Raw genomic sequence first — 230,686 nt, 5'->3', positions numbered from 1 at the left:
CCTAAGAGTGAGATAGCGTGCAATAACCCTACAGCCTTCAAACTATAGAACAGAGCACCTGCTAGAGCAAAAGCAAATAAGATATATAAGGCGTCCTTTGCGTATACTAACGTGATTCTTTCAACGTGGTAGCTCTGTATATTTCTTTCTCATTAGATGACCCTCTCCCCTATTCAATTACTGAAGGAAACGTAACTCAGCTCGCTCCTCTGTGGATACTGCATCGTACTCGAGTTGAGTATGCATTTCATTAGTCATCTTCCTCTCTCATTTAATTTAAGTAGACGTTTTCTCTGTAGACTTTCTCAGCGGTCTTCTCTAGCTTTACACTAATAAGGGTACTAAACCTTCCTGAGAGCTTTCTTATAGGTTCCTTCAATCTGCCTCGTGAGTGCATCTTAGGATTACCTCCAGAGTATATGTACTTAGTACACTCATAGGTTTCCCCTCAGATTTATACTTTATGGTTACAATGAAATAGCTCACCTTATTTAACCCCTCTCCGATTATACTTCTTCATATTTAAATCTCTCTTACCTTCCCTGCTTAGGGCGTGTCTCTTATATTCGAACTCACTAATCTCATAGGATGTAACCTCACCTAGTTCGCCATCAACCTCAACCAAAGTTTCTCTGTAGGTTTTCTCACTTACTTCTCTATACAGCTTCATTACTAACTGGATATCATCCTCAGTTTTAAAGTAGTGGTTAACCTCGAATTGTTCTTCATTATGCTTGTAAGCTACCGCTACTGTGAAATACTTTACCATCGTCCGTCTCTCCCCTTCGTTTATTCCACTAGGCAACCTAGAGGTAGAACGAGCTACCTCATTAGTTATCCTGTAGGGTGTACCTTAAAACTTTCTGATTGACTGCTGAAGGCCTCCATAGTCGAATCTTGATCCAGTCTGTGCAGTATCAGCTACCTCACGAGATACTTGGTTGATACTAGCTTTCAAGTCCTCTCCATTGATATCTACCTCGCCTTTGTGGATATGCACTACTACTATTTTGCTACGTCCTCCAGTGAACGCCTCTAAACCTGTACCCGCTAAGGCAACATCAGCTTGATTAGCAACTCCTCCGAAGGCTCTACCCATAGATCTCTCCATAGCACCTACCTGAGTTAGTGCTGCGTTGTACCAAGTAGGAAAGAATGCTTCACCTGACTTGTCTAAGTCTGATAGAGGACCTTTCTTCGCAGGAGAAAACGGTAAGTAAGCTCGGATGTTAGACATACCTCTAGAGACCGCTGATACAGCGTCTCCGAAGCCTGATGTGATACCACTTACGAATGAACCAAGCAGACCTTTACCTGAGTTGTAGAAAGTTCTAAAGAACCCAGTGAACTGGCTCACCATACTTTGGATTCCGCTGCTAACTTTGTACACCGCATCGTTAAACCCGTTAGCTATTCCTTCTTTGAATCCATTCATCATATTGACAGCGGCTCTTCCCATCGAGCTAACTTTATCCTCCGCAACTCTAACCATATCGTTAAACTTCTGTTTAGTGTCATTTACCATCTGGTTAAGCTTGTTAACTGCATCCGTTTTCATCTGCTCGTATTTCTGGATAGCTTTATTTTTCATTTCTTCAGCCTTGTTGGAAGCATCCGTCTTCATTTGCTCCCACTTCTGAGCTGCGTCAATTACTAAACTTACAATTTTCTGTACAGCTTCCCTCTTAAGTTCCTCGTATTTTTGAGTTACTTTGTCTTTCATCTCCTGAGCTTTAGCTTTGGCGTCCTCAACTGTTTGGTTCCAACTCTGCTTAGTTTCAGCCCACCATTTTTTAGCCCCGTCAACCATCTCGCCGTAGGCTTTGATGATCTTAGCTTTTCCGTCGTCCCACTGTTTTTTCATCACATCCCACATCTGCTTGCAGAACTTAACAACCTCATCCCAGTTTTTATAGAGCAGGACACCTGCAGCGATTAACCCTACAATGAGAGCAACTATCCAAGTTATTGGGTTAGCCCACAGAGCAGCGTTGAATAGTAACATTGCGGTTCTACATAAAGTTAAAACTGCTTGAGAGTTCTTAAGGAACGTAATTAAGTTTTTCAGTGAACCTACTACACTACTGATTATCCCTACGAGAGCGGAAACCCCCATGAACGCTTTAAAACCTACCCACGCTGCTGCTATTATAGGTATTAACCAATTAGCGTTATCTGCTACGAGCTTGATAGCTGCCGATACAAGACCTAAGACGGTATCTAAAGCACCCGACTCTCTCGCCCACTGTAAGAAGTCTGCTGTTAATTGTAAGACTTGCAACGATACAGGATATAACGCTTGGACAATATCCCACAGAGTTAACACTAATTGTCCGATTAGATTCATAATGACAGGTGTACTTTCTTGTACTTGCTTAACGAAGTTCTGAAAAGCTGGATTACTCTGTAGACCAGCAGCCCACTTGGCGAACTTATCAGTCAAACTAACCATTCCATCCCCTAGCTGCATCCCTAGTGGAGTGAAGGCTATCATGATATCCCCTAATCCTTTAAGGATGTTACCTGCTGATATCATTACCTTTTCAAACATAGGTACTGCAAATGTGTTCATATGCTCGAAGAACTTATCAGCTTTACCTTGAGTAATTCCTTCATTCATTTTGCCAATCATATTAGAGAAGGACTGTCCGACTCCTTGGAAGGCAGGGAACAATTTAGTCATAGTCAAACGGAGGAAATCTGTGGAGTTAGCCACGAGGCTTAACGTAGTAGGAGCCATCTTGTTTTCCATATCTCGCCAAGCATCACTAAGTTGGTTCATAGCTACTACAGCTTTCTTTTCCTCCTCAGTTAGGTCTTCCATGATAGCCTGCACGAGGGCCATCTGCTTAGCGTATCCTTTAGTGTCCCCAGCGATCAAAGCTGCATTAGCCTTGAGCTGGGCTTCTTCCAGTTGTTTGGCGGTCTCCACAGTCTTTCCTATCGTGGTATATGCCAGTGCTCCGAACCCTGCGGCAGCTACCCCAGCAGTACCGAACAGGGAAGCGACTGCGCCGAGTCCGCCTAACAGAGCTGGAGTCATTGCAGAAGCGCCTATCGTGATACCCCCTATGATAGCTTGCATCTTTCTAGCCTCTGTTGAGGTGTTCCTGAAAGTATTACTAGCTCTGTCTTGAGCTTGTATCATAATATCTATAACTGAAGCCATTTAGTTTCACATCCTTTCAGTTATGAGAACGCACCAAATAGCCTACCTGCAAAGTAGGCTAGAGAGTTGTCGTCCTCACTAGTTATTAATTATCAAACAACTGATTGTAGATATTTACGTTAGATGGATTACCAGCATTCTCCTTAGACTTACGGAACTTACGAGATAACCCTAAATCGTCTAACAGTTTGACAGCCCTATTCTCAAAGTCAACCATACTAACTTTCTCGTTAACCGCATACTTCATAGATGTACCATTCTTTCTCCAGCTCTTAATGAAGTTAATGAGAGCTAGGTCTAACTTGGTAATGTCTAGTGGGTCTAAGTCGTAATTCTCCTTGTACCACTCTAAGTTGTCGCTATACCAGTTCTTTTCGTCCTCGGTTAAGTTGGCTAGGAAATCCTTTTGGTACAATCCATGAATAGGTGCTCGTCCTTTAGCTAAGTTTTCTTTCATCTTCTTCTTTCCCTCCTCAGTTTTAGCTCCCGTAGATTTCCCTCCATGCCAGTTACAACGGAGATTAATCTCATTAGATGGCTTAGTAGTACATACCTTGTTCTTCATGATTGCTCCACAGATACTCACTTCCTTCCGTAACTTCTCCTTGATAGCTGCCATCTCCTCAGATTCTCTGTTGAGGTCACCACTCATGAGCCTGTCTCTTATCTCATTGGTATACTCCCTCAGTCCTTCTGGAAGAGGTTTAAGTTGCGAAGGCAATCTACCCATATTACAACCTCCTGTGTCCTAAGCCTAAGCTAGACATGTACTCTTTGTAGTACTTGTCGTCTTCTGTAGTCATCTTGATAGCTGGTTGCTTACCATTGATTGACTCCATGTAGGACTGATAGTACTCTTCATCTTGTCTAGCCTGCTCTAGTTTGATCTTATTCTTTTCCACTTGAACTAGCATTGTAGCTCGTTGTTGCATCTTACGTTGAAACTCGATAGCCTTCTTGTAGAGTTCTTGCTTACGTGGGGATAATGTTGCCTGCTCGTTGAACATCAGAGCGCCTTTCAATTGGGGGAATGCTACAATCGATACCTCTCGTAGTCTTGTAGGGTTACCTATGGAGTCGGTGTAAAAGGAGATTGAAACCTTTTTAGCTAGCTTGTTAGCTACTCTCTTCTTGATGTCTTCCTCTACGATTCTTAGTTTTCCCATTAGCTTGTTGCCTTTGACAGTTACACTCTCCAGGAAACCCACGGTGTCCCTGACAGAGGTTGAATGGTCTAGTTGGACTGGTACGATCTCCTCGTGGTTAAATGATTCAGCAAGCGCCCGTAAGTCTGACTCTGTGTAGTTCCTACCTCTGTGTGTACCTGTGGAGAATAACTCTGCGTCTTTGATTAGGTCGCCCTGTGAGTCCGCCGAAAAGGACTCTACTAGTTGGCCACTCTCTTTAAACTGTTGTATCTTCATGTGTACCTCCTTCGATTCAGTTGTTATAGTAAAAGCCACCCTCTGAGCGGTGACTGTCTAGCCTTCATATAGATGTCTGGTGGAGTCAATCTACTGGGTTACCGCTCTCCACCTCTATGAGCTTCAGCAAGCAAGTAACCCAAGTATTCAACTCTATTTGGTTATCCTTCTTGATTAGATACGAGATAGGTTGTTTAATGTTTGTGCTTGGAGCTTAATGTCATGCTTATCAAATACTCCCTTGATAGCTTCCTGTATTTCTTTACGGATTGCCATCGCTTGAGCTTCCCCCTCAGCAAGATCCTCTTGCCCTAACTTAGCAAGGAAATTCCAATCTTCAGTATGAGGAGCAATCCAGTTAGGGCTTTGTGGGTCTCTCTCTTCGAGTGAACCTAGTCCGTATTCCATACCTAAATCCATATGTCGTTCATTCTCTACAGCTAACTGGAATGTGTAATCCTCAATATTAAACGCTCTGTTGAATCCCCAAGCAACATATCTGTCTCGTTCGATTTTAATGTTACGCTTACGAGCTACTTCACCACAAGAGCGATACATTTCTTGCACTGCTGCTTGCTTCTTAGAACTAACCTCTGATAGCTTCCCTTGTGTAGACTCGATCTGTTTAGCAAGTGTTTCTAACTTAGCTTGTGCCTTCTTTTGAGAAGCTAAGGCAGTCTTATCTGTCTCGTCAATAATCAAGCTAGCTTCCACGATTAGTAACGCTTGTCCTACTTTAGCGTGTCCTGCTTGTGCCTCTGATAGTTGACCTTGTAGTTCCTTCTCTTGAACTTGTAACTTATCGATTTCCTTCTGTGCTGCCTCGATAGTTTTTACCTTTGTGTTACCTGCGAATAAGTTTCTTAATGAGTTCATCATAATAATCTCTCCTTTGGGTTATGGTTTAGTTTGGGAATTATATAAAGTCGGCTCGGGGTGGGTGAGCCTAGCGAAGCAATTGGGTAGGGGTTACTGCTCGATGATACCTAGTAGTTTAGCTATCTCTTTCTTTCCTGTCTCGCTGATAAGCAATTGTAGTCGTTTCTTTTCGAGTGCCTTGTAGTTAATCATTCCTTGTTCCCTCATGTAGTTGTACTTGGCAGTGTGCAAGTAGTCACCTTTCTTACTCATGAAGACTATCTTCTTCTGTAGCAACATCTTGTTGAGCATCTGAGCGGATCTGATACCGAGTGCCTTCGCTGTATCTGTCACTGTAGCGTAGCCCTCAATAGACAACACTTTGTCGTGGTACTCGATAGCAGGAGCCTGTTCGATTAGTTGTCGCTCTACTTGCTTCAACTTCTCAGTCTTCCTCTGTAGTGTCTTCTGAGCTAAGATAAGCGCTCTAGCCATTAGATCCTCCTCTGACTCTTCCTCGTGTGTAACCATGTAGCCACCGTCTCTACGGATACTCGGTAGTACCTCTGATGTAATCCACTTTTTGAAGGCTTTCGCTTGAGGTTTACGGCTAGCTAAGATTAAGCTATAGAGTCCGCTCTCGTTGATTACATTAGCGTTACCTTGACGACCTAGATTGAAACTAGCCCGTTCGTCCTCATCTAGTCTTTTTAGTGCATCTGATGTGTTTTGGATTTCTAATACGTCACATACATCCTTAGCTACGAACCACACTTGGTTATCCTTCTCGGTAACTCTTAGTTCACCTAATCCATTGTCGAATACCTGTAAGTTATTTGTCATTCTCTCCATCTCTCCCTTTTAGTTGTTTACTAGCTCACCTTTTTCACATCATTACCATGTTGATAAAGACAGCCTACCTCTCTCATAAACTGAGAAGTTCTCTCCAGCATCTCCTCAATGTTATACACTGTTACGTGGATTTCACCAATACCATCCTTGATAGTAACCCCTTTAGTAACGTCCTCAATCCCGTTAGCATACTCGAACGTCTCTACGAAACGGACATTTTTCTTAGGCTTGTTGGTCGCTCTCATATCATTGCCAATGTAGTACGAGTTAACATGTGCCCCTCGTTTGATATGGAGGTAACCCTTCGAGACCAACTCTTCTACGTGGCGTTTTACCGTTCTCAAGTTGTATCCCGTTAGATTTGCCATGTCAGTGTAAGTGATCTCTCCACCTACTGTAGCGATCATCTTAATAGCATCAAACGTTACTTGTACGTTCTCCTTGACAGTTACGTCCTCAAACAGTTCCTCAAGTCCCTTAACTTCGATTCTAGATAGCTTCTCATTCTCTGCGGACTCTCCTACCTCAGTTAAGAACTCATTGTATTGCTCCTCTGTAGAAAGTCCCATGTAACCTCTCTGAGTACGCCAGTCTAGGTAGTCACTCCATTGCTTATCCATTAGATCACCTCCATATATTTTTGTCTTAACAGTGTATATTCTCCCTCGCTTACTTCTGTACAGTCGATACTAATTAGGTAAGTAATACCTGAGTCATATACTTGTCTGTAAGTATCCTTTATGAGTCGGATATGCTCATCTTGTTTACCTTCTCCACAGGATGATGTAGTTTAGGTATCGCTTCATCGTGCCACCTCCCTAGTCTTCATTACTTGTAAGTGTTGCTCCACTTTCATATCCCTTAGTTTCGACTCGTAGTCCAACTTCATCAGCTCTAGCTTGTTATCAAGCTCTCTCTTTAGCATTCTCACTGTGTATTCCTTTCTCATTATCATCCTCTCCCTGTTTATCTTATTTGTACTGGCTCCTTTGTTACTCTTGAGTCTTTACTATCTCGTTTAGATCCTCAATGTTTAACGCCTTAGCAATTCTCATGATGCTACCTAGACTAGCTTTCCTTCTCCGTTTAATCCGAGATAGGTTAGGCTGTCTAATCCCTGATAGTTCTGCTAACTCAGTAAGCGAAATATCGTGGCGTCTTGTTAGGCTTTCTAAGTCAACTTGATACATTGTAGTTCCTCCTCTTCGTGTTATCTGTATAGGGTAACTCTTTAGTTGTTATATCGGTATTGATATAACCATAGTAAAAAAGGAGCCAGCCAAGATAAACTCAGCTGGAATATTAATCACCTGGAGAGATGATAATGAACTTGCCACTATGGTTTGGAGAACTTGTATAGGAGGTACAAATGTTACTCCTTCTAGCTCACTCAAGGGGGAGAATGAACTAAAAGCAACAACCCTCATTAATTGCTTCATATATAAAGTAGTACTACTATGGGGTAGTCCCCTCATTAATTGCTTCATATATATAGTAGTACTAGCCAGACAATATCTCATCTCAAAAGGTTAACTCCTCCTATTGAATTACGTTTCAAAATAAGACACAAGATATACCTCTTGAGAACGAACAAAAGAGCTACCCTCCTCAGGTAACAACAATGAACGATTAACTCTCCCTAGCACTCCCACTCGTCCAATTAAACTATCACGCTTGTCCTTCTGGTAGATCACCTCGATAGTTACTATCTTTATATAGCAATTCATTCCCTGCACCCTCCTCAGAAACCCCTCCTAAAGTTGTGCCTTTTCTGTCACTCCGGTGCTATTTTCGCTACCTATAAACAGCTACAACCATTGGTACCACTAGGTTTACCTAGAAGTCGGACTAGTTCATCTAGCTCTATGCAAATATACTCTAAAGGCTAACCTATAGAGAAGAACCTAGAGAGGCAAAGATATACAGAGAAAACTAATTAGAATACCTGTTAGTAAAGATTTAAATATTTAAAAGGACTACTAGAGGTAGATACTCTAGGGGTAATACTATAAAGGCTTGTCTATCTCTGTACAGAGAAGGTAAATCTTTATAGACCTTACTCTAGAGAATAACTAATTAGTTCCCAGCTCCTATAGTTCTTGTTTTAAGTTCTTAAATAATTAAAGGACTACAGAGAAGGATCTAATTAGAAATACTCTAAGGTATTACTAACTAGGCTATCTCATATAGTCCTTTGTTTTTAAATATTTAAATATTTAAATACCTAAAACCTAGAGAAGGATAACTAATTAGAATAACTAAAGAGTTATAACTACTGGTTTACCAGTTAGTACTTCTCTTTAGGCCTCCTCAGTAGCCCTTTATTTTTTTCTTACTGAGCTATGACTATAGGTTATTCTAATTAGTTAATCTATAGATTGATCTCTAGAGTTCTTTTTTCTTTCTCCAGGAGTTATTCTGATTGGTTAACTATCAGATCTAAACTCATTAGTTTAATAGCAATAGTGCTCTAATGAGATGGAAAACTAATAGAGAACGCTGTATAAATAATCTGTTGGAATTATTTTAAAGGGAGATCGTTGATCTTCACTGTTAAAGCTGGTCTTGTAAAGAACTTATAGAGTACGTCCAATAAGTGATATTGATAGGACAACTATGAGAACGAATAGAATAAACCCAGGGGGATTTTATATGGTTAAACACTTTGGATTAGGAGCCTTATTTATAAGTATCGGCTTATTAACTGCCTGCTCACAGGAAGAAGAAATTACTACGAAGGCACCATTTGAGGACTACAAGCCATCTCAGGGGTACATAAATGAGGGAGAGTTTGAAGCCCTTGAAGATGATATGACTCGTGAGGAGGTAGCTCAGTTGATTGGCGGTGTAGGTGAACTCTACAAAAAGGAGGGCTATATAGAAACCATAATCTACAAAGGTGAAGGCAATATAGATTTTGCTATGCTGAGATTCGAAGATGGCAAGTTGGACATGTGGAACAAACACGATAAAGAATAATTACTTTATAGATAGTTAGATATAAGGAGTTAGACTGAAGAGGTCTACTCCTTTATTACACGTTCTTACAGGGAACGCTCTTAAAACTACCCTTGAGATACGCTATACAAGTGTAACCTTAAGTGCAATAACTATACCCCTTGTCTGACCTGTTCTTGATTAGTAAATGGCTTCATTAGTAGGCAACTCCACGATAATCCACACAGTACTAATCCATTTACATATAATTGTGCTGCGCTCTCTTCAGTATTCAATAGCCGAGCACGAACCTTTTTGGCAACTTCAGAGTCACGTAATAGCATTCCTACTCTGAGGATAGCTCTCTTAGGAAATAATCTGCTCTCGTTGTTAGAGTATGTATACTTCTCTCCATTTCTCGATGTTACCGTATATGATCCTCTTCTTTTACTTTCTGGAAAGAAGGAGCTTATCTTGTTTCCCTTCATGAGCATGCACCCATCTGAAACAATTTCATCCTTGTGAGATTCAAGTAGATTAATTATCTCTTTATTTGATACATCGTAAAAATCTGCAACCTGTTGAAGAGTAGCCATTTCCAACTCGGGTGGTAACAATAATTCTTTTACTTTGCTAAGTACCTCCACCTTGTCAACTAAACTATCACGCTTATCTTTCAGACTGATTACCTCATTAGTTATTTTTACGTTACTCATGAATATTCCCCCTTCGTTTATTTTAATTATATGTCACCCCTACCTAAAATACAATAATATCCATTAATACTAAAAAAAGTAATACCTAAGTAATACTCAGAATATATGTCCTTGTAGATAGTGCGCTAGTGAGAAGGCTCGATGTCGGGAGAAAACTTTTTAGAAAACCTGAGGAGGTGGTGGAAACTGATTGGTACATAATGTACTAGGGAAAACCCTAGGGCGGCTGGCTCACTGGCAACTAACTGGGAGCTGATTTTCTGTATGTATATTTTCTCTGGATGGCTACATGCGTACGTGCGTACCTACCCCTATGGTTATAAAAGTAAGGTACCCCTACCGAGGTAAGTACCTAAGGAGTCTAAATACTGCTTGGCTATACCCGAGGAGGCACAGCTACTCAGGGAAACAATACACCCCTCTCATAGCACACACTATGTAGTATACTAACGAGTAATACACATGGCATACACTAATACAGCCATCACTAAGGCATACACAGTGAGAACGGATACTATATGCCCTGCTCGATAGGAACAGCACAGTAGTTACTAACCGACGTAGTGGTATACATATAGAGATAATAGCACTAGCCATATAGCTCCCTACTCATACAGGACAATATAGAGCCTACGAGAGGCTGTCTATATAGAAGCTATCTCTGCGAGTACAGTATCGTAAGCAAGAATAAACAAAGGACTTACGGGGTAAGACTAGCCCAGTATCACCTCTCTATGTGTAGCTCAGAGGATGGTTTAAGAGTTCAGTTCTATAGTTGCTGCCTCATAGATGTAACCTAAACGATTACTTCCTATAGCATTAATTATGTAAACTAATTGATAGTAAGTAGAGGGTATCTAATGAGCTGGGATACATTGGTATAACTACGTAGTCTATCTCACAAGTAGCTGCTGCATAAAATACCGTATAGGTATTACTGTATAAGTTAGCGTATAAAGGTGAATTTTCGAACAGCTAATATACAGTTTGTAACCTTGCAAGTGTTTCTACTAAGCTATTTCTATCCAGCAATACTTATGCAATCACTGTTAGCTATAGGTTTGACGAGGTAACACAATTGGAGCAGTACCTAGCAGGGTATAATCTAAGGAAAGTTTGCATTCTCAGGTACAACTGAATAGTTATGTTTTTATAACTTTAAAGTTCCTATGTTGATGTACTGAAAAGTGACCCCCTCGAGGTGGGGGTTTTACCTCTCAAGGTAATTACGTAGACAATCTAAGCATCCTCCCCTCTCAGTATTTGCCTCGTAATTACCTACTGTGGAGCAATACTATAGAGTATCAACCTATATAGCAGTCTAATTTGCTAATTCAATGGTTAATAGGTTTCTACTAAGGTAAAACAATGTAACTGTTCTTTATGAGCAAGCTATTTTCTTATTCAAATTATCCTCAATTATTATAAATATTCGTTTTATACATTTAAGTAAACCTTGCGCAATTTCTAGTAACCTTTTAGATGGCGTATATTTAGTTACCATTGATTCAGTTCCATTTGAGTGTTTTACTTTTTGATTCCACTTCTCATACGGTGGTTGATTATGTACTATATCATTCCTCACTTTCGAGGCTTCTCGGAATTCTCTCGCTCCTCTAATTCCCTCTAACTTATTATATAATTCTCTATCTATAAACTTAATCTGAGACATTGCATTGTGAAAGCTTTTATTAATTCTTATAAGCTTTCTCTCCTTTTCCCTCTCAGTTTTCAATCCAAAGCATGCAAATAACAAATGAGCTAACAAATCTAAAGCAGTGAAAGCTTTTTGAAATACGCTATCAATATTCTGATCAAAGTGTATCTTATTTGTCCAATCTTCATCCGTAAGGTTATTTAGGAATAGATATTCTCCATCTGAAATACCTCGATTCGAATAATATAAAAGATATGCATAACCCAAGTTTAACTGAAAGATTCTTTTGTTTAACGAGCTAGCAAGCTCAATTGTAAAAATCTGATGGTCTAATTTATCAAACCAAAAAAGTTCTTTGTTAGTCCAATTAAATGAATCACTCTGGATTTTATAATTGTAAAGTGGGCTTTCTTGTAGTAGTGGTAGCATCTCTTCTTTAGTCGGAAATTCAAACAGATCAATTTCAATAGCCATGTTTCTCCTCCTTACTTATTACTAGTTTATACCAATATTCCAGGTATGTTAATGAAATTTCATGAAAACCCCCTCTAAGCTTCTCCCTCATAATTACTTATAATCAAATTATTGCGTTAACAATATAGCTTAAGAGCCTTACCTCCCCAGCTTATCAACAGAGTATCAACTACTTACTAAGGCACTAACTCCATAGAAAAAACACTGCTTAGATTCAAACAGTGTTTAGCTAATACCTATTTATTTTCTTCCCCCTGAGCCGGAGCCTTTGGAGAAATACCATTAATCTTCAAAGCCAGATCAACAAGTGCGTCTTCTCTCTTATCCTCATTCTGAATCTTAGATAGTAAGAAGTTACTAAAGTAGAAATGATGAGTGTTTACAAATCGATTATGAAACTCCGTTAAGGCTTTTACTGCCTCGGAATGCATTTTTAAGTAAATTACAGCAATAAAGTTAGATAGTATTGCTCCTACAGCTCCTACTGAAGCTACAATTATTTTATTTTCTAGCTCATTAGAGAGATTAGCAATTAAGAAGTACAAAGTTATCCCAATTATTGCAAATCCAATAACTATACATGCTATACCAACTAAAAATATCCATGAACTTTGCTTAAGATTCTCATCATAATATCTTTTTAATTCAAGATGATGATGTTTAAAGAGTTTTTCGGATCTTTCCTCTAATGAAGAATCAGAGATAGCTAATAAATCTAATTCATTTTCTAACTCTAGTAATTCAGTCATGTAATCAGTTGATGGTCTTAGAATAGGAAATGCTAAAAATACCATTCCATAAATAACACTAATAAAAGAATATAATGGGATAAAAGAACGGGACCCATATGGAAAAATATTTTCTGGGAACATATATAAAGCTACCGGAATAACTACAATACAAACAAAAGCAACGAACATAGCCAATCTACCCGTTCGCTTTCTTTTGTTCATTTGCCACTTTAACCTATCCTTTTTTTCTTGAATAATTGATTTGCGATCCATTTCATATATCACTGTCATGGTTACACCCCCTTAAATCAATAAATCTACCTATAACACTATAACATAAACAACCTCAATAAACTATATTTTCCATACCTTCATGATTTGCAAAAAAAAACTCCCCGAACCTACCTAGATCACTGATTAGCATTAAATTCGAGAACCCTAACTCAAGGGCTTTATTGTTGGTTATTCACAAACGAGCTAGGTAAATCTATTAGTCTAACTTTCTGGACTACCTCACAAGTTCAAACTGAATAGTTATTGACTCACAAGTCTGTAACCTCTATAATTTTCCTAAACGAATAACCAAAAGAGTGGTCACTCATAGATAAAACCTCATCAGGCTTCGCATCCGCCTCAACTTCCGCTGAAAATTCATTATCTGCCATGGTTGTTGGCGTATGTACGCATCCGAACTACCGCGGAAATGGATATGCTTCGCTTATATTGCAAAAAATGATTCAAGACTTTACGAAAGAAGGCCGAACACTTTGTTTGTTTTATAACAATCCAGCAGCTGGACGTATTTATAAACGACTAGGGTTTAAAGATATTGGAATGTGGACGATGTACCGATAATAAGAGCTACTCTATATACGGAAATAGTTGTCACTTAGCAATAAAAGCAAATTATACAAAAATTTCATACCGTTATGAAGAAGATGGAGAAACTACTTGTGAAGCGATGACTCTAACTAAAATATGTTAATGTATTCAAGCTAAATTTAGACAGATTAATGGCCCCAATTGTTACATATAGTCTAGCAATTGGGGCTGCATTTTTATGCTCTAATTCTCTCCAATACAACTAGAAATAATTATTAAACATTCACCACACTAATCTCTATAAATATTCCATCATGATACAATTAGAAGTAATTGCATCACCTAAAACCTCCTCAACTTTCGGTCTTTCATTCACTTACTTAATCATTTATTATTTTCATATTTCTTTTTACAATTTACATACTCTTTCGTAGCTTCTTGATTATTATCTTTTTCACTACTAAAATACACATATATTTGCTGACTATGTGTTAACATTTTACCTTCATCATTTTTCTTCTCATATTCAATTGAAATTGTTAATTCTGTTATTTGCATTGGGTGTTTTTCATTGTCTATTGAATCGTTAAAGTTAAGTACAATTGATGCATTTTCAAATTTATTATATTGCAATTTTAATTTATCATTAATTATTTCTTGAAATTGTGCTTCTGTTAAAGTAAATCCAACTGAATTTGGTTCATTAAATTTTTTTCTATTACCATCTGCTTTCAGTTTTAAATTCCCTACACCTTGTAATCTATTAAATATCAATTTCACAGGAGAAATATCTAAATTTGAATCCGAACCTTGAACTTTTCCGTTTTTATACATAAAGTTGGTATTATATTTTTCTTCTTCTTTATAATTAATATCCTTATGCCTATCCTTTATATCTTTTGTTTTACTTGTTATTTTTTGAGACGTTATTCCATATAACAATTTTTCTTTCAAATTATATATACCTTCAGTTGTTTGATATAGCGTATTATAATGGTTTTCATCACCATTTGTTTCTATAGTAAAATCAACAATCCGCTCTTTCACATAAGCATATCCATCATCACTCGCAGACATAGCCTTTCTCATATCCCCTTCATCCAAAGCTTTGACAAACGGCTCATAATCTATCTTTTTTTCACCAAAACTACACGCACCTAATAGAATCATTACTACCATCATAATAATTATTTTATTAATTAATCTTTTGGTCACATTAATCACCTACATAATTAAAATGTCTTTGATAGTTCAAATAGTCTTCTTTTATTTTATTATTACTTTTTTTATCATTAAAGCTTACAAATATTTGCTGTTGTTTTAAAACATTTTCTTTCTTTACACTTACAGCTATTCTTATTTCTAATAGTCCCATAGATCCTTTCTTTGAATCTTTTATAGCATTAAAGTGCAATCCAATTGAGCTACCAATAAATTCATCATATTCTAACTTTAATTTATCGTTTAGTACTTGTTGAAACTGAGATTCTGTTAGACTATAACTAACAATATTCGGTTCATCGAATCCTTTTGTATCTTCTGACGGTTTTAAATCTTTTATTCCCTGTAAGCGATCCATAATTAATTTAACAGCGGACACATCAAATGCTGTTTTTACCGTCTTCACTTCCCCACCTTCATACATAATATTAGTATGATAAATTTCTTCTTCTTTGTAATTACTAATATCCGCCTTTTCTTTTTCATTTTTAATATTTGTAGCTATTTCCTCCGTTGTTTCTCCAAATAATTTTTTCTCAATCGTATTATAAATCCCCTCTGTTGTTTGATAGATTGTTTTACTATGAGTACCGTCTTCTTTTTCCTCAAAAATCCCATATATGCTTCTCTCTTTCACATAAGCATACCCATCATCACTCGCAGACATAACCGTCTTCATATCACCTTCATCCAATGCCTTTACTAATCTCTCATACTCTATCTTCGTCTCCCCAAAACCACATCCACTTAATAAACTTGATACTATTGACAGAACTATCATCATCTTAGCTTTCTTCTTGAACTTCATACTGACACCCTTATTCAATCAAAATAAGCTTTCCTCTTTCCATTTTGGAAGAGGAAAGCTTATTTCCTTTTAAATTTATTTTTTCCCCTTTATTTCTAACTCTTGTGCTTGTTGTTGCTTTTTATTTTTTTCAATTACTTTTTCAACAAACTCATTCCGCCACATTTTAAACTTAGCTGCGAATTGACCTTCAATTTTATTTCGATACCCTTCAAATTTAACCTCTGCAATATCCGCGTGGTTAAATAATTTATACGTCTTTTCGGTTAAACCCACTGGATGCAACACTCCGCCATAATCATAGAATGTGTTTTCATCAAGTAATAAACCTCTCGTAGTGATTACATACTCCACATCTTCCTCTTCTTTAAGACCCAATCTCACAACACTTCCTAAAGGTAATACTTTATCCATATAGTCTTTCATATTAATTCACTGTCCCTTTTAGTACGCTAATTTTCTCTTCTATTTTTTGTCTTTTTTTCTCTAATTGACGAATACGATCAATAAATGCCTCACGTGTTTTTCCTTGTAATGTACTATCAATACTACTCTCTAACCTTCTAATATCCCCTGTTAAAGATGCAGCTGCTTTTTCCAATTGCACTACAACGTTTATAATTTGTTCTCGTCCACCACTAGCTGGAAATGTACTATGAACTCTTGACATTATTGTATGTAAATCCACCTTCATTCCCCTCTCTTTTAAATTTATAAACTTGGAGTTTTAATAATATGAAACTGCCCCTAATTCTTCATCTTTTGCAAACATAGAAAATACCGCTTCTGAAACATCGTCGTTTAATTGCTTTAAATCTTTCGATAACTCCTTCACATCTCTAGCAATTTCACCTAATAAAGAACGGTTTATCCCCCTACTGTTATCATTCATAAAGAGATTTAACAATGAGTGACGATGACTTAATATATGTTCAGATACAATTGCAGCTACATTTGTATCAACTACAAAATCTCCTTTAAACAAATCTAGTAAATCTTGCACGTAAGAAGCTGCAACTTCTTTTGCAATTTCTAAAATTTCACTTGTAGCTAAATATACTACAACACTTCCAGCTAAAAAATTTATAGCAGTATTAAATACAGACTCTAATACTTCTAAAACTTTTTCCTTACATTTCGCTAAAGTTGTTTCAATCCATTCTACAGCGATATCTACCGCTCCTTTTATTTCAACTGTAACCATTATACTAAATTGGATTGCTTCTGCTGTAATTTGAGATTTTAGTCTTTCATACTTTGTATTTAATCTTGAAAAACCTTCTTGAACTTTTTCTCTTAGCTTTTCAAGCTCCTTGCTGCCTTGTACAATGTCCGAGCAACCTAATATTCCACCTATAATACTAGAAATTGGCGTTGCATTTAGTATCAAATTAATTGCAGTTCCAGCTACCTTTTCTTCTTCTATAGAAACTTTTCTATGAAATACATCATGTATAGTTCCTGTGTATATAGCCCCAGCAGATTGAGAAAACTCCATAAACCCTGGGATAATATCCCACCCCGTATCGTTATCACTTGCTAGTTTATCAATCCATATTAGATGTCCATTCTCATCATAATCCTTTACTGTAAAAGCATATGAGTGTCCTGCTTGATTCGGAATTTTATACATTCTTCCCGGAAGTGTGAAGTCTGCTGCCTTTATCCCAATATGTAGTGGATCATTCTGATTAATGATATTCCGAACATTTTTCATATCAAACCCATTACCAAATTTATCAACATCTCGGTTTAATACAGGCGCTGGATTTAATGTTAATGTTTCAATATTATCTTCTTGGTGTCTTAACGATACAGTATTAGCTATACCACCACCTAATGAATGCCCTGTTACACTAATTTTGGCAGAAGGGTTATCATGTTTAACCTTCAAATAAAATTCTTCTCCTTGATCATACTGTCTAACTGTAAAATCGTGTTCCAAATTACCTAACATTATTTTATTTGCACCTGTTATATTATGTCCCCCAATTTCACCATCTGTTATTGCATCCGTTGCATCTTCCGTTCCTACATATGTTATTACAATTTCTCCTGTAGACCTATCTTTAAAAGCGTATGCAGCAAATCCTGTATTTTCATCAACTTTATCATCTATAAAATCTGCGTTAAATTTATCCTGTAATGTCTTTTTATTTTTTTGACTTAGTTGGTTATACGGTTCTTTACCAGCTTTAAAGTCATAAATATCCTTTCCAGCTAGCTCCAATTTCCCCCAATCAGAATTTATCTCTCTTACCTCTATATCCTCTATTATTTCTTTATCTTGCTTCACATCCTTACTCATATTACTCACTCCTAATTACTTATTATTTTTATCCTGTGCTCTGTAATCTATATATTTTTTTTTTGCATCTTGATTATTACCTTTTTGACTATCAAAATATGTGTGTATTTGTGATATATATTCTACTAACTTACCTTCATCATTTCGCTTCTTATAATTTATTACAATACTTACCTCCAATATCTGCTCTGAACCATCTTTAGAATCTATATGCAGTACAATCGATCCACCATCATATTCATCATATTGTATTTTCAACTTATCATTAACAATACTCTGAAACTCTGATTCATTTAGTTTATATCCAACTGTACTAGGTTGATCAAACTTTTTTATATCATCTCCGGGCTTCATCTTTAGTTTCCCTATTCCTTTTAAACGATCAACAATTAAGTTTACGTATGAAACATCCAGATTTGAATCCGGACTTTTCACCTGTCCATTTTTATACATAATATTGGTACGATAAACACCTTCTTTTTTATTATCTTTGCTGTCTACTGCTGAAGTAACCGCTTGTGTTGTACTTCCATATAAACTTTTATCTTTCGTATTATATATCCCTTCCGAAGTTTGATAGATTGTTTTTCTATGCTCTCCATCTTCCTTTTGTTCATATGTACTATATATACCTCTTTGTTTCACATACGCATACCCATCATTACTCGCAGACATAACAGTCTTCATGTCCCCTTCATCCAACGCCTTTACTAATCTCTCATACTCTATCTTTGTCTCTCCAAAACCACATCCACTTAATAAACTTGCCACTATTGACACGACTATCATCACCTTAGCTTTCTTCTTTAATTTCATACTGTCACCTCGTTAGTTACTCTAGGCATTTTTAGTTTCATTATGTTCCCTTTTTGGTAGTAATACACTTCATCTTTACCTAATGGCGCTTCGTTGCTTATATATTTTATGTTGAAGATACTTTGATCATTTAATGGCATTGCGATAATTGCTGCTGTTAGTTTACTTCTCATTTTCATAGGTAGAGATTCACGATTTCGGTCCATGTAGTCGTGGTGACCTGCTAATACAAAGTAAATACCTACTGTACGAGATAGATCAATTAAAGTTGCTGCATCCTCCATTTCTAAATAAACAAATTTGCTAAACTCTTCAACATTTGTCATGATAATGAGTTGTTTTGTGAATGCAGGAATTTCTTTACCTTCTTGTCTTGCTTGCGCTAATTCAAGAGCTCGTTCTCGAATTACTTCCATCCAATACTTCGCATGCATATTGATTTCATTTTCGTCTACAATGTAATGCGTCACATTATCTTTATATTGAACGAAACTATACTCTGCTGTATCCACTAACGTCACACCTTCAAAATAATCTTTATTCAATTGAGATAGGATGCTAGATACAATTTGTTTTCTCATACTATCATCTACACTATAAATCATTAAATGATCATTCACCGCAATATCATGAGCTACAACTTCTACATTTGCAAAATCAAGCCCCATTGGAATTCTTCCTGCTTGTAGAGCTTTTGTAACGTCTTTATTTTTACGATACGTAGCAATATCAATCACTTCTGGCATCATTGGAATTGCCTTCGGACGTTCTCCATCCCATTCTCGATCCATATCATTTGCTTCTTGTTGTAATAATTGAATTTGTTGTAGTTCATCTTCTGCTTTCGTAGGTAATGCAGCCTGGAATAATGTAGGAGATTCTAATTTTATTAACGCTCTTCCTGCTGTTTCTTCCACTTTTATATCAGATCTCCCTACAATACTAGCTACTTCACTCTGATCAATCATATATAGACAAGTTTGGATTTTAATATTATTGTACAATTGAATTCTAAGTGCGTTTTGTCGTCCTGCACTTATTAAAGTATGAATTCCTAAACTAGCACCATCTCGGACAATTTGCATAATTAGCATTTCAAAGCTCTCATAGAATTTTGCTTCTTTTACTGCATCATAATTATCGATTGCAATAATAATATGTGGTATTTCTTTCCCACTTGCCTTTTCATACATTTCAATACTCGCAACGTCATATTCACTTAATAGTCGTTTACGATTTTTCATTTCTTGAGTTAATCTTTCAACAAACTTTAAACATTTTTCTGATTCGTCAATTGTAATCGTATCCGCTACATGAGGTAATCCTTTTAAAGGTAGAAGACCATTTGTTCCAAGGTCCACTAAATACACATGCAAATGCTCCGGACTATGCTGACGAGCTACATCCATAATGACTGATTGTAAGAATGTTGATTTTCCGTAACCTGGGCTTGAGAAGACTGCTACGTGTCCGTCTTTACTAATATCTAATGTTAATGATGTTTGTGATTGTAATTCAGGCTGATCTAGTAGACCAACTGTTGCTTTTAATGGTTTCTTTTCTTTCGTCCATGCTTCTTTGAACTGAATAGCGTGTAAGTCTTGTAAATATACGCTTTCTGGAAGTGGTGGTAACCACGGTCTAGCTAACGCTTCAATTTCATTTACTTCTGCGTAATCATGAATGTAGTCAATAACAGCATCCAGTTCAGATGGTACGCTTATTACTTCTTTACTACTACCAAGTCCACTTAAATCTTCACTTAATATTTCATATTGTCCTAGATCATTTATTGCATAGATTGTTGCGTCTAAATGTTCTTTATCCTCTTTGTTTTCTACATAGTCTGCTCCGCTCCAAGCCGATTGGAATAGTTCATAAATTTCATTATTCCCAACTTGTAAGTAAGCACGTCCAGGTAATGTAATTTCAGCAGCATCTGGTGTTTTTAAAATTTCATTACTATCCGACGTATTTTGAACTTTTAGTGCTAGTTTGAATTTCGAGTTACTCCAAATTTGATCATCTACAACACCACTCGGTTTTTGAGTAGCTAAAATTAAATGAATTCCGAGCGAACGACCGATACGAGCTGTTGAAACTAACTCTTTCATAAATTCTGGTTGTTCTGACTTCAATTCCGCGAATTCATCACTAATTAAAAATAGATGTGGCATTGGTTCACTTACTAAGCCTTCTTTATACAGTTTTTGATACTGATTAATATGGTTGACATCATTTTCTCCAAATAATCGTTGTCTTTTTTGTAATTCGGCTTTAATTGATGCGAGCGCTCTCATACTTTGTGCTCCATCTAAGTTTGTAATTGTTCCTAATAAATGCGGTAAGTTTTTAAATAAATTCGCCATACCGCCACCTTTATAGTCAATTAGTAAAAAGGCAACTTCGTAAGGATGGAAATTGACTGCTAGAGATAAAATATACGATTGTATAATTTCCGACTTACCTGAACCGGTTGTACCTGCTATTAAGCCGTGTGGCCCGTGAGCTTTTTCATGTAAGTTTAAGTTTACGATATCTTCTTTACCACGTAATCCAAGTGGCACAGCTAAAGATTTATGTGCTGCATTTTTCTCCCAGCGCTTTGTGATATTCAGTTCTTTTATTTTTTCAACACCGTACATTTCTAAAAATGTTACGCTTTCTGGAATACTATTTTTTAAGTTTTGCAAATGATTTAACGGTGCTAGCGCTCGTGAAACATCTTCTAAATTGAAACCTTTCGGTACGTGATTTAGTTTAAATTGACGGTTAACAAGCTCTCCTTGTTCTAATATGATGTTTCCTTGCTTTGCATCTCTTATATCTATTACCGTTTTCACGTGTTCCGGTAAACTTTGCATAACATCTTGTACGAAAACAAGTGATACACCTAATTGACTCGGATCATCATTAAAGAATTCCATAACAACATGGTCTAGTATTAGTTTTTCATCTGTAATGAGAACGACATAGTGCGGTGCAAAATACATTTTTTCATTAGTTGAACTCTTTTCGTCTAGTTTTAATTTTCGTTCTTTCAATATTTGATATAAACTATTTAACACTTGATCACGACTACGATCATGATATACAAATCCACGTACATTTATATCGCGAACACTTCCATGAGGTAACCAGCGCATCCAATCCCATTTTTCTTTTTCTTCTTCAGGAAAAATAGTAATAAACTGCAAGTCATAATAACTATGGAATAGCGCCGTTTGTGCAACTAATAATTGTAATTGCTCTAACACTAAAGAGCGTTGCCCAATATAACCCACTGGTCCATTCATTAAATCTGTTACAACTGGTACATCTTCCAATGAAAGATAACGTTGTCTTAGTTCACGTGCTATATCAATTAATTCATCTTTCGTTTGACTAAATTCTTCTTCATTAAACTGAATTTCAAAACTCGTATTAGCTTGCCCTGTACCAACGCTAAATGTTAAGAAATCATGATGTTGCATTGTTTTTTCATAAATACGTGGATTTACTTGAACAGCCATATTACGTATAACCTCAACATTTGGATTATGATAATGTAATGCATGACGCTGTTTTTCACTTTCTGCATGTAAATCTTTCGTTTTTTGTTTTATATACTCTCTATAGCTTTTATCACGTTCAACGATGTCGATTTTATATTGCTTTAAATTTTTTATATAAGATGTGACAGAAACAATGATCGTTACTAATGTCATTGCAATGGATGCGATAATAAACATTCCATATTTCATAAAGATAGCAAGTAATACTGTTACGACAATCATGACAAGGGCAGGTGCAATAATTCTCGCCAAATGCTCAGTCGGTTTTGACGGCATGCTTGAAGGTTTTGCAATTGTCATTTTCTCTTCTGGTTCACGGTAAATAATACGTGGTGAACGATGATAGTCTGGATAACCACTTTGATAATTCGTTTCTGATTCTACTAAAATAGGTAACGTAGATTTCACTTTATCTTCTGAAGACAATACTTGAATATCTTCACTGCCTATCTCCACTAAAACGCCATCAAAATATAATTGGTCTCCTGCTTCTAACATAGCGCTATCTTTTAGCCTTGTATAATTATGAAATACTTCCCCGTCGTATACGTTCACTTTAAATGAATCGTGCAGCGTTTCACGAGATAGCATTATATCTACACTACTACCGGTAATAGAAATATCATCATAACTGTTTTGACTGAATGTAAGAGAATGCTTTGTTCCGATATCAAACACTTTAGTTGTGCCAACAATAGATATAAAGATTTTCAAGCTCACATCTTTCGTTTTTCCAATCTCAAATTCCTTATTGAATTCTATTAATTGATTTTGTATCATCCAAGCGTTTACTTCATTATTCCACTTTAACTCTACTTCTTGTTCTAAACTTGGATTCGTAATATCATTTGTCCACTCTTTTCCAATCGACACTATTGATTGCTCAGTTGGATGTAATGTGCACTTATATATTTTGTCTCCATAAGTCAATACTAATAGTTGCTCCATGCGTGTTCACTGCTCCTTTTCAACTGTCTCATCAAGTGCTTTCTTACTCTTTTTTCTCTGTGTCCGACAAATTTTTATCGCTGGATGTATTGCCATATTTCTTTTCATATTCATCTAATTGTTGTTCATATGTTTTTTTCTTTTGATCACGCTCTTCTCCTGACAAGTCCGGATTATTTTTCAACGCATCCATTTGTTGAAGAAGGCCGTACATAATAAGCTGCGGATCATCAAGGGTTTTAGCTAAATCTAATGATTTATCAAAATCACCTTTTCCGTTATACATCCAATAAAGTAAATACTTTTCATCACTTTTCAAACTAATGTTTTTCATAACCGCCTTCTTTTGATTTTCAGGCATTTTTTCAGCTGTAATGTATGCAAATGCTAACTCATATTTAGATGCAATTGGTAATGATTCAAATTCTTCTTCATTTAATTGCGTAATTACTTTGTCATAATCAGTTGCTATAAAATTCGCATTTGCTTCTAATAATTTATTTTGATAAGGAATTTTTATAAAAGTGAAATATATTAAAGGAGCAGCTAAAACAACTGTCGCCGCTATGAAGGAAAAAGCTAAATATTTAAATGATTTGTAGCTCTTTTTATGTACTAACTGCATATTTTTTTCTGTTTTTGTTTGTTCCTTCTCAAAGCTGTCATCAAGAAATTGCAGTAATGCATCTATACTTTCCATTTGAGAAACTGTCTGTTCAAATGTTGTTTCTTTTGCATCTTTTAGTAACCCAGCATACAAATCATCAAAATTGTGCTTTTGGGAGAATAAAGCGATAATTAGACACTTATATTGTGTTAAAAATTGCTCTTCTAACAACGGGGTTGGTGGAACAATATCTCGAATTCCTCTATGTATAATACTTGGCATTAAATTAGCATTAAAAACTATATTGTCTGGATGTAAAAAGAACGTGATTCTTTTATTTAAATATTTACGAAACTGCGCAACATTTCGAAGTAGTCTTAATTTCTCATTTCTTCCAAAACGGCTAAGATTGTCCCACTTATATAATTTTTTATCTAATTGATATAGAAACGTAAACATATCATCCGTTTCTTCTATTGTTAATGGTACAAATTCAGATGATACGCCCGTAATTATATCGAATTGACGGAAGTCTTTTATACGTGTTTGAGATTTGGTCATCTCCAATTTCCAATTTTCTTTTTCTATTTGAAATTGATAGTTCATTGCATCAATTTGAATTATTTTTTCCGTCATGTTTATCCTCTTCTCCTTTTCTTTATAACCCGTAATAACTTATTTTCAAATAAATATAAGTAAAAAAATTTTTTTATAAAACTTGTAAAATATCTCCATTTGTTATTTGGTGATCGATTAAACGATCATTATCTGTTAAAACAATTGACTTATTCTTTACTTTAATTACAAAATGTGAACCTTCATGATTATCCACATTTAGCGTATCTAATAAATTTTTCAATAAATATTTAATAGATTGATGATTCGGAATACGTAAATCATATGTATTTCCATTCCATTTACTAAAATCTACCGTTACATTAATATGCGTTTGTATCGCCATTACTTTACCTCCAACTTTTGCGAAGAACCGTATAAATACCGATGCAAATAAGTACAATGCCACCACCAAATAATAATATGATTGTTGTACCAATTGGCTTTTCGTTCATTGTTTCATTACTCGCTACTTCATCTGCACTTTTTCTCACAACGTATTCACTGCTAAACAAACTATTTTTCATATCTTTCACACTATTATTTTCTTTTTGTTTTATAAAAAGAGAATCTCGTAAAGCTTCCATATCTTTTTGTTCTTTCTTTTTCTTTTTCTGAATTTCTTCTTCTATGTCTTTGCTAAATAACTCAATTGATGCTTTATCTAATTCTGTTTCCTTATGTTCTTCTTTATTTTTTTCTTGGTCGCTTTCTTCAATTCGATCTACTTTAAACTTAATCTTCCCATCATCACCAAGATAACTGTCCGCCGCGCTCCTTATCGGTAGCGCGACAAACAGTAAAAGGATAGAGAGAAATGATAACTTAGCCACTATGCTCCATTGTTTGATCATTTACTTCTTTTTCCTCCCATTTCTTATGCCATACAAATAGATTACTAACTAACCCTATAATGGCAATTACAAACAATACGATAAAAATAACTTTCCCCGTATCTTTACCGCTAATAAAATCATTTAGAAAACTTTCTATATACTGAAGTGGTGAAAATTGACGTACCTTTCCAACTGATGACATTTGATCTACTTTACTTCCAACTGCTTCAGTTAAAAATAGGTACATACTTAAAAATACTAATAGGATAAACATCCCTACCATTTTTATTTGTCGCAATAAATATGTTGAAACCAATACAAACGCCATCATAATGATTGTGATAAACGCAATCCATAGTAAACTTTGATCCTGACCAAACTGTAAAAGACGTCCAGAAATGATACCTATACTAATTCCTTCCACAATTGATATACCGAATGCTACTACTGTAGTTGGTACATTCATATCAATTAATGAGAATTTCTCTTCAAAATGATCTAATTGCGTTCGTTTCTTTTCTTGATTCGCAATTGCGTATGCTGTAAATAGCGCAACAATAAAACAAGTTAATACGATTAAATATGGTGTAAAAGCATTACCAGCTACAATGACTCCATCATTTTGTTTCTGAACTGGACTAGATAAAAATTGATATAACATTTCATTTTGGCGATCACCAATTCGGCTATTAGCCAAAATTTTAGTAAAGTTTTTGGAGAATGTTTTATCATCGTCCATTTTCTTCGTAAAGTCATTTAATAATGAATCAGCTTTTGAAACAATTGTCGTTCCGCTGTCTTGAATTTCTTTTGCTTGTCCATTAATTTGATCAAATGTTTTATAAACATCGTCTGAAGTTGCTAAACTATGCTTCGAACTCTCGACCAATGATTGACTTTGTGACATTAATGATTTAATACCAGAATCTAACGATAAAACAGCTGTTTGCTCACCAGTATTATTTGTTGTTAGCACTTGCTGTTCTTCAACTAGCTTTAAGCTACTCTCACGCCATTTCGCTAAACCTTTTAAATATTCCCCTAAATTTTCATTCATACTAGTTGCTTGTTGCGTCGTTACATTTAATTTCTCTGCTAGTAACATTGAATTTTGATCCGCACTCGTAATGAATTGTTGATAAGAGTCTATTTTTTGCTTTAAACCTGTCATATCTTGCTTAACTTCTGCCGTAATACCTGATGAAACTAGGTTTGAAATTAAATCAATTAAGCTTTGTTTATTTAATACGTAGTACAAAGATTGTTCAGTTGCAATTGCATCTAAACTTCCCTCTTCTAGTTTAGGACCTACATCTTGCGTTCTTAAATCAATCCCATAATACATTTCGTATAAACTAATTAAACTTTGATAACTTTCAACTGTATCTACTGCTTCTTTAATTAATACATTAGATGTATTATCTGTTAATTTTTCTGTTTTTTGATGTACAACTTGATTTGTCGTACTTTCAATAACTTTTGAATTGCTACCGTTATCTGTCCCAGTGTCTGGCTTCTCTCCCGTGTCAGGTTTTCCTCCCGTGTCTGGATTTCCTCCTGTATCAGGTTTTCCTCCTGTGTCTGGATTTCCTCCTGTGTTTGGATTCCCTCCTGTATCAGGTTTTCCTCCTGTATCAGGTTTTCCTCCTGTATCAGGTTTTCCTCCTGTGTCTGGATTTCCTCCTGCATCAGGTTTTCCTCCTGCATCAGGTTTTCCTCCTGTGTCTGGATTTCCTCCTGCATCAGGTTTTCCTCCTGTATCAGGCTTTCCTCCTGCATCAGGTTTTCCTCCTGCATCAGGTTTTCCTCCTGCATCAGGCTTTACACTGTCACCATTATTACTCTGTTCTGTTTTTTGAATAATAGGCGTTTGAGCATTGTGTACTAACGGCATTATGCCATACTGTGATTTATGAACCACATTTTCCACCTTGCTATTTTCCGTTTGTGTTCCTTTATCTTCTTTGTTAGGTTTTTCTTTTTCAGGACTAGTTTCTTTTTTATGAGTCCCACTCAATTCCCACTGCCACATTACAGGAGAGAAAACATCTATATTGATGTTTGGATCTTTTAACTTCACATGCAAGCTAATCTTTATATCCCCTTCATTACGAGGAGCTATTGTAATTTCTCCTGCTTCGCTTTGAAGAAAATCACTTGTACGATCCTCACCATCAATATGTAAGAATCCTGTACTTCCATCTAGTTCAAATTCTTCTGGAATCTTTATCTTCAAAATTTGCGGAGATTCCATTTTAATTACTTTAGCAGTATCACTAAATGTAGTTCCATCCTTATAAAGACTATCCTTCACTTCTTTAATGGCGTTTCCTAAAGATATTTTATTTACAGAATCATAATAAAAATTATTTTCTTTATTATATTTTTTTGTAAATTGAATTACATTTTGCATTTGTAATTTCGTTGTATCTGGCAAATCACTTTGAACGATTTCTTCCATGTTTAAACTAGGTAATTTTACAATTAAATTTTCGATTTGTTTCTTTATTCGAGCGTCTGGTTGTTTCATTAATGTATTTATAAAGATCTCTTGCTTTCCATCGTTCGACATAGATTGCTTTAATTTTTTAATTACCGTCTCTTGAATATCGCTCTCTAACTTCCCTGCCAGTTCTGTATCATATTCTGACACTTGTTTTTTTACATCTGTTAAATGTTTTTGAATTGCTGAAGCATCAGCTAAAATATTTGGTTCTTTCTCTGAAAGCGTAAATTGATTTGTAATCACTTTATTAGCAGATTCTAATGCACCTAACTGCTTTAAAACATCGCCTGTATTCATTTCACTCATGTATTGATTAAATTGACTCGTAAAATTATTCGCTAACAGATTATTATCAGATTGCATTTTTTGGAAGTTATTAAACCCTTCTAAGTAAGTATTGTTAGATTTATTCCCTTCATCTAACACTTGACCGAAACCTTTTAATACATCCTGAAATCCTTTAAAACTATTAACAGAAACCCCAGTATAATCTTGCACTGTTTTAAATTGATTTGTGTAATTTGCTAAAGGACTATGTACATCTTTTTTGTACATAGTTGTTTGAACGTTTCCTTTTTCAATTATTTTCCCTATATTATCTTGTGCACCTTGCAACTTACCGATAATACTTGCAAAATAAACGTCGATGATTTGCTTATTGAAATCTTCTAAAATTGTAGACGCCGTATTCTCAGCCTCAGCTTTCAAATCGTTATTCCCAGTTGCATTTACTTTGTAGTTTAACGTTAATTTCTCTGGTAGTTCTGAATCAATCGCAACTGCTTTCCTAGAAAAATCGTTTGGTATAACAATCATCATGTTGTAATTATTATTTTTCAAACCATTTTCTGCTACTCCGCGACTAACTACGTACCATTCTTGTTTCGTATTTTTATTTACATTTTTAACAAATTGATCTCCAAACGCTATTTTATTGCCCTCAAATACAGTGCCCTGATCTTCATTTACCAACGCAACTGTCATTTTTGGTGTAGTATTCTCATTAGCTTTCTTAACATTTTGATTTAATGCTAAATAGGAGACCCCTGTTGATAGTACAAGAGCTAAAATAATAAACAACAAGATGCTCCATCTGAACTTTTTCACTACTTATCACTCCTGCGACCGCAAGTCTATTAATTGAAAGACTTCGTATCTTACTCTAGTTTTAAAGTAATTTAGCCATACAACGTATGGTTGCATGGCTAAATTATATATTTCTTTTTATCTGTCTTATTGTAGACCGAAATTACGAGAAAGATCTTCGTCATGTCTAGCAACAGCCTCTGCAGTTTTATTAAGCTGCATATTAATTTCTTGTAATAGCTGTGCGAAGTTTTGTACTTTTGGTTTTAATTGATTGAACTGTTGGTCAAAACCTTCAAAAGCACGACCTTCCCATTCTCCTCTTAATTCATTTTGTAAGTTTTGTAGCTGACGTAAAATGTCCTCAATTTGATTTGCACCTTGTCCATATCGAGTCGCTTTTGATTTAAGCTCCTCTGGTGACATACGAATTTGCCCTGCCATTATTAAATCCCCCTTAAAATTTAAAAATAGTAAAATTAACCAATAATCAATTCTACAAATTGATTATATCAATAATTTAAAAATTTCTAAACAAAAAAATGATATTTTTCCAAAATTTATCTTTTACTATAATAACGATATATTGTATAATATAAATTTCGTTATTTTTTAAGAAACTACTATTACTTTAAAATAGAAATCAATTAAACAAATTCTACAAATGTTATTCTTAACAATAGAAAAACAGATTTCCTAAAATGAATGCGTAAATTTTCCATTAAAAAGTTTGATTAAAACTCTATTGGAATTCTTTAATTAAAAGAAATACAGCCTCGCAATTTTTCTCACTTCAAAGTCATAATTACCTGTCTTTCAACAAACCCAAGTTCTTCGTACATCTCTTTCGCAAAATTCCCAGCAAATACATTTAATCGAATTTCTGAATATTTCTCCTTCAATTCCTTAATACCGGCCTCCATCAGTTCTCGTGATATTCCTCTCCCTCGATACTCTGGAAAAACGTATAGCTCATATATAAATCCAATTTTTTCACGAGAAAAATAGTCGGTATTTTCCCCTATTAATATCCACCCTAATATTTTATTTTCTTCTTTAATGACTAAATAACATGCCCCCTTTTCTACTATTGGTTTTGTAATTTCAATCGCTTCCTCTGTACTTAATTGGCAATTCCCTCTCGTCCCTTCAAAAAGCGATTGGGCTGCATATTTTAATATTTTACTTGTATCTTCTTGATTCGCCTTTATTATCATTTTTCACAACCCCCATCCTTAATAGGCATTACTATCGATTGTTCAAGATTCTCCGCTTCCATAATAATTGCCAGTAATCCATGTTCTGTACTCGTCTCATGAAACTCTCCTTTCTCCCAAAACACAGCTTGTCCAGCTCTTATCTTTACTTTTTCTTTATCTGCCCCACACACATATCCTTCTCCGTCCATAATAAGAAGCAGTTGTGATACAACTGCTTCATGATATCCAATTATTCCATTCTCTTGTAAATGCATAGCACCGATATGTACATTCCCTTGGTGGTTTACTATTTTCGACATTATGAAATTAGATTGAAATACTGATATGCGCTTTCCCGCTTTTTCACTAAAATCAAAAATCTTCACTTCTAGTCCTCCTTATATGTATAAAACCATCCTTACTGTCTGCATCAAATGTCCTTCAAAGTCTTCTTCAAATTGCTCTAATTCAGCAAAACCTTTCGCTTCATAAAAACGTTTACCTTTTTCATTTGCTGCTTCTACATGTATGTACAGTTTCCGGATCCCTTTTAACGCCTTAATCCCTCTTTGTAATAAAGCACTTCCTATTCCTTTCCCTTGCTGATCTGGTAACAAATAAATCGCACCTAATTCTGCTTCGTTTTGCAATCTAACTGGTGAAAAATTAGCAAATCCTATTACTTCTCCCTCTTCCTCCGCAACGAATAAATGTGTATTTTTAAGACGATATTTCATTTTTTCATCAGAATATGCCTCGTCTAAAAAACTGTCTTGAATCTTTCTCGGAATAATGCCTTCATATGTATCATGCCAAGCTACTTTCGCTACTGTTTGTACAGCATGAATATCTTCTTGCTTCATCTCTCTAATTACATATGTCATCTCGATGTCTCCATTCTCTTTAAATTATATTCTGCTACTATACTAGAAGAAACGGCAGAACCATTTTCATAATTTACCTTAATTAATTTTAACTTTTCAATCGAAGCTGTTTTAACATCAAAATTCCCATATATATACTCCATTACGCTTAAAAACTGAGTCGAGTTCAAATGATTTGCTATCGTACAATGCGGAATCCATTTGCCCGGTACATAATATGAATTTGGATTATTATGAAAAGCTTGGAAATGATCATGATAAGAATGATGAAGTGTTAACAATTCATCGGTAAGAGTCGGCGCTAGAAAAATCGTTCCGTTTGTAGGAAAAGTTCCAACAGAAGAAAAATTCACTGCAGCCATTTTCTCTTGAATAGCTACAAACTCCTCTAATTTCTTAGTATATAAATTAACATCTAACTCCTTATAGTCCGCAAGTGTGATATGCGGTTCTACTCCAGCTAATTGATTTGACTCTATTATATTCGTTAGTTCATTTTGCAATTCTATAATCTTATTAGTAAACACACTATCAAATGTTGCAATAATAGCGTACATGCGTCCTCACCCCTTCGTTACATATATTGCTTCCCATTCTTCACGAATCATTCCCATTCGAATAGAATCATAGTATATTCCGTTATAATATCGGCATTTGCGCATTCTACCTTCTAAAGTCATTCCTATTTTCTCAGCTACTTTCATCATTCGTTCATTACCAGACCACGTCGTGAGCCCTACTCTACCAATCTCCATCTTTTCAAATAATAAATCTCGATATAATGTTAATGCTTCTGTACCGTAGCCACCATTCCAGTATGTTGGATCATAAATAACAATTCCCATCTCCAACCAACGCGTCGGTTTATGTTCCCAATAAAATCCGACTGTACCTATAATTTGACCGTTATTTTCTATAATTAAATTTGATAGAGGTTCTTCTTGTAAACGAATTAACATCTTTTCTTTATAAGGTGCGTATTCTTGCATTGAGAAAGGGAAATATGGCGCGTCCCACTTCTTCCATTCTGGATTTTCTTCTTTAAATACGAGGCTCCATAATGTTTTTATATCTGATTCTTCAATTGTACGAATTGTAACTTTGTTCCCCTTTTTTATAACGTTTTGCATAATTTCCTCCTACATTCCTCTTTATTTCATATATAATTATAATATTTTTTCAGAAAAATCAAAACAAAACTCTATAATATATTGTTTCATTTTGTTATTTGGCACTTAATATTTATGAAGAAAGTAGTCTTCTAACCTTTAATCTCACCATATTTCAGGAGGAATTTATTTTGGGAAAAGTTCAAGAGATATATCAACGATTCCAAGAAGATATGAAACGGAATCATACCGCTAAACGAAATGACTTTCAGCATTGTAAAGAATTCCTTCTGTTCACTCATATGTTATTAACTATGGAAGTATCCGAAATAAATGAAAAGTTTCGTACAAACATTTACAAAACGGAATGCCAGAAGATAAATCCTCCATAATAGCTAAAGATGATATATGTGACCGTAACGCAGTTAATAAAAAACAGGAGGTTACATCCCTCCTATTTCAGCTCAATATTTTACTTTCCTTCTTATTTATCTCAAGTAGAATCCCTTTCTCTATCCAGCCTTCTACTCCATTTTTTTTAATTAAATCATACCCTGCGCAGCTACCATCAATGAGAGAAACAATATCCCCTTTTCTAACACCTATTTGCGCACAAGAAATATCGGTTTTCACTGTGTATTCACCTGACTCACGTTGCCTAATATATTCATTTTTCACATTGAGTAATTTATTCGTTTCCTTTTGCTTGCATATTGTGTAATCTCGCCTCTTCTCCACCGGCTCTATGTAATAATACGGATATGTAACCCCTCCCTGCATTGTTGCATGAGCATTAAATTCTGCTGTTGCTTCATAAATTGGAAAATAGTCTACATATGTATAAGAAAACGTATCACCTGTTAGTTTCCTCTGAATGATAAATGCGTTTAATTGCCCTGCTTCTTTAATCGCATTCCCGCCGTCAATTGCAATAATTTTTTTCTCCTTATCAATAACTGGATTGTTAGACGGGGCTTCTTCAGAATAGTTCACAACAGGCCAATGCCCAACAACTACATACTTATTAGCTCTATGCGATTTATTAAAAAACTCTGGCATTGCTATCGCATTTTTGCGCGCTGTTTCTTTCCAATCTACTCTATCTTCCAGTCCAGCATGTACAAAAATATAATCTTCTGTTTCAATCGCTGTTGGCAGCTTATTTAGCCAATTTATTTCTTTTGAAAAGTGACTTAACAGTACTTCCTTCACTTCCTGAATTGAAGTATCTTCCTGAATAGAAAAATGTAATTGTTCTAACCATTCATTAAAAATCGAATGCTTTCTCGTACATAAATAATTAATGAGACCTGGATTTTCATTTAGAAGAGCATCAACTAAAACTTCACAATTCCCTTCAACAACGTGAACATTTAAATTACTCTCTACAAGATCCATTACATAGTCTACTACGCCGATGCTATCGCTTCCTTTCTCACAAAGGTCTCCATTAATAATTAAATAATCTTCATTCTTAAAGTTAACTTTATGTAGTAATTCTTTTAAAAGGTTCAATTCTCCATGAATATCAGATATTATGATAACTCTAGCATTATTAGGGATAGATAGTTTCTTTATTTTCTCCAAGTATAAACGCTCCAATCATTTTCTTTATTTATACAAAATAAATTATAAACCTTTCTAAATGAAATAGGTTCTATAATATGTCATATAGAACCTATCTTTCTTTATAATTTTTTATAAAAAGAATAACTTACCTTATCATACCCTTCCCTTTCATAAAAACGATGAGCATCAATTCTAGGAAACGCTGATGTTAAGTCGATAGACTCACATCCATTTTCCTTTCCCCAGTTCTCTATATAAGAAAGTAATACATTCCCATATCCTTTTGAACGATGTGCTTCTGCTGTTACAAGGTCATATACGAAAACGTGCTTCTTATTATAAAAGTTCGTACAAATTGCTACACCGGCAAGGCCAACAACTTCATCATCTTCATTACGTAACGAAAATAGTTTATAATTTTCTTCTTTCATTTTTCTAAATAAAAAGCCTGCTTCCTCTTCGGAAAGCTGTGTTCGTAATTGCTGTAAAACAGGTAATACTTCATGTAATTGTGCTTCTGTTACTACTTCTTTAACATTCATTTGAACTCTCCCCTAACAATTTGTATAATTTTCTAAATGTTATATCATTATTATAGGGAGTATCTGCCCTTCACTTAAGTGACAGTTTAATTATTTTTTATAAGGCCAGTTTTAAAGGAGAGTTCTTACTATGGATTTTACTATCCCATTGCAATTAGAAAGCAATACACCTATTTACTTACAAATTTACGAATTTATAAAATATGAAATTATACAGGGAACTATTTCTGTTGGTACACGTCTTCCCTCACATAGAATCTTAGCGTCACAACTTAATATTAGCCGCATTACTGTTGAATCAGCTTATCAACAATTATTAGCTGAAGGTTATGTAGAAAGTAAACCGAAGCGTGGTATTTTTGTTGCAAATGTCGATATTGACGTTATCCCGAATAAAAAATTAAATATGGCAAAGGAAAAGAGCAATTTAATAGAAGATCCGTTTGAATATGATTGTAGCCAAGGTCTTATTGATCAAACTGCTTTTCCGATTACAAACTGGAAAAGAGCGTTACAAGAAGCAATACTAAAGTACGAAAATGCGTTATTTGCTAAAGAAGACCCACAAGGTGAGTTCGTTCTTCGAGAACATATTTCAACATATTTATATCATGCGCGCGGTGTATATTCTTCACCTGATCAAATTGTGATTGGTGCCGGAACACAGCCACTTCTTTGGCTACTAATTCAACTGCTTGGTCCTACAAAAGAGTACGGCATTGAAAACCCTGGATTTCACCGTATACATGCAATTGTTAAAAGCTGCAATCAACAAATTCATCCCATTCCATTAGACGAAAAAGGGATTCATATTTCTAACTTATACAATACAAATTCCAATGTCGCATACGTTACGCCATCACATCAATTTCCGCTTGGAATGATTATGCCTTTATCTAGAAGATTGGAATTGTTAAAATGGGCCAATGATCGCGATGGATATATTATTGAAGATGACTATGATGGGGAGTTCCGTTACGCAGGTAAACCAATTCCGTCTTTACAAAGTCTTGACTCAAATGAACGTGTTATTTATATGGGGACTTTCTCAAAATCTTTTTTACCTTCTTTACGAATGGGATATGTTGTTTTACCACCGCATCTTTTAAAAACGTATGAAGCGTTGCAAGGTATTTTTAAACAAACAGTCTCTACTACACAACAACTTGCTTTCGCTAATTTTATACAAAGTGGAAATTGGGAACGTCATATTAACCGCAGTCGTACGTTGTATAAAAGAAAACATCATACATTAGTAAAATTCATTGTGAAAGAAATGGGTACTAATGTTCAAATTCTTGGTGAACAATCAGGTCTTCATATTGTTCTACGTACCCATAACAATATGAATGAACAAGAACTTATTGAATCAGCTAAGAAACAAAGTATTAAGTTATATCCACTTTCTCCCTATGATTTTGTAAATGATTTACGCAAAGAATCTTACGTATTACTCGGTTTCGGTAGTATTCCCGAAAATAAAATTGAAACGGTAGTAAACTTATTGAATGAAGCTTGGTTTCCTAGTTAAAAGAGAATTTGCTAACGCTGAGTTTAACTCGTAATACAATAAAAATTCAACAAAACAAAAAAGAAGATTGTCCAAAATAGCTTTTTGGACAATCTTCTTTTAGTTAATCACCTGATCGAGCGGTCCTTCCCGGACGCTTAACACCAGTTGTTTCTGTTGAATAAGAAGCTTCAATTATAGCAGTTGGATCTACAGAGAGAACGAGATCTTTCATTTTCGGATAAATGAAACGGTTTGTAATACAATAAATGATTCTCTTATGCTCTCCTAAAAAACCACCTTCTCCATGTAGATACGTAACGGATAATTGCAATTCTTTCATAAGTAGATCGCCTATTTCTTTATTCTTACCAGAAATAATCATGACGCTCTTTCCTTGATTAATGCCATCTAATATGAAATCAATCATCTTCGTAACAATATAGAAAATTGCTAATGAGAACATCGCTTGTTCGATTGAAAATAAAATGGCCACAAAAATGAAAATAACTGCATTTACAGCAAGTAAAAATGTGCTAATCGGTACCTTAAAGTGTTTGTTCATCCAAACTGCTAACATTTCTGAGCCATCTATTGCTCCGCCCATTTTCACTACAATCCCTACACCAATTCCAAACAGTACGCCACCATAAAGTACAATTAATAGTTCAGAAGTTGTAATCGCTGGAAATGGTTTTAAATAAATCAATCCGAGTGTTGTAACAACATTCGCATACGATGTACGTATAAAAAACTTCTTCCCCATTACTTTTGCAGTAAATAGTAAAATAGGAATATTAAGTCCTAAAAACACGCCATACAGCGGTAATCCTGCAACTTTATTTGCCATAATAGCAATAGCCGTTACCCCGCCATCTACTAGTCCATTAGGCGCTAAAATAAGCTCTAGTGAACCCGCTACAATAATGGAGCCAATTGTTAATAATACGTATTCAAATACTCTCTTCATTCATTACCCCCAAAACTTATATATTTTCTTAGTATTATTTTAACGTAATCTTACTACTAATACAAAGATATCAGTTTATATACACAGAAGTTTCACCTTTACAGTGATTTTTATGTAATTGATTTAAAGCCTAATAGAAGAAACACACTTACATATTACAATAAGTGTGTTTTAAGCGTTTATTCTGCTATTCGCGAGCAGTAGACTCCCGTTTCAAATTTCAAGCTGAAACAAAGAGTCGGCTACCCAAAAACGCCCGATTCGTGTGAGCTAACAATCAGTTGTAGATGAACAAAGTCCACACTGATTAAAGTTTCACTTTATTTAAGCTTTAAATATGAATTCATTTTCATTTTAAATATTTCATCAACTGCTCTCTCATACCCACCACTATTTCGAAGTGACTTTCCAACTTTACGACTATTTTCCTTAAACGTTACATCATCCATTACTTCCTTTACAGTCTCACGTAACAATTCAGAAGTTAATTCTTTACGATTAAGCCTTATTCCAGCCCCTACTTCAGTCACTCGTTTCGCAACTAAAGGCTGATCTCCTGTTACCGGAATTACAACTAACGGAACACCGTAATATAGCGCTTCACTCGAGCTGTTCATACCACCATGTGTCACGAATACATCAGCACACTGTAATACTTCTAATTGCGGCACATAATTATACAACTTAAAGTTATTCGGAATATTTTCAAATTGACTTATATTTATTTTCTTACCAACAACTAATATGACTTTCGCTTCTACATCTTTAAACGCTTCAAAACATTTTTCATACAGGGCAGGTTGTTCATTAAAAACTGTTCCCATAGAAATAAAAATCACTTTTTCATCTTTTAAATCTTTAATAGGAAAACTGTTCACTTCTTTTCGAGTAGCAATTGATGGACCGACAAATTTATACGATTCATCAAATACATCCGAATGTGGCTGATATTCTTTTGAAGTGTATACAATCGTAATATCGCCAGGATGATTCATAATATCATACAAACTTTTACATTTCATTCCATACTGCTCTTTCCATCTTTCCATTCCCACTACACAAGATTGGTATAATGGATTGGTCTCATCTATTGGGCTCGATTCTTGCTCATCATTAAAAGTAATGTACTGATTAAAAGCAAAGGTTGTACAAGAAGAAACGCTTCGCAACTGTAGAATATTCGCTATAATACGTCCAACCGGAAAATGATTATCGTATATTAAGTAATCGTACTTTTCTCCTTTTGTTTCTTCTACAATTTTAGTAACAATACGTTCTGATGCTTCAATCATATGGGACAGCATCGTCAAAGGACTACCACCCTCATTAACTCGTTCCATAATATTAATTTGCGAAAGAAAATTCTCAAATGATCGAAATTCAGCGCCTGTTGCTTCAACCTTGTTTTTGTAATCTTCAATACAATATGATACAACTGTTTCCCCACGTCGAATTAACTCATTAACAACTGCTATCGTCGGATTAATATGACCTTCTCCAGGGAAATTTATTACGAGTACGTTCGCCATACCATTCTCTCCTTTCGATTCAACACACATTAATTAATACTTAATCATGTTAATTAATTTAAATCTATTATATAGGAATCTATTCTCCTTCTTCCTATCTTTCTCTTCATTTTATTATTGAGAAATATTGTCTAAAGCCCGCACTATTACGAGTACAGAACCTTATAAATAGACACTTCATTCCCCTTTTACTTTTCATATCTCGTATCATACGAACTTTACATTCGAGCATTTTTCACGTTTATCATTCGAAAACATTATTTTGATAATTCATACAAAACTAGAAAAATATAATTTCCATGCTGATTTCTCACTATAAATTTATGGATGCTCTATATTGTCCCTATCATGATCCACGGGGTACATATTCTGTTATATAATAAATTTATAGAATTTACAGAAAAAAATGAGGGAATTTCATGTTACAACAACTATTCACTTCACCTATTCTATCCATCCGAGCTTTACATCCAGGCTATGAAGATCATGCAAGTGACGTTTTTCTCATTCAAACAGCAGATGCAGAAGTTATCGTTCGTTCTTCTAAAATGAATGAAGAGCCAAATAATGATTTTTGGTGGGGATGCAAAAATCTCTTTGGAATTGATCCAAGGAACGTACATCATTTAGAAACGGTACATGCATTGCTGCAAAAACATACAAATCTTCCTATCCCAAAAATTTTAGAAAAACATATTTTAGATGGCCGAGAATTCATTGTGGCTGAAAAATTAGTAGGTAATACAGTTCAATCTTTTATTGGGCAACCAGATTCTATTTTATTCAGCCTAGGAAAAGGACTAGCACAAATACATAAGTATACAGCCCATTTCGTAGGAAATCCGTCACGTACACTCCAAGTTCCACTAGCGGAATTCCAGCCACACATTTTAAAAGTGAGTAAAGAACTTGTGAATAGGTTTTATTTCGATAACGAGAGCATATATAACGCATTTCATACTTTTGAGTCACAACTTTCTACCTTACCAATCCCAAAGGAATCTACACTCGTCTTAATTGATATGGATCCTACTCAGTTTTTATCAGATGGTATAACTATTACTGGTTTAGTAGATACAGAAGCTTATGCAGTTGCCCCGCGAGAGTTTGATTTTATCGGATTAGAATATGTACTTTCAGAAAAAGAGGCTCATGCCTTTAAAAGTGGTTACGAAACAATTATGCCTATTCCTCATCTTGAGGAATGTAGACAGCCTTATCGTTATTTGTACCGACTGTTATCTGTTCAAGGTAGTGTGGAATTAAAGAAATGGTTAAGTTACCCATCCTATTTTTAAAAACGATTGCGAGGGATTATGAAATGAACATTGAAAAAAAGACATCTTTAACAGCAAACGAAATTCAGCAAATGAAAGATTTAGCTCATATTTGCGGACAATACGATCAAATTGATTACTCATCAGATTTACATGTTAACTTTTTAACTGCTCGTAATAAAAAAGAAATCAATGATTTTCTATTTTTTGATGATACCCAATTAATTGGTGCATTAAGTATGTACGACTTTGAAAGACCGACTAAACTGGAGTTAATAGGATTTGTGCACCCAAACTATAGAAAACAACATATAGGCACTGCCCTTTTACAAACTGCCATGAACGAAATACAAAAAAGAGACATAGACGAAGCTCTTCTCATCATTAATGGAGATTCCTCATCTGGGAAAGCATTTGCAAATCAAATGAAATTACCTTATCTATACAGCGAGTATAATATGACGTGTAAATCAAATAAAAAACGAGAAACAACGAAGAATACTATTAAACTTTCCATCGCATCTTCAGAATTACTTCCTGATCTCATAGAAATCTCTAGTAAAGCTTTCGGGGATTCTGTAGCAAATACATCCACATGGTTACAAAAAATGATGAAGTCACCTTCTCATCAAGTTTACGTTGCTCTTATGAATGAAAAATCAATTGGAACGATTACAGTTACTCACCAAGAGCGATCTACTACACTTTCAGGCTTCGCAGTCCATCCTTCTTATCAAGGTAAAGGATATGGTAAAGATATTCTAAGTTATATGGTACATACACTCATTACAGAAGGAGTTTCAACGATTGAATTAGACGTTGAAACGAAAAATAACAATGCTTTACAGTTATATACACATTGTGGATTTGAAATTATAATGAAGCATAATTATTATGACTTGTTCAAAAAACATCAATAGCCCAATTTTCATTTACGAAAAGTAAAGAAAAAACTGAATCATATCGATTCAGTTTTTTCTTAATATATTTACAACCGCAGTCGTTTCATTATTTTCTTTATAAACACGAGGAATTCTTCTGCCTAACATACATGTAACTTCATAATTAATTGTGCCTAACATATCCGCTACTTCTTCTACAGCAATTTCTTCTTCACCTTGTTTGCCGTAAAATACCACATCGTCCCCTACTTGTACTGGCATCGCTTTTGTAACGTCCAGCATAAGCTGATCCATACAAACACGACCAATAACCGGCACTCGAACTCCATTAATTAATGCATACCCTTTATTAGATAACTGGCGATTATAGCCATCAGCATAACCAATCGGCACAGTCGCAATCCATTCTTCACCCGTTGTTACATACGTATTTCCATAACTAACACCACGATTTTTCGTCGCATGTTTAACATGAGCTACTTTTGATTTTAATGACAATGCAGGCTGTAAGGAAACGACTGTATGATCCACTTCTTTCGAAGGATACATGCCGTAAACTCCAATACCAACGCGAACCATATTTTGAAATGTATTGCTTAGTTCCATTGACCCTGCACTATTTGAACTATGAATGTATGGTATTTGCATCCCTAATTCATTTGCTGTATTTACAGCTTTCTCAAATAAACTTGTTTGCATATTCGTATACGATTTATCAATTTCATCTGCCGTAGAGTAATGTGTAAACATCCCTACTACCTCTACATACTCCATACGGTTTAATTCTTCTAAAAATAGTTTAACTTCTTCTTCTTGCAAACCGATACGGCTCATTCCTGTATCGATTTTCACTTGAATACGTGCTTTATTTTGAAGACGTTGTGCAATTTCATTTATGCCTTGTAAATCTTCTATTCTATAGACTGTCATCATAACATCATATTGAATTGCGGATTCCGCAGCTGCAACTGATGTATAACCCAATATTAAGATTGGTACAGTGATTCCAGCTTCTCTTAATTCGATCGCTTCATCGACAAATGCAACTGCAAGCTGGTTCACCCCTGCTTCAATCGCAGCTTTCGCAACTTCAACTGCCCCATGGCCATACCCATTCGCTTTTACAGCAGCCATCATTGCAATATTTTCATCGTTTACATGTTTTTTAAATTCTTTTACATTATGTTTTACAGCATTTAAGTCAACTTCAACAATTGTATCTCTTCCATATTTCAAACTCATTGGTCTAACTCCTAACTCAATAATTGCATTCCATTCTATTTCACGTTTCATATGACCTTTTACAATATAATACGTTTCACTATGCTAGTCAAACTACTAGAATTTTCGGAATTTTAAGTATGATATAATACCCTTAAGAATTTATTATATATGGAGATGAGGAGAATTACAATGTTTGTACAATCTGCGTTGCATCAACTAAAAGTTGCTGTTGATACTTCTATCCAAATACTGAATCAATATAATGAAAGTGATTTGAAAATAACACCGATTGAATCAAAGCGGTCATTATTTGAAATGTGTACACATCTTTCCCTTATTTGCCATGCTGATTTACTCATCTTAAATGGTATTTCGGAAAAAGAGTTACATACCTTTTATATAGAACAAACACCCGAAACAATTGCTCAAATGCAACAAATGATGATACAAGGGTACGGTTTACTTTCTAAAACTTTTTTATCCTATTCCAATGAAGAATTAGCGGAAATTATGACTGCTTATTGGGATATTGCTTATTCTCGATTCGAATGGTTACTTGAAATCGTCGCTCACTTTTATCATCATCGCAGTCAAATTCACATTTTACTAGTTGAGCATGTTAAAGATCCTTGCATTCCTTTATTTGAATGAAAAGAGTGGAAACAAAGCCAATAAAGAGTATGACTCCTAATAAAATAAACGTCTGAGCATAGTTCCCTATTTTCATAAGATAAATAGAAATAATAGGTCCTATACTAGTTCCTAAAAATAAAACGAAAGTATAAATAGAAACCGCTATTCCCCTTGCTCTCCCTCCTAATTGGCCGACAAGAGAAACTAAAGATGGAACCGATATAGCAATACCTATTACGAAGCAGACGCTCATCATTACAAGTAACGGCAGTGTCGAAATAAATCCCATTGAACTTAGACTAAAAATAGCAACTAACAATCCTCCTTGAAGAACTTTCTTTACTTCGAACCTCTTTGTTAAACGACCTGCAAATGGTGATAGTAACATTCCAAATAACCCTGCTAGGCGAAAATATAGAATTTGTTCTGCTGTTAAATTGTAAGTAGAAGAGCTCAAATAATTCCCTAAAACAGTATACATATTAACAAAAGCCATTAATAAAACAAACGCAACCATATAGCTCCATACTAAGCTTTTATGTGTAAAAACTTTCCCCATCTGTTTCATTGGCCCCAAAATATCCGTATAAGCTTGAGACGTTTCCCCTTTCGGAAGAGAATAATGAACCCATACAGCAGTAATGATATAGACAAAGCTAAGAAGAAAGAACACCATATGCCATCCAAAATGCTGACTAACAGCAGTACTTATTACTTGCCCTACAATTCCAGCTACTAAAAAACCGGTACTAACAAACCCTATGGTTGTAACTTTTTTCTCTACTGGAAACATTTCTACAACGTAAGCTAACGCCACTGGAGAAAATGTAGCTGCTGCTATTCCCTGTAACCCTCGAAGAATAATAAGCCAAAATAAGCTATCCACAAACCCTAAGAAAAAAGAAACAATCGACAGTGCAAGCAATCCAATAAAAATCACTTTTTTTCGCCCATATTTATCAGAGATTGCCCCAAATAACAAACAACCTATAGCAAAACCTACCGAAAATATACTGCCTGTAGCCGCAGATTGCGCTAATGAAACCTTAAAAATATCTGAAAATAGAGCGATTAAAGGAATCGTCACATATAGGCTGGACATAACTACCATACCTGCCCAACATAACACCGCTGTCATTACTGTATAATTCCTCCCACTATTTACTTCTTTTGATATTTCCATCATAAAATCTCCCCCTTACATTGATTTTCCTCATCGATTGAAAACTTATAAAGTAAATGACTCAAAATAAAATCCCTTCAACACTCACTTAATTCGTTTCGTTAAAAAATACATTATCGCCCTTTTAAATTAGCTAAGCGTATAATAAGGTAAACTAATTATATGTTTAAATAAAAAAGTTGACTCTCACAATCAACTTATTTACCTACCTTCCCCTAATTTCATCTGCATAATTACTTGCATTTTATTTAATAGCTTCTCTAACACTTGACGCTCTTCTTGATTAAAGTCATTAACTAACGAAGCGCAAGATGACCAAAAAGTCGGTAAAGAATGTGTAACTAGTTCTTTTCCTTTCGGAGTAATTTTCACCTTTAATCTTCTTCGATCTTCAGAATGATGGAACCTTACGATTAACTCTCGTTTCTCCATCCAATCTAATAAGCCAGTGACAGAAGCACGTGTAATCCCTAATCGACTCGCTATATCCGACGGACTCATGTTCACTTCTTCTCCATTCGATTCCATTTCACGCAAAATAAATAACAATAAAAAATCTAATTTGCTTTCCGTTATACCAAGCGGGGCTAAATCTACGTCAACAGCATCAAGAACATTATCAGACGTCCATAACATTAACAAACCAAGTTTTGCTGCGATTGGATCTGTATCCGTTGATGCTGTCTTTTTTATTAACTCTGCATATGGATCAATCCCTAAAGGAAGATCACATTTTTTTGAATCCATTCATTTTCACTCTCCTTCCTCCCATTTAATTAGTTTACCTAACTACTTTTATATTATACTCATTTCTTTCCTTTTATTGCAAGAGTATTGTTAGCAAAAAATCCTATTATGAAAACAGGATTTTTTTCACTGACTAATTATTTTTTCAAATGATCCTAAACTCTTTTAAAGCAAACGAAATGCCACCTTCACTTGATTTCTTTGTAACGAAATCAGCTTTTGTTTTTAACTCTTCTCCACCATTTCCCATTGCAATTCCTAAACCTACATACTGTAACATTTCAATATCATTTCCACCATCTCCGAATGCCATTGCTTCTGACTTACAAATATTTAAATGTTCCAATACCTTTTGGATTGCAGTTAGCTTCGATACTTTATTATCTTCCAACACATTCATAACATAACCATGAAAACGTTCAAACGTAAGCATTGGATATCTTTCAAAAAATTTTTGAGCTTCCATTTCATCAGCATACAGACATATACAATACATCTCTTCTGATAAGTTTCTAACTTTATCAGGATACCGCTCTAAATTTAAAGTTTCGTTTAATGCTCGTATTACACGTTCATCTTTTGGGACTATACCATTCATAGAAAATTCTTCTGTAAAGTAAGAAACACTATGACCATGTAATTCAGCGAAATTTGAAATATCATGAACAATTTCACTTGAAAGTATCGATTTATGAATAACTTCTTCCTTACACTTTATATGTCCACCATTTGCAGAAATAAATGTGTCTATGCCTAGTTCTTTAAATTGTGAGCATAAACTATATGGTCTCCCTGTTGTAACAACTACGTGAATTCCTTTATCTATTAACCTTTGTATTGCTTCTTTTGTACTTTCGTGCATACTTCTATCAATTTCACTTAAAAGCGTACCGTCAACATCAAAAAATACGACTTTGTACATAAATTTTTACATCCCGTCCAAATGATTCGTATCATTAATGAAATGTATCGTTTTTTGTTCACCCTCAATTTCAATTAAACTTATTCCCGTATCTCCCATTTTAAAATAATAGTCCATTGAAATTGGCATTTTGAAAAACGCTCGTAACATACTATTTATTACACCGCCGTGTGCAACAATTGCAATTCGATCATATGTATTCTCTGTCACGATTTTAGAAAAGATTCCTTCTATTCTCATTCTAAATTCAATAAATGATTCTCCATTTTCAAAACGGTCATGAAGAAACTTTGGCTCAGGATATTTTTTCGCTTCTTCAAAAGATAAGCCGGCTTGCACCCCATTATTAAACTCCATTAATTCCTCTTCTAGTTGAATTGGACAACCAATTGCTTCCGCTAATGTTTCACCAGTTTCACGGGCACGTTTTAATGTACTTGCCCAAATGAAATCTGGTGGAAAATCAGCCTTCACTTTCTGTACAAGTTTTTGTACTTGCTGTCTTCCCTTTTCTGTTAATTCAAAATCAGCTCGGCCTTCATGTACATGTAATATGTCTGCTTCAGATTCTCCGTGGCGTACTAGTAGTATTTGCATATTTCCCCCGCTCCTTTATTCAACATTCACAAAATTTAATTATATCATATTTTAAGGTTTCCAAAATGAAAAAGGAACGGTCTCCCGTCCCTCATCCATTCACTTTCTCTGCATCATTCCAGTAATACTTACTAAATGCTTCCGTTAATACGTCAATTGTGTTATATAATTCATCTAACGTATTATCAACACCACCAACTTCAATTAACATCGCATTTTTAGATAAATCTTGGTTATAAACGCCATTTCCATCTTTTTTATACTTCGGAAAAATCCCTCTACTTAATCCGTAATAGTTTTCATCTAAATAACTATTGATTGCTCTTGCAATTTTTTCGTTTTCAGTACGTCCTTCATTTTCCATCCCAATTATAAAATATAATCTTGCATACGATTTCCCATTAATTACTTTTGTAGTTACTTTCTTGCGCTGATCATCACGGTGTATATCTATCGGAAACGCAATTTTATTATTTTGCGCTAATGCTTCTTTTACATATTCATGAGATGCTTTATACGATTGCGGCCATTTCCATTTTTTACTCGCTAATAAATCCCCCATATTCGTTTTATCATGAACAACTGGAATTCCTTGTCCTTCCAGTTGCTCCTTCATACGTTTTCCTAATAAGGACACATTTACATCTGGACTCGATGGATCGGTAGCTCCTGGTAATAAAGGAAAGAAGGATTCCCAACTATGTGTATGGTAAATGTATACTGCATTTTCACCTTTTTTCGTTCCGTTCTTTTTCTGCACCGGATTATTCTTTTCTGCTTCTGTAACTTTATCTTTTGCTACCTCTCGCTCTTTCGTTACTTCTTCAATCGGTACACTAGATTCATTCGGGATATTCGTAAAGTTTGTCCCTTCCCCAGCTACGATAATGTTAGAGTAATACTTTGACATACCAGGTACTTCTTTACCGACAAATGTTCTTAAATCTTTAATTTTCAAATCTGTCGCAATAGAGAACATTAAATTCCCAACAGACTCCCGTTTATTCTGCTTAAAATAATCAAATCCATAATAGTGATTCTCACTTTCTATCATTTGAACAAAACCTTGCATAGACACTTTTCCAAACCATTGATTCGCATAACTTGATTTCATTGTATGTAAAAGCGACGTCAAAATTGACGCGATAATTATTACTATTAGCGCATATAAAAAAAGTAACGAGATTAGTTTTTTCCCATGTATACGAGTTGCATACTTTTTCACTGTATCACCTTCTTTATACATGGATATGTACAAGCCTTTCGTAATATACGCACAAAAAAGAGAAATGGCATCCCATTCCTCTTCCTCACTCTTATTGTTCTTTACCTGTATCATTTGAAGGCAATTTCTTCGCTTGTTTTTCTTTAAAGATTTCTCCGATTGCCCCAAGAGTACCAAGTGTTTCAATTGCATTAGATGGAATAAAGACTTTATTTGCTGGTCCTTTTGCAACCTCAATCAATGATTCAAATGATTTATAAGCAAGTACGCGTTCATCTAAATCTGCTGCACGAAGTAATTCAATTCGGTTTTGTTCTGCTTTTGCGATTTCTTCAATTGCTCTTGCTTCCCCTTGCGCTTCTAATTCTTTCGCTTCTTTTAAACCTTCAGCTTCTCGAATACGTGCTTCTTTATCCCCTTCAGCCATCAAGATTTTACTTTGTTTTTCCCCTTCCGCACGAAGAACTTTATCTTGTTTTGCTGCTTCAGCTTCTAAAATAATCGCACGTTTATTACGTTCTGCTTTCATTTGTTTTTCCATAGATGCTTGCACATCTTTTGGCGGGTTAATGTCTACTACTTCAACACGCTCAATACGAACGCCCCATTTTTCTGTTGCTTCATCAAGCGCTAAGCGAATTTCTGTTGAAATTTTTTCACGACCAGATAACGTTTCATCAAGTTCCATTTTACCGATAATTTGACGCATCGTTGCAGAAGTAATGTTACGAACACCATATTCATAGTTTGAGATACCATATGTCGCAAGTTCAGGTTCGACAATTTGATAGAAAATAATTGTATCAATTTCTACTTGTACGTTATCTTTCGTAATTACCTTTTGTGGTGGTACATTCGTTTGTTGAATACGTAAGTCGTGATATACACGAACGCGATCTACAATTGGGATTAATATATTTAATCCTGGGTGCATAATACGCTGAAACTTACCAAATCTTTCAACAACCCCAACTTTTTGCTGAGGAATAATTTTAATTGTTAATGCGATAAATGTAACTACAATTAGCGCGAATATAATCGTTAACGTTAATGCTATCATATTTATTCACTCTCCTTTTTTACTTGTAATATAGTACTATGCCTCTTTATAACAACGACTTTTTCTCCAGTGTCAATCGGAACATCTGCAATAGCTGTCCAAGTATCTCCATCCACCTTCACAATACCGTTCGTTTCATTTGTAATCGCTTGCACAACAATCCCTTTTTTACCGACAAGCATATCTACTGTATCCGTAAAACCTTTTGCTTCTCGAAAGTTTTTTGAAATTCTTTTCGTAAAGAATGTCAATGTTAAACTTACAATCGCACCAACAGTAACTTGTAACAATAGTGCATCCGGAGCAAATAAAGCAATAAGACCTCCGACAACAGCTCCAATTCCGAGCCAAAGCATATAAAACGTTATCGACAACATTTCCGCGATAAATAAAATACCCGCTATAATAAACCAAATCACCCAACCAGCCATATGCAACCCTCACTTTCTTTCTCATTTTCTATATGTATATGAAGAAAAGAATGGTTTATCCGCCCTTTCTCATACTTGGGCGTTTACTGCAAGCTATCGTACATATTCGCTGTTACAATAAGTATTAATAAAATACTATATCAATATATTCTTCATTATACATGAAAATTCCTTTCAAAAAATGACAAAAAATTTAATTCTTTTAAAATTATTTTTTTCAGTTTATAATAATTCTAACTCGAATTTGTATTTTTTTGGAAGGTGATATCCTTAATGTGGAATCATTCAATATCATACTATTTAGGATCAAAAATCTGTATTACTCTTGCTGACATCGTTTACATAATGATTATTACAACTCATATCTATATATCAACTAAATCAGCTACTATTACTGCCCTTTTTCCATTATTACAAGTTATCACAAATTTGATCGCAAACATATCTGCACCACTTATAATGAATCGTTTTTCATCTTATTCAGTACTTTTTATATTACAATGGACAAAAACTGCCCTATTCATTTTATTAACGCTATTATTTCCGGTCCTTTCCACAAACATTGTAACTCTATTAACTTTCATTTTTTTCATTTCTTTATGTAGTGGGTGGAGTGCTCCATTACTGTACAGTATTGTTCCACGCCTAACACCAAAAGAAAGATTAGTAAAAGTAAATAGTATCTTTTCCTTTTCATCACAAATTGTACAAGCGGCAGCTTATTCATTTACAAGTATTATCGTTCTGCTCATTGGCGCTACTTCTACATTCATGATTAATATTATTTTAATGATTTTCGGATGTATTGCATTGCATATTTCATTACATTCCATCCATACCGAACGAGTAACAGAGCCTTCTTCTTCAAAAAACACAGCTTTATTTGAAGGCTGGAAACTATTATTTCATCATCCTTCTTTGCGCACAGTTACATTAATGGACTTAATTGAAACTTTCGCAGGGACGATATGGATTGGCGCTATTACGATGGCATATGTAACGACTGTTCTGCATAAAGGAGAAGAATGGTGGGGATATATTAACACAAGTTATTATGTGGGCACGTTAATTGGTGGTATATTAGCGTGGAAAATAAGTACATATATTCAAAAAAATTTAATACGCTCCATGGCGATAGGATCACTTATATTTAGTATTCTTACATTTTTATATGGTATAACAAGCAGTGGATTTATTGCGCTTTTCCTATGTGTTCTAATGGGACCATGTTATCAAATTAGAGATATTTCTCAAACGACGGTTTTACAATCTAGTGTCGCCCCTTCTCTATTATCGAAAATGTATACAGCACACGGCGCCCTTCTTTCAACAGCTTCTGGTCTTTCTATGCTTAGCGTTGGCATTATTACTGATATGTTCGGTGTTCGTACGATTTATATGATTGCTTCTTTTCTTATTTTATGTTCTGCCTGTTTATCTTTTAGCCTATTAAAATATCATAAGACAGAGCAGAAAGATATTTCACTTTAATCAATAAATCAAAAAGGACAGGAAATTCCTGTCCTTTTGTACATTCTATTCATGACAAGTTGGGAATTTCTCTATGCTTTGTCGCTTGTTCAAAAGCGTACGCTAGTTTAATTAATATTCCTTCACGAAAAGCAGTACTTGCAATCGTAATTCCAAAAGGTCTCCCGTTTTCCATATACCCTGCTGGTATTGCTATAGACGGATAACCTGCTTTCGCACATATAGTAGAGCCTATATAAGACGGAAATAGTATCGCATCAAGATTATATTTTTCCAATGCAAAATCAATACCTTGTTTTTGCGAAAAATATATATCTTCTAATCTTGCATGTAAATATTCTGGATTTCTTAACGTATTAGGATAATCTTTTCTTCCCTCCAACTTAGTTTGTCCATATTTTAAAGCTCTTTCTGCTATGTTTTTATTAAACGCCATTAATTCTGAAATAGAATGTACGGGAATAGTAGAAGGTAATTTTGAAAGATAGTTATCTAAACTATGCTTCAGCTCATAAAGCGGAACTCCCCAGCTCCATTCTCTATGAAAGGAAGGAATATCAATATTTTCTACTACTGTCGCTCCCTTACTACGTAATACTTGGATCGTGTCCTCAAACAAATTTTCATTATACTCACCATTTTCGTAATAATCTTTTGGAGCATTACTATAAACACCAATCTTCGCTCCCTTTAAACCATTAACATCAAGATAAGATGTATAATCTTCATATGCCATACCTTCACTTTTATGAGTAGCTACATCTTTCTCATCCACTCCAGTTAAACTCCCTAGTAAAATAGCGGCATCTGTTACTGTTCTAGCAATTGGTCCCGCTGTATCTTGTGAATAAGTGAACGGAATAATTCCTCTACGACTAATTAGACCGACAGTCGGTTTAATGCCTACTACAGAGCTTTGAACAGCTGGACTCAAAATAGAGGCATCCGTTTCTGTCCCAACAGATAATACTGTAAAATTAGCGGCAACTGCTATTGCGGCCCCTGTACTAGAGCCACCAACAAACATATCATCCGTGCCCGTTCCATATGGATTGATTGTTTGACCACCTCTCGCACTATATCCAGCCCACATTTCAAAAGACATTGCATTTGCTAACTCTGTCATATTCGTTTTACCTATTATCACCGCTCCTGCCTCTCGCAGTTTTGTAACGAGAAATGCATCTTCGCTACTTATATTTTGTTCTAGGGCAATCGTACCTGCACTTGTATGCATGGAATCATTCGTTTCAATATTGTCCTTTAGCAAAACAGGTATACCATGCAATGGTCCCCTTACACCTTTTATCTTCCTTTCATAATCTAACGCTTCTGCAATAAAAATAGCATCCGGGTTTATTTCTAAAATAGAATTAATTTTCGGTCCATCTTGATCATATTGTGCAATTCTATGAAGATAATACATAACTAATTCTTTGGAAGATAACGTCCCTTCTTCCATTGCGGTCTGTATATCATGAATTGTTAATTCTTTTTTTAATACTGGATTAAACTGAATTTCCATTTATATTCTCCTTTGTATCCCTTTTAGTTTTTACGAATACTTCTTACTTTTTCATTTTTTCACCTCATCCTATTCCAAATTAATATCCCTTTAAAAAGTTTCAACTTACTTTTTAATACACCTTTAATTTCCCGAAAAATAAAAAGAGTCTGAAACGAATCATCCTTCGCTTCAAACTCTTTTTATTACTGTGCATATACCTCATCTAACAAATGTAAAAACTCTCCCTGTTTTCCTGCTAATTCAGGGCATTTTGCAATATCAATCCATTCGTAGCAAAATACTAAACCTTCATCTTCCTCACCGGCACTTACTATATGTTCCCAAGTATCTTTTACATTCGTTAGTAACGTTACGTGGAAAAAGTGGCGTTTTTGATATTCCTGTTTTTCCTTCACGTGTATGATGTAATCTGCTAGGAAACGTTCTATACATAAAAGACGTAATCCAGATTCTTCTTGTACTTCACGTAAAACTGCTGCTTCTAACGTTTCTCCTTCATCAACTGTTCCCCCTGGCACTTGGATACCAGCTTCAGGTATATCACGATGTTTAAAAACAAGTAATTGCTTCATCCCTTCTTTTTCTCTTGTAATATATGCATGTACTTTTTTCTTATATAACATCGTCATTGTATTTCTCTCCCCTCAATTGTTCACTCTGTTACTTCTTCAAGCGTCAGTTGATTTTCATATAAATATGTAGCTTGTGGATTTCCCACATACCTTACGTGCCATGGTTCAAACCGATAGCCCGTAATTGATTCTTTTTCTTTTGTATATCGAATCACAAAACCAAATTTATGGGCATTTTCAGAAAGCCACTGCCCTTCTTTCGTCTCTCCAAAAACTGTCTCTAACTGAAATTTAGCAGATTGCGATGTAATATCCATAGCTAGTCCAGTTTGATGCTCACTCGTACCAGGAATCGCGCTAGACATCGCAGTTTTCGCTTCTCCATCTTGTTTTTTATACATCGTATTTAATGCCTTTTGTCGATCAAAAGATCTAAATCCAGAGACTGCAAAAAGGAAAATACGCTCTTTATCAGCTTGTTGAAACATGTCCTCAAGCGCACTAGCTGCCTCTTTCCTCATTTTTTTCTTTTCTTGATCCCCCTCACTAGAGTAACGTACTTTCGGAATAACTAAATCTGGCGGTCTATACCCATCTGGTAAACGCCTACTTTTATTCACAAGTACAAGCATCGAATTTGGATTACTAATTACCGCAATATCCCCATCCATATTCGCAATCGTTTCTTTCGCTTTCGGAAATATGTTATTTACATTCACTTCCTGTGCCTGCTTATCCTTATACATTTTATAATTGATTCCTGCTACTCCAACAATGAGTATCGCCGCTACGATACCAAGTAGTGTCCATCTTTTTTTCATATAACGACCTCTTATTTTAATAATTTGGCCATTTCATACTCATCAATGTTTTGTCCATCGATAATAAGAGCAGCTTTTTTGACACCCTCTTTCTCAAAGCCTACTTTTCTATATAGTGCCTGAGCTCTTGTATTGTGGGCCATTACCGTTAATTCTAAACGCCATACATCATGTAATCTTGCCCACTTCTCAACCTCTTTAAACAAGCTCGTTCCAATACCACGCCCACTACACTCTTGCAATATACCAATTACAGTGGCTGCAACATGTCTCTTTCTTTGTATGTTATTTCCATTCACTAAAATAAATCCTACTATTTTCTCTTCTTCAATCGCTACAAATATTGTTGCTTTTTCATTCTGTATAAATCGATGAATCATTTGCTCTTGTTGCTCAACTGTAGTTTTTCTTTCTCCTGGCTCGTATAACATAAATTTCGTTTCTTCATCTAATTGCTTACTTAATTGCAAAAATGAGGCTGCATCTTCTACTTTGATCTCCCTAATCACTTAAATCACCCTACCTATTTCATTGTGAAAAATTTTCCTTGTAAAAAGATTTTCTCCATTATTGCGAAAATCCCTTTCTAATTCCCCTATTATAAATAGACAAATTTCGATATTACTATAGCAATTATAAATTATGTCTATAATGTGACATCTTATCATCCTCGTTTCATGACAAACAAAAAACGTAAGCTTTACACTTACGTTTTCCCCTAATTGATGTAGGCTGATAACCATTGGCAATGCCTACCACTCATTCAAATTTCACTTTATCCATTCACTTTTTCCGCTTGCCAAAAATATTCACCAAATGCCTTAGCAAGTGCATCAATTGATCGATTTAGTTCTTCCTCTGTATTATCTACCCCGCCAACTTCAATTAATATCGCTTGTCCTGATAGGTCTTGATTGTAAACTCCATTCCCTGTTTGGAATCCTTTTTGAATTACACCACGGCTCATTCCCGGATATTTCTTACTAATCGTCTCGTGTAACGCAGTTGCTAATTGTAAGTTTTTTTCATAGTTTTTGTTACCTTTCCCAATTACAAAAGCAAGCTTAGCATACGATTTATCTCCAATTGTTTTTGTTGTTACATTTTTCCGTGCACTATCACGGTGTAAATCGAAGAAGTATTGTAATTCTTTATTACTAGCCATCGCTTCTTGTACAATTTCCCGTGACATTTTGTAAGAACTATTACTATTTAACCCTTTACTAATTAACCTTTGACCAACGTCAGTCTTATCGTTAGTAGATCCGATTCCTTCGCCTTCTAATTGTTCACGAAATCGGTCGCCGACTATGGAAATATTCGTTACAGAACTTGTCGCTTTATTCGGGTTTGGATCATTCGTTAAGTTCAGTAACGGCAAATAAGATTCCCAGCTATGCGAATGATATATAAATGCAACTTGTCTTTTTCCAGTTGTTTGAGCTGGTTGTTTTTTCTCTTTATTCGTATCAGGCTTTGGCGCTTGTCCACCTTCTCCAGTCCGTTCTTTCACTACTTCTTCAAGAGGAACACTCGACTCTATCGGTAAGTTAGAATAATTTGTTCCCTCACCTGCGATAACGATTTCTGTATCGTACTTACCAAAGCCAGGAAGTTCTTTTCCGACAAAACTACGTACATCGTTAAAACGAATATTCGTAGCCATAGAAAAGAGAAACGAAGAGATTGAAAAATCTTGATTCAAATTTCGATACTCTTGTGTAAAATAATGATTTTCTTTTCCAAGAACATACATGTAGCCATTCATCGATAACTCATTTAACCAATTATATAAATACGTTGACTTTGTCTCTTTCATAGAGGTTACCATCATACTAATAAGAAAAAAAGTCGCTAGTACCGTAGTAATAATAAATAAAACTAACTTACGTACACTTGTAAACTTCACATAAAAAAAGCCTCGATTCATACTATCACCCTCTCTATTTCAAGTTATGTACAAGCTCTAGAGAATAGACCGTTTAAATTCCGGCTATATTGTTAATGAGGTGAAATGAATTGAAGCTATTAATAGGAATATTACCAATCGCTCTATCATTCATTTTTTATTTGTCCGCTAAACATCCAAAAGTCTCTATTGTGTTACATATTTCTGCGTACTTAGCACTGTATGTACTCGGTACAATTATTTCCATTAATATATACGATGTTTTAATACAAGATTTAGTTTTCATGACGAGCATTCATGGAATTTTACTGAATCCATTTTTCCTTATTGCAGGAGCGTATATAGGAACATACACTTTGTACCTACTTTTGTCTCACATTATTATGAAAATAAAAAATGGAGCGTAACGAAATGCAGCCACCGTTCATTTGTCATACATGTAGAAAAAGAATTACACGAAAGAAAGACCTTATTACCACTACACGGTACTTCCATTTTTATTTATTTCACAACAGTTGTTTTAAGCAGCAACAACTTTTCATCCCACGTTTTATCCCTATGAATACACTTTTTTGTTGCTTTCTAATTATATACGGCCTTATTGTTGGTAGCATTCTTATGCTTACGGAGCCGTCTATCATTTGGCTTATTTTTTTGCTTCCTATTTTATATCGATTTCTTTCATATTATTATGTTGAACGTTTTTTCTCTACATAACGAGTGGACTGTCCTCTCGGAATACTTAAACATTCCCACTCATTTTCTTTTAACATTTTACCGATGTAAATAATCTGTCCAATATGCAAAGCATAATGAGAAATTTGCCTTTCAATTGCTTGCAGGACCGTATGTGCTTCACCACGAATGTATACCGTCTTCAATAGATCTTCCGGCATTATAGTATTCATCGTATTAAAAACGTATTCCCATCCTTCTTGCCACGCTGCAAGGGCTTCTTCCTTTGAAGAATAGCCTCCTTCAAATTCACCATCTCGGTCACGATCAACTTTTTCACCATCAGATGTTAAAAAATCCGTCCATCTGGAACGCATATTACCGTGCAAATGTTTCATTATAATCGCTATGCTATTTGTTTCTTCATGAGAAGACCATTGTATTTGTTCGTATGATAATTGAGAAAGTGCCCGTTCTCCTTGCTGCTTTGTTGTTTTGAAATTAGAAATGACACATTGTAAATATTCTCGTCCGATATCCATATTGTCCCCTACCTTCACACTAACTAATTTTCGTTCCATTTGGCAGTTCCATATTAGGCTGAAGCAACACAACATCACCAGCTTCAGGAACTCCCCCTAACACAAGCACTTCCGATTTAAATCCAGCTACACGCTTTGGCGGAAAATTTACAACAGCAACAATTTGCTGACCAATTAAGTCTTCTGGATTATATCTCTTCGTAATTTGAGCACTTGACTGCTTGACCCCAAGCTCCCCAAAATCAATTTCTAGTTTAATCGCTGGTACTCTCGCTTCTTTAAATTCCTCTGCCTGTGTTACTGTTCCAATTCTTACATCAAAAGTTAAAAAATCTTCAAAATTAGCCATTTTATCATTCCTCCCATTTATTACTTAGACAAAATACAAAAATCCCCTTTAAAAAAAGAAAGGCGCCTAAGCACCTTTCTTTTGTAATTCACTTGATTCATTTGATTTATAGAAGAAGAAACCAAGAATTCCGCCAATACATGATGGGATTAACCATCCTATTCCTTCTTTATATAATGGTAACATTTGAAGTACATTAGAAATCGCATCAATTTTAATATTCGCACTTTCTAAACCGTTAAAGAAACTAATTAACAACGCACCTAAAATCGCCCCAATGTAAATTGTATTACGCTTCCCTATCCATTTATGGAAATATGAAAGAACGATTAATACAATTGCAACTGGATAAATGATCATTAACACTGGTAATGTTACTGTGATTAATTGTGTTAACCCTAGGTTAGATACAATTAAACTAAATACACATACCATAGTTACAATCGTTTTATGCGAAAGTCTTGGGAATAAGTTTGTGAAGAAGCCAGCACACGCAGATGTTAATCCAACAGAAGTTGTTAAACAAGCGAGTATAATTACAAGTCCTAATAAAATTTTACCACTTGTTCCATATAACTCATTTACAACATTCGTCAAAATAAGACCACCGTTCTCCGACACACCAAGTGATGTACTTGTAGATCCGAGATATGCAAGTGATAAATATATTAACGTTAAGCCTAATACAGCAATAATCCCTGATACAACTGTTATTTTTGCGATTTGTCCGCTCTCTTTTATCCCTTTTGAGCGAATAACTTGTACTACAACAATCCCAAACACAAGTGCACTAATCGCATCCATCGTTAAATATCCTTGAATAAATCCACCAAAGAAAGCATTCTCTTTATAAGCAGCTAAAGGTGCAGCCGGTTCTCCAATTGGATCAATAATTGCTTTCCCGACAATAACAGCAACAATTAATACTAATAATGGTGTAAGAAATTTTCCAAACCAATCGACTAATTTAGATGGATTTAATGATAAATACCACGTTATTCCGAAGAAAAATATAGTGAAAAGAAATAGCATGTACCACTCTGAAACCATTGCATCTGATAAAAACGGCTTCATACCCATTTCAAACGAAACGGCTCCCGTACGCGGGATTGCGAAAAATGGTCCAATTGCTAAATAACTAACCAATGGGAAAATAAACGCAAATATAGGGTGAACTCTAGAAGATAGCGCTTTCAAGTCCCCCTCTACAAACGCGACAGCTGTTACAGCTAATAGGGGTAATCCGACTCCCGTTACAAGGAATCCTATCGTAGCGATCCAAACATTCTCTCCTGCTTGTTGACCTAAAACTGGCGGGAAAATTAAATTTCCTGCTCCTAAAAATAATGCAAATAGCATTAAACCAATTGCTATCGTATCACCTGGCCTCAATCGTCCCTTCATACTCTTCATTTGCATAGCACTTTTTCATTGTTTATCTTTATTTTCACAATATGCTATGCATCCTCCTCTCTGCTCAAGATGATAAAATATGCCCCTTACAAAGCAGTGTCTTTCTCCATAATTTCTCCATTCCCCTTATTATTACTCTAATTATTAATCTCGTCATTATTTTTCGTTTTTTGATTTTTGATTTTTTTGAATATTTAAATCATTAGAGTGTTATTACGTGGAGTATAGTTGTCAGACCTCTTTGTTTTTATCACACATATAGTAACATATTTAGTTGAAAAATAAAAACATATTTTCAAATTGATTTTTTTGAAAATCAAAATTATCTACATTTTATATTCTTTCACACAAATGTTATTCGAGCACTAGACTCATTCTATATTATTATCTTAAAATAATTTTAAAAGCCATCTAACATATGTTAGATGGCTTTTGCATATTACTCTATCGTTTCTACTTCACGTGGATTATTCATCTCTTCTACATACACAACTCTAAATCCATGATCTTCTAAATCTTTTTGAAGTGTTTCTAATTCACCATCTTCAAACTCTTCTCCTAATGTAAACATAATTCTACGAACTAATAGAGCATCATTATCAAAAGTCATTAAACTTTGAATACCAGTGTATTTCTTTAAAACTGTCGATAACTTTTGGATTGCTCCATTATAGTCTTGCGTTCCAATCATGACAGAATATTTACTAGAATGAACGCCCCATGCATCCTCTAATAACTCAAAAACTTTTTTATGCGTTAAAATTCCAAGGAAAATTCCTTTTTCGTCAACTACTGATAAATAAGGCAATTTTTTTATTGTAAAAAATACTTTAAAGAAAGATGAATCTTCTCTCACAAATCCTTCTTTATCGTTCAATAATTGTATTACACTCTCGTCAAGTGATCCTTTATATTCTAAAATATCTACTTTATATATATTTCCTAAAAATTTCTCTTTTTTTTCATCTAAAACTGGTACACAACGATACCCCGTTTTATTTAAATGCTCCAATGCTTCCCCTATCGTAATCGAACTTGAGCACAGTAAAACTTCCCTTTTCGGCACGTAATTCCCTTTAATCCTCATAAAAAGCCTCCTTATGTTAAAATACTTTCTGTGCCATAACTATATTATATTTTCAGAAAAAAATAAATAATTTATTTTATTTTTCTGAAAATTATTCATTTTCTTGTCATAATTTATTCATGAATCCTTCACTTGCACTTTCTTCAGCATCAAAAACCCTCACTCTGAATCACTTTACTGTATCATTGTACGGACCTAATTGTTTTTTAGAAAAGTAATGATTTGTCTCCTTACTTTTCATTAACATATTTCCTTTTATAATTAAAAAATAGGTAGCTATTAGAAAGTAGATCATCCCTAATAACCAATCCAAATTTGTAGCCAGATTGTGTAAAAGAATATATTTCATATATACATAACCAATCGGAGCATGTAGTAATACAACCGCACCTAATCCCGGATTGTATATTGTTTTTGCTTTTATATTCGCAAAAATACCATGCCAGATGAATTGAAAAAAACCCATTAAAATAGGTGCCATCCCAAGCCATATTATATTTTGAAAGAAAACCGGAAGTAAATAAAAAACATACGCAATCAAAATATTTATTACCATAGCAGATTGCGTATTTAATGGATAGCGATCTGGTATATCACTTTTAAATATAACTACATTAAACAGACCAGCAAAATAACCTGGCCAACGATACTCTTCAAATTGATGCACTAAAATGGCCACAAAACTTAACCCTAACAATACTTTTATTTCACTCATTTCTCCCAAATTCGTGACTAAACAAACAGCGACAACAATAGCGACAACTAACCCTATATCACACCAATGCTTTCTAAAGAAACTAATCATCTCTATCACTCACTATCTCAATTTTTATAAAAATAGCGTTCAAATAGGAAATCAATCTGTTTTTCTATAGGTAGTACTCTTATATCTGCCCCTGATTCGAGAATTGGCATCATTAATGCTGGAAGAAAAACAGATCCAAATATTTGCACTGTCATCATCATTAAAATTTCCTGATCCGTTTCATTTGTTATTTCGCTCAAAATATTCTTCACTTTACTAAAACCTAGCCTCTTCAAAAAATCCCCATATTCGTATTGAGATGTAAATACCGTAGTTCCCATTGCAATAATCTTCCTAACTAACTCAGGATATTGCCGAATTACTAGTACATAATCCAATAAAAATATTTTTAATCTTTCTTTTGCTGGCACTGTAATATTATCTAAAATAGAAAAAGTGCCTTGAAAGCTAATTAATAAAACTTTAATCGTCTCACTAATCAACTTTTCTTTTGAACCAAAATGGTAATTTACAAGCGCGATATTTACATCTGACAATGCTGCAATTTTTCTTATCGTTACCCTTTCAAAACCTTCTTTTTTAATTAATTCCAATGTTGTATTTAAAATTCTTGCTTTCGTGGATACGCTTTCATCCCCCCCAATTTATCTCCCCCTCTAAAATTTATCAGTTAAACAACGATTTAAACATTGTTTAATTTTATGGTATCACTTTCCAATTTCAAAAATCTATTTAATCCTTTCGACATTTCCCTACATTTCTCTTCATTCCATACAAAAAGCGTGAAAATGCTAAACTGTTCACGCCTTTTGTATTTGTACTGTTACATACCAATTTCTGCTTTATATTCCACACATAAAATAGATTTCTAAAAACAATTTAAAACTATCCATACGCCAATACGCAAAGAAAAATATATTGTAACTTGCTCCAAAAACGGCTAAAATAAGAATAAGAATTTTCTGAATATTCAAAGAGTAGGTGGTTATATGTCTTTGTTACGCTCGCATATATGCAAATTTATAATTGGTGTCATTGTTATTTTTGTCATAAGTCCTATCCCAGCTCTTTTTATTACACATAATTATTCTTATCAAAATGGCTTAATAAGTATTTTCCAAAACTTCGATCAACTTTCTTCTATATCAATTCCAAAAATTGATTGGATGCATGAATCTATTTTTTTCTCAGCAAATCAGATGATACATACTTCTACTCATTCAACACCACTATTCCCTTACATATGGGAAATATATTTTTTATCAATTGTTCGTTTCACTTTCACTCTTGCAATTGGCTTCTTTATAAGTTTAGGAATCGGTCATCTATTTTTAAAAGCACCAAATTCAATTAAAAAGATCACTACTTTCCTACACTGGATACCGTACTCTTTTTGCACTGTATTTTTACAATGTTCTATCTTACTACTTCTTCTCTATATTGCAAACTTTATAAAGTTTTCTTATTTCTCATCTTTGATCATCGTATGTAGTACCTCTATGATTATCGTTATGCAAGCAATAAAGAAATGGCTCCCTTTCCTCTATAACACAAGTGAATATGAAATGAAAAATTCTGCTTTCCTTGTTGATACATTATTTTTAGCACTTACTTCGAATCATAAATCTATTTTAAGTTCTATTATTTTTTCCTTTTTAATTATGGAATGTACTTTTCACGCGAGCGGATTATTACAATTTATCGTTCAATTTGGTGGTACTGCACCTGTAATTGTCACAATCGGTTTACTACTATTGTATATCCCATACAGCGTCTTATCTTTTCTCCAAGCACTTTGGACAACAAACTACTCTAAACAACAAACATACACTATAACACGAAGTATCCCAAAACCGTAAAGTTACATAGCCCTCTATATTCTGAAAGTAGAGGGTTATTCCTTTTGTATCGAGGACAAAATAACAACAAACTCTAAAACTACACTATAAACATGCCAATATTTACCCTTTTCCTTTGACTATTCTTTTCATTTGGATTTATTATAAAAGTATAACATAATTGCAGGAGGTGACATCTTTATTTCAAACTTTGGAATAGAGAACACACTTGGACATATTAAATATTTTTCTCATCTTTGTACTTATTCTTATTTCGGGCTTTTTCGTTGCATCAGAATTCGCTGTTGTAAAAGTACGAAAAAGCCGAATTGACCAACTTGCAAATGAAGGTAATAAACAAGCTTTAGCTGCAAGAAGTGTCCTATCTAATTTAGATGTTTATTTATCAGCTTGTCAGCTCGGGATTACGATTACTTCTTTAGGGCTTGGTTGGCTTGGTGAACCGACTGTGGAACATATACTACGACCGCTTTTTGAAAAAATCAACATGACTGGAACAATGGCTAACACGTTATCTTTTATTATTGCTTTTAGCGTTATTACATTTTTCCACGTTGTATTAGGTGAATTAGTTCCAAAGTCTTTCGCAATTCAAAAAGCAGAAGCAATCACACTCAAATTTGCCAAACCACTTATTTTATTTGATAAAATTATGTATCCGTTCATTTGGCTACTCAATAGTGCAGCTATATTTTTCACAAAACTACTCGGTTTAGAGCCAGCGAAAGAAAATGAACTTGCTCATTCAGAAGAGGAATTACGACTCATTTTAGGTGAGAGTTTTAAAAGCGGAGAAATAAACCAAACCGAATATAAATATGTAAATAATATTTTTGAATTTGATGACCGGGTTGCAAAAGAAATCATGGTCCCTCGTACTGAAATGGTTTGCTTATCTACCGAAAATACTTTAGAAGAAAATATGGATATCGTCGCAACTGAAAAATATACACGCTATCCTATAATTGAAAAAGATAAAGATGACATCATCGGGATGATAAATACGAAAGAAATATTTCATGATCAAACAAAAGGTATTTATAAACCACTTGAATCTTATATACATCCCGTACTAACTGTATTTGAAACTGTTCCAATCCGTAAAACATTAGTACATCTTCAAAAGAATCGCGTTCAGATGGCAATCATTATGGATGAATATGGTGGTACTGCTGGGCTTTTAACAATGGAAGATATTCTTGAAGAAATTATTGGAGAAATTCAAGATGAATTTGACGCGGATGAATCACCTATGATTGAAAAGCGTACCCCGAAGCTTACTGTTTTAGATGGAAAAGTACTCATTTCTGAAGTAAATGATATGTTTGGCCTACATATTGATGATAGCGATTTAGATACAATTGGAGGCTGGCTCCTCTCTCAAGCGGTTGACTTAAATATTGAAGCTGGTTATTCTATTGAATATGCTGGGTTTCAATTTAAAGCATTAGAACTTGATGGACATCAAATCAAAAAAATTGCTGTACATAAATTAGATATTAAAAAGGAGTTATAAAGTGACTGTTTTCTTAACAATCTGTATCATTGCCTGTTTCATCATTTCATTTCTCGCCTTTATTTACCCTATTATCCCAGGTATCTTAGCTGTATGGGCTGGATATTTGATTTACCATTTTGGTATAAATGGCGGGGAACTAACAATTACTTTTTGGGTCATTCAAGCCATTTTCACCCTATTCATTTTCGTCGCTGATTTTATTGCTAATGGATATTTCCTAAAAAAATATGGAAGTTCAAAATGGGGCGAACGTGTCGGTATGATTTCTATCATTGTTGGATCGTTCTTCTTCCCACCTTTTGGTTTAATAATTATACCGTTCTTATCGGTATTTTTCACAGAGCTCATGCATAAAAAGACGCCAAAAGACGCCTTTCTAGTAGGAGTTGCTACTGTAGTTGGTTTTTTAAGCAGTACTGTAGCGAAAGCTATTCTCCAAATCATTATGATTATCATTTTCGTATGTTATATCATCTTTTAACCATCCCGCTTTTGGGATGGTTTTTTAATATGAAATACCAACTCGACTATTTTCATATATATTTTCATTGCATAAATCCCATGTAAAATGTGCTGTATCACCAACTGTAATTTTCGCTCCATCTTCTGGCAATATATGTTGTTCAGTGCGATATACCCCCGTTATCTCACCGTCTATTAAATGCGTCGGACAAACAATGGTCCAACATAAATCACTATTATGAAGCGCCTTATATGCAGCTAAATGATCCTCTGCTGCTGCTGTCGTTTTCCTTTTTGATTCCGATGATTGGAAACGATATACATTTGGATTTGTTCTCGCTTGTAAAATACCAGCTGTTCCTATCGTAATAATTTTCTTAACGCCTTCTTTTTCCATATACTTTATAATATTTGGCATACTCTTTGCTAATGTCCCATTTCCATCCGTTCCAAGAGCGCTAATTACGATATCACATCCTTCTATCGCTTTCTTTATATCGTTTTCGTTTAATATATTTCCTTCTATAACATGTAACCTGTCATGTTCTATTTCCATTCTATTTAAATCACGAACGAATGCCGTCACTTCGGATGAATCCTTTAATGCTAATTTTATTATTTCCGAACCTACTCTACCTGTCGCTCCCAATACACATACTTTCATTTGTTTACTCCTCTCTCATTCTTTCTCTATTTTTTCAATACTCTCAATCAATATACAACAAAAAAGCTTCCTCATATATAAGAGGAAGCTTTATTATTACTTTATTTCTTTTCTTTAGAATCAGTAGACTTCTCTGTTCCACTTGTTTCTTTATCCTTTTTCTCATCCTGTTGTGTTGTTGTGTCTTCTTCTTTCTTCTTGTCCTCACCTTTACTACAACCTACCATTAATAAAGAACTTGCAAGTGCCATAGCAGTTAATGATTTAACCCATTTGTTCATTTGCGTTTCCTCCCTTTGATAGAATATGTACAATCCCATATTACTCTCTATTTTTAAAGGAAAGATTGAAAAATAGTAAATATACGGTAAATGTTTGTAAATTTTCTAATAATAATTACATTTAGCCCTTTTCTCTGCATGAAAGTAAAAAACTAGGGCGACAACTATTCCGCCTTAGTTTTTTATGCAAATTTCTCGTTTTCATATATATGTGTAATTTTATATTCCTTCTTCACAACATATTGCCACACACTATAAGCGTAACGATTCATTTTCAGGAAACAGTTTTCCAAAAACGAACGAAATTCTGGATTTGCAACTTCCACTGCAACTTGAGCAAACTTCAATGCTAATCGTTTCAAATGTGAAATATAACAGACTGCAATTTGGATATCTCCTATATATGTATTATCTATTTCCTTTTCCGTTTCCATTTCCATTTCAGACAAATGAAACGAAATTGGTTCACATGTTATATGCTGTACATTCTCTCCTTCTTGAAAATTCACTTGTTCATTATATGCTTGTAACATATACGGTAAATGGTGCTGTATTATATCCTTTAATTCTTCATCCCGGATTTTTTCAGTATACTCTCCTACTTTATAAATTAACATGTAACTATACTTCATTAATTCTTTCATACAGTCCATTAAAGTTTCTCCTTTCCTTTTGTCTATATGCTATAAATATGACGCTAAAACATTCGCTATTCTTGCTAAAAACCAATCCCATTTACTAATTTCCTCAAAATCCTGTTCAGAAAATCGTTTTGATTTACGAAAATCCTCCTTTAATCGACTCCATACGTCAGCAACAACTGTTTTGTCATATATGAGACAGTTAGATTCGCAATTTAAATAAAAACTTCTATTATCAAAGTTTGCTGTACCGATATCAACAATTTCTCCATCAATGATCGTTACTTTCCCATGAAAAAATCCATTGCGATATTGATAAATTTCCGCTCCAGCATGTAACATGTCTTTCAAATACGGATAAGCAGCTTGTTTTAACAATACGGCATCACTTTTAAATGGCACGAGAATTTTTACACTAACACCGCGATATAATGCATCTTTTAACTCTTTCATCATTTCTTTACTTGGTACAAAATAAGGTGTAGCAATTATTAAAGACTTTTTAGCCTGCTTTATAAGCACCCCATATTTCTGCCATAAACCTTTTCCATTTGAAAACAAATATTGATATTTTACATTTCCTTTTGCAGGTAAACTTTCATGTGCAGGCATTTTTTCCCCGGTATCTTCTTTCCAATCTTTAGCAAATTTTCTTTCCATATCAGTTGCACCATTCCCATTGATACGTACATGATAATCACGCCATGGACCAAATTTCGGATTTTGTCCAAGGTATTCCTTTCCGATATTAAAACCACCGACATATGATACCTTTCCATCTATCGTAACAATGCGTCTATGATTTCGTTGATGCAAAGAATAGAATATACTTTTCAGTTTAGGTTTTTTACTAAATGTAAACTGGACACCTTTTCTTTTTAATTGATTCAGTATCTTTTTCTTCAGCTTATATCCACCTATACGGTCGACTGACAACTTCACTTCTACCCCGCTAGATGCTTTTTTCTCTAATAACTGTAAAAACTCTCGGCTTATCTCATCTTTACCTACAATATAAAAATGAATATATATATACTTTTCCGCATTGTTTATATCCTCAAATAATCTCCTATATAACTCTTCTCCGTTCGTATATAGTTGAAATTCGCCTAATCGAACTTGCCCTAATTCATATTCACTAGCCATTTTTTTCCCCATTTCCACATCGATGTTCATCCATATGAATACACCTATAAAAAAAAGGATTAGAGCGAAAAAGTGCTTCATGGATAATTTCCTTTCTCCACTTACTGTTATTCCTATATCTTCCCTTTTTTTATACATAATCATTCAAGAAAAAATGTCCTTACATGATATATGTCCATATCAAACAACAGCTCATTTGCATATTGTATGTTGTATCTTAAAATAAAAGGAGGAAATAACAATGGGCTTCGCACATGGTAATGGATTTGCGCTTTTAGTCGTATTATTTATCCTCTTAATCATCGTCGGTGCTGCTTGCTTCTGCTAAGTAGTTATTGTCATATGATATGTGGATGAAAAAACTATAAAAGCGGACACCTATTTTTAGGTGTCCGCTTTTTATTTTAAAACCATTATCGTTTGTTATGGTAACCTTAACGGCTATATATTCAATTCAAAAAGTTAACAATGTGGCTACTTTCTTACTCTCTGCCTTACGAATATTACGTTGTTCCGCACGTAATACAGCAATACGATGTAATTCTTTCTCTTCTTCTGTTTCAGGAATAACTCGTGGTACAGGAACTGGATTATTTTCCTTACTAAGTGCAACAAATGTAACAAATGACGTTGCAGCTATACGCTTCTCACCTGAAATTAAGTCTTCAGCCACTACCTTCACAAAAACTTCCATTGAAGTTCTTCCCGTCCAAATTACAAAGGATTCATAACTAACGCAATCAGATGAACGAACAGGATGTAAGAAATCAACCCAATCCATAGACGCTGTGACACATTCTTTTCTTGCATGTCTCGTTGCTGAAATAGAAGCAACCATATCCATCTCCGCTAATATTTTCCCACCAAATAGTGTATTATGATCATTTAAATCCGTTGGAAATACTCGGCTCGTTTTAAACACTCTAGACTCATTAGCTGTTTTTCCCTTTACTTCAGTAATTGTTATCGCCCCCTTGATTAATTATCCTACTATTTGCGGGTAGTAAGACTCCCAGAAGAAATTAGGTGGAAGTCGGGCTGTCCGTATACTTTCAATGAGTTCAACTAATCATGTACTGTTCACTACACTAAATGAACTACACGTTTAATATTAACAACATTCAGAACTTTTAGTCCATAAAAAAGAACCGATGTTATCAATCGGCTCCTCTAAATACATATTGTTCTTTCGGCTGCTCAACTTTATTCCATTTCGTTACTTCTAAAACGGGAATATTGGCATGGAACGGCTGATAAAACTCCGTTGTTATTTCTCCTTCTACTTGGATCCAGTCATCATTATTCCACTCTACCCCTTCTGGTTTTTTCACTAACATACCATATACACCAGAATCCGCTACACAGTGTATAATACCGAAACGGAATAAGAAGTATTGTTCTTTTTTAGAAGAATCATCTCTGAACACAAACCCTTTAAAAGATAATTTTTTCCCAGTAAACTCGCCAGGATAGTTATAAATCGTCTCCATGCCCTTTAAGAAATCTTCATCTTTTAAAGTAATACTGTCTTTCGTAACAAACTCTTTCTTCCCTTTTTCCATTACACCACGGTATCCTTCTTTCCCGTAATAAATGCTCGTATCAGGTCTTAGAAATTGCCTTGTCATAAATGGATCTTTACTTTCTGCTTGCGCTACTGGAAAATGGAATCCCTTCGCCTTAACAATATCGGAATCTAATGTTGCAATTGGGAAAAACAATCCTGTAATGATTGGAAAACAGAATAATGTGTAAGAAAACACTTTTTTCCACCATGTATTCTCATCTTTCGAATGATCATGCCCGCAGTGACTATGATCGCAACCACAATTGTGCTGATCTTTTTCTTTTTGATGTTCTTTTTGGAAAACGATAATAATTTGAACAATCGTTAAAAACCCTAAAATAATGGCTGCTGTTGTTGATAAATAAGCATACTTCATATTGATATATTTCGTAATATTACCTGAAATATGAAGCTGTGCAATTAATATTGTGAAACCTAATAATATATATGCTCGAAACATAACCTACCACCCCATCGCATAAATGAGTAGTGAGCTTGCATAAACAACAAGAGTAACTGTAACTGTAACGACAATTACAAATTTTGTTTTAAATGTCGCAAGCATCATAAACATATTTTTAATATCCACCATCGGTCCATATACGAGAAACGCGACGAGTGATGCTGTTGAAAATGTACTTTGGAATGACGAAGCAATAAATGCATCTGCTTCTGAACAAAGTGATAATATAAAGGCAAGTCCCATCATTACAGCTGATGAAGAAAACGGCCCTTGTCCGATAGCAAGAAGTGTTGAAGTTTGTACAAACGTTTGAACCGCTGCTGCAATTAACGCACCTAGTACTAAGTATTTTCCCATTGAGAAGAATTCCTCAACAGCGTGCGTACATACTTCCCACATTTTTTTACGTAACGGACGCTTATGATTCACTTCTGGGAAGTGATCATCTCTTAATTGATGTTCTTTAAACATAAATGATAATATAATCCCAACGATAATTGCTACGATAATCGCTACAATAGAACGATACCATACCATGTGCATACTACTTCCAAAAGCGACATATGTAGCAAATAGTACAACCGGATTAATAATCGGTCCAGTTAACATAAATGCAATCCCTGCGTATGGCGGAACGCCTTTTCCGATTAATCGTCTTACAATCGGAACAATTCCACATTCACATCCTGGAAACATCATGCCTAAAAAAGTAGCTAATAAAACTGACAGAAATCGGTTCTTCGGCATCCATTTTGCCACCATATCTTCTGTCACAAACATTTGAATGAATCCTGAAATAAATACACCAATTAGCACAAACGGAAGTGCCTCGATTAATATTGAGATAAAAATTGTATTCATTTGCAGGAATGCTTTCGGTAATTGAAACAATTCCATGATGTATTTCCTCCAACTTTTCTTTAACAATATGTAATTTTAACCCCATTTTATTAATTGGACAAGGCTTATACGGAATTCATAACCTTCATACACATTACATTTCACATATTATATTCTATTCCAAAATTGAGATTTCATAGCAAAAAAGCTGCTCTAGCGTAGTTTTACAACTATGCTAGAGCAGCTTTTTTATTGTTAAAAGTAACGTTTCTTCCAAAAAACAAATGCCAATGTGAACGATAAAGTTACACATATAATGAGTACAATTACAAAACCATACGCTTCACCTTCAAATGGAACCTTTACGTTCATTCCAAAGAAACTAGAAACCATTGTTGGTAAAGATAAAATAATTGTAATAGACGTTAACAGTTTCATAACACTATTTAAATTATTTGATATAACGGAACTAAATGTATTCATCATTCCACTTAAAATGTGACTATATATTTCCGCCATTTCAATAGCCTGTTTATTTTCAATTAATACATCTTCTAATAGATCTTGATCGTCTTCATACATTTTTAAAAATGTACTGTTTCGCATTAATTTTTGAATTACAATTTTATTAGCCTTTAGTGATGTTGTAAAGTAAACTAAACTTTTTTCAAGGCCTAACAATGTAAAAATTTCTTTGTTTTTCATTGATTTATTTAATTGGTGCTCTAAATCGATTGTTTTTCGATTTATTTGCTTTAAGTATCTTAAATAATAAGTAGAAATCGTATATAAGAGCTGCAGTGCAAAGCGTGTCTTTTTAAACGTATAAAATTCTTTAATACGTTGATTAATAAAACGTTCAAAAATTGGATTCTCTTCTAAGCAAATTGTAACGAAACAATCTGGCATTACAATCATACCTATTGGAATCGTGTCATAAATCGAATTCCCCTCTTCATCATGCCTAACTGTCGGAATATCGACGATGATTAAGGTATTATTGTCTTCCTTTTCAATACGAGAGCGTTCTTCATCATCCAAAGGGTCTTTAATGAAATCTAAGTCTACATTTAAAGTTTGTACTAAATACTGAATTTCTTCTTCAGTTGGATGAAGTACATTAATCCAGCAACCCTTTTGCATTTCCTCAATCTCTTGTAGTTTTCCGTTTCGGTCTGTTAAATACATATTTAACATACTATCACCCCGATTCTTTTTACATGTAGGAATCTACCTCTCTTACATAACAGTTTTTGAACCGCCATTCTCAGCATATGAAACATACGTTTAAATTTCAATAGAAAAATTATTTTGAAAACGCTTTTACGTGAAAAATATTATAAACGTAGAAAAAGACAGAGGATTCTCTGCCTTAAAAAGCTTATGTTGCCTTTATAACATATTTAGAAAGCATCCACAAGTTAAAACCAACTGAAATCGTATAGCCAGCGTAAGTTGAAATGATAAAACTTACATAATCCAAATACGGAAGCAATACAATATTTAATATTATCTTTACAATAATTCCGATTACTAAACCTAATACTGTTTTCTGTTGTTGATTAATTCCTTGCAGCATGGCAGCCGTTACAGTAAAGAGTGAAAATAGTATACACGCAGGAGCATAATATTGTAGAATAACACTCCCTATCTCCGGATCATTCCCAGTACTAAACAAAAGCGTATATATTGGTTTTGCTAACACCATCATTCCAATCGCCGCTGGTACCGTAATCCCTACTACTAATAGATTCGTCTTTGTAAAATGTTTATATAGTAACTTCGTATTCCCTGCTGTATAAGCTTTCGTCATCTCTGGAACGAGAGACATACTAAAAGCAGTCGCAACTGAAACTGGGATAAGTACAACCATTTGAACAAGACCAATAATCGCATTGATTTTTTCCGCTTCTCCTTGCATATATCCAATTTGTATAAGTAGTTTATTAATTGTAAATGTATCTATAGTCTGATACAAAGGAATAGCTAAACCAACCACGACGAAAGGAATAGAATATGTAAAGAGCTCCTTATACAACGAGAAGAAAGATTTCGTCGTTTGCGGTATACTTGCCATCTCTTTTTTCTTTAAATGCCTTCTCCTTCTTACATAATACGCAGTTAAAACAGTTAATCCACCTATTGCTCCCATGAAAGCACCAAACGTTGAAATACCAACTGCTAGCGATACAGAAGCTTTTAAAACATATAATACGACAAAACTTCCTATCAATATAGTTAAGACCCGAAAGAATTGCTCTACAACTACACTTAATGCAGAAGGGCCCATCGACTGAAATCCTTGAAAGAAGCCTCTTAATAAACTCATTACTGGTACAAGTATTAACGCAAAACTTACAATTTGAATGTTAGTAGCGACAGCAGTTACACTATTCCCCGTTTGATCACTTCCATCAACTACAAGTTCAGCTAAATGCGGGGCTAATACATACAGTGTGACACATGATACAACTCCCATTATTAACATAAAAACGATACCACTCTTTAGTACTCTTTTAACTGTATGATAATCATTTAGTTGATCATATTTTGATACCATCTTTGAAACAGCGAGCGGTAACCCCATCGTCGCTATACTCAGCATAATCGTATAAGGACGATATGCATAAGTGTATAGAACGTACCCACTCGTACCAACCATTGCTGTAAATGGTATAATATATATAAACCCTAACATTTTAGATATCATCGTTGCCATCGTTAAAAATATCGTTCCACGTATAAACGGTGACCCTTTCATCACATTCCTCCGCTACGCTTTATTATTACACATTATGGACAACTCCTTTTGTTTAGAACCGAAACAAATAAAAAAGCCAATGAATCATCATTGACTTTAACGTGTTGTTTTTTTCTTTTTCAAATACTTTAAACCGAAGTATAGTGCAATAAAGAGCACAGCTCCTATAATTATGTAATGTGTATAATCAGATGCATACTCTTTAATATGACGCCAATTCCCACCAAGTTTTTCACCTAAGTATATAAATAGAATTGACCACGGAATAATCGCTACAACCGTATAAAGTGTAAATAGTTTTAATGGCATCTTAGCTAGTCCTGCTGGAATAGAGATCGCATGACGTACTACTGGAATAAAGCGTGCAGAAAATATTACGCCTGCTCCGTAACGTTTAAACCAACCTTCCGCTATGTCTAAATGGTGTTTATTAATAAGTAGATATTTCCCATATTTCTCTACAACCGGACGCCCTCCGTAGTATCCAAGCCAGTATAAAAAGATTTGCGCTAAAGTACCACCAATCGTTCCGGCGATAACTGCCCCCACAAAACTAATTTTACCATCCGCTACTAAAAAGCCAGCATACGAAAGTACAATTTCACTTGGGATTACTTCAATCATTAAAGCAAGAGCTACTCCAAAGTACCCTAAGCTTGCAAAAAATTGCAATAACTGATCTATTATATTTGCTAACATGTTCTTTTCTATCTCCTTTTTTCTTCACATACCATCCCATTATCACATAAAGATTGCAATCTGCCAATATCTTCATTTTAACAATATGTACAATTCAAGCAGCATTAATCTATTATTTTTTCTTTCTGTGGGTCTTTCATACAAGCAAACATTTCTTTAATTTGCTCTTCTGTATTTCTAGCAATTGATAAATCCGGCAATTCATCTTCACCAAAAAACTCTATTTCTTCTGTTTCAATACTAACCTTCTTTTCCCCACCAACAATATTACAACCAATAAAGATCTTATATACATGCGTTGCTGAAGGCGATGATTGATGCTTTTCTTTATCAAATATAGCTAGTAGCTTAAAACGATCTACTTCATATCCTGTCTCTTCGAAAACCTCTTTTGCTGCTACTTCTGTTGGCGTATAACCAACATCAGCCCATCCACCTGGCAATGCCCATTTCCCATCACTTTTTTCCTTCACAAATAATAGCTTTTCATTTTGACAAACAACTGCTCGTATATCAACTTTTGGTGTTTGATAGCCCGTCTCACTTGCAAATAGTTTCGCTACTACTTCCCAATCTGTTTTTGTGTAATGTGACATCATCGAAATCGAAATGTCTCGTAATTGTTGGAAACGTTCTATATCGTACACATCTTTAGAATACGTTAAACCCGCTTGGGCTATAGATTGTATTTGTTTTACCCAATCAATCCATTTAATCGTCATCTCTACACAACCCCATTCTCTATCAAATGCATATCATTTCACTTTTTTGGTACACCTTTATTATACAAAAAAAGAGATTGATAATGTTCCAATCTCTTTCAAAATTAATCCAATTCATGTAAGTGGTCTTGTATATACTTCCTTCTTTTATTTATATATTCATAAATCATATCAGCCTCTTGATCAAACGTTTCTAATTTTTCTTTCATATATGGATCTTGTAGTAAATATGGACGAATCAATTCACACAACGCTTCTACTTTCGGCCTCATAAACGAAACTGTAAATTGGTCTTCTAATATTTCTTCTAAAATACTTCGATACTGCTTTCTAAATACAGGTATGTCTAACAATCTTGCACTTAACGTGTTATACCCTTGAATGCGAATATATTCATGATTAAGCGGTCTCCCTTGTACATCTCGCCCCCAAGTTGCATCATAATCCCACGGTATAACTTCAAATAAATTTGTCTCATCGTTATGGTATAGTGCATAGTTATGAACGAAACCGTCAAAGTTTTGCGTGAAAATTACTCCAGCTAACCATCGTAAATATTTATCTACATGTAGAAACTTCCCAATTTCTTTTTCATAATCTTCCCTCGACAAAGTATTCGCTTGAAATACAAATTCACTTAGTTGTTCTTCACTATTTTTATTCGAATATTTAAATTCATAACCCGCAAAGAGCTCTGTCTTAACATCTTTATCTCGCTCACTCATTAATGAAAAATTCGCATCATCATCTATCGCATAATAAATAGAACCACTCGGTAATCCTCTATTTTTCAAAAAGTTTTCATCAACTGATTCTAACTGTAAATATACACCTTGAATTTGACCATTGATTTTTATAAATACATGTTGTGATTTTGGCGAAAGTACACCAATATCATGAAAAAAATCTAAAGATAATTTATTTCGTATGAGTGACGGATCCATAAACTCAGAATTCAAATGAAACTCTTTCGCGCCTTGAAATTTTTTCGGTTTATAAAATACAACATGATAAGACTTTTTCTCAAATTCGCGAATATGAGCACCCCGGTATACGATATCAATGTCATACTTCTTTTTTCCATAAGTTAATTTTGCTGGCACTGGACTATCTGACCAAATATCTTTTTTCAATTCCACTAAGTACATTGGATGAACAAAAAAATCATATGAAGGCAGCATGTTTTCTCATCCCTTCTCAGTTCTCTTCATTCAATGTATGCGCCTTGTCTTGTCCATACATCCGCTATCATCTATTTATATAAAATTACACTCTTGTCCTGTTCAGAACGTCGTCATATCTCATATCATGTTAAGGAAAAAGAATACCTTTTCACTTTAATACATGATAAGGAGGATTTCTATGAAACGTGATATTAGAAAAGCTGTTGAAGAAATCAAAAGTGCAGGGATGGAGGATTTCTTACACCAAGATCCAAGTACTTTTGAGTGCGATGATGATCATCATAAATGTACAACAGGGTGTAAATGTACAACAGGGCGTAGATGTACAACAGGGCGTAGATGTACAACAGGGAATAAATGTCCAAGAACAAGATGTACTCGCGTGAAACATTGTACTTTCGTTACAAAATGTACTCATGTAAAAAAATGGACTTTCGTTACAAAATGTACTCGTGTACGCGTTCAAAAATGGACTTTTGTTACAAAAGTTACTCGTAGAAAAGAATGCGTTATAGTTACAAAACGTACTCGCGTGAAAAAATGCACTTTCGTTACAAAATGCGTTCGTTTTGAAAAGAAATGTTTCTGGACAAAACGATGTTTCTGTAAAAAATGTGTATTTTTCCCTCATAGTCATCATGGTTCTTGTGATGATTCGTGGGATCATGGTAAGGACTGTCACGATGACGGACACAAATGGAATGATTGCAAAGATAGCAGACACAAGTCTTCTTCTTGCAAGAATAAAAAATTCGATCACTTCTGGTATAAAAAACGCAATTGCTAGTTTTTTATGTCCACCAAAAAGGCCGCGTTGCGGCCTTTTTTACGTTTACTGAAAATGACTTATATCTGCAAATTGTTTTACTTTACCAAGATCTTCATCAAATTCAATTACACTAAGACTCGCGCTATGCATAAATGGCTCTCCCCATACATGTTCAATTTCAAGACCTGCAAAATGTCCTACAAGTAATTTTGCCGCTGCCGCATGGGAAACAATTAATATATTTTCGCCTTTATGCTTTTCTAAAAGAAGCTGCATCCCCTCAATTACTCTTTTATGAACGGCCTCAAAATTTTCTCCTGATGTTGACTGAAAAAGATGTGGCTCATACCAAAACAATTGTATTTCTTCTGGGTATTGCCTTTCTATCTCATCGATTGTTTGTCCTTCCCATATACCCATGTTAATTTCGTAAAAATGCTCATCCGCTATTATCGGTATATCACGTTCGCCCTTTATTAACTTTGCAGTATGAAGTGTTCTTTCACTCGGACTACTATAGATCGCATGGATAGCTAAATCTTTCATTCGGTCACCTAATTGTTTCGCTTGTAACATACCATTTTCAGTTAAAGCTGAATTTTTCCGTCCTTGCATTCGCTTCGCTACATTCCATTCTGTTTCACCGTGCCTTGTTACATATACAGTTGTTTTCATTTCCCATTCCCCCTTATCAATTTGGTCGTAATTCCCATGGTTCTATTTGCCCCACAATCCATTCATTGCAATTACTTTCAATCCCATTAATTACTCCATCTGATATTTCTTGATGAGTAAGCCACCTTCCGAATGTATCTTCTAAAATAAAACCTAATATAATTCTATGATACAGGCAGAGCGTACCACCTATTTTCCCTGCATTCATACGCGATGCTTTACTGCCTAAAATATGAAATAAACTGTATGTCTCAGACGAAAATTCTATCTCCTTACAAATGAGTGATAACGCATACTTTGCACTTGAATGTATCCATGCCACAACTAATGTTATGGGACCATTTCTCTCAATTGTACCTTTAATAGCTATCTTTACTTCGTCATTATTATGATAATCGAACGGAAGGCATGTGATATTTTCTGGTGCAGAACTTGCTCGCTTCACATATTCTAATTTCACTTCATCTCGTCCAATAATAGAAACATGGAATCCTTGCTCACAAAGCCACATAGAAACTTTCTTTAACATCCCTGTTCCCCCGATTACAAGTGCATGCAAATGCTCTTCCTCCCTAGTAAAATGTCATATGTGGTTTTTCTTCCCTATAATAATTTAGACGGTCTTGCAGTGTCCCTGAATGAAACTCGAACTTGTGACCGTCAGGATCAACAAAATATATAGACTCACAATCTCTCACATTACGTTCTCTTCCTTGTAAAATATGAACATTATTTTCTTCTAACCGATGTAACAGGCGTTCAAAATCTTTTTGTTCAACAGAAAATGCGAGGTGCGTATAAGATTGATGAATCTCCTTTCTTGGAATATGTGCCTCTTCGTTCAGTGCTATCCATACTCCACATATATTGAAATATGCAAGTTTTCTCCCTTTAACTAATAGTTCTCCTTCTAGCACTCTTTCATAAAACAGAATAGAATTTTCTAAATTTGATACTGAAAAACAAAGATGATTGATTCCTTTCAACACTCCACGTTCCTCCTTAAACAAACAAAAGATGAGCGAAAATTCACTCATCTTTTATTATACTATTTCTTTGTAATATATGCCCATTTATAACTGAAGTCGCCACCGAACGTATGGTTAGCAATTCCATTTACATACGTCTTCTCTAAGTAAGCTGTACTTTGTTGGTACGTAGGAGAGATTGCAACATCTTGACCAATTAAGATTTTTTCAGCTTCTGCAAGTGCTTTCCAGCGTGCTGCGTCATCTTTTAGTAGTTCTCCTTTTGATTTCGCTACTAAATCATCATACTTCGGATTTGAATAATCCATTTCATTAAATGAACTTCCAGTAACGAACATATCAATATATGTCATTGGGTCTGGATAATCTGGACTCCATGCAGATAATGAGAATTCATATTGAAATTTCTTTTCTAAATCTAACTTCTGCTTATATGGTTGTTGCTTCAAATTCACTTTAATACCTGGTAAGTTTTTCTCTAATTCTTCTTTAATAAAGTCGCCCACTTTTTTACGACTACCGTTATCATCATTTAGTAATTCTACTGTAATTGTATCTTGACCAAGTTCTTTCTTCGCTTCTTCCCACAGTTTTTTTGCTTTCGCAGCATTATCTTTACTGTCACGGAAATTTTTATTTACAGTACGGAAGTCTTTTCCATCTGGTCCTGTCGTAAACTTTTCAGGTACTAAGAAATACGCTGGCAATGATCCATCATTCAAAATTACATCCGCAATTCCTTTTTTATCGTACGCTAAATCAATCGCCTCACGAACCTTTTGATTTTTAAACGTTGCATTTTTTTGATTAAAACGTAGGAAATACATACGTGGGTCTAGCTTCGTTTTAAATTCATCTGGTTTATTCTTTTTATATTTGTCCACAAACTCAGAACTTAAAATGACACGGTCTGCTTGATCACTATCATATAAATTTACCCCAGTACTTGTCTCTTTTACTATACCCACATTAATTTCTTGTAATTTTACAGCATCTTTATCCCAATAATTTGGGTTTTTCTTTAACTGGTAACTTTGTTCATGTTTCCATTCACTCATTGTAAATGGTCCATTGTACAATAATTTATCTGCTTCTAATCCGTATTTATCCCCTTGTTCTTTTACATACTTTTCATTTAATGGGAAGAATGTAGGGAACGAAGTAAGCTCAAGGAAATAAGGTGCTGGTTGCTCTAATTCTACTACCAACGTTTTATCATCCTTCGCTTTAACACCTAATTGATCCGACGGTACTTCTCCTTTATTTACTTTCTGTGCATTTTTCACATCAAATAAAATAAATGCATATTCTGCTGCTATTGCTTTATCTAATGTACGTTGCCATGCATATACAAAATCTTGTGCTCGAACTGGATCACCATTTGACCATTTTGCATCACGTAATTCAAATGTATATGTCTTTTTATCTTCACTAATCTTCACATCTTTGGCCATACCTGGAGTTGGTTTATTATCTTTATCTAGACGATATAATCCTTCCATTGCATTTACAAATACACGGAAAGATACAGAATCTGTTGATTTAGATGTATCCATTGAAGGAATTTCAGCTGTTTCTAGCAAATTTAAAACTTGTTTATCTGCCATTCCCTTACTTGATTCTTTCTTCGTTGTCGAAGCCTTCTCCCCATTCCCACATCCCGCAACCAGTACACTAGTCGATAACGCAAGTGCAGCAATTGTTGTTGTCTTTCTCTTCATTCTTCCTTCCCCCAATCTATATGTATAAGTTAAAACTTGTATAATATATTTTATTATACAAAAGATTCTGATTATTTTAAATATTTATTTTCATAAAAAGAAAAAAAGCGGTCAGAAATTGCTTTCCCTCCGCTTTGTTGAATAGCATTTACTTGTAAGCCATCCTCTATATCAAATGGATTTTGAACTTTAAATATTTCCTCCATTATTTTCAAAAACTCTTCTTCATTTTTAGATTCACCGTTAATCGTAAGTGAATATGGTTCCACTTCTCCCAATTTATAATCAACAATAAATTGAATTGTCACCTTTTTCCTTGGCATCTCAGGACTCTCCCCCTGAAATTCTACTAATTCTAATCCTTCCGTTCCACGATAGTATATCCATCCTGAATTTTGAAAATAATTTTCGAACGATTCACCAATTGAAAAGACTGGATATTCATAAAGCGAGCTTGTACGAACTTTTTGAATAATATCCTGATCAGTTGGGAAAAAGAAATGACTGAACAAAATACTAGCAACTGCTAACATTGTAACGATCGTTGCTCCCATTTTACTCGTTCCTCCACTATCACGAATGAGATAATTTTCAACCGATTCATCTTTAATTTCACGTGCCTTTATGCGGTATATACGTCTTTCTGCAAATTGATAATATAATCCATTCGCAAAAATCCCTAGCCCGAATAAGATAAAAACGAGTAATAAAAACGTGAGAGGCACCATATTAATGATTGGCAATGCTACGTTGAAGCCCATATAATATGAAAACGCATCACACACTACTAATAACAGTATAAATAGTGCAGCAGGTAAATAATACTTACGATAGCCAAGCCAACCTACATTAAAAATAGCAGCCCAACCATTCCAGCTCCATTTTGCAATTCGCTTATTTTCAAGCTCCCATTTTTTTTTGTAGTACGGATATTGTCTCCCTACATATTCTTCTAATTCTTTGTCTATTAGCGAGCTTCCTTCACCTTGTTTATTATGCAGTTTTTGCTGACAGTTTGCACAATTTAACTGTTCATTCGCACAAGGTTGCCCACAATTTATACATTCCAAAACAATCCCTCTTTCCATTCATACTTCATTTCAAAATACCTTCGTGTTTTAACAGCCACTCTTTCCTCCATAAACCACCCGCATACCCTACAAGCTTTCCACTCTTTCCTATTACACGGTGACACGGAACGATAATTGAAATGGGATTACGACTGTTTGCTCCTCCTATTGCTCGTACAGCTTTCGTATTACCAACCTTCTCCGCAATATCTAAATATGAAGCACTTACGCCATAAGGAATAGTGTAGAGCGCATCCCATACATTTTTTTGAAATGACGTTCCCTCTGCAGACAGTGGTACAGTAAACTCTTTTCTTGTTCCTTTAAAATATTCATCTAGCTCATTTATACATTGATCTATCATTTCATTTGTATTTTCTTCTTGTCGTTCATCAACAAATATAACAGACGTAATTCCTTCTTCGTTCGCTGTAATTTCTAGCAAACCTAATTCACTTTCATAATAAGCCTGGTACATATGTCATCCTCCAATTCAGTTCATATTAGTCATTGTAACACGAATAGACAAAATTTTTCGTATAAGCGTTTTATTAGAGAAACAAAAAAGAGAATGGTAAAATATAAGAAAATTCAATCAAGGAGGCTATTTGATGCATTCCAAACTTTTTTCACCCCACACAATTAAGGATGTTATACTAAAAAACCGTATCGTCATGTCGCCTATGTGTATGTATTCTTCGGAAAATGAGGATGGAAAAGTAACGAATTTCCACCTCGTTCATTATGGAACTAGGGCTGCCGGTCAAGTCGGTTTAGTTATGATTGAAGCAACAGCTGTGTTACCTGAAGGTCGCATTTCTAACAAAGATTTAGGTATTTGGGACGACAGTCTAATTGAAGGATTACATACAGCGACAACTTTTATACATGATAATGGTGCAAAAGCTGCCATTCAACTCGCTCACGCCGGAAGAAAAGCTGAGTTAGAAACAGATGCGTTAGCACCTTCAGCAATTCCATTTAATGAAACAATGAAAATACCACTGGAAATGAGTAAAGAGCAAATTAAAGACACCGCACTAGCTTTTCAAAAGGCTGCACTGCGTTCAAAACAAGCTGGATTTGACGTTATTGAAATACACGGCGCTCACGGTTATCTAATTAACGAATTTCTTTCTCCACTTTCCAATAAACGAACGGATGAATATGGCGGTTCATCTGAAAACCGCTATCGTTTCTTACGTGAAATCATCGAATCTATAAATGAAGTTTGGGACGGACCGTTATTTGTTCGTATTTCAGCAAATGATTATCATCCTGACGGGCTAACCGTTCAAGATTACGTTCAGTATTCAAAATGGATGAAAGAACAAGGAGTAGATTTAATCGATTGTAGTTCTGGTGCAGTTGTACCGACACATATTGATGTTTATCCTGGTTACCAAGTACAATATGCTAAACATATTAAAGAACATGCTAACATTGCAACTGGGGCAGTTGGATTGATTACGACTGGGGCACAGGCAGAGCAAATATTAAATAATAACGAAGCAGATTTAATTTTTATCGGACGTGAGTTACTTCGCAATCCGTACTTCCCAAGAATAGCCGCAAATGAACTTGGTTTTGAATTGCAAGAACCGTATCAATATAAGCGGGCTCCTGGGAAAATCAATATGAATAAATAAAACCGAGAAGCCATTCTTCTCGGTTTTATTTATTCTATCGTTGTAATTTCATTTGAATTATAAATGTGGAGACCAGATTCTTCTCGCAGCGCAGTTATATACATCCCTTTCGCCACATCTTTAGCTGAAATTGGTTTATACTTTTTGAAAGCCCCTTTAAATATAAAAGGAATAATTCGAGTTAACTTTTCAGCCATTCGTTCACCAAAACGAAACTCTTGTCGATTTCCAACTAATAAAGACGGCCTAAAAATATGAATACCACCAATCACTAACTTTTGCAATTCCTCTTCCATTTTCCCTTTTACTTGTGAATAAAAGAAAAATGATTTAGGATTTGCTCCCATCGAAGACACAACAAGGAAGTTTTGCACCCCTTGCTTTTCAGCTAAACAAGCAGCTCGTAACGTATATTCATAATCTACTTTTTTGAAATTCGCCTTTGTTTTTGCTTTTTTTATTGTTGTTCCTAGACAACTAAAAACATCATCTACTGCAAAAAATTCTTTATATTCTTCTAATGCCGAATAATCTACTTTCTTCTGCTGTAACTTCTCATGTTGCCATTGCATTGGTTCTCTTACAAAAATAGTAACCGAATCGTAGTAATCTGATTCAAGTAATAGACGCGTTATCTCTTGTCCAACTAAACCACTTGCACCAAGTACTAACGCTGTTCGCTTATTCATATATGCATATACCTCTTATTTTACTTTTCTCTCCTTCAGTGACATGCAACTTTTAGGAGTTTCCTTCTTTTTATTTTACCATAAGTAAAGCACTATGCGTATGCATAGTGCTTTACTTACTCTTTTTTCTTTTCTTTCTCTGGTAATTTCGTTATCGTTGATGCATTCCCTAAATTACTTATTAAGCGTCTTAAAAAGATTAAAACGAAAGATAATGGCAATACTACCGCTAATATCAATAAGATAGCTTCCATTAAATATCCCAAGCGCTCATCCCCCTCTTCATCTTCCTTTCAAATATATGAAAGCAGCGTTGTCACATATGCATGCATTCACAAAAATAATACATCTATATTTGACAACTTTATAACAAAATCAAATCGTAATGATTATTATTTATTGCAACTTTATGAAAGATGTATTATACTAAGTTCGCAAACTAAAACGTAATTATTCCGTTTTGTATTAAAATGATATTTTTCTTCTATAATTGAAGATATATCCGTAAAAAAAGAAAAGAGGAGAACTTCATGCCTAAAAGATTGACTATATTTTCATTCTTACTTATTTTCACTTTAATTTTTACTGGCTGCTCAAATAAAAAAGAAGGTACTGCCAAGAAAGATGGAAAGCTAACTGTTTATACAACTATCTTCCCTCTTGCAGATTTCGCAAAAAAAATTGGTGGCGACTATGTAACAGTAGAAGCAATTTACCCTCCTGGTGCCGATTCACATACATTTGAACCGAGTCAAAAACAAACAGTACAAGTTGCAAAAGCCGATTTATTCGTTTATAACGGTGCTGAATTAGAACCATTTGCTGAGAAGATGGAAAAAACATTACAAAAAGAAAATGTTAAAATTGTAAATGCATCAAAAGGAATTAAACTTCGTGCTTCTTCTGAAGAAGAACATCACGATCACGGAGATGGTCATAAAGAAGATGATCACCATCATGATAAAGACCCGCATGTTTGGATAGACCCTACTCTTGCGATGAAACAAGCTGAAAAAATCAAAAATGCTCTTGTGGAATTACAACCTGACCATAAACAAGAATTCGAGAAAAACTTTGCAGCACTTCAAACTAAATTTACCGATTTAGACGATCAATTTAAAGCTGCTGTAGCAAATGCGAAAACGAAAGAAATTTTAGTTTCTCATGCTGCTTATGGTTATTGGGAACAACGCTATGGTTTAAAACAGATTCCTATCGCCGGAATTTCAGCTTCTGATGAGCCATCTCAAAAAGAGCTTGCTGACATTACAAAAACAGTAAAAGAACACGGTCTAAAATATATTTTATTTGAAACTTTCTCTACGCCAAAAGTCGCATCAGTTATTCAAAAAGAAACTGGTACAACAGTTTTACGCTTAAATCACCTTGCTACTATTTCTGAAGATGATGCGAAAAACAATAAAGATTACTTTACTTTAATGGAAGAAAACGTAAACACATTGAAAGAAGCAACAAACTAATTTACTATATTTTCCAAGCAGCTGAATCTATTGTTCAGCTGCCTTTTTATGTATGTATCCTTGACTTGACCAAAATAACAAGTAAAATTATCCATATTAGCTTTAAGCTATACTCTTTTAGAAGGTGAGTTGGAATTATGAATCTTCACATTTGTGAAGTAACAGCAAAAAATTGGCGTTCAGTAGCTGCTTTAAACGTCGCAAAAAACCAGCAGCAATTTATTGAAAGTAATGCGTTTTCTTTAGCAGAATCATTATATGAAGGAAGCGGGACGTCAGTAGGTTTATATGATGGAGAAACACTTGTTGGATACGCAATGTACGGTTGGTATTCAAAAAAACACGAAAGCATCTGGTTAGATCGTTTTATGATTGACCAACAACATCAAGGAAAAGGATACGCAAAACGTTTCCTCCGCTTACTCATTCAATTTTTACAACAACAATTTACATGTAAAATAATTTACTTAAGTTTACATCCAGACAACAAACTTGCCATGGGCCTATATGAATCATTTGGTTTCCATTTAAACGGGGATATTGATGATGAGGGTCCAGTTGTAGGTGTTGTAATGGAGTTACTAATAAACGAAAACACAAGCCTGTGAAAACAGGCTTTTTATTATATATTTATCAATGTTATTTTCTATTTTCCGTTTCTTTCCCTTATGTGTTTCGTTATTGAAATCTAGTACAATCTCAATAGAATGCTCATAAAAAAATAAGCCTGCAGTTGACGCAGACTTATTTCACACACTCCCCAAAATGTTCTTGGAACCATTCTTTATTAATATCTTTACCGATAAATACGACTTCACTTACTCGCTTTTCACCCTCTTGCCACTCTCTATCATACGAAGCAGCAAATAATGTATGTACACCTTGGAACACGATACGTTTATCTACTCCATCGATAGATAAAATCCCTTTATAACGATATAAATACTCCCCTAGCTCTTGCACGACAGCTGACATCCACTCATTTAGTTTTTGTAAATCTAACGGACGCTCTTCACGTAGTACAAATGATTTTACACCTTCTAAATGATTATGCTCTTTATGAGGATAAATTTGTAACGTATCTTTCGTTTTAAACGTTTGAATTTGTAATAATGATGGTATATCTACCTCACAGTTAGTTGCCTCGATTAACTTTGCAGTGGGGTTAATACCTTGCAGTTCATGCAAAAGATTTTCCTTTTCACTTTCTTCAATTAAATCTAATTTATTCACCAACACTACATCAGCAAATGCAATTTGTTCCTTTGCTTCTAATCCCTTTTCAAAATGTTTATGTATATGGTAACTATCTACTACCGTTACAACGCCATTAATTTGGTATGCAGATTGAATAACAGGATCTAAAAAGAATGTTTGAATAATCGGGCCTGGATTTGCAAGACCTGTTGTTTCAATTACTAAGCCTTCAAAGTCCATTTTCCCTTCTGCTTTTACGTCCAGTAATTGTTTTAACGCAACGAGTAAATCTTCACGTACAGTACAGCATAAACAACCGTTAGTCATTTCCATAATTTCTTCTTCAACATTCATAATCAACTGATTATCGATACCAATTTGTCCTATTTCATTTACAATCACCGCTAATTTCTTACCGTGATTTTCTGATAAAATACGATTTAATAAAGTCGTTTTCCCTGATCCAAGAAAACCAGTTAATATTGTTACTGGAATCATCCCTTACATCTCCTTATAGCTATATGTGTCTACATTATAGCATATAGAGAAAATCGTTTTTGTAGCAAAACATATTTATTGTTTGTACGCTCCTCAAACTATATAATAATATGTAGTAAGAAAGCCTTTTCAAAATAATAATCATTCATCAAGGGGGTACTTATAATGGAACGAGTTCAAATGGCCGAAACACTAAAATTTTCTCGTATTATTCAAGGATTTTGGCGTTTAGCAGAATGGAATATGACGAAACAAGAGTTACTTTCTTTCATTGAAGAATGTATGGATATGGGGATTACTACTTTTGATCACGCTGATATTTATGGTGGATATACGTGTGAAGAGCTGTTTGGAGAAGCTTTACAACTAAAGCCTTCCTTACGAGAAAACATGCAAATTGTTACCAAGTGTGGAATCGCTCCCCCATCACCAAAATTTCCAGAGCGATATGTTGCTCACTACAATACGAATGCTGAACATATCATAAAGAGTGCGGAGGATTCATTACAAAACTTACATACAGATTATATTGATGTATTACTCATCCATCGTCCTGATCCATTTATGGATCCAAATGAAGTGGCAGAAGCGTTCTCACGCTTAAAGCAAGAAGGAAAGGTTCGTCACTTCGGTGTATCTAACTTTTTACCTTCACAGTTTCATATGTTAAGTTCATATTTAGATTTCCCGCTCATTACAAATCAAATCGAAGTATCTGCGCTGCAGCTTGAGCACTTTGAAAAAGGTACGATAAATTTATGCCAAGAAAAACGAATCAATCCAATGATTTGGTCACCTCTTGCTGGTGGCGAAATCTTTACCGGTCAAACTGAACGTGCTGTACGTGTACGTGAAACTGTACAAAAAGTTGCTAATGAGCTAGGTGTTACTAGCATCGATACGATTATGTATGCATGGCTACTTGCTCATCCAGCTAACATGATGCCAATCGTTGGCTCTGGGAAATTAGATCGTGTAAAAACGGCCGCTCTTGCTACAAAAGTTAACTTAGATCGTCAACAATGGTTTACAATTTTTGAAAGCTCTAACGGTCATCCTGTACCATAATATGAAAAAGAAGAGCTGTTTCTTTACAGCTCTTCTTTTTCATATGTATTTCTCGTCATTGCAAATACACACATATCCCTTAATCCATTTTCATCTACCGCAACACTAGCACTTTCTAAAATACCCTCTAATTTAAAACCTAATTTCTCAGGTATCGCTCTACTCTTTTTATTTAGAGCATCACAACGAATTTCTACGCGGTTTGCTTTCAGTTCAGAAAAAGCATAATCCGTTATACCTTTCGCAGCCTCTACCATATAGCCTTTTCCACTAAATCTCGAATCAATCCAATATCCGATTTCAAATTGAGGTATATCCCAATTAATACGATGTAATCCGGCAGATGCAATAAATTCACCTGTTTCTTTCGAAAATACTAGTAATCTTAAATCCTCACGTTGCAAAAATTGAATATGTGATTTTCTAATACTTTCTTCTACTTCTTGCTCTGTTTGCTCTTTTTGTGCAAACACCATCCAAGGTTTTAGTTCTTGTATTGAAGCTTGAATTGCATCGTATACAACTTTACCATCTCCTGGTTTCGGCATTCGAATAAAAAGCCTGTCAGTATAAAATTCAGAAGGAAAATCGAATAATAACGGATTCACTGTAAACACTCCCTATTTTTCTTTTATATATAATAATATCCATCTCAAGTTATATAGTAAAGAATTTTCTGAATTAAAAACTTTTTACTCATTCACTTCCACCGCTACACGAACTCCAGACTCAATCGCACCTTGAATCCATCCGTGATATAACGTTGTATGATCTCCAGCAAAGAATATTTTCCCCTCTGGCTTTGCAATCGCTGGTTGTAGCTCAGATTCTTGACCGGCTTGAAAAAGAGCAAATCCTCCAAGTGCATATGGATCCAATGTCCAACTTTTTGATATTCCAGACATGAATTCATCATATACTTGACCACCTAATATCGTTGCTAAGTTGTGTAATGTGTAATAGATACGATCACCCTTCGATAACCCATCCCATAGCAACGCATCATAAGACCATGTATAGCTTCCTAACATCATAGCTGGTCCTTTCTGTCCAATTCCATGGCTTGGATAATAGGCGTAACGAATTGGCAAATCTGTTATAATTCTGCCACCTAATTGCCCTTGTTCTTCCCAAAATCGACTTTTAAATTGAATGCCTATTTTCGTCGCAGGCATATAATGCAATTCACGAATTGCTTTCCACTTTTCATGAGATATAGAGTCAAATGGATCTACTTCCACAAAACGCATTGTCGAAAACGGAATTGTAACAATAACTAAATCCCCTGTAATACTACTATATTCAAAAGTTTCCTCGTTTCGATAGAAAGCCGTCACACCGTTATCGTGTTGATGTAGCTTCATTAATTTTTGATTATAAATAATATTTTCTTCTAATTGCGGTAAAAAAGATTTTGGTAATCTATCGTTTCCACCTATTATTTCACAAAATCCGCTCTCCTCTTGCATAATGTATAAAAAACGTAACGTCTCAACGAATGACCTTTCTAAAAAACCTTCTAAATCTAATAAAACACCAATCATCTCAATCGTTATTGGTGAAAAATACGTATTATATTGATAAGGATGGTACTTTAAAAATTGTCCTGTAGAGTATCTTCCAAAATCCTTTACTACAACATCCCAATTTTTCTCTGGGTTCTTTTTTATAAAATTTATAATGGGCTGTACCGCTAACAATAATAGTTCCTCAGACGTTTTCCCAACTTCATTCATTTCCACAGGATATCTTAAAATACTTGGATCTTTTTCATATTGTTTTAATGTCGTTTTCCGACCATTTACGTAGATGATATCTGTCTCATTCCTATTAATAAAAGGACTCACCTGTAACCCAAACTTTCTTATATATGCCATCGTTAACGTGTGCGAATATGGAATTCTCATCGCCCCAACATCTAAATATAATCCGGTATCTTCCATTCTAACTGTCTCTATGCGGCCGCCTACACGATTGTTTGCTTCAAAAATCTTCACTTCATGTCCTGAAGCCTTTAATAAAGATGCCGAAACTAATCCAGCCATGCCTGCCCCTACTACAATAATTTGTTTCGGACGTGTCGTCTTATTCAATCCCTTATTTATAACTTGTAACGTTTCATCCATCTCAGGGTTATACATTAAGTCTTTCTGCACAATTCCACCCCTTACTTCATAAAATGCGCATTAGTGGTTTAGTGCATTTTATTCATAAATCCCCATAAACATAACACCATTGCAATTTGAATATTCACTAAAAGTACATAAGAGACAGACCTCACATTTCTTTATGCTTCGTATAATATAGCAACTGCAACGAAGGAGTGGTTGAAAATGAAACAGATTTATGATTACGACGCTACAAAAAAACATCTAGAATTAAAGAAACAAAACTTATGTAAAAAACTTAGCAATAAGAGACTATCTGAAAAAGAACGTGAACAGCTAAAACATGAAATTGACAACTATGAATATATTTTAAACTTAGTCGAAATGAATCATTATGAACGGGGATTTTCTCGTTGAAAGCGGATATAATATTATCCGCTTTTCATTTTGAGCATTTCATTACGCATTTTTCGTAAGTAAATATATAATAGGATGTACATTAAGATTGAGAGGTATATTCTATGATCAAATTAAGTGTATTAGACCAATCACCTATTTCAGATGGCAGCACAGCAACCCAAGCTATTTCACATACAGTTACGCTTGCACAAGAAGTAGAAAAACTCGGATTCACACGTTTTTGGGTATCCGAGCATCATAATTCCGTAAGCTTAGCTGGTTCAAGTCCAGAAATACTTATTTCTCATATTGCAGCGAAAACGGGACATATTAGAGTTGGTTCGGGTGGTGTTATGTTACCGCATTATAGCCCATATAAAGTTGCCGAGAATTTCCGCGTTTTAGAAGCACTTTATCCAAACCGCATCGACCTTGGTGTTGGTAGAGCACCTGGTGGTATGCCAATAGCAACTCGTGCACTACAAGAAGGAAAAATGGTCTCACTTGATCAATACCCAGAACAAGTTGCAGATGTTGCAATGTATTTACATGATCAAGTACCAGAAAATCATCATTATGCAAATTTAAAGGCTACTCCAGTTATTCCAACATCACCTGAAATGTGGATGCTCGGTTCTAGCGGAGAGAGCGCTAAAATTGCGGCGCACAACGGAGCTTCTTTTGCATTTGCACAATTTATTAATGGCTTCGGAGGCCCAGAAGTTATGAGGGCTTACCAGGAACAATTTCAACCTTCCTATTTAGGAGATAAACCAAAATCAATTGTCGCGATTTTTGTTATTTGCGGAGAAACAAATGAAGAGGCAGAAAAAATTGCTTCTAGTTTAGATTTATCAATCTTATTACTAGAGCAAGGAAAACGAACAACTGGTACACCTTCTATCGAAACTGCTCAAAATAAATCATACAGTGCGTATGATTTATTCCGTATAAAAGAAAATCGTCAACGTATGATCGTAGGTGATCCGACTTCTGTGAAAGAAAAAATAGTAAATTTAAGTAAAGCGTACAATACTGACGAATTTATGGTTGTCACGATTACTCATCAATTTGAACATAAATTAAATTCTTATCGCTTACTAGCAAATGCTTTTAATTTATAATTGTAAAAGGGAGATACATCAACGACGATGCATCTCCCTTTCTTACTACTTATTGTTTTTACTTCCTATATATTCAATAGCTTCTTTTAATAACTCATCAAAATGATTAGGATAATCATGATTTAAGTTAGGCACAATTTTATACTTATGTTCTATATTCTTATCTCTTAATAATCGTACAAATTGCTGCGTGCATTCGAAACAATCTTCATCTTGATCCCCGCATACTATATATCCCTTTATATGTTTATCCTGTAGCACTTCCAGCAACTCATTCCATTCTTCAATCTCTGGAAGCCACGGTGCCATAAAAATAAAACCATCTACATCTATATCTTTTTGTAAAATCGTAAGTAAAGCTACTCTTGCTCCAGCAGAAAAACCACCTATTATTACATTTTCTACTGTATGATTCTCTATAAATTTATCGTAATGCTCTTTTAATTCTTCTTTCCCTCTATGTATATCATCCCAAACAAACCCATCTGAAAATTGAATTTGCGAAGACTGTGGTAACGCTAACGTATAATCTTGTGTAATAACTGATTTCCAATATGGTTCTATTATTCCTATATTTTCTTGATCACCATGCATTGTAACTAGTAGATTTCCCTTTTCCTCGCTGTAAATATATTTCACATCTGCTCGTTCTGTTTTCTTTGCTACTTCTTCTCTTTCTTTACATAATTGAACCATTTTATGAAACTCTTCAAACTTATGTAGTGGTTTTAAATCGTCGTCGGAAATTAAATATTCATTTCCATACCAAAATCCATTCTCTATAATAGCTTCCTTCATTACATGCAAAGCTTCTTCTTCAAGTCCTGCTGCACTTGCTAGTGCATATTTAAAATTATATATTTGTGCCTCATTACCTATTACACCTTTAGCATGTTTCATTATATACGTATACGCTTCAAAACTTCCTTTATTTGCATAACAACGTAACGTTTCATTTAATAACTGGATGTAAGTCATACTATTTTTCATATACCAATCCCCCGAAACCGTTTATAATATTTATTTCTCGAACTTGTATACCATCCTTTGATCATGGTATGTACATTGTTATATTCAATAACTCAACCTAACCATACTTGATCCTCAGAATGATATTTAATAATTACCGTATGTTTACGCATAATACATCACCTCTTCCTATCCAATACGTGTAGTATAAAACTAAATAGACAGAATAGTCAATATATTTTCAACCAAAAAAAGACAACAATATATTATTGTTGTTTTTTACATCTACCCGCTCTTTTGTTTTTTTCTATCCGGTTTACTTGAAACTAAATAATGTTTTTCTGAAATATATAAGTCTCTTTTTAATAGACGATTTAAGTACGGCCCTAGCTTCATTCCGCATATAAGGCGATCTTCACTACCCTCAACAATTGGAAACATTTCTTTTTCTGTTACATATTGATCTACTGCCTTTTGTACAATATCAATTTCTTTAACTAGGTTTAAATTTTCTTCTGTATGTTCAAATACCTCAAGCGTTTCCTTCGTAATAAGAAAAACATTTGTCGGAAATACAGGCAAATACGGCTTTAACAAATCATAATTTACTGTATAATCATCATTTACTAATACTGTATATACGATATTAGCATTTGTTTCTAGAAACTTAGCCATCGCTTGTTCTAATTCATCTTTCGTAATTTCCCGTTCTTCTTTTCCAGTTCTGAAAAAGCGAAACATTGCATCGCCTCCCTTTTACTATATTATAGCATAAAAGAAAACTGAAAAATCACAAAAAAATCCATTGAAAAAATTTTTCAATGGATTTTTCAAAATATATTTTATTTTAAGAATGCACTTAGCATCCATACATGCTGTTCTAATGTCGTGTGAATCGCTAGTAACATATCAGCTGATGTTTCATCGCCAGCTTCACCAGCAACTTCCATACCTTCTTTTAATTCTTGAATAAGTGCAGAGTAATCATTCACTAAAGTTTGCACCATTTCCTCAGCTGATTCCTTGCTTGTCCCCTCACTGACACTAGATGTTGCAAGATATTCTTTCATTGTCGCTAACGGTTTACCTTCTAACGCCAAAATACGTTCTGCTAACTCATCAATATACGTCCCTGCTTCATTATAAAACTCTTCAAATTTCTCATGTAATGTAAAGAAGTGTGGTCCTGTCACATACCAGTGATAATTATGTAGTTTCACATATAACACATTCCAGTTTGCTACCTGCTTGTTTAATACTTCAACAACATTTGTATTCGTACTCATACAATACACTCCTCTTATCGTTTTGTAATGCTTATCTTTTAATAACCTAATTACATTTTACCATACATTTCCTACCCTTTCGAATGATTGGCTCATATGTAACAAAGTTTTAACACCTTTAATATTTCCCTAATATCATACAATTCATGTATTTTTTCAACTACTTCATATGTCTAATCGTCCAAGCTGCTACATATGCATTATAGTAAGTCAAGCTCATCATAGAAGAAAGAGGGATAACATGGACAATCAACAATGGCAAGTAGCAAAGAAAGTTGCTGCTACTTATATCGGAACTGTCGTTGGAGCTGGATTTGCTACTGGACGAGAAATTGTTGAATTCTTTACAGTGAACGGATTATACGGAACAATTGGTATATGTGTAAGTGGATTTTTTTTTATTTGGCTCGGCACAAAGATGATGTTACTTTCATCACAAATCGGGGCATTTTCAGCGCAAGATTTTAACAAATATTTATTTGGAGATGTATTCGGAAATGTTGTAAATACATTATTACTACTCGTATTATTTGGTGTAACGAGCGTTATGCTATCAGGGGCTGGGGCGGTATTTGAAGAGCAACTTCGTTTACCAAGACAACTCGGTATTCTCATTACAGTTATCGCCTGTCTCATTATAGGTAGCCGCGGATTACAAGGTGTTTTTGAAGTAAATACACTTGTCGTACCTATTATGATGATATTTATTATAGGACTTGCTATTACAACCTTTTTCCACAGTACAACACCTATTAGTAATACTATTCCTGCAGAGAGCTGGAATATGAAGTGGATTACTAGCCCTATTACATATGTCGCTTTAAATCTTTCTCTCGCCCAAAGCGTTCTCGTCCCGTTAGCCGGTGAAGTAAAGGATCGAAAAGCCATTTTGTGGGGTGGAATTTTAGGTGGTGCAGGACTTTCTTTAATTTTATTATGCAGCCATTTAGCTATCTTATCAGTCGACCAATTTTATCAATACAATATCCCAATGGCTGAAGTCATAAGAAGATTTAATGCAACTTTTCACTTTTTCTTTGTTCTTATTATTTTCGGTGAAGTGTTTACAACTTTAGTTGGTAATGTGTTCGGGATGACAAAACAAATGCAATCTATCACTGGGTGGAAAAGTAACAATATTATTTTCTTCATTTTACTAATTAGTTATTGCTTTAGTTACATCGGTTACAGTGAGCTACTCCACATTCTATATCCAATCATCGGATGGGTAAGTATCGTTCTACTTCCAATCATTGCTTTTAAACAACTTCAAAAAACATAAAGAAAGCATCCATTTTATTGGATGCTTTCTTTATGTTCATTCACAATCATCACATATTTCCCAGTACGGTCCCATTTCCAATGCCAAATATGGCTTTAATTGCAATCGAATCATTCGACTAGGCATGCGCTCTAAAACAAATTGAATCCCTTCTTCATCCTCGTCTAATTCAACTTTTGAAATAGCAATTCTTTGCATAGTAGAAATAGGAATTCCATCTTTATATAAAGTGATTTTCACCTCATCATATTCATTAAAATACAATTCAATACTCATTTGATTTTTCAACATTTCATCAACAATTTCATATTTATCAATTTGTTCTTGGATTATATATTTCCAGCCACCTCTATCTTTTTTTGGAGCTGCTTGAAATAATGTCATCAAATCCTCGTATAGCATAAGATAACCCCTCTCTTACTAAAAAACGATGAGTATTTTATATACCCTTTATCTCTATCACTATCCATAGTCATTGTACCATATATCACCGTTCTTACCGTATTCATTTGCTTCATTAGTACTTACAAAATACTTATTCTATCTTCATTATTATGTTTCTTAGTCCGTTACTTACTATTCTACTGTAAGTTTTATTCAACACCTATTTTTTATTTGCTCACAACAAAAAAGGAGAGTGATATATATCACTCTCCCTAAATAAATTTCCCTGTAGCTGCTATTGCTAATACTATAATTAAAATTGTAAATAATAATGAGACAATTAAACTAAAAATGGGTAATGCTTTCTTTTCATTCTTCTTAAAAAGTAACTTTAAACTAAGAAGGATGTTTACTGGTACGAGTATGAAATAGAAATATTTAACAATTTGTACCGAGCTATCCGAAAGTGTTTTTAAAATAAACACTTCAATTAGAAACACCACAAAAAATGAAATACTTAGCCAAAATGAGACATAACTAAGCCAAGAATGTCTTTTTGTACCCCAATACACTCCCATAATAATCTCCTTTATTTGTATTCGATATGATTGTAATTATACACAAAGTTAACAAATACCTCTATTTTTCGACAAATAATATGAGAAATTCAGTTTTAAACATCATTAAGCTATTCTCCATCCTCATTCATTATATGCATAAATTCATCCCAGTTAATGTGTTAAAAAAAGACTGCCCCGATAGCATACTGCTATTGGGGCAGTCTTTCTCTTTTAAACTTTAAATCTTTCAATTAATCCTTGCAACTCTTCAGCCATTTGAGATAATGTACCAGCTGCGGAACCAATTTCCTCCATCGAAGCTAATTGTTCTTCAGCAGACGCTGCGACACTTTGTGTACTCGTCGCATTATTCTGTGCTGTCATTGCAATTTGCCCGACTGAAATAGATACTTCATTGGCACCTTTTGACATCCCATTAGCCGTTTCAACCATCGTTTTAATTTGATTAGCAATTTCATTTGTAGATTGTAAAATCTCAGCAAAATTTTGCTTCGTTTCATTTGCAATAACTAGTCCAGATTGAACTTCTTCATTTACATGACCCATAGACTTTACTGTCTTACTCATATCATCTTGTATTTCACATATTAATTTACTAATTTCACTGGAAGATACGCTAGATTGCTCTGCCAATTTACGTACTTCATCTGCAACAATCGCAAATCCTCTTCCGTGCTCACCAGCTCTTGCAGCTTCAATTGCAGCATTTAAAGCAAGAAGATTTGTTTGATCTGCAATATTTTGGATTACTTCTAATATGTCACCAATTTGCTTTGATTTATTATTTAATAACTGTATAACTGCATCAGATTGTGAAACAGATTCTGCAATAGACTGCATTTGATTTACTGTTTTCCCTACTAGCTTTCCACCATCTTCTGCTTTTTCACGAGTATGAGTAGAAGCCGTATTAATAGATGATGAACTATTTGCTACATGCTGAATTCCTTCTGTTACATCAAACAGTAACATCGCACCATTTTCTACACTTGTTGTTTGCGTCGTTGCACCACTTGATATTTCATCCATTGCCATTGTAATTTGTTCCGTTGCTTCACTCGCTTGTCTTACACTAGCAGTTAGCTCTTCTGATGCCGCTGCAACATGCCCGGCCGAATCATTAATCCTTCCAATTAACGTTCGTAGTGAATCTGTCATCTCATTAAAACCTTTTGCAAGTTGACCAATTTCATCGTTTGAATGAATTTCAATTATTTGTGTTAAATCTCCTTCACTTATTTCTTTAGAAGTGGCAACTAATCTCTTTAAAGGTTTTGTAATAGAAAGCGTTACGAAATAAATAAGTGCCCCTCCTACAACTAGTGAAATAATCATAACAATTAACATATTATAAAATACAGGCTGAGCAGCCTCAATGACTTCACTTGAGTACATCGTTCCACCGATTTTCCAACCTGTTTTTAAATTTGTAGCAAATACCATTTTCTTTTCACTACCGTCATACGTGTATGAAAAAGCGCCCTGATTATCTTCGTAAATTCTCTTTGCCCAAGAATCAGCTGCTTTATCTCCTGGTTTTTCTTGCGGGTGAGCAATTATTTTTTGTTTTCCATCTAAAATGAAAGTATATCCTTTTTTACCAATATTGATTAGCTTTGTTGTTTTCAATAAATTCTCTAAACTTAAATCTACCGCAACAACACCATTTTTATCTTCTGTTTGTTTCGCAATCGTTACGACAATATGTCCATTTCCTTTTGCCTTATACGGTTCAGTGACCACGATTCCACCTTGTTTACTCACTGCATCTTTATACCAAGAACGAGTTGTTGGATCATAATCTGCTGCCATTTGTATATTAGGTTCTTGCACAAATTTCTTATCATTGCCGGCAACATATACTTGTTCAATATCTTTATTTAAATTAATATACTGAGATAACACCTTTCTTAATTCATCTTGATTATCTCCTTGATACATATCACTATGAACCACTCGTGCAAAGTTATTTATTTCGTTAAATTTCGCCTCAATCATTTGATTGATTAAATTATCTAATATTTTTATATTATCGTGAGCACTACTCGTAATTTGTGATTCAAAATTCTTTTTAGCCGTTTGATAAGACATGCCCCCAATAATAGAGACAGCTGCAATCAAAATTACCAAAAATGAAATTAATAGCTTTTTTGCTACTTTTATATCTCGAAACCACCTTAACAATTTACTCATTATAAACCTCCTACATTTAAATATTAAGTTTTAAGGATTAATAACCAATTATGAATATATCCCATTCCCTATCCTCTATTTTTACAATTCGTTTTTCATAAACACCTTGTAAAGTTTAAACAAATATTCCCCCTTTGTCTATATATATGAATAATATTATTATAAAATTTACAAATACAAAAAACCAAAGGAATAGTCCTTTGGTTTTTTACATTTTTTTATGTTGTTTAGAAATCTTCTTCCACTTATCACGCTCAGCTCTTGCGAGAATAGCATCTTGTTTTCTCATAAAATACGCCAATTCTCTTTGCAACTTTTTATAGCTTTGCAAACGATTTATCGTCATTAGCCCGTTATCAATTGCTTTATGCACTGCGCATCCTGGCTCATTCTCATGTTTACAATCTCGGAAGCGGCATGTTTTTGCAAATTCTTCAATATCAGAAAACGTTGTTTGGATTGCATCGCTTCCATCCCAAAGCTGCAACTCCCTCATGCCAGGAGTATCAATGACTAAGCCCCCACTCGGTAATTGGAACAGCTCACGATGAGTTGTCGTATGCCGCCCTTTACTATCTTCCTCACGTATATCTCCCGTTTTCGCTATCTCAATTCCTACGAGTGCATTTAACAAAGTAGATTTTCCAACCCCTGATGAGCCGACTAAAGCAATTGTTTTTCCTGAAGCAACAAATTGTTGTAACGAGTCAATACCTCTATGCTCTAAACTATCGACGACGAAGATCGGAACACCAATTGCAACAGCTTCCGTTTCTACAATTTTTTGTTCCACATCTTCACATAAACTACTTTTTGTTAAAACAATAACAGGCATTGCACCACTTTCATACGCTAATAGTAAATAACGCTCCAACCTTCTTACGTTAAAATCATGGTTAAGTGCATTCACTAAAAATAAATAATCAACATTTGCTGCAATAATTTGTTCTTCAGTTCTATTACCAGCTTCTTGTCTTGAAAAAGAACTTCTTCTCGAAAAAATACGATGAATGATTGCCTTTTTCTCATTTTCTATTTTCTTTATATACACCCAATCACCAACTGCTGGGTAATCTCCTTTCGCTACCGCTTCATGTCGAAACTTCCCAGACAGTTCTGCCATATATTCACCGTCATTACAAATAATACGATATATATGCTTATGCTCAAGTAAAATACGCCCTACTTCATAATTCTGCTCTACAGCTTGCTCTTCAAAAAATGAATCCCAGCCGAACGACTCTAAAATATTTTGATTCAAATCAAGATCCTCCCTAGTTTGTACTAAGTGGAAGGATTGCGAACTATCTTATATAATATCGCCCTTTCCATCCACGTTTGTATTTAATTTATTATTCATTACAGTCATATTCGCCATAATACATCACTCCGATCTTATTTTAATTACTCTCATTATATGGAATATCAATTTAAAAAGCTACTTTATTTGACGTAATTTTCAAATAAATATCTCTTTAACATTCTAATTTGTCCACGGTGATTAATTTCATCTTCTATCACATGAAACCAAAGATAGTGCTGGTTATACGCTACACCGTTAGGCCACTTTCTTTCTGACATTAGCCATATATCATCTACTTTACTCAAATACTTTAGCGACTCTTCTCGAACACTTTGCAAAAATTGTACATAATACTGTATTTCATGACCATGAATCGTTCTCCCAACTTCCCCTAAATACAGTGCATCTTCCCATATTTCTAATTCTTCTTTTGTAAAGTCACGATTTTGAAATGAAATAAGCTGATGGGCTTTTTCTATAGATGCCATATGTTTTAATAAGGCGCCAATTGAATTCCCACCACTTGGCATAATAAAATCTAATTGCTCAACTGATAGATTTTCTATTTCCTGTAATGTTACCGCCCTCGTATGCTCCAGCATACTTACTAATTCCCCTATATTTTTCGTATAACCATCCACACTTCTTATTCGATACTCTATATTCATATCACACACCTCTTTCTGTATTCATATTATTGTAAATATGATTCATATAATAGACTGAAATATATCAAAATTTTCTGTTATAATTAAATTGAATAAGATTTACCCAAACAAACTTTCTCAATATGCTTATATGAAATATGAAAAGGAATCAATATGAAAAAATCGAATCTTATTCACTAAAAGGAGTGGATTCGATGGAAATGTATCAATGGCTAACCGCAATTCTCGTTGGTGGCATTACTGGCTTCGTTTCCCATCTAATCAATAACCAAGGTAAGTTATTGCTTCCACGCCGTTTGAAAACTTTTTTTCATTTTGGATTTTTAACTGATATTTTTACTGGTAGCCTAGCCGCACTTCTTGGACTCGTTTTATTCGATGTCACCGCAATAAAGGAAATTATAAAAGTCTCCATTGTGACTGCTATTTCCGGTCAAACTTTTTTACTTCACCAAGCTCTAGGTGGTGAGCAGGCTAAAAATACGCAAATTGGAAAAGCTGATGAGAAGATTCAAGAAATTGACAAATTATTACGACGTTAGTCTATACTTTCTTTAAAAATTATTGTTATAATGAAAAATATATATTTTCTATTGCGTCGTTTGTCAGAAGAAAGGGTGTTTCGTATGACAAAAAAGAAAATAGAAGATTTCTTAACAAACACCGAAAAAGAGGAACTGCTAGAAAACTATAAATGTTTACGAGAAGCCCGCACAAAAAGCGAAGCTAACTATTTTGGTGAAGAAGTAAACCATCTACTAAATAAAGCAAAACAACGAATTATTAAAGATGCAGGCATACATGATGAAAATGCAGCAACTGTTCAATCAAAGAGAAAAGCACTGTTTTAGTGATATTAGCTAAAACAGTGCTTTTTATTTACAAAGATTTTCACCATAAGCATTTTTCACATTACTTTCACATCTATTTCACAAATATAAGTAATCCTATATGTTAAACTAAGTATATCCTTTTCCAAGGAACTATATGCCGATATATAAATCCCTATCTTTATAGGGATTTTTTATTTTTATACTATATGCTGTTTATATAGCATAAAAGAAAAGGAGCTTAGCATGCGATCTTCCCCTTCCTCACTACTCTTCTAATATTAACTCGATTTCTTTCATTGCCCCTTCATTCAATGATACATCCACCGCTTTCACACTTTCTCTTATTTGCTCAGCCCGCTTTCCACCAGGTATAACAGTATCAATTCCTTCTTTATTTAATAACCATGCTAACGCTAAATGAGGCAATTCAATATTATTTTCTTTAGCTACGTCTTTTAACTTTTCAACTTTTTTAAAGTTACCTTTATATATATTTTCTTCAAATAGATTTACACTTTGACGCCAATCCCCTTTATGTAAGTCAAAATATTCTGTGTATTTACCACCTAATATCCCAAAGGCTAGAGGCCCATACGGTATAAATGAAATACCTTCTTTTATACAATACGGCAATAGTTCTTCCTCGGCAGTACGATTTAACATATTGTAAGGCGATTGTACAACATCAATATGACCATGTTGATTCGCTTCTTTTAATTGTTCTATGTTTACATTCGATATTCCAATTGAACGAATTTTCCCTTCTTCTTTTAAACGAGTAAGCTCTCCGATTGAATCTATGTAACTTGTTTCAGGATTTGTAAAATGTAAATAATATAAATCAATATAATCAGTCTGTAATCTTCTTAAGCTATTCTCCACAGCATTTCTTAAATAACTTGGTTCATTGTTAATATAAGTTTCTCCATTTAATAACGGTTGAATTCCACCTTTTGTAGCAAGTATAAGCTCATGACGTTTTCCCTTTAATACCTCTCCTACTAATTCCTCTGATCTACCGAAACCATATGAATCTGCTGTATCAAAAAATGTAATCCCTTGCTGAATAGCTTCTTCTACTAATCGCTTCCCTTCTTCTTCATTCACATCAGCATATAAATTATGTCCCCCTACTGCATTTGTACCTAAACCCAACTTTGAAATATTTAGTCCTGCCTTTTGCAATTTTGTATACTTCATTTTTTCTCCCCCTATATTTCTATTGTTCGAATATATTCGAACAATAGAAATATACCACTTTATATGTTATAGTGCAAATATCTTAACTTATACAAGCAGGTGAAATATGCGTACACTCTATCATCCAAATCGAGAAGAAATTCAATTTTCTTCTGTCTTATATGCACTTAGCGATCAAATTCGTTTACAAATTGTAAATATGTTACTAGAGAAAAACGAACAATCTTGTGGCGCTTTAAACATTCCTATTGCGAAATCAACTTTATCTCACCATTTCAAAGTTTTACGTGAGTCAGGTGTTATGTACACGCGCCTTGAAGGAACACAACGTTTCATTTCAATTCGTGTAGAAGATTTAAATGCTAGATTCCCAGGTTTGTTACAAGTTGTATTACATGCGACAGAGCCATACTAAAAAACATCTCACTTACAAATGAGATGTTTTTTAGTATTTGTTATTCTTTTAATAGATCTATTAATCCATTCCCTTCAGATGTACGCTCATATCCTAAAGGTACAGTTCTTTTAATAAGTTGCGAGTATATTTCTGGCTCTGATAACTTTCTGCCATATTCTCTTTCGTACTGCTTAATGAGAAGTGCTAATGCACCAGCGACATGCGGTGTCGCCATTGAAGTTCCACTTAATACAGCATATTTCCCCTCTGGATACGTAGATAATATTTCATCACCTGGCGCTACTAAATCAATTTCTTGATTTGAATTACTAAAACATGCGATTTTCCGCTCTAAATTGACAGCACCAACTTCAATTACTTCAGCATAAGCACCTGGGAAATCTAGTTCCTCCGTATTATCATCACAATCTCCATCATTTCCTGCAGCACATACAACGAGAACATCTTGATTTACTGCATTTTGAATAGCTTCATGTAATTCCGGAACGTCTTGCGGACCACCAAGTGACATTGAAATAACTCTGACTTCTTCTTTATTAGGTCCTCTCCAATTTACAGCGTAATGAATCGCCTCAATAATTTGCTCATAGCTTCCAGAACCATCTCCCGCTAAAACCTTTAACACTAACATTTTAGCAAGAGGTGCGACTCCTAAAACACCGACATCATTTTCAGTCGCTGCAATCGTCCCCGCTACATGAGTCCCATGGCCGTTATTATCAAGGTAAATGTTCGGATCTCCTTCATAATCTTTCGTGAAATTTCTCCCACCAATAATACGATCTTTTAAATCTATATGATTAATATCACAACCTGTATCTAATACGGCAACGACAACATCTTTTCCTTTCGCACTCTTCTCCCATACTTGTGGAGCGTTAATCAGTTGTACACCTGGTGGAATTTCATTTACTTGTTCAACCACCTTATTTACGGTAAACGGAATCAATTGTATACCTTTTTGTTTATTCGCTGTACTACTGTTCATCGTAATCCCTCCTGAAAATATATTATTTTCATTTCAGACCACTATTGAATAGGTTTACATTTAACATTCGTTTTAACTGTTCTATTTTCCTTCATTTCAAATGTTTCTCAATATAACTTACCAACATTTATCCCGTGCTTTGCAGGCAATAACAGTTCAAATCATTCAATGAATGTATAAAAATAAAAGGACCATTAAATGGCCCTTTTATAGTTTTTTTAAAGAATCATATATAATCTTTAAAATATTATAAATGAAAACTAAATCTCACTTTTTTTTAAAAACTTCTCTATTTCTTTTATTAAATGTTTCGCTCCATCTATACTAACAGTAATGTTTCCATTTGCTAATGATATGTTCTGATCTGAAACATCACCTGTTATTTGACAAGCATTGTAAGGTTCATATTTTTGTAAAATGACTTTATCTTCATCTACGAAAATTTCAAGTGGTGATTTAATTTGTATACCTAATACATCTCTTAATTCTTTAGGAATAACAATTCGTCCTAATTCGTCTACTTTTCGAATAACTCCTGTTGCTTTCATATTACTCCCCCCTTACTCTCTATTAATTTTCCACCTCGCTTTTTCCATTTTATCACTTTTTGGCAATACTTGTATCTTTTTAGAAAATTTTGTACTCAAGTTAAAAAAACACAGTTAACGAATACGTAATCTCTCTTTCAATTGTTTTAAATAACGAGATCGTATTATTAAGAAGTATACAACTTGAATTCCTACGAAAATACTTAATACAATTGTATTTTCTTTAAACAGTGAGTACTCAAACATCTGTCCTAACGCAGTTAACGCTACTGCCCCATGTAATGTTGCAACACCTATCGGAACGAAGAATAAAAGTGCCAATCGAATTGTAACTACTTTCGATAATTCCCCACTCGTTAAGCCAACTTTTCGAATCATTTCAAATAACCGAGTATCATCCTCCAAATCAGAAAATAAACGGAAGTAAAGGAAGCTTCCTGCACATACGAAAAATACAATACCAATAAAGAAACCTACAAATAAAATTGGTCCTGCGATTTGTAAACTTTGGTTTTGTTCGTACTCTTCTGCACTAAACGTTGCATGTTCTTCATAAGGCTTCATCTGACTCGTAAGTTCTTTACCAACCTCAATTTCATCTTTCATTCCTTCAGTTTTATACATATAATCTTTTGTTTCTATAAATCCACCTTGTAATGAATCATATTGATTATTAGGGATTACATAAACATTTCCTCTTAATATTTTCCCCAATGAAGAAGAAGTAACTTTTTTCACTTTTAAATGTTCATTCATATTAGGTAAAGTAATTTCTTTTCTTTCTTTCATCGGTGGTCCTGGTATTTCGGCCGACAAAAATAAAATCTCTTTATTTGCTACAGTATTAAATGGTTCTCCTGTTAGCTTTGCATATTCCTTATACTCTGATTCTTTTATAAAAATGGCGCTTCTTAATGACTGCTCCTCCGTTTTCTTCGATGAGATATTAGTTTTTGAAGCTGCTATATTATGTTTTTTTAGTCCCTCATCAATGATCTTTAGATGCTGTGATTCATTACTATTCCCTTGCTTAGAGTGGTAATGAAACGCAATTGGCCTCTCCATAATCCCTTTCGTCATTGATGCAAAGCCAACTAATGTACCTATTGCCGAAAATGCTACAGTTGAAATTATCGTTACAATAAAGAACATTCTTGCGTTATCTCTCATACGGTACGCTAAATCTGACAACGTAATAATATTTGTCTGTGTCCAATAGAAACGTTTACTTTTTTTACATAGCCGAATAATAAAGACACTCAACTGCTTGTACAGCAAATACGTACCAATAATGACTACCGTTGTAACCGGAATCATCATCACAAATACCATAGCACCATGTGACATAAGAGCGCCTGTATAACCAGTACTAAGCAATACTACTGCTAATATAGAAGAAATACTCGATGCTTTCGGTTCTGGCTTCGCCTCTGCTGATCCTCTAAACAATTTCATAATATTATTTTTACGAACCATTCCGGCACTAAATAATGAAATAATCATAAATAATATGAAAAACATAATACTCGTTACAACAATTGCTTTCATTGGAATATAATAGGATAAGGAAATATCTAGTTTTAATATCATCGGAGCTACAAAAATTAATACTCCTGAAAACAACATACCTGAAAGAATCCCGAAAATAATTGCCCCTATTCCAATCATAATATTTTCAAAGAAGATAAGACGCTTTAATTGATATTTCGTCATACCAAGCATCATTAAAATTCCTAGTTCACGCTTTCTCGTTTTTAAAAACATTCCCATTGAATATAAAATAAAGAAGAATGTAAATACGTAAATAATAGACTGTGCAAACGACATACTTACAAATACATACTGTCCTAATTCTCCTGCACTTAATGCCGGATGAAACGCAAAAAACGAATATACAAAAAAGGCCATAATTGCAAATGCACTACTCAAAAAATATGCTGAATATGTCCGTCTATTTCGCGTTACATTCCGATATGCGAGTTCTCTAATGTTCATATTACTTCTCCGCCCTTCTACTAACTATGCTTTTATAGTAGTAAAGTAGGGAAATACCTTCCATCGATTCAAATGACAAAAACCTTACATTTTTGAAAGGTAAAAAAATTGCTTAAACGAAACAGTTTCATTATAATGACTACATTCATATTCATACACACATCCTATTGTATATTCGTTAGTTTTGCGAAATAATAAAGGATAGAAGTATGTACCAATATATACATAAAAATTTTTTATTTACCGCTTTAATATGAATAGGAGGAAAACATAATGACATTACAAGAACAGATTATGAAAGCATTACATGTTCAGCCTGTAATTGATCCGAAAGTAGAAATTCGTAAACGAGTTGATTTCTTAAAAGATTATGTAAAAAAAACAGGTGCGAAAGGATTTGTACTTGGAATTAGCGGCGGCCAAGACTCTACATTAGCAGGACGTTTAGCACAGCTTGCAGTTGAAGAAATTCGTAACGAAGGTGGTAACGCAACGTTTATCGCTGTACGTCTTCCTTACAAAGTGCAAAAGGATGAAGATGACGCACAATTAGCATTACAATTTATTCAAGCTGATCAATCAACTGCATTTGATATCGCTTCAACCGTTGATGCTTTTTCAAATCAATACGAGAACTTATTAGGTGAATCATTAACTGATTTCAATAAAGGTAACGTGAAAGCTCGTATCCGTATGGTTACACAATATGCAATTGGTGGACAAAAAGGTCTACTTGTTATCGGAACAGATCATGCTGCAGAAGCTGTAACAGGATTCTTTACAAAATTCGGAGATGGTGGTGCAGATTTATTACCATTAACGGGGTTAACGAAGCGCCAAGGACGTGCTTTATTACAAGAGTTAGGTGCAGATGAGCGACTTTACTTAAAAATGCCAACAGCTGATTTATTAGATGAAAAGCCAGGTCAAGCTGATGAAACAGAATTAGGCATTACTTACGATCAATTAGATGATTATTTAGAAGGTAAATCAGTTCCAGCTGACGTTGCAGAAAAAATCGAAAAGCGTTACACAGTGAGTGAACATAAAAGACAAGTACCAGCGTCAATGTTTGATGATTGGTGGAAATAGAACATAAAAAAGAAGCTAATCTTTTAGCTTCTTTTTTATATGTTAGCGATATACCCCTACTCTTTTCTCCAATAAATCTTGCAAGCAATCTTCATGTTGTTTACAAAATAACGGAGGCATTTTGTCTAATGGGAAAAATTTTAAATCTAACGTTTCATCACCGTCTATTTTTTTATTCCCTCCAACTATTGAGCATGAAAAGCACATCACAATTGTCTGTGCTTTATCTCCATTTGGATATGTTTGAAAATATTTTGTATACACTCCAATAAGCTCATGTATTTCTACATCATAGCCAGTTTCTTCTTTTATTTCTCGAATCGCAGTTTCCGCAGCCGACTCTCCTATCTCCATTGCGCCACCTGGAAAGCCCCAAGCATTAAAGTCTCCTCTTTTTTGCAGTAATACTTCTCCCTCTTTATTAAACACAAAACCACCCGCAAAGTTTAAGAAAACATAATCATGTCCTACTTTTTCACGTAATTCTTTTATATAATCGGCCATTTCCTTTCCCCTTTTCATACGTCTTCCATCGTTATCTCGCTATTTGCCAGGCAGTAAGATCCCCACCTCAAAATGTAGCGGAAGCAAAGTAATTAGGTGGGAGATCAACTGCTCATAAAAGCCTTCACTTTACTTCTTATTTATTTCTAGCAATTCAATAATTCGATCTAGCTTCTGATTCATATTGATAACATGTTGTTTTTTTGCAGCGCTACTTTGCAATAATCTTCTAATAAACAAAGTAAATGATAGGAAAAACAAAACGATAAGTTCGATTATTAAACAAGTATATATCAATATAAATATATTACTTTCGAACAAACTCATTTAAATTCCACATCCTTCCTTTTTATTTTATCACACAATTCTGTTTTTTAAAACGATACATAATAAAAAGAGCACCTTTTACAGATGCTCTTCTTCATTACTTAATACGTAAATGTAATTGTCGCTAATGAATAACCTGCCATTGCACTATATGGTGCTACTTGATAAGATACACGCTTTGCACCTTTTGGCCAATTTATTTCATTTAATACTTTCTTTATATCTTGCATTGTTCCATCCATGGACTGCTTATATCGTACTTCTACCTTTTCTGGTTTACTAGCAAATTGTTGCTGCAACTTTTGCTTAAATTCATTATAATTTTCCGCTCCGTATTGTGCAGATAAGTATTGTAAATTTGTTTCTTTTAACATTTGCTCATATACGACGGTTTTTGAACTACCAGCTTTTATTTTGTTTGTTAACTCACCAAAGTAACTTGTAGTTGCCGCTGGATATTTACTACGATCCCAGTCGTGGTCTTTACTTAATTGTTCGTCAGACATATTAAAATATGAATATGTTACACGTCCAGCTTTATCTGGTACTGGATCATCGAATGTAGTATCAAGATGGTACCATTTGTTTTCAATGTTCACTAAATTCCATGCATGAGCTTGTCCATTTCCTGTACCAGTTACAATATGATTTTGAATACCTGCTTCTTTTAGTAATTCATATGTTAATAATGTATACCCTTGGCAAACAGCAGAACGGTTCGCTAACGCTTCATATGCTGTATACGCTTGATAAGAAGTGTCGTATGATACATGTTTCACAACATAATCATGAATAGCTTTTACTTTTTCATGCGCATCCATTCCTGGCTTTACAATTGAACTTATAATTGCTTTCGCCTGAGATTTTACATATTGTGTTTGCTCTTTTGATTCACGGTATTTCACTTGTAGTGTAAACGAATAGTTCCCTGGCATCCCTTTAATAGAATATCTAGTAGAGGCTACATTATATTTTACATACTCATCAGCATCTACGATTTTATTAAACTCGCCGTACAATTGGTCCATAATCTTTCTAGCATCTCTATCTTTTGTTTTATATGTGATTGTAATATTTTCTTCACGATTATCAATCTGTTTTTTTAGTTCTTTTCTGAAATCATCTAATAACTTTGCATCTGATTGTGTCGTCACTACAGTTGGATTCGTAGCTGCATAAGATACAGTTGACGATTGTAAGCCTCCCATTACAATCGTTGAACAAAGTGCGGCAGCTGTCATATACTTACTTGTCTTTCCCATCTTGTCACTCCTTATATTCTATAACTATACGAAAAAGTATCGTATAGTTTCAGAGTATACAATACTTTTCAAAATAGGTCATATGAGATTATGCATATTAATTAATTCACATAAAAAAGGTTACTCTTTTAAAAAGAGCAACCTTTTTTATTAACAAGTTTGTAACACACAGCATGTATTTTCAAAACGTCGATTTTTCAAATCTTCATTACCAATACAGAAATATAGCATTCCTAACTCTCCCCAAACCATATTACAATTTTTATGATCTGAATCGATTTGGAATAAAAGCGTCATTTGCTGTGGATCTATCCCCATATATTCTCCTGTCTCATGTAGTACTTCCTCTTGTACAGAGAATGGCTCACCAAACATTTGATGGTTATCGTAGTTATCTGGGATTAGTTCTTCAAGTAATTGCAAGAAACGATCTGAATCGGCCTCATCTTCAATGAAAAGTTCTGGTAATTTATACGTCAGTTCAAAAGTAATTGCGCATTGATTATATTTCGCTTGCGTTTCATCCGCTCTTCGTAATTGCTCTACTGGAACATCATAATAAAGTACGCGCCCAGCTTCCATTGGATTCACATCTTCTTCAAAGTAATTTTCAATGCTAAAGAAATATAACATTCCTGCCTTAGGTAGATTGTGATTCATACGAACGTTTTGTAAATCATTTAGATTAAATTGCGCGATAAAATGTAACGGATTTCCTTTATACATTGGATATTCAAATGTATCCGGTAAATCAGGAGCTCCCCCCATTTTTGAACTACCAATCGCAACCGTTTCTTGCTGCTCAGGCACAACTTTTACACAAGGAAATACAGTATTAATAAGTTCCTCTTTTAAATGTGTCAGTCCATATTTATCAATTAACACTTCAATTTTGTTATCCATATATTCTCCTTACATCTCTATACTTATTTGTATCATAGCACAAAGATTATACTCCATTTATCACAAAATCAACAAGCCTTCAAAAAAACGGGCTTATCCCTCATACGCGAACAAGTTTAAAAAAGCATAGTATACATTGTTCCTACAAACACGATAGTTCTTTATTCCTTCCAGTACATTTTCCCTTCGTTCATTTTCATTTTTAATTTAAGGAGGAATTCCACATGGGTTACGGATATAGTTGCGGCGGTTACGGTTACGGCGGTAGTTGTGGTGGATGTGGTTATGGAGGTTTCGCTTTATTAATCGTTTTATTTATCCTTCTAATCATCATTGGAGCTAGCTGTTGGGGCGGCTTTGTAGGCTGCTAGTAAACTTAAAAACTATTGTAAAAAAGCACGTATATTACGTGCTTTTTTTACATTTTCATTTTTAGAAAGGAAGTATGTGCAATGAAAATTGATGGTGTTTTTGAAGGAGGCGGTGTGCGTGGAATTGCACATGTAGGGGCAATTTGCGCGTTAGCTGAAAAAGGGTATGAATGGGAGCGTGTAGCTGGAACATCGGCTGGTGCTATTATTGCAGCTCTTTTAGCTGCTGGCTATTCTTGTTCAGAATTAAAAACAATTATAACTGATATTGATTATAACAAATTTATGAAGAAAACTTTCCTTGATAGAATCCCGTTTATCGGTAAAGGAATAAGTGCATGGTCTACTCTAGGTATTTATTCCAATGTATTTATAGAAGAATGGCTTGAAGAATTACTACGAAAAAAAGGAATTCACTTATTTACAGATTTACCTGATTTAAACAAACTTAAAATTATTGCTTCTGATATAAGCAACGGTAAAATGGTTGTCTTTCCCGATGACTTGCCAAACTACGGATTTTTAAATTATCGCTTCTCGATTGCTAAGGCAGTAAGAATGAGTAGTACCATTCCTTTCTTCTTTGAACCAGTAAAATGGAGAACACCAAAATGGAAACAACCTTGTTATATGGTTGATGGTGGGATTTTAAGCAATTATCCCATTTGGATTTTTGACTCCCCTACCTCACCTCGCTGGCCAACTTTTGGATTTCATTTTGTAAAAGATGAAATTCAAGCTGATCCCGCCCATTATAAAGAGCCCATTTCCATGTTCAAAGGACTATTTAAAACAATGATGCAAGCTCATGATTTACGGCATTTAGATAAAGAATCAAAAGCAAGAACAATTACAATTCCTACAGGGACGATTACAAGTACAAATTTTGAATTAACGAAAGAGGAAAAAGAATGGCTTTACAATTCTGGTTATAACTCCGCAAATAAGTTTTTACAATCTTGGAACTTCAGACAATATGTTGATGAATATAGAAATGGAAATCAAGATCGCAAAACCAATCGATTTTTCCGTCAGCTTGACTCATAATATTATTATTTTCATACGAGATTTCTTGACGCTTTAATAATAAATAAGCCTAGTAATTTCATATATTACTAGGCTTATTTACCAACTACGTACCCCACACATTGCTTACGGATAAGTTAACCCTTTCGCCTCTTCCGCGGTAATTACTATGTAACGATTTCCCGTTCTTAATCCTAGCAGTTCTGCTTTTTCGACTGCGTCCTGCTTCGTCTCTGCATAAGCAGCTAAATATTTATCTCCATCGATAATTTGGCAAATTACATATTGTTTCATTACTTTCTCCTTTTACATTTTAATTAGTTGTGCAAGTTTTTTTATACCTATTTCAATTTCTTCTAACGTTGCATATGAATACGATAGGCGCAAAAATTGGTTTGCACTTCTATCATACAAAGTACCTGGATTTAATATAATCTTTTCTTGTAAAGCTTTGTCAAATAAGCTACGATTCGAAACGGGTACATTCATATGTAACCAAATATAAAAACCACCTGTCGGTTCATACCATGTTGCTATTTCACGACAATATTTCTCTAACATATGTAACATAAAATCTCTACGTTTCTTCAATTCATTTCTTACAAACTGTAAATGTTCATCATATAATCCATTTGTAAACCATTCTGCTGCAATTTGCTGGGATATAGAACTCGAACCATAATCTGTTTGCATTTTTATATCTGCCAACCTTTGAATTACTGATTCAGGTCCAACAATCCATCCAATTCTTAAACCTGGACTAATCACTTTAGACATACTCCCGATATGTAGTACAATTCCGTTTTTATCATATGCTTTTAAAGGCTTTGAAACAGGCTCATCAAACCATAAGTCTTGATACACTGCGTCCTCTATAATAGGCAATCCAATTTCATTACATATCTCCATTACTTCTTTCCGCTTCTCTGCATTCATACTAAAGTTCGTCGGATTATGAAAAGACGGAATTGTATATAAAATAGATGCGTTAAATTGCTTCTTATATTTCGCAATATATGATGCATTTAATCCATTCTCATCCATTGGTATTCCAATTAAACGCATTCCTGCTGATTGAAAAACATTAAGCGAATATAAATAGGATGGTTTTTCTAGTAAAATCGATGCCCCTTTCGGAAGAAGCCCCATAGAAATAAGTTGCAACGCTTGAATTGCTCCTGAAACAATTAAAATAGAATCAGGAGATACATATACACCATGCCCTTTTAAGTAGCCCGCAATTTTCTCCCTTAAATAGAGATTTCCTTTCGGCTCTTCATACCCAAGTGGCACGTTTGATTGCAACAGCTTATTCATTATTAGTTTCATCTTTTTTTCAGGTAAGAGACTCGGCGCGAGTTCACCTGTTCCTAAACGAATTACATGCGGATAAAATTCAGCTTGATTAATATCTTGAATAGCAGGAAGGTTCGGATAATGAAGCCCTGTTTCTACATAAGACTGCCAATTAGGAGGCGGAGCATATGTTGAAGTGTTCTCATTATTATTTACAACAATCGTTCCCTTTCGGCCATTTCCCTCAATGTACCCTTTTACTGCTAGTTCATCGAAAGCCATTACAATTGTACTTCGATTCACACCAAATGTATGTGCCAAATCTCTTTGTGAAGGTAACTTTGTTCCAACAGTCCATTCTCCATTAACGATTCTTTCTTTTATATACGTTTCTATTTGTTTATACAAAGGAGACGCTAAAGACATATCAGGCTTCCAAACTAACCTTTCCATCATACATATCACCTTACATTCTTTTTGGTTGGTGACCTCCCCAACCATATGGATGGATACAAATTTTCATTTCTTCTATACAATATACACTATCATAATGAATTAAAGTAGGAGGTAATATAATGAGTGAAGCGATTATTCACGGTATCATCCTTGCATTTGGCCTTATCATTCCATTAGGTGTCCAAAATGTTTTCGTATTTAACCAAGGTGCGAGCCAACCTAATATTTGGAGGGCAGCCCCTGTAGTATTAACTGCTTCTCTATGTGATACGTTACTAATATTAATTGCAGTACAGGGTGTATCCCTTGTACTCCTTACTTTTTCTTGGCTAACGACGACATTATATACGATTGGATTTATCTTTCTCATATATATGGGCTTCGTTATTTGGAGAAATAAGCCTTCCAAAGATGTAAAACAAGAAAAAAGCATGCCTTTAAAAAAACAAATTATTTTCGCTGTATCGGTTTCGTTATTAAATCCACATGCGATTTTAGATACGATCGGTATAATTGGGACAAATTCTATTCAATATATAGGAAGTGAAAAATGGGCTTTTACATCTGCAACGATTATCATTTCTTGGATTTGGTTTATTAGCTTAGCTTTAGCTGGAAAGTTTTTAAAGAGGCTAGACTCAACTGGAAAGGCAATCGTATTATTAAACAAAATTTCAGGACTCGTCATATGGGGAGTCGCACTTTATATGTTAAAACAAGTTATTTTCCCTAACTAAATTAATAGGATTGCACGCTAATTATAGGCCATGCAATCCTATTTCAAATTATGCAGTCGGTTCTGGCTTCTGTTTTATTGCCTTTTCATCTTTTGCTGGTTTAATCCAAATCATTGCTATAACGGCACCAATAACAGCGAAAATACTTGTCAAATAAAACACTTCATGGTCCGACCCTTTCATAAAAAATGAATATAGGGGTGGTCCAGCTGCTACACCGATAAATCGCATCGAACTATAAAATGACGTAACCGTGCCTCTCTGCTCCTTTTCAATCCCTTGTGTAATTAGGGCATCTAAACATGGGAGTGCCATACCAATTCCTACTCCCATAATAACGAGACATAGAAGTAGTAAATAGATCCCTTTTATAAATAAAGGGATTATGACTGATGCCGCAGCCAGTAAAAAGCCAATATAAATACACTTCTTCATAACATTTTGATTATCTCCAATTTTTTTACCAGCCATATATGAACTAATCGATAATACAAGCAAAGGAATAGCAAGTACACACCCTTTCCATATACCATGAATGTCATACTTTGACTCCAGTATAGTAGACAAATAAAAGAGAATTCCGAATAAAATAAGCATTATAATTGCACCTAGTGCAAAAATGGCAATTAACCATCTTCCCTTTTCTCGAAACGTAGAGATAATAGCTTGAATAAACTCTTTTAGTGGTGGTACTTCTCCTTCTTGTTTTTTTGCTTTTACTAGTACCAGTAATAAAACAATCGATACTACACATAAAACTGGAATCGCCCAAAATGGTAAGAACCATACAATGGCAGCTAGAGCAGATCCTAAAATAGGGCTGAGTACTTTTCCAAATGTATTTGATGTCTCAATGATTCCTAAACCTGCGCTAACCTGTTTTTCATCTTTGTATAAATCACCAACACACGGTATAACAACTGGCATTGCACCAGCAGCACCAATACCTTGAATCGCTCTACCGATAAGTATCCAAACGTAGGGATTATCAACTTTCCATGATACCCAACCAGTTACCGCTCCTCCGATAGCTGCAATCAGTAAACTCGGAACCATTACCATCTTCCGTCCCCATCTATCTGATAAATAACCAGCAATCGGTATAAGTAAAATTGCAACTATGGAGTAAATTGTAATAATCATGGATACTTGAAACGATGAAATATGTAATTTCTTTTCGATAGTCGGCAGTATTGGAATGAGCATTGAATTCCCTAATGTCATAACAAGTGGAACTGATGCAAGCGCAATTAAACAACAGTTTTCTTTTTTTAACATGTTGACTTCGGAACCTTTCATCATATATTTCTTACCATATAATAGCCCTGGTGGAACGTAATTTTTCATTCCACCAGGGCTATTACATCTTTACTACTTCCCATTCATAACGAAAGAAATTGGGTAAAATATAGTATTATTCCTATTGTTTGAATCCAGTTCGCTATATATCCATACCAATTAATTGAAAAAAAAAAGAAAGGAAGAATCCTTCCTTTCTCCTATAACCTTCTACATTTAGCGAGTATATCCGCCACCAAGTTGTTGTTCTGCCATCGCTACAAGGCGTTTCGTGATTTCACCACCTACAGAACCGTTTGCACGTGAAGAAGTTTCAGCTCCAAGTTGTACACCAAACTCTTGTGCAATTTCATATTTCATTTGATCTAGAGCCGCTTGTGCTCCATGTGATGCTAATTGATTAGAATTACGATTTCTAGCCATTACCAATCACCTCCTTGATATATATATAAATTGTGCCAAATTCGAATTTAAATACATGGTAATTTTTGGTTATTTTAAACTATAAAAAAAGAGACTCTAAATAGAGACTCTTTTATCATTTTATATTACGAAGTTACTACCTCTAATCTTCTATCTGTTAATACTTTCATTTCTTCTTTTAATATATCTTTCGCGTTGTGTCCAAACCATTCTAGCGAAGCAAAATAGTCCGTATCTCGCACTTCCCGAATGATATCATCATAATTTACAATACCTTCAAATAATGGAACCATACCAATACGACTTCCCGCTGCGGCATATACATTATTAGGTTCAAATACATGTAAATAATCCGCTGACGATATATTCTTAAAATGGTAATGTTGTATCCACGGTCTTAGTCGATGAAAACTGTCTATTGGATCTGCACCAGACTCCCATATATGAAGAAAATCAAGGTTTATTTTCAAATTCGGATGGTCTACTTCTTCTAATAATTCCAAAGTAGACGGCAACGTGTCCGTTAACGTATTTGGATGTGTTTCTAAAAGTACATACATATCATGCTGAGCAAATAAATCACAAATCTTGTGAATTCGCTTTACATACTCTTGTCTCTCTTGTTTCGAGAAGTCTACACTCCCTTTTTGTCCGGCAAACGTACGAATTTTATTCGTATTAAACCAATTTGCTAACATTACGAGTTGTTCACATTTCCCCATCGTTTTTTCAAAATCTGCTGATAATGATATGTCTAAATAATCACTTATCATCGTAATTTCTAAGTTTTTATCCTTTAAAAAATTCAACTCTCGTTCTGTCGTTTCACGCTCTTGCACATACAAATTTTGTGCATGAGTTCCCCACAATTCAATTCCTTCAAAACCGTTTTCATATGCAAATTGAACAATATCAGTAAATGAAATTAATTGATGACGAAATGAAATGGTACATAGCGAATATTTCATAACTTTAAACTCCCCTATCTTAAATTCAGTTAGCTTTTTAAAGAGTTACGACAGACTGATTTGTTTTCATACCTTTCCATGATAGAAACTGTCTCTCTAATTCCTTCTTAATTTGCAGTTCAATTGCATTCATTTCATCCAGTTTTTCAATAATCGATACGAGCATACCCTTATTATTCGTCATTGCCATTTTAATTGAACGATACTGTACATTTGTAAATCCTTGTACAATATCCTCTACCCGATCACACCAATAATCAAACTCCTCTTCCGAGTATTGTAACGTTTCACGGAAGTATGCAAAGGCATGTTCATAACTATATTTACGAATTGCAAGTACTGGTATTTGTTTTACTGCTGCTACAAGCTTAGAGAGCGAATACCCCTCTTCCTCATTTGCCATTTTTATAATTAAATTTTTTAATTCCATAGTCAGTTCATTATCATACTTTTTGAATGTCTCAGTGAAATAATTAGCTACCATTTCTTGCGTCGGCTCCTGAATCGCCTCTACATCAATGAAATAACCACCACCAAATGGATTATCTTGAACAGAGTGAATCACTTTTTCTCTTTCCATATTCCCTTCCCAACGAAAATCAGGATCTAACATGAACCATTCTTCTTCTTTCTCTGTCTTCGATATCATTAAATAATGCGGAAATGGTTTTTGGTGAAACTTATTTTCCCTCTCTGGTAATAAAGACATATCCACCATTACAATTACATAACGGTTTTCCGGCTTATTTTCTACTAATTCTAAAAATGTTTCTACATTTCTATCTTTATCTTTTGCATGATCATACCATTCGTTCACTTTAATACCATACAGTTTTTCATACCAAAGTAAATAATTATCATGGTTAATGTTTTCGGAGTGATACGAAATAATTCCGCCTTCTGTTATATCAAAGTCTCCATCCCATAGTCCAAAATAAAATGGACGAAAATCTATATCACCGCGTCTTTTTATAATTTCACAAAAACAGCTCACTAAGCAGTGCACTTTAATTGAAGTCATACTCTCATCCACTTTCTCCAAGGTTAGTTATTCACATTTGATTCTTGTAACGGCTGTAACTCTTCCATAAAATCAAGTAAAGATCCTACAGTAAGAAACGCCTTTGGATCTACCTCATCCTCTGGGACACATAACTTCAAATCCATTTCTATGTATACGATAAGCTGCAATATCATTACCGAATCTATATATAAATCTTGATTTAAACGCATTGTTTCTTCTAAATGCGTTACATTTTTCAGTTCCATTTTTTCTGTCATAATTTTCAGCACTGCACTTTTTAACGTTTCACGTCTCATGTTGTAACCTCTCCCATCTCTAGTAACTTTCTACTTACTTTTCCAGTTTTATTTTTCGGAATTTCAGTTACACTTTCAATTTCATGCGGAACTTTATAAGACGGTAAATGCTGAATACACCATTCTCTTATTTGTACTGGGTCAATATGAGAGATTACTTTCGCTTTTACGATTTCTCCCATCACTGGATGTTTCCCTCGGTATACAATGGCTTCTTGAATACCTTCTAATCGAAGCATCGTTTCTTCCACCTCTATAGGAAACACTTTTAACCCTGAAACATTGATTACATCATCCATACGCCCCATAAAGTGAAGGCCGCGCTCAGATTCATACCCTAAATCTTTCGTATAAATTTCCTTTCCAGCAATTTTCACTACGATTTCTTCAGGCTCGTTTTCATCTGATCCTATGTTTATACTTACATGTGGAAGTGGTTTTCCTAAATCTAAATGACTCTCCATATCATGACATATACTAATACAACCAGCTTCAGAACATCCATATTGCTGCATCATGTACGTTGTCATTTCATTTAGTTTATAAAATAATGTTTCGGGCAAAGGTGATCCGGATGTCATAATTTTATGAAACTGGAACGTTCCTAGTGGAAAACTCCCCATAATATGTAGCATCAATGGTACTGCATATATGATATGTTTTTCTGTATTGCGAATAATATTTAATGCGAATTTAGGGTTTTTATTCGTAATAATTATAGGCTTACTTCCTCTTGTAATAGAAGATAATGTACCACATATTAATCCGTATGAATGTGAAACAGGAGCCATAACAATCGGTACTTCATCTTCTTCACAATTTAAAGCTTCATTATAAGCAACGATTTCAGTATCAACTTCCGTCCATGATCTGCAAATCAATTTCGGTTCTCCCGTGGTTCCTGAGCTATATTGCAATAAAGAAGGCTCTTGTAGTAATGAATTCACTACTTCTAATTTTGTAAATTCGCTACATTCTCCATATAAAAGTCCCGTACAATTTGCACGCCTTGCCATTTTAATAGCCGTATCTTTTGGTGTATCTTCATGTATAAGAAGTACAGATGATTTCTTTTCTTTTAAGAAAAACACAAGTGTAATAATATCAAATGGATCTTTCAGACAAAGTGCAAATCTATTTCCTTTTGCTGCTTGAAATTGTTCCATTTCCTCGTAAACTTGTAATCTCGATTCAAAATCATTTTTACTATACTCTTGTTTATTAACGATTAGCATAATTTCCCCCTGTAACAAATGATTTTTGTATGTTAAGTTGCTTTGCACTATACAATGGATTTGGAACTTCATGAACAAGCGATTCTACATCCAAATATAAACGACGCTTCGTTAATTGCTCCGCATAAAAAGTAGCTGTGTATAATTGAATGGATTCAAATCTCCCTTTCAAATGTGGATATTTTCTAAAATGATTTTCAATTTCTTCGACAATCATCATCCAAAAACGTTCTTCTTTCCATTCATATTCATCCGCAAGTATGAAAGCTAACTCTCCTAGATTAAATAAGAAAAGTGCATCTAAAACCATCTCTTGCAAACATTCGATGCGATCCATTTCAAAGAAATCATTCATTTTTCCATTCACATACGTTTTATGCATTTTTGTAAACTCAGGGCATTTGTCAATTTCTTTCAAGTATGGACGATAAAACTCAAGTCCTTCATGAAAGTCCTTTAATGCAACCCGGACAGGTAGCCCTTCTTTATGGACTAAAATCATATTTTGACCGTGTGATTCTAATGCGATCCCGTGCTCTACAACAAGATGTAAAACCGGTATTATCGCTTTTTGAATAAGTACTTGCAGCCAATTTTCTATTCCATATTTGTTTAACCATGCATCAATAATTGGTGTACTATCTTTCTTTTTTGCATATAAGCCATTAAAGGGAACTGCATCCTCTTGTTTATCTACATATTTGTGAACGCTTTCACGCCAAATACATCCTAATGAACCATATGTAGCTTTCTTATTCGTATCATACGTTACGCTCGAGAATTCCTTTAATAAAATCAAGCGCGATTCATCCCTTAAATAAGGATCCTGACTTACGACATCACTTAACCAATTTGATATAGCTGGTGCACTCACAACCGAATGTGGTTTCAACGTACGGATAGTTGAAGTATTAAGTAAATTCATCGATAACTTAACATACGGCTTCTTTGGATTCGTCATATTTCTTAACGTTCTCATTGACTGTTGGGCGCAGTAATCATCCGATGATTCCCCTAAATAAATCACATATTTCCCCTGTATATGATCAGCATAATTAGGAATAATAAAGTTCTCCCACTGCCAAGGGTGGACTGGGATAAATAAATACTGTTTTGGATTACATCCCATATTTTGAATACGATTTATATATTCTTCTATTCTCTGCACACCAATTTCTTCTGTTAAAGTATTGCTATAAATCATTTCATTTTCATAACCTACAGTCGCATATTTCTTATGTGCTGCAATCCATATGAGTTTTATTGGCTTCATGAATTCATATCCATATTGAAAATTGTCACGATATTGAAATCCAATGCGCGCTTTATAGCTAGGATGATATGGGTGACCGTCTATTAAATGGCTTTCAAACTCATCGTAAGATTTTCCAGTATATTCCTCCCTTTTATTTCTTTCATATTGTGCAATCGTGTCTTTAAATATTGTTTGTTCTAATTCGTGAATAAAAGAATCTAATCTAGTTCGTTCTACGTTAACAACCCGAAAAACTTCTTCTAAAAATTGCGACACAGATTGTATTTCTTGTTGTTCATCTTGCACTCGTATTAGTAACGAGTCTACAGCAATACGTCCAAATGTCATCCTTTCTCTTCCGTGGCATTGGTACGAAACATTTTTGTTTTCTTCATCAAGTCCTTGTATAATAAAAAGAATTTGTTCTTCCTTCTCTACACGAACTGGCGTTATAATCCCCTCATAAATTAACGATTCTACTAACTGACGTAACACCCTTCTTCGCACTGAAATGTATTCTTCTGATTCAAGTGCCTTCAATATTTTCGTGTGATACATATCCACTTTCATAAACTCCTCCACTTATGACGAAATACCAAATTCCATTATTTGTATTACGTGAAATTTTAACGCTATTTATGAACGAACAGCCACTTCTCTAACGAGTGGATTATGCACTTGCACATAAATTGCTTGCTCTAATGGATTTGTTAATTCATCGACATCGAAAAATCTCGTTAATAAATTTGCTTTACATGCCAACTTATCCTCTTCCAACAATTCTCTTAAAAATGTAGAAGGTACACGGTTATATGGAAGGAATGATTCCAATACAGACCTTAATTCAGAAAGTAGAATTTCCTCCTTAATTAATCCTGCCGTACCAAAACCGTTAATAAGTCCAAACATATGATTAAAAATTAAATAGTAACGAAACCTTTCATCTACAATATAATCGTCATATAAATTCCCAGTACGTTCTCCAATACCAGATAACTCATTATTAAGCATCTCTTTCATTGAATTACAGAAATAAAATCCTTGATTATCACGGAAATAATATTTTACTGGATAACCATCCTTCAACTGTACAACACTATTTTGTTGATGAGCTTCTAATGCAACTCCATACTGTAAATACATCCATACCATCGGCTTTAAAGAAATATTTACATACCGTCTAAACCACTCTAAACTTACTTCTTCACAGCTTCTATTTTCTAACTCTGCTATATGATGAATTATATTCGATAAACGAGTGCGCTCTCCAGGAATAGCATCTTGAACTAGTCCAGCAATTAATGTAGCATCATTTGCATGTTCACTATAGAAAGGGTTCTCGCGAATAATTACTTCAAATCCAGATTCTTGTGTTCCATAATTTAATGTAATAAAGGCTGGATCACAAATAAAATCAAAGCCTGGAAATCTTTCTCGTACTTCACCAATAGCCGTATTTAACATTTCCTTCCCTTCAAGGCCACTCTCAAGTTCTTTCAACTTATTAATGCGCATTGAATTTGTTACTTTCACTGGAAAGGAAAACTTAAGCATATATTTCGAATGAGGATGATATAGCGTCCTAAGTGATGATGTTGCCATATAACACTTACCTACTGGACCAATATATTCAAGCACTCCTTGATTTATCCACTCTTGTACATAAGGTTGATGTAATAACCATTCAGCCTGAAGCGGATGAATTGGAATTAATGAATATTCATCTTCCTTACAGTACTTCTCTATAAATTCCTCATTTACCATCTCATCTTTACTTAATTCTTCTTTTATAATCGTTGTTGTAGAATCTAATAATAATGATTTTTCATTTACTATACTTTTATGTGCGCGAAAATAATGAAGCTGGCATTCTCCTTTTAATTCTGGAGAATACATTGCACTTTTCCAATCCAATATACCTTGTCTACTCTTTGGGGTAGGATGAGTTAAATGCCCAAATAATAAAGATTGCTCCGCCTCTATAAAAGTTGTATGGAAACCATATAATGCAGATGTATCTTCTGCTCTCTCTTTTGTAAATTCTTCAATATTTTGACAACTATGAATAACTCGAAGCATAAGCTCAGCAGGATTAGTTCCTTCTCCATAGTTGATAGACATCTCTTTTATTAAAAATGTAATAACTGTAACATAATCTGCTTTTATAACAGTTTTAGTTTCTCCAATTTGATAATAAAACTGTTCTCCAAACAAATGGCGATCTGTTGCTGATTTATATATAACTTCTCCATACAAAGTAACATTCTGTGCCGATAGCCGACAACATAAATATGTGGGGACTACATTTCTATTTAACGTATTACTGAAGATACTTTCCATTCTTTCATCCTCTGTAATCCATTCCCCACTCCCTGTTTCTCTTAAATAACAGTTTAAAAAACTTTGTATTGTTGCATGTTCTGCGATTTGTTTCGCATGCTGCATACTGGTCCTCCTCTTTATATTAACGCTATCGAAATTTTATAAAACAACCAATGATTGAATATCATTATCAATTATGATTCTAATTGATTGTTATTATCAATTCAAGAGTATATTTCAGAATTTTTTTATCTGACTAAATTTTTTTCCTTTTCTATCATTTATTTCATCTAATTAAAGATACAATAGAAAAATTTTTACTCTCAAGTTAACTATTCATTATTTTTCACATTACTCGTTATTAATCGATTGAACAGAGTTAAACAAAAAGGTATACCAATTAAAGGTATACCTTTTAAAAACATAAAGTTTACATAATAATATTATTTATATTCCTCCAGCAATACGCTGTTTCTTCTACCTGTACTCTCTCTAAAAATTTCGTATCAATTTTTTCAGGATTATATTTTTCATAAAACTTTTTAGCGGGATTATTAGTAACGACCCAAACTAAAAGAGATTGCATACCATTTTTTATACATTCCGACAGTAACACTTGAAATAATTTTTGTCCTATTTTCATTCCTTGATACTGTTGTAACAGATAAATCGCATATAATTCCCCATCACAATTATATGTACCGCTTCTTTCAACTCCCCCATCAATGAATCCGATTATTTTTCCATTTAACGTTTCTGCTACAAATCTGAATTGGTAATTATCTTCTTTTTGAAAAATATTCTCCCACTGCTTTTTTCTTTGTTCAAATGTTACATTTTCTAAAATTTCGTTTTCGAATATCCCGGTATACGTTGTTTTCCAGCTTTCCACATGTACTTTTGCTATTGCTGCAATATCCGATTTTATCGCCCTTCTAATGTGTATCTCCACCATTCTCATCCCCTTTAGAGAATAATTATAGCAAACTGTTTTTTTACGCGTAAAAAAAGAGTGAATTTTCATCACCCTTTTTTATCTACTCTCAACTTCAACTGAAACAACTCGATCAATCTCTTTTAGTGAACTATATAACTCAGTTGTATATAAATCTTCTGGAGCTAAAATAACCATCTCCAATTGCTGAAATGCACCACTATCAATATCTTTAATTTTCACTCGTTTTACATGCATACCTAATTTTTTAATTTGCTTAAATATACCATCTAATTCTTGGTGCTCTTTTACAGTAATTTTTATAGATAAGTCCTTTTGTCTTAATGAATACGGGCCTGCAATTTTCACAAGGTGAGGCAGTACGTTAATCGCTAAAATAATTAAAATCATGGCAACGGTCGCTTGTAAATAAAACCCTGCTCCAATTGCTATACCTAAAGCTGAAGCAGCCCACACCATAGAAGCTGTCGTTAATCCAGAAATAACGTCATTACTTCTTCGTAAAATGACACCTGCCCCAAGGAAACCGATTCCGCTCACAATTTGAGCAGCAAGACGCATTGGATCCATATTTGTATGACCTGGAACAGAATATACATGAACTGATTCAATTGAAACCATCGTAATTAAACAACTTGCTACAGAAATAACCATACTTGTTTTCACACCAAGCGGTTTATTCTTTAGCTGCCTATCTATCCCGATGAATAATCCTAAAAAGAGCGCTAAACCTAATTTGAGTAAAAATTCATATGACATGTTTCATTCTCCTTACTTTACAATGTTTCCCTTCGAATAATTCACTATAACTCTTTTATGATATCTATTCCAGTCTTTTCTATTCATTTAACGATAAAAGCCGAAAAAACATTTTCACATGTTTTTTCGGCTTTATATTCCAATTAAGAACTTTCTTTATTTCTGTTCTTTAATCTTAATCTGCGCATCTTTATAAAATGCTAATTTACTGTCATTATACTCTTTTGTATAATTGTTAAACTGCTCTTTCGACTTTTGTGCTTCTCCATTTAACTCATTAAAAGTTTTAACTTTCTCACCAATCTCTTTTAATTTCGTTTCTTTTACCTTTAATTGTTCGTACAGTTCTTTTTCAGTCGCTAACGCCTTCGTGTAGTTTTCATTCATCTTTTGGAATGCATCGTAACGTTTTTTATACGACTCTTCAACTGCCTTTGCTTGCTTTTGCACTTTCTTATCTTCAAGTTTTTCTATATTACTTTGAACGGATTTCGTTTCCTTCTGCGCTTTTTCTAGCATTTCTTTTTCGTTTTTCAATACTTTTTCACGGTCAGCTACATTTGCAGTCGCTTGTTCTATCTTTTTCATAACTGCGTCATTATGATCTTTACCTTCTTGTAAAATTTGAGAATATAGTTCTTGACCTTGCTTCTCTAAATCCTCTAATTTTTTCGCTTCATCAACTAAAGACTTTTCTTGTGTCGCTGCTGTTTCAAAAGCTGTATATAAATTTTCTTCTGGCTTTTCACCGAAACAACCTGTTAATACCCCTACTGATAACGCTCCAACTAATGCTACTTTTCCATACTTCAACATTCATTCCTCCATTACATACGGTTATCATGCCAGAAGTTCACTGGGAAGTGACTTTCTTCATGATAAGCTTCAAACTCATAACCCTTTTCTTTTAACCCCTTTAAAATTGCTGGCACAGCAGCGACTGATTGCGGGTGAATATCATGCATTAAAATTACTTCTTGTGGTTTTGTTGCATTTGTTAATACGTTTTGAGCAATTTGCGCTGCAGCTGCATCAACTTGCATTTTATTATATTTCCAATCTAATGAATCAATTGTCCAATCCCAAACTTTAAAACCGCCTTCTACCACTTTATTTCGAAGGCCTTCATTTAATCCAGGCATCGAACCATATGGTGGACGTGTTAATTTAGGTGATTTTCCAATAATATTAGCAATTAAGCTTTGGTCTTCTTTCATCTCATTTACATATTCACCATTTTTATATAACTTTGCAAAATTATGTGTCATACTATGCATACCTACATAATGTCCCTCTGCATTTTCACGTTTCACTAAATCCGGAAACTCTTTTACATTCGCTCCAATTAAAAAGAATGTCGCCTTCGCATCATGCTGTTTTAACGTATTTAATAATTCAGCCGTATATTTGCCTGGTCCATCATCAAATGTAAGATAAGCAACTTTTCTTTCTTTTCCATTAAAACGACTTGGTGCCGTTTTATTCAATTCAACTTTTGATTGTTCACTTGCAAGCTGTACTACATTTTCTTGTTTTGCAACAGCCTTTGCTGGTGAAGTAATTGATTGAAACATAAAATACCCAATAGCTACTGCTGCAACCGCTATTAAAACGACTACTACTCGTTTCATATTAAAAGCTTTTTCCATTCTATCGAATTCCTCTCCCTATTAATCTTATATATAAATCACCCAATATAATTATACATCTATTTATTTTATTGCACGATATAAAGTGAAACTTTAATCAGTGGGGGGTATTCATCCCCCACTGATTATTAACCTTCACCAATCGATTGTTTACGAGCAGTTAATTTCCCACCTACCTTCTTTGCTCTAGCCGAATTTTGAGGCGGGAATCTCACTACCCACAAATAGTGTGATAAATAGACTGTATATGTATTATAATGGGAGTTTTATCAAAATTGTTGTTCCTATTCCTTCTTTACTCACGATACTAAGTGTACCTCTATGAAGCTCCACCATTTTTTTTACGATAGCTAAGCCAAGGCCTGCACCTGCAGCATGATTATTAATCTGGTAAAAAGACTGCTCTATATATGGTAAATGCTCTTTAGCAATTCCAATCCCTTCATCTTTCACCTTTATCACTGCTTGTCCTTCATTTTTAGTCGCTTCAATGTATACAGTACCATTTTCATGTGAATATTTAATTGCATTTTGAATAATATTCAAGAAAATTTGCTTTAGCCTATTTCGGTCTCCCAACAATTCAATTCGTTCTATAGTATTAATGAATTGAATTTGTTTCTTTTCAGCGTTAGGAGTTAATTGCCAAATCGTCTCCTCTAGTATATCGTACAATTGCACCTTTTGTTTATATAAATTAAAATGATTTGATTGTAATCTTGAAAAATCTAACAATTCTTCTACTAAATGAATCAATCGGTCTGTCTCACCGGAAATAATCCCCATACCTTGCTTGATTTCTTCTTCTGTTAAATGTTCTACTGTTTTAAGCGTCTCACTCCAACCTTTAATTCCTGTTAAAGGTGTTCGTATTTCATGAGAAATAGAAGCGATAAATTCATTTTTCATCTGTTCCGCTTTTTCTATTTTATCAGACATATAGTTTAAACTATGTGCTAATTCACCTAATTCACCAGGATAATCTTCTTTAATTTTATTTTTCAACGTTCCTTCTGCGATTTGTGAAGAAGCTTGAATGATAGATTCAATTGGCTCAACAAAAGAATTTGCCAAGCGTCTACTAATTGAGAAGACAATACATGAAATAACAATACCAACGGCAATAGTAAACATAATAATTTCAATAATCTTTGCATTCACATGTGTTAATACTGTCGTATATTTTAAAACACCGATTGTTTGTCCTTGATGTATAAGTGGGCTTAGCACTTCTAGTTGTTTTTCATTATCTTTCGTAGTAGTAACTTGATTATACATTTCACCTTCCAATAAAGATTGTGGGATATTCACTTTACCTTCTACTTTTTCACCACTTGAAGATTGTATAACCGAACCATGACGATCAATTAACTGTAATTCCGTTCCATCTAATTGAAAACTACTAATTATGTCACCACTATATTCTTGCAAACGAATAAAATATAATGAATTGTATTCTGAGAAAAATCGAGTACTCGTCTTCGCATGAGATTCTATATATTGCACAATACCATTATAATAATATCGATAAATTGAGACCGAAAATACTACCTCAAACAATACAAGCATAAGTGTAATGACCGTCATAAAATATAAAGTCACTTTCCGTTTCATCTTATACTTTCCTTCCACACATATCCTTTTCCCCACACTGTAAGGATAAATTCGGGTTCTGATGGATTACATTCTATCTTTTGGCGTAACCGTCTCATATTTACATCTACGACTTTCGTCTCGCCTACGTAATTCGTTCCCCAAATCATATTTAAAATTTCATCACGTGAAACCGGCTTTGAGGATTGATTCATTAAGTATTGTAAAATCATATACTCTGTAGGTGTTAAATCAACCAATTGTCCATCTCTATATAATCTTTCTTCTATAATATTTAACGAAAACGGACCAGACGTAATTGTATTCGTTTTTTCTTTATGCACTTCTATTCTTCTTAATAGAGATTGTATACGTGCAGTTAACTCTACTGGACTAAACGGTTTTGTAATATAATCATCTGCACCAATTCCTAGTCCTTGCACCACATCTCCATCTTGTACACGTGCGGTTAACATAATAATGCCCATTTTTTTATTTTCTTCCCGAATAGTTTTACAAACTTGAAAACCATCAATTCCTGGTAACATGACATCAAGTAACGCTACATCAACAGTGTGATCACATAAAATCTGTAACGCTTCTTCTCCAGTACTAGCTTCTAATACATAAAATCCAGCACGCTTTAAATTTAAGACAATAAAACTACGGATTGGCATTTCATCTTCTAAAACTAAAATTGTTGACATAATTTCCACCTCCCTACTCTTGTTGATAATCTGCTAGCGGTTTTATATATGCTTTCACTTTTTTAAACTTTGATCGCTTCGGCACTGCATATACGTGAGAAGCCGTTTTCACCGCTGCCTCGAATCCTTTTATTTTGAACCATTCTTTCCGCTTAAAAATTTGGACTTCAAGCCATATTTCATTTGTATTTACGTCCAAAAACTTTTGAGAATTTGATTCCTTCTGCTGATCTGGGATAGTAATTTTCCCAATCAACTCTTCAGGAATTTTCACAAAATACCCTTTTTCTATATCGATGTATCTTTCTTCTATAGGTTTCGTTCCATCTTCACTCCACTGTATGTAACGTTCAAAGAGCGGACTATCTCCATGTGACTTATCTTCCCAACCTTTTGGACGTACAGTACGAACAAATTCAATAATACCGTCTTCATTTACATCTTTACTTTCCACCACATATTCATTGAATAAATCTTCTTTCCCATCTATAGGTAGTACCTCATAATGATTCTTATCAAATTTTGCTACATAAGTTATACCTGAATGAGCCCCAATTCCTGCATCAATTACAATCGCCTTTAATGTTTTAGAAATATGGCCCATTTGTATTCTTTGAATACTATTTATAAATGGATCAAATGTAACTTCTGATATTGTCTTAAACTGCTCAATAAGCTCAACTGTCAACTTCTCATCTTGTTCATAAGTAACAAGGCTTATATCATTAAGACCATTTCTATTTAGATCCTCTATAAATAACTTCGTGTAACGCCGATTATAAATCTCCTTCATATCATCATTTTCTTCTGAAAAAGCATACATAACATGTTCTAACGATTCACGATTTACAGAGATTCCAATTAATAATTCTCGCTTCCCATTCCCTGTAAAATCACCGACTTCAACGATATCTATATCCTCACCATCAAATTTATGCGTGGACTTTATTTTCCACTTATAGCCGATTTCCTCATATACAGCTAAATATACGCTACGATCTTCATTCGGCAATTTATAAAATACGATGGCTTCTTTTTTATTATCTTGTTTAAAATCCATTGACCAAATCATTTGTTTATCTTTATTAGACTTTGGAGTAAGCAACCGATAATTAACAGGCAAATCTTTATCTATTTGCTCTTTTAGTTCATTAATCCACTTTTCATTTGCAGGAGCTCCCATTAAATTGGTTGGAGCTTCAGACATTTTACATCCAGTCAATATAAAGACGATTCCCATAATGCTTATCCATTTTTGCATATGTTATCTTTCCTTATAACAGTATTTATCTTTACTTTTTGCTTATCCAATAATCTCATACATATGAGTATAATTTTTCTAGAATAAAAAATCGTTACAGAAAAGTTACAAATCCATTTCCATAAAAAAAGATTGGCAAAGGCCAATCTTTTTTACTTTTCATTTAGAACTGATTTTGGCGTTACACCTAGATGTTGATTCAGTTTATTTGAAATATCTTTCACATTTTTTTCATTTGGAATGTAATAATAAATACCACCAATACGTTTATCAGTACCTTCAATTTGCATCTTTTCCATTTGTAGATCCGATCCTGCCATGTTTTTCGTAATAGCAAGCATATCATCAAATGTTAAGTTTGTTTTCATGTTTTTATCAACTGCATCAAGTAGAGAGCCCATTTTGCTAATTGATTGAACAGACATTGCTTTTTTCGCAATTGCTTCTATTACAAGTTGTTGTCTCTGTCCGCGCATTGCATCACTATCAATTTTACGTGTTCTTGCAAGTGCAAGTGCCTGTTCTCCATTTAAATGTTGGAAACCTTTTTCTAAATGAATCATACCTGCTTGGTCTTTACTATCTTGCTCTGTGAACGTAACAGGTACATCAATATCAATACCACCTAGTGAATCTACAATTTGAACAAATGACTCAAAGTTAAACTTCACATAATAATCAACTGGAACATTTAAAAATCTTTCCACAGTATCTCGTGTACTTTCAACACCACCAAATACATGTGCATGCGTAATTTTATCTAATTTTTTTCTAGATGGAATATAAACACGTGAATCACGCGGAATACTAACTAATTTAACAGATTTATCATCTTTATTAATTGTTGCTAATAAAAGTGCATCCGTTCGAACCGCTTCACCATATTGACTTTTCCGCATTTCACTACCGTCTACACCCATAATTAAAATTGAGATATTATCCTTTAAAGGTTCCACTTCTTTATCACGTTTTGATGATTTATCAATTTGTGCATATGCATCACTTACAACCGCTTTTGCTTTATTATATATTAACGACCCATATCCTACTCCACCAAAAACAAGCAAGAACAATGGAATTATTATAAACCACTTTATTGACTTTCTTTTAGAACGCTTCTTATTACTTCTCATATTTTGTTCTAATTCAGAGCTCATACCCACTCGCCTCTCTTTCTCTTTCCCTAGTATAATGTATGTCTAGTAATCTTCATATTGAATTTCCTTTCAATTACCTTACAAATTTGTAAGGTTACATTGTGGATTCAATATATATTCCATTTCACATTATACTCTCGTACTTATTTTTGGCAAGTCACTATTTACTAACTTCAAAAATTTAGCACTTCGTAACATTCGAAATTACAGATTTATCAACCTTTTCATTTCAAATAATCTGACTTTCAACTGAAAGAACGAACAAAATAGTGAGTCAAGTTAGTTAGTAACTCTCTATTCATACAGTTATATTTCACATTATTGTTTCGCCAACGGCGTATACATGATTTTCTTCCCATTATTATAAATTAAAGCAGTCTTTGCTTTTAATTTCGTTTTTTCTATTTCCACATCTTCATTTGAGAAATTCACAATAATTTTAATATCTTTTCCATATGAAGTAGATTGTACTAGCTTATCTTCTGACAAGTATGCAAAGTTTGTCATTTCTTCTTTTACTGCCTTTTTATGAACTTCATTCCAAACTTTCAGATGCTCTGTAATTTCTTTTTTATGCTGATTCCACTCTACTTCATCTAAATGGTACAAAGGAGGAACATTATACAATAACTCATATAGCATACGGCTTCCTACCTCATCTTTCACTTTCAAACTTCCCCATTCCCAGTGATGCGTTGTAATGACGGAATTGTTGTATACTAATTTATATAAAGGAAGCGAATATACTGGATTTAAATATACTTGTTTATATTCTTCTTTCAATGGTACTTGTTTTGCATATTTTTCTGGAACATTTTGATTTGGTGAATAATATCCACCGACATAATACGGGCTTGTTTTGTTTTTCCGCATATCTGCATCGTCCCATTTAATAACTGGCGTTTCAATTCCATGAGCAAATGCAATCGTACTACTGGCAAAATCATTTCCGCCCTCAGAGCCAACTACCATACCTTTTTCTTGGGCAATATAATCCATTCGTTGTAATCTTGCTTTTAAATCTTGTTCCTGTGTCGTTACATGTTTTGATGAATAGTCATCATAAATTTCACCCGTTGCATCACAATCGATAAACCATGAATTATATTTAGGACCATTTTGCAATATATCGTTCATTCGTTCTTTTACACTAGGAAGTGATAATGTTGGATTTAGTTTTCGCCCTCTACCTAAAAACCCTTGCACCTTTTCTCCATTTTTCTTCGTTACAGTTGCCTCTTCATATAACGATGGATCATTAAAGGACGCTGTGTTCCAATTTTTATCACCTTTCTCATGAATGGAATGATAAGAATCATACGGACCAACTAAATATCCCATTTTCTTAGCTTCTGTAACAAAATTAGGTTGCATAAATCCTTGTTCCCAGTTCGGTAGACCAATCCAAGCTTTGTCTATCCCTTCTTCTTTCATTTCCTTTATTATATCCGTTCCATCTGCGTTTCCCCACTTATTTATATCTTCAACTGAATCACCAAGTACTGACTTTAATAAATGCTTATTTAAGCTATACAGTTCTGCTTTCGATAAGTGATCTATACCTTTTTTTAATAACTCACTAGCCTCCTGATCAACTTTCGGGAAAATATCCTCTTTATACAATTCCTTCATTGATAACACTTCGTTTACATAACGCAAAATAACATTTTTTTGATACTTATCAATGAAATCTTGTTTACTTACTTGCTCAAATACATTTAATTCCCCAGGCTCTGAACTATTTTTTTGAATAAGCTCTTTTATATGGCTAAACACTGGGCTATTTATTTGCTCTCTTAACTTCGGCCAATTTACATTACTTGCTGATAAACCATTTTGATTCCAAAAATAAAAATGAGCCGCTCCATAAAGTTTTTCAATTTCTTTATTTCTTCTTGCCTTTTCTTGTAATGTTTTAAATTCACCTTTTTCCATAATGTTATCCTTATACAGCTTAGCAATACTTACTGCATCAGTATTTGTGACATATAATTGAAAACCATATGTTTTATTTTTATTTATACTCGGGAATTCATGTATAAAATCAAACCCTATTTTCGGATCCGAATGAAATTTCACTTCATTATTAAATATATTATTCGCAATATATACAATGGAATATTTCGAACCATTTAATGCAAAAAACTTCATAGAAAATGATTCAGCAAATGAATATGCATCATCCTTTAAAAACTTCTTCCAATTCTCATCATTACTTGGAATTTGTTTACCTTCCCATAACGGAAGTGTATAATTTTCAGCCTGTACTTTCGGCCATGTAAAGCTTTCTGCACCAATCGATTCTACTTCAATATTTAAGTGGTCTTTTTTCTTTTCTAAGTTTACTTTTACTTTTTGATCTGGATATTCCCACGACATACGATCCTTATCTTTTTTTACATTCGACACCTTCATTTTCGGCAGAGCTCGTGATGCCTGTTCCTTTACACCATCATGTTCTACAGTTAACGTGAAAGTCTCTGGATTTACATCGTAAGTAAAATCTTTATACGTCGCTTTCTTTATTTTAGACTCTTGTACAGCATTATTACCTTTTACATCACACCCGACTAAAGTCGAAAATGACATAGTTGTAAGAAGACATATCGCTATCATTTTTTTCATCTCCTGCACCTCCATCCCTGAATATACAGGGGATTTGTTACAGGAATATGGCAAAAAATAATAGAGCTAGCATAATGCTAACTCTATTATGAGTATAAAAAGTTCTCAAATAACTATAATTTATTTTTTAATATGTAATACAGCGGGACTTTAATCCTTGTTTTTTATTTTCACAAATAATGCAAATAAACAAATTAAAGTTTCGCTAGGCTTTCCTTAACTGAAAAAGTAAGTGTATATAATATATCCTAAAACTAACACTAAAATTAATATCCCTGTACCTTTCCAATTCATGCCCCCTGTCATATCAACAAGGCTACCTGATTCCGCTCTATTGAGCCCATCATTCAAAGAACCGGTAGGGTTATTTTTTAACTCACTTTGTCTTATGTGTTCTCTTTTTTCTTCTGGTGACTCTTTTGAACTCATATAATCACCTCCAAAATTAATACGCTCTTTACTGAATTATACAATACTCATTTTCATTTTATATGCTGATTTAAAATATATTTACAGCAAAAAAAAGCTAGCGATGCTAGCTTTTTTTATAATCCAATATGTTCTTCCTTATTTACAGAAATCCCTTTATGATCGATTTCAAGCTCACATACTTTCATAGCTGTAAATACTTTCGCTAATTGCTCAGCGATTTCTTGACGTTTCTCATACGGCGTTAATATAAAAATAGATGGTCCCGCACCGCTAAGTGCTGTGCCGTACGCACCGAATTCTTTTGCACATTTACGAATAGATGGTAATAACGGTACGAGTTCTAAACGATATGGCTCGTGAAAATGATCTCTTTCCATCATTTCACCTACAACTTCCCACCGCTTTTGGCATAATGCTGCTACTAATACGTTGCTTATCGCACTAGCTTTAACTGCTTCATGAAACGGAAACATTTCTGGTAATACAGATCGACTTTCATCTGTATTTAGCTCTTCATTTGGAATAAGAGAAATTACGCCTAATTCCTTACTTTCAATCCTTACAACTGAAACATTCTTTCCATCAAGTGCTCCGATTACAGTTCCACCTAATATAGAAGCTGCAACATTATCTGGATGCCCTTCAAAATTTGTAGCAATTTGAACCTTTTGATCAGTCGTTAAGTTCAAATTAGCAAGTTGATTCGCAAGCTCTATTCCTGCTACAATCGCTGAGGCACTACTTCCTAGTCCTCTTGTTAGCGGAATATTACTAGTAACCTCTATTATATGGGGTGATAAAGAAGGACATACTTTACATGCCGTGCTAACGATTAAATTTTTATCATCTGTCGGAATTGAATCTTCAAAGGAATGTATTACTTGCCATTTATCAGCTGTGCCCTTTACAACAACCTCTAAATACAATGACAAAGCTATTCCAACTGAATCAAATCCAGGTCCAACATTTGCTGTACTAGCAGGCACACGTACTCTCAATGGTATCACGACATAATCACCCCTTTTATATGTTCTTTAATTTGTTCTATATCATTTGAAACACTTGCAATATCTAATTTATTAGAAGAAATTGCGATATCAGGATCTTTCAAACCATTTCCAGTTAATACCGCAACTACTGTTTCTCCTTTTTTGATTTTTCCAGATTGAACATGTTTCATTACGCCAGCTAATGAAGCATTTGATCCTGGCTCAGCGAAAACCCCTTCCGTTTTTGCTAACAATCTATACGCATGTAATATTTCCTCATCTGATACCATATCTATCTCGCCTCGAGACTGCTCAGCAGCCTCTACTGCATATGACCAACTCGCTGGGTTACCGATACGTATAGCTGTTGCAATTGTTTCAGGTTCTTCAATTACATGTCCTTTTACAATTGCAGCTGCTCCTTCCGCTTCAAAGCCGTGAATTCTTGGCTTTTTGTAGCCTTTTTCTTTCTCATATTCACAGAACCCTTTCCAGTATGCTGTAATATTCCCTGCATTCCCAACAGGAATAGCGAGAACATCTGGCGCTTTTTGCAACTGGTCACAAATTTCAAACGCTGCTGTTTTTTGCCCTTCAATTCGATAAGGGTTCACTGAGTTTACTAATGTAATTGGCTCTTCTGCAGCAATGTTTCTTACAGCCTTAAGTGCATCATCAAAATTTCCTTCTATTGAAATGATTTCAGCTCCATAAGCGACTGCTTGCGCTAATTTTCCATGCGCAATCTTTCCTTCCGGGATTACGATAATACATTTCATTCCGAGGCGTGCCGCATATGCTGCAGCCGCTGCCGATGTATTACCTGTTGATGCACAAATGATTGCCTCAGAACCTTCTTCTTTCGCTTTAGCAACCGCCATTACCATACCACGATCTTTAAAAGAACCTGTTGGATTCGCTCCTTCATACTTACCATATAAGTGAATCCCTAATTGTTTTGATATATTTAATAATGGAATTAGAGGTGTATTCCCTTCCATTAAACTGACATCAGGTGTGTTTTCATTCACTGGTAAATAAGCAGCATACTGTTTTAATAGTCCTTTATACATATTGTTTTTCCTCCTCAATAATGTAATAACTCTTTATTTCACTTGCGACAGCTTCTATTGCTCCTAAAACTTTTTCGAATTGATATTTTGAAGTTTGATGTGTCACAACAACGACTTCTGCAAGCTCACGATTCAAAGGTAATTGAATCACTTCTTTTAAACTTACAGAATAATTAACGAAACATTCTGTTACTTTCCGCAACATCCCTGGCTCATCTTGTAATGAAATACGTAAGAAGTATTTCGAAACAACTTCTTCATCTCCTTGTAATTCATACGGCACTGGTTCTTTTAACGCACTTTTATTTTTCGGAACTTGATTCATATTTTTAACGATCGAAATAATATCACTTACTACAGCAGAGCCAGTCGGTAACTTCCCAGCTCCAGGTCCGTAAAACATCACTTCCCCTACTGCTTGACCGTGAACATACACTGCATTAAATTCATTATTTACATTTGATAACGGATGACGGCTTGGTAAAAGAGTCGGTTCTACACTTAAATGAATAGCTGATCCTTGTTTCTCCGCTTTACCAATTAGTTTCATAGTAAATCCTAACTTTTCAGCCATTTGTAAATCTTCTTTTTCAACCTTTCGAATCCCTCTCACTTGCACATCATCTAATGAAACATTCATCGAAAACCCTAAATTCGCAAGGATCGCTACCTTTCTCGCCGCATCTAGTCCATCTACATCTGCTGTCGGATCTGATTCTGCGAATCCTAATTTTTGTGCTTCCTGTAAAGCCTCTTCATACGACCATCCATTTTGACTCATCTTTGTTAACATGTAATTTGTTGTTCCATTTACAATTCCCATTATTTTTTCAATTTGATCTGAAGCTAATCCGTCTGTTAATCCTCTTAACACTGGAATGCCACCCGCTACACTTGCCTCATAACATAGATCACAATCATTTACGTTCGCTAATTGAAGAAGTTCCGCACCGTATACAGCCATTAAATCTTTATTTGCTGTTACGACATGCTTCTTATTTCGTAAAGCCTTCACAATATGCTGTTTTGCTTCTTCAATTCCGCCCATTACCTCTACTACAATATCAATATTTGGATCATTTAGAACTTCATCTGCATGACTTGTTACTGCAATTCCATCAATACAAACATCGCGTTCTTTTTCCAAATCACGTACAACGACTGTTTTTACTTTCACTTCGTATCCTGTATCAAGTGCGATTTTTTTATAATGTTCTTTCAAAATGTGGACAACACCACTTCCGACTGTACCTAATCCTAACACCCCAACATTAATAACGTTATGCATCTTCTAATCTCCTCCTACAATTTTATTTTTTTATCTCTATCAATCACCTTGTTCTGCTTTTTAATCATGCAGGTGGTGGTCATTTCCGTACGTACGAATCGTTTCATGTTACAGCACCTCCTTTCAAAGTAATAAAGTGAAACTTTAATCAGTGGAGATTTTGTCCATTCCTCACTGATTATTAGTTGAACCAATCGGGCTTTTACGGACAGTTGATCTCCCATCTAACTCCCTCGCATCTGCCAAATTTTGAGATGGGAGTCTTACTGACCGTTAATGCGGGATAAAAAAAACACACTCATCCCTAGGAAAGGGACGAATGTGTTTTCGTGGTTCCACCCTTGTTCCAATCTAGACGTATCTCCTCCTAGATTGCTCAAGTTCAAATAACGGCTGATACCGTCAATAATTACTAGATTACTCGTTCACTATTGAAGTTCAAAGGTGGTAAAATCATTTCTCGTGTTAGGAAGCTCACACCCTTGGCTTCCCTCTCTGTAAACCGTAAAAATGATTTCGTGTCCTTATCGTTACTTTTTCGTTCATGTTTATTTGTTAACTCATTATACTCGCATAAAAAACAAAATCAATACCATTTTTTAATTATTTAAAATTTTCAATCTCTAAGGCCGTAAAAAAACACACTCATCCCTAGGAAAGGGACGAATGTGTTTTCGTGGTTCCACCCTTGTTCCAATCTAGACGTATCTCCTCCTAGATTGCTCAAGTTCAGATAACGGCTGATACCGTCAATAATTACTAGATTACTCGTTCACTATTGAAGTTCAAAGGTGGTAAAATCATTTCTCGTGTTAGGAAGCTCACACCCTTGGCTTCCCTCTCTGTAAACCGTAAAAATGATTTCGTGTCCTTGTCATTACTTTTTCGTTCATGTCTATTTGTTAACTTATTATAGTTATCAAATTTTTAAAAAGCAAGCCTATTTTTATTAACTATTTTCAAGATCATTTTTTATTATATTTCACAATAATATTTTATACCGGCCAATCTATTTACTTATTTCGTAATTTCCCAACTTGTAAATTAATGTTTCACATAAAAGTATTCCATTCTAAAACGAGTAGATCTCTTCCTTTTAAAACTATACTAATAAAGGATTTTTAATACAATCTTTTCGTATAACTTTCTTCTAAAGAACGTGCAACATCTTCTTCTGAAGTATTCACTTTCGCATGCTCCAACAACATTTTTGCTGCTGAAGGTAACCCTTTTGTATTTAACCAAGATTCTGGATCCCACATCTTAGAACGAATAAAAGCTTTTGCACAATGAATGTAGCATTCTTCTATTTCAACAACAATTCCAAGTAACGGATTACGTCCATTCGCCTGCATCTCTTTCAAAATTTCTTCATCGTTTGTAATATATGCTTTACCGTTTATTCGGAGTGTTTCCCCAAGACCAGGAATAAAAAAGATTAACCCTACGTGCGGATTTGAAATAATATTTAAAATGGAGTCTATACGACGATTGCCCGGCCTTTCCGGAATGATAATTTTATTTTTATTCAATACATATACAAATCCAGGTGCATCCCCTCTTGGCGAAGCATCACACTCTCCTAATTTATTTGCAGTAGATAATACTAGAAAAGGAGATTTAGACAGAAAATCTACACAATGATGATCAAGTGATGAAATAACTTTTTTCAAAGCTCTCTCACTTGGTTGCCCCAATATTTGTCGTAATTCTTCCTCTGTTGAAATAATCGATTTTATTTCCTTACTTTCTATCCCCATTTACAACCACCCCTTTTTTCTTTATTTTCCCAAAATTCAATACAAATATTGTATAATAAAATTTGCAGAAAGGGGAATTAAAATGACAGAGTGGTTAACGATATTTGATTCTGAAAAAAATACACTTGGAAAGAAATTACGTGATGAAGTGCATCGTGACGGTGATTGGCACGAAACATTCCATTGCTGGTTTATAGAAAAAGATGATGAAGATATGTTCTTATATTTCCAATTACGCTCTAAAAATAAAAAAGAAGCTCCGGGTATATGGGATATTACTTCAGCTGGACATATTATGCATGATGAAGATGTACAAATTGGCGGCCTTCGTGAAATTGAAGAAGAATTGGGGCTTTCCTTTCAAAGGACTGATTTAGCATACAAAGGAATCTATAAAATAGATTATGAAATTTCAGATCTTACTGATCGTGAGTTTTGTCATATGTATTTTCACAACGTAATAAAGCCTCTTCCATTTGCACCAGGTGATGAAGTAGACGATGTGATGAAAGTACATGCAACTGCTTTTCTACAACTATTAAAAAGAGAGATTTCATCTTTTTCGGCTATTTCTGTTTTAAACAATAAACCAATTACAATAACAATTGAAGATATTTATCCTTATGATCTTACATACTATGAACTTGTTGTTGAAAAAGGAAAAGAATTACTAAAAAATAATGATTAATAAATAGAATAGGACTCCCTACCTATATTGGCCGGGAGTCCTATTTTTCATTATTGCTCAAGTGTCTTCAAACTTTTCTCTACTCGTATGAATAAGCGAATGATTAGTACTAACATAAAGATCATTATCGCTAACGTTGTATGGGGATATCTAAACAGTATACTAATAACACTTCCAATTAATATCATGATGAATCCGTTTTTCTTCATCACTTCTGCACTATACTTGTTACCTGCATCCCATAACTTCTTATTTTTCATAGACCGTTTCGTACGATAACCATATGCTGCGTTAATATCTTTCGGTGGATTTTTTTGAAGAATACGTGCGGCAAGTATAAATATAATACCGATTAACATGCTTATTCCTATGTTTACTAGTGCATACAACAATTATATCCACCCCCTAATTTATACCTTCATTATACTATATAATCACCCAAGTTCCAATTATTAACATTTTCATTTTCTCTCTTTAGATGTCTGGAACATACTTGGAAGTGTTACAAAGCGCGCTCCTTTCGTTTTCAACTGTGGAATGATTTTGTCTAGCGCATCTACAGATCCTTGTAAATGCCCACCTGGTGTTGAATGCTGAAGTATGACACTACCTGGAAATGAATTCCCTAGCACATTATTTGTAATCGTATCAGCACTTACACCTTTCCAATCAACCGTATCAACACTCCACTGTACAATCATAAAATTTTTCTCTGTTGCCCACTTCAATTGATTTTCAAGTATTTCACCGTAAGGCGGACGTATAAACTTCGGTGCATAACCAGCTAACCGATTTAATATTTCTTCCGTTTTTATAATTTGATTATGGTACTCAGCCTCATTTACTTTCGCTAAATTTGGATGACTATACGTATGATTACCAATTACATGCCCTTCGTTTGCAATACGCTTTACTACATTCGGAAACTTTTCTGCATTTTCACCGAGCAAGAAAAAAGTAGCTTTCACATTATGTTGTTTTAACTTATCTAAAATTTTTGGCGTAAATACTAAATCTGGTCCATCATCAAATGTAAGAGCTACTTCCGCTTTATTGTATGGTCCTGAAAATGCATACGCATATTTTTCGACCCATGAAAATGGTGTCCATGATCCACGATCCTCTTCTTTCATTTGTGCTTCATAATTTTGAGGAACATGTAATGCGTATGGTAGCGCATTTACATAGTCTCCATAATAAAATGAATGATATGGCATATAAGCGTACGAAATATTGCGTTCTAGCCCTAAAGGAAATGGAACGAACATTTCTGGTGAATAAAAATAATACATGATAAAAACCTCCCTAAAATTTCATATGTGTTTCATCTGTACTTTGTTAGAGAAATTCTGATTCCTGAACAAAAATAAGACTGTCCGTAATTAGGACAGTCTTACTGATTTATATACTTAATAAATTACTTTACTATCTTTCGGTAATTTTCTTACATACTTTAAATAACTCGTCACTTTGTCATCATCATCTTGCGGATATTGATATTCATAAGTGTTAGCAATTTCGTTCGCAACTTTCCTAAATAAATCACCCATTATGAAAAATGAATCCCAAATATTTTCATACTCTGCATTTGAAAATGTCCTTTTAAACTGCTCCCAGACATCTTTTTCAACATATTGTTCGAAATACTTCCCAAACTTCCCAGCATTAGCTGTAAACTTTGTTTTCATACCAATATGCCACTCTAGCATTACAACCAACATATCTCGCATTGGACCTTCAAGCATTCCTTTCGCATAAGTAAGCTCCTCGCGCCATAACCCTTTTCCTACATTTGTACTGCACCACCAAAATTCATTACAGCAATCTAAAAACTCTTTTTCTGTAGGCTTTTTTACTAAGTAATCTTTATCGCTTGCTGGTGGGAATTCTTCCAGACAATTATCTTTATCAAGAAGCAGTTTACTTAAACTATCTTGTCCAACGAATGTATGTATTAATTCAGCTGGAACTAACGTTAAATCAATCCGATTCCCATCAATAAACTGCATTAAATATGGAAACTTACCGTCTTCATCTGCTGGAAGTAACGACATTTCTTCCGGCATTTGGACAATCATTATTTCTCCAAATCTATGAATCCAATTATGATTAGACGTAAACGATTGCATATCTTTTACAACATACATAATATCATAGTCTTGAAAACAATCTCTTTTCACATTTGGATTTACACGTGATCCATTCATGATGACTGCTCGGATTCTTTCATCCTCTTTTGCTGTATTTATAATTAAGTCTAACATTTCTTTTTCAGTTCTCATCTACTTACAAACCTCCAATTTTTTAATATAAAATATAGTGTTATGTATATAGGAGGCCCACGAGTTAACTGTAATGTACACGCTACACGTTATAATTTTTCAAACATCTTTTTCATTCTATTTATCCCCTTACATCATTTTTTTACGACTGCCATTACAAATCCATCATATCCTTTACTTCCGACAGTTTGAAGCGCTGTAGCACTTACACGCGGCTCTGCAGCTATCAATTCATAGAAACGACGTATCCCTTGTAATCACTGCTAGTATTGTCAATAACTTCTCCTTCACGTACTACGTTATTCCCAATAATTACGGTACTAGGGCGTGATAGTTTCAGTGCCCATTCAAAAATAAGTCGGATTATTTTGTTTATCCCCACTGATTATTGGTTGAACCAATCGGGCGTTTACGGGCAGTTAATCTCCCACCTAACTTCTTTGCTCCAGCCTACCTTTGAGGTGGGAGTCTTACTGCCCGTTAATGCGGAATAAAATCAAATGGTTCATACTTCTCATTTTCTATTTGCTGTAAAGAATGTAGTGCTAATCCTGTTCGTATTTCAATTTTATCATTCAAATTGGCACGTTCAATGTTGCTACGTGCAATTTCGGCATGCTTTTCACTTGCTTCTAATGTAACAATGCGCCCTCCAGATGGCAATGCTCTTGCAAGCCATATCGTGCTATATCCACCTAAAGTACCAATCTCTAAAATGTTACGAGCCCCTTGAATTTGTACTAATAGTTGTAAAAAATTCCCTTGCGTTGGCGATACATCCATCATGTGTTGGCAAATTTGCTGCAGCATTCGCTTGAAGGACTTCTTCTAATGTAGAATCTTGTGGTATTAATACATCACTCATATATTGATCAACAGCCGACCATTTCTCAATCGTACTCATGTATATACCATCCCCTTAAAGTTTTTTTATGCTTTTCTACCATTCACACTTGATTATACCGAAAATTCCGTTTTATATACAAAAAATAAAGAAGGAACACCCACTCCATTACAGAATAGATGTCCCTTCTTTGTTAATACATGTAGCCCTTACGGATTAGTAGACCAAAGTCCTGCTGATTTAATAAATGTACGTTTATTTAATTTCAGCTGTGCTACGATAAACTCTGCAATATCTTCTGCTTGCATTACTTTATCCGGATTTCCATCAGTTAATCCTAAATCTACAGCCATATCAGTTGCTACTGTACTTGGAGTTAAAGCCGTTACACGAATGTTATGTTTACGAACTTCCATCGCTAACGATTCTGTTAAGCCAAGAACACCAAATTTAGAAGCACTATATGCACTTGTTACAGGCGCGCCTTTTTGTCCTGCTGTAGATGAAATATTAATAATATCACCAGATTGTTGTTCAATCATGCTTGGTAAAGCGGCACGAGTCGCATAGTATACACCCATTAAGTTTACTTGAATGATTTTTTCCCAATCAGCAACGTCTAATTCTAAAAACTTACCAAATTTAGAAATACCAGCGTTATTAATTAAAATATCGATAGACCCTAAACCGTTTTTTAACGTTTCAATTGCAGTCGTTACCTCTTCATACGAAGATACATCAGCAGTCGCAATAACAGCTTTTACGCCTTCTGCTTCCACTTCTTTCGCTACAGCTTTTAAGTTTTCTTCTGAACGAGCTAAAAGACCTACATTTACGCCTTCTTTCGCTAATGCGATCGCTACAGCACGACCAATACCTCTACCTGCTCCTGTAATTAAAGCATTTTTACCTTGTAATAATTCTGCCAAGTATAACACTCCTTAATCTTCTCTGTTGTTTATCATATTAAAAGTGTATCTATGTTTATGTAAAAAGGCAATGATGCACTTTCATGTGCGTAGGTTACTTGTAGGTAACTATTGAAAGTTTTCATTTATAAGTTTCATCTTTTTACCATTATTCATGTAAAATAAAAACAAATCCAGCATAGGAGAGTGTATGTGTATGAAAAGAAAAAAATGGTTCTTGGTACTAACTGCAGCCGGACTATGTATCATATTGTTTGCCCTGTACTTTATATTTGGTAATCCACTAAATTATAAAGTAATAGAAAAAGATACTAGCGATTATCTCCATACTAAAAAAGGGTATAAGCAAGAAGAAATACAAAACATAACCGGAAAATATACTCCCATTTATAATATTGGCTATTATGCAACAGTAGTATATAAAGACGAACCATATTTTACATACTCTTATACATACGATGATAATAAAAAAATAATACAAGACAACGGTATTTTAGGAAGACATACTGAGTCATTTGAACATCTTAATTTAAACTGGTCGTTGTTTGACCAGTTAGTGGATGGTATTCATACAAACTTGCAAGGAAGAGGTTTAAGAGAAAAGAAAGATTATTCTATACGACACGTTCAATTCATTGATATAGATGACGATAAAAACGGTGCGGAAGCGTACGTTGACTTTAAGAAAGATAAAGAATCCGATTACTCATATCGTATGAATAGCGAAGGAAAAGCTTATCAATATAATTGCAGTAACGGTAAATGTATTTTTAAAGAAAAATAGTGTTAGAAGATTCTCCTTCTAACACTATTTCTCTTCATGATTCGGTATACGTACAATAAATTCTGTACCATTTCCTTCCTCACTCTCGACTTTTATTTCTCCTTCATGAAGATCAAGTACTTTTTTTACAATGGCTAAACCTAAGCCACTTCCTCCATAAGCACGATTTCGGGACGAATCTGCTTTATAAAAACGCTCAAAAATATGTTGTTTCTGCTCTTCAGATATACCAATCCCCGTATCATGAATGCGTACCTCTACGAATTCCTCGTCTTCTTTTAACTGAATTGTAATCGTACCACCACTTGGAGTAAATTTAATACTATTATGAATTAAATTTACCCAAACTTGACTCATACTTTCTTGGTCAGCAGTAATATGCACTTTCTCTAAATTAAGTTCTAACTCAATTTCTTTTTCAGCCCAGAGCGGTTCACTATTTAATACAATTTGCTTTAACTGTTGATCTAATCGATAAGTCACTCTTTCTGGTGTATACTCTTCCGATTCTAACAGAGTTAGTTTCAGTAAATTTTGACTTAACTTAGATAATCTCGTCGTTTCCGTTTCAATAATGGTAAGATAATGTTTTCTTTTTTCCTCGGAAAGATTATCGTCTTGTAGCGCTCTAGCAAATCCTTTTATAGAAGTTAATGGTGACTGTATTTCATGTGAAACATTCGATACAAATTCCTGGCGCATTTTCTCCATCGCATTCAGTTCGTCTGTCATATCATTTATACTTTTTACGAGTACACCAATTTCTCCATCATACTTTTCTTCATTTCGTATTTTTACGGAGAAGTCTCCTTTTGCAATTTTTTGTATCGGTTCAATAATAGTCCAAATCATTGCCTGTCGTTTTGGCCTCATTAATATCCCAAACAATGTCCAAATAAGAACAATAAATACAAAACCGACCATATCACTAATTAAAAAAGTAACAAACGGTGATACGTTTACTTCAAGAGCATTTATAATACTTGATGATACATAAAATGCGATAGACCAAATTATTGTTAGAAAAGAAAAGAGTGCTAATACCGCTCCAATTACTTTCAATATCTTCAACTTACTCATTTGTTTTCTTTTTCTCATTTACTTACCTCTAAGCGATACCCTAAACCTCTTATCGTTTTAATACTAAATTTCGACTTCTCTTCTTGGAACTTCTCACGTAACCGATTAATATGAACATCTAATGTACGTTCATTCCCTTCAAAATCATATCCCCATACATCTTCAATTAATTGCTCTCTCGAACAAGTTCTTCCCGCCTTAGATCCTAATGTAAAAAGTAACTCGAATTCTTTTAGCGGTAACGTAACCGTTTGTTCCCCCAGTGTCACTTCAAACGTTTTACGGTTTAACAGTACATTTCCAACTTGAATCGATTGCGATACTGTAATTTGGTAACGTTTCAGTAACGCCTTTACTCTCACTACTAATTCTATAGGATCAAATGGTTTTACGAGATAATCATCTGTTCCAAGGTGAAAACCTTTTACTTTTTGAGATGTTTCCCCTTTGGCAGTTAGCATAAGAATCGGGATATCATAGTATTTTCTTAATTCAAAACATACATCATATCCATCCATATTCGGCATCATAATATCAAGAATAACCATATCGACTTTTACTTCGTCTATTTTCTGAAGAGCATCTAGTCCATCAATTGCCTCATATGTTTGAAAGCCTTCCCGCTCTAAAAAAACAGAAACGAGTTCTCTAATATGTGGATCGTCGTCTACTATTAAAATTTTAGGTATCAAAGGAACCATTTCCTTTCTACTAAGCATCTTTTATATTTTTTAAAAATGAATCATCAGTGGAGTACAATCTCCACTGATGATTCATTTTATAATGCGCCCTCTTTAATTTTCAATTGTTGCGTTGCAAACTCACGATACATGTCATGTGTACGTAATAATTCATCGTGCGTACCGCTTCCTGTAAGGTTCCCCTTTTCAATAAAGATAATTTTATCTGCATCTACAACCGTAGAAAGCCTATGTGCAATAACCAAAGTTGTTCTGCCTTTCATTAAGTTATTTAATGCCTTTTGAACGACAGACTCGGATTTACTATCTAGACTTGAAGTTGCTTCATCTAACATAAGAATTTGCGGATTTCGAAGTAATGCTCGGGCAATCGCAATTCGCTGTCTTTGTCCTCCAGAAAGCTTCACACCGCGCTCTCCAACTTCTGTTGCATATCCATTTGGTAAATCATGAATAAATGCATCAACATATGCCATAGCTGCTACTTTTTCAATTTCTGCATCCGTCACTTCGCCCTCAACACCGTAACAAATATTATCACGAATCGTTCCATCGATTAACGGACTATCTTGTGATACATAACCAATTTGACGTCGCCATGACTGCAATGAATAGCTCGTAATTGATTCTTTTCCTAATTTAATAGCACCACCAGTTGGCTCATAAAAACGTTCTAGTAATGAAAATAAAGTTGTTTTTCCGCTACCACTTGGACCTACAATCGCTGTTACTTTTCCAGATTCAATTGTGAAATCAATATTGTTCAATACTTTCTCATCTTCGTTATACTCAAAATGTACATTTTCAAGAACTATCGACTGCTTAGCATTTGAAACCTTCACACCAGTTTCATGATCTTCTACTTCATATTCTAAAATCGCATTAATTCTTTCCGTTGCACCAATTGCCTTTTGGAATTGTGTAAAGAACATAGATAACTGGCTCATTGGCATAATAATTTGAACTAAATATAAAATAAATGCTACAAGTTCACCCGTTGTTAATGCACCACTAGAAACTCGCATTCCACCATAGCCTACGATAATAACAAGCAGTGCCATTAAAACAAACGACATAACTGGTGAAATTAATGCTTGCACTTTTCCTTCTTTTAAACCAAATTGCAATAACTTTTGTATCCCTGTATTACCTGTCTCATATTCTCTTTTTTCTGTATTTGAAGATTTCACTAAACGAATTTCTGATAACACCTGTGTTAACACACTTGTAAAAGATGCTGTTTCATCTTGAAGCGCTTTTGAAATCTTATACATTTTTCGTCCAAGAGGAACTAAAATTAATACAGATAACGGAATAACCGTTAAGAGTAAAGCTGTCATTTTCCAATCTAAAACAAATAATACAATTAATGATCCAACAATTGAAATACCGCCTGTTAATAAATTTGACAAGTGCTCAGAAATTAATGTTTTCACAACACCTGTATCATTTGTCATACGGCTAATTGTATCGCCTGTTCTATTTTGATCATAATAAGATACTGGTAAAACAAGCACCTTTTTCCACAAACGTTCTCTCAGTCCAGCTACAATCTTCTGCCCAATATAATTTAGTAAATAAATAGACAATCCTGCAGCAATGGTTTGCATGACAAAGAAGGCAACTAGCCCAACAATTTGTCCTGTACTAATTGACGAAAGCGAAAAATTATCTACTAATCCTTTTGTTAACATCGGAATAAATAAACTCGCTCCTGTAGAAAGCAAACTCATTAACAATGCAAAAACAAGAATCCCTTTCGGAGGATTTGTATCTCGAATAAGGCGTAAAAACTGCCTCCAACTTCCTTTTTTCTTCATTTCATTTCTAACTTCCATTCCTGTTCATCTCCTCGTGTTAAGCCAAACTGCTCTTTCTAAAACTAGAATACAGTACAAATGTAAACTGAATGTAAACACACTTTTTCTAGTTTTACAAAATATACATAAAAACTCATCTTTACAACTGATATAAACATCTGATATTATTACCTGGTACTTAATATTATTGTATGTGAATTATAGATAACTAATTTAAATTACTATATAAATCTCCAGTTATTGAAAGGAGTATCCTTTTTGCAAACAAATATACATTCTGAAAAGGAAACCATCATTTTTATTCACGGCTTAGTTGGCAATCGTCGTGCCTTCAAAAAAGAGCATAAACGATTTTCTGCTTCCTACAACATTATAACTTATGACTTATTAGGTCACGGCGACGATAAAGGAGAAGCTATTGAATTTTCATTACAGCGCCTCGTAGATCAATTATTGAAATTATATGAAAAAGAAGGTATTACAGAGGCTCATATTTGCGCTTTAAGCTATGGCTGTTATATCTCTACAATTTTTGCACAAATGCACCCGGAAAAGGTATTAAGCATTTGTCATATTGGTGGACATTATAATAATCCATCCCTTTTATATAACGTATTTCAAAAATTTTGGGAGAAGCGAGGAGACGAATACTCTAAATGGCTCTCTCAATACGCAAATACTATTTTTCCAAGCGGCATATTAAAAGCGAATCCGTTCGCAGTCATTTCAAGAAATATTTACTACCGTTTCGGATTACAATTACATTCATCCATAATTGCCCAATCATTACGACACCGGTTAGAATTCGATTTAAAATCCAAATTAAAATCACTTCCCCACCCTATATTATGGGTAATGGGTGAACAAGATCATCTCTATAAATCTTGCCTATTCGATTTAAAATCTATTCTGCCAAACGTTCTATATAAGGAAATACCTTTAGCAGGACATGCAGCGAACTTATTTCGTCCTAACTATTTCCATGACCTATACGATCGATTTTTAAATGGTAAGTTGAAATAAAAACTACTACACTTACAACTTATTTAACTATAAAAAGGCTTCCCAAGTTTCCTTGGAAAGCCTTTTCTCTATACGAAAAGTATAAAATACTTTTTCTTAGTATGGTTTTGAGTAACCTTTTAGATGTTTGCTCCAATAAGAGTTACTTACAGAACTAATACGCACACCAGTTTTTTCAGTTTCTGCACTAATGAACTGACCGTTTCCTAGGTAAATACCCATGTGAGTTAAACCTTTACCAGGACCTGTAGTATCGCTAAAGTATACTAAATCTCCCGGTTGTGGATTACTAGTTTTTGTCATTGTACTCCAATATCCCGCAACACTCATACGGTCTATATTATGACCAGTATTCTTTAATACGTAGTAAACAAAACCACTGCAGTCAAAACCAGCAGGAGTTGTACCAGCATTTCTGTATGGTTTACCATTTAAAGATTTAGCGAATGAAACGATTGAAGATGTATCTCCACCTGTTGGCACTGTTGGTTTTTGTACTTGGTTAGAACCTTGGTTACCACCAGTAACTACATTGTTCACTCCACCTTTTACAAACTTAACATAGTCTGCACTTACGTAACCTGTGCGGCCATTATGGTTAATTTTGTACCAACCATTTTCTGCGCCAGTAACGTTTAATACTTTACCGTTTGTTACCCCACCAATTACAGCATTGTATGTAGCTGGGCCTGTACGTACTTTTAAAGCACCAGTGTTAACAACATAAGAACCACCAGTTTGAACTGTAGTAGTATTGTTGTTGTTTGTAGTTGGTTTTTGTGTTTCGTTAGATACAGCAGAACCACCTTTTGTTACGAAGTCTTTGCTTACGTATCCAGTTCCACCGTTGAAGTTGATTTTAAACCAATCTTGTACTTCACCTACAACTTGTACTGTTTTCCCTTTATTTACAGAACCTAATACTGTATGAGAAGTACTTGGGCCTGTACGTACGTTAAGTGAAGAAACGTTTACTGTGTAAGTACCTGTTCCTTGTTGAACAGTTGTTCCTTTGTTACCACCAGTTGTTACGAAGTCACCACTTACATAACCTGTTTGGCCGTTTACACTTACTTTGAACCAACCGTTTTCTTGTCCAATTACTTGTAGTACTTGACCTTGTTTTACTTTAGAAATAACGTTATGTCCTGTACCAGCACCTGAACGAACATTTAATACATCAGCAGTTACTGTGTATTTTAATTCAGAAGTTGTTTCTACTTTTTTTGTTTCAGTTACAGTCGTTTGAGTTTGTGTTTGAGTTTGTCCATTAATTTCTTTTAGCGCTTCGTTCGAAACTTGTGCATGAGCAGAATCCATACCTGGAACTGCAACACCTGCTACTGAAGCTGCTGCTAAACCTGCAATTACTTTTTTCATAAGTTGTCTTTACTTCCTTTCCCTACTATCCTCTTAAAAAAACATATAAACTTAATACTTTACAATATTATCAAAGTAAAATATTCATCAAGTTCCATTTTTTAACAAGAGTTTTATTTTTCACACGTATTTCATTTTAAATGCATGAAGTGAATTCCGTGTGAACTTCATGTGAACTTTATCATTAAACATAGTAATTTTGCAACGATTTCCTTCAAATTTCTTATGTATTGCATGAAAATTCGACATTCCATTCATTATCTCAATATAGAATACTTATTTTCTATCCAATAAAAAAATTTATTAACGAATACAAAACAAACTATGTGTTTTCTTGATAAAATGAATTACATGAAGCGTACTCTTATCATGGCAAAAATTACTTAATTAATCAATAGTATAATATTTTCAGAAAACTAATTTCCTATACGATCTATGTTTTTTAAATAATTTGACGAATTGTAAGATTTAGTTCTCAAAACCTCATTCTATGTTAAAGAAAATACACACTCCATTGACTATTTATTTTTTTACTAACTATGGAATTTTTGAAACATTTCCGTTATTATTTATATAATCATATAATATGAAATTCTTATCAACAAAGAGATGTGCAATAGGAATTTAAGGATTGCCGACTTCCACCATTCCAAATTGTAGTCTTACTAGTAATGAACAAGGAGGTGCATTTGTGAAAAACATAATAGACGATCACATAAACAAAAATATAGAACTATACTACGCCTCTATTCAGTTCGTTTCATTTATAACATTACAAAAAATATCAACTATTGAAACACGTAAAAAAGAATTGAAAAATCAGATGAAAAATTGCCAACAAAAAAATCCTTACTACTTATAAAGTAAAACTTTATAAGTAGTAAGGATTTTTGGCATCTCCCACTAATTATTAGCCTTCACCAATCGGACGTTTGCGGGCCGTTAATATGGGATAAAAAAAGGTGAACAGGTCGTATCCCTGTTCACCTTTTATAGTTTCTACTTTATTTATAAATTTTCACACGATTTTCTAATGGTTGGAACTCTTTTTCGCCAGCAAGTACTACTGGTTTACCAAATGGCATTTGCGCAGTTAGTTTCCAGTTTTCTGGAACATTCCATTCTTTTCTTACTTCTTCATCAATTAACGGATTATAATGTTGCAATGTAGCACCAAATCCTTCAATTTCTAAAGCTGTCCAAATTGCAAATTGTAACATCCCTGAGGATTGCTGTGACCAAGTTGGAAAGTTCTCTTTATATAGTGCAAATTTTTCTTGAAGCCCTTCCACTACTTCACTGTCTTCAAAGTATAAAACCGTTCCATAACCACTTTTAAATGCATTCATTTTTTCTTCTGTAGGTGCAAAGTTATTTTCAGGTACAATTTTCCGTAACGTTTCTTTCGTAAGATCCCATAATTTATCATGTTGTTCTCCTAATAAAACAACAACACGAGCACTTTGAGAATTAAAAGCTGAAGGTGTATGTTTTACAGCATGATAAATCACTTCTTGAATTTTCTCATCAGAAACTACTTGCTCTTTACTAATTGCATAAATAGATCTTCTGTCTTCAATTGCTGAGTAAAAATCTTTTGCCATCATAATTCCCTCCAATTTTCAATTGAGGCTATTTCATATGTATACATCATACAACGCCCCTTCAAACTTATTATTAATAAGTTTATAACTTTATACTATCAACAAACATTGATAAACTCAAATAATAACTCTCACATTTTTTACCTTTTTACTTCCCGTGTTTTAAATAAAAAAGCAGTTTATCGTTACTAAAAATAAGTAACAATAAACTGCCTTCCTCATGTAATGTTCTAACTTAGCATTTTACTTAATTAACTAATCCAAATGTATATGACATTAACTTATTCGTCTCTGTAAAACGTTTTGTTTTACTTGAAGTCCCCATGACTACTGTAATAATTCGAGTATCTCCTTGTTTTGCAGTACCTGTAAAACAGTACCCTGCACTATCTGTAAATCCTGTTTTTAATCCGTCTATTCCTTCTATATATAAACTTTTATTATTTTTGTTTAGCATGTCATTTGTACTGATAACATTAATATTATTAAATGCTAACTGACTTTGACGTAAGTGAGTCACTTCTAATATCTCCGGATAATCTTTTATAAGATGATACGCCAGTTTTGCTACATCGGCAGCTGTCATCTTAGTCTCACTTCCATCAGGCTCTTGTAGCCCTGATGCATTTGCGAATTTAGCATGTTCCGACATTTCTAACTGTTTCGCTTTTGCATTCATAAGTTGAACGAAATCTTTCTCCGTCTTTGCCATATGTTCTGCTAACGCCACCGCCGAATTATTTGCCGATTCAATCATTAATGCATGGTACAAGTCTTTCACAGTCAATGTGTCATTCACTTGGACTGGGATTCTCGCACCCTCTGTTTGCGCTGCTTTCTCACTCATTTTCACCGGATCTTCCCAGCGAACTTTCCCATTATGTACACTCTCTAATAAAAGGTACGCTGTCATCATCTTAGACATACTAGCTGGCGCAAAAGCTTCATTTTCGTTATGTTGATAAATAACATCTCCATTACTCGCATCGATAATCATAGCTGCTTTTGCATCAACTTTTGGTGGGATGTACTTTGACGGAACTACTTTTTCAGTTACCCCAGTTTTAGGTAGCTCTGCCACTTGTAAAGGTGGTCCCTCTACATTTGTTGTACTCTTTTGAGTTCCTTGGAATAAGAACCAACATATCCCTAAAATAATGACTAATAGGATTGTTACTCTTCCCCATTTCAACCGATTCATTTCAAAACTCCTTTAGCAAACCTTTTATACACTCACAGTCAACCATAACAACAATTCCTGCATATCGTCAAGGTAAAAAGTATATTTATTCATATACAACAATTATTATTTCAATCTATTTATGTTACACTATGAATACTGAAATATAAGAATATTCAATGATAAATTCATAAACAAACTATTTAATAGAAAGGATTCATACAAATGATACTTCCAAAACCATTAAAATACGGCGATACTATTGGGATTTATTCGCCCTCTTCACCAGCAACCTACACTTCCCCAAAAAGGTTTGAACGAGCAAAATCTTACTTAAAACGGAAAGGGTTTCATATATTGGAAGGTTCACTTACAAATCAATATGATTATTATCGTTCTGGCAGCATACAAGAGCGTGCTGATGAACTAAATGATTTGATAAGAAATCCAAATATTTCTTGTATCATGTCAACAATTGGTGGGATGAATTCCAATTCATTATTACCTTATATCGATTATGATACTTTTCGAAATAACCCTAAAATAATGATTGGATATTCAGACGTAACAGCTTTATTACTAGGAATTTATGCAAAAACAGGAACTCCTACATTTTACGGTCCTGCACTCGTTCCTTCTTTTGGAGAATTTGAGCCTTTTGTAGATGACACATACAAATATTTTTCAGAAACATTACTAAACGATCAACCTCTTCCTTACAATATAAAGCAACCGTTATTTTGGTCAGATGAATTTATTAATTGGGAAGAAAAAGTGAAAGAAAAAGAACTTAGACCAAATAATTGGATTTCTGTAACGAATGGACAAGCTACTGGGCGTATGATTGGCGGGAACTTAAATACAATACAAGGAATTTGGGGTAGTCCTTATATGCCACCTATTCAAGAAGGTGATATTCTATTTATTGAAGATAGCTCAAAAGATGCAGCTACTATTGAAAGAAGCTTTTCCTTACTTAAACTTAACGGAGTATTTGATAAAGTTTCTGGTATCATTCTTGGAAAACATGAGCAATTTGATGATTGCGGTACGAATCGAAAACCTTACGAAATACTATTAGAAGTACTACAAAATCAAAGAATCCCTTTTCTAGCTGACTTTGATTGTTGTCATACGCATCCAATGATCACTATGCCCATAGGTATTCCAATTAAGCTGGATGCGACCAATAAAACGATACATATTTTAGAAAAATGGACGGTCTAAGCACACTTATATTATAGGAAGAAAATATAATGAACTTACCGTTAGAAAACAATGAAAAGCTCCGTTTATGAAAAACGGAGCTTTTCATTATTGACCTAAATTTTGTATCTTATCTTTCAAATCTCGCACTTGATCCATCGTCTGCATAAGCTCAGAGTTTTTAAATTGCTCTACATCAATTTTCCCTTCCTCTACCTTCTTCATAGACGTATCAATTAATGTATTTAACTTTTCATTATATCCGACGATTTGTTGGTGAAGATCCTTCGCAACATCTGGTGGTGTTAATTCATTAAAAGCTGGTATATCTTGTTTAATTTCATTTAGCTTCGCTTCCAATTCTTTTCGGGCTTCTTTATCATTAACAGCCTTTTCCGCTAACGCCGGAGCTTCATTTGCAAATGCGCTTATTTCATTCACATAGTCTGTTGCCTTTTGAGCATAATCTAATGAGTTCTTTCCTTCCTCTACTATCGAACAACCTATTAAACCAATTGAAACTATCAATACTAATAAAATTGATTTTATTTTCATTTTAGACTCCCTTCGTCTTTATAATTGTCTGTAAGCTTCCCTTCATAACTTCTAGCTTAATTGCTTATAACCTTTTTTCAAATAGCAATTTACCCACTTACATGCCCTATTATTGTTACAACATCAATTTCTATATGTACGCTAATAATATCTTCAATTATATCCATATATCCTTGTCCTATAGCTGTTCCATAGTGTAATGACAGCCCCTTCTTTTCATAAACTGACTTTGGCACTGTAAAAATAAATCTCCTCAAGTTTCTTTCATCAGCCGGTTCCATAATTAAAACAATCCCATCCTCATCAAACATATACACTCGCCCTCCAACTTTACATTCACTATGGCTCAGTATTGCCTTGGTCAACTAAATTTAAAACCTAAAAATACGATACACGCTTCTCTATAATTAAAATAAGAAGCATTCATTCTTTTTTTAAAGAATGAACGCTTCTTCAAAACGTTGTTTTAAAGGTCCTTCCCCCCTGTAGATGGGGGATATCACTTCCCCTCAATACACATCTCTTGCCTATCATTTTCGGACAATATAGAGCATATCTGTTTCAGATAACCCAAATTTCTTAGCGCTTTTCATTCCTTGTTTTTCAGCTATGTTATACAGTTCCACCTTAAATCCTGCATTCATTAATCGTTGAATAAATCCTGATTGATTATAAATTCTTACATGATCTTCATGACCAAAAGCTAATTTTCTTAATTTCGGTGTTACAATTAATTCATTCTCTATAATAGAACCTACATTCATTACGATTGGCACTTGAATAATTCCCCATCCATTTGGCTTTAATATTCTATATAACTCTCGCATCGCTTTTTCATCATCGAAAACGCGTTCTAATACATGGTTACATAAAATCACATCAAATGTGTTATTTTCATATACAATTCTTGTAACATCTATTTCTTTCATTAACGGATCCTTCGGTTCAATATCTCCACATACATATGTAATGTTTTTATACTGACTAAACCATCCTCTTACCTTTGCTTCCGGTGCAATATGAAGTACAGTATCATTTCCACTTAATAAATCAGTTTCCATTTCAATATAAACACGATATAACCTTTCACGATCCATCGAATCACATACCGGACAAATCCCCGTATCTTTATTCCACATCTCGAATTTATATTTTGGAAAATCGTAATGTGCTGGCCAAGGGGAAAATTTTGCAAATTGTTGATTGCAATATTGACAATAACATACTTCTTTCTCAAATATACGAGTAACTACCTTATTTAGTGCCTTCTCTATCTTTCCATTATCAATTTCATTTAATTGCCCACCTCTTACTGCATCTTTCATTATGAACACCGCATTTTCCAAACAATAAGTCAAGCACTCTTTATAATCTTGCTCATCATTTAAAAATCCACTATTATATGCATCTATTATTAATTCAATCCATTCCTCAATTGTCATGAATATAAACTGCTTTTGCTTTTGATTTCGTCCACTATACTGTCTAAAATAACTAAGAGGTTCCTGTATATAAACGACTCTACCTTTCTTCATCATATCGAGCCATGTTGCAATGTCATGAATAGCAGAATAAGCTTTCCCCTTAAAACAACCAAACGCTCCTCCAAAAAACTTCCGATTAAACAGAACTGTTGTAGGTTCACCAACTACATTTTTCAAGTTTTTTAACATATAATTCCCTAATTCTTTCCCTTCAAAAAGTGTAGTTTCTTTGGCAATTTTCATATTCAATGTTGATGGTGGTAAAACCTCTCCATTCTCATCAATTAGTTCCCGATATGATGTCACAAACGAAATGTTTTCTATTCTAAAAAAACAATTCATCATTCTTTTAATCTTTTCAGGATGAAATAAGTCATCATCTAATAAAAAGTTTATATACTCTCCAGTTGCAAGTTCTATACATTTATTAAAGTTCTCAGCTTCTAATGGGGTTTCACTTTTAACATATGTAATGCATTCATATTCACGTAAATATGGTTGGATCATCGCGTGAACTTCAACGTTCGTACTGTCGTCAGAAATTATTATTTCAATATTTTCATATGTTTGATTCAAAGCACTTTTGAGAGCTAATTCCAAATAATGAGGTTTATTGTAGGCAGGAATAAGTATGCTAACTTTCGGTAAATGAGAGTTATAATTCATATATTGTTTTTTCTTTTCTATATTAATTTTCTTTAGCTTAATTTGTTGATAAAAATCTAATGTATATAATAGTGATGATGGAACTATTCTTCTTGCATAGTCTAGAAAATTAGTTATTGCTTTGTCTAACTCTGTTTCATTAGCTAAAAAACCATATTTTTCTCCAACTATAATACTATGTGAAAAATCTTCTAATCCATCCATAAGTTTATTAGATTCATTTAACTGTTGACCTGGATGTAATCGGAAGTAACTAAGTGTCTCCGCTATATATACTGCTTTTCCTTTACTTAATAAGGATAACCATGAGGCGATATCTACGTTGCATAGATACCTCCTTTTATCAAACATACCATACGGTTCTTTCAAATCATTTTTACGAAATAATACCGTTGTAGGTTCTCCTATATAATTCTTTTGATTTACAATTACCCTATTTGCTAATTCCACCCCATCTACTATTGTGTCATTTTCAAATAGACGTACTGTTGAATAAATATGTCTTAATTCGTTCTCTTCATCATCAATTACTTGGCGATGGGATGTTACGAGCTTAATTTCATGATTTAAATCATTGACATAATATTTCATCATTTTTTCAATTTTATTAACATGAAATATATCATCATCCATTAAAAAGTTAATATACTCGCCGTTCGCCTCATGACATAACATAAGTGCATTTTCAAATTGCCCTAGAGTTGAGCTATTTTTTATATAATTAATATTTGAATACTTACACAAATATTTTTGTAATACCTTTTCTGTTTCGTCATTCGTACTATCATCTCCAATAATAATTTCTATGTTAGGATATGTTTGTTCTAACACACTACATAATGCTTTTTCAAAGTAGTGAGGACGATTATAAGTAGGAATTAATACACTCACCAATGGCATTCGATCTATCGCCTCTTTACTTTTTTCAAAATGACCTCTCATCTTATTCCTCCACCTTTTCGCATATTATTTATATACGCGACACAAAATCACATGACTAAAACCGTATGGAACCTTTATACTTTTATGCAAGCGCGTAACAAAATATCCTACTTTTCACTCCTATATATACACATTCAATAATACAGACATTTGATTTACAGCTTTCAATTCATAATGATTACCATCCTAAAACAGTATTGAGCCAAATAAATCTATACGTTGAAATGAATATATATTTCTTAACAAAAAATAGCTACACCATAAGGTGCAGCTATTTTTACGATAAGTACTTAATCAAATTATATTCCTTTATCTAGCTCATAAAGCATACGATATCTCTCATTTTCTTTAAGTAATTGCTCATGACTTCCTTGCATTACAATTTGACCATGATCAAGGAATATAACTTCATCTACATGTTCAATTCCTACAAGATGATGCGTAATCCAAATGACTGTATTTTCTTCCGTTGCAGAAAACATTGTTTCTATTAAAGATAACTCTGTCTTTGGATCTAACCCGATAGTAGGTTCATCAAGTACAATAATCGGCGCTTCTTGCATAAGCGTTCTAGCAAAAGCAACCCTTTGTCTTTCTCCACCAGAAAATCTCTTCCCCATTTCATGCATTTTTGTTTGTAATCCATCTGGAAGAGAAACGATATGCAAAGCTAATTGTGCTTTCTCTAAAGCGTTCCATATCTCTTCATCATTAGCCTCTGGTTTACCGATTCGCACATTGTTTCCAATTGTCGTATCGAACAAATGCGGTTTTTGATTTAATACGGAAATATATTTGGATAAAAGATTCGTATGCGCTTGTTCACCATTCAATAAAACTTGGCCATGTACCGGACTTAACGCCCCTGTTAACAATTTTAGTAAAGTAGATTTCCCTGTCCCACTTCTACCTAAAATGGCAATTTTCTTTCCTGCTTTTATTTGTAACGATATATCTTTTAATACAGTCTCGTTACTATCTGGATAACTATACGATATATGATTCAGTTCAATATCTACATGTTTTGGTGCACCGTAATCCTTATCTTCATGCAAATCCATTTCATCATGTAAAACACTATCACTTTCTACACGATTCAGACGATGAGCAGATTCTACATAAGATGGGATTCGATCGATGGCATCTGAAATCGGAATAAGCGCATTCGTTACAGATAAAGTCATTAATACGAAGGCCGCGATAACTGTAGGTGCAATCTGTTCACTTGCCGCTTCATTCCCAGTCCATATAATCATTGAAATAACTACAATACCTACTACTAAATGAATGAGACTGTCTCGAATATGATACCAGCGTTTCAATCTCTTCTCTGTTTTTAACAATCGATCATTTTGCTCTACATACTCATTAATAAATTCATCTTTTCGACCACTTGCCTGCCAATCCGATAATCCAAAGACTGCATCTGTTAGTTGTTGATACAAACGGCTTCTTCCCTGCTTTAAAGTAACATGATGTCGCCTCATCAATAGTAATGATACGAATGGAAGAAGAAAAACGATAATAGCTAACATACAAACAGTAATCAGTGCAAATACGAAGTCAAATGTACCAATAACGAGTACGAAAATGCTATATACAACTAGTGCTAATATACTAGGGAATATTGTACGTAAATATAGGTTTTGTAAATGCTCTATATCTTCGGATAGTACGCCTAACACATCACCCGTTTGAAATCGCGAACGGAAAAATAACGCCTGTGGTTCTACTATTCTGTATAGTTTCGTTCTCATTCGTTCTAATATGCGTAGTACGACATCATGTCCCACTAAACGCTCTATATAATGGAAAACAGCTTGCCCTATACTAAACGCACGTGTTGCAACAATCGGAACATATACAGCCATTACATTTTCTGGTCTAAGAGCAGATTTAGAGATTAAATAACCTGAAATAAAAAGTAACATCGCACCTGAACTAACTCCAAGAAGCCCAAGGAAAATAGTTAAAGTCATTCTACCTTTATTTTGCTGTATATAAGGTTTAATCCAGTTACTCATTTCTCTCCCCTCTCTTCCCTATGAAAATGTAATGTCTCTTTCTTTAACAGTTCTTCATACGTTCCACTTTCTTTAATTTTCCCTTTATTTAAAATAAAAATATGATCCATTTGTTTCATCCAATGCAGACGATGTGTTGCAAGAAATACTAACTTACCTTCAAACAGACGTAACATCGATTGCTTTATTTCAAATTCAGTTTCAATATCAAGATGCGCCGTAGGTTCATCTAATAAAATGATTGGTTTTTTACTTAAAAGTGCACGCGCCATAGCGACACGTTGTTCTTGTCCGCCACTAAGCATACGTCCACCTTCTCCAATTCTTTCATCCATCCCATTTGGAAGGGATGCAACGAGTGAGCTAAGCCCTACATCATGAATAACTTTCTTGATTTCTTCATCCGTTGTATTTGTCTCGTAGAAACAAATATTATCTTTTAATGAAAGTGGGAAAATATATGGTTGCTGTGGAATATAAGCAATATTTTTTTGCCAATCTTCACGAGTAGATCCGTCAATTCCCACACCATTTACTAACACTTTCCCACCGGACGGAGAGAGAAATCCTGCTAACACATCGATTAACGTTGATTTCCCTGCCCCACTTTCACCAATAATGCCTATAGCACCGTTACCTTGCCAAGCAAAGTCAATTCCCTCTAATATAGCCTTTTTAGATTCATCGTTATTTACTTTTACATCTTGTAATTTCAAGCTACTTGAAGAATTCCATACTATATCTACATTTGAATCTTTCTTTTCTATTTCTTTTTGTTGCTGTAGAATTCCCTCTATTTGTTCCATCGCAAGTTGGCCATCTAATGTAGCATGATAATTCGCTCCAACTTGCTTAATCGGTAGAAAATATTCCGGAGCTAAGATTAATATTGTAAGAGCAGGCAATAAAAGAATCGTTCCGTCTATTAAACGAATTCCTAAACCTACTGCCACAAACGCAATTGATAAACTTGTAAAGAAATCTAATGCAAAAGAAGAAAGAAAAGCAACTCGCAAAGTACGCATCGTTGCTTTTCTATATCTTTTACTAACCTTTTCAATCTTTCCTTCGTGCTGTTTACTTTCCCCTAAATACTTTAATGTTTCTAACCCTTTTAACGTATCTACAAAATGATTAGAAAGTACACGATATGTTTCATATTGACTATCAGCCATTTTCTGCGCTGCTAATCCTAAAAGAATCATAAATATGATTACAATAGGAATCGTTACAACTAAAATGATTCCAGACTTAATATCCAGCGTAAAAACATATAGTACAATTAATCCCGGAACGATACTACTTCTAATCATTTTGGGGATTGTCAATTCAATATATGTTTTAAATTTTTCAATCCCTTCAATCGATAAGGTAACCAGATGACCTGTTCCGACAGTTTGAACATATCTTGGTCCTAACGTGAAATATGCCTCTATTAATTGCTTTCTTAGCAACGATCCTGTTTTTTCAGCGAAACGTTCCACTAAAATTTGTGATATTCGAACCAACATGTGGCGCGCTGCAAACATGACCCCAAAATAAACAGTTTCATTCAACACAGATTGCACTGTTTCTCCATTAAATAAAAACGTAATAGCTCTCGCTAAAAACACTGTTTGCGCAATAATACTAAAAGCTTCTAAAATACTAATAATCGTTAACGCTACATATAACATACGGCTACCGGGATAAGACGGAAGTCCTCTTTTTCTTTTCATTAGTACTCCAAATCGTTGTCTGACTTAACAGGTTGTCTAAATACATAATAACTCCATATTTGACTTCCGATAACGAAAGGCAAAATAGCAATCGCAAAGTAAGTCATAAGTTTTAATGCATAAGCTCCTGATGCTGCATTGTAAATTGTCAAATCATTCATTGCTCCTAAAGAGCTAATCATAACACGTGGGAACATACCGATAAATACACTCGCACTTAGTAAAATGATTGTTAAACTCGTCATAAAGAAAGCCCAACCATCTCTTCTTCTTTTATTTAATAAAGTGGACGCTAATAGTGCTACAAAAGCTCCAATTGGTACCATAATCCATTCTGTACCATGGGCAGTGAAAATATCGGTTTTCCATAACCCTATACCAGCAAAAATAAGAAGTGTTATTAATGAAAATGGTGCAATTTTTATTGCAGCAATTCGTGCACGTTCTCTCAATTTACCCGTTGTACGTATTGTAAGGAATTGTAGTCCATGAACAATACATAGCAGAAGGAACATTACTCCACCAAGTAACGCAAATGGATGAAGTAATTGTAAGAATCCACCTACAACATTTTTACTCTCATCGATAGGTACACCTACCATAAAGTTTGCAATCGCAACTCCCCAAAGGATAGGAGGTAGCATACTTCCAATAAACATACCCCAATCCCATGCACTCTTCCATTTATGATTATCTATTTTCGCCCGGAATTTAAAGGAAACACCTCTTAAAATTAAAGCAAGTAGCATAAATACAAAGGGAACATAAAAACCACTAAATAAAGTTGCATACCAGTGCGGAAATGCCGCAAACATAGCACCACCAGCACAAACAAGCCATACTTCATTCGCGTGCCAGAACGGTCCTATTGTATTCAAGTAAACTCGTTTTTCAAAATCATTCTTTCCTAAAAACCTTGAAACCATTCCTACACCAAAATCGAAACCTTCCAGTACGAAGAATCCAACAAATAAGATTGCAATAACTAAAAACCACAACTCATTAAGAGATAACATACTCTTCCTCCTTATCAAATGGATCATGGCTTTGATAATCCTTTTTCGTTTTCTTATTCGTATGTCCCTTAATAGTACGAACAAATAAGTACACACAAATTCCACCCATAATTAAATACATTGATGTGAATGAAATAAGTGAGAATAGTACTTCACCGAATGTTACATTGGGTGATACAGCATCTTCTGTTTTCATTACACCAAATACTACCCAAGGCTGACGACCCATTTCAGTCATAATCCATCCTACTGTATTACCGATGAACGGAAGAGAAATTGCATACACCATTACTTTTAAATACCACGTTTTTTCAGCTAAACGATCTTTTCTTGATAAGAACCATCCGTAAGCTCCTAGAAGTAACATGAATGTTCCACTCATTACCATTGCTCTAAAACTCCAAAACATCGTATGCACTGGAGGAATATAATCTCCAGGTCCATATTTTTCTTCATATTGTTTTTGAATTTGATTCATCCCTTCAACTTGACCGCTAAACTTATCATACGACAATAGACTTAGCATATAAGGGATTTGAATTTCAAATGAATTTTCTTTCTTCTCTGTATCAATTTTCGCAAATACTGTAAATGGCGCTGGATCCTCACTCGTATTCCATAGCGCTTCAGCTGCAGCCATTTTCATTGGATGTGTCTTAATTAATTGTTGTGCTTGTGCATGACCGAAGAACAATACAAGCGCTGTTGTAATCGTTCCAACAATGATAGAAATTCGGAAAGATTTTTTAAATACTACAGTTTCTTGTCCTTTTGTAATTTTCCACGCACTTACACCCGCAATAAAGAATGCACCTGTTGCAATTGCCGCTGTAATTGTATGCGGGAACTGTACCCATAATTGTGGATTTTGAATAATCGCTAAAAAGTCATTCATTTGCGCACGACCATCTGCTGCCATTTCATACCCTACAGGTGACTGCATAAATGCACTTGCAGTTAAAATCCAAAACGCTGATAACATTGTTCCAATTGAAAGGAGCCAAATACATAATAAGTGAATTCGCTTCGGTAATTTATCTTCACCGAATACCCATAAACCTAAAAATGTAGACTCAATGAAAAATGCTAGTAATCCTTCAATTGCAAGTGATGGACCAAATACATCACCTACGAAACGTGAATATGTGGACCAGTTCATACCAAACTGAAATTCTTGTAAAATACCTGTTACTACACCTACTGCAAAGTTGATAAGGAATAATTGCGTCCAAAACTTCGCCATCTTCTTATATACTTCTTGTCCTTTTACCACATACAACGTTTGCATTATCGCAATAATAAAAGCTAAACCAATTGACAGCGGAACAAAAAAGTAATGGAAAATCGTTGTTGATGCGAACTGTATTCGTGCCAATTCGAGCGTTTCCATACTAAAATCACTTCCTTCATAGTTTTTATAATTAAAATTAATTGAGCAATCGTAAAAAACTCAATTATTAAGAAATGCGAAAAGACAAAAACATCTTGTATGTATTGTCGAAAAATGCAAAATTTCAGTTTTTCAAACTATTGCAATGCTATTTTTTACCTTTTCACTATTTCTGTAGTGTTTTGATTCGTTAATCGAATTGTATAATATACCTGCATAGTAAATTCAGGTTATTTTTGACGTATTATTGACATCATTTTGTCTGAAATATGTCTTTTGTCATTTTTTTGAATCAGATTTTTCTCATTAGCAGAATGTGTTTTTTCAATATACGGCTTACTTTTATATCTATAAAACAATCGTTTTTTTCTTCATACACTTGACTTTTACCCGGAAAAATGTCCTCGAAACCACCCTGGATAAATGCTTATTTTTTGTCAAGAGAAAAATGTATTTTCAAAATTCAAACTCGAAATAATGTTATTCAAAAATAGAAAAATAGCTTCCCTCTCCCTCGACTAAAAGTTCATTTTTTTGTCATTTTTCCAGAACAAATAAAAAACTGAGAGTCAATTAGACTCTCAGTTTTTTTATTTATTTTGCTGTATGTTTTCTAACGGCTGGTAAAATTTCAGTAGCAATTAATTCAATATTTTTCTCAATTTTATCAAATGGTACACCGCCAAAATCAATTTGTGCCATAAAGCGTTGTTGGCCAAACAATTCATATTGGTAAAGCATTTTCTCAATGATTTGTTGTGGGCTACCAACCATTAAAGCATCACGGTAATCTATTGCATTTGTAAATTGCTGTTTCGGATACCCACCACCGCGCAGTGTAAGCATACCAGCATTAATATGAGGGTAATATTCACTAAGTGCATCTTGTGAATTTTTTGCCGTATAAAATAAACTCGTTGTCGCAACTGGTAAACTAGCTGGATCAAATCCACTTTGCTGAGCAGCCTCGCGGTAAGCATCTACTGACACTTTAAAGTTAATTGCTGGACCACCAAGTGTTGTTATCATCATTGGCACACCTGCACGTCCTGCTTTAATTGCACTAGCTGGCGGTCCACCAACCGCACGCCAAATTGGCAGGTTATTGTTTTTAGCTCTAGGAATAACTGAAGCATGCTCAAGTGGTGCTCTGAACTGCCCATTCCATGTGACATGTTCCTCTTTATTAATTTTTAATAAAAGATCCATCTTCTCTTCAAATAACTCTTCATAATCATTTACATCGTAACCAAGTAAACTATATCCTCCAATACGAGATCCACGACCAGCTACGATTTCAGCACGACCATTAGAAATCAAGTCAATGGTAGCGAAATCCTCATATACTCGAACTGGGTCAGATGTACTTAATATCGTTGCGGAACTTGCAATTTTTATATTTTTCGTAGCTTGCGCGGCCGCACCTAAAATAACTGTATGAGCTTGCGTTGTAAAATGTGTTTGATGACTTTCGCCGACAGCAAACACATCAAGCCCTGCCTCATCTGCTAACTTAGCTGTTTCAATTAGTTCGTGAATTCTTTTCTCTGGCGTAATTTTCTCCCCATTATGTGGATTTAAAACATGATCACCGATTGAATATAATCCAAACTCAATTCCTTTTCTTGTATCTATACGGTATTTTTCCATAGTTACTCTCCCCTTTAATAAAGTAGTATTAGTTTTTTTCTAAAAACGTTGGTAAGTCAAGTGTATCTCCGTATTACCTACGCCTTAACTTGATTAGTCAATTGATAGTATAAAAAAATTACTCTTGCGGTAATTCTTTTTTTTCACTATGCTTATGAACTTTCGTCATCAGCTCGTATAATATTTTCTGCTCTTCTTCATTTAATACATCATCAAAAAACGAAGATTGAAATGCAAGTTGCTCTGGCAATGCTCTCTCTAAAGCTGCTTCTCCTTGCTCTGTAAGACTAATTGTTTTTGTTTTCCAATCTTGTTTTCGCACAATATATCCTTCTTTTTCAAGACGAGTTAACATTCGAGAAATACCGCCTTGCGTAACAGTAACCTTTTCAGCTAACTCCATTTGTGTCAACGGCTGATATGTCCGTATTTGCAAAAGGACATCAAATTGGGCTGTCGTTAAATCAAACCGTTTTAAAAATTCATTTGACATTTGATTACTTTGATTCGTAAATCGTATTAAACGTAACCATATTAACGATCCTATCGTATTATCACGCATGTTTTATCACTTCCTAGCGTTTATCTTATTATCACTTTACTACGCAAGTGATGTTAATGCAAGTGATAATTACATTTTTTATATAACTCAACTTACTTGAACTTAACCAAAGATATTACTCGTGTAGTATTAGGTCTACTTACCATTCTCTACATCTCCATAAAAAAAGGATTAAGCTCCAACGCCTAATCCTTATCATGCATTTATTTTTGTTTTCCAAAACGGTATGTTTGAAATTCACACCATCTAACCTATTATTTTCTTTTATCGTACCGTAAATTCATTCAAGATTACCGTCTTCATGTAAAACTTGTATAGGTTTGCATAAGAGACCCTTGTTTACACCCATCGGGCTTTTACGGGATAAATTACTTAAGTTCCACTTTTACTTCCTCTTTAGACATAACATCAGGTCTATAAATTAATTGAAGATTTGAATCACCTTTTTTCGCTTCAAATGTTATCGCTCCTGTTAACTTACCATTTGGATCTACATCTTTAATTTTAAAAATATTTTTATTACTAGTTGAAAATGTATGGTCGACAATACTTCCATCGCCTCTTTCAAGGTAAAAATCTAATGGATTAATTCTAACTTTTTGATTACCAATATTCTCTACTGTGACATGAACAATAACAAACTCATTACCTTTTTCCAACTTATCATACTCTGCCACTTGTGCTATTTGTACCTTATGGACTGTTAATTTTTGATCTCTAATTTGAGTTGTTTTTTCAACACTATATTCCCTTGTATCTTCATTCTTCGTATTTTCTTTTTTTGCACTACCTTGTTCTTCCTTAGTATTATTTGATACGGTTTTAGCTGCTTCTTTCTTCTCATCACATGCCGATAAACTGAAAGCTAATGCTCCTGCTAAAGTGACTGTCCCGATTTTTTTAAACATATATTCCCTTCCCCCAATGTGAAAATGATACAGATTCCCAAAAACTATATACTATAATAACAGATGAATGAACAGTATATTGTCGTTGTTTGTCGAATGTAGTAAAGCGATGTATAAGTATGAAGTATTACTTCATCTCTCGTCTGTTCGGCATATGATAAAATCTCAAAAATAAGATATCTACCTTACTTACGAACTCTTTCTTATCATAACTATGAGTATCATAAAATTTAAAATCAGAAAAAATTCAAATAAAATGATAAAATTAAACAAAACACTCGTATTAAGGTGGGCTGAACATGCATATTTCTAAACAATTTATAAAAACGTTTCCTGCATATGAAGAAGTATTTTATGATAATTTGGAACTGCATAAAAAACACTTTTTACCCATTTGCTCTATAAACTTGCAATGTATTGAACCTGAATCGAACGAGTGGTTACATATTGTGTCAGCAAAAGAAATCCATGATGGGTGCGTTGGTGATTTCACCAAACCATTTCACACAAATTTTACAAAAGCAGATACGTTAGGCTTCGATGTCATTGATGGGAAGTATAAATTCGAAGCAGATTGGAATTATTTCGAAATCGAACAAAGGAATTCTGATGTGATAGAACAAGCCTATGAGAGTAATGAAAGAAATTATCAAATCCGTAAAGAATATTTTCAACGTAACCAAAAAATTTATCCTTATTCTAGCTTTGGAAAAGAATTTACATCTGTAGAAATATTAGAACAAGAGTTTGCTAAAAAACAAACAAATGGCTGGGGATTAAATTATCCCGAGATAAATGGTATCCTAAATGATATACGTTTTATGACAGAAGAAGGTAAAGAATTATTAGAAGACTGCGTTAACGAAGACGAAATTTTTGACTATACTAATCTTCTATATGTGCCAAAAGATGAATATGGTCATCCATTTACGTATGTTGGATTTGTTACAGGATATTATTTTCAAGCTTATGGTGCAGATCGTATATACTTATTCTTCAATAAAGAATTACGAAAAGCAGCAATTTGTTTTGAGTATACATAAGATAACCAAGAAAAATCCATTTTGAACCTTTTTACTTGAATCAAAATGGATTTTTTATAAATAATTAATCTATATTTCAATTCCACATCTACTGTGAAATGTGTAGAACTTCATATATTGTAATATCCTTCATTGCTTCAATTTCAGGCTTTTCTTCATAAAAATCAAAATGACTATATCCCCACTTATCTGGGTTATAGACTATTACATTCCCTATACAATTTTCTGTATTCTGGACATTCTGATTCGAAATATTAAATTGAGCCCCAATCAATGAATCCATTTGAGAAATACTCCCTACATATTCAACAACATATCTACTTTTTCTAAAGTCATTACTTACATTAACAACGAATGGAACACCTATATTTATTTGTTGCCACCCGAACGATTGTAAAATATTATCGTAATACCCTTCAAAGATAAATTTGTTCATCCCTTCATGACCATTCCAAATATATAAAGGTGCATAGCAATTATAGAAATTCCCGTCCTTACCTGCCTCAGTAATTAAATAGGCCTTAAAATTCAACTCTTGAAAACCATCTGTTTTATGACCATTCTTTTTTACCCTTTCTCTAATAATCCTTATATCATAATCCTTTGGCAAAATAACCTTATATTGCATTCCAATCATGTTTATCACTCACTTTCAATCTTATATACATAATGATAAACCGATGGCTAACTAACGTAAAATAGGTATAAATTATGTTTGGTATCATTTATAATGATACCGTATAAGGGGCTGAAATGAATGGAAATAAATGATCTTATCATATTTAAAACTGTAGCGAATGAAGGCTCTATTAGTAAAGCTGCTAAAGAGCTAGGTTATGTGCAACCGAATGTAACGGAGCGAATAAAAAAATTAGAACAAGAGTTAGAAACACCATTACTACATAGAGATAACAAAGGTGTTTCATTGTTACCTTCTGGTGACATTTTATTAGACTACACGAATAGAATATTAACTCTGTTAGAAGAAGCGAAAAATGAAATTAAAACGAGTGGTTCTTCTTATGTAATTGCGACATCACAATCTATTTTGACAAATTATTTAAGTATGCGCATTAAAGAAAATTTTAGGAGTTACCAACTATACATTGAAAGTAGTAGCCACTTACAAACACTATTACAGCAACAAAAAGTTGATATGGTCATAACTTATGAGGATTATCCTGACGCAGCGTTTAAAAAAGTATTCACCACTTCAATTTCTGTAGGTTTATTAAAAGCGAAAGAAAAGTGTACCATTGACTATTCAAAAGAACTTTTCTTCGTTAGTAATGACAAGAAGTGCCCTTTTAGAAATAAGACAATACAATTTTTAAAAGAAAACAATCTATCTCAGCGCCAACTTCAACAGTTAGATTCTTATTCGCTTATGGAAGAATTTATCGTTGAGGGAAATGGGATAGCTTTTTTACCGATTAAAAATGATAAGTTAGTAACAATTGAAAATGTTCCAATAGAGAAATTAGCTGTTCATTTTTTTACGAATCGAAACTTTATTAAGCATACCCCTGATGAACTATTTGAGTAATAGAATGACTTTGTTTACAAACTTTTTTCAAAATAAAAACCCCTCTTGAACGTATATAAAAGAGGGATTTTTTTATATACAATTGATTTTTCACACGTTCTGCTCCACACCTGCGCTTTTCTCCTTCTTACTCCTTTTAACACTCTTCAACTGCTTAACCGTTCCAACTAATCCTTTCGGAAAAACTAGTAACACGATTATATACAATAACCCTAGAATAATCGTCCATCTTTCAAAAATCGGATATTCCGTCGCTAGTTCTGATAAATAATATTTTAGTGATTCAATAATCCCAGATCCAGCAATAGCTCCAATTAACGTTCCGATCCCTCCAATCATCGTCATCAATAATGCATTTAATGTCATTTCAATTGAAAATACAGTCGTATTGACAAAGCGTAATGTAATAACAAATAAACCACCGCTAATTGCAGCTACTATTCCTGCCACTACACTTGCGATTATTTTATAATGGAGGACTTTATATCCAAGTGCTTCAACACGTTGTTCATTTTGTGAAATTGCCTTTAATACTTTCCCAATAGAAGACTTTGTAAAAAGACGTAATAGAATAAAAATGAAGAGTAAACATATAAGTGATACATAATAAAAAGTAAAACGATCACGGAATATTTCTGGTACCCCAAATGTAAAACCATCTCCTCCGTGAGTAAGCCCACGCCATTTTTCAGCAAGTACGAAAAATAACTGTGAAATAGCAAGTGTTAACATTGCATAAAAATGACTTTTCAACCGTAAAGAAAGCAAACCAATTATATAACTAACGATTGCTGAAACAATAATTGCAGCTACTATCCCTATTAAAAAATTCGTTATTGATACGCCTTGCCGATCAAATAAAAGCGCTACCCCATATGCTCCTATTCCAAAGAACATACAGTGGCCGAACGATACAATTCCTGTATAACCAAGCAATATATCAAAACTCATTGCAAAAATAGCAAAGATGAAGATTTGAGTGAACAAAATTAACAAGCTCCGTGAATCATTTACGAACGGAAATACACTTAAACAAATGAGCATACATACTCCGAAGTATACTTTAATTCGATTCGATGTGTTGTTCACCATTTCACCCCTTTTCACCAACAAGTCCAGTTGGCTTCACTATTAAGAAAAACAGTAACATTAACATATTGATTGCAAGTGATAAATCTGGCATGAAATATGCTGTAAAAGCTCCGGCTAATCCGACAATTAAAGAAGCGATAGCTGAACCTTGGACGCTACCTAACCCTCCAATTATTACTACAATGAAAGCTAAAATTGCATATTGCATACCCATTTCGGCGAAAACAACGCCTGAATATGGTGCAAATAAGAATCCACCTAACGCTGCCATTCCTGCTCCTAATAGAAAGACGAACGAAAATATAGCTTTCACGTTAATGCCGAGTGCTTGAACCATCTCCTTATCCATTACACCAGCGCGGATCATAAGACCTATCTTTGTTTTTTTGAGTAGTAATAGTAGAGCAATGTAAATTAGTATCCCAACTAAAATAACGAACAACCGGTATTTTATTAATATAACCCCTCCAAATGTATAGCTACCTTGTAACCATATCGGTAACTTTGCACTAATTGGATTCGGTCCCCAAAATATTTTTATACACTCACTAAGAACGAGCATTCCTCCGAGTGTAACGAGTAGCTGGCGAACATGGTTTCCATACACTGGCCTAATAAGAAATCGTTCTAAAATAAAACCAAGCAACATTCCCATAGCAACCGCTCCAACTAACGCTAACACATAACTACCTGTCATATTAAATAACCAAACACCTGTAAAAGCTCCCCATGCAAATAAACCACCATGTGCAAAGTTTAAAACGCTCATTAGGCCGAAAATAAGTGAAAGACCTGATGCTAATAAAAAAATAAGCATCCCGGTTGAAACGCCGTTTACAAATAAGTTAATTAACACATCCACGTTCTATCCCCCCGTATCAATGTTAAGAAATACCTAAATATTTATGACATGTTTCTTTATCCTCTCGCAGTTCATTCATAAAACCTTTATGCACAATACGCCCATTATCCATAATGTAAAAATAATCACCGATTTGACTAGCCATCATAAAATTTTGTTCAACAAGTAAAACAGTCGTTTTCTCCTTCATTTTCAAAATTGCTACCATTAATTTTTCTATCATAATTGGTGATAGCCCCTTACTTGGCTCGTCAATAAGCAATAGTCCATCACTATTAATAAACGCTCTTGAAATAGCCAACATTTGTTTTTGTCCCCCGCTTAAAAGCCCACTTTTCTTATTCCAAAACTGCTTTAAATCAGGAAATAGCTCGAGCATCCAATCTATTTTCTCTTGAACTTCTTCTCCTTTTCCACTCGCAAGTGCGAACGTCTCTTCTACTGTTAAATCATGAAAAATCCCTTGATTTTCTGGTACATAGCCTATTCCTTTTCTTGAAATTAAATGTGTAGATAATCCATTGACCTGCGTACTATCATAATAAATCTCACCATTTGCTATCCGATGAAATCCCATAACCGATCGCAACGTTGTTGTTTTTCCCGCCCCGTTTCTTCCAAACAGTACAGTAATCGTCCCTTTCTCAACAGTGAGTGATACCCCTTGTAAAATATGAAACTGATCTAAATACGTCTCTATATTATTCACTTGTAATAGAGCCACTATATAATCCCCCTAAATAAGCACTTTGTACACGCTCATCTTTCATCATTTCTTCTGGTAACCCTTCCGCTAATAACTCGCCATGAAATAAAACGATAAGATGGTCCGACAAACCTAGTACCATATCCATTTTGTGTTCGATGAGTACGATTGTGCTCTCTGGATGTTTTTTAATATTTTCAATCACTTGTAAAATAGCCGGAACTTCCTCAACTGAAATACCCGCAGTTGGCTCATCAAGCAGTAATACATCTGTCTTTAATGCTAATAACATAGCAAGCTCTAACTTTCTTTTTTCCCCGTGAGCTAAATCTTTTGCTAATACCCCCTCTTTCTCATGAAGTAGCACTGTTTTTAAAAGACGTCTCGCCTCTCCAGTTTGCTGCTTTAACTTAGCTACATTCGGGAAAAAACTGTAATAATCTTGCACGAATGATTGAACACTTAAACGTACATTTTCAAGTACCGTTAACTCTGGGAATATATTTGTAAGCTGAAAAGAGCGCCCGATTCCTAATCTTGTTCGGTCTGAAATCGATAATTTTGTAATCTCTTTTCCTTTAAAATACACTTCACCTTTCGTCGGAGAAATTTGTCCACTTAGTAAGTTAAATAAAGTTGTCTTGCCGGCACCATTCGGTCCAATAATTGAAATGAGCTTTCCCTTTTGTACCGTTAAATTAACATCTTTAATAACATGATGGTCACCAAAAGATACACAAAGATTTTTCGTCTCTAACAAATGTGTCACGAAATCCCTCCCTTTAAAGCTTTCAGTATGAAAGAAATACGTATAAAGAGGGTATCCCCTCTTTATACAAAAACAACAGAAAATTCAGTCTATTTATTTTGAACTGGTGGTTCTGTCTCTTTCATCGTTAATTCTCGCTCTAACACTGGTACCGGATAATCAACACCATCTTGCTTTTTCAACGTGATAGAATATAGCGTCTGCATCGCTTGGTGGTCTTTCTCTCTAAATTTCATCTTTCCTTTCGGTGTATCAAATTCCATTCCTTCCATTTTCTTAATCAATGTATTTACATCTGTATCACCATTTGTTTTCTTTAATGCTTCCACAATGGAAATTGCCGCTGACATTCCTCCTGCTGTAAATAAATCTGGTACTGCACCATTAAATCTTTTTTTATGTTCTTCAACTAACCAGTCATTCACCTTATTTTTTGGAAGTGCATGATAATAAACAGAAAAACCTTGCATTCCTACTAACGCATCCATCGTTTTTAATGCTGGTATATCCGGTGCACCAGTAGAGACTTTAATACCTTGCGCTTCCACATTCATATCTTTCAACTGTTTCCAAGGTGAATTTGCCCCTGCCCAAACGATAAATAAGTAATCTGGTTTTGAGCTAATGATATTTTGAATATTTGCCGTAAAATCTGTTGAATTCGTGTCAGCGTATTGCTCGTTTACTATGTTTGCCCCTAATTTTTTCGCACCCGCTTTAAATGCCGCAATCCCTTCACGACCAAAAGCGTTATCTGGAGCAAACGTCGCAATCTTTACATCTTTTTTCGCAATTGCTGCTGCTCCTGCAATCGCATCTTGTGAGGAACTTCTTCCAGTTCTAAAAATATATTTATTCCAGTTCTTCCCGGTAATACTATCAGCAACTGCCGGTTCTACAACCATAATTTTTTCATATTCTTCAGCAAGTGGTAAAACCGCTAACGTATCACTTGAACTAGACGATCCGACTAAGAAATCAACTTTCTCTTCTTCTAATAATTTCGTAGCTTTCTTTACCGCTACATCCGCTTTCGTTTCCGTATCTTCTACTACAAACTTAATTTTTTTCCCTTCCACTTTTCCTGTTCCACCAGTTGCATAGTCTAACCCTAATTCAAATCCGTTCACTGTTTGCTTTCCATACGATTCTAATGGACCTGTTAATGATGCAAGAACCCCTACCTTAATCGTTTTTTCATCCTCTGTACTTGTTTTCTTTCCTGAACAAGCTGCCGTTATTAATAACGAACCTAAAACACAACCAGTAAACATCGTTTTTAGCCACTTACGTTTTTTCATCGACATTGTGATCCTCCCCATACTTTACTTTCTGATAGAATCAAACACGCCAAATTCCCCTGCCCGTAATCATGACTTTTAAACTATAAGATAGATAATGGAAAACTCTTGTAGTATCCTCTACATTCGGCACAAATCTATAATCACCTTCCTATTAAATGGAAACGGACATACAATCAATATATATTCCGTTATCCAATTGAAAATACTGTTTCATTACAGTATTCATCACGAAAAAAGCTGCAATAATTAACTTAAGTTAATTATTGCAGCCTACATAAAAAGCACTTAATTATTTTCTACCTTTTCTAACCCTTCAACCAATTGTTTCTTATCTAGCCCTTCCCCGATTACTACCAAGTTTGTCGGGAAACCAAAATCTTGCTCTAGTAAAGTTGGTACGCCAAACGAATATTGGAATAGATGAGGGTATTTATCTCCATGGAATTTCACAAAACCTTTCACTCGATAAATACTATCTGGTAAATTCGAAAGCCATTCATATAATTTGTCTTGATCAATCGATTTCGTAAATTGATACGTCATCGTTTGTATATGTAAATGCTGTTTAACATGAAGTGTCTCGTGTTCCCCAGCATTCACAAATTCAGCTTCTTCTATATCATCTAAAGATATATTACAATATTTTGTTTCAAACAATTTCGCATGATTATTTATTGCTTTCACTTCTTCAAGTACTTTGTTCTTATCTTCTTCTGTTAGTAAATCTGATTTATTAATAAGAAGGTGACTACTAAATTTCATTTGCTCATGCAGTAACTGTTGCACATTTGCACTTAATATACTTCGATTTAACCATCTTACTGCATCTAAAACGACTACAATTGATTTCACTTCTAAGAAAGGTGCTAAAATTGGTGATACACATGCATCTAACACTTCAATTGGATGTGCGACGCCTGTTGTTTCTATGTAAATTACATCTGGTCTTTCTTGCTGATATAATGAATGCAATTGTATTTCAAGTTCTTCCTTTAACGTACAACAAATACATCCTTTTAGTAATTCTCTTAACACATTCTCTTTACCAATAATATCTGTATCTACTGAGTATTCACCAATTTCATTCATTAAAACAGCAACTTTTCTATTCTTCTTCTTCTCCGCTACTAATAAATTTTGTAATAATGTTGATTTTCCACTACCTAAAAAACCACCTAATATATGAATTTCCACTTTATTCATTTGATCAACCATCCATTTCTTTATTTCAAACGCATTCAAAGCGTAATAATTACGATTTATATTTATCATTTTATTAAAAGAATAACAATTTGTAAATATATCTACTATCTTCACTTTTCATTTACTTCATGAGCAACTCTAATTCCAGACTCAATCGCTCCCTGCATCCACCCATGTGTCAACGTTGTATGTTCTCCTGCAAAGTGTACGTTTCCAGCCGGCGACGCAATATAAGGAAATAATTCTAGCTCTTGGCCTGGTTCAAAAGCTGTAAATGCTCCGCAAGAATACGTATTCTTACTCCAGCCAAAAGATTCCCCTGTTATAAACTCACTATAGACTACATTCCCATATATTTGCGCTAAATTTTTCAATGCGTAACGAATACGATCTCTATGCGGGAGACTATCCCATGTTAAAGCCTCATCCGCCCACGTATAACTTGCTATAACGATAGCTGCCCCTGGTGACTGAATGCCATAGCTCGGATAATATGTAAAACGTATCGGTAAATCCGTAATAGATTTCCCACCATACTGCCCGACTCTTTCCCAAAATCTACTTTTGAACTCTATCGCAATTTTAGTTGCAGCAATATAATTTAATTCACGAATTGCTCGTCTTTTAAAATAAGAGAATAAATGAAATGGCTGAACTTCTACAAATCGTAACGCCGAAAACGGAATTGTGATAATAGTAATATCACTTGTTATTGTAAATGGATCTAACGTTTGTTCATGTTTTACTTGCAGCATCACTTTATTATCTTCTTGTATTATTTTTTCTACTTTATAGGACATAAAAATATTATCCTTTAGCTGTGGCAAAAATGCATTTGGTAATGCATCCATCCCGCCCGTTATCTCGTAATATTTCGCCGTTGAAGTAAAAAAAATCATTTCCCGTAATACTTCAATTAAAGACATTCCCATATATGCTTCCATATCAAGAAGTACACCAATCATATCTATTGCTCCATCCGAATAATACTCCATTAAAAATGAACCAAGCGAATACGTTTTATACTTTTTTTCAACGATAAACCAGTTTTTATTAGGATCCTTCTTAATATAATTTAGTATTGGTTCTAATACCTCAAGCATTAGCTCTTCTGCTGTTTTTCCTCTTTCTTTATCCAAAACCGGATATTCAAGTATACTTGGATCATTTTCAAACACATTCAATCTCGTTTGAATATGATTCGTATAAATGATATCTGCAAAAGTTTTATTTATAAAAAGGTTTAACGGTAGTTTAAATTTACGAATATACGCTAAAGTTAACTCATGCGTATCAGGAATTCTCATCGGTCCTGCATTAAAGTATAAACCCGCACTAAACGATTCACGAATCGTATACACCCTGCCACCTATTCTGTTATTTGCTTCTATAATCGTTACTTCATGTCCAGCCTCTTTTAATAAAGAACCTGCAACTAATCCAGAAATCCCTGCACCGGCAACTGTAATTTGTTTGGGGTTATTCGTTTTGGCAAGCCCTTCATGAACAATTTGAAGCATTTGTTCCATCGATAATGGATTCCCCATACCATTTCCCCTTTTAAAAAGGATTTTACTGAATTATATTCAGTTAACTGAATTACTATGTTTTGTTCGCAAATTTGAACGGATACATTTTCAAATACTTGAATATCTTTTATAAAATGTAATAAACTAGATATGAATCTATAGAAGTAGGACGTATTATCTTACATAATAAAATCAATGAAATTGCGAGGAATTGTGAAATGAAAAAAGGTATTAACCGTGTTGTATTAGTAGGAACAGGAGCAGTTGGATGTAGCTATGCTTACTGCATGATTAACCAAGCTGTAGCTGAAGAATTTGTTTTAGTTGATGTAAATGAAGCAAAAGCTGAAGGAGAAGCAATGGATTTAAGTCACGCTGTTCCATTTGCACCAGCTCCAACTAGAGTATGGAAAGGCAGCTACGAAGATTGTAAAGATGCTGATCTTGTAGTCATTACAGCTGGATTACCACAAAAGCCAGGTGAAACACGTTTAGATTTAGTTGAGAAAAACGCTAAAATCTTTAAACAAATCGTTCGCAGTATTATGGATAGCGGATTTGATGGCATCTTCTTAATCGCAACAAACCCTGTAGATATTTTAACGTACGTTACTTGGAAAGAATCTGGTTTACCAAAAGAACGAGTAATCGGTTCTGGTACAACGCTTGACTCTGCTCGTTTCCGCTATATGTTAGGTGAGTACTTCGACATTGGTCCACACAACATTCATGCTTATATTATCGGAGAACATGGCGATACAGAACTTCCAGTATGGAGTCACGTATCAGTTGGTATTCAAAAACTACAAACGCTTCTTGATAAAGACAACACATACACACAAGAAGATTTAGACAAAATTTTCATAAATGTTCGTGATGCAGCCTACCATATTATTGAGCGCAAAGGTGCAACTTATTATGGTATTGGTATGTCACTTCTACGTGTTACAAAAGCTATTTTAAACGACGAAAATAGCGTATTAACAGTTTCAGCATACTTAGAAGGTCAATACGGTCAAAAAGATGTTTATATCGGCGTACCTGCTGTTTTAAATCGCGGCGGTGTTCGTGAAATTTTAGAAGTAGAATTAAGTGAAGACGAAGAATTAAAATTCGATCACTCTGTTCAAGTGTTGAAAGAAACAATGGCTCCCGTTCTTTAATCGTATATTTCATTCAAAAAAGCAATCCAATTCATATTGGATTGCTTTTTTATATTTTTATTGTTCACCCTCAATCTAAAGCGTAATATTATCCATAATAGAAAGGAGTGATTTTATGGATGAGTCTTGGACAATTGTCATCCTCTTACTAGCTGTAGCGTCATTAATACTTTTTCTCTTTTTAATCATCAGAACGCTATTTCCAACTAAAAAATATGATAAGAATCTCGGGTTGATCCTTATTATTTTAAGCTTATTAGCAATACCGATAAGTATGTTCCTTATAGGAGGATGGGCAGGTCTGGGGATTGGCATAATCGCGGTGCTTATTTTTACTGCTGTTATTATAGCTTTAATTGCAAATAAATTTATAAAACTACCTCCTCCAAAAAAAAATAAGAAATAACCGATGTTTTCCAAAAAGACAACATCGGTTATTTCTATCACTTATTGCTTTTAATCAATTTATCATTATTTACGTCAAGTACATCTAATAAAAAGATAAAGATCGGTATCCCGATAATAAGCCCCCATATTCCGAGGAAATGCTCTGAAAAGATGAGAATCATAAATGTATAAAAGACTGGCAAATTCGTTTTTGCAGACATAAATTTTGGATTTAAAAAATAACTTTCAAGAGCGTGAATCACCGTAATGAACACTAGTATGTACAAAACGTACATAACCCCACCTACGTTATAGGCAATGATACAAAGTGGAAACAGTGAAATGATTACGCCGGCAACAGGAATCAACCCTAATAAGAAAATCATAACAGCTAATACGAGAAGCTGTGGAAATCCTAAAACGATTAATGCAATGACAGTCAGGATACAATTTACAACTGCAATTAAAAATTGTGCTTCAATTACTTTACCGAACGACCTTGCAAACCTTTCACCAAAATATGCAATCTCCTCATAAAAAATCTTTAGCTTACTCTCTTTAAACTTAGAAGTAAATGTAATAATACGCTCTTTTTCTAATAAGAAAAATAAGCTTAATATTAGAGACAATAATATTTGTAAACTCACCTTTCCTATATTCGCTATCGATTGATAGATGACGTCTACACCTTGTTCTATATATTTTGATACTTCCATTCCATTAATTGTCGAAAGTGCATATTTAATGATCTCATTATCCGGTGGATTTTGAAAAAACAGTTTAAATTGATAAATCAATTGTGAAATTTGTATCGTTAGCACAGGCAAATATTTATACAATGTCGTGCCGATAAAGGAAACTAATATTATATACAAACATGCGATAACAATTTTTCGATTCACTTTCAATTTCTTTGAAATAAAACGTTGAAACCGATCCATTAAAAATGTCAGTATAAACGTAATTAATATTAAATTGATCATACTTTTTAATCCATATAATACAAACGCTAATATTATTAAAACGATAAACCGTTGAAACCCTCTACTTCGAAAAAAATTTTTCACTTCATTCATTAAGATTTAACCTCCCCCTTCTATGGATGGAAATTTGATATATTACAAAACGAACGTATTCATTGTAATACTATTACATTTTATGAACTTCTATAGACAATCTTTCTTACTAATTTGGAAGAATCCTTTTTTTCTTTTTTAATGTCTGATTTTTTATCTAATCCTTTCCTAAAAACTATTTTTAAATTCTATATTTTAGGAGAACGTCTATTTTTAGACTGTTGTTCATACGCATATCCAATATTGAAAAGTTCTTTTTCACCAAACTGCCTCCCGACAAATACAACACCTACTGGCTCTCCATTTTTATCATAACCTGCTGGTACCGCTAATTCAGGATAACCAGCTACAGCTGATAAAAGAACTTCATCGTTATTAATCATGACTAAAGCGTCCAATCCTTTTTCTACTAAATATCTATCTAGCTCTTTCCTTGCATTTGCTTGACTCGTTTGAACTACTTTTTCAAATTCATCTTTCGTTATAGCAGATTTTTCAGAGCCCTCAATTAATGTTTGTCCATATTTCATTCTTCTTTTACTATCTTTTTTATTAAACGCTATAATCTCTTCTAACGATTTTACAGGCACATTTTTTTGCTTCGAAAGATAGTCGTTAACATTATGTTTGAACTCATATTCTAATGTTTGCAGATTATCTACACCCTCGCTACTTAACTGAATATCATCAGTCAATATCGCACTGGCATCTTGAATGTCTTTTCTAATCTTTTCTGCTACTGCTTTTCTATTTTCATCTTGTTGATCTACAGAAAAAAGAATCCCTATCTTTTTTCCTTTTAATCCATCTATTGATAAATCATTCGTATAATCTATTCTATCTCTATCTTTCATTTTTTCTGTCATAGCATCTTTTTCATCATAACCTACCATAGTATTAAATAACGTTGCCGCGTCTTTTACCGTTCTTGCCATTGGCCCTGCAATATCAAGTGCTTCAGCTAATGGGATAATGCCAGTTCTGCTAACCATACCTAACGATGGACGTAACCCAACTACAGATTGCTGCGTCGCTGGTGCGACAATAGATCCCGTCGTTTCTGTCCCAATTGCAAGTGGTGCAAAATCTGCCGCAACCACTGTAGCAGACCCCGAACTGGATCCTGATGTATCAAATGTAATTGGACCGTACGGATTTAAATTTTGCCCTTTCTTCCCGCTATATCCACTTGGCATTGTAAAAGATAAATAATTCGCCCATTCAGACATATTTGCTTTACCTAAAACAAATGCCCCCTCTTCTTTCAACTTCTTCACAATCGTCGCATCTTCATCTGCAACCCAATCTTTTAATACAAAAGTGCCTGCGCTTGTCGGCATCACTTTTGCAGTTTGTATATTATCTTTTACGATGACAGGAATGCCGTATAAGTTCGATTTCTTATTTAACGACCTCTCTTTATCTAACTTTCGTGCTTGCTCTATTGCATTTGGATTAATCTCTGTAACAGCATTTAATGATATTCCATTTTGGTCATGTTCTTGTATTCTAAAGAGATAAATACTCGTTAATTCTTCATATGATAATTTTCCATCATCGACCATGTTTTGAAGTTCATCCACAGTTGCATTTACAACTGCTTTTTCTTTTATCTTTACATTACCTATGTTGATTCCTTTAAGCTGGTTATGTATCGGCTTTAACACTCTGTCTTTATCATATACAATACGCTCTGGTTCCTTTGGAAAATAATTTATATACACGAAATATCCACCGGCACATACCAATAGGACAATACCTCCGGCGATAGACAACGTTATCTTTACCCATTTTTTCATGTTGCTTCCTCCACTCTTACAGTTGCTCAGCTATATAAAAAAGAGAGTTACCTTTTACTTAACTCTCTCCAATCAAAATGTTAAATGAAAAAATGAATGATTTCAATCTAATCACTTCTTTTTTTGCATTTGCTTCGCTAACATTTCTTTCACTTGATTATACGTTAATCCTGAATTTTTATTTAAACGTTTTACTTCCTCGACATCAGTACCTACCACTGTATATTTTTTCTCGTCATTCATTTTCCTACTTCCTTTCTCACCTGACTATTTGTTATATTCCTTCCCTAAATGCTTATAAATTAACACTAATACAAAAAAGGAAGCTGTTTCTAAGCACAGCTTCCTTATCGTTACATATTGTATTTCTTAATAAAATTTCACTACATCTTCAGTAGGTAAGAATGTTCTTTCTGCTGGCTGTTCATTTGGTTCACCAAATGGCATTTGACCTACTAAGCTCCACTCTGCTGGAATGTTCCAAGTTTCTTTTACTTCAGCATCTACGATTGGGTTGTAATGTTGCAGTGATGCGCCAATTCCTTCAGCAGATAATAGCATCCACACAGTATGTTGTAACATTGCATTACCTTGATGAGACCAGAATGGGAATTGATCTTTATATAACGGTGCATTTTCTTGCATTTTTTCTACAGTTGCTTGGTCTTCAAAGAATAAAACTGTACCTACACCTGTATGGAAACCTTTTAGTCTTTCTACAGTCGCTTCAAAGTTTTCTGCTGGTACGCGTGATCTAAGCGTTTCTTTTACGATATCCCAAAACTTTTCATGCTCTCCATCCATTAATACAACCATACGGCCACTTTGCATATTAAAAGATGTTGGTGCGTGTAAAGCTGTTTTTAACACTTCTTCAATTCTTTCTTTCGTAATCGCATCGTTTTTTGTTACTTTACGAATTGAACGACGGTTCACGATTGCTTCTTTTAAATTTGTTGTAGTTGCTGACATTTTAATTCCTCCAAATATTTGTTTTATTATTTATTTTGTTATTTCATAACAATCGAATTAGCAATATCCATCGGTATTACATTGCACACCTTCAAATGAATTTGTTTTATCCTTTTCAATTTCTTTATCAATGACCCTTTCTAGTGTTTCTTTACTAGCAAGCCCTTGAATGAATTCATCTCCAATCATGACAGTTGGAACAGCCATAATATTCGCTTCATCATATGCGTGCTGAATTGCTTCTTGATGCTTTTCTTTATATTTACGAGTTACTAAAGCATCTTTAAATTCCGCCTCAGGAAGTCCTACTTCTACCGCTAATTTTGTTAACACATCAATATCTTCAATGTTTTGCTCTTCTTGGAAAAATGCTGTGAATACGCGGTGATGATACTCATTACCTAGTCCACGTTCTTTCGCAAATTGACATCCTTCGAAAGCTAAATGCGTATATGGATGTGGGGAAACACGTGGCAAACGCATATCAATTCCTAACTTCTTCGCTGTCGGAAGAATGAAAGCATCCCATGAACCTAATTTTTCTGGCTCATTCCATGGGTCTATTTTTGAATATGGACTTGGACGTAATTCAAATGGCATCCATTCAATCTCTACATCTTTCTCTTTCACTACCTCATCTAATGGACCTTTTGCTAAAAAACAAAACGGACATATAAAGTCTGAGTATACTTTCATTTTTACAGTCATAATTTTTACACCTTACCTTTATAGTTGTAATCGATATAGTTACATCAATAATAAAAAAATATAGATAATATTTTAAGCATTCATTTTCTCTTGTAAAGATTCAAACAACTGCCCCATCGAAATATTTTTCAAAACTTCTTCCATCGCGGATTGTGCTTGAATTAATATAACTTCTAACACCACTTGAATATTCGCTCCAATTGGACAATCTGGATTTGGTTGCTCGTGAATATGAAATAGCTTGTCTTCTTCGACTACGTTCACTGCATGATACACATCTAACAATGTGATTTCATGTAAATCCTTTAATAATCCCGCACCACCTGGCCCGCGATTTACGTAAACAAATCCAGCTTGTTTCAAGTACGACATAATTTTACGGATTACTACCGGATTTGTATTTACACTTTCAGCCATATAGTCTGAAGTACAAAGTGAAGATGGATTGTTTTTCAAAATAGATAAAATATGAACAGCTATAGAAAAGCGGCTACTAATTTTCATCGTCATCACCACCTCGATGTAATCATTATAGTTACAACTAAAAAATAAGTCAATCCTTTTCACAGATTTTTTATAAGTAAATTAAAAAGTGTCCCATTATGATATATGAGACACCTCTTTTTATTCTGCAAATAGCGCTTGAAATTCTTCAATAAATAGCTGCACAGCGATTGAAGAATCCTTTAATGAAGGAGCAGCTAAAGCAATTTCTCTCCATACTTGTGGTTCCAATTCTCTCGTTTGCACATTTTTTGGTAAATTCGTTAAAGATAATTCAGCCAATATTGCAATGCCTAATCCTTCTTGAATCATATTTAAAGCTGTAGTAACTGTCGAAATTACATACTCAGCCCGAAGTGGTACGTTTGCTTGTTTAAACATATCAATAATGGGTGGTTCGTATCCACCCTTACATAATATGATCGGTTCATTCTCTAAATCACTAATTGTAATAGCGTCCTTCTTACAGAGAGGATGATCCTCTCTTAAGATAACAACCATTTTCCCCTTCGCTAATGGAACAATCTCCATATCTTTATTAGGCAAAATTACAATTCCTATATCAATAACCCTCGATACTAACCAATCTTCAACTTCTTTAATCGTTCCTTCACAAAGAACGACTTCTAAGTTCGGATACTTCTCCTTAAAAAGATTTATCATTTTGGGCAAGAAATGTGCAGAAGCGCTCGGAAAACTCCCAATTCGAATCGTCCCAATTTCGTGCCCTTTCTCCATCGCTACTTCTTGCTCAATTTTCTCAATTCCATTCAATATTTCTCTAATATGAACAAGAATTCTCTCTCCTACGTCAGTAACAATTAAGCCTTCTCTCTTATCACGTATAAGAATCTTAATATCTAATTCTGACTCAATACTTGAAATGGCATGACTGACAGCGGGCTGTGTCATATTAAGTGCTTTTGCTGCTTTCGTAAAACTACCTAATTCAACCGTTTTTATCAAAACTTGTAGTTGTGTAATGGTCATAACTAATCACTTATACCCCTTATAAAAAAGATTCATTTTATTTATCACAGTCGATATCATATCATAGTGAAATGAAATACAACAAGGAGGTCTTACCGTGACACAGCTTTCTCGAACAAAAACGGCCATAATCCTTACCTTTCTCGTTATTATGTGGGGAATTAATTGGCCTTTATCTAAATTTGCCTTGCATTATACACCACCTGTTTTATTTGCAGGCGTTAGAACTTTAATTGGGGGATTCATTTTACTTATTTTCGCATTACCGAAATACAAAGAGCTACATTTAAAAGAAACTTGGCATTTATACGTTATTTCTTCTTTACTTAACATCATTATCTTTTACGGACTACAAACTGTCGGTCTTCAATACATGCCCGCTGGATTATTTTCCGCAATTGTATTTCTACAGCCTGTTTTACTCGGCATTTTCTCGTGGATATGGCTTGAAGAATCAATGTATGGCTTAAAAATTTTCGGTTTAATTCTAGGATTTATTGGCGTGGGGGTTATTAGCTCTAGTAGCTTAACCGGCCATATTTCTATCATTGGAATCCTTCTCGCATTAGGTTGTGCGATTGGATGGGCACTGGGTACAGTATTTATTAAAAAAACCGGGCACCGCGTTAATGCTATTTGGATGGTAACACTTCAGCTTATTATTGGAGGTCTTTGCTTAGTCGGATTTGGATCAGAGTTTGAAAGCTGGTCTAGTATCGCTTGGAGTATGCCATTTGTTAGTGTGCTACTCTTTATTTCGTTCTTTGTTATTGCAATGGGATGGCTCGCTTACTTCACACTTGTTGGAGCTGGTGAAGCAAGTAAAGTCGGAGCTTATACGTTCCTTATCCCTCTTATCGCTATTATTGTAAGTTCAATTTTCTTACATGAGGCCATTACAATGAGCTTGTTTATCGGTCTATTATTTATTGTCGTGAGTATTTGCTTTGTAAATATAAAGCCAAAAACACTTGCTGTAGGGCAGCAAGTTGAAGTGAAATAAATAAACGTGAGAAAGAGCCTACTATTTGTAGGCTCTTTCTTATACCTTACTTTTTACTACGTACTACAAATACACACGTTCCCACCGATGATGCAATCGCTAAAATAGACAAGACAATTGCTATTGTTTGCATATTACTTGTACTTTCATTCTTTCCTACACTAGATACTTCTCCATGTTCTCCAGTTAAGGACGTACCTTTTGCAATTGTAGTAACTGAATGCGGTTTTTCAGCTTTCTCATCGCCTGTCCATTCAACAATTTCTCCGTCTTTATATTGTTGATATGCATCCCAAGCTATCTTTTGTTCTTTATCTGGGTTTTTAGCAACGAAAGTAAATCGTTGGAACTGACCAGATAAAATCCCTTCTCCTGTTGCTTCCCATACTACAGTTTTAACTTTTCCAGCTGCATCTTTTTGCTCTTCAACTTTCCACCCTGGCACTGGTTCATACTGTTGAAACTCAACGCCGGACGGTAGTTTTAGTGTGACTTTGGTTGTTGCCACATTTTTTTCAACAGGTACTTTTATCGTATAAGTCTCCCAAGAACCAATGTCAGAAGTTGCTGGTTTTACAGTGACGTGCGCACTAACAGGTAACGAAAAAATTCCCATTGCAATTATTGTTGCGATCATTGTTGTTCCTAATTTTTTTATACGTTTCATTTTCTATTAGCTCCTTTTTATCTATACCTTCTCTTTATCTGCCGCCTACAATAAATCTATAATCCGTATCAAAGCTATCAAGAGATTTTGTTAATCCGTGAACTTGTATATTCCAGTTGCCTGTCATGTTAATATACATACCTTCCGCTTCATATTCTCCCGGTGAAATTGCTGAAACTTTAAATGACCCTTTGCCCATATTCATATCTAACGATTGAGTCGTCAATACAATTTGTTCCATATTAGTAACAGGCTGTCCATTTTCATCCTTCAAAGTAATATGAAATGTATTCTGTCCTACCTTATTGGGGCTTACATGTAAAGTAAGTTCATATCCATTATCTAATTGTTTACTCTCTGTAAAAGGTCCAGTAGGAGGCATCGGCGGTGTTTGTACGTTTGTCATAAAAGCTACGATTACGAAAACGATAATTCCAATGATAAACTCTACTTTCACCGTAGCTCCTAATCCTTGCTGGGCTCGTATTCTCCCTTTCACATAATGAATAATTCCCAATATCCCCATGCAAACGAATAAAAGTATCTTTGCTAATAATGCTAATCCATACTTCGTATCAAATAGGGAATGAATCGTGGGAATAAAAAATGTACTGTTAAAAAGACCCGTTAATACAATGACTATGACAACACCTGTCGCCCATGGTGAAAAACGCTTAATTGCATCCCAATACTTCGTCCACTTGTCATCCTCTTTACGTAAAAGAAGAATAATCGATGATAGACCGCCAACCCATAACGAAGCTGCGAATAAATGTAGAAAGTCCATAACGACAGCAATGTCTTTAAACTTCAAACCAAATGCGTGACTATTAAAGGCTTTCATAACGAGTAACCCAATAAAAAGTAATATTGGAATGCTCCATACTTTAAACGATGAAAGTTTCTCACGCTTCACCGCAAAATAAGTAACAATGATAAGCACACTAATAAGAGCCATTTGAGTGATCCATACATAACCAAAAACAGAAAGCTGTAATGTTTCTTTTAATAGTAAAGGATTGAATGCTTCTAGCCATGAAACATCAGCATTTATTTTCGCTTGCAGTGGTAGATTGCATAGTAAGCTAATGAATATACCTATTAATGATATCCATATTATTCTCTTACTCCTTGAGTGAACTTCTATTGCATCCCCTTTATATATAATAAGATTAAAGAATAGAACTCCTAAAAATAGTGAGAAACTTGTATATAGAACCCCGCGTTCCATAATCATATCGATTTGCGGGACATACCCCATCTCTTCTACTTGTACATCATCTGCTCCCGCTTCGGCTAACCCAATCTGGAACGGAATAACTCCTTGAATTGGATGTCCATCAGCTGAAATAGCTTTCCATTGAATAGAATAGAGACCGTCTTTAAGATTCTCTTTTACCCCTGCCTCTAATAGTTTTTTGTTTCTTTTATCAATATGAGCATCCTTTAAATCTACTCTTTTACCTGAGGTATCTCTTACAAACAATGTATTAAAATGTGAAACTTGTATATCCTCATCAAATTCGATTTTCACGACAGTTGGTGCTTTCTTCAACGTTTCATTTTCAACAGGATTTGATTTCACAACATATGCATGAGCAGACGCGCTTTTTGGTATCAATATAATAAGCACACATGCTATTACTAGCCATGCCCCTAACCTTCTCATTACTTTCACACTCATTTCACTTCTTTCTTCTTCATCGCTACACTTTCATTACTTTATACTTCCTAGTTTGATTTTCTGACGAAATATTAACCTGGTGAAGTATAAATTTCCATGCTATATAATCCTTACTTTCTCCCCGCTTTTAAACTACTAATATAATAGTAACTACCCTAATTAAAACAACTTATATTTTTAAAGTCGATTGTAATTATATCATAAAATATATTTATGTAAGTTCCTTAAGAAGAAAAGTTCTCGTGAATTATTTGTGAAGAAAATGTGAAATACATAAAGTGAAACTTTAATTAGCCCTCACCAATAGAGCTTTTACGGGCAGTAAGACTCCTACAAATAGCGAGATAAATTAAAAGGTGTTACGTAATAACGTAACACCTTTTAAAAAATATCCTTCTTCTATTTCTCTTCCGGATAATCACAATACTCAATAATCGTTCCTTCTGTATCCGCTGGGTTCAGGTAAATTAATCGTCTACCATGTTTATTCATTCGAAGTGTATGCTCTAATGTTCGAATACCTTGTTCTTTTAATTCTTCTAAAGCCACATCTAAATCATCGACACGATACGCAACGTGGTGAACACCTTTCCCTTTTTGTTTTATAAAGCGTGCTATTGGCGACGTCGTATTATTCGTCGGTGCAAGTAGTTCAATTCTATCTCCATCCACTTCTATAATAGCAACTTCACTTTCCACACCTGGTGCTTCACTTACGTAACGATCTATTAATTTCCCTGATAGAACCTGTTCATAAAAACGTATCGTACTATCTATATCACGAACTGCGATTCCGATATGATCAATTGTTTTTTTCATTTCATTTCCCCTACTACTTTATTTTTTACTCCTTATTAATAGTAACAAAAAAAGTTATAGAAACAAGTTCTATAACTTTTTCAATTAACTTATTTTCTTGTCCGCTCTAGTTGCAGGTTGAACTTGTTTTTTCACTTTTAAAACGCTAATGCCATATCCGATAAATCCACCGATAATCGCTGGGAAGATCCAGCCTAATCCTACTTCCTGCATCGGAAGGAATTTAGTGAACACTCGGCTTACTACTTCAATGTTAACTCCAGCTGCACTTAATCCATCGAATAAGCTGATGATAAATGTTACGATTAAACTCACTTGATAAACTTCAGCTCTTCCTTTAAATAATGAATGGAAGAATGTTAAGAAAATCAATACAATTGCTAGTGGATAAATTGCTGTTAATACTGGAACAGAAACTGCGATCAATTGTGTTAGTCCTACGTTTGCAACAATTGCACTAAATACACATAGCGTAATTGCAATTGCTTTGTAAGGAACATTTGGGAATAACTTATGGAAGAATGAAGAACATGCTGATACAAGTCCCACACTAGTTGTTAAACAAGCTACTGTAATCATTAATCCTAATAATACTCCGCCATATGATCCGAAATAGTAGTTAGAAACTTTCGCTAATACTTCTCCGCCGTTCTCTAAATGTCCAAGCTTTGCAACACTTGAAGCACCCATATAAGAAAGTGCTGTATAAATAATTGCTAAAATAGATGCTGCAATGATTGTCGCTTTTGCACAAACGACCATAATCTGTGTTTTCGTTTTCGCACCTTTTTCTTTAATTGCATTAATGATGATGATTCCGAATACGAATGATGCAAGCGTGTCCATTGTTAAGTATCCTTCTTGGAATCCTTTAAAGAATGCATGTGATGTATACCCTTCCACTGGTGCTTGCATATCTCCAATTGGATGAATAAAAGCAACGATTACTAAAATACCGATGAATGTCAATTTAATTGGCGTTAATATTTTTCCAACAATATCGACAATTTTCGCAGGATTTAGCGAAAAAAAACAAGTGATGCTAAAGAATATAATTGTGAAAAGAATTAAAGGTGTAGAACCTAATCCTTCTGGCATAAAAGGCTTAAGACCAATTTCATAAGAAACATTACCCGTTCTTGGTATTGCAAATAACGGACCGATCGCTAAGTATAAAACTGTTGTAAACACAATCCCGAATACTGGGTGAGCACGACTTGCTAATGACTGTAAATCATCTTTACCCGAAAAACCAAATGCTAGTACACCTAGTAATGGTAATCCAACACCTGTTACTAAAAATCCAGCGTTAGCAATCCATACATTCTCTCCTGCCGATTGACCTAGCATAGCTGGGAAAATTAAATTTCCGGCTCCAAAAAATAGTGCAAATAACATTAATCCAATAACTACTATGAACGAAAACGGTACTTTATTCGCCATAATATAACCCCCATTCAAATTTCCTTATCTCATTTTCCAATTTTAACTAATTGAATTTTCTGAATATTTAATTTAAGTATCAACTATTCTTGAACTCATTATAATTCGCTATATAATATTTTGCAATACTATTTTCAAACTTTTCTTTTATTTTATGAATATACATTTTTTAACATAGAATATAGACTAAAAAACCAACATGGTCATCCATGTTGGTTTTTCCATTTACTATCAGTAATTAAAATTTCGCAGCTACTTTTTTAACGTTTTCTATACCTTCTTCAACAATTTGTTGTGAGCGATCTGGATATTGATTGTGTCCTTCAATTACCACTGTTTCTGGATTTGTAATTCCCCAGAATCCAAGTACAGTTGTTACATAATTAACCGCCATTTCCATAGGAGCCATTTGCTCTGAAGAATAATCTGAACCACGAGCACCTAGTACAACTACTTTCTTATCACCAGCTAAACCTTCCGGACCATTTGCTGTATATTTAAACGTTTTTCCAGCTTGAGAAAGGTATGAAATATATGTGATTAATGGTGCGGGTACTGTGAAGTTCCATAATGGGAACGCAAATACAACTTTATCAGCTTCTAAAAACTGATTTAAATATTGATCTACTGTTGCTACAGCCTTCTCTTCTTCAGCTGTTAACTCCATTCCTTGACTACGTTTATATCCACCTGAAATTGCGATATTTCCGTAATAAGGAAGATCTAATCCAAATAAATCTAACTCTGTAATTTCTGTATTTGGGTTCGCTTCTTTATAAGTACTTACAAATGTTTCATACATTTTTGAACTAATTGCTTGCTCCGCTGGACGATCGTTTGCTTTTACAAATAATACTTTTGACATTGTTTTATTCTCCTCTACATTCGTAATTTCTTCTTTTTTACCAAATAATGAGCTAAATAGTCCCATTTTCTTCACCTAATCTTTCTTTTCGTATTCATTATTCATCATTATAAAAATTCTTATTCTAAGAAAAAGTTCCAATAGATACCTTCATTTAAGGAACCTAAAACTTTTTGTTATTTAATTACCTTATGTAAGTGATTGTAATATAGTTGCTTACTTTAGTCAAGTAACTTTCAATAAAAATAAAATCTTGAATTAAAAATAATAACTAAAATACAATTAAACACCAAATACGACTTTATTACTTGTATAATTAAATTAGAGAGGGAAATTCATATTTAGAAAGGATTTATTCATGAGCACTATAGAAAAGATTCAAACTTTTATTATTCTATTTGCTGTTACATGCGGTATTATACTCGGACAATTTAATATCATACATATGTATTCAGACAAATTTATTGTCCCCTTCTTATTTTTCATGCTATATGGATTATTCCTCAGCATCCCATTGAAAGAGATTAAAAACGGATTTCGTAATTTAAAATTTGCCGGAACAAGCCTTACCATTAATTTTTTATGGACGCCTTTCCTCGCCTGGGGATTAGGTGCATTATTTCTTTCAGATCACCCAGCACTTTGGGTTGGGTTTATCATGTTAATGGTTACTCCATGTACAGATTGGTACTTAATATTCACTGAAATAGCGAAAGGAAACGTAGCACTTTCCACAGCGATTTTGCCTGTAAATTTAATTTTACAAGTATTATTGCTACCCGTTTATTTATTTTTATTTGCCGGTGTAATGAAGACTGTAGCAGTTTCTATTTTAATAGAAAGTATCGTAATCGTTATCGTCTTACCATTCTTATTTGCACATGCTACAAAATTCATTATGAATAAAATGAAAAAAGCTGAAACACTCGAGAATAAAATCATTCCGTTTTTCAGCTCTGCTCAAATTGTATTTTTAAGTTTAGCAATTGTAGCGATGTTTGCATCACAAAGTAAATATTTACTCCAAAATATGAATGTTGTTTTATTATTACTCATTCCTGTTCTATTGTTCTTCATCATTAATTTTTTACTAGGACAATTTATCGGGCGCATCCTGCATTTATCTTATAAAGATACAGTAAGTTTAAGCTTAACAACATTAGCAAGAAACTCGCCTGTTGCGCTCGCTATTGCTGTGACTGCTTTTCCAGACGAGCCTCTTATCGCACTTGCACTCGTTATTGGACCGTTAATTGAGTTACCAGTACTTGCTTGTGTTTCACAAGTGTTGTTACTTATTAAGAAAAAACGGCAATACGCATAATAAAAAGCGTCCCAAAGTGGGACGCTTTTTATTGTCGAGAAATTATATAAATGCAAAATTGAATTATCGGCTCTAAAAATTTTGTACGTTATAGAAGATTGACTTTTCGTTACATTAACAGATCCTTTTTAATTAAAAAGGATAGGAAAAGTAAATATAACGAACGCTGCCCAAAGTCCGTAGATTGGCAAATACTTCGTAACGGCATCTTGGATAGGTAAAGGTCCGGATTTATTTTGTAGAAAACGCATATAAGAAAGCATAATCCAAATTAGATTTGCCCAAATCAGTATGTTGACTCCTAAAACAGCAAGTCTATTAGGCGTAATACCATAGGAAGAAAGTCTGAACACGATAGCTGACAAAGCCACACTGTCAATAATAAGTGCAAGAACAATTAAGACAAAATTTATATAATCTGAAATGTTCTTTTTCTCATCTGAGTCGCTCTCAACAATGGAAAATATAGTAACAGCCAATACAACAAGAAGTATTCCGTTGAAGACCATCAAGAAATTGCGGTCCAAAAATGGATTTTTCCCAACCCATATAACCGTTATAAGATAGATCAACAAGGTGATCAGGACAAGCGGACTAAAGATTTTAGCTATATAGGGGGTAATATTTTTAGCAAACTTAAGATTCATTGATACTAAGTATGCAGCCACAATAGCGAGAGCGGCAGCACCAAATAAAACAACATTACTAAAATAGAACTCTCCTATATCCAAGTCAACAAAACTAAATAACCGCATGGTGAATACTGCTAGTATCATTCCGCTAACTGCCATGCTGGCGTAAAGAATACAATATTCCAAATTAAATTTAATATAAGCTAACCTTGTACTGCCTTTTGAATATTCATTTCCTGTAAACGCAAGCCCTACCAATACCCATAAGAATATAGGAAGATGTAAATAAGCAAGGATAATACTGTCTTTATAATTTAATGGCAGCATATTAAGATAAAGTCCAGAAATTAGGAACAACGCTGCAAGAGAATAAATAATACTTTTTTTCGGAGTATTATTGTAGACAAAATAGGCAGCAATAAAAGGGATTATACCAAAAGCCAGATTAATCGGAGCAATTGCTTCCTGTTCGACAAAGTGGAAAATGATTCTGGTGCTTAATCCGGCTAGAATAGCTAACATGCCCATGAATAAGAAACCCTTTTGAATCAAGGAGGGCTTTCTTATATTTCCCTTCTCCTTGAAATGTAATCTTTCATACCAAATACCCAAAACCTGAGAATCCGGATTTTGTTCCCATGCTTGTGAGAATGACTTTTTAAAAGCTTTCGGGTCTTTTCTATACATTCCCTCCAACTCATGAGGGTTATCAATATTTTCAATAATCAAATTGTGACTGTTCATATTTTTACCTCCTCTAAAAAAACAACGTTGTTACCTTTTCCATAAAAAGCAACTCGATTTTTTATTCTGATTTTGATTTTAATATAAATTTTATCGTTTTACAATAAAATTTTATTATTTTAGATAATATTTTTGTTGTATATTTTATTCCAAGCAAAAACAAAAAGCATTCCTCATTCAAAGAAATGCTCTATAACTTTTTATAGACATCGGTGTAAGCTACTTTCAGCTGTTCTCTTCATTGCTTGTTTTTATTTTCTAATTTCTTATTTTTTCTTTATATAAAAGAAGTGATCTAAATGATATAAACGTTCAATTTAATAGCACCTTTTCAAACAATTATTTCAAATAAATTTTAGTGCTAGTATACAAAACTCTGTAATTATAAAATAAAAAAGCATGACATAAAGAGATTGGTGCTTTTATTAAAGGTTTATTTAACTTAAAGTATATGAAGTATTGTAATAATACCGATAATATATTTATTCACTACTTTAATGAGATTAATCGAGCTAGAGGATTTGCAGAAGGGTTGGAATTAGAAGGATGGCAGGTTATCGACTATACAGGAGAGAATTGGAATGGTCATTTAATCGAGCAAATGCGACTACACAGAGGATTAAATGCGCATGGTGTTCTGGGACAAGAGTTTGATAAGGTTCTTGTTTTAGTAGGATCTACTTTTTACTATAGTGAAGATGGTGGTCTTGCTGTAAGAGGGAAAAATCATTATGATCCGGAACGCATGTTTTATCAATCAGTTACCCGTGCAAGAAAACAAATCATGTTATTTGTAGTAAATAATACTGAGTTTATGAGCAAACTTATAAATGGAATGAATAGATGAATTAAAATGCTCTTCTAACAATGTTTATGAACTGTATCTACTATCTATATAAAGAGGTGGTTTGTATTTATTTTAGAGCTATGTTAGAGAAAAAGGTAGATTAATTGTTAATGAATACGAGGAATGGGTTTCCTTATATAATATTGGCGCTGGATATTTTATTAAAAGAATTTATTTGTGATATGAACCATAAGTTTGCCGAAACGGCAAGCTTATGGTTCTTTTTGTTTCCGGCAAACTTATGCTTCCAAAAATAAAAGATTTTAAACCGTATCTTTATTATTGTCTACTTGACAGGGAAATGACCACCTTACGTGTATATGATATTCATTGAATTTCCACAATTTAAAAGTACAATTTGTACCCATTGATAAAATTACTAGATTTCTACTAAAAACACGCATTTTGATTAAGTTTTTTCAAAATGCGTGTTTCATTTATTTTTATATTTTACAATGATGCAAACAAACCTTCTTAAATTGTTCTTACCTATATTTATTAATTAATTGTATTTTTGAAGAAAGGCTTTTACTTTTTCAAAAGCAAATTGCGTATTCAAGCTACCTGATTTTGCATCAAAAACGTGATCAGCTCCTGGAAGAAGATAGAATCCATGTGAAACGCTATTTTCTCTCAGCTTCCTGTCTAAAGATTTACCTTGTTCATCTGGGACAACTCGGTCACTTGTTCCATAAAATGAAATAGTAGGAGGTGTATTTTCATTAATGTAACTGATCGGAGAGAGTATTTTGTAACGATCAGGGAATTGTGAAGGTGTACCCTTTATATACTTTTTCAATACATCTTCCGCGTAGTCAGGACTTCGTTTATTCTTGTAAAACTCTGTCATATCAGACGGACCGTATATATTAATCACAGAGTTAATAGGTACCGGTGAAACGCTAGTAGAAGGTGGTAACTGTTCATCCCCCATACTATAGGCGGCTAGCATAGCTAGATTCCCCCCTGCTGATTGCCCCATTACATTTATTTTTTTAGGATCAATTTTGTAAGTATCCGCATGTTCTACTACCCATCCTATTGCTGATTTTACATCACCTACTTCATCTTTCCATCCCGCATGAGGTGGCATACGATATTGTACATCAAAAACAGTATATCCTAATTCACTAAGTCTTTGATACCAATGAGGTGAACCACCTTTATCACCTTCAACCCAGCCGCCTCCATGTAACATGATAACTGCGGGGTGAAGTGATTTTTTTGAGTCTCCATGAGCTGGCCACACATCAAGCTTTAATTCCACACCATCAGAGGTTGTACCGTATACAACGTCCTGTGTGACTTTTGATGTTATCTCGGTCTTACCAAAAAAATGAGAACTAAGCGAAACGGAAACATTCTCGTTTTTAGCATAGTTTAACGTCTGAGTAATTGGCGCTATTATTAAAAATAATACTAGTAATAATTGAGGAATCAACAATGCTCGAGCGATTAAAGCTTTTTTCCATACAGCTAATATTAATAGTACAATTATAAATAATGTTAGAATTACTAAAAACATTGGCATTTGCAATGCAAACATTGCCAAAAGACTCATTATATTAGAAATTCTTAATGTGACATTAAAATCTGATGGATTCCAAATATAATATGCCAAACTACCAATAAAAGCTAATGCTAGTACTGTAAGAACTGTCAGAAACCATTGAATAAAACCTCTAGGACGCCAAGAGGTTGATTGTTTTTGTTGCTTCTTTTTCACTTTTTTATATTCCTCCATAACAAAAAATCAATTTTAAAATGTTTAATATAAATTGTATCTGAATATCCCTCCCTATTTATAACTTGAAAAATGGAGGTAAATCCCCAATGGGAGACAAAGGAAATGGCACACATTTACAGCAATCATATCCTTTTATATATTTACATAATTAGCGAAGGAGGTCTATACTTTCTCTAAAAAACCGCTTCTCTTTTATAGGGAAGCGGTTTTTTTATGAATACAACTATGAATTAACTTTAACTGTTCTGCTTATATATCTTTTCACTTTTGTTTTCCATGTGATGTATAATGCTTTCTCCTTCAACATCAATGTTAGGCAAAATTTTATCCAGCCATTTTGGCAAGTACCAGGCTGACTTACCCATGAGAGCCATGACCGCAGGTACGATTGTCATTCTCACGATGAATGCGTCGAAGAAAACACCGAATGTAAGAGCCATGCCTATGGATTTAATGATGCTATCAGGTGCCAACATGAATCCAATAAATACAGACATCATAATTAATCCTGCTGAGACTACGACTTTACCACTCTCTCGCATTCCTTCTAAAATAGCTCTCTTCGGGTCGCCTGTATGCGTATATACTTCCCGCATCTTGCTCACTAGGAACACCTCATAGTCCATGGCAAGTCCGAACAGGATGCCAATCAGAATAACAGGCAAGAAAGCTAAGATTGGACTGGCAGCTGGGAAACCAAATAAATTTTGGAAATGCCCATCCTGCACGAAAAATACCACGGCTCCCAACGTAGCACCAAGAGAAAGTAGAAACCCTAATACTGCTTTTAATGGAATGAGTAGAGATCTAAACACTAGAACTAAGAGTACATATGCGAGTCCCACAATAAGAGCAGCGAAAACTGGCAAGGCATCACTCAGCTTTTGCACAATATCAATATTCATCGCTGCTGTGCCCGTTACCATTAGTTCAATTCCATTTTCTTTCTGGGTCTGGTTTGATTTGTCCCGAATCGCATTTACCAAATCCTTCGTCTTTGTATCGTCAGGTCCTGTTTTTGGTGTGACGGAAATCATATAAATCTTTCCAGAAGGACCAGGGATAGCTGGTGTCACACTTTTCACGTCGGATAAGTTACCCAATTCTTTTGCAATGGTGTTCATAACATTTTGCGTTTCAGCTGTTGCTTCCTCCGATTTTGCCACTACCGCTAAAGAGGCATGAATTCCTTCCCCATATGCTTCCGTCAATAAATCATATGCTCTTCGTTCTGTCGTTTCTGTGGACTTTGATGTTCCATCAGAAAGCAGCCCAAGATTCATATGGAAAAATGGAATCGTAATTACTACAAGTAGTCCGATTGCGAAAATCGAAACAACCAGAGGACGTCTTACGACAAATTCCCCCCATTTATTTGAACCAGTGCGTTTCTTACCTGCCCCAGTCATCTTTTCCAAGAATCGATTTTGTTTAGATGGGGCAATCTTATGGCCGATAATTCCTAATATGGCCGGTAATATGACGACGGAAACCACCACAGCTATGAACACAGTAAAAGCAGCGGATACGCCCATCGCTATTAGGAATGGAATCTTTGTAACAGATAGTCCCAAAAGACCAATAATAACAGTTAATCCTGCAAAGATTACGGCACTTCCCGCTGTTCCCGTTGCAATGGCAACAGATTCTGGAACAGAATCTCCTTGTGCGAGCTGCTGTCTAAAGCGATTGATAATGAAGAGCGCATAGTCAATACCTACTGCGAGTCCCAGCATGGCAGCTAATGATAAGGAAACAGATTGGATTTCCACGTAATTGGTTCCAATCATGATTCCTAGAATTCCAATCGCTAATCCGATTATCGCAGTGAGAATCGGCAGTCCAGCTGCTAGAAAAGACACAAAAGTAAATGTTAGGACTACGAAGGCAACAAGTACTCCAACAATTTCAGTCATACCTGAAGTCTCTGAGTCGGAAAACTTAATATCGCCTCCTGATAGCTCGGTTTGAATGCCGGCATCCTTTGTTGTTTCAATACTATCTAAAATCTTATCCTTAGAAGCTTCTGTGACCTTTTCCGCTTTCACTTTGTACGTAACAACTGCATATCCAATTTTCTTATTTTCACTAAGGTTCTGCAGTTGCATCGGTGCTGCCACAGAATCAACAGCTGAATCTTTTTTAATCTTACCTAGAACTTCTGCGATTTTCTGTTGTACTTCCGCTGATTCCAAGGTTTCGTTTATTGGTGCTTGAAATACTACTTTTACTTGTGCACCTGCGGGTTGCATCGCTTTAAACTCTTTTTCAATTACTTTTCCTGCTTTATCTGCCGGTGTATTCGGAATACTCATCTCATCATTGAAAGAGGAACCCATGTTGACTCCAATAAGCACAAATGCAATCAGCATTGCGAGTGCACTGAATACAACCTTTTTTCTATGATTTACTGCCCAATGTCCTAACTTATACAAATATTTCGCCAATTAAACTTCACCCTATTCTTGTCGAAAATTTTACTTTTTCTTACGTTGTAATTAACAAACGCACAAACACTTATTTACACATTATTTATATAATAAGATTTTAAAATATTAATCATAAATTGTATCTGAATATCCCTCCCTATTTATAACTTGTAAAATGGCGGTAAACTTCCAATAGGAAACAACGGAAATGGAACACATTGACAGCAATAATGTCCTTTTATACAATGACGTTATCACTACGCTAACAATTGTACTTACAGTTGTAAGTATAGCAGTGAATTTACATCTTTCAAGCACTATGTGCTGATTTGCACTTAAAACGAACAGAATGAAAGGATGTGTTAGCTTTGAGAAAGTCAAGAGAAGACAGTATACACTCTCAGAGATACATTATGGATGCATTGAGCGCACTGTTGCATGAACATAAACTGCAAGATATAACCGTAACAGCTATTTGCAAAAAGGCTGGAGTTGCCAGAGTCACATTCTACAAATACTACCGCAACGTTTACGACGTCGTACAAGTATCTGTGGATGAAATTGTTCAACAATTCTTGAAAGAGGTTGATAGTTTGGATCCGTATGAAAGTATGCAGCTAATTATTGAATATATTATAGAGGGCTTTGTGTCTGCACAGAAGCCGTCAGGAAAGTTAATTGATGCAAATATATCTAGTATGATGCTTGATTATTTGAATTACACAATGGAAAAGGTCTTTCAAGCGGATATTACGCGCAATCATGACATAAGCAGAATGCAAATCCTGTTTTTAGCAGGCGGTATCTATAATATTGTTAATGATTGGATTAAAAGAGGGGCAAAGGAATCTCCCCAGGCACTTGCTGCAAAAATATACGAGATTCTTCCATATGGGACAACAGATACAAGGAATTTGGCAAATTCATGATGCAACTGTTCTACCTTTGATTACATCTAAAAAATGGGCATCACATAAATAGCTGTGAGTAGTTCATCTAACCATAAACGACCGTTTGGGGTTAAAAGAACAAAACTTTCTTTCATATAAAATTTTCTTAACGTTGTTGAAAGCGGAGGAATCGTCAGGAAAATGGACTTAGCGTTATAAATCCGCATTTCCCTGACGGTACCCCTAGAAGCAATTATGCTTAGAAAGCAAAGGATATCATTACAAACACTTTTATCATTAAGCCTATATACTAAAACTCCGTTGTTAAAGTTATTGAACTTGTCGTATAAAAGTTCTAATGAATAAAATAGTAAGATTAAATGCCTGATGCTGGTAATAGGTATTTTTATTTGTCTTGTTGTAACATTCACGGCAAGCTTATGGGTTAATAATTAATCCACGGCAAAGTTATGCTTCCTTTTTCCTCGAATAATCAACTAAGCCCCTTCAAAAACATGTGATTTCCGGCAGAGTTATAATTCCTTTAGCGGCAACTTTATGGGTAAAGTCACATTATTGCCCTTCTAAATAAGTTAGTTGAAAATAGTATTTTTTATAAGCGAAATAAAGTTGAAAATGAAGGTATTATGGTAGAGGTGGCTGTTCCAGGGCAACGATGGGAAATCGAGATTTTGGAAGATGGTACAGTTGACATTGAAAAATTTATTAGTGATAAAGATATGTACGATGTGAATGAAATGGAAACTCTTTTTAAGGAGTTTATCGACTAAATCTTATTGTGCTAACGGGGTGCTAGAGTTCAATAAATGCGAGCCAGCTTTAACGGCCTTGGATTTTCAACAATCGGGCGCTTTTGATGAATAACGAATTCTTATTTTATCGTAGTAAATTTTAAGTTGTTGTAGCAAATGAAAACATATATATTACAAAAAGGATAGATAAAGCTGATAAAGTTCTGCTTTGATCTATCCTTTTATTTTACCATTATATAATGTGCGACATTATTTATTACTTCTTTACTATCAAATCATTTCATCATAATCTTGACTTTTAATAAAATAAAATTGTCATGCTTTTTCTTTTCTATCTATATTTTCAAATCGAATACAGAACATTTTACTCGGGAAAGAGCTTTGTCACTTGTTGAAACTACTTAATTCTCAAACACAAAATTAATCTTATTATCTCTCCACTCTAACTTCGCATCAAAGGTCTTCTCGCCCTTTTTAAAGCCTTTAATTAAATCGGTCTTCTCACCTTTTAAGAGCTTTGTCATATTCTTTTGCGAAATTGTTTTACTTAATATTTTCTTCGAGATGGTAAAGTCACATTGTGTTGTATTGTAGTTTGAACAGCCGTAAAACGTAGATTTATCAATTACATCACCATCGCATTTTTTACAACTTCCAACCTTTTTACCTGTCGTAAATTTCGATCCTTTTCGCTCAATCGATTCAACATGTAATCCAGTGAAATCCCATTTCTCCGACATTTCTACCGCATCTTCAATAATTTTAGCTGATAGCTTTTTCGTTTGTTCCATAAATGTAGCTGGTGAAGCGGTACCTTCTCCGATTTCTGCAAGACGTTGTTCCCATTTTGCAGTCATTTCCGGTGAAGCTAGTATTTTGTCGCCGATTGCTGTAATTAATACTTTTCCCTTATCAGTCGCATACACTTGGTTTTTCTGCACATCTATATATTTACGGTCTTTCAGCATCGTAATGATGCCGGCACGAGTCGCTTCCGTACCTAAACCTTCTGTTTTCTTTAATACTTTCTCCAGCTCTTCATTCTCTAAATACTTACCTGCCGTTTTCATTAACGTAATAAGTTGTCCTTCTGTATAACGCTTCGGTGGCTGTGTTTTTCCTTCTTTCACTTTCACCTTTACAACTTTTCCTTGGTCACCTTCAGCTACAATTGGAAGAATCGTTTCGTCATCTTTATCGTCTTGGAAAATAACTTTACGCCAACCTTCTTGTATTTGCTGTTTTCCTTTCGAAATGAACGCAGCACGTTCGTCTACAAGAGTTGTAATTGTTGTGTAGTCAAAGATTGCTACTTCATAATGCGCCGCAAGAAGTCGTCTTACGATCATATCGTAAATTTTCTTTTCATCGCCTGATAATTTGCTTGGATTGGTAACTTGTTCTGTCGGTATAATTGCGTAGTGATCTGTAACTTTCTTTTCATTCACATAACGCTTATTGTTCATAATCGATTCAACCGGAGCCGGTAATAAACCTTTATATTCATCAAACTGACTTAATTTCTGTAAAATATCAGGGAACGTCGCTGCTTCTCCTTGTGTAACATAGTTAGAATCCGAACGTGGATAAGAAACTATCCCTTTTTGATATAGTGCTTGCGTTATATCAAGCGTCTTTTTCGGCGAAAATTTAAAAGCTTTATTTGCTGTCGCTTGCAGTGCTGATAAATTAAATAAAAGCGGCGGCTGAAACTCTTTACGCTCCGTTTTCATTTCCTTCACTTCTGCCGGTTTCCCTTGACAAAAAGCCGCAATTTTATTCGCCATATCAGGGTCTTTTAAGCGGGATTCATTATCCTTCTCCCATTTCCCATCATATTTCTTCCCTTCAATATTAAAGGTTGCGAACACTTCCCAAAACGGCTCTGACTTAAAGTCTTCAATTTCTTTCTCACGCTTTACGATTAATGCGAGTGTCGGTGTTTGTACACGTCCGGCGGAAAACACATCATTCATTCCCTTTTTCTTTAGCAAAATGCTAAAAACACGCGATGCATTCATACCAACAACCCAGTCGGCGCAAGATCTTGTATATGCTTCGTAATACGTATTAATCGTATCTGCTTCATCTAGTAAGTTTTTAAATCCTTGATAAATGGCTTGCTTCGTTAAAGATGAAATCCAAAGACGTTTCATCGGCTTTTGCACGCTACAAAGATTAATAATGTTTCGTACAATTAATTCCCCTTCGCGCCCAGCATCGCCTGCGTGAATAATTTCTGTTACCCCCGGATTATGTAACAGCTGTTTCACTACATTAAATTGCTTATACTTTGACTTTGTTACTTCAAATTGAAAACGTTCTGGAATCATCGGTAACGTATTAAGTGACCATTTTTTCCACTCTGCATGATAATGTTCTGGATTACATAACTGCGTCAAATGACCAATTGCCCATGTACAGTACGCTCCATTTGGAAATAACTCATTTGCTTCTACTTCTAAATATCCATCTTTTCGGCGATATTTAAACTGTGAAACAAGAGCCAAACCTTGATCTGGTTTCTCGGCAATAATTAATTTCATTGTATAACTCCCTATCTGTATTCCAGTGTTACTTTCATTGTATATATGTTTAGAAGCGATGATAAAACAACAATCTTATTTATCATTCGCGGGTCGCTCCCAAAAATGGGATAACTATAATATTATACGCTTTTTCTTTATTGCTTCACAATAGGGAGAGTTGCATTATCCAAGTATCCTCTCTTAATTCGTCTTTCGTAACATTGTAATTGGTATTTCTAGATTTCATGATTTTACAAATAATTCTAAAGCTATTCGCATCTAAATTATCTACTACATTTCAAAAGATGAGATATCTTCTCTTTTCCATATGTCCTTGAAGTAAAAAAATGTGATTTGATATTACGATTAGTTCTCATATAAGAATCCGTCTCACTCCAAACATAATTATGTTTGGAGTGAGACGGATTCATTTACTCAAGATTTTAAAATATGGGTTGAGGACTCTCCTAATCTATCCCATGCTGTGGATGCTCAATTAAAAGTAACAAAATTACATTTTTTAAATATCATACTTTTATTTCAAGGTTATACATGTTTAGTAGACCTTATTATCCGATACACAATTATTGCAGTAATCGAAATAATAAGAGCGGTTATCAAGCCAGATTCTCCAATCCAAATCTCTAATTGATATCCTGTAGTTGCACGTGCAAAAGGCCCTTGAATAATAGCATTCCAAGTGGTGTGGATGATAACCGACGGCCAAACACTACCTGTGATAAGTCGTAAATAAGCTGTAATATAACTGAATGGTACAATACAAAAATAGATGCCAAGTACAGAGAGAAAGACAGATGTTCCCTCTACATATAGACCAGCAATAACAATTGGGACATGCCATGTTGCCCATATTAATCCACTAATAAGGATTGGACGTGAAAATTCCGCATCGACTAGCCTTGTGAGCATATAACCCCGCCAACCCATCTCTTCTCCCATAACCGGGATTAAGTTAAGCAAGCTTCCTAAAATTCCGCTCAATACTACTATAAAAATGAAACGTAATGGTATCGGTAGATACTGAAGTCCAAGTATATTGTAGATAGGTTCTAGCATACCACCTTGTGGGAGCTGAAACCTCGCAAATCCGCTAAACCAGGCAATCGAATATGTAATTCCACATATTATCATAGGTATTATCAGGGCCAAAGCAATCCCCTTCCATATCTTTAAGTTATCTAGACTAAAAGATACATCTTTAAAGCCTTCTCGCAGTATGATACGAGTTAGAATAGAAGAAATTGCAGGAGTAAACATATATACCACAATTAGCGGCATGCTTTTCGTAATCATTATTACTAAATTTAAAAGAATAGAAGTAATGAACAAAATACTTAAAAACAGTTGCAGTCCTTTTTTAGCACGTTGGACTTTATCCATATTGTGGAATGATTTTGCATGTAATATCATTGTAATCCGTCCTTCCTCTTTTATTAATTTGTTTATCTAATCAACTTCCTGTCATTTCGAGAAATACAACACAGAATGAAGATGTTTTTTCATATTGATTAATCAATCCCCCCTCTTAAATTCATAATCTAGCCTTACTTACGATTCAATCATGTAATTATTCTTCATAAGTTGTCATAACCGATAGTACGAAACTGTAATGTTTAACCTATGACCTGTGTCAAATAATCTTGTGACAATATGTAACTAGAAAATATGATATGGAATAAATAAAAATTGAATTATGGCAATTGATTCGTGCAAGTACATGAATCAATCTTGCTTTTGAAAATAATTCAATTGAGGTGAAAAAAATGAATAAAAAAAAGAGGTATTGTGGAATGGTTGCAATGGTTAGTACAGCTATATTAGTCGCAGGAGGTGGAGAAGTAGGAAAAGCACAAACGGTTGCAGTTGAAGATTCAGCTCAATCAATCCAAAAAAATATCGTTAAATCAATACAATCACAGGCGCATCCATTAAAAACGATAGAACCGTCAAAACCATTTGAGGATTTAAAACCACTTAAGAAAATGATTGGGAGCGCACAATATGTAGGATTAGGAGAGAATACTCATGGAAGCTCTGAAATTTTCACTATGAAGTTTCGACTTGTGAAATATTTGGTTACTGAGATGGGTTTTACAAATTTCACAATGGAAGAAGATTGGGGAAACGGATTAAAGTTAAATGAATATATACAAACAGGAAAAGGAAACCCTAGGGAGTTTTTGAAATTGTTATATCCTACTGATGAAATTATTGCCATGATTGAGTGGATGAAAGATTATAATGCTGATCCATCCAATAAAAAGAAAATCCAATTTATCGGACTTGACTTAAAAACAATGGACCAAAGTGTTTTTAATAAAGTAATTGATTATGTAAAGCAGCATCGACCAGATTTGCGGGCAGAAGTAGAAGAAAACTATAAAGATCTTTCTTCTTTCACTGGAAGTATACAGGAATATATGAATCTTGCTCCTGAAATGAAAGCAAAGTTCAAGGCAAACGCTGAGAAAGTAGCCCAATTACTAAAAGATGAGAAGGAACAGACAAACAAAGATGTAGGTTCATCCGAGTACATCTGGGTAAAAGCAACAGCGAATGCAATAGAGAAATTTACCACAATGCTGCTTTCTAATGACTACCCAAATGTAATAAAGCTACACGAGCAATACTTGGCCGATCATGCAATGTGGGCACAAGAGACATTTGGTGGTAAAACTATGGTATGGGCACACAATATTCATATGGCTAAAGGAATTATCGATGAGAAATTATACCCTTATGCTGCGGGGCAGTTTTTGAAGGAACGTTTAGACAATAATTATGTCACAATTGGTAGTACAACTACGGAGGGAAATTTCACTTTATACAGCGAATATAATCCTTCCACCGGAGGTAAGATTGCAACAGATACTATTCCACAAAATGTAAAAAGTTTCAATTACACCCTCGGAAAAGTACCATATAAAATGTTTTTATTGGATAACCGTCACCTTAAAGGACACGCAGTGAAATGGGTTAGAGCAAAAAGGCCATTACTAAGTATAGGGGGACAACTCCTCCCAGACGGTTCGTTATACTTTGATACTTCATTGCTTGAGCAATTCGATATTATTTTTCATATCCGAAAAACAAGTCCATCTCATATTAAATAAAAGTACAAAACAATCCCTTCTTGCTGATCCAAGAACGGGATTGTTTTGTAGATGATTAATAAAATAATCTTGTTTTTAACTAAGAATAGGCTAATCCCCCTTTTTATCATCATGTAAAAATGTCATATGACATTTTTACACTGGTGAGTTTGACAAAAAAAGCAGTATGATGCGTTTATTACATAGATAGGAGCGATACACTTTATGAGATCAAGATTCATCCAGAATGGTTATTTTTTATTACTAACTTTCATTACAGGTTTGTTTTATTTTTGTTTTTACTTAATAGCTCTGCTATTCAGTTTCACCCTTTCATTTACGGTAGTTGGGATTCCATTAATTATACGCGTACTACAAACTACCACAACTTTTATCCAATTCGAGCGCATACAAACGAAAATTTATACTGATATTTCGACAGACTCTTACGATAGAAGTGTAACAACGGATACATCGGACTGGGCTCAAGTGAAATTAGGACTTACGAATCGCCGCACTTGGTCTGCTGTCTTTTGGTTAATGCAGAAATTTGTGATTGGCATTTTCAGTCTCATTAGTGCAATCATTTTTTATGTAATGCCACTTATGTTCCTGTTAGCACCACTATTGTATCGATACATCGATATGAATATTATTTTCATACAGATAGATACTTTTCCAAAGTCACTCCTTGTAATGTTTATGGGTATAATATTTACCGCCATAAGTATTAAAATAGTAGATGGTTTAACGAAAAAGTTTGGAGGTTATACACGCAGTATGATTCAACAACTAAATCGATAGAAATTTGTAGTCTACGAATAGTAGGCAGTTTAAACTTAAAAATATAACAATGCAAGAAGGATTATTCTATAATATAGGAAATGAGAAAGAAGGCTACTTAGGGGGTAAATGAATTGTTTGATATGGTTAAATATTGGTTTTGGTATGATTGGATTATGTTAGGAATCCGTCTACTTGTTAGTGTGTCTACCATCCTAGCAACATTAAATTTTCAGGATGGTTTAACATTACCACTTTGGATTATTATTCTTTGGGAAATTATTGCCTTCTCTATTCCATGGGTAGCCTTGCTGTTCAATTACAAATATTACTTATTCACAGAAATATTGCTATATGGTGGACTATGTATATTTTTAACCTCTTTATTTCCAGAAGCTTACAATATTTTTCTTATATCGGTGTTTCTTATCGCAGCAAATAGTAAGCATTTGTCCTATTATTGGACAGCTCCAACAACAGTTTTTGTAATAACCGGGATTTTCTATGCAGTTGCGCCAATTAATAGCTATTGGATTATGGTCACCTACTACGGATTCGCTTATGTAATGGGATTCGCTTTCCATTTATTAATCATCAATCATAAACAAAATGAAGTAATTCGTAAACAAAACGCGGTACTTGAGCAATATATGTCTCAGATCGAACGCATTACACTGACCGAGGAACGAAACAGGCTCTCTAGTGAGCTTCATGATACAGTAGGCCACGCCTATACTTCCATTATTATGGGGATGGAAACGTTGCGAACCGATCTTGCTACCGAAATGGGTGTACAGAGGCTAGATTCCCTGCTTGAAATGGGACGTAAAAGCATCGAAGACGTGAGAGGTTACCTACATCAAATGGATCCTCAGTGTCAATCGCCTTCCTTGATTCAATCTCTACAAAATCTTGGAGCTGAATTTCAGGAGCACGCTCAGGTGGATGTAAGCTTCCGAACATTCGGAGAGGAATATCAACTGTCTCGACAAGCGAAGATAGCATTCATTCGTTGTTTACAAGAGTCCCTTACGAATGCGGTACGTCATGGTCAAGGGACTGAAATTATAGTTTCATTGCAGTTTGAACAACAATATACGAGATTAGAAGTGCAAGATAATGGAAAGGGAAATGTAGAATGGCAGGAAGGCTTCGGTATGAATACGATGAAAGAGCGGGCAATGAATTTGCAAGGTCAATTGTCTGTATATACAAAGCCAGAGGAAGGAATGCTTGTTACATGTACCATACCGCGACAAACTGAAATAAAAGATGGACTTATTCGTTTGTTAATTGTCGACGACCAGCCATTTGTTCGGGAAAGTTTGAGTACACTACTCGACAGGTATGAAGATATAAATGTAGTCGGTTTGGCTGAAGATGGCGATCAAGCCATCGACTTGTGTGGGCGCCTTCAACCTCACGTTGTACTCATGGATTTAGATATGCAGCAAATGGATGGAGTCGAAGCGACAAAAAAAATTAAGCATCAATGGCCACATATCCGCGTATTGATTTTTACAACGTTTCAGGATACGAAACAGGCGTTAGACTCGCTTCGTAACGGTGCGGATGGTTTTTTACTTAAATCCATTGAAACGTTAGAGCTAGCTAATACGATCCGACTTATTCATGGCGGTGGGACGCTGATTGATCAGGGTATGTCTCACAAAATATTTGAGCAGTTTGATGAGCAAAACGAGACACCACAATCAAAAGCAACTGCTTATGAACTAACAGCCAGAGAGATAGAAATATTGCAACTAGTAGCAAAAGGACTTCGATACAATACGATAGCTTCAAGGCTATATTTATCGAATGGTACGGTCAGAAACTATGCTTCCTCGGCTTACACAAAGTTAGGAGTACGTAACAAGGAAGAAGCTGTCCAGAAGGCTCTAGAAATTGGAATTATCGAATGAGAAAACGGTTTGTTATTTCTTTAGAGCTAGCTAAGCTGTAGTTACAAGATGCAGTAAGAAATAAGACTATAAATCTAATTTTCCATCATTTTTGGTAGGCAATTTTGAATAAGTTTATCCTGTTTTCAAATCTTTAAATAGCCTTACTACATTCAATATGTAGTAAGGCTATAATATTCTATATCAAAATTAAGCATCTTTATTATTACTATATCGAAACTAGTTTCACGTCTTTTCACCAGAAGCCAAACAATACTTCTCATACCTATTAAAGATCTTTATCTGTTTTTATGTTAGAGATTGAAGAGATGAAATAATATCTTTGTTCATTCTTTGGCTTCTTTTTGTAAAGAATAATAAATAAGTAGAAAGTACTCTTTTATGACATAAATCGCTTTATATTCGCTTCATTCTCGTTTCTTCTTTTGGAGGAGTAATTGGCGTATTTGGCGTATTTGAAACATGGCGGAGGCACAAAGAAGGGTGCTAATTTTATTTCGATCTTCCTTGCACCCAAGTAGCAATATCATTTATTACATACTCAGGGATATTAGCAGGACTATAATATTCATCCGGTTTACTTAATTCTCCATCTCCTTCTGTAAAGAAGTGATTTAACTTTGGATATAGTCGATAATCAACGTTATCTCGTTCTTTTAATTGTTCTTTCCATAGAGGAATTTCGATTTTTGATTGAACTTGATAGTCTCTTTCTCCTTGAATAATTAGAAGCGGTGTCTTTTGTTCTTTTGACATTTCTGCTGCTTTAACTTTACGAATAGATTCCCAAAATACTGCTGATCCTAAATAAAAACCTTTTGGAGGATTCTGACTAGAGAAGTTGGGATCATTTAATAATTCAAATTGCGATTTGTAAAATTTATATTCATCCGGTTTCATTGCTCCAATAGAAAAAAGATACTCAAATTGATCTAAAACAACATCTTGAATCGTACGGGCTGGTCCTCCCATCACAATTGCCCCAGCAATATTTTGATTTTGGTCTTTTTCAATCATTTTCGGAAGCATCATTCCACCTTGACTATGACCAAGAATATAAATTTGATTCTTATCTATCAGAGGTTCATTTTTAAGAAAATGAGTCACAAGAAGAGCATCATCTGTTGTCTCTTTATCCACTGTATAAAAAGGACTGGATTGTGTTTTCAATCCATGTTCATAAGTTCGTTTATTATAGCGAAGGACAGCAATTCCTTTCGAGGCAAGACCTTCAGCTAAATCGCGAAATGGTTTTAAAGCAAACGCTGTTTCATCCTGATCGGTTGCTCCAGATCCTTGAACAAGAATAACCGCTGGGAAAGGACCCTTCCCCTTCGGAACAGACAATGTTCCTGGTAATGGAAACGCACCACTTCCAACCACTACTTCTTTATCAACAAAGGATTCAGGCTTACTATATGACGGACGCTCTGCAACTGGACTAAACGACATACTAAGTTGAAAATCATCTATTTTTCCAGATGGATCTAGCTTAATTAATAAAGGTACTGTAAATTGTTCAAAAACTAATTTAATCTCTACATTTGTATGAACAGAATTTGTCTCTTTTTGTGTTACCTCTCCAATCTCCTTAAAAGAACCTGCTTGTAATTGCGCAGGGAGTTCCTTCCAATAACTCTTCAGCCATTCTTCGGATATTACTTTCTGTAATGATCGAGAAGTTAAATCAATTGCAGATTTATAGTCTTCTGTATCCATATAACGGATAAATGAAAGGGTAGTAGCTATAACAGGATTTTCACTTTCAGTATTGTCTATTTTTTTTATATTGTTGTTTGTTTCCTTTAATGTCGAAATAAATTGGTGATTGAACGGATTTTTATATGTACCAGGATATAAGCTTGATTTTAATACATCCGTATTCCGTCCCTCATACAAACTTGAATCATTCACAAAATTTTCAGGTGAACTTACTTCCTCCGCATATGAAACTGAAGGAATAGCTATTGTACAAATTGCACTAACAAGTAATAACCTATTCCCTATCCTTCTTTTCGTGCTCATATTTATTGATTCTCCTTTCGAAATTAAATTTTTTTATACAGCTTGCCCTGTACTATAAGAAAAATTAAAATTATCAAAGAGATTAATAGTCTACTTTACAATCCCCCCTAACAAATCAAAAAGCTACTATTAACAAACTTCAATAAAAAATGCCTTCTCCCTCTTTTTTTGACTGGATTTTTGAGTGGCATGGAAGGACCAAGCTGAATCACATGTAGCCGACCAAAGGTATACAGGTAAACTAGCATCCAAGAACAGTGCATATAAAATCTCAGTAGAAATGTTCTTTTGGATTTCATTTTTCTTGTTATTTGACTAATAAAAAGAGAGCACCTCTCAGTAAGTGCTCTCTCGTAAAAAGTATCAGTCATTCTATTCGCAATGCGCATTATCTATAAGGTTTTTTAATGTATAATTTCTATATAAGGGATATCGCCACATACCTATTAAGCTAAGATTTTACAGTCCCCCCATTTTATGCACCGTTGACTACTAATCTAAAATGTACATCCCTTTTGTTTACTAGTGGTTCACTTATCTAACCTAAAGATAAGTATGTGGTCCTTTTACAATTTGAATTTCTTTTTAAGCTTCTTATATTTTCTATATGAACGTCTAACAATGTTTAACATGAAATACGGTATTTTAACAGGGAGAGGCAATTTATAAATGAAAGGCAAGTAAAATGTAAAATATGCCTTTTCTAGGTCTCTCCACTTACTATCTTCTTTTGTTTTTAAGAAATCAGATACATCGACTACATATCCCCTTCCGTTTTCCATCATCACATTTTTCCCGTGAACATCACAAGGAGTTAATCCTTGTTCTCTTGCATACTCTAAAGCTTCATTGATATCAAGGATTACCTGCTTAGGAATTTTAATCCCCTTATGAATAGCATCGTATAAGGTAATTTCTTTTAAACGTTTCAATACTATGAAATTTTCTCCTTTATATATAAGCCTCGAATAAGAAGGATGATTTCCGATTCTTCGGTATACTTCTGACTCTTTTTCAATTCCTTCTCCTTTTCGCGCATAAACTTTCACTACCCAACCTTTGTGTTCTTTGTGCATAAATACTGCAGCATAATTACCTGTCCCTAAACACTTCCAAAGTCTAGGAATATCTTTAACTACTACAGGCTCGAATTCATCCTCACTTCTTATGCTTACCTCTTTTAATAATTCGTCCTTTATCAATCCCACAAAACTATTTATACTCATCATTTCCACTCCGTTTTTGCTAAAAGGGGTCCCACCCCATCGCTATTAAGCTAAGAAAATACAACTACTCCAGAACGAGATTTTGTCCTAACTTGTAATAAAAATAAATCCTATTGCTATAAAAGACAACAATTTTTCGTTCTTGGAACATCATAAATATTAACTTTATAACAGTGGGCTAGTTTAAAATTGCATCAAAAACCTAATTGAAATTAAATCAGGAATGTTATTTTAACCTGCTAATTTACAGATGAACTATTTTTTATTTCATAACAATCCACCAATATTTCTTTTAAATATTCCTTATATTTGGAGCGTAGCATTTCCGGAGGAATTATTTTAATTTCTTTATCGAAAGACAAAAAATACTGAACCAGAAAATCCATCTCCTTTTCTCCAAAAGTCACAATAATGTATTTGTTTTGTTATTCTTCTTGAAGAGACATGTTATCGTAAATGCGTTTATAGAATTGTTCAACCCCTTTCTCACTAACTTTAAAAGAAAAAGGTCGTTGTGTATTGAATTGTTTTCTATATAACGAACTAATTGTCTCTTCAGTAAAAGGAATGCTTTCCTCATCTTCATACTTTGTATATTGAATATAGTCACAACGGAAATTTCGAAATTCTTTTTTGTCTAAATCCCAACTAAAGCAATACCAATTTCTATTTGTAATTAATAATCTTAAGTGTTAAATGATTCAATGATTGTTACCATAGCTACAATCATTGATTTCTATTACCTTTTTATTCAGTATTGCAGAGAAGAGTTCTCCTAAAAAGTGCGATTCCTTTTTTTGATTTATTCCTACAAATTGGATAACTTGATCTGCCTCATGAACTATCTCTTTTTGCCTCTTTGGGGTCCCATATCAAAAAAAGAAAATTGTACGTTTGGACACAATTTAGACACAAAACATCCAATCCCTTGTACGGTAGGGGATCGGATGTTTATTTTACTGTTTTATATAGTGTACAATTTCTCGCTTACGAGGTCTGTGTAGCAACCGAACCAAATCTTACTTTAAGTATTAGTGGATATCAAAAATAGTAATGACTAATCCAGATTAACATCCATCCGATTCACAATTACATATACCAATATGTTAAATGGCTAAATAATACAAACGGTATGAAGTGAATTTCTACTCTTTTCATACCGTTTTACATTTGTTTATAAGTTTCATACGAAATTCGTGGAAAGATGGCAGCATCCCTTTTATAACCAGGGCTCAAAAGTTACCATACCTGACAAGGGAAATATTAATGTAACGCTAGTTCCTCTATTCACTTCAGATTCAATGCCAATTTTCAATCCTAATTTTGAACACAGTTTTTCGCATAGATACAAGCCCATTCCTGTACTTTTGCTGAATCTTCTTCCATTCTCTCCAGTAAATCCTTTCTCAAAAACTCTATTTATATCTTTAGTTACTATCCCTACTCCATTATCCTCTATAGTTAGTATTACTGAGTTAGTTTTCTTAATTGAGTATATACGTATCATTTGTTCTTTGTTATTTGAGTACTTTATAGAATTTCCTATTATTTGATTAATAATAAATTCAACCCATTTTCCATCACTATATACGATTTCATCAATATCCTGTATATCTAATTTTATTCTCTTATGAATAAAATCCCTATAGTTTCTTTTAATTACATTCCTTACTACATTATCAAGGTTGATTGGCTTGATAATATAGTCTTTATTAACGTTATTGCTTCGAGAATAATACAGAACCTGTTCTACAAACCCCTCGATTCGATCCATTTGAGAGTCAATTTTATTCGTTACTTCATTTTGATTATTTTCAATTATAAGCTTTGTAGAAGCTATTGGTGTCTTAATTTCATGCACCCATGTCTCTATATATTCTCTGTAATCCAACTGTATGTCTCTATAATACTTTACATTTTCATGCATATCTCTACTTACTTCTTTCAGTATAGCGTTAAGCTTTTCCCCATGTATAAAGTTTGCTTCCTTCACTACCTCTGGTAGTAGGTATCTTTTCTCCAAGTTTTCTAAAATGCCATTAATCTCATTATAATAATTTTTACATTTTATAAATTCTATAATCATATATGAAATCAATGGAAAAAACCAAATACAAAAGACAAAGAATATTATAATAAACTGAACATTCGCAGTCAGCAATATACCTGCTAGTATAATAAATACAAGTACATTAAATAGTATTACTACCATTTTATCTTTAGTAAATTCACCTATATTCATGGCATTATATACCCTAAGCTTCTTCTTGTTGCAATTGGATTTTCTATACCTATCTCTTCAAGCTTTTTTCTTAATCTATTTATATTAACAGTTAAGGTGCTATCATCCACAAAATAATCAGATTTCCATAAAGTTTCTATGAGTGAATCTCTTCTTACAATATTCCCGCGATTATTTATTAAGCATGAGAGTATTTTAACTTCATTTTTAGTTAACTCTACAGACTTGTCTTGATAAGTAACTGTTGCATTTGAAAGATTTAAATTAAAATCCCTATAAATTAAGATATGATTCATCTTGAAATCTCCAGATGTTCTTCTTAAAATGTTTGTTACTCTTGCTAATAGTATTTCTGTATTATAAGGCTTTGTTATAAAATCATCTGCTCCTAAATTCATACTTATTAGTTCATCTACATCACTATCTCTGCTTGTAACCATAAAGATTGGAACATCTGAAGTTTTACGTATTTCTCTGCATATATAATAGCCATCGAACACAGGAAGATTTATGTCTAGTAATATAAGGTCTGCATTCTCACTTTCTATATATTCGATAATATGATTAAAATCTGTGGGAGCTTTCACATCATATCCATACTTTATAAAAAAATGTTGTAATTCTTCTCTGATGATTTCATCATCTTCAATTAGAATGATTTTTTTCATGACTTTTCTCTCCCTATACAGAATATAAGGCTATTACATCTTGAAAAACAAGGTGTAATAGCCCTAATGAGCATTATAAAATCAAGTATTACTTTTTACAATATTTTTATACCCGACATATGTCGTGTAGAAATATATTACATAAACTATAAGGAATACTAAGCCGGTCATCAATGCTGGTAAGATAATGTCTGTTTGTTGAAATGTGTTAATATACTTATTGACTACATAAATTCCAACAATAGAATGAATTATGGCAAGAATAACTGGAAGACTGAAGTATACGAAAGTTTGAATAAAAATCGTTTTGTCGATCATTGTTCCATTTGAACCAATTCTCTTCAAAGATTTATATCGATCTATGCTATCACTGGCTTCTGATAATTGTTGAAGAGCTAATACAGCCATACTCGTTATTAAAAATACAATCCCTATATATATCCCAATAAATAGTACGATAGTTTTCATTCCCTTACTTTCTGCACAAACTTCATCCTTTGATTTGCCTGCTATACGATTAATATTTAATTTCGGACCATTTTCGTCATAAAAGCCCCGTGCAACGCTATCATATTTTTTATTATATTCTTCTCTATTTCCATCTAAATAATTTACATTAAGTACGGACTCAGTAATTTTGTAGCCTGATAAAAACTCATCATTTATAACGATTGTGAAGTAATTAGTTCGCACATCATAAGTGTAAAGATTCTCTTGTATAACCTTAGCGTTTTTTATCAGATATTCTTTTTCTTTAATATTCACCTTATTGCTATTTTTTAATCTTTCATTTGTCGAATTAACCAACCGGCTATCATTTGATAAAAGTAAAATTTCATTGTTATTTAAAGTGATTTCCTTTTCACCTTTAAGATTTAAAATTTTATTATAATCAGATACTTTAATGAAATCTATACTGTAATTATAATCTTTAAGTTCTGGTACAAAGTCCACCACTTTCATCCCTGTTTGAAATACATTATAAGATACATATTTTTCGTTATTACTTATTTTAAAATTAAATTTATTTAATACGTCTTCTATAGTGTAACTTTCATCCTTATTCTCCAACGTAATACTGGCATCAAATGGTGTTATTTCTTTCGTTGTTTCGTCCATCATTCTGTTAAAGCTGATTCCTGTAGATAAAGCCACCATTGTAATGAATAACATTAAACAGATTACAGACATGGATATAAAATTTGTATTAACCTTACTATTTATTTGTTTGATGATAAATATATTTAACCCTTTAAAATAGACTTTTTTATTCTTCTTTACAACATATAATATAAATCCAGATAAACTAAAGAAAAACAGCAATGTACCTAATATGCCAAGAATGATTGATACCATGAGCATAGGGTTATTATAATTCAATCCGATTTTTAGTACAGTCACATATGCATATCCAAGTGATGCTACACACATAATAAATGCGATTACATAGATAAGAGGATTTCTAAATTTTACATCTTCGTTTTTTCTACCTGCTGTTAACATATCAATTATTTTATATTTTGAAACAACATATACATTAAATAACATAACAAGCAAAAACATGATTCCAAAGTATACTACGCTTTTACCTATAGCGCCCGTTGAAATTGCAAATTTATATTTACTGATGGGCAAGTCAAATAACTTTAATGCAAATGTAGATAATCCCTGTGATATTCCAATACCTATTATAAGCCCACTCACTAAAGAGATAACACCAACTAGAAATGTCTCTGTTACTAATATTCTAGATATGTTTCTTCTTCCCATACCTAAAGTCATGTATATTCCTAATTCTTTTTTACGTTTTTTGATTAAGAAATTATTTGCATACAATATTAAACCACCTAATATTACGGATATAAATACTGACACATCTGAGATAGCGTTCATTATTGCAGGCACATACTTCCTATCTAAAGCGTTAATTTCCATAAATGCCTTTTGTGATTCTATGGAGTTAAAGCTATAAAATATACAAACAGCCAGTGTTAGTGTTAAGAAATATATTGCATAATCTTTAAGACTTTTCTTTACATTCCCAATAGCAAGCTTAGAGTACATTATTATCGTCACCTCCAAGAAGGGTTATAACTTCGATAATTTTAGTAAAGAATTCTTTTTTGGAATCATTCCCTCTTACCAACTCGGTAAATATTTTTCCATCTTTAATAAAAAGAATTCTACGAGCATAGCTTGCTGTAAATGCATCATGAGTAACCATAAGTATTGTAGCTTTTAAATCCTTATTTAGACTTTCAAATCTTTCGAGTAATAATCTAGCTGATTTAGAATCTAACGAACCTGTTGGTTCATCTGCAAGTACTAAAGATGGATCTGTTACGATAGCTCTTGCCGAACCAACCCTTTGTTTTTGTCCGCCTGACATTTGATAAGGGTATTTACTTAATACTTGTTCAATGTCTAAATACTTTGCAACTGCTTGTATTTTCCCATCAATTTTTGAACTCTTCTCACCTTTTATTGTTAACGCTAGGGCAATATTTTCATAAGCAGTAAGGGTATCTAATAAATTAAAGTCCTGAAATATAAACCCTAATTCATTTTGTCTAAACTTATCTAGTGACTTTGATTTTAACCGAGTAATGTCACTACTATTTATCATTATTTTTCCCGTAGTAACATGATCAATCGTTGATATACAGTTAAGTAATGTAGTTTTACCACTTCCTGAAGGCCCCATTATCCCAACAAATTCTCCCTCATCTACCTTAAAACTAATATTATCTATAGCCTTTGTTACATTACCTTTATTACCATAATATTTTTCAATCTTTTCTACACTTAATATATTTCGCATTAATACTTCTCCTTTTTGATTATAAAAATTCTTTAACTCCCAGTCATTTATATTATTCATTTTATATAATTTCATTTATAGTATCGATGGAATTACATTTCATTAACATTACATTTTTGTTATATTGAGTGATATCTCTACATGTAAGTTATCAGAAATCGGGATAGTATAAGTAAGGATTATTCGATGACTTAGCAAAGAGGCAGATAAATATAGGGGTATCTGTTCTGATGCAAAAAACGATAAGACTTATGTAATTAGCGGAAATACACAAACTGGTTACGGCGTAACAACAGCTCTATTTAAAAGACATGGATTCACAGTCATTTCAGAAAAAGATTTTGAAAACAGAAAAGGATTTGACCTTTAAGGCCAAACCCTTTTTATTTTTATTATTTCGCAGCTAGTTTTTCTTTCATTTTCGCAGGAATCTCGTCCTGCTTCACTTCTTCCCAACCTGATACATCTTCTTCAACTTTTTTATCAGAGTAGTAGACGCGTAGGAATGCTTCTTTACGAAGGTTTTTTTGAGTATTGAATTCTAATTCTTTTTTCTTTACCGTCTTTATCAAATACAATTAAATTATAATTAAAACGTTTTGATATTTCTCCGTTACCAATCAAAATACGTACAGATTTTAAATTCGGATGGTTTGCTAGCGTTTCGTTAAAGTGTTGGTCGTACGCTTTATAGGAAAAGCCCTAATTTACTTCTTCATATTCCTTCATATTTTTATAAAAGGTGTTTTTCTTTAGTTCTAACATTTCCATAAATATAACAACAATTATTTCTCTATTCTTCCATTTTGAATGAGTTTCCTCTATGTATGTATAATTATATGTTTTATATCGCTTTAAAGGATATTTCTACATTTCTATTAAAAAATCTTTAATGGGCGCCAAACTTTAAAATAAAAGTCATAATTAATCCAAAAATAAAGGAAGACATACAAGAGGTACCGCCCATGCATATCAACTTAAGAAATTGATTGTTCCCCAAAACAAAAAAACACTACATTCTCATAAATCACTGTTGTAGTGATATGAATTTTTCGTTTTGGGATACTTTAAAATATTAGCTTGATAGGTATGGGACAGCAGTCTAATATGCTTGAATTATAATCAGTGTAAGCAGCTAAAAAAGTAATTGCTGGAATAGAAGTTAAGCATATGATCAAAAAAGGACAAACTCTCCAAGGTGAGAAATTTGTCCAAAACCATAATCTATTTGATTTCACAATATAAAATTCAATTCCGCTAGCAATCTTTCTTTTTTCATATCTCACGATTTTCACATGAGAACCCAAAATAGTGGATTAGAATAATGATTTAATACTTGCTAGTACAGTAAGGATACCTATAATAATGACAAATACATTGCTCGCTTTCCCTTTATATTTAACTAGTACCGGTACTTTATAAATCGCATACATCGGTAATAGACATAAGATAGCTGCTACTAACGGACCGCTCAGAGCATCAATCAGTCCAAGAATACTTGGATTTGCATAAGCAACATACCAGCATGTTAATACGACAAAAGTAAGGATGATTGTCTTAACTGTTTTTTCTCCTATATCTTTCCCACGTGTTTGACTGGACTTGATAATCATGTCACGCATTACTTCATACGCTCCTATATAGTGTCCAAGGAAAGACTTTGTTATGGCCGTAAAAGCAATGATAGGAGCTGCAATAGTAATTACAGGCGAATTAAGCTCATTAGCAAGATATGACAAGATTGATAAATTCTGTTCTTTTGCCATCATGAGATCATTTGGAGTCAAACTTAAGGTACTGCTCCAAACAAAGAACATAACAACAGAGAATGTCATAATATAACAAACTTTTTGTATTTGAGCACACTTGGCATCCGTAGCTTCTATTCCATAGGTAGCTCTTTGTTTCATAACAAATGATGAAATCATTGGAGAATGATTAAACGAGAATACGATGATTGGTAGAATCATCAATATCGTTCCAAAATATCCTGTTCCTGTTGAAGCAGTAGAAACATTTGAAAAACTAAGCATTGACGTATTCCACTGTGGAATCAAAGATATTGCGATAAAAAGTAAAGAAGCTATGAAAGGATATACTAGCATGCTCATTATTTTCACAGTGATATCTTGACCAAAATTTAGTATAGCGATAAGACCAAGTACTAATACAAGCGATAAAATGGCCCTTGGAGGCTCTGGCATATGCAATTGATGCACGATAAAACTACTTGCAGTATTTGTAAGTGCAACCGAATACATCAGCACGATCGTATAAATTGAAACAAAATATACTATGTTAAAAATAATACTTGCCTTATTTCCGAAATACTCTCTTATTGTCCCTGTAATCCCCTCATCAGCAGAATTAGAAGCGTAAATCATTTTAGCAAGCGCCCTATGTGAGTAATACATTACAGGATATGCCAGTATGGTAATTAGTAGTAATGATAATAAACCGCCTGAACCTGCATTTATAGGTAAAAAGAGTACTCCTGCTCCAATTGCTGTTCCAAAAAGGCTCAATGCCCAGGTAGTATCCTGCTTATTCCATTTTTTAGGATCTGGATATTTATCATTTTTTACTGCAGTATTATCAGCTTGAAATTCTATGTTTTTTGCAGTATTCCCATTCATATAATACTTCCTCCTTGTGTCCTATTCTTACGTCTCTTTTTAGACTTAGGAATATAGATTGTTCTTGAAAAATAAATTGCTTAAAAAGTGCGCCACATCGTTTACCCTTCTTCTCATTTGACCAAAATCAAAAATTCCACTAGTCATCAACCTGATGGGTTTGTTACCACTTACAAAATGTTTCAGTTATATAGTAGTATATTTTAGTGGCAATTCCCCAATATACAGACATCCTTAGGCGAACAATAGAGAATAAATTTGTTACACTTTTCACAATATATCCGATAACTATTTATTGATTTGATTGTTTCTCTCCAAAGATTTTATTTTTAATGGAAATCCCTGTAGGTGTAGCGGCAATTCCGCCTAAACCTGTCTCTCTTAACTCGCGAGGCATTTGTCTTCCAACTCTATACATCGCTTCAATAACTTCGTCAGCATTGATGATATTGTTTACGCCGGCTAATGCGATATCCGCTGCTGCTAAAGCATTTGCCGTTCCAATGGCGTTTCTCTTTACACAAGGAATTTCTACCAAACCAGCGACCGGATCACACACTAAACCGAGTAAATTTTGTAATGCGGTTGAGAAAGCTTCAGAAGATTGTTGTGGTGTTCCTCCGGCAGCTTCTACCGCTGCTGCAGCCGCCATTGCTGAAGCACTGCCCACTTCAGCTTGACATCCTCCGTACGCTCCTGAAATACAAGCGTTGTTTGCGACTATCGTTCCAAATAACGCTGAAGTGAATAGAAAATGAATCATATCTTCATGACTTAACTGCAACGTATCTTTAATACTAAATAAGACTCCCGGGATTGTCCCACTCGCACCTGCTGTTGGAGTTGCACAAATAGCCCCTAATGCAGCATTTACTTCATTAACACCGATAGCACTTTGAATCCCTAATACCATCAAATCGCCAGAAAGTGTTTTCCTATTTTCTCGATAATTTTTAATCTTAACTGCATCACCTCCGGTTAAACCGGTTGGAGAAAATACCCCGTCGCCCTCGATACTTTTATTTATGGCATTTTCCATAGTCGCTAAATTCCGTTCCATTTTACTCCAAACTTCTTCATAAGAAGTTTTAGTTTGTTTGATTTCCTGTTCCATTGCTAATTCATAAATTGGCTTTTGGCTTTTATTAGCTGTATCCACAATTTCTTTTATGGTCATATACATTTTTTTCACTCCTTAATGGAACTAAAGAATAATAAGGTTAGCTATATTACTTAAATTTCCCAATTCCTTCTGAGCATTACCAGGCAATAGAGAATCCAAAGCGAATGCATATAAATATTTCTTGTTATCTTCTAAACTATGAAAGTTGTTAATTTCCACATCATATTGTTTAAAGATCCTTCGTAAGACAAATTCAAAGTCAGCTCTTTCAGAAATCGCAATAATAACTGGCAATGGCCCCTGCAGATCTAAGCTAAATCCGTCAATTTCAACATGTTTGACTTCAATCAATCCACCACCGACCGAAATGCCCATCGTTCTAATACTTCGACTTTCATCCTCTAAATGTACATCTGCCGTATTTGGATGACCAGCAGGACTATCACCCGCTTTTTCAATAAAGGTAATGTCAATTCCTTTAGATTCTGCTATTTTAATAGCATCTGGCACTTTGCTGTCATCGGCAGCAAATCCCAATATCCCAGCAATAATTGCAAAATCAGTTCCGTGACCTTTATGGGTTTCAGCAAATGATTCATAATACTTTACCACAACTTTTTTTGGAAGACCTTGAAATAATTTATTGGCAACTGTTCCAATAGCCAAGGCACCTGCAGTATGTGAACTTGAAGGACCTATCATTATTGGCCCAATCACATCAAAACAACTTTTGTATTTAACAATCTTTTTTTCTTTAATAGATGCTACATTCATATTCATATAAACACCCCCATAATTTGTTATTTTTAATTGCAGTCGAATCTAAGTTATTAAAATGACTGATTCAAAACAAGACCTCATTGAATACGTTTTCATTCTCGTGTCAAATACACTTCCTTTTAATCACATACCTTTCTTAGAGTAATCATGTCAGTATGTCCAATTTTAAAAGATTACTTGCAATGTCATTAGAATTTTTGCAAAAAACTAGGTTTGATACTTTCTCTAAAGGTAATAAATTCTCTCTCGACGCCCTCATTATAGCTTGTATATTTATGAGCTCAATATTTTTTTATTTTTAGAAAGATTGAATAAACAGAATCTTGAATGAGTAATAGATTACACTTAGCATGTAGCAATTGTGTCCTTTGTTTGAAGCTGTATTAGTTACTAGAAAAGCAAAAATAACACAGAGTTCCTTTCATTAACACATTGATTATATTGGAAAATCATTATAATGATACTTATATTGTCCTTTGTTAAAACATCTAATTTTGGAAATGAAAGCTGTTGCAATAAATAATAAATGTAGATGACAATGAATCCATTAATGAAACATAAAATCATTTATTGATATTAATAATTAATTTTGTATTAATATACATTTTCAGAAAAAAGAAACTTCTTTTTATACTCTTAACTTGAAGTACTACTTTGACAATATTCACTAATTTACACCATCGATATCTACAGTTATGGAAACCCTAATTAGATTTAAAAAGAGAGAAGAACATTTGTGAGCTCTTCTCTCTTTTTTATTTACTTAAGATTACTATTCAAATTTCTTATTGCAATTACTTTAGCCTGACTTTTATATTATAAATCTAATTTCCATACTACTTCACAAGCTGATAAAAGGAAAAAAGTATCGATTCCGTCAAAATTAAATTATAAAAGAGCTTTGTTTTCCTGTAACAAATTATTTATCCTGCTATTCATTGGCAATACACTTCCACACTTAATAAATGTTCACTTTATATCCGTTTGCAATATTTGCACATACCACACCTCCGATAATAATAAGCAATTGTAGCGCCAAACAGAGCTAATCCCCAAATTGGCCATAATAGCTCTGGACCTTCCAATGCCCATCCCTTATGATCTAGCCCCCTTTATTAATAAACCCTCGGATGTACATCAAACCAGCTGAAGTAACCATTATGGAAACAAGTGAAGCACACAAAAAACAACTCCAAAATCCAGTTTTATTGTATATTTTGGAGTTACTTGACGTTTACCTTACAAACACAAGTAGAACAGTTCAAATCAATTGAACTGTTCTACTAAGGTTATTTCATTTTTTTAACCTAATCCCATTTTGACAAATTAAATTGCAGCTTCAACAGCCACTGCTATCACAAAAACTAAATCACTATATATTTTATGTTTAACTAGTTTTATTGATTATAAGAATATTCATTTTGGTTTTGCAACACCCTCAACGTGAATACATGTACTTTTTCATACGGATATTACTTACCTCTGTAGGTTCATAATCTCTGTATGCCTAAGTAATTGTTTTAAAACAGTTACATCAAAACATAAATTTTAATGTTTAATGACTTTTGATATTTCCTGATATTCCCATGTTTTTGAGCTACCCGACTGGATTTTTTTTGCTAATTCATTAGCATAGTTTGTTGTTGCCGGCGCAAATTTATTACGATCCCACTGATGATTTCTAGCGATTTGTTCATCAGACAGATTATAATATGAATAAGTTACTCGTCCTTGCACATCTGGAATTGGATCATCAAAAGTTGTATCAAGATGGTACCATTTCCCTTCAATATTCACTTGATTCCAAGCATGTGGTTGTCCATTTCCAGTTCCTGTTACAATATGAGTTTCTATTCCAGCCTCTTTTAACAATTGATACGTTAATAATGCATACCCTTGACAAACAGCAGAGCGGTTTGCTAAAGCTTCATATGCTGTATAAGCTTGGAAAGAAGTATCATAAGAAACATGCTTTACAACATAATCATGGATTACTTTTACTTTTTCGTGTTCATCCATACCAGCTTTGATAATGGAATTGATAATTGATTTTGCTTGCGCCTTTACATAGTCCGTTTGTCCTTTGGATTCACGATATGTAATCTTTACTGTAAACGTGTAATTTCCTGGAATACCACGAACGGAATATTGCGTATGCGAAATATTATGATTCAAATATTCGTTAGATTCGACTGCCTTGTCATATTCTTTAACAAGTGTGTTTAGAACCTCATTAATATTAGAGTTTTTGGATTTGTATGTCATCGTTATATTTTCTTTTTGATTATTAATATGAGTTTTTATTTCATTTTGAAATGCGTCTAATAGTTTCCCATCAGGTTGTGAATTATTATTTACAGATGTAGTATTTGGATTCCAAACACCATTACTTTCAAGGTAGTACTGTTTACCATTATCTTGGATCCAGCCTGTTTGCATCGCTCCACTTCCATTGAAGTAGTACCATGCTCCATTTACCTGCTGCCAATTTGTTTGCATCGCTCCGCTTCCGTTGAAGTAATACCATACTCCGTTTACCTGCTGCCAATTTGTTTGCATTGCTCCGCTTCCGTTGAAGTAATACCATGCTCCGTTTACCTGTTGCCAACCTGTTTGCATCGCTCCGCTTCCGTTAAAGTAATACCATACTCCGTTTACCTGCTGCCAATTTGTTTGCATCGCTCCGCTTCCGTTGAAGTAATACCATGCTCCGTTTACCTGCTGCCAACCTGTTTGCATCGCTCCGCTTCCGTTGAAGTAATACCATGCTCCGTTTACCTGCTGCCAACCTGTTTGCTTCACACCGTTTACATTATAGTAATTCCATACTGATCCAGTTTGTTTCCAACCTGTATCGGCACTTGTGTAAGTAGCTACTGTTGATCCCATCACTGTGAGACCAACTGCCATAGCTAAAACTTTTATATTCTGTTTCATAAATCTAATATTCCCCTTCTCTTGACCTATTTATCTATCAAACATTAACAATGAGGGCGTTGCAAAACTAAAATAAATACTCAATATTATAAAATGACACTTTCATTAGTAAATATTACTCTCCTCACTAATTGTTAGTTGATTCAATTGAGATTTTACGAGCAGTTAATGTAGGATAAATTAGAACAACTAGCTAAAAGATGACGATGCAACTCTTTGTCTTTCCACTTATGAAACGCATAATACATGGCCTCTTTGTTATAAGAGTTATCTTAGTCAATATTAGCGATTAAAGCAAGATTTGACATTTATTTATCTATATAAACATATTAAACATATGGTAAGTGAAATTTTATAACAGCACATTAGGGGGGAATACAGGTCAAATGTTCTGTTAATTATACGGAATTTAGATTTATTAACCATTTTGTTGTCGCTTCTGTATACTGAGTACCTGTTATAATAAGAGGTTCTTTACATTCGGGACGTTTGCTTTTTGCAATATTGACTTGATGATCTATGTCTTTCAAACAGCTTTTAATATTTAGGATTTTTTGAGAATCATATTGTTAGCGATAATAGAATGTATGTAATTACGAACATTTATGTGTTGAAATGAAAATGAACGAATATTCAAAAATCAACTTTCATATTTATAATAAATAAAGAGCACTTTTTAATGTTTTAAAAGTACTTTTAATTTGATGTTGATGTGACGTAACCTTAAGTATTTAGAAATTAAAAAAAGTCCCTTAATAATGTTAAAGGGACCTTACTCACACAAATAATCTGTAAATCAATTCATTTTTGATATACAGATCATTTGTATGATAATTTTTATAAATAATTGCTAAATAGTGAATTTACATAAATGCTTTTAGAAGTTCTTGAACTAATGGGATTGCTCCACCTATAAATTTTAAAACTGCCATTGCGATTTCCATATTATTCTCTCCTCTTTTTTCGTATTAAGATGTGGTTAATCTTGATACCCTTATTATAGTAAGCGCTTACAATTATAACAATACATTTTTGTATGCAATATTGCATATTTATACGTTTAGACAAAATTAGACCTCTATTAGTCATTCTTTAATGGTACCATAGCGAGGTGAGAGTCTTTAAGGGTTCTCCTTAATAGGAGGAAATATGGAAAGAGTGCAAGAGATTGACAGTAATCTAAAATTTAAGGGTTGGGTTAAACAGGTATTAGCTGTAGGAGGAATGTTAGGGTTCTGCTACTTAGTGCTATATGTTTTCTGTTTCTTAGTTACTATGTAAATATTATACAACTAAACTAGTAGAGTCTTGCCTAGAGAGGTAAGGCTCTTTTGTTTGTATGAGATGAGCAAACTACATACAATACCTCTCAGGTTTGTCAGATTACTCTGTATGGCGCCTTGTTTCTCTATGTTCTAGGAACATTAACTCCTATCATTGAAAGGTAAATAAACTTCTATTTAAAATTTTTTTATCTTTGAAAAGGACTTACATCTTATTAATAGATTTGAATCATTTTTGCATATTATATTTATATTAACATATAAATATAATATATTAAAAATAATTTAAATGCAAGAATACTAGTAAAGGTACCGCAAGTATTTTTCAAAATAACGTAAGCTATGCGGAAAAATAAAATAAGCTGCCCATATGGACAGCTCATTTACATAATTATCGTTATCGGAATTTAACCCTCTAATATTCATTCTAGAAAGTATCCTAGCCAAAAACGGATGTTTAGTCGCTTTGTTTGAATTATGATTTTAGTAAGGAGTTTTGCTTTATCGCATACAGATAAAGCATTATCTTTATTTTCAATCGGGTTTTCCCTGTCTTTTGATAAATCATATAGGTAGTTTAATGTCTTAATAAATCCTTTTAATGACGATGCTATTATCCTTGGATTCCATTCACCTTCGCCATGTTCCGCAGTATATATTGGTAAATATCTTCTACTCATATCTACAAAGATAGGGTTTCCATATTCCTCCTCGTGCCCTATGACAAACCAAGACTGTCTCCAATCTCCTTTATTATCTATGCTATACCCCAATTGTTCCTTTTCTAATGCACTATTACTATAAATTATTAATCCACTATATCCAATAGATAGTTCTTTTTCTTTAAATGTGTCTAATAAATTATATAATTCGTTAATTTGTAATTTCATCAGTAGCGAGTACAAGGAAGAATCCTAACCTCGCAAGGGAACCTCCTGTTTTGTTCCGGAATGCTGACGGTATAACATATATATATATAAAGACACCCTAAGGTACCTTCCTCCGACTTAAACCATCTTAATTTTAATAATATGTATTGAACTCACACCAAATATTATTGTATCAAGCTGGTGTATAGCGATTATTGGTAAACCGTTTTGAAAATGAGCTTAATGTACGAAATTTGCGTTTTGTTGTTACTATCCCATGCCCATCAAGCTAATATTTTGAAGTATCCCCAAAACGAAAATTTTCTTCGTTTTGGGGAACTACCAATTTCTTAAGTTGATGGGCATGTATGGTGAACCCTATTAGAGAAATTTACTAGGTTATGGCTTTGACTCGGTTTTTCTAAAGAATACATCAGGATTATTCTGTCCGTTCAAAATATTTCGATTGTCACCCCAAGCATGGAGCAATGAATGGCCTGGACCTGTAATAACTTGATTGTATTCACCCATATAACAAGAAAATACTCTTGGATCAAAATTCACGAAAACCCCGCCGCTTGGTATATGATTATTAGGCACTTGAGAAAATGCAGTGCTAACCATACTTTCTTTACCTACTTTACCAACACCCTTATGAAAAGAGAAAGTTTTCATAAACACACCAAACGTTCCATTACCTATGCCGCCAACATTATTAGGATCATTAAAGCGGTTATATTGAACATGAGCTCCCTCTTTATTGACAGCTACTGATGGAAAGAATGAATGGGGCAAATTATTGGAGATATTCACTTGAGTCCAGTTATTTCCTCCGTTTTGACTATAGGATAAAAAGACATCGATAAAGATTGTACCTCCAATATTTCTACGTTGATTCCATACTACATAAATCGTACCATCTGGTCCTATACCTGCTTGAGGGATCTCAAACATCCTAATCACCCGTTGCTGCTCTGTTAATATAACAGGACGGAGTTCATTGGCTGGTCCGCATGGTACAACATCCGTAGCTGCTGCTGCAAATAGGCCAGCAGAGACTTGTACATTTATTGGGAAGGTATTTCCTCCATCGATTGACTTAGCCATACGAATGGAACGGTTCGCAGTATTTAGCTGAGCAAATGTGCCTGGCAAACGACTTTCATAAAAAACATATATATTCCCCGCTTTATCCACTACCGGAAAGGCTCCAAACACTGCATTAGCCCCAGCGACAATCGTTTGACTTGGAATAATAGGAGTTAATGTTACACCTGTTCCAAATTTTGAAAAACGAATTTTTGTACCTACATTAGGAGGGCTAAAGTCAGTCCATACAACATATAAAGCCTCATTTCCTGGATTATCAGCATCAGGACCTACTGTAATCCACGCTTTATCTTGATTTCCTGGATCACTAGCAGCTGGAGTCTGCCCTCGCCCAACAACTTGAGGAAGGTTCATAGTTATTGTTTTGTTTGGACTGATCGTTCCGGTTGAAACAGTGATTACACCTTCTTGCCTGCCTCCAATCAATTCATCCCCAATTTGTGAATAATAAAATACTCCATTTCTATCAACTGCTAAAGATGGATCACCAAAATTTTGACCTCCAGGATTGGCTGGTATTGACCCACCATCGGTCCAATTTTTACCTAAATCTTTTGAAAAGGAAAACCCTGAATAACTTGATGCCCCAGCTACCCCTGTGGCATTATTGGTATCATTAAATCCATACAAAATAAAATCTTTAAAACGCGCAAGGCTTGTCTCGCTTTGAGTAATATTAGGAAAACTAGCGGTATCAACAACAGGGTTATTCACTTGAACTTCTTTATCATTTGGTTTTGGTTTTGGCGGCATTTGATCACCCTTTCTATTATTTTTTTCAATATATAATATGAAAAAAACGAAAGAGTGCTTAGACTATTTAATAGATTTAAGTTTTTTTTGGAAGAGTCATTTAATCAATTAATTAGTCTTTAAACAAACCGAAAAAACCTTGCTGCTTTTGTTTCTGTACAGCTCGGAAAAGAAGAAGAAAGTAATCTTTAATCATATATATGGCCTTATACTCACTCAGTTCTCGTTTCTTTTTTATAAGAAGTAATTGCCGCATTTGAAACATGGTAGAAGAACAGAGTAGAATGGCAATCAGTTGGTCATATAAACATTGATACCACTAAGTCGTTTACTACGCGGAGAATATTTCATTCCTTTCTTTTTTTCTCGTACAACGTAATTAATGCTGTCAACATACCAAAAAGAGTCCTGATTGATAAGGACTCTTTTTTGAACTTTTACAAAAGTAAACTTTTAAATACCTAATTAAAATTCTATTATCTATTTTACCACTTGGACAGATACTGGCTTCCAACCCTGATTCTCTACCCAATCAATATCAACCTTATATTTTTTATTACTTTGTTTATCTCGTATATTACCGTAAGCTTTATTATTACCATTATTCCCAATAAAATCGAAAATCAATTGGCTCTCTGGAACATCAACAGCATAAGAAATTGCTTCTTTCATCTCACTCCAATCTACTGTTCCTTCTTTAAATTTCATTTCAGGTTTTGTTCCTTGCTTTGTACCAATTGGCTTCCAAGAAGGATTAGTTTGAGAACCCTTTTCTTGAGATACCGATTTTTCTGCTTTTTGTTTCTCTTCTAACAGTGCTGCTTCTTTCTCTTCATTTTTCGTCTCTTCTAACAGTGCTGCTTCTCTCTCTTCACGATTCTTCTCTTCTAACAGTGCCGCTTCTCTCTCCTCACGTTCCTTCTCTTCTAACTGCGCTGCTTCTTTCTCTTCACGTTTCTTCTCTTCTAACTGCGTTGCTTCTTTCTCTTTACGTTTCTTCTCTTCTATCTTTGTTGCTTTCTTTTCTTGAGCAATTGCTTTCTTTGATGTATCAGAAGGGGAAAACAACTGGTATGTCACTACACCAACTGTCACTAATACCAAAGTAAATGCAATATTAAAAATCACCTTTTTACGACGATTTTGTTGTTTTTCTTGAAACCTGCTTACTTGTCCCATTTTTTAAACCTCCGAGTTTATTTTCTCTTCTAATCTTTATGCATTTCTTATAATTCTTAATATTTTTATTAAACGATGGAAATGAATTACAATTCCCATACAAGATTTCATATCATAATAAAATTTGTGTTTTTTCAAGCATCTGACATATGTTATTCAAAAATATTTTAATACATTAAAAATTGATAAGCATCTGTTCGTAAGAAACCTTCAATTTTATTCAAAGGTGATTTCAATTACGTCCACATTAGATCTCCTGTAGAAATCTTTTTAACAATTAAGCCCCTTCTTCCCTTATTTATAATTTTCAAATTAAACTGCCCTCTATGGTACAATAAAGATGTGTTGTTTTCTACTGGGGTATGTCGTAAAATCAAAAGGGATTTTATCTCTTTTACCTTTTTTTCAGAGTAACTTTCACCACTAGGAAACTCTATTATTCCTAATGTAATCTTTAATTCGCTTTCATCAAAAATCCAATCCTTATTAAGTTCCCTTATCTTTTGTATAAAGCTTCTTTTGGTTTTTCCTATATAGATTAATGTTTCATTCTTAGCATATACTCTAGAGATTGCAAATATCCCCTTCTTAAAAGCTTCTTCTCTATTATAAAAATCATTTAAACTATACAATCCATACCATTTAATATGTACTGTTTTTATTAACCTCACCCCATTTTTAGATAATATTATAATTTCTGAATGTTCAAATTATTATGGATACATAGCCTTGATTACTTGAATTATAAATAGTGCTTTTCAATAATACATTTTATTATTACTAATTTCAATAATGAATATGTATATATCATCATGAATTTCCTATCATTTGTTTCGTCAAGTAGGGGTAGCGTCACATGCCCATCAAGCTAAGGTTGGATTTTCCGCGAACTTCCGTTCTTGTTGCCTACATGCTTGATATTTTGTTTATTTGTTTTTAAAAATACGCATACCAAATAAACCTGGATAAGGTGTATTTTTAAAGATTATGCAGTTTTCTGTTTTAGATTGGATACAGTACACTGATAAACGACACCTAAAATATCAAAGATTGTCTTTTTCTCATATCGATGGGATTTCCGTCCATTTTTCTGTAAGAGATCAAACAGACGAAGGAAAATTTTTGTTACTTCTTGGGTGTCGTTTTGTATAGCTTCATATACTAAGTACAGATGATCTTGAATC

Annotated in this window: 218 protein-coding genes, 13 pseudogenes and 2 other annotated features; of the genes and pseudogenes, 47 read left to right on the top strand and 184 right to left on the bottom strand. The window is 34.2% G+C overall.

From position 1 onward, the window contains the following. Nucleotides 1-487: 487 nt before the first annotated feature. From ACS2MN_RS01155 to ACS2MN_RS01120, 8 genes are all read right to left on the bottom strand, one after another. Complete coding sequence (locus tag ACS2MN_RS01155; RefSeq protein ID WP_346994277.1) at nucleotides 488-769, bottom strand: hypothetical protein; 282 nt, start codon at nucleotides 767-769, stop codon at nucleotides 488-490. Nucleotides 770-853: 84 nt separating this feature from the next. Then, nucleotides 854-3,169 (bottom strand): hypothetical protein, encoded by a 2,316-nt coding sequence (locus tag ACS2MN_RS01150; protein WP_346994278.1) that lies wholly within the window; start codon nucleotides 3,167-3,169, stop codon nucleotides 854-856. 85 nt (nucleotides 3,170-3,254) lie between these two features. Beyond that, nucleotides 3,255-3,734, bottom strand: a complete 480-nt coding sequence (locus ACS2MN_RS01145) for an HGGxSTG domain-containing protein (RefSeq protein WP_346994280.1) — start codon at nucleotides 3,732-3,734, stop codon at nucleotides 3,255-3,257. A gap of 166 nt (nucleotides 3,735-3,900) precedes the next feature. Next, entirely contained in the window at nucleotides 3,901-4,593 is a 693-nt protein-coding gene (locus tag ACS2MN_RS01140; RefSeq protein ID WP_346994281.1) for a hypothetical protein, read from the bottom strand. 174 nt (nucleotides 4,594-4,767) lie between these two features. Beyond that, nucleotides 4,768-5,472, bottom strand: coding sequence for a hypothetical protein (locus ACS2MN_RS01135; RefSeq protein WP_346994282.1), 705 nt, complete (start codon nucleotides 5,470-5,472; stop codon nucleotides 4,768-4,770). A gap of 90 nt (nucleotides 5,473-5,562) precedes the next feature. Next, nucleotides 5,563-6,294: a BRO family protein gene (locus ACS2MN_RS01130; protein WP_088093147.1), complete on the bottom strand. Its 732-nt coding sequence runs from the start codon at nucleotides 6,292-6,294 to the stop codon at nucleotides 5,563-5,565. A gap of 29 nt (nucleotides 6,295-6,323) precedes the next feature. After that, the gene (locus tag ACS2MN_RS01125) at nucleotides 6,324-6,923 is read right to left on the bottom strand and encodes a winged helix-turn-helix domain-containing protein (protein ID WP_346994283.1); all 600 of its coding nucleotides are present in this window, start codon (nucleotides 6,921-6,923) and stop codon (nucleotides 6,324-6,326) included. A 372-nt stretch (nucleotides 6,924-7,295) separates the two neighbouring features. Beyond that, complete coding sequence (locus ACS2MN_RS01120; protein ID WP_240380008.1) at nucleotides 7,296-7,493, bottom strand: helix-turn-helix domain-containing protein; 198 nt, start codon at nucleotides 7,491-7,493, stop codon at nucleotides 7,296-7,298. A gap of 1,462 nt (nucleotides 7,494-8,955) precedes the next feature. Here ACS2MN_RS01120 and ACS2MN_RS01115 point away from each other — a divergent pair. Continuing rightward, a complete protein-coding gene (locus tag ACS2MN_RS01115) occupies nucleotides 8,956-9,282 on the top strand; it encodes a hypothetical protein (protein WP_346994284.1) in 327 nt (108 codons plus the stop codon). Nucleotides 9,283-9,413: 131 nt separating this feature from the next. On the opposite strand, the gene ACS2MN_RS01110 is transcribed toward ACS2MN_RS01115, so the two are convergent. From ACS2MN_RS01110 to ACS2MN_RS01100, 3 genes are all read right to left on the bottom strand, one after another. Continuing rightward, nucleotides 9,414-9,956, bottom strand: a complete 543-nt coding sequence (locus tag ACS2MN_RS01110; protein WP_346994286.1) for a hypothetical protein — start codon at nucleotides 9,954-9,956, stop codon at nucleotides 9,414-9,416. 1,381 nt (nucleotides 9,957-11,337) lie between these two features. After that, nucleotides 11,338-12,087 carry a Cthe_2314 family HEPN domain-containing protein gene (locus ACS2MN_RS01105; RefSeq protein ID WP_098819907.1) on the bottom strand — a complete coding sequence of 250 codons (750 nt, stop codon included), beginning with the start codon at nucleotides 12,085-12,087 and terminating at the stop codon, nucleotides 11,338-11,340. Between the two features lie 236 nt (nucleotides 12,088-12,323). Next, nucleotides 12,324-13,109 (bottom strand): TRADD-N-associated membrane domain-containing protein, encoded by a 786-nt coding sequence (locus ACS2MN_RS01100; protein ID WP_247610933.1) that lies wholly within the window; start codon nucleotides 13,107-13,109, stop codon nucleotides 12,324-12,326. A 333-nt stretch (nucleotides 13,110-13,442) separates the two neighbouring features. On the opposite strand from ACS2MN_RS01100, the pseudogene ACS2MN_RS01095 reads away from it, so the two are divergent. Further along, nucleotides 13,443-13,673 (top strand): annotated as a pseudogene (locus ACS2MN_RS01095) (GNAT family N-acetyltransferase); the annotation flags it as partial. Nucleotides 13,674-14,024: 351 nt separating this feature from the next. Here the strand turns inward: ACS2MN_RS01095 and ACS2MN_RS01090 are convergent. The 18 genes and pseudogenes from ACS2MN_RS01090 to ACS2MN_RS01005 all read right to left on the bottom strand — a co-directional run bounded on the left by ACS2MN_RS01090 (nucleotide 14,025) and on the right by ACS2MN_RS01005 (nucleotide 32,158). Further along, nucleotides 14,025-14,822: a DUF3952 domain-containing protein gene (locus tag ACS2MN_RS01090; protein WP_015000416.1), complete on the bottom strand. Its 798-nt coding sequence runs from the start codon at nucleotides 14,820-14,822 to the stop codon at nucleotides 14,025-14,027. Between the two features lie 34 nt (nucleotides 14,823-14,856). Then, entirely contained in the window at nucleotides 14,857-15,669 is an 813-nt protein-coding gene (locus tag ACS2MN_RS01085) for a DUF3952 domain-containing protein (RefSeq protein WP_088056034.1), read from the bottom strand. Between the two features lie 75 nt (nucleotides 15,670-15,744). Continuing rightward, nucleotides 15,745-16,095, bottom strand: coding sequence for a DUF4176 domain-containing protein (locus ACS2MN_RS01080; protein WP_088056035.1), 351 nt, complete (start codon nucleotides 16,093-16,095; stop codon nucleotides 15,745-15,747). A gap of 1 nt (nucleotide 16,096) precedes the next feature. After that, nucleotides 16,097-16,357, bottom strand: a complete 261-nt coding sequence (locus tag ACS2MN_RS01075) for a hypothetical protein (protein ID WP_000363098.1) — start codon at nucleotides 16,355-16,357, stop codon at nucleotides 16,097-16,099. A 39-nt stretch (nucleotides 16,358-16,396) separates the two neighbouring features. After that, a complete protein-coding gene (locus ACS2MN_RS01070) occupies nucleotides 16,397-17,977 on the bottom strand; it encodes a lipase family protein (protein ID WP_000031240.1) in 1,581 nt (526 codons plus the stop codon). Nucleotides 17,978-17,992: 15 nt separating this feature from the next. Continuing rightward, nucleotides 17,993-18,793 (bottom strand): DUF3952 domain-containing protein, encoded by an 801-nt coding sequence (locus ACS2MN_RS01065; protein WP_346994288.1) that lies wholly within the window; start codon nucleotides 18,791-18,793, stop codon nucleotides 17,993-17,995. Continuing rightward, nucleotides 18,790-23,019: pseudogene (gene essC / locus ACS2MN_RS01060) on the bottom strand (type VII secretion protein EssC); the annotation flags it as partial. The pseudogene essC and the gene ACS2MN_RS01065, both read right to left, overlap by 4 nt. Then, a pseudogene (locus ACS2MN_RS01055) lies at nucleotides 23,017-23,295 on the bottom strand (FtsK/SpoIIIE N-terminal domain-containing protein); the annotation flags it as partial. The pseudogenes ACS2MN_RS01055 and essC, both read right to left, overlap by 3 nt. Before the next feature lie 43 nt (nucleotides 23,296-23,338). Further along, nucleotides 23,339-24,538 carry a type VII secretion protein EssB gene (essB, locus tag ACS2MN_RS01050; RefSeq protein ID WP_198129693.1) on the bottom strand — a complete coding sequence of 400 codons (1,200 nt, stop codon included), beginning with the start codon at nucleotides 24,536-24,538 and terminating at the stop codon, nucleotides 23,339-23,341. 73 nt (nucleotides 24,539-24,611) lie between these two features. After that, a complete protein-coding gene (locus ACS2MN_RS01045) occupies nucleotides 24,612-24,863 on the bottom strand; it encodes an EsaB/YukD family protein (RefSeq protein WP_001007574.1) in 252 nt (83 codons plus the stop codon). 4 nt (nucleotides 24,864-24,867) lie between these two features. After that, entirely contained in the window at nucleotides 24,868-25,371 is a 504-nt protein-coding gene (essA, locus tag ACS2MN_RS01040) for a type VII secretion protein EssA (RefSeq protein WP_000595649.1), read from the bottom strand. Beyond that, a complete protein-coding gene (esaA, locus tag ACS2MN_RS01035; RefSeq protein ID WP_198129694.1) occupies nucleotides 25,343-28,966 on the bottom strand; it encodes a type VII secretion protein EsaA in 3,624 nt (1,207 codons plus the stop codon). Before esaA ends, essA begins: the two co-directional genes overlap by 29 nt. 126 nt (nucleotides 28,967-29,092) lie before the next feature. Beyond that, on the bottom strand, nucleotides 29,093-29,389 hold the full coding sequence (locus ACS2MN_RS01030) for a WXG100 family type VII secretion target (protein ID WP_000918601.1): 297 nt from the start codon (nucleotides 29,387-29,389) through the stop codon (nucleotides 29,093-29,095). A 344-nt stretch (nucleotides 29,390-29,733) separates the two neighbouring features. After that, a complete protein-coding gene (locus ACS2MN_RS01025) occupies nucleotides 29,734-30,162 on the bottom strand; it encodes a GNAT family N-acetyltransferase (protein ID WP_000584249.1) in 429 nt (142 codons plus the stop codon). Further along, nucleotides 30,159-30,530 (bottom strand): cupin, encoded by a 372-nt coding sequence (locus ACS2MN_RS01020; RefSeq protein WP_000688064.1) that lies wholly within the window; start codon nucleotides 30,528-30,530, stop codon nucleotides 30,159-30,161. The genes ACS2MN_RS01025 and ACS2MN_RS01020 overlap by 4 nt, the downstream gene beginning before the upstream one ends. A gap of 12 nt (nucleotides 30,531-30,542) precedes the next feature. Further along, nucleotides 30,543-31,028, bottom strand: a complete 486-nt coding sequence (locus ACS2MN_RS01015) for a GNAT family N-acetyltransferase (RefSeq protein WP_000222834.1) — start codon at nucleotides 31,026-31,028, stop codon at nucleotides 30,543-30,545. Further along, nucleotides 31,025-31,585, bottom strand: a complete 561-nt coding sequence (locus tag ACS2MN_RS01010) for a 2'-5' RNA ligase family protein (protein WP_000270903.1) — start codon at nucleotides 31,583-31,585, stop codon at nucleotides 31,025-31,027. The genes ACS2MN_RS01015 and ACS2MN_RS01010 overlap by 4 nt, the downstream gene beginning before the upstream one ends. A 6-nt stretch (nucleotides 31,586-31,591) precedes the next feature. Continuing rightward, complete coding sequence (locus ACS2MN_RS01005) at nucleotides 31,592-32,158, bottom strand: GNAT family N-acetyltransferase (protein ID WP_001181777.1); 567 nt, start codon at nucleotides 32,156-32,158, stop codon at nucleotides 31,592-31,594. A 170-nt stretch (nucleotides 32,159-32,328) separates the two neighbouring features. Between ACS2MN_RS01005 and ACS2MN_RS01000 the strand changes: the two genes are divergently transcribed. Then, the gene (locus tag ACS2MN_RS01000; RefSeq protein ID WP_000521185.1) at nucleotides 32,329-32,529 is read left to right on the top strand and encodes a hypothetical protein; all 201 of its coding nucleotides are present in this window, start codon (nucleotides 32,329-32,331) and stop codon (nucleotides 32,527-32,529) included. 67 nt (nucleotides 32,530-32,596) lie between these two features. On the opposite strand, the gene ACS2MN_RS00995 is transcribed toward ACS2MN_RS01000, so the two are convergent. Continuing rightward, complete coding sequence (locus ACS2MN_RS00995; RefSeq protein ID WP_200203939.1) at nucleotides 32,597-33,724, bottom strand: metallophosphoesterase; 1,128 nt, start codon at nucleotides 33,722-33,724, stop codon at nucleotides 32,597-32,599. Nucleotides 33,725-33,825: 101 nt separating this feature from the next. Continuing rightward, a complete protein-coding gene (locus ACS2MN_RS00990; protein WP_001101106.1) occupies nucleotides 33,826-34,248 on the bottom strand; it encodes a GNAT family N-acetyltransferase in 423 nt (140 codons plus the stop codon). A 130-nt stretch (nucleotides 34,249-34,378) separates the two neighbouring features. Between ACS2MN_RS00990 and ACS2MN_RS00985 the strand changes: the two genes are divergently transcribed. Further along, nucleotides 34,379-35,779, top strand: a complete 1,401-nt coding sequence (locus tag ACS2MN_RS00985; protein ID WP_088056041.1) for a PLP-dependent aminotransferase family protein — start codon at nucleotides 34,379-34,381, stop codon at nucleotides 35,777-35,779. A 103-nt stretch (nucleotides 35,780-35,882) separates the two neighbouring features. Here ACS2MN_RS00985 and ACS2MN_RS00980 read toward each other — a convergent pair whose 3' ends face one another. Beyond that, nucleotides 35,883-36,728: a YitT family protein gene (locus ACS2MN_RS00980; RefSeq protein WP_000831972.1), complete on the bottom strand. Its 846-nt coding sequence runs from the start codon at nucleotides 36,726-36,728 to the stop codon at nucleotides 35,883-35,885. A gap of 320 nt (nucleotides 36,729-37,048) precedes the next feature. After that, nucleotides 37,049-38,257, bottom strand: a complete 1,209-nt coding sequence (locus ACS2MN_RS00975) for a macrolide family glycosyltransferase (protein ID WP_088056042.1) — start codon at nucleotides 38,255-38,257, stop codon at nucleotides 37,049-37,051. A gap of 419 nt (nucleotides 38,258-38,676) precedes the next feature. Here ACS2MN_RS00975 and ACS2MN_RS00970 point away from each other — a divergent pair, with 419 nt between their 5' ends. Both ACS2MN_RS00970 and ACS2MN_RS00965 read left to right on the top strand, forming a co-directional pair. Then, nucleotides 38,677-39,555, top strand: a complete 879-nt coding sequence (locus ACS2MN_RS00970) for a nitrate reductase (protein WP_088056043.1) — start codon at nucleotides 38,677-38,679, stop codon at nucleotides 39,553-39,555. Between the two features lie 23 nt (nucleotides 39,556-39,578). Then, nucleotides 39,579-40,454 carry a GNAT family N-acetyltransferase gene (locus ACS2MN_RS00965; RefSeq protein WP_346994290.1) on the top strand — a complete coding sequence of 292 codons (876 nt, stop codon included), beginning with the start codon at nucleotides 39,579-39,581 and terminating at the stop codon, nucleotides 40,452-40,454. A 48-nt stretch (nucleotides 40,455-40,502) separates the two neighbouring features. Here ACS2MN_RS00965 and alr read toward each other — a convergent pair whose 3' ends face one another. Next, nucleotides 40,503-41,678, bottom strand: a complete 1,176-nt coding sequence (gene alr, locus ACS2MN_RS00960; protein ID WP_088056088.1) for an alanine racemase — start codon at nucleotides 41,676-41,678, stop codon at nucleotides 40,503-40,505. A gap of 171 nt (nucleotides 41,679-41,849) precedes the next feature. On the opposite strand from alr, the gene ACS2MN_RS00955 reads away from it, so the two are divergent. Beyond that, nucleotides 41,850-42,311: a DinB family protein gene (locus ACS2MN_RS00955; protein WP_000498010.1), complete on the top strand. Its 462-nt coding sequence runs from the start codon at nucleotides 41,850-41,852 to the stop codon at nucleotides 42,309-42,311. On the opposite strand, the gene ACS2MN_RS00950 is transcribed toward ACS2MN_RS00955, so the two are convergent. From ACS2MN_RS00950 to ACS2MN_RS00920, 7 genes are all read right to left on the bottom strand, one after another. Beyond that, on the bottom strand, nucleotides 42,280-43,476 hold the full coding sequence (locus ACS2MN_RS00950) for an MFS transporter (RefSeq protein ID WP_043322905.1): 1,197 nt from the start codon (nucleotides 43,474-43,476) through the stop codon (nucleotides 42,280-42,282). The two genes, ACS2MN_RS00955 and ACS2MN_RS00950, sit on opposite strands and share 32 nt — an antisense overlap. A 201-nt stretch (nucleotides 43,477-43,677) precedes the next feature. Continuing rightward, nucleotides 43,678-44,223: a MarR family winged helix-turn-helix transcriptional regulator gene (locus ACS2MN_RS00945; protein WP_000377475.1), complete on the bottom strand. Its 546-nt coding sequence runs from the start codon at nucleotides 44,221-44,223 to the stop codon at nucleotides 43,678-43,680. Nucleotides 44,224-44,368: 145 nt separating this feature from the next. Next, entirely contained in the window at nucleotides 44,369-45,145 is a 777-nt protein-coding gene (locus tag ACS2MN_RS00940; protein WP_000278951.1) for a Cof-type HAD-IIB family hydrolase, read from the bottom strand. Between the two features lie 6 nt (nucleotides 45,146-45,151). Next, nucleotides 45,152-45,742, bottom strand: a complete 591-nt coding sequence (locus ACS2MN_RS00935; RefSeq protein WP_001166510.1) for a histidine phosphatase family protein — start codon at nucleotides 45,740-45,742, stop codon at nucleotides 45,152-45,154. Between the two features lie 91 nt (nucleotides 45,743-45,833). Then, complete coding sequence (gene spoIIP / locus ACS2MN_RS00930) at nucleotides 45,834-47,081, bottom strand: stage II sporulation protein P (protein WP_016108243.1); 1,248 nt, start codon at nucleotides 47,079-47,081, stop codon at nucleotides 45,834-45,836. Continuing rightward, nucleotides 47,059-48,027: an SPFH domain-containing protein gene (locus tag ACS2MN_RS00925; RefSeq protein WP_000561128.1), complete on the bottom strand. Its 969-nt coding sequence runs from the start codon at nucleotides 48,025-48,027 to the stop codon at nucleotides 47,059-47,061. The genes spoIIP (ACS2MN_RS00930) and ACS2MN_RS00925 overlap by 23 nt, the downstream gene beginning before the upstream one ends. Nucleotides 48,028-48,029: 2 nt before the next feature. Further along, entirely contained in the window at nucleotides 48,030-48,458 is a 429-nt protein-coding gene (locus ACS2MN_RS00920; RefSeq protein ID WP_000929499.1) for an NfeD family protein, read from the bottom strand. A 273-nt stretch (nucleotides 48,459-48,731) separates the two neighbouring features. On the opposite strand from ACS2MN_RS00920, the gene ACS2MN_RS00915 reads away from it, so the two are divergent. Further along, nucleotides 48,732-49,949 carry an MFS transporter gene (locus tag ACS2MN_RS00915; protein WP_000267079.1) on the top strand — a complete coding sequence of 406 codons (1,218 nt, stop codon included), beginning with the start codon at nucleotides 48,732-48,734 and terminating at the stop codon, nucleotides 49,947-49,949. A gap of 49 nt (nucleotides 49,950-49,998) precedes the next feature. On the opposite strand, the gene ACS2MN_RS00910 is transcribed toward ACS2MN_RS00915, so the two are convergent. The 5 genes from ACS2MN_RS00910 to spoIIP (ACS2MN_RS00890) form a co-directional block, all read right to left on the bottom strand. Further along, complete coding sequence (locus ACS2MN_RS00910) at nucleotides 49,999-51,474, bottom strand: amidase family protein (protein ID WP_000405410.1); 1,476 nt, start codon at nucleotides 51,472-51,474, stop codon at nucleotides 49,999-50,001. A gap of 185 nt (nucleotides 51,475-51,659) precedes the next feature. Further along, entirely contained in the window at nucleotides 51,660-52,106 is a 447-nt protein-coding gene (locus tag ACS2MN_RS00905) for an NUDIX hydrolase (protein ID WP_000178280.1), read from the bottom strand. Between the two features lie 23 nt (nucleotides 52,107-52,129). Continuing rightward, nucleotides 52,130-52,870, bottom strand: coding sequence for a M15 family metallopeptidase (locus tag ACS2MN_RS00900; protein WP_000747715.1), 741 nt, complete (start codon nucleotides 52,868-52,870; stop codon nucleotides 52,130-52,132). A gap of 11 nt (nucleotides 52,871-52,881) precedes the next feature. After that, the gene (locus tag ACS2MN_RS00895) at nucleotides 52,882-53,379 is read right to left on the bottom strand and encodes a GNAT family N-acetyltransferase (protein ID WP_000617591.1); all 498 of its coding nucleotides are present in this window, start codon (nucleotides 53,377-53,379) and stop codon (nucleotides 52,882-52,884) included. 266 nt (nucleotides 53,380-53,645) lie between these two features. Continuing rightward, entirely contained in the window at nucleotides 53,646-54,800 is a 1,155-nt protein-coding gene (gene spoIIP / locus ACS2MN_RS00890; protein WP_088056045.1) for a stage II sporulation protein SpoIIP, read from the bottom strand. Nucleotides 54,801-54,889: 89 nt separating this feature from the next. Here spoIIP (ACS2MN_RS00890) and ACS2MN_RS00885 point away from each other — a divergent pair, with 89 nt between their 5' ends. Together ACS2MN_RS00885 and ACS2MN_RS00880 are read left to right on the top strand one after the other, a co-directional pair. Further along, nucleotides 54,890-55,186, top strand: a complete 297-nt coding sequence (locus ACS2MN_RS00885) for a hypothetical protein (protein WP_000770731.1) — start codon at nucleotides 54,890-54,892, stop codon at nucleotides 55,184-55,186. 4 nt (nucleotides 55,187-55,190) lie between these two features. Continuing rightward, nucleotides 55,191-55,496 (top strand): permease, encoded by a 306-nt coding sequence (locus ACS2MN_RS00880; RefSeq protein WP_142286016.1) that lies wholly within the window; start codon nucleotides 55,191-55,193, stop codon nucleotides 55,494-55,496. Here the strand turns inward: ACS2MN_RS00880 and ACS2MN_RS00875 are convergent. From ACS2MN_RS00875 to ACS2MN_RS00850, 6 genes are all read right to left on the bottom strand, one after another. Next, a complete protein-coding gene (locus ACS2MN_RS00875; protein WP_016108237.1) occupies nucleotides 55,469-56,035 on the bottom strand; it encodes a DUF1572 domain-containing protein in 567 nt (188 codons plus the stop codon). The genes ACS2MN_RS00880 and ACS2MN_RS00875 overlap by 28 nt on opposite strands. Continuing rightward, nucleotides 56,016-56,345, bottom strand: a complete 330-nt coding sequence (csaA, locus tag ACS2MN_RS00870) for a chaperone CsaA (protein ID WP_001263027.1) — start codon at nucleotides 56,343-56,345, stop codon at nucleotides 56,016-56,018. Before csaA ends, ACS2MN_RS00875 begins: the two co-directional genes overlap by 20 nt. A gap of 66 nt (nucleotides 56,346-56,411) precedes the next feature. Further along, entirely contained in the window at nucleotides 56,412-57,749 is a 1,338-nt protein-coding gene (brnQ4, locus tag ACS2MN_RS00865) for a branched-chain amino acid transport system II carrier protein BrnQ4 (RefSeq protein ID WP_404841296.1), read from the bottom strand. 448 nt (nucleotides 57,750-58,197) lie between these two features. After that, a complete protein-coding gene (gene cbpA, locus ACS2MN_RS00860) occupies nucleotides 58,198-58,845 on the bottom strand; it encodes a cyclic di-AMP binding protein CbpA (protein ID WP_001220521.1) in 648 nt (215 codons plus the stop codon). 169 nt (nucleotides 58,846-59,014) lie between these two features. Further along, nucleotides 59,015-59,659, bottom strand: coding sequence for an HXXEE domain-containing protein (locus ACS2MN_RS00855; RefSeq protein WP_043321720.1), 645 nt, complete (start codon nucleotides 59,657-59,659; stop codon nucleotides 59,015-59,017). 8 nt (nucleotides 59,660-59,667) lie between these two features. Next, nucleotides 59,668-60,255 (bottom strand): TetR/AcrR family transcriptional regulator, encoded by a 588-nt coding sequence (locus ACS2MN_RS00850; RefSeq protein WP_000508412.1) that lies wholly within the window; start codon nucleotides 60,253-60,255, stop codon nucleotides 59,668-59,670. Nucleotides 60,256-60,600: 345 nt separating this feature from the next. On the opposite strand from ACS2MN_RS00850, the gene ACS2MN_RS00845 reads away from it, so the two are divergent. The 3 genes from ACS2MN_RS00845 to ACS2MN_RS00835 all read left to right on the top strand — a co-directional run bounded on the left by ACS2MN_RS00845 (nucleotide 60,601) and on the right by ACS2MN_RS00835 (nucleotide 63,470). Further along, nucleotides 60,601-61,470, top strand: a complete 870-nt coding sequence (locus ACS2MN_RS00845; protein ID WP_000055278.1) for a hypothetical protein — start codon at nucleotides 60,601-60,603, stop codon at nucleotides 61,468-61,470. Between the two features lie 208 nt (nucleotides 61,471-61,678). After that, nucleotides 61,679-62,986, top strand: a complete 1,308-nt coding sequence (locus ACS2MN_RS00840) for a hemolysin family protein (RefSeq protein ID WP_000353739.1) — start codon at nucleotides 61,679-61,681, stop codon at nucleotides 62,984-62,986. 1 nt (nucleotide 62,987) lies between these two features. After that, a complete protein-coding gene (locus tag ACS2MN_RS00835; RefSeq protein WP_000215663.1) occupies nucleotides 62,988-63,470 on the top strand; it encodes a DUF456 domain-containing protein in 483 nt (160 codons plus the stop codon). Between the two features lie 24 nt (nucleotides 63,471-63,494). Here ACS2MN_RS00835 and ACS2MN_RS00830 read toward each other — a convergent pair whose 3' ends face one another. The 4 genes from ACS2MN_RS00830 to cls form a co-directional block, all read right to left on the bottom strand. Then, nucleotides 63,495-64,115 (bottom strand): NAD(P)-dependent oxidoreductase, encoded by a 621-nt coding sequence (locus ACS2MN_RS00830; RefSeq protein WP_000861676.1) that lies wholly within the window; start codon nucleotides 64,113-64,115, stop codon nucleotides 63,495-63,497. A 101-nt stretch (nucleotides 64,116-64,216) separates the two neighbouring features. Then, complete coding sequence (locus ACS2MN_RS00825) at nucleotides 64,217-64,396, bottom strand: hypothetical protein (protein ID WP_001045965.1); 180 nt, start codon at nucleotides 64,394-64,396, stop codon at nucleotides 64,217-64,219. A gap of 182 nt (nucleotides 64,397-64,578) precedes the next feature. After that, a complete protein-coding gene (locus ACS2MN_RS00820) occupies nucleotides 64,579-65,049 on the bottom strand; it encodes a spore coat protein (protein ID WP_000340530.1) in 471 nt (156 codons plus the stop codon). A 30-nt stretch (nucleotides 65,050-65,079) separates the two neighbouring features. Continuing rightward, nucleotides 65,080-66,264: a cardiolipin synthase gene (cls, locus tag ACS2MN_RS00815; protein ID WP_043322900.1), complete on the bottom strand. Its 1,185-nt coding sequence runs from the start codon at nucleotides 66,262-66,264 to the stop codon at nucleotides 65,080-65,082. Between the two features lie 160 nt (nucleotides 66,265-66,424). Here cls and ACS2MN_RS00810 point away from each other — a divergent pair, with 160 nt between their 5' ends. Next, the gene (locus tag ACS2MN_RS00810) at nucleotides 66,425-66,511 is read left to right on the top strand and encodes a YjcZ family sporulation protein (protein ID WP_000505094.1); all 87 of its coding nucleotides are present in this window, start codon (nucleotides 66,425-66,427) and stop codon (nucleotides 66,509-66,511) included. A gap of 126 nt (nucleotides 66,512-66,637) precedes the next feature. On the opposite strand, the gene ACS2MN_RS00805 is transcribed toward ACS2MN_RS00810, so the two are convergent. The 8 genes from ACS2MN_RS00805 to cotH all read right to left on the bottom strand — a co-directional run bounded on the left by ACS2MN_RS00805 (nucleotide 66,638) and on the right by cotH (nucleotide 74,416). Beyond that, complete coding sequence (locus ACS2MN_RS00805) at nucleotides 66,638-67,144, bottom strand: acyl-CoA thioesterase (RefSeq protein WP_000141169.1); 507 nt, start codon at nucleotides 67,142-67,144, stop codon at nucleotides 66,638-66,640. Nucleotides 67,145-67,340: 196 nt separating this feature from the next. Continuing rightward, the gene (locus ACS2MN_RS00800; protein WP_000488051.1) at nucleotides 67,341-68,210 is read right to left on the bottom strand and encodes a TIGR03943 family putative permease subunit; all 870 of its coding nucleotides are present in this window, start codon (nucleotides 68,208-68,210) and stop codon (nucleotides 67,341-67,343) included. Nucleotides 68,211-68,213: 3 nt separating this feature from the next. After that, on the bottom strand, nucleotides 68,214-69,110 hold the full coding sequence (locus ACS2MN_RS00795) for a permease (RefSeq protein WP_000418718.1): 897 nt from the start codon (nucleotides 69,108-69,110) through the stop codon (nucleotides 68,214-68,216). Nucleotides 69,111-69,308: 198 nt separating this feature from the next. Beyond that, nucleotides 69,309-70,250, bottom strand: a complete 942-nt coding sequence (locus tag ACS2MN_RS00790; RefSeq protein ID WP_000933700.1) for a magnesium transporter CorA family protein — start codon at nucleotides 70,248-70,250, stop codon at nucleotides 69,309-69,311. A 184-nt stretch (nucleotides 70,251-70,434) separates the two neighbouring features. After that, nucleotides 70,435-71,814: a putative polysaccharide biosynthesis protein gene (locus tag ACS2MN_RS00785; RefSeq protein WP_015000401.1), complete on the bottom strand. Its 1,380-nt coding sequence runs from the start codon at nucleotides 71,812-71,814 to the stop codon at nucleotides 70,435-70,437. A 96-nt stretch (nucleotides 71,815-71,910) separates the two neighbouring features. Continuing rightward, entirely contained in the window at nucleotides 71,911-72,513 is a 603-nt protein-coding gene (locus ACS2MN_RS00780; RefSeq protein WP_000880689.1) for a DedA family protein, read from the bottom strand. Nucleotides 72,514-72,617: 104 nt separating this feature from the next. Beyond that, nucleotides 72,618-73,235 carry an NUDIX hydrolase N-terminal domain-containing protein gene (locus tag ACS2MN_RS00775; protein WP_088056046.1) on the bottom strand — a complete coding sequence of 206 codons (618 nt, stop codon included), beginning with the start codon at nucleotides 73,233-73,235 and terminating at the stop codon, nucleotides 72,618-72,620. A 104-nt stretch (nucleotides 73,236-73,339) separates the two neighbouring features. Continuing rightward, complete coding sequence (gene cotH / locus ACS2MN_RS00770) at nucleotides 73,340-74,416, bottom strand: spore coat protein CotH (protein ID WP_000938007.1); 1,077 nt, start codon at nucleotides 74,414-74,416, stop codon at nucleotides 73,340-73,342. Nucleotides 74,417-74,597: 181 nt separating this feature from the next. Here cotH and exsB point away from each other — a divergent pair, with 181 nt between their 5' ends. Then, complete coding sequence (gene exsB / locus ACS2MN_RS00765) at nucleotides 74,598-75,206, top strand: exosporium protein ExsB (RefSeq protein WP_033662989.1); 609 nt, start codon at nucleotides 74,598-74,600, stop codon at nucleotides 75,204-75,206. 45 nt (nucleotides 75,207-75,251) lie between these two features. On the opposite strand, the gene ACS2MN_RS00760 is transcribed toward exsB, so the two are convergent. The 6 genes from ACS2MN_RS00760 to ACS2MN_RS00735 form a co-directional block, all read right to left on the bottom strand. Next, entirely contained in the window at nucleotides 75,252-75,863 is a 612-nt protein-coding gene (locus ACS2MN_RS00760) for a phosphoserine phosphatase 1 (RefSeq protein ID WP_000859186.1), read from the bottom strand. Between the two features lie 16 nt (nucleotides 75,864-75,879). After that, on the bottom strand, nucleotides 75,880-76,422 hold the full coding sequence (locus tag ACS2MN_RS00755; RefSeq protein WP_000543131.1) for a short-chain dehydrogenase: 543 nt from the start codon (nucleotides 76,420-76,422) through the stop codon (nucleotides 75,880-75,882). Between the two features lie 13 nt (nucleotides 76,423-76,435). Beyond that, a complete protein-coding gene (gene fosB, locus ACS2MN_RS00750) occupies nucleotides 76,436-76,852 on the bottom strand; it encodes a FosBx1 family fosfomycin resistance bacillithiol transferase (protein WP_000911701.1) in 417 nt (138 codons plus the stop codon). 59 nt (nucleotides 76,853-76,911) lie between these two features. Further along, the gene (locus ACS2MN_RS00745) at nucleotides 76,912-78,573 is read right to left on the bottom strand and encodes a peptide ABC transporter substrate-binding protein (protein WP_000824261.1); all 1,662 of its coding nucleotides are present in this window, start codon (nucleotides 78,571-78,573) and stop codon (nucleotides 76,912-76,914) included. A gap of 71 nt (nucleotides 78,574-78,644) precedes the next feature. Beyond that, entirely contained in the window at nucleotides 78,645-79,643 is a 999-nt protein-coding gene (locus tag ACS2MN_RS00740; protein WP_000388938.1) for a DUF2628 domain-containing protein, read from the bottom strand. 25 nt (nucleotides 79,644-79,668) lie between these two features. Further along, nucleotides 79,669-80,121, bottom strand: a complete 453-nt coding sequence (locus ACS2MN_RS00735) for a methylated-DNA--[protein]-cysteine S-methyltransferase (protein WP_087950148.1) — start codon at nucleotides 80,119-80,121, stop codon at nucleotides 79,669-79,671. 133 nt (nucleotides 80,122-80,254) lie between these two features. Here ACS2MN_RS00735 and namA point away from each other — a divergent pair, with 133 nt between their 5' ends. Continuing rightward, nucleotides 80,255-81,292, top strand: a complete 1,038-nt coding sequence (gene namA / locus ACS2MN_RS00730) for an NADPH dehydrogenase NamA (RefSeq protein WP_000555702.1) — start codon at nucleotides 80,255-80,257, stop codon at nucleotides 81,290-81,292. 29 nt (nucleotides 81,293-81,321) lie between these two features. Here namA and ACS2MN_RS00725 read toward each other — a convergent pair whose 3' ends face one another. Then, the gene (locus ACS2MN_RS00725; RefSeq protein ID WP_001042745.1) at nucleotides 81,322-81,981 is read right to left on the bottom strand and encodes an oxidoreductase; all 660 of its coding nucleotides are present in this window, start codon (nucleotides 81,979-81,981) and stop codon (nucleotides 81,322-81,324) included. A 116-nt stretch (nucleotides 81,982-82,097) separates the two neighbouring features. Beyond that, on the bottom strand, nucleotides 82,098-82,247 hold the full coding sequence (locus ACS2MN_RS00720; RefSeq protein ID WP_000540935.1) for a hypothetical protein: 150 nt from the start codon (nucleotides 82,245-82,247) through the stop codon (nucleotides 82,098-82,100). Nucleotides 82,248-82,511: 264 nt separating this feature from the next. Between ACS2MN_RS00720 and ACS2MN_RS00715 the strand changes: the two genes are divergently transcribed. Both ACS2MN_RS00715 and ACS2MN_RS00710 read left to right on the top strand, forming a co-directional pair. After that, the gene (locus ACS2MN_RS00715) at nucleotides 82,512-83,462 is read left to right on the top strand and encodes a metal ABC transporter substrate-binding protein (RefSeq protein ID WP_001126163.1); all 951 of its coding nucleotides are present in this window, start codon (nucleotides 82,512-82,514) and stop codon (nucleotides 83,460-83,462) included. Between the two features lie 137 nt (nucleotides 83,463-83,599). After that, nucleotides 83,600-84,070, top strand: coding sequence for a GNAT family N-acetyltransferase (locus tag ACS2MN_RS00710; protein WP_088056049.1), 471 nt, complete (start codon nucleotides 83,600-83,602; stop codon nucleotides 84,068-84,070). A 136-nt stretch (nucleotides 84,071-84,206) separates the two neighbouring features. On the opposite strand, the gene ACS2MN_RS00705 is transcribed toward ACS2MN_RS00710, so the two are convergent. After that, nucleotides 84,207-85,157 (bottom strand): CobW family GTP-binding protein, encoded by a 951-nt coding sequence (locus tag ACS2MN_RS00705; protein ID WP_000613433.1) that lies wholly within the window; start codon nucleotides 85,155-85,157, stop codon nucleotides 84,207-84,209. Nucleotides 85,158-85,322: 165 nt separating this feature from the next. Here ACS2MN_RS00705 and ACS2MN_RS00700 point away from each other — a divergent pair, with 165 nt between their 5' ends. Next, the gene (locus ACS2MN_RS00700) at nucleotides 85,323-86,225 is read left to right on the top strand and encodes an aldo/keto reductase (protein WP_000442814.1); all 903 of its coding nucleotides are present in this window, start codon (nucleotides 85,323-85,325) and stop codon (nucleotides 86,223-86,225) included. Nucleotides 86,226-86,248: 23 nt separating this feature from the next. Here ACS2MN_RS00700 and ACS2MN_RS00695 read toward each other — a convergent pair whose 3' ends face one another. Both ACS2MN_RS00695 and ACS2MN_RS00690 read right to left on the bottom strand, forming a co-directional pair. Continuing rightward, a complete protein-coding gene (locus ACS2MN_RS00695; RefSeq protein WP_001068748.1) occupies nucleotides 86,249-86,833 on the bottom strand; it encodes a GNAT family N-acetyltransferase in 585 nt (194 codons plus the stop codon). A gap of 84 nt (nucleotides 86,834-86,917) precedes the next feature. Continuing rightward, a complete protein-coding gene (locus tag ACS2MN_RS00690) occupies nucleotides 86,918-88,381 on the bottom strand; it encodes a flavin monoamine oxidase family protein (protein WP_142286019.1) in 1,464 nt (487 codons plus the stop codon). A 177-nt stretch (nucleotides 88,382-88,558) separates the two neighbouring features. On the opposite strand from ACS2MN_RS00690, the gene ACS2MN_RS00685 reads away from it, so the two are divergent. Together ACS2MN_RS00685 and ACS2MN_RS00680 are read left to right on the top strand one after the other, a co-directional pair. Further along, nucleotides 88,559-88,750, top strand: coding sequence for a DUF3896 family protein (locus ACS2MN_RS00685; protein ID WP_000810136.1), 192 nt, complete (start codon nucleotides 88,559-88,561; stop codon nucleotides 88,748-88,750). A gap of 104 nt (nucleotides 88,751-88,854) precedes the next feature. Continuing rightward, on the top strand, nucleotides 88,855-89,856 hold the full coding sequence (locus ACS2MN_RS00680) for an LLM class flavin-dependent oxidoreductase (protein ID WP_088056050.1): 1,002 nt from the start codon (nucleotides 88,855-88,857) through the stop codon (nucleotides 89,854-89,856). A 45-nt stretch (nucleotides 89,857-89,901) separates the two neighbouring features. Here the strand turns inward: ACS2MN_RS00680 and ACS2MN_RS00675 are convergent, their stop codons facing one another. From ACS2MN_RS00675 to ACS2MN_RS00665, 3 genes are all read right to left on the bottom strand, one after another. Then, the gene (locus ACS2MN_RS00675; RefSeq protein WP_000798331.1) at nucleotides 89,902-90,846 is read right to left on the bottom strand and encodes an alpha/beta hydrolase; all 945 of its coding nucleotides are present in this window, start codon (nucleotides 90,844-90,846) and stop codon (nucleotides 89,902-89,904) included. Nucleotides 90,847-91,110: 264 nt separating this feature from the next. Continuing rightward, nucleotides 91,111-91,566, bottom strand: a complete 456-nt coding sequence (locus ACS2MN_RS00670) for a DUF3939 domain-containing protein (RefSeq protein ID WP_000488204.1) — start codon at nucleotides 91,564-91,566, stop codon at nucleotides 91,111-91,113. Between the two features lie 101 nt (nucleotides 91,567-91,667). Then, complete coding sequence (locus ACS2MN_RS00665) at nucleotides 91,668-92,111, bottom strand: Dps family protein (RefSeq protein WP_000106367.1); 444 nt, start codon at nucleotides 92,109-92,111, stop codon at nucleotides 91,668-91,670. A 241-nt stretch (nucleotides 92,112-92,352) separates the two neighbouring features. Here ACS2MN_RS00665 and ACS2MN_RS00660 point away from each other — a divergent pair, with 241 nt between their 5' ends. Further along, on the top strand, nucleotides 92,353-93,393 hold the full coding sequence (locus ACS2MN_RS00660) for a YkvI family membrane protein (protein ID WP_000370197.1): 1,041 nt from the start codon (nucleotides 92,353-92,355) through the stop codon (nucleotides 93,391-93,393). Between the two features lie 36 nt (nucleotides 93,394-93,429). Here ACS2MN_RS00660 and ACS2MN_RS00655 read toward each other — a convergent pair whose 3' ends face one another. From ACS2MN_RS00655 to ACS2MN_RS00630, 6 genes and pseudogenes are all read right to left on the bottom strand, one after another. Further along, nucleotides 93,430-93,795 carry a DUF3979 family protein gene (locus ACS2MN_RS00655; RefSeq protein ID WP_000965088.1) on the bottom strand — a complete coding sequence of 122 codons (366 nt, stop codon included), beginning with the start codon at nucleotides 93,793-93,795 and terminating at the stop codon, nucleotides 93,430-93,432. A 254-nt stretch (nucleotides 93,796-94,049) separates the two neighbouring features. Further along, nucleotides 94,050-94,355, bottom strand: a complete 306-nt coding sequence (locus ACS2MN_RS00650) for a hypothetical protein (RefSeq protein WP_000539579.1) — start codon at nucleotides 94,353-94,355, stop codon at nucleotides 94,050-94,052. 213 nt (nucleotides 94,356-94,568) lie between these two features. Continuing rightward, nucleotides 94,569-95,387 (bottom strand): methyl-accepting chemotaxis protein, encoded by an 819-nt coding sequence (locus tag ACS2MN_RS00645; protein ID WP_407057248.1) that lies wholly within the window; start codon nucleotides 95,385-95,387, stop codon nucleotides 94,569-94,571. 123 nt (nucleotides 95,388-95,510) lie between these two features. Beyond that, a pseudogene (locus ACS2MN_RS00640) lies at nucleotides 95,511-96,449 on the bottom strand (HAMP domain-containing protein); the annotation flags it as partial. A gap of 310 nt (nucleotides 96,450-96,759) precedes the next feature. After that, nucleotides 96,760-97,812: a ribosome small subunit-dependent GTPase A gene (rsgA, locus tag ACS2MN_RS00635; protein ID WP_001073069.1), complete on the bottom strand. Its 1,053-nt coding sequence runs from the start codon at nucleotides 97,810-97,812 to the stop codon at nucleotides 96,760-96,762. A 182-nt stretch (nucleotides 97,813-97,994) separates the two neighbouring features. Then, nucleotides 97,995-98,522 carry a DinB family protein gene (locus ACS2MN_RS00630; RefSeq protein ID WP_001019817.1) on the bottom strand — a complete coding sequence of 176 codons (528 nt, stop codon included), beginning with the start codon at nucleotides 98,520-98,522 and terminating at the stop codon, nucleotides 97,995-97,997. A gap of 194 nt (nucleotides 98,523-98,716) precedes the next feature. On the opposite strand from ACS2MN_RS00630, the gene ACS2MN_RS00625 reads away from it, so the two are divergent. Further along, complete coding sequence (locus tag ACS2MN_RS00625) at nucleotides 98,717-99,064, top strand: DUF4257 domain-containing protein (RefSeq protein WP_000426310.1); 348 nt, start codon at nucleotides 98,717-98,719, stop codon at nucleotides 99,062-99,064. 84 nt (nucleotides 99,065-99,148) lie between these two features. After that, nucleotides 99,149-99,373, top strand: a complete 225-nt coding sequence (locus ACS2MN_RS00620) for a hypothetical protein (RefSeq protein WP_000162608.1) — start codon at nucleotides 99,149-99,151, stop codon at nucleotides 99,371-99,373. Between the two features lie 246 nt (nucleotides 99,374-99,619). Here the strand turns inward: ACS2MN_RS00620 and ACS2MN_RS00615 are convergent, their stop codons facing one another. After that, nucleotides 99,620-100,555, bottom strand: coding sequence for an aldo/keto reductase (locus ACS2MN_RS00615; RefSeq protein WP_088056051.1), 936 nt, complete (start codon nucleotides 100,553-100,555; stop codon nucleotides 99,620-99,622). Nucleotides 100,556-100,661: 106 nt separating this feature from the next. On the opposite strand from ACS2MN_RS00615, the gene ACS2MN_RS00610 reads away from it, so the two are divergent. Further along, nucleotides 100,662-100,970, top strand: a complete 309-nt coding sequence (locus tag ACS2MN_RS00610) for an ArsR/SmtB family transcription factor (protein ID WP_001259904.1) — start codon at nucleotides 100,662-100,664, stop codon at nucleotides 100,968-100,970. 40 nt (nucleotides 100,971-101,010) lie between these two features. Here ACS2MN_RS00610 and ACS2MN_RS00605 read toward each other — a convergent pair whose 3' ends face one another. The 3 genes from ACS2MN_RS00605 to ACS2MN_RS00595 form a co-directional block, all read right to left on the bottom strand. Next, nucleotides 101,011-101,961, bottom strand: coding sequence for a serine protease (locus ACS2MN_RS00605; RefSeq protein ID WP_088056052.1), 951 nt, complete (start codon nucleotides 101,959-101,961; stop codon nucleotides 101,011-101,013). Between the two features lie 260 nt (nucleotides 101,962-102,221). Beyond that, a complete protein-coding gene (locus tag ACS2MN_RS00600; RefSeq protein ID WP_000648323.1) occupies nucleotides 102,222-102,509 on the bottom strand; it encodes an AbrB/MazE/SpoVT family DNA-binding domain-containing protein in 288 nt (95 codons plus the stop codon). Nucleotides 102,510-102,623: 114 nt separating this feature from the next. Continuing rightward, nucleotides 102,624-104,504: an FtsX-like permease family protein gene (locus ACS2MN_RS00595; protein ID WP_001026008.1), complete on the bottom strand. Its 1,881-nt coding sequence runs from the start codon at nucleotides 104,502-104,504 to the stop codon at nucleotides 102,624-102,626. Nucleotides 104,505-104,777: 273 nt separating this feature from the next. On the opposite strand from ACS2MN_RS00595, the gene nadE reads away from it, so the two are divergent. Beyond that, nucleotides 104,778-105,596 carry an ammonia-dependent NAD(+) synthetase gene (gene nadE, locus ACS2MN_RS00590; RefSeq protein WP_000174898.1) on the top strand — a complete coding sequence of 273 codons (819 nt, stop codon included), beginning with the start codon at nucleotides 104,778-104,780 and terminating at the stop codon, nucleotides 105,594-105,596. Between the two features lie 42 nt (nucleotides 105,597-105,638). Here the strand turns inward: nadE and ACS2MN_RS00585 are convergent, their stop codons facing one another. The 4 genes from ACS2MN_RS00585 to ACS2MN_RS00570 form a co-directional block, all read right to left on the bottom strand. Beyond that, on the bottom strand, nucleotides 105,639-106,100 hold the full coding sequence (locus ACS2MN_RS00585) for an NUDIX hydrolase (RefSeq protein ID WP_000796418.1): 462 nt from the start codon (nucleotides 106,098-106,100) through the stop codon (nucleotides 105,639-105,641). 129 nt (nucleotides 106,101-106,229) lie between these two features. After that, a complete protein-coding gene (locus tag ACS2MN_RS00580; RefSeq protein WP_000051495.1) occupies nucleotides 106,230-106,427 on the bottom strand; it encodes a DUF4083 domain-containing protein in 198 nt (65 codons plus the stop codon). A gap of 101 nt (nucleotides 106,428-106,528) precedes the next feature. Then, nucleotides 106,529-107,689 carry a transglutaminase domain-containing protein gene (locus tag ACS2MN_RS00575; protein ID WP_000520819.1) on the bottom strand — a complete coding sequence of 387 codons (1,161 nt, stop codon included), beginning with the start codon at nucleotides 107,687-107,689 and terminating at the stop codon, nucleotides 106,529-106,531. Between the two features lie 150 nt (nucleotides 107,690-107,839). Next, nucleotides 107,840-108,592, bottom strand: a complete 753-nt coding sequence (locus tag ACS2MN_RS00570; RefSeq protein WP_000368922.1) for a YwqG family protein — start codon at nucleotides 108,590-108,592, stop codon at nucleotides 107,840-107,842. Nucleotides 108,593-108,816: 224 nt separating this feature from the next. On the opposite strand from ACS2MN_RS00570, the gene ACS2MN_RS00565 reads away from it, so the two are divergent. Then, a complete protein-coding gene (locus tag ACS2MN_RS00565) occupies nucleotides 108,817-108,963 on the top strand; it encodes a YjcZ family sporulation protein (protein WP_000540425.1) in 147 nt (48 codons plus the stop codon). A gap of 81 nt (nucleotides 108,964-109,044) precedes the next feature. Beyond that, the gene (locus ACS2MN_RS00560; RefSeq protein ID WP_000686785.1) at nucleotides 109,045-110,010 is read left to right on the top strand and encodes a patatin-like phospholipase family protein; all 966 of its coding nucleotides are present in this window, start codon (nucleotides 109,045-109,047) and stop codon (nucleotides 110,008-110,010) included. Between the two features lie 105 nt (nucleotides 110,011-110,115). On the opposite strand, the gene ACS2MN_RS00555 is transcribed toward ACS2MN_RS00560, so the two are convergent. Further along, nucleotides 110,116-110,283, bottom strand: a complete 168-nt coding sequence (locus ACS2MN_RS00555; protein ID WP_000816372.1) for a DUF3933 family protein — start codon at nucleotides 110,281-110,283, stop codon at nucleotides 110,116-110,118. A 12-nt stretch (nucleotides 110,284-110,295) separates the two neighbouring features. After that, the gene (locus ACS2MN_RS00550; RefSeq protein ID WP_142286020.1) at nucleotides 110,296-111,741 is read right to left on the bottom strand and encodes a PLP-dependent aminotransferase family protein; all 1,446 of its coding nucleotides are present in this window, start codon (nucleotides 111,739-111,741) and stop codon (nucleotides 110,296-110,298) included. Between the two features lie 119 nt (nucleotides 111,742-111,860). Between ACS2MN_RS00550 and ACS2MN_RS00545 the strand changes: the two genes are divergently transcribed. After that, nucleotides 111,861-112,478 (top strand): LysE/ArgO family amino acid transporter, encoded by a 618-nt coding sequence (locus ACS2MN_RS00545; protein WP_088056054.1) that lies wholly within the window; start codon nucleotides 111,861-111,863, stop codon nucleotides 112,476-112,478. Nucleotides 112,479-112,526: 48 nt separating this feature from the next. On the opposite strand, the gene ACS2MN_RS00540 is transcribed toward ACS2MN_RS00545, so the two are convergent. The 22 genes from ACS2MN_RS00540 to ACS2MN_RS00435 form a co-directional block, all read right to left on the bottom strand. Then, complete coding sequence (locus ACS2MN_RS00540; RefSeq protein WP_043322897.1) at nucleotides 112,527-113,756, bottom strand: MFS transporter; 1,230 nt, start codon at nucleotides 113,754-113,756, stop codon at nucleotides 112,527-112,529. Between the two features lie 237 nt (nucleotides 113,757-113,993). Further along, nucleotides 113,994-114,200 carry an alpha/beta-type small acid-soluble spore protein gene (locus ACS2MN_RS00535; RefSeq protein ID WP_000113546.1) on the bottom strand — a complete coding sequence of 69 codons (207 nt, stop codon included), beginning with the start codon at nucleotides 114,198-114,200 and terminating at the stop codon, nucleotides 113,994-113,996. 125 nt (nucleotides 114,201-114,325) lie between these two features. Continuing rightward, on the bottom strand, nucleotides 114,326-115,168 hold the full coding sequence (locus tag ACS2MN_RS00530) for a sugar phosphate isomerase/epimerase family protein (protein WP_000877704.1): 843 nt from the start codon (nucleotides 115,166-115,168) through the stop codon (nucleotides 114,326-114,328). Between the two features lie 37 nt (nucleotides 115,169-115,205). Further along, nucleotides 115,206-116,189: a DUF6005 family protein gene (locus ACS2MN_RS00525; protein WP_000200693.1), complete on the bottom strand. Its 984-nt coding sequence runs from the start codon at nucleotides 116,187-116,189 to the stop codon at nucleotides 115,206-115,208. Between the two features lie 23 nt (nucleotides 116,190-116,212). Then, nucleotides 116,213-116,488, bottom strand: coding sequence for a petrobactin biosynthesis protein AsbD (gene asbD / locus ACS2MN_RS00520; RefSeq protein ID WP_001250760.1), 276 nt, complete (start codon nucleotides 116,486-116,488; stop codon nucleotides 116,213-116,215). Continuing rightward, a complete protein-coding gene (locus ACS2MN_RS00515) occupies nucleotides 116,485-117,723 on the bottom strand; it encodes an AMP-binding protein (protein ID WP_000909554.1) in 1,239 nt (412 codons plus the stop codon). The genes asbD and ACS2MN_RS00515 overlap by 4 nt, the downstream gene beginning before the upstream one ends. Further along, nucleotides 117,710-119,548: an IucA/IucC family protein gene (locus ACS2MN_RS00510; protein WP_000861774.1), complete on the bottom strand. Its 1,839-nt coding sequence runs from the start codon at nucleotides 119,546-119,548 to the stop codon at nucleotides 117,710-117,712. Before ACS2MN_RS00510 ends, ACS2MN_RS00515 begins: the two co-directional genes overlap by 14 nt. A 66-nt stretch (nucleotides 119,549-119,614) precedes the next feature. Next, entirely contained in the window at nucleotides 119,615-121,423 is a 1,809-nt protein-coding gene (locus ACS2MN_RS00505) for an IucA/IucC family protein (RefSeq protein ID WP_088056055.1), read from the bottom strand. A gap of 307 nt (nucleotides 121,424-121,730) precedes the next feature. Next, a complete protein-coding gene (locus ACS2MN_RS00500; RefSeq protein ID WP_346994298.1) occupies nucleotides 121,731-122,255 on the bottom strand; it encodes a GNAT family N-acetyltransferase in 525 nt (174 codons plus the stop codon). 78 nt (nucleotides 122,256-122,333) lie between these two features. Then, nucleotides 122,334-123,014: an MgtC/SapB family protein gene (locus ACS2MN_RS00495; RefSeq protein ID WP_000119504.1), complete on the bottom strand. Its 681-nt coding sequence runs from the start codon at nucleotides 123,012-123,014 to the stop codon at nucleotides 122,334-122,336. Between the two features lie 156 nt (nucleotides 123,015-123,170). Beyond that, a complete protein-coding gene (locus ACS2MN_RS00490; RefSeq protein ID WP_033661263.1) occupies nucleotides 123,171-123,827 on the bottom strand; it encodes a YkyA family protein in 657 nt (218 codons plus the stop codon). A gap of 14 nt (nucleotides 123,828-123,841) precedes the next feature. After that, nucleotides 123,842-124,663: a peptidoglycan-N-acetylglucosamine deacetylase gene (locus tag ACS2MN_RS00485; RefSeq protein WP_000409398.1), complete on the bottom strand. Its 822-nt coding sequence runs from the start codon at nucleotides 124,661-124,663 to the stop codon at nucleotides 123,842-123,844. 252 nt (nucleotides 124,664-124,915) lie between these two features. After that, nucleotides 124,916-126,277 (bottom strand): HAMP domain-containing sensor histidine kinase, encoded by a 1,362-nt coding sequence (locus ACS2MN_RS00480; RefSeq protein ID WP_000824522.1) that lies wholly within the window; start codon nucleotides 126,275-126,277, stop codon nucleotides 124,916-124,918. Continuing rightward, nucleotides 126,274-126,963: a response regulator transcription factor gene (locus ACS2MN_RS00475; RefSeq protein ID WP_000104235.1), complete on the bottom strand. Its 690-nt coding sequence runs from the start codon at nucleotides 126,961-126,963 to the stop codon at nucleotides 126,274-126,276. The genes ACS2MN_RS00480 and ACS2MN_RS00475 overlap by 4 nt, the downstream gene beginning before the upstream one ends. Nucleotides 126,964-126,976: 13 nt before the next feature. Next, a complete protein-coding gene (locus tag ACS2MN_RS00470) occupies nucleotides 126,977-128,224 on the bottom strand; it encodes a hypothetical protein (RefSeq protein ID WP_346994299.1) in 1,248 nt (415 codons plus the stop codon). 152 nt (nucleotides 128,225-128,376) lie between these two features. After that, the gene (locus ACS2MN_RS00465; protein WP_098226988.1) at nucleotides 128,377-129,381 is read right to left on the bottom strand and encodes an LCP family protein; all 1,005 of its coding nucleotides are present in this window, start codon (nucleotides 129,379-129,381) and stop codon (nucleotides 128,377-128,379) included. Between the two features lie 318 nt (nucleotides 129,382-129,699). Continuing rightward, nucleotides 129,700-132,006, bottom strand: a complete 2,307-nt coding sequence (locus ACS2MN_RS00460) for a glycoside hydrolase (RefSeq protein ID WP_098805898.1) — start codon at nucleotides 132,004-132,006, stop codon at nucleotides 129,700-129,702. A gap of 216 nt (nucleotides 132,007-132,222) precedes the next feature. Beyond that, entirely contained in the window at nucleotides 132,223-132,435 is a 213-nt protein-coding gene (locus ACS2MN_RS00455) for a DUF6366 family protein (RefSeq protein ID WP_000095423.1), read from the bottom strand. A gap of 116 nt (nucleotides 132,436-132,551) precedes the next feature. Next, complete coding sequence (gene thrB / locus ACS2MN_RS00450; protein ID WP_000612653.1) at nucleotides 132,552-133,445, bottom strand: homoserine kinase; 894 nt, start codon at nucleotides 133,443-133,445, stop codon at nucleotides 132,552-132,554. Then, nucleotides 133,442-134,500: a threonine synthase gene (gene thrC, locus ACS2MN_RS00445; protein ID WP_000276420.1), complete on the bottom strand. Its 1,059-nt coding sequence runs from the start codon at nucleotides 134,498-134,500 to the stop codon at nucleotides 133,442-133,444. Before thrC ends, thrB begins: the two co-directional genes overlap by 4 nt. Continuing rightward, nucleotides 134,493-135,788 (bottom strand): homoserine dehydrogenase, encoded by a 1,296-nt coding sequence (locus ACS2MN_RS00440; RefSeq protein WP_098805899.1) that lies wholly within the window; start codon nucleotides 135,786-135,788, stop codon nucleotides 134,493-134,495. Before ACS2MN_RS00440 ends, thrC begins: the two co-directional genes overlap by 8 nt. A 308-nt stretch (nucleotides 135,789-136,096) precedes the next feature. Then, nucleotides 136,097-136,328 (bottom strand) — a binding site (T-box leader). A gap of 115 nt (nucleotides 136,329-136,443) precedes the next feature. Further along, nucleotides 136,444-136,675 (bottom strand) — a binding site (T-box leader). 234 nt (nucleotides 136,676-136,909) lie between these two features. After that, a complete protein-coding gene (locus ACS2MN_RS00435; protein ID WP_346994302.1) occupies nucleotides 136,910-137,548 on the bottom strand; it encodes a pyridoxamine 5'-phosphate oxidase family protein in 639 nt (212 codons plus the stop codon). 82 nt (nucleotides 137,549-137,630) lie between these two features. Here ACS2MN_RS00435 and ACS2MN_RS00430 point away from each other — a divergent pair, with 82 nt between their 5' ends. After that, a complete protein-coding gene (locus ACS2MN_RS00430) occupies nucleotides 137,631-138,236 on the top strand; it encodes an NUDIX hydrolase (protein WP_000141363.1) in 606 nt (201 codons plus the stop codon). A 50-nt stretch (nucleotides 138,237-138,286) separates the two neighbouring features. On the opposite strand, the gene ACS2MN_RS00425 is transcribed toward ACS2MN_RS00430, so the two are convergent. The 6 genes and pseudogenes from ACS2MN_RS00425 to ACS2MN_RS00400 form a co-directional block, all read right to left on the bottom strand. Then, nucleotides 138,287-138,625 carry an SdpI family protein gene (locus tag ACS2MN_RS00425; RefSeq protein ID WP_043322893.1) on the bottom strand — a complete coding sequence of 113 codons (339 nt, stop codon included), beginning with the start codon at nucleotides 138,623-138,625 and terminating at the stop codon, nucleotides 138,287-138,289. 72 nt (nucleotides 138,626-138,697) lie between these two features. Next, on the bottom strand, nucleotides 138,698-139,528 hold the full coding sequence (locus ACS2MN_RS00420) for a peptidoglycan-N-acetylglucosamine deacetylase (protein ID WP_000291209.1): 831 nt from the start codon (nucleotides 139,526-139,528) through the stop codon (nucleotides 138,698-138,700). A 117-nt stretch (nucleotides 139,529-139,645) separates the two neighbouring features. Continuing rightward, entirely contained in the window at nucleotides 139,646-140,518 is an 873-nt protein-coding gene (locus ACS2MN_RS00415; RefSeq protein WP_001258522.1) for an aminoglycoside 6-adenylyltransferase, read from the bottom strand. A gap of 134 nt (nucleotides 140,519-140,652) precedes the next feature. Further along, nucleotides 140,653-140,895, bottom strand: a pseudogene (locus tag ACS2MN_RS00410) (O-methyltransferase); the annotation flags it as partial. A gap of 110 nt (nucleotides 140,896-141,005) precedes the next feature. Further along, nucleotides 141,006-141,422: pseudogene (locus ACS2MN_RS00405) on the bottom strand (O-methyltransferase); the annotation flags it as partial. Between the two features lie 149 nt (nucleotides 141,423-141,571). Further along, on the bottom strand, nucleotides 141,572-142,291 hold the full coding sequence (locus ACS2MN_RS00400) for a 3-ketoacyl-ACP reductase (protein WP_000818985.1): 720 nt from the start codon (nucleotides 142,289-142,291) through the stop codon (nucleotides 141,572-141,574). A 190-nt stretch (nucleotides 142,292-142,481) separates the two neighbouring features. On the opposite strand from ACS2MN_RS00400, the gene ACS2MN_RS00395 reads away from it, so the two are divergent. After that, nucleotides 142,482-143,075: a DUF3139 domain-containing protein gene (locus ACS2MN_RS00395; RefSeq protein WP_015000382.1), complete on the top strand. Its 594-nt coding sequence runs from the start codon at nucleotides 142,482-142,484 to the stop codon at nucleotides 143,073-143,075. Between the two features lie 24 nt (nucleotides 143,076-143,099). On the opposite strand, the gene hitS is transcribed toward ACS2MN_RS00395, so the two are convergent. The 3 genes from hitS to ACS2MN_RS00380 form a co-directional block, all read right to left on the bottom strand. Then, nucleotides 143,100-144,173 carry an envelope stress sensor histidine kinase HitS gene (gene hitS / locus ACS2MN_RS00390; RefSeq protein ID WP_141523600.1) on the bottom strand — a complete coding sequence of 358 codons (1,074 nt, stop codon included), beginning with the start codon at nucleotides 144,171-144,173 and terminating at the stop codon, nucleotides 143,100-143,102. Continuing rightward, on the bottom strand, nucleotides 144,170-144,847 hold the full coding sequence (gene hitR, locus ACS2MN_RS00385) for an envelope stress response regulator transcription factor HitR (protein WP_000612407.1): 678 nt from the start codon (nucleotides 144,845-144,847) through the stop codon (nucleotides 144,170-144,172). Before hitR ends, hitS begins: the two co-directional genes overlap by 4 nt. A gap of 86 nt (nucleotides 144,848-144,933) precedes the next feature. Beyond that, complete coding sequence (locus ACS2MN_RS00380; RefSeq protein WP_000453895.1) at nucleotides 144,934-146,694, bottom strand: ABC transporter ATP-binding protein; 1,761 nt, start codon at nucleotides 146,692-146,694, stop codon at nucleotides 144,934-144,936. Between the two features lie 240 nt (nucleotides 146,695-146,934). On the opposite strand from ACS2MN_RS00380, the gene ACS2MN_RS00375 reads away from it, so the two are divergent. Beyond that, nucleotides 146,935-147,699 (top strand): alpha/beta fold hydrolase, encoded by a 765-nt coding sequence (locus ACS2MN_RS00375; RefSeq protein ID WP_001194291.1) that lies wholly within the window; start codon nucleotides 146,935-146,937, stop codon nucleotides 147,697-147,699. A gap of 96 nt (nucleotides 147,700-147,795) precedes the next feature. Here the strand turns inward: ACS2MN_RS00375 and entFM are convergent, their stop codons facing one another. Then, nucleotides 147,796-149,079 (bottom strand): enterotoxin EntFM, encoded by a 1,284-nt coding sequence (gene entFM / locus ACS2MN_RS00370; RefSeq protein ID WP_098805900.1) that lies wholly within the window; start codon nucleotides 149,077-149,079, stop codon nucleotides 147,796-147,798. Nucleotides 149,080-149,770: 691 nt separating this feature from the next. On the opposite strand from entFM, the gene ACS2MN_RS00365 reads away from it, so the two are divergent. Beyond that, nucleotides 149,771-149,941, top strand: a complete 171-nt coding sequence (locus ACS2MN_RS00365) for a hypothetical protein (RefSeq protein WP_000789336.1) — start codon at nucleotides 149,771-149,773, stop codon at nucleotides 149,939-149,941. Nucleotides 149,942-150,083: 142 nt separating this feature from the next. Here the strand turns inward: ACS2MN_RS00365 and ACS2MN_RS00360 are convergent, their stop codons facing one another. Then, entirely contained in the window at nucleotides 150,084-150,686 is a 603-nt protein-coding gene (locus tag ACS2MN_RS00360) for a nitroreductase family protein (protein WP_103592045.1), read from the bottom strand. Between the two features lie 244 nt (nucleotides 150,687-150,930). After that, nucleotides 150,931-151,884, bottom strand: a complete 954-nt coding sequence (locus tag ACS2MN_RS00355; RefSeq protein WP_087950181.1) for a D-alanyl-D-alanine carboxypeptidase family protein — start codon at nucleotides 151,882-151,884, stop codon at nucleotides 150,931-150,933. A gap of 204 nt (nucleotides 151,885-152,088) precedes the next feature. Here ACS2MN_RS00355 and ACS2MN_RS00350 point away from each other — a divergent pair, with 204 nt between their 5' ends. Continuing rightward, nucleotides 152,089-153,090 carry a S66 family peptidase gene (locus tag ACS2MN_RS00350; RefSeq protein WP_346994306.1) on the top strand — a complete coding sequence of 334 codons (1,002 nt, stop codon included), beginning with the start codon at nucleotides 152,089-152,091 and terminating at the stop codon, nucleotides 153,088-153,090. 87 nt (nucleotides 153,091-153,177) lie between these two features. Here the strand turns inward: ACS2MN_RS00350 and ACS2MN_RS00345 are convergent, their stop codons facing one another. The 10 genes from ACS2MN_RS00345 to ACS2MN_RS00300 form a co-directional block, all read right to left on the bottom strand. After that, nucleotides 153,178-153,624, bottom strand: coding sequence for a DUF6376 family protein (locus tag ACS2MN_RS00345; protein WP_000695210.1), 447 nt, complete (start codon nucleotides 153,622-153,624; stop codon nucleotides 153,178-153,180). 89 nt (nucleotides 153,625-153,713) lie between these two features. Further along, nucleotides 153,714-153,935 carry a hypothetical protein gene (locus ACS2MN_RS00340; RefSeq protein WP_000459109.1) on the bottom strand — a complete coding sequence of 74 codons (222 nt, stop codon included), beginning with the start codon at nucleotides 153,933-153,935 and terminating at the stop codon, nucleotides 153,714-153,716. A 219-nt stretch (nucleotides 153,936-154,154) separates the two neighbouring features. Next, nucleotides 154,155-156,716, bottom strand: a complete 2,562-nt coding sequence (locus ACS2MN_RS00335) for a glycosyltransferase (protein WP_001214017.1) — start codon at nucleotides 156,714-156,716, stop codon at nucleotides 154,155-154,157. Nucleotides 156,717-157,015: 299 nt separating this feature from the next. Next, entirely contained in the window at nucleotides 157,016-158,740 is a 1,725-nt protein-coding gene (gene cydC / locus ACS2MN_RS00330) for a thiol reductant ABC exporter subunit CydC (RefSeq protein WP_098805901.1), read from the bottom strand. Continuing rightward, nucleotides 158,737-160,458: a thiol reductant ABC exporter subunit CydD gene (cydD, locus tag ACS2MN_RS00325; RefSeq protein ID WP_098805902.1), complete on the bottom strand. Its 1,722-nt coding sequence runs from the start codon at nucleotides 160,456-160,458 to the stop codon at nucleotides 158,737-158,739. The genes cydC and cydD overlap by 4 nt, the downstream gene beginning before the upstream one ends. Continuing rightward, a complete protein-coding gene (cydB, locus tag ACS2MN_RS00320) occupies nucleotides 160,458-161,474 on the bottom strand; it encodes a cytochrome d ubiquinol oxidase subunit II (RefSeq protein WP_000950090.1) in 1,017 nt (338 codons plus the stop codon). The genes cydD and cydB overlap by 1 nt, the downstream gene beginning before the upstream one ends. Continuing rightward, a complete protein-coding gene (gene cydA / locus ACS2MN_RS00315) occupies nucleotides 161,461-162,864 on the bottom strand; it encodes a cytochrome ubiquinol oxidase subunit I (protein WP_000448866.1) in 1,404 nt (467 codons plus the stop codon). Before cydA ends, cydB begins: the two co-directional genes overlap by 14 nt. Nucleotides 162,865-163,458: 594 nt before the next feature. Then, nucleotides 163,459-164,514, bottom strand: coding sequence for an LLM class flavin-dependent oxidoreductase (locus tag ACS2MN_RS00310; protein ID WP_000417545.1), 1,056 nt, complete (start codon nucleotides 164,512-164,514; stop codon nucleotides 163,459-163,461). Nucleotides 164,515-164,632: 118 nt separating this feature from the next. Beyond that, on the bottom strand, nucleotides 164,633-165,076 hold the full coding sequence (locus tag ACS2MN_RS00305) for a MarR family winged helix-turn-helix transcriptional regulator (protein WP_001205523.1): 444 nt from the start codon (nucleotides 165,074-165,076) through the stop codon (nucleotides 164,633-164,635). 368 nt (nucleotides 165,077-165,444) lie between these two features. Further along, a complete protein-coding gene (locus ACS2MN_RS00300; protein ID WP_087950183.1) occupies nucleotides 165,445-165,984 on the bottom strand; it encodes a DUF4352 domain-containing protein in 540 nt (179 codons plus the stop codon). A gap of 299 nt (nucleotides 165,985-166,283) precedes the next feature. Here ACS2MN_RS00300 and ACS2MN_RS00295 point away from each other — a divergent pair, with 299 nt between their 5' ends. Next, a complete protein-coding gene (locus ACS2MN_RS00295) occupies nucleotides 166,284-167,027 on the top strand; it encodes a hypothetical protein (RefSeq protein ID WP_000548218.1) in 744 nt (247 codons plus the stop codon). A gap of 88 nt (nucleotides 167,028-167,115) precedes the next feature. On the opposite strand, the gene ACS2MN_RS00290 is transcribed toward ACS2MN_RS00295, so the two are convergent. Further along, nucleotides 167,116-167,664 carry a DUF4865 family protein gene (locus tag ACS2MN_RS00290; protein ID WP_000579878.1) on the bottom strand — a complete coding sequence of 183 codons (549 nt, stop codon included), beginning with the start codon at nucleotides 167,662-167,664 and terminating at the stop codon, nucleotides 167,116-167,118. A 120-nt stretch (nucleotides 167,665-167,784) separates the two neighbouring features. Here ACS2MN_RS00290 and ACS2MN_RS00285 point away from each other — a divergent pair, with 120 nt between their 5' ends. Beyond that, nucleotides 167,785-168,573: a LysR family transcriptional regulator gene (locus ACS2MN_RS00285; RefSeq protein ID WP_000404975.1), complete on the top strand. Its 789-nt coding sequence runs from the start codon at nucleotides 167,785-167,787 to the stop codon at nucleotides 168,571-168,573. Nucleotides 168,574-168,663: 90 nt separating this feature from the next. Here the strand turns inward: ACS2MN_RS00285 and ACS2MN_RS00280 are convergent, their stop codons facing one another. The 7 genes from ACS2MN_RS00280 to ACS2MN_RS00250 form a co-directional block, all read right to left on the bottom strand. After that, nucleotides 168,664-169,617, bottom strand: a complete 954-nt coding sequence (locus ACS2MN_RS00280) for a branched-chain amino acid ABC transporter permease (RefSeq protein WP_015000378.1) — start codon at nucleotides 169,615-169,617, stop codon at nucleotides 168,664-168,666. Between the two features lie 49 nt (nucleotides 169,618-169,666). After that, on the bottom strand, nucleotides 169,667-170,527 hold the full coding sequence (locus tag ACS2MN_RS00275; protein ID WP_000382809.1) for a branched-chain amino acid ABC transporter permease: 861 nt from the start codon (nucleotides 170,525-170,527) through the stop codon (nucleotides 169,667-169,669). Between the two features lie 22 nt (nucleotides 170,528-170,549). Further along, nucleotides 170,550-171,251 carry a branched-chain amino acid ABC transporter ATP-binding protein gene (locus ACS2MN_RS00270; RefSeq protein WP_001196713.1) on the bottom strand — a complete coding sequence of 234 codons (702 nt, stop codon included), beginning with the start codon at nucleotides 171,249-171,251 and terminating at the stop codon, nucleotides 170,550-170,552. Beyond that, nucleotides 171,229-172,002, bottom strand: coding sequence for an ABC transporter ATP-binding protein (locus tag ACS2MN_RS00265; protein ID WP_000149304.1), 774 nt, complete (start codon nucleotides 172,000-172,002; stop codon nucleotides 171,229-171,231). Before ACS2MN_RS00265 ends, ACS2MN_RS00270 begins: the two co-directional genes overlap by 23 nt. An 89-nt stretch (nucleotides 172,003-172,091) precedes the next feature. Next, on the bottom strand, nucleotides 172,092-173,309 hold the full coding sequence (locus ACS2MN_RS00260) for a substrate-binding domain-containing protein (RefSeq protein WP_000062008.1): 1,218 nt from the start codon (nucleotides 173,307-173,309) through the stop codon (nucleotides 172,092-172,094). Between the two features lie 282 nt (nucleotides 173,310-173,591). After that, nucleotides 173,592-174,509, bottom strand: a complete 918-nt coding sequence (locus tag ACS2MN_RS00255; RefSeq protein WP_087950344.1) for a CobW family GTP-binding protein — start codon at nucleotides 174,507-174,509, stop codon at nucleotides 173,592-173,594. Between the two features lie 110 nt (nucleotides 174,510-174,619). Further along, nucleotides 174,620-176,056 (bottom strand): flavin monoamine oxidase family protein, encoded by a 1,437-nt coding sequence (locus ACS2MN_RS00250; protein ID WP_438894647.1) that lies wholly within the window; start codon nucleotides 176,054-176,056, stop codon nucleotides 174,620-174,622. Nucleotides 176,057-176,256: 200 nt separating this feature from the next. Here ACS2MN_RS00250 and ACS2MN_RS00245 point away from each other — a divergent pair, with 200 nt between their 5' ends. Both ACS2MN_RS00245 and ACS2MN_RS00240 read left to right on the top strand, forming a co-directional pair. Continuing rightward, nucleotides 176,257-177,201 (top strand): L-lactate dehydrogenase, encoded by a 945-nt coding sequence (locus ACS2MN_RS00245; RefSeq protein WP_000715319.1) that lies wholly within the window; start codon nucleotides 176,257-176,259, stop codon nucleotides 177,199-177,201. A 115-nt stretch (nucleotides 177,202-177,316) separates the two neighbouring features. Further along, the gene (locus ACS2MN_RS00240; protein WP_000344585.1) at nucleotides 177,317-177,607 is read left to right on the top strand and encodes a YesK family protein; all 291 of its coding nucleotides are present in this window, start codon (nucleotides 177,317-177,319) and stop codon (nucleotides 177,605-177,607) included. A 37-nt stretch (nucleotides 177,608-177,644) separates the two neighbouring features. Here the strand turns inward: ACS2MN_RS00240 and ACS2MN_RS00235 are convergent, their stop codons facing one another. The 7 genes from ACS2MN_RS00235 to ACS2MN_RS00205 all read right to left on the bottom strand — a co-directional run bounded on the left by ACS2MN_RS00235 (nucleotide 177,645) and on the right by ACS2MN_RS00205 (nucleotide 183,637). After that, complete coding sequence (locus tag ACS2MN_RS00235) at nucleotides 177,645-178,664, bottom strand: AI-2E family transporter (RefSeq protein ID WP_001006567.1); 1,020 nt, start codon at nucleotides 178,662-178,664, stop codon at nucleotides 177,645-177,647. Between the two features lie 188 nt (nucleotides 178,665-178,852). Further along, nucleotides 178,853-180,463 (bottom strand): amidase family protein, encoded by a 1,611-nt coding sequence (locus ACS2MN_RS00230; protein ID WP_346994308.1) that lies wholly within the window; start codon nucleotides 180,461-180,463, stop codon nucleotides 178,853-178,855. 111 nt (nucleotides 180,464-180,574) lie between these two features. Further along, entirely contained in the window at nucleotides 180,575-180,706 is a 132-nt protein-coding gene (locus ACS2MN_RS00225) for a hypothetical protein (protein WP_000997344.1), read from the bottom strand. A gap of 126 nt (nucleotides 180,707-180,832) precedes the next feature. Continuing rightward, nucleotides 180,833-181,435, bottom strand: a complete 603-nt coding sequence (locus ACS2MN_RS00220) for a nitroreductase family protein (protein ID WP_001277035.1) — start codon at nucleotides 181,433-181,435, stop codon at nucleotides 180,833-180,835. 57 nt (nucleotides 181,436-181,492) lie between these two features. Further along, nucleotides 181,493-182,143 carry a DsbA family oxidoreductase gene (locus ACS2MN_RS00215; RefSeq protein WP_346994309.1) on the bottom strand — a complete coding sequence of 217 codons (651 nt, stop codon included), beginning with the start codon at nucleotides 182,141-182,143 and terminating at the stop codon, nucleotides 181,493-181,495. A gap of 72 nt (nucleotides 182,144-182,215) precedes the next feature. Then, nucleotides 182,216-182,647 carry an Rrf2 family transcriptional regulator gene (locus tag ACS2MN_RS00210; protein ID WP_087970027.1) on the bottom strand — a complete coding sequence of 144 codons (432 nt, stop codon included), beginning with the start codon at nucleotides 182,645-182,647 and terminating at the stop codon, nucleotides 182,216-182,218. A 120-nt stretch (nucleotides 182,648-182,767) separates the two neighbouring features. Further along, nucleotides 182,768-183,637: a LysR family transcriptional regulator gene (locus ACS2MN_RS00205; RefSeq protein ID WP_000156752.1), complete on the bottom strand. Its 870-nt coding sequence runs from the start codon at nucleotides 183,635-183,637 to the stop codon at nucleotides 182,768-182,770. A gap of 97 nt (nucleotides 183,638-183,734) precedes the next feature. On the opposite strand from ACS2MN_RS00205, the gene ACS2MN_RS00200 reads away from it, so the two are divergent. Then, entirely contained in the window at nucleotides 183,735-184,640 is a 906-nt protein-coding gene (locus ACS2MN_RS00200) for a DMT family transporter (RefSeq protein WP_000192822.1), read from the top strand. Nucleotides 184,641-184,686: 46 nt separating this feature from the next. Here the strand turns inward: ACS2MN_RS00200 and ACS2MN_RS00195 are convergent, their stop codons facing one another. The 5 genes from ACS2MN_RS00195 to ACS2MN_RS00175 all read right to left on the bottom strand — a co-directional run bounded on the left by ACS2MN_RS00195 (nucleotide 184,687) and on the right by ACS2MN_RS00175 (nucleotide 190,184). Continuing rightward, complete coding sequence (locus ACS2MN_RS00195) at nucleotides 184,687-185,307, bottom strand: YcnI family copper-binding membrane protein (protein ID WP_098821039.1); 621 nt, start codon at nucleotides 185,305-185,307, stop codon at nucleotides 184,687-184,689. 34 nt (nucleotides 185,308-185,341) lie between these two features. After that, entirely contained in the window at nucleotides 185,342-186,991 is a 1,650-nt protein-coding gene (locus tag ACS2MN_RS00190; RefSeq protein ID WP_346994310.1) for a copper resistance CopC/CopD family protein, read from the bottom strand. A 399-nt stretch (nucleotides 186,992-187,390) separates the two neighbouring features. After that, nucleotides 187,391-187,810, bottom strand: coding sequence for a VOC family protein (locus ACS2MN_RS00185; RefSeq protein ID WP_000750859.1), 420 nt, complete (start codon nucleotides 187,808-187,810; stop codon nucleotides 187,391-187,393). Nucleotides 187,811-187,894: 84 nt separating this feature from the next. Then, nucleotides 187,895-189,253, bottom strand: a complete 1,359-nt coding sequence (gene brnQ / locus ACS2MN_RS00180; protein ID WP_001284766.1) for a branched-chain amino acid transport system II carrier protein — start codon at nucleotides 189,251-189,253, stop codon at nucleotides 187,895-187,897. A gap of 238 nt (nucleotides 189,254-189,491) precedes the next feature. Next, on the bottom strand, nucleotides 189,492-190,184 hold the full coding sequence (locus ACS2MN_RS00175) for an FMN-dependent NADH-azoreductase (protein ID WP_088056067.1): 693 nt from the start codon (nucleotides 190,182-190,184) through the stop codon (nucleotides 189,492-189,494). Nucleotides 190,185-190,476: 292 nt separating this feature from the next. On the opposite strand from ACS2MN_RS00175, the gene ACS2MN_RS00170 reads away from it, so the two are divergent. Beyond that, nucleotides 190,477-191,442: an arsenic resistance protein gene (locus ACS2MN_RS00170; protein WP_088056068.1), complete on the top strand. Its 966-nt coding sequence runs from the start codon at nucleotides 190,477-190,479 to the stop codon at nucleotides 191,440-191,442. 128 nt (nucleotides 191,443-191,570) lie between these two features. On the opposite strand, the gene ACS2MN_RS00165 is transcribed toward ACS2MN_RS00170, so the two are convergent. Then, the gene (locus ACS2MN_RS00165; RefSeq protein WP_088056069.1) at nucleotides 191,571-192,818 is read right to left on the bottom strand and encodes a DUF4153 domain-containing protein; all 1,248 of its coding nucleotides are present in this window, start codon (nucleotides 192,816-192,818) and stop codon (nucleotides 191,571-191,573) included. Between the two features lie 532 nt (nucleotides 192,819-193,350). On the opposite strand from ACS2MN_RS00165, the gene ACS2MN_RS00160 reads away from it, so the two are divergent. After that, on the top strand, nucleotides 193,351-193,665 hold the full coding sequence (locus tag ACS2MN_RS00160) for a hypothetical protein (RefSeq protein ID WP_224992753.1): 315 nt from the start codon (nucleotides 193,351-193,353) through the stop codon (nucleotides 193,663-193,665). Between the two features lie 502 nt (nucleotides 193,666-194,167). Here ACS2MN_RS00160 and ACS2MN_RS00155 read toward each other — a convergent pair. Together ACS2MN_RS00155 and ACS2MN_RS00150 are read right to left on the bottom strand one after the other, a co-directional pair. Continuing rightward, nucleotides 194,168-195,391: an alpha/beta hydrolase gene (locus ACS2MN_RS00155; protein WP_098954758.1), complete on the bottom strand. Its 1,224-nt coding sequence runs from the start codon at nucleotides 195,389-195,391 to the stop codon at nucleotides 194,168-194,170. 257 nt (nucleotides 195,392-195,648) lie between these two features. Next, on the bottom strand, nucleotides 195,649-197,859 hold the full coding sequence (locus tag ACS2MN_RS00150; protein ID WP_346994312.1) for an MMPL family transporter: 2,211 nt from the start codon (nucleotides 197,857-197,859) through the stop codon (nucleotides 195,649-195,651). Between the two features lie 395 nt (nucleotides 197,860-198,254). Between ACS2MN_RS00150 and ACS2MN_RS00145 the strand changes: the two genes are divergently transcribed. Both ACS2MN_RS00145 and ACS2MN_RS00140 read left to right on the top strand, forming a co-directional pair. Beyond that, nucleotides 198,255-198,770, top strand: a complete 516-nt coding sequence (locus ACS2MN_RS00145) for a TetR/AcrR family transcriptional regulator (protein ID WP_346994313.1) — start codon at nucleotides 198,255-198,257, stop codon at nucleotides 198,768-198,770. A 608-nt stretch (nucleotides 198,771-199,378) separates the two neighbouring features. Next, complete coding sequence (locus tag ACS2MN_RS00140) at nucleotides 199,379-199,522, top strand: hypothetical protein (protein WP_224992756.1); 144 nt, start codon at nucleotides 199,379-199,381, stop codon at nucleotides 199,520-199,522. A gap of 383 nt (nucleotides 199,523-199,905) precedes the next feature. Here the strand turns inward: ACS2MN_RS00140 and topB are convergent, their stop codons facing one another. Together topB and ACS2MN_RS00130 are read right to left on the bottom strand one after the other, a co-directional pair. After that, nucleotides 199,906-202,050 carry a DNA topoisomerase III gene (topB, locus tag ACS2MN_RS00135; RefSeq protein ID WP_088056072.1) on the bottom strand — a complete coding sequence of 715 codons (2,145 nt, stop codon included), beginning with the start codon at nucleotides 202,048-202,050 and terminating at the stop codon, nucleotides 199,906-199,908. A gap of 528 nt (nucleotides 202,051-202,578) precedes the next feature. Next, the gene (locus tag ACS2MN_RS00130; protein ID WP_088056073.1) at nucleotides 202,579-203,463 is read right to left on the bottom strand and encodes a CPBP family intramembrane glutamic endopeptidase; all 885 of its coding nucleotides are present in this window, start codon (nucleotides 203,461-203,463) and stop codon (nucleotides 202,579-202,581) included. Nucleotides 203,464-203,843: 380 nt separating this feature from the next. Here ACS2MN_RS00130 and ACS2MN_RS00125 point away from each other — a divergent pair, with 380 nt between their 5' ends. From ACS2MN_RS00125 to ACS2MN_RS00115, 3 genes are all read left to right on the top strand, one after another. After that, nucleotides 203,844-205,166: an erythromycin esterase family protein gene (locus ACS2MN_RS00125; RefSeq protein ID WP_371411524.1), complete on the top strand. Its 1,323-nt coding sequence runs from the start codon at nucleotides 203,844-203,846 to the stop codon at nucleotides 205,164-205,166. Nucleotides 205,167-205,370: 204 nt separating this feature from the next. Next, nucleotides 205,371-205,949, top strand: coding sequence for a sensor domain-containing protein (locus ACS2MN_RS00120; protein WP_088056075.1), 579 nt, complete (start codon nucleotides 205,371-205,373; stop codon nucleotides 205,947-205,949). 113 nt (nucleotides 205,950-206,062) lie between these two features. Then, a complete protein-coding gene (locus tag ACS2MN_RS00115) occupies nucleotides 206,063-207,850 on the top strand; it encodes a helix-turn-helix transcriptional regulator (RefSeq protein WP_000460011.1) in 1,788 nt (595 codons plus the stop codon). A gap of 329 nt (nucleotides 207,851-208,179) precedes the next feature. On the opposite strand, the pseudogene ACS2MN_RS00110 reads toward ACS2MN_RS00115, so the two are convergent. The 9 genes and pseudogenes from ACS2MN_RS00110 to ACS2MN_RS00070 all read right to left on the bottom strand — a co-directional run. Further along, nucleotides 208,180-208,341 (bottom strand): annotated as a pseudogene (locus ACS2MN_RS00110) (IS4 family transposase); the annotation flags it as partial. Between the two features lies 1 nt (nucleotide 208,342). Beyond that, nucleotides 208,343-209,875, bottom strand: coding sequence for an alpha/beta hydrolase (locus ACS2MN_RS00105; protein ID WP_346994314.1), 1,533 nt, complete (start codon nucleotides 209,873-209,875; stop codon nucleotides 208,343-208,345). 566 nt (nucleotides 209,876-210,441) lie between these two features. Continuing rightward, on the bottom strand, nucleotides 210,442-211,101 hold the full coding sequence (locus ACS2MN_RS00100; protein WP_000026521.1) for a serine/threonine protein kinase: 660 nt from the start codon (nucleotides 211,099-211,101) through the stop codon (nucleotides 210,442-210,444). Nucleotides 211,102-211,526: 425 nt separating this feature from the next. Next, a complete protein-coding gene (locus tag ACS2MN_RS00095; protein WP_224992858.1) occupies nucleotides 211,527-211,778 on the bottom strand; it encodes a WYL domain-containing protein in 252 nt (83 codons plus the stop codon). Nucleotides 211,779-212,320: 542 nt separating this feature from the next. Continuing rightward, entirely contained in the window at nucleotides 212,321-213,343 is a 1,023-nt protein-coding gene (locus ACS2MN_RS00090; protein WP_001020450.1) for a sensor histidine kinase, read from the bottom strand. Further along, nucleotides 213,340-214,011 carry a response regulator transcription factor gene (locus ACS2MN_RS00085; RefSeq protein ID WP_000720517.1) on the bottom strand — a complete coding sequence of 224 codons (672 nt, stop codon included), beginning with the start codon at nucleotides 214,009-214,011 and terminating at the stop codon, nucleotides 213,340-213,342. The genes ACS2MN_RS00090 and ACS2MN_RS00085 overlap by 4 nt, the downstream gene beginning before the upstream one ends. A gap of 81 nt (nucleotides 214,012-214,092) precedes the next feature. Continuing rightward, on the bottom strand, nucleotides 214,093-216,075 hold the full coding sequence (locus tag ACS2MN_RS00080) for an ABC transporter permease (RefSeq protein WP_346994315.1): 1,983 nt from the start codon (nucleotides 216,073-216,075) through the stop codon (nucleotides 214,093-214,095). Next, nucleotides 216,065-216,832 (bottom strand): ABC transporter ATP-binding protein, encoded by a 768-nt coding sequence (locus ACS2MN_RS00075; RefSeq protein WP_438894646.1) that lies wholly within the window; start codon nucleotides 216,830-216,832, stop codon nucleotides 216,065-216,067. The genes ACS2MN_RS00080 and ACS2MN_RS00075 overlap by 11 nt, the downstream gene beginning before the upstream one ends. A gap of 392 nt (nucleotides 216,833-217,224) precedes the next feature. Beyond that, nucleotides 217,225-217,447, bottom strand: a pseudogene (locus tag ACS2MN_RS00070) (YxeA family protein); the annotation flags it as partial. Nucleotides 217,448-217,966: 519 nt separating this feature from the next. On the opposite strand from ACS2MN_RS00070, the pseudogene ACS2MN_RS00065 reads away from it, so the two are divergent. Continuing rightward, nucleotides 217,967-218,077 (top strand): annotated as a pseudogene (locus ACS2MN_RS00065) (IS6 family transposase); the annotation flags it as partial. Between the two features lie 71 nt (nucleotides 218,078-218,148). On the opposite strand, the gene ACS2MN_RS00060 reads toward ACS2MN_RS00065, so the two are convergent. The 12 genes and pseudogenes from ACS2MN_RS00060 to ACS2MN_RS00005 form a co-directional block, all read right to left on the bottom strand. Continuing rightward, entirely contained in the window at nucleotides 218,149-219,468 is a 1,320-nt protein-coding gene (locus ACS2MN_RS00060) for an aromatic amino acid transport family protein (protein WP_346994317.1), read from the bottom strand. Between the two features lie 292 nt (nucleotides 219,469-219,760). Further along, entirely contained in the window at nucleotides 219,761-220,651 is an 891-nt protein-coding gene (gene sdaAA, locus ACS2MN_RS00055; protein ID WP_000282015.1) for an L-serine ammonia-lyase, iron-sulfur-dependent, subunit alpha, read from the bottom strand. Between the two features lie 21 nt (nucleotides 220,652-220,672). After that, nucleotides 220,673-221,371, bottom strand: a complete 699-nt coding sequence (sdaAB, locus tag ACS2MN_RS00050; protein ID WP_001056997.1) for an L-serine ammonia-lyase, iron-sulfur-dependent subunit beta — start codon at nucleotides 221,369-221,371, stop codon at nucleotides 220,673-220,675. A gap of 974 nt (nucleotides 221,372-222,345) precedes the next feature. Beyond that, nucleotides 222,346-222,548: pseudogene (locus ACS2MN_RS00045) on the bottom strand (hypothetical protein); the annotation flags it as partial. Between the two features lie 371 nt (nucleotides 222,549-222,919). Then, entirely contained in the window at nucleotides 222,920-224,308 is a 1,389-nt protein-coding gene (locus tag ACS2MN_RS00040; RefSeq protein WP_346994318.1) for a transglutaminase domain-containing protein, read from the bottom strand. A gap of 863 nt (nucleotides 224,309-225,171) precedes the next feature. Beyond that, nucleotides 225,172-225,358 (bottom strand): annotated as a pseudogene (locus tag ACS2MN_RS00035) (hypothetical protein). Nucleotides 225,359-226,013: 655 nt separating this feature from the next. After that, nucleotides 226,014-226,496 (bottom strand): hypothetical protein, encoded by a 483-nt coding sequence (locus ACS2MN_RS00030; protein WP_000287105.1) that lies wholly within the window; start codon nucleotides 226,494-226,496, stop codon nucleotides 226,014-226,016. 363 nt (nucleotides 226,497-226,859) lie between these two features. Further along, the gene (locus ACS2MN_RS00025; RefSeq protein WP_001134791.1) at nucleotides 226,860-228,323 is read right to left on the bottom strand and encodes a hypothetical protein; all 1,464 of its coding nucleotides are present in this window, start codon (nucleotides 228,321-228,323) and stop codon (nucleotides 226,860-226,862) included. 139 nt (nucleotides 228,324-228,462) lie between these two features. After that, nucleotides 228,463-228,695, bottom strand: a pseudogene (locus ACS2MN_RS00020) (IS4 family transposase); the annotation flags it as partial. Between the two features lie 108 nt (nucleotides 228,696-228,803). Next, complete coding sequence (locus ACS2MN_RS00015; protein WP_098805914.1) at nucleotides 228,804-229,502, bottom strand: YrrS family protein; 699 nt, start codon at nucleotides 229,500-229,502, stop codon at nucleotides 228,804-228,806. Between the two features lie 236 nt (nucleotides 229,503-229,738). Further along, the gene (locus ACS2MN_RS00010) at nucleotides 229,739-230,173 is read right to left on the bottom strand and encodes a sodium:proton symporter (protein WP_346994320.1); all 435 of its coding nucleotides are present in this window, start codon (nucleotides 230,171-230,173) and stop codon (nucleotides 229,739-229,741) included. 314 nt (nucleotides 230,174-230,487) lie between these two features. After that, nucleotides 230,488-230,686 (bottom strand): annotated as a pseudogene (locus ACS2MN_RS00005) (IS4 family transposase); the annotation flags it as partial.

It is taken from the genome of Bacillus cereus group sp. BceL062, assembly GCF_051780025.1.
Lineage (GTDB): Bacteria > Bacillota > Bacilli > Bacillales > Bacillaceae_G > Bacillus_A > Bacillus_A toyonensis.
Note: the sequence above shows the minus strand (reverse complement) of the source record. Positions and strands in the feature narration are given on the sequence as shown.

Bases quoted from the DNA above. Each gene is read 5' to 3' on its own strand.
- ACS2MN_RS00800 (WP_000488051.1), bottom strand. From the start codon at position 68,210: ATGTTTCGAGCATATATATTATTAGGTTTCACAATATTAATTGCACAG.
- ACS2MN_RS00290 (WP_000579878.1), bottom strand. From the start codon at position 167,664: ATGATTGGAATGCAATATAAGGTTATTTTGCCAAAGGATTATGATATA.
- cydC (WP_098805901.1), bottom strand. From the start codon at position 158,740: ATGAGTAACTGGATTAAACCTTATATACAGCAAAATAAAGGTAGAATG.
- ACS2MN_RS01090 (WP_015000416.1), bottom strand. From the start codon at position 14,822: ATGATGGTAGTAATGATTCTATTAGGTGCGTGTAGTTTTGGTGAAAAA.
- ACS2MN_RS00565 (WP_000540425.1), top strand. From the start codon at position 108,817: ATGGGTTACGGATATAGTTGCGGCGGTTACGGTTACGGCGGTAGTTGT.
- ACS2MN_RS00225 (WP_000997344.1), bottom strand. From the start codon at position 180,706: ATGAATGACGAGAAAAAATATACAGTGGTAGGTACTGATGTCGAGGAA.
- ACS2MN_RS00310 (WP_000417545.1), bottom strand. From the start codon at position 164,514: ATGGAAAAATACCGTATAGATACAAGAAAAGGAATTGAGTTTGGATTA.
- ACS2MN_RS00235 (WP_001006567.1), bottom strand. From the start codon at position 178,664: ATGAATGAAGTGAAAAATTTTTTTCGAAGTAGAGGGTTTCAACGGTTT.
- ACS2MN_RS00700 (WP_000442814.1), top strand. From the start codon at position 85,323: ATGGAACGAGTTCAAATGGCCGAAACACTAAAATTTTCTCGTATTATT.
- ACS2MN_RS00645 (WP_407057248.1), bottom strand. From the start codon at position 95,387: ATGGATGAAATATCAAGTGGTGCAACGACGCAAACAACAAGTGTAGAA.
- csaA (WP_001263027.1), bottom strand. From the start codon at position 56,345: ATGGCTAATTTTGAAGATTTTTTAACTTTTGATGTAAGAATTGGAACA.
- ACS2MN_RS00675 (WP_000798331.1), bottom strand. From the start codon at position 90,846: ATGAAAAATAGTATGACTTACATCCAGTTATTAAATGAAACGTTACGT.
- ACS2MN_RS00260 (WP_000062008.1), bottom strand. From the start codon at position 173,309: ATGTCGATGAAAAAACGTAAGTGGCTAAAAACGATGTTTACTGGTTGT.
- ACS2MN_RS01145 (WP_346994280.1), bottom strand. From the start codon at position 3,734: ATGAAGAACAAGGTATGTACTACTAAGCCATCTAATGAGATTAATCTC.
- cotH (WP_000938007.1), bottom strand. From the start codon at position 74,416: ATGCTGCCTTCATATGATTTTTTTGTTCATCCAATGTACTTAGTGGAA.
- ACS2MN_RS00470 (WP_346994299.1), bottom strand. From the start codon at position 128,224: ATGCAAAAATGGATAAGCATTATGGGAATCGTCTTTATATTGACTGGA.
- ACS2MN_RS00620 (WP_000162608.1), top strand. From the start codon at position 99,149: ATGACAAAAAAGAAAATAGAAGATTTCTTAACAAACACCGAAAAAGAG.
- nadE (WP_000174898.1), top strand. From the start codon at position 104,778: ATGACATTACAAGAACAGATTATGAAAGCATTACATGTTCAGCCTGTA.
- ACS2MN_RS00440 (WP_098805899.1), bottom strand. From the start codon at position 135,788: ATGCATAACGTTATTAATGTTGGGGTGTTAGGATTAGGTACAGTCGGA.
- ACS2MN_RS01140 (WP_346994281.1), bottom strand. From the start codon at position 4,593: ATGAAGATACAACAGTTTAAAGAGAGTGGCCAACTAGTAGAGTCCTTT.
- hitS (WP_141523600.1), bottom strand. From the start codon at position 144,173: ATGAGAAAAAGAAAACAAATGAGTAAGTTGAAGATATTGAAAGTAATT.
- ACS2MN_RS00920 (WP_000929499.1), bottom strand. From the start codon at position 48,458: ATGGCTGGTTGGGTGATTTGGTTTATTATAGCGGGTATTTTATTTATC.
- ACS2MN_RS01125 (WP_346994283.1), bottom strand. From the start codon at position 6,923: ATGGATAAGCAATGGAGTGACTACCTAGACTGGCGTACTCAGAGAGGT.
- thrC (WP_000276420.1), bottom strand. From the start codon at position 134,500: ATGTATAAAGGACTATTAAAACAGTATGCTGCTTATTTACCAGTGAAT.
- ACS2MN_RS00825 (WP_001045965.1), bottom strand. From the start codon at position 64,396: ATGAACAAATGGGTTAAATCATTAACTGCTATGGCACTTGCAAGTTCT.
- ACS2MN_RS00500 (WP_346994298.1), bottom strand. From the start codon at position 122,255: ATGGTGGAGATACACATTAGAAGGGCGATAAAATCGGATATTGCAGCA.
- ACS2MN_RS00585 (WP_000796418.1), bottom strand. From the start codon at position 106,100: ATGGCCGATTATATAAAAGAATTACGTGAAAAAGTAGGACATGATTAT.
- ACS2MN_RS00245 (WP_000715319.1), top strand. From the start codon at position 176,257: ATGAAAAAAGGTATTAACCGTGTTGTATTAGTAGGAACAGGAGCAGTT.
- ACS2MN_RS00380 (WP_000453895.1), bottom strand. From the start codon at position 146,694: ATGGAAGTTAGAAATGAAATGAAGAAAAAAGGAAGTTGGAGGCAGTTT.
- ACS2MN_RS00040 (WP_346994318.1), bottom strand. From the start codon at position 224,308: ATGAAACAGAATATAAAAGTTTTAGCTATGGCAGTTGGTCTCACAGTG.
- ACS2MN_RS00915 (WP_000267079.1), top strand. From the start codon at position 48,732: ATGTGGAATCATTCAATATCATACTATTTAGGATCAAAAATCTGTATT.
- ACS2MN_RS00460 (WP_098805898.1), bottom strand. From the start codon at position 132,006: ATGAAAAAAATGATAGCGATATGTCTTCTTACAACTATGTCATTTTCG.
- ACS2MN_RS00185 (WP_000750859.1), bottom strand. From the start codon at position 187,810: ATGAAAAAAACAATTGATCATATCGGAATCGCAGTTCGTGATATAGAT.
- ACS2MN_RS00075 (WP_438894646.1), bottom strand. From the start codon at position 216,832: ATGCGAAATATATTAAGTGTAGAAAAGATTGAAAAATATTATGGTAAT.
- ACS2MN_RS00230 (WP_346994308.1), bottom strand. From the start codon at position 180,463: ATGAAAAAATGGGTAAAGATAACGTTGTCTATCGCCGGAGGTATTGTC.
- ACS2MN_RS00965 (WP_346994290.1), top strand. From the start codon at position 39,579: ATGAACATTGAAAAAAAGACATCTTTAACAGCAAACGAAATTCAGCAA.
- ACS2MN_RS01130 (WP_088093147.1), bottom strand. From the start codon at position 6,294: ATGACAAATAACTTACAGGTATTCGACAATGGATTAGGTGAACTAAGA.
- ACS2MN_RS00555 (WP_000816372.1), bottom strand. From the start codon at position 110,283: ATGAAACAATATGTAATTTGCCAAATTATCGATGGAGATAAATATTTA.
- ACS2MN_RS00685 (WP_000810136.1), top strand. From the start codon at position 88,559: ATGAAACAGATTTATGATTACGACGCTACAAAAAAACATCTAGAATTA.
- brnQ4 (WP_404841296.1), bottom strand. From the start codon at position 57,749: ATGAAGGGACGATTGAGGCCAGGTGATACGATAGCAATTGGTTTAATG.
- ACS2MN_RS00660 (WP_000370197.1), top strand. From the start codon at position 92,353: ATGGACAATCAACAATGGCAAGTAGCAAAGAAAGTTGCTGCTACTTAT.
- ACS2MN_RS00540 (WP_043322897.1), bottom strand. From the start codon at position 113,756: ATGTTAAAAAAAGAAAACTGTTGTTTAATTGCGCTTGCATCAGTTCCA.
- ACS2MN_RS00165 (WP_088056069.1), bottom strand. From the start codon at position 192,818: ATGAACAGTCACAATTTGATTATTGAAAATATTGATAACCCTCATGAG.
- ACS2MN_RS00925 (WP_000561128.1), bottom strand. From the start codon at position 48,027: ATGATAGCATTAACGTTAACGATTATATTCGCGCTAATTGTAGTTACA.
- ACS2MN_RS00935 (WP_001166510.1), bottom strand. From the start codon at position 45,742: ATGCAAATACTACTAGTACGCCACGGAGAATCTGAAGCAGACATATTA.
- ACS2MN_RS00950 (WP_043322905.1), bottom strand. From the start codon at position 43,476: ATGGAAATATCAAAAGAAGTAAATAGTGGGAGGAATTATACAGTAATG.
- cbpA (WP_001220521.1), bottom strand. From the start codon at position 58,845: ATGAGGATTAAAGGGAATTACGTGCCGAAAAGGGAAGTTTTACTGTGC.
- ACS2MN_RS01010 (WP_000270903.1), bottom strand. From the start codon at position 31,585: ATGTACGCTATTATTGCAACATTTGATAGTGTGTTTACTAATAAGATT.
- ACS2MN_RS00570 (WP_000368922.1), bottom strand. From the start codon at position 108,592: ATGGATAACAAAATTGAAGTGTTAATTGATAAATATGGACTGACACAT.
- ACS2MN_RS00830 (WP_000861676.1), bottom strand. From the start codon at position 64,115: ATGAAAGTATGTGTATTGGGAGCGACAGGTAGAGTAGGTTCGGAAATA.
- sdaAB (WP_001056997.1), bottom strand. From the start codon at position 221,371: ATGAATATGAATGTAGCATCTATTAAAGAAAAAAAGATTGTTAAATAC.
- ACS2MN_RS00295 (WP_000548218.1), top strand. From the start codon at position 166,284: ATGCATATTTCTAAACAATTTATAAAAACGTTTCCTGCATATGAAGAA.
- ACS2MN_RS00715 (WP_001126163.1), top strand. From the start codon at position 82,512: ATGCCTAAAAGATTGACTATATTTTCATTCTTACTTATTTTCACTTTA.
- ACS2MN_RS00575 (WP_000520819.1), bottom strand. From the start codon at position 107,689: ATGGGAAAGACAAGTAAGTATATGACAGCTGCCGCACTTTGTTCAACG.
- ACS2MN_RS01080 (WP_088056035.1), bottom strand. From the start codon at position 16,095: ATGAAAGACTATATGGATAAAGTATTACCTTTAGGAAGTGTTGTGAGA.
- essA (WP_000595649.1), bottom strand. From the start codon at position 25,371: ATGATCAAACAATGGAGCATAGTGGCTAAGTTATCATTTCTCTCTATC.
- cls (WP_043322900.1), bottom strand. From the start codon at position 66,264: ATGAAGCACTTTTTCGCTCTAATCCTTTTTTTTATAGGTGTATTCATA.
- ACS2MN_RS00515 (WP_000909554.1), bottom strand. From the start codon at position 117,723: ATGCTAATCGTTAATAAACAAGAGTATAGTAAAAATGATTTTGAATCG.
- ACS2MN_RS00475 (WP_000104235.1), bottom strand. From the start codon at position 126,963: ATGTCAACAATTTTAGTTTTAGAAGATGAAATGCCAATCCGTAGTTTT.
- ACS2MN_RS00215 (WP_346994309.1), bottom strand. From the start codon at position 182,143: ATGACTGTAAAAATGAAAGTATACTCAGACTTTATATGTCCGTTTTGT.
- ACS2MN_RS00395 (WP_015000382.1), top strand. From the start codon at position 142,482: ATGTGTATGAAAAGAAAAAAATGGTTCTTGGTACTAACTGCAGCCGGA.
- namA (WP_000555702.1), top strand. From the start codon at position 80,255: ATGCATTCCAAACTTTTTTCACCCCACACAATTAAGGATGTTATACTA.
- ACS2MN_RS00785 (WP_015000401.1), bottom strand. From the start codon at position 71,814: ATGAAAGGGTCACCGTTTATACGTGGAACGATATTTTTAACGATGGCA.
- ACS2MN_RS01120 (WP_240380008.1), bottom strand. From the start codon at position 7,493: ATGTATCAAGTTGACTTAGAAAGCCTAACAAGACGCCACGATATTTCG.
- ACS2MN_RS00340 (WP_000459109.1), bottom strand. From the start codon at position 153,935: ATGTTTGATGAGGATGGGATTGTTTTAATTATGGAACCGGCTGATGAA.
- ACS2MN_RS00735 (WP_087950148.1), bottom strand. From the start codon at position 80,121: ATGTACCAGGCTTATTATGAAAGTGAATTAGGTTTGCTAGAAATTACA.
- ACS2MN_RS00105 (WP_346994314.1), bottom strand. From the start codon at position 209,875: ATGAGCACGAAAAGAAGGATAGGGAATAGGTTATTACTTGTTAGTGCA.
- ACS2MN_RS00015 (WP_098805914.1), bottom strand. From the start codon at position 229,502: ATGGGACAAGTAAGCAGGTTTCAAGAAAAACAACAAAATCGTCGTAAA.
- ACS2MN_RS01030 (WP_000918601.1), bottom strand. From the start codon at position 29,389: ATGGCAGGGCAAATTCGTATGTCACCAGAGGAGCTTAAATCAAAAGCG.
- ACS2MN_RS00705 (WP_000613433.1), bottom strand. From the start codon at position 85,157: ATGATTCCAGTAACAATATTAACTGGTTTTCTTGGATCAGGGAAAACG.
- ACS2MN_RS00905 (WP_000178280.1), bottom strand. From the start codon at position 52,106: ATGACGATGTTATATAAGAAAAAAGTACATGCATATATTACAAGAGAA.
- ACS2MN_RS00940 (WP_000278951.1), bottom strand. From the start codon at position 45,145: ATGTACAAAGTCGTATTTTTTGATGTTGACGGTACGCTTTTAAGTGAA.
- ACS2MN_RS01015 (WP_000222834.1), bottom strand. From the start codon at position 31,028: ATGACATATGTAATTAGAGAGATGAAGCAAGAAGATATTCATGCTGTA.
- ACS2MN_RS00875 (WP_016108237.1), bottom strand. From the start codon at position 56,035: ATGGAACGAAAATTAGTTAGTGTGAAGGTAGGGGACAATATGGATATC.
- ACS2MN_RS00945 (WP_000377475.1), bottom strand. From the start codon at position 44,223: ATGGATTCAAAAAAATGTGATCTTCCTTTAGGGATTGATCCATATGCA.
- ACS2MN_RS00810 (WP_000505094.1), top strand. From the start codon at position 66,425: ATGGGCTTCGCACATGGTAATGGATTTGCGCTTTTAGTCGTATTATTT.
- ACS2MN_RS00625 (WP_000426310.1), top strand. From the start codon at position 98,717: ATGGAAATGTATCAATGGCTAACCGCAATTCTCGTTGGTGGCATTACT.
- ACS2MN_RS00545 (WP_088056054.1), top strand. From the start codon at position 111,861: ATGAGTGAAGCGATTATTCACGGTATCATCCTTGCATTTGGCCTTATC.
- ACS2MN_RS00670 (WP_000488204.1), bottom strand. From the start codon at position 91,566: ATGTTTCGCTTTTTCAGAACTGGAAAAGAAGAACGGGAAATTACGAAA.
- ACS2MN_RS00780 (WP_000880689.1), bottom strand. From the start codon at position 72,513: ATGTTAGCAAATATAATAGATCAGTTATTGCAATTTTTTGCAAGCTTA.
- ACS2MN_RS01135 (WP_346994282.1), bottom strand. From the start codon at position 5,472: ATGATGAACTCATTAAGAAACTTATTCGCAGGTAACACAAAGGTAAAA.
- ACS2MN_RS00990 (WP_001101106.1), bottom strand. From the start codon at position 34,248: ATGAATGTTAAAGAAGTAGTAACAGAAGCACAATTACATGAAGTATTA.
- ACS2MN_RS00760 (WP_000859186.1), bottom strand. From the start codon at position 75,863: ATGAAAACAACTGTATATGTAACAAGGCACGGTGAAACAGAATGGAAT.
- ACS2MN_RS00580 (WP_000051495.1), bottom strand. From the start codon at position 106,427: ATGAGTTTGTTCGAAAGTAATATATTTATATTGATATATACTTGTTTA.
- ACS2MN_RS00600 (WP_000648323.1), bottom strand. From the start codon at position 102,509: ATGAAAGCAACAGGAGTTATTCGAAAAGTAGACGAATTAGGACGAATT.
- ACS2MN_RS00880 (WP_142286016.1), top strand. From the start codon at position 55,191: ATGCAGCCACCGTTCATTTGTCATACATGTAGAAAAAGAATTACACGA.
- ACS2MN_RS00975 (WP_088056042.1), bottom strand. From the start codon at position 38,257: ATGGCGAACGTACTCGTAATAAATTTCCCTGGAGAAGGTCATATTAAT.
- ACS2MN_RS00505 (WP_088056055.1), bottom strand. From the start codon at position 121,423: ATGCAGCATGCGAAACAAATCGCAGAACATGCAACAATACAAAGTTTT.
- ACS2MN_RS00190 (WP_346994310.1), bottom strand. From the start codon at position 186,991: ATGAGTGTGAAAGTAATGAGAAGGTTAGGGGCATGGCTAGTAATAGCA.
- ACS2MN_RS00090 (WP_001020450.1), bottom strand. From the start codon at position 213,343: ATGAATATAGGTGAATTTACTAAAGATAAAATGGTAGTAATACTATTT.
- ACS2MN_RS01025 (WP_000584249.1), bottom strand. From the start codon at position 30,162: ATGATAATAAAGGCGAATCAAGAAGATACAAGTAAAATATTAAAATAT.
- ACS2MN_RS01100 (WP_247610933.1), bottom strand. From the start codon at position 13,109: ATGACAGTGATATATGAAATGGATCGCAAATCAATTATTCAAGAAAAA.
- essB (WP_198129693.1), bottom strand. From the start codon at position 24,538: ATGACGGAAAAAATAATTCAAATTGATGCAATGAACTATCAATTTCAA.
- ACS2MN_RS00665 (WP_000106367.1), bottom strand. From the start codon at position 92,111: ATGAGTACGAATACAAATGTTGTTGAAGTATTAAACAAGCAGGTAGCA.
- ACS2MN_RS00100 (WP_000026521.1), bottom strand. From the start codon at position 211,101: ATGAGTATAAATAGTTTTGTGGGATTGATAAAGGACGAATTATTAAAA.
- sdaAA (WP_000282015.1), bottom strand. From the start codon at position 220,651: ATGTATATGACCATAAAAGAAATTGTGGATACAGCTAATAAAAGCCAA.
- ACS2MN_RS00900 (WP_000747715.1), bottom strand. From the start codon at position 52,870: ATGAAAAAAAGATGGACACTACTTGGTATCGTAGCGGCGATACTCATT.
- ACS2MN_RS00430 (WP_000141363.1), top strand. From the start codon at position 137,631: ATGACAGAGTGGTTAACGATATTTGATTCTGAAAAAAATACACTTGGA.
- ACS2MN_RS00350 (WP_346994306.1), top strand. From the start codon at position 152,089: ATGATACTTCCAAAACCATTAAAATACGGCGATACTATTGGGATTTAT.
- ACS2MN_RS00560 (WP_000686785.1), top strand. From the start codon at position 109,045: ATGAAAATTGATGGTGTTTTTGAAGGAGGCGGTGTGCGTGGAATTGCA.
- ACS2MN_RS00345 (WP_000695210.1), bottom strand. From the start codon at position 153,624: ATGAAAATAAAATCAATTTTATTAGTATTGATAGTTTCAATTGGTTTA.
- ACS2MN_RS00535 (WP_000113546.1), bottom strand. From the start codon at position 114,200: ATGGCTAGAAATCGTAATTCTAATCAATTAGCATCACATGGAGCACAA.
- ACS2MN_RS00435 (WP_346994302.1), bottom strand. From the start codon at position 137,548: ATGGGGATAGAAAGTAAGGAAATAAAATCGATTATTTCAACAGAGGAA.
- ACS2MN_RS00250 (WP_438894647.1), bottom strand. From the start codon at position 176,056: ATGGGGAATCCATTATCGATGGAACAAATGCTTCAAATTGTTCATGAA.
- ACS2MN_RS01155 (WP_346994277.1), bottom strand. From the start codon at position 769: ATGGTAAAGTATTTCACAGTAGCGGTAGCTTACAAGCATAATGAAGAA.
- ACS2MN_RS00335 (WP_001214017.1), bottom strand. From the start codon at position 156,716: ATGAGAGGTCATTTTGAAAAAAGTAAAGAGGCGATAGATCGAATGCCA.
- ACS2MN_RS00145 (WP_346994313.1), top strand. From the start codon at position 198,255: ATGGATGCATTGAGCGCACTGTTGCATGAACATAAACTGCAAGATATA.
- ACS2MN_RS00790 (WP_000933700.1), bottom strand. From the start codon at position 70,250: ATGTTAAATATGTATTTAACAGACCGAAACGGAAAACTACAAGAGATT.
- ACS2MN_RS00485 (WP_000409398.1), bottom strand. From the start codon at position 124,663: ATGGAAAAAGCTTTTAATATGAAACGAGTAGTAGTCGTTTTAATAGCG.
- ACS2MN_RS01150 (WP_346994278.1), bottom strand. From the start codon at position 3,169: ATGGCTTCAGTTATAGATATTATGATACAAGCTCAAGACAGAGCTAGT.
- ACS2MN_RS00025 (WP_001134791.1), bottom strand. From the start codon at position 228,323: ATGCCGCCAAAACCAAAACCAAATGATAAAGAAGTTCAAGTGAATAAC.
- ACS2MN_RS00615 (WP_088056051.1), bottom strand. From the start codon at position 100,555: ATGAAGTATACAAAATTGCAAAAGGCAGGACTAAATATTTCAAAGTTG.
- ACS2MN_RS01105 (WP_098819907.1), bottom strand. From the start codon at position 12,087: ATGGCTATTGAAATTGATCTGTTTGAATTTCCGACTAAAGAAGAGATG.
- ACS2MN_RS01070 (WP_000031240.1), bottom strand. From the start codon at position 17,977: ATGAGTAAGGATGTGAAGCAAGATAAAGAAATAATAGAGGATATAGAG.
- ACS2MN_RS00710 (WP_088056049.1), top strand. From the start codon at position 83,600: ATGAATCTTCACATTTGTGAAGTAACAGCAAAAAATTGGCGTTCAGTA.
- entFM (WP_098805900.1), bottom strand. From the start codon at position 149,079: ATGAAAAAAGTAATTGCAGGTTTAGCAGCAGCTTCAGTAGCAGGTGTT.
- ACS2MN_RS00120 (WP_088056075.1), top strand. From the start codon at position 205,371: ATGAGATCAAGATTCATCCAGAATGGTTATTTTTTATTACTAACTTTC.
- ACS2MN_RS00655 (WP_000965088.1), bottom strand. From the start codon at position 93,795: ATGCTATACGAGGATTTGATGACATTATTTCAAGCAGCTCCAAAAAAA.
- ACS2MN_RS00130 (WP_088056073.1), bottom strand. From the start codon at position 203,463: ATGATATTACATGCAAAATCATTCCACAATATGGATAAAGTCCAACGT.
- ACS2MN_RS00240 (WP_000344585.1), top strand. From the start codon at position 177,317: ATGGATGAGTCTTGGACAATTGTCATCCTCTTACTAGCTGTAGCGTCA.
- ACS2MN_RS00285 (WP_000404975.1), top strand. From the start codon at position 167,785: ATGGAAATAAATGATCTTATCATATTTAAAACTGTAGCGAATGAAGGC.
- ACS2MN_RS00140 (WP_224992756.1), top strand. From the start codon at position 199,379: ATGGTAGAGGTGGCTGTTCCAGGGCAACGATGGGAAATCGAGATTTTG.
- ACS2MN_RS00355 (WP_087950181.1), bottom strand. From the start codon at position 151,884: ATGAATCGGTTGAAATGGGGAAGAGTAACAATCCTATTAGTCATTATT.
- ACS2MN_RS00745 (WP_000824261.1), bottom strand. From the start codon at position 78,573: ATGAAGAGAAAGACAACAACAATTGCTGCACTTGCGTTATCGACTAGT.
- ACS2MN_RS00910 (WP_000405410.1), bottom strand. From the start codon at position 51,474: ATGGAAATTCAGTTTAATCCAGTATTAAAAAAAGAATTAACAATTCAT.
- ACS2MN_RS00955 (WP_000498010.1), top strand. From the start codon at position 41,850: ATGTTTGTACAATCTGCGTTGCATCAACTAAAAGTTGCTGTTGATACT.
- ACS2MN_RS00985 (WP_088056041.1), top strand. From the start codon at position 34,379: ATGGATTTTACTATCCCATTGCAATTAGAAAGCAATACACCTATTTAC.
- ACS2MN_RS00550 (WP_142286020.1), bottom strand. From the start codon at position 111,741: ATGATGGAAAGGTTAGTTTGGAAGCCTGATATGTCTTTAGCGTCTCCT.
- ACS2MN_RS00980 (WP_000831972.1), bottom strand. From the start codon at position 36,728: ATGAAGAGAGTATTTGAATACGTATTATTAACAATTGGCTCCATTATT.
- ACS2MN_RS00080 (WP_346994315.1), bottom strand. From the start codon at position 216,075: ATGTACTCTAAGCTTGCTATTGGGAATGTAAAGAAAAGTCTTAAAGAT.
- ACS2MN_RS00820 (WP_000340530.1), bottom strand. From the start codon at position 65,049: ATGGACTGTATGAAAGAATTAATGAAGTATAGTTACATGTTAATTTAT.
- ACS2MN_RS00060 (WP_346994317.1), bottom strand. From the start codon at position 219,468: ATGAATGGGAATACTGCAAAAAACATAGAATTTCAAGCTGATAATACT.
- ACS2MN_RS01085 (WP_088056034.1), bottom strand. From the start codon at position 15,669: ATGAAGTTCAAGAAGAAAGCTAAGATGATGATAGTTCTGTCAATAGTA.
- ACS2MN_RS00605 (WP_088056052.1), bottom strand. From the start codon at position 101,961: ATGAACAGTAGTACAGCGAATAAACAAAAAGGTATACAATTGATTCCG.
- ACS2MN_RS00495 (WP_000119504.1), bottom strand. From the start codon at position 123,014: ATGTCATATGAATTTTTACTCAAATTAGGTTTAGCGCTCTTTTTAGGA.
- spoIIP (WP_088056045.1), bottom strand. From the start codon at position 54,800: ATGAATCGAGGCTTTTTTTATGTGAAGTTTACAAGTGTACGTAAGTTA.
- ACS2MN_RS00630 (WP_001019817.1), bottom strand. From the start codon at position 98,522: ATGAATATAGAGTATCGAATAAGAAGTGTGGATGGTTATACGAAAAAT.
- brnQ (WP_001284766.1), bottom strand. From the start codon at position 189,253: ATGGCGAATAAAGTACCGTTTTCGTTCATAGTAGTTATTGGATTAATG.
- exsB (WP_033662989.1), top strand. From the start codon at position 74,598: ATGAAACGTGATATTAGAAAAGCTGTTGAAGAAATCAAAAGTGCAGGG.
- ACS2MN_RS00300 (WP_087950183.1), bottom strand. From the start codon at position 165,984: ATGTTTAAAAAAATCGGGACAGTCACTTTAGCAGGAGCATTAGCTTTC.
- ACS2MN_RS00680 (WP_088056050.1), top strand. From the start codon at position 88,855: ATGATCAAATTAAGTGTATTAGACCAATCACCTATTTCAGATGGCAGC.
- ACS2MN_RS00970 (WP_088056043.1), top strand. From the start codon at position 38,677: ATGTTACAACAACTATTCACTTCACCTATTCTATCCATCCGAGCTTTA.
- ACS2MN_RS00280 (WP_015000378.1), bottom strand. From the start codon at position 169,617: ATGCTCATTTGTTTAAGTGTATTTCCGTTCGTAAATGATTCACGGAGC.
- ACS2MN_RS01065 (WP_346994288.1), bottom strand. From the start codon at position 18,793: ATGAAATTAAAGAAGAAAGCTAAGGTGATGATAGTCGTGTCAATAGTG.
- ACS2MN_RS00725 (WP_001042745.1), bottom strand. From the start codon at position 81,981: ATGAATAAGCGAACAGCGTTAGTACTTGGTGCAAGTGGTTTAGTTGGA.
- ACS2MN_RS00360 (WP_103592045.1), bottom strand. From the start codon at position 150,686: ATGATGGCAAAAGATTTTTACTCAGCAATTGAAGACAGAAGATCTATT.
- ACS2MN_RS00125 (WP_371411524.1), top strand. From the start codon at position 203,844: ATGGTTGCAATGGTTAGTACAGCTATATTAGTCGCAGGAGGTGGAGAA.
- ACS2MN_RS00525 (WP_000200693.1), bottom strand. From the start codon at position 116,189: ATGACTTCAATTAAAGTGCACTGCTTAGTGAGCTGTTTTTGTGAAATT.
- ACS2MN_RS00610 (WP_001259904.1), top strand. From the start codon at position 100,662: ATGCGTACACTCTATCATCCAAATCGAGAAGAAATTCAATTTTCTTCT.
- cydB (WP_000950090.1), bottom strand. From the start codon at position 161,474: ATGTTATCTCTTAATGAGTTGTGGTTTTTAGTTATTGCAATCTTATTT.
- ACS2MN_RS00195 (WP_098821039.1), bottom strand. From the start codon at position 185,307: ATGAAACGTATAAAAAAATTAGGAACAACAATGATCGCAACAATAATT.
- spoIIP (WP_016108243.1), bottom strand. From the start codon at position 47,081: ATGATACAGGTAAAGAACAATAAGAGTGAGGAAGAGGAATGGGATGCC.
- ACS2MN_RS00455 (WP_000095423.1), bottom strand. From the start codon at position 132,435: ATGAGTTCAAAAGAGTCACCAGAAGAAAAAAGAGAACACATAAGACAA.
- ACS2MN_RS00595 (WP_001026008.1), bottom strand. From the start codon at position 104,504: ATGAACATTAGAGAACTCGCATATCGGAATGTAACGCGAAATAGACGG.
- ACS2MN_RS00210 (WP_087970027.1), bottom strand. From the start codon at position 182,647: ATGAAAATTAGTAGCCGCTTTTCTATAGCTGTTCATATTTTATCTATT.
- ACS2MN_RS00650 (WP_000539579.1), bottom strand. From the start codon at position 94,355: ATGGGAGTGTATTGGGGTACAAAAAGACATTCTTGGCTTAGTTATGTC.
- ACS2MN_RS00085 (WP_000720517.1), bottom strand. From the start codon at position 214,011: ATGAAAAAAATCATTCTAATTGAAGATGATGAAATCATCAGAGAAGAA.
- ACS2MN_RS00510 (WP_000861774.1), bottom strand. From the start codon at position 119,548: ATGAAAGTGGATATGTATCACACGAAAATATTGAAGGCACTTGAATCA.
- alr (WP_088056088.1), bottom strand. From the start codon at position 41,678: ATGAGTTTGAAATATGGAAGAGATACAATTGTTGAAGTTGACTTAAAT.
- ACS2MN_RS00845 (WP_000055278.1), top strand. From the start codon at position 60,601: ATGTCTTTGTTACGCTCGCATATATGCAAATTTATAATTGGTGTCATT.
- ACS2MN_RS00220 (WP_001277035.1), bottom strand. From the start codon at position 181,435: ATGTCAGCAACTACAACAAATTTAAAAGAAGCAATCGTGAACCGTCGT.
- ACS2MN_RS00795 (WP_000418718.1), bottom strand. From the start codon at position 69,110: ATGGAATTGTTTCAATTACCGAAAGCATTCCTGCAAATGAATACAATT.
- asbD (WP_001250760.1), bottom strand. From the start codon at position 116,488: ATGAGACGTGAAACGTTAAAAAGTGCAGTGCTGAAAATTATGACAGAA.
- ACS2MN_RS00420 (WP_000291209.1), bottom strand. From the start codon at position 139,528: ATGTATTATTTTTATTCACCAGAAATGTTCGTTCCATTTCCTTTAGGG.
- ACS2MN_RS00205 (WP_000156752.1), bottom strand. From the start codon at position 183,637: ATGACCATTACACAACTACAAGTTTTGATAAAAACGGTTGAATTAGGT.
- ACS2MN_RS00170 (WP_088056068.1), top strand. From the start codon at position 190,477: ATGAGCACTATAGAAAAGATTCAAACTTTTATTATTCTATTTGCTGTT.
- ACS2MN_RS01110 (WP_346994286.1), bottom strand. From the start codon at position 9,956: ATGAGTAACGTAAAAATAACTAATGAGGTAATCAGTCTGAAAGATAAG.
- ACS2MN_RS00255 (WP_087950344.1), bottom strand. From the start codon at position 174,509: ATGAATAAAGTGGAAATTCATATATTAGGTGGTTTTTTAGGTAGTGGA.
- cydA (WP_000448866.1), bottom strand. From the start codon at position 162,864: ATGGAAACGCTCGAATTGGCACGAATACAGTTCGCATCAACAACGATT.
- ACS2MN_RS01115 (WP_346994284.1), top strand. From the start codon at position 8,956: ATGGTTAAACACTTTGGATTAGGAGCCTTATTTATAAGTATCGGCTTA.
- ACS2MN_RS01005 (WP_001181777.1), bottom strand. From the start codon at position 32,158: ATGCAAAACGTTATAAAAAAGGGGAACAAAGTTACAATTCGTACAATT.
- cydD (WP_098805902.1), bottom strand. From the start codon at position 160,458: ATGAAAAGAAAAAGAGGACTTCCGTCTTATCCCGGTAGCCGTATGTTA.
- ACS2MN_RS00305 (WP_001205523.1), bottom strand. From the start codon at position 165,076: ATGCGTGATAATACGATAGGATCGTTAATATGGTTACGTTTAATACGA.
- ACS2MN_RS00415 (WP_001258522.1), bottom strand. From the start codon at position 140,518: ATGAGAACTGAAAAAGAAATGTTAGACTTAATTATAAATACAGCAAAA.
- ACS2MN_RS00530 (WP_000877704.1), bottom strand. From the start codon at position 115,168: ATGAAATATTCGCTATGTACCATTTCATTTCGTCATCAATTAATTTCA.
- ACS2MN_RS00775 (WP_088056046.1), bottom strand. From the start codon at position 73,235: ATGACGATTAAATGGATTGATTGGGTAAAACAAATACAATCTATAGCC.
- ACS2MN_RS01045 (WP_001007574.1), bottom strand. From the start codon at position 24,863: ATGGCGATACAAACGCATATTAATGTAACGGTAGATTTTAGTAAATGG.
- topB (WP_088056072.1), bottom strand. From the start codon at position 202,050: ATGAAATTAATTATTGCCGAGAAACCAGATCAAGGTTTGGCTCTTGTT.
- ACS2MN_RS00175 (WP_088056067.1), bottom strand. From the start codon at position 190,184: ATGGGACTATTTAGCTCATTATTTGGTAAAAAAGAAGAAATTACGAAT.
- ACS2MN_RS00465 (WP_098226988.1), bottom strand. From the start codon at position 129,381: ATGAGCTCTGAATTAGAACAAAATATGAGAAGTAATAAGAAGCGTTCT.
- ACS2MN_RS00480 (WP_000824522.1), bottom strand. From the start codon at position 126,277: ATGAAACGGAAAGTGACTTTATATTTTATGACGGTCATTACACTTATG.